Origin of the sequence: Pseudomonas sp. PB120 (assembly GCF_009761815.1) — a bacterium.
Classification (GTDB): Bacteria; Pseudomonadota; Gammaproteobacteria; order Pseudomonadales; family Pseudomonadaceae; genus Aquipseudomonas.
Map to the genome: position 1 here is coordinate 1 of NZ_RWIN01000122.1, position 186,204 is coordinate 186,204.

Genomic DNA, 186,204 nt, shown 5'->3' on the forward strand with positions numbered 1-186,204 from the left:
TCCCACATTGGATTTGCGTACGCCACAAATCAAATGTGGGAGCGAGCCTGCTCGCGATGGGGGCCTCAAGGACGACGCATCCCGATATGCGGAATACCATCCTCAACATACTCCTCACCCGCCACGACAAACCCGTACCGCCCGTAATACCCCTGCAAGTGCGCCTGGGCCGAGAGATAAACCGGCACATCGGGCCAGCGTTTTTCGGTTTGTTTCAACGCCTGGGCCATCAACTCATGCCCAAGCCCGGTGCCGCGCACGCCGGGGGCAATGATCACCCGTCCGATCACCACGTCGCCGCCCTGCAACTGCGGGTCGAGCAGGCGCAAGTAAGCCACCAGCCGATCCCCGTCCCAGGCCATCAAGTGGCAGGTGTCGCCCTCCAGGTCCTGGCCATCGATGTCCTGATACACGCATTTCTGCTCAACGACGAACACCTCGGCCCGTAACTGCAAAATGGCGTATAGCTGCTCTTTGCCCAGATCGTTGTGGTGTTTGCAGATCCAATCGACTGTCATCTTCACATTCCTTGACCAAGTCGTTCCGATACTAAGCGCCCGGGTGAAAGATGTCTTCAAGACGAAGAAATCTGTGACAAAGGCCAAAATGCCATCATTCATTTCGTGCGGCGTTGTCTTCTTTGTGTAATCTTCGATGACGCGCTTTGCAGTGGCTTCAATGAGCTAAGGTAAGACCGGAGTCATGTCGGTACAGAGCCTGAGAGTTTTGGCTGAAAACACGCCGGGCAGCCCGCCCGCTAAGGATTTTCTAGCATGCCGCGATTGCATCGAGCGTTTGCTTTGATTGGATTGCTGTTGCTGACTCAAAGCGCGGCAGCGGAAAAGCTGCGGCTGGTGGCCGATGCCTGGCCGCCCTTTACCGACGCCACGCTGGTCAACGGCGGATTGGCCACCGACATCGTCAGCACCGCGCTGGCCCGGGCCGGCTATGCCAGTGATTTCGAACAGGTGCCGTGGGCGCGGGCCTTGCTGGGGTTGGGCGAGGGCCGATACGACGTGTTGGTCAACGCCTGGTACACCGACGAGCGCACCAAGCTTGGTCAGTTTTCCGGCGAATACCTGCTCAATCGCGTGCGCTTTCTCAAGCGCAAAGACGCGCCCATCGAATTCAACAACCTGCAGCAACTGCACACCTATCCGATAGCGGTGGTGCGCGGGTACGCCTATTCGCCGGCATTCGATGACGACGCATCGATGCAAAAAATTCCGGTGCACAGCTTTGCCATGGCTGTGCGCATGCTCGCGGCCGATCGGGTCAAGCTAACCCTGGAAGACGAGTACGTCGCCCGTTACTACCTGGCCCGGGAATCAGCCAAGGTGCGCAACGCCGTAGAGTTCTTGCCCAAGCCGCTGAGCGAGAACAGCCTGCATATTCTGGTCAGCCTGAAGAACCCCAAGCATGAACAGATCGTCGCCGGTTTCGACCGCGAGATTGCGGCGATGAAGGCGGATGGGAGTTATGGGCGGTTGATGAAGCAGCATGGGATGTGAGTTTTTCCGATGAGGCCATCAGCCACACCTCTCAATCCTCACTCGTATCCTTGATCAAATGCGCCGCCAATGTCCGCAACGGCCCAAGCTGCCGACAGATCAACCCCAACTGCGTCTGCACCAGCCGCTGGCCTTCGTCGATCTCATCCGGCATCTGCTCCAGTTCGTTGGCCAGCGCCTCTTCCTCATCGCTCTGAATCGCAATCGGCGATTTGCTTGCCAGGCCCTGGGCGATTTCGTCGATGCTGGCGGCCAGCCTCACACCGGCACCGTCGATCAAATGCTCGCGGACGTCCGGTGGTAACGGGGTTTCCCGGTGGGCGCCCAGGCCGGACAAATAGCTGAGCAAGGTGTGTGACAGCACCAGGAAACGGAACCCGACGTCCGCCTCCTTACGGAAATGTCCTGGCTCCATCAGCATGTTGGCCAGTGTCGTCGACAACGCAGCATCCGCGTTATGGGCATTGCGCCGTGCCAGGCGATACGCGAGGTCGTCGCTTTTGCCGGCGGCGTATTGCTGCATGATCTGGCGCAGATAAATGCTGTTGCAGGTCAGGGTGTTGGCCAGCACCTTGTTCAGGCGTCGGCCCTGCCAGTCGGGCAGGAACAGGAACACCGCCAGCCCGGCGATCAGGCTGCCGAGTAACGTATCCATCAGCCGTGGCAGGAACAACCCGTAACCGTCGCCCACTTGGTTGAAGCAGAACAGCACCATCAAGGTGATTGCGGCCGTGGCCAGCGTGTAGCGGGTGGTGCGGTTGGTAAAGAACACCACGCCGGCGGCAATGGCGAAGCATGACTGGATCAACGGGTTCGGGAACAGGTCGAAAAGCGCCCAGGCCAGGGTCAGGCCGATGGCGGTGCCGATAATCCGCTGACCGAGTTTACGCCGTGTGGCGCCGTAGTTCGGCTGGCAGACGAACAGGGTGGTGAGGATGATCCAGTAACCCTGGGACGGGTGGATCAAATGCACCATGCCGTAGCCGATGCACAACGCCAGGGGCAAGCGCAGGGCGTGGCGGAACAGCAGCGAAGTCGGCGTCAGTTGAGTGCGCAAGCGCACCCACACATCGTTGAGGTTGCGCGGCGAGCGGTCGAGCAGGCTGCTGTCAGTGGCGTCGGCCAGGGCATCGGGGTTGCTGGCGTCGCTGAGCAAGCGGTCGAGTGTGCCGAGGTTGGCCGCCAATGCCCGCAACGACCGGAGCAAGCCGCGCCAGGCCGGGTTGCTCTGAATGCGCAGGTGTTCGAGGGAGGCGTGCAAATCACCCAAGGCCTCGGCGAAGCTCGCGTCATAGATGAATGGCTGGCGCATCTGGATCGACTCGGCCAGCGCTCGGCAGGCCTTGCCCTGCTGGCGCAGCAGGCGCTGACAGCGGAACAGCACGTCGCTGTGGAAAAAGGCTTCCGCCAGGGCGTTGTAAGGGTAGTGCGATGAGCTGGCGCGCTCGTGGATGTCCTGGGCCAGGAAATACAGCTTGAGGTAGCGGCTGACTTTCGAGCCCGGTCGACCATTGCCGACCCGGTGCAGAATGATTTCCTTGGCCGCGTTCAATGCCGCCACCACGCGACCGTTCTGTTGGGCCAGTTCCAGTCGGCGTGCTTCCACGTCCATCTGGCGGATCGGCTCGAACAACGACGATTTCAGCTTGAGGTAAAAACCCAGTTCGCGGAACAACCGCGCCAGGCTCTGCTGCACCGGCTGATTGGAAAACAGGGCTTGCCACAACACCGAGAGCAAGCCGTACCAGGTCGCGCCGGCCACCAGCAACACCGGCTCGTGCCAGAAATCGGTCACCGCGCCGCCGCGCTGGTCCACGCCGATCATGGTGTAGACCGACAGAATCAGCGTCGCCGAGGCAATCGCGCCATAGCGTTCGCCCAAGGCGCCGAGCATTGTCAGGCAGAAGGCCGCGAGGGCGAAGGCGATGATAAAAAAGACGGGGTAGGGGAACAGCAGTTCAACCGACAGCGCGGCGACGAGGAAACACACCAGCGTCACGGCCAGCGCATTGAGACGGCCCTGCCAACTGTCGTCGGTTTCGGCCAGGGCGCTGGCGATAATCCCGAGGAACAACGGGATCAGCAGCCCCATTTGATCCTGGTACCAACACACCGCCATGGTGCCGGTCAGGGCAATGAACACCCGCACGCTGTAGCTGAATTTATCCAGCGCCCAGAGGCGACGCAGAGACTGACTGAACGAGGTCGATGACATGAAGTGCGAAGGCCTTCCGAGGCAATGCCGCTAAATTGAGCCAGTAATGACGCCGACGCAATGGCGCCGATCACATCTGACAGCAAAATCTGTTCCTTCCTTGTGGCAACCTCAGGCTTGCATCGTCCCCTGTGGCGAGGGAGCTTGCTCCCGCTCGGCGGCGCAGCCGTCGTAAATCCTGCGCAATGAGTGTGTCAGGCTGACCGTGGTGACAGGTGTTGGGCCCGCTTCGCAGGCCAGCGGGAGCAAGCTCCCTCGCCACAAGGTGCGCTTGTCAGACGAATTGCGCAGCCGCGTACCCGGAAGCCCAGGCCCACTGGAAGTTGAAGCCGCCCAGGTGCCCGGTCACGTCGAGCACCTCGCCGATGAAGTACAGGCCAGGGCTTTTCAGCGATTCCATGGTTTTCGACGACACTTCGTTGGTGTCGACGCCACCCAGGGTCACTTCGGCCGTGCGGTAGCCTTCCGTGCCGGCCGGCACAACTTTCCAGCTCGCCAGTTTTTCGGCGATGTCGGCGATTTCCGCGTGGGTGTATTGCTTCATCGGTTTGGAGACGAACCAGTTGTCCGCCAGCAAGTTGGCCATCTTCTTGGTGAAGAGTTCACCGAGCAGGGTTTTCAGCTCGCTGTTCGGGCGTTCGGCCTGCTGCTGTTGCAGCCAGCTCGGCACGTCGTGGTCCGGCAGGAGGTTGATCTCCACCGTATCGCCGGATTGCCAGAACGACGAAATCTGCAAAATCGCCGGGCCGCTGAGGCCGCGATGGGTAAACAGGATGTTCTCGCGAAAGCTCTGGTCGTTGCAGCTCACCAGGCAATCCACCGACGTGCCGGACAGTTCGGTGCACAGCTCCTTGAGCTGATCGGTGATGGTAAACGGCACCAGGCCGGCGCGGGTGGGCAGCAGGTCGTGCCCGAACTGCTTGGCCACTTGATAGCCGAAACCGGTCGCGCCCAGGGTCGGGATCGACAAGCCACCGGTGGCGATCACCAGCGATTCGCAGGTCAACTGGCCGAGCGTCGTGTCCAGCAAGTAGCCGTTTTCGAGCTTCTCGATGGTCTGGATCGACGTGTCCAGGTGCAGGCTGACGCCGACCTGATCGCATTCGTTGAGCAGCATTTCGAGGATGTCGCTGGATTTGTTATCGCAGAACAATTGGCCGAGCTTTTTCTCGTGGTACGGCACGCCGTGTTTGGCGACCATTCCGATGAAATCCCACTGGGTGTAGCGCGCCAGTGCGGATTTGCAAAAGTGCTCGTTTTGCGAGAGAAAATTGCCCGGTTCGGTGTACATGTTGGTGAAATTGCAGCGGCCGCCGCCCGACATCAGGATTTTCTTGCCAGCCTTGTTCGCATGGTCGATCAACATGACGTTGCGCCCACGCCCGGCGGCGGTCAGTGCACACATCAACCCTGCGGCGCCAGCGCCAATGATCACGACTTCGGTAGAGCGCAAAACGGTGTCCTCACACAAAACTGATGCGGTCCCTGTAGGAGCGAGCTTGCTCGCGAAAAACCTGAGACCGCTGCGGGGTGTCAGGCTTTCAGCGTGATCGTTGACGACCATCGCGAGCAAGCTCGCTCCTACAGGGGGGAAGTGCGTTGTTCTTACAGGATACGCACGCGCAGCGAGCGGCCCTTGATCTTGCCATCGTTCAGACGTTGCATGGCCTGCTTGGCAACTCCGCGTTCCACGGCCACGTAGGCCTGGAAGTCGAAGATCGCGATCTTGCCGACCTGGGCACCCGGAATGCCGGCATCGCCCGTCAGTGCACCCAGGATGTCGCCCGGACGCACTTTGTCTTTACGGCCAGCGCCGATGACCAGGGTGCTCATTTGCGGCAGCAGCGGGCCACCGCCCTGGGATTTGAGGTTGTCCAGCTGATCCCAGCTCAACGGCGACTTCTGCAGCAGTTCGATGGCCTGGGCGCGGTGCGCTTCGGACGGGGCAACCAGGCTGATCGCGATCCCTTTCTCACCGGCGCGGCCCGTACGGCCTACACGGTGAATGTGGATTTCCGAATCACGGGCCAGCTCGACGTTGATCACCATGTCCAGTGCATCGATGTCGAGGCCACGCGCGGCGACGTCGGTGGCTACCAGTACCGACGTACTGCGGTTGGCGAACATTGCCAGTACCTGGTCACGGTCACGCTGTTCCAGATCGCCGTGCAGGCCGACGGCAGAGATGCCTTTGGCGGTCAGGTGATCAACGGTTTCCTGAACCTGCTGCTTGGTGAAGCAGAAGGCCACGCAGGACGCCGGACGGTGATGCGCGAGGACTTTGACCACGGCGTCCATGCGCTCTTCCGGAGAAATCTCGTAGAAGCGCTGCTCGATCTGCGTGTCGTCGTGGAACGCTTCGGCCTTCACTTGCTGCGGGTTGCGCATGAACTTGGAGGCCAACTGCTTGATGCCCACCGGGTAGGTGGCGGAGAACAGCAGGGTCTGACGGCGTTCCGGGCACTGGGCAATGATTTCTTCGATGGAATCGTAGAAACCCATGTCGAGCATGCGGTCGGCTTCGTCGAGGATCAGCGTGTTCAGGCCGTGCAGTATCAGCGAACCCTTGCGCAGGTGCTGCTGGATACGACCCGGGGTGCCGACGATGATGTGCGCGCCGTGCTCCAGCGAGCCGATCTGCGGGCCGAAGGACACGCCGCCGCACAGGGTCAGGACCTTGATGTTGTCTTCGGCGCGGGCCAGGCGACGGATTTCCTTGGCGACCTGGTCAGCCAGCTCGCGAGTCGGGCAGATAACCAGCGCCTGGCAACCGAAGAAGCGCGGGTTGATCGGATTCAACAGGCCGATACCAAAGGCCGCGGTCTTGCCGCTGCCGGTTTTGGCCTGGGCGATCAAGTCCATCCCCTTGAGGATCACCGGCAAGCTTTGCGCCTGGATCGGCGTCATCTCGGCATAACCCAAAGAGTCGAGGTTAGCCAGCATGGCGGCGGACAGCGGCAAAGTATTAAAAGCGGTGGCGATGGTGGTCACGGGACTGGCCTGCAAAACAAAATGTCGCGCAGTGTACCAGCCCAGTGGCCATTCGCCCTAAGGCTCTATGTGCTCTTCCGGACGCTTGACGCGCCGTCCGTCTTCTCTCGACAGTTGCGAGAAGATGGTCGCAGCCAGCATCGCCATGATTCCGACCGTCACGAAGGTCAGCTGGAACGCGCCCAGAATCGTGTCCACGCCATCATTTCCGACCTCCGCAGTGAACCCGCCGAGGAGGGCGCCCGCGCAAGCAACCCCGAGGCTCAAGGACAATTGTGCAACCACCGACAGCAAGCTGTTGCCGCTGCTGGCGCTGGCGTCGTCGAGGTCGATGAGCGTGACGGTGTTCATCGCGGTGAACTGCAGCGAGTTGATCGCGCCGAGAATCGCCAGCATTCCCAGCAGCAGCCAGTACGGCGTTTGCTCGCTGACCAGGCCCATGCTCGCCAGCATCAGCCCCAGGGCCAGGGTGTTGCCGGTCAGCACGATCCGGTAGCCGAGGCGCTCGATCATCGGTCGCGCGACAGACTTGGCGACCATCGCCGCCGCCGCCAGCGGCAACATGCTCATCCCGGCCTGGGACGGCGAATAACCCAGCGCGACTTGCAGCAGCAAGGGCACGAGAAACGGCAGGGCGCCACTACCGAGGCGGGCGAACAGGTTGCCGAGGATGCCCACGGCGAAGGTTCGGGTCTTGAACAGCGAGGGCGCAAACAGCGGATTCTCGATGTGCCCCGCGCGCAACCAATACGCCGCCAGGCACGCCATGCCGCCGAACAGCAACAACATCACCCGCAAGTGCGGCAGGTGCAGTTCGCCCAGGCCTTCCATGGCGATGGTGATCAGTACCATCGCCGCGCCAAACAGCAAAAAGCCCAGGCTGTCGAAGCGCGTGCGTTCACTGCCGCGCAGGTCGGGGATGAACCGCCACACCGCGTAGCAGCCGATGGCTCCGACCGGCAAGTTGATCAGGAAGATCCAGTGCCAGGTCAGGTATTCCACCATCCAGCCGCCCATGGTCGGGCCGATCAAGGGGCCGAGCAGGCCGGGAATGGTGATGAAACCCATGATCCGCACCAGCTCCGAACGCGGGTAAGCGCGCAGCACCACGAGCCGGCCGACGGGCAGCATCAGCGCGCCGCCCAGGCCTTGAATCACCCGGGCACCAATCAGCAAGCTCAGGCTGCTCGACAGCGCGCAGAGCAGCGAGCCGATGCTGAACAACAGGATCGCGCCGAAGAAGATTTTCTTGGTGCCGAACCGGTCGGCGATCCAGCCCGAGGCGGGGATCAGCAAGGCGACGGTGAGCATGTAGGCGATGATCACGCCCTGCATGCGCAACGGGTCTTCCGCCAGGTCGCGGGCCATGGCCGGCAGCGCGGTGTTGAGGATCGTCCCGTCGAGGGACTGCATGAAGAAAGCAATGGCGACGACCCACGGGACCCAGCGGGCGGTGACAGCGTCGAGAGGTTGGCGATTGGGCATGGGACCTCATGTCGGTCGGAATTTATGCAAGGTCATGGCTGGCACTGACCTCTGTGGCGAGGGAGCTTGCTCCCGCTCGGCTGCGAAGCAGTCGTAAACCCTGAGAATGCGGTTTAACGGGTAAACCGCATGTACCGGTTTGGGGTCGCTCTGCGACCCAGCGGGAGCAAGCTCCCTCGCCACAGGGTTTGGTGTTTACAGGGTCAAGGTGAGTCGGCTGATGAGCGCGCCCGGCAACAACGCCGAAGCCGTGGCCCGTTGGCTGTAGGTGCTCGCCGAGAGCAACAACTCGCGCTCCTCGGTCAACGCTTCCAGCTGCGAACCCAGCAAACTGTAGGCGCTGTCATCAAAGCGCATGGTGCTGACCGGCGCCTGTATCTCGCCGTTTTCGACCCAGAACGTCGCGAACCGGGTCATCCCCGTCATGCGTGCCATCGGCTGATCCGAGTAGTTCAGGTACCAGAGATTGCTGATGTACAAACCGGTGCCCAGTTGCTTGAGAATCTCTGCATCAGGCAAGGTCCCGGCCGCCATGTTCAACGCGCCCGGCATTTCACCGCCGCTGGCACCGTTGGCCGTCAGGCCATACTCGGCGGCACTGCGCGAACTCACCATTTGCGCACCGGCTTTACCGCCGACGATCAACGCCAGATCACTGCGCGGATAGCCTTCGCCGGAAAACGCAGGACTCAATGAGCCGCTGACTTTTTCGTCCAGCGATACCAAGGGGCTGAACGCATTGTCGCCGCCGTAGAGCTTCTGCAGCGGGCTGCTCTTGCTGGCAATCGACTGCGCCGAGAAACCGCCCCAGGACAGCATGCCCATGATTTCTTCCAGTGCCGCCGGAGCCAGGTACGCGCGGTATTGACCCGGTGCCAGCGTGCGCAGCGGCCGACCCAGAAACGCCAATTGCTCGCGCGCCTGCTGGAAGCGTTTGGCGAACGCTTCACTGTTCCAGTCGTGCCCGGCGAAGCTGGCCTTCACCGCCTGGCCGTTTTCGTGGAACAGGCTGAAATCGAAGTTGAAGCTGTTGGCCTGATGCCAGCCGAACGCGCCCGAGGAACTGGCGAAGCCACGGCTGATCGGGCCGGCGGCGTAGAAACCCACCAGGTCCAGCCCTTCGGCAGCCTGGGTGATTTCGGCCACGACCTGCTCGGTGTCCGGCAGCGGATGTTCCTGCACACTCTTGCTCTGCCAACCGGTGTAGTTGAGCAGCAGGTACGGATCCTGCGGCAACAACGGCAAGGTGTCGCGCAGCTGCTGCAGGCCTTCGGCCAGCCGCTGAAGGTCAACTTGCGCGTCGCCCGACAGCGTGATGTCGAGGTCGGCATGCCGGCCCTCGTTGATCAGTTTGAAACCGATGCTCGCCTGCTGCACCTGCCCGGCCTGACGCACCTTGGCGTGATTGAAACGCACAAAGGCCGAGAACTCGGCGGCGTAGCTGAGGGTGAACTGTTCCGGCTCGCGAATGGCCTCGCGCAGCCAGTTGACCAAGGCCTTGAACGCCTCGACCTGATTTTTTGAATCGCTCATCAGGCGTCTCCCCCAAACACATCCACGTTGCTGAACACACAGGCCGGCGACGCATGGCCGACGCGGATCACCTGGTTCGGTTCGCCCTTGCCGCAGTTCGGCGTGCCGAGCACCTTGAAGGTGCTGGCGTCGCCCACGGCGCTAAGGCTTTTCCAGAACTGTGCGGAAATCGCCCGGTAGTTCGGGTTCTTCACCACGCCTTTGAGTTCGCCGTTTTCGATCAATTGCGCCCATTCGCAACCGAACTGGAATTTGTTGCGCGCATCGTCGATGGACCACGAGCGGTTGGTGCTCATCAAAATACCGTGCTCGATGTTGCCGATCAGTTGCTCCAGCGGCTGATCGCCGGGCTCGATGTTCAGGTTGGCCATGCGGTCGATGGGCGGACGGTTCCAGCCGCAGGCGCGGCTGTTGGCGACGCCGTCCAGGCCGGCACGAAACTGCGACAACGCACCGCCCAATGGCCGCATCAACAGGCCTTCCTTGATCAGGAACTGCTTGCTGGCAAGCGTGCCGTCGTCGTCATGGCCATAACTGGCGAGCTGCTCGGGAATGTCCGGGTCGAAGGTCACGTTGAGCAGTGTCGAGCCGTATTGCAGGTGGCCGAAGTCCGCTGCCTTGACGAAACTGGTGCCGGCGTAATTGCGCTCATCACCGAGGATGCGATCCAGCTCCAGCGGGTGACCGATGGACTCGTGGATCTGCAGCATCATCTGATCGGGCATCAACAACAGATCGCGCGGCCCTTGCGGCGTGTTCGGCGCCAGCAGCAATTGCAGCGCCTGATCAGCGACCTGCGGTCCGGCACCGACCAGGCCACAACGACTGATCACATCGGCGCCGCCTTGCTGGCCGAAGTTCTCACGGCCCAGGCTGCGAGTCTGGCTGTCGTTGCCGTCGTAGGCCGTGACGTCCAGGCCCGGGTAGACGAAGCGTTGTGCCTGGCGCAGCTCGGCGCCTGCGCTGTTGAGGTAGATCTGCTCGACGTGGGTGATGCCGATGCTCACTTGCCAGTTCACCAGACGCTCGTCCTTGGGCACCGAAGCGGATTCGGCGCCGAGCAATTGGTAGCAATCACTGAGGGACGGGAAGGGCTGGTCGAGGTTCGGCGAAAAATAGTCGGCGCGGTCGCTGGAAACGGCTTGCTCGCGCAAGTCGAGCAACGCGTGAGGTTTGAGTCGACGGGCTTGCTGCTCGGCGCGGTCGAGGGCGGATTGCAGGCCCTGTTGCGACAGGTCGTTGGTCGCGGCGTAGGTTTCAACGCCGTTGACTCGCACGGTCAGCATGGCGCCTTCGTCCCGGCTCAGGCTTGGAGGTTCGGCAACATTCTTGCGCACCGACAGGTACTGGCCGGATTCGCGCACATAACGCAGCGAAAAGAATTCAGCGCCCGTGCGCAAGGCAGCGAAACGCTGCTTGAGCTGGGGGTGGAAATCGAACATTCGGGAACCTCCTTGGTAGGGAGTGGCGGTGCAGCGGTGTTGCGAAAGGGGAGGGGTGAAACGTTTGCGTGGCGCTAGATTAGGCTTGCGCGGGGAGGGATATCAAGGGCGGAGCGGCGTGGGGAAGTATTACGAGGATATGCCAGATGGAAATGTGTTGCTGGGTCGGGCCCCATCGCCGGCAAGCCGGTCTCACTCCCACATTTGATCTTCGGTGTTCACAGAATTTGTATTCACCGAAGATTCCCTGTGGGAGCGAGCCTGCTCGCGATGGCCGTGACGCGGTGTCAAGCCTTACTGAGCCGTAGGACCTACTTCCCGCAACGGCTTGCCACGCACCGGTGCATCACCGGCCACGAAGTAATCGGCGGTGCTGCGCGGCAATGGCTTGCGGCCACGGATCTTGTCGGCGATTTTCTCGGCGATCATGATCGTTGGCGCGTTCAGGTTGCCCGTGGTGATGATCGGCATGATCGACGCATCCACCACACGCAGGCCTTGCATGCCGTGCACGCGACCTTCGCCATCGACCACGGCCATCTCGTCGGTGCCCATCTTGCACGAGCAGGACGGGTGGAACGCGGTTTCGGCGTGTTCACGGATGAACTGGTCGAGCTGCTCATCGGTTTGCACGTCGATGCCCGGGCTGATTTCGCGGCCACGGAACGCGTCCAGTGCTGGCTGTTGCATGATTTCACGGGTCAGGCGGATGCCGTCGCGGAATTCCTGCCAGTCCTGCTCGGTAGCCATGTAGTTGAACAGGATGCTCGGGTACTCGCGCGGGTCCTTCGACTTGGCCTGGATGCGACCGCGGCTTGGCGAACGCATGGAACCCATGTGTGCCTGGAAGCCGTGTTCTTTCACGCCGTTGCTGCCGTTGTAGTTAATCGCCACCGGCAGGAAGTGGTACTGGATGTTCGGCCAATCGAATTCCGGGCGGGTACGGATGAAGCCGCCGGCTTCAAACTGGTTGCTGGCGCCGATGCCGGTGCCGTTGAACAGCCATTCGGCGCCGATGGCTGGCTGGTTGTACCAGAGCAGCGACGGGTACAGCGAAACCGGTTGGGTGCACGCGTATTGCAGGTACAACTCGAGGTGGTCCTGCAGGTTTTCGCCGACGCCTGGCAGGTCGTGAACCACCGGGATGTCGAGTTTGTTCAGCAGTGCGGCCGGGCCGACGCCGGAGCGTTGCAAAATCTGCGGCGACGCGATGGCGCCGGAGCACAGCAGCACTTCCTTGCGGGCACGGACTTCGACACGCTCTTCAGCGGCGCCGATCAGGTAACGCACGCCGACCGCGCGCTTGCCTTCGAACAGGATCTTGTCGGTCAGGGCGTGGGTGACAATGGTCAGGGTCGAACGCTTTTTGGCGACGTCCAGGTAACCGCGCGCGGTGCTGGCGCGACGGCCTTTGGGCGTCACGGTGCGGTCCATCGGACCAAAGCCTTCCTGCTGATAGCCGTTCAGGTCTTCGGTGCGCGGGTAACCGGCCTGCACGCCGGCTTCGACCATGGCGTGGAACAGCGGGTTGTTGCCGGCTTTCGGCGTGGTCACGCTGACCGGACCGTCGCCACCGTGGTAGTCGTTCGGGCCGATGTCGCGGGTTTCCGCCTTGCGGAAATACGGCAGGCAGTTGAGGTAGTCCCAGTCTTCAAGACCTGGCAGTTTCGCCCAGTTGTCGTAGTCCATGGCGTTGCCGCGGATGTAGCACATGCCGTTGATCAGCGAAGAGCCACCTAGGCCCTTGCCGCGACCGCATTCCATCCGACGGCCGTCCATGTGTGGCTCTGGATCGGTTTCGTACGCCCAGTTGTAGCGACGACCTTGCAGCGGGAACGCCAGGGCAGCCGGCATTTGTGTGCGGAAGTCGAAACGGTAATCCGGGCCGCCGGCTTCGAGCAGCAGGACGGTGACGCCGGCGTCTTCGGTCAGACGGGTCGCCAGGGTGTTACCGGCCGAGCCGGCACCGATGATGATGTAATCGAATTCTTGGGACATTGAATGCACCCTCTTTGAAGTTGGTTCAGGTCTGGCCATGGCGAGTGCTGCGCACTCGATCGCCAGCAGGCTGGCTCCCACATTGGAATGCGTATTCCTGTGGGAGCCAGCCTGCTGGCGATGACGGCCTCGCAGGCGAAGCGGATATCGCCTTAGAACACCGAGGCGTAGTCGCCCAGTTCGACCTGTACCGATTTGATGCGGGTGAAGTTGTTCAGCGAGCTGATGCCGTTCTCACGGCCCACACCCGATTGCTTGTAACCGCCGACCGGCATCTTCGCGTCGGACTCGCCCCAGGCGTTGATCCAGCAGATACCGGCTTCCAGTTGATGAATCACGCGGTGAGCACGGTTCAGGTCCTGGGTCACGACGCCTGCGGCCAGGCCGAAGTCGGTGTCGTTGGCGCGGCGGATCACTTCTTCTTCGGTCTCGTAAGTCAGGATGCTCATCACCGGGCCGAAGATTTCTTCGCGAACGATGGTCATCTCGTCTGTGCAGTCGGTGAACACGGTCGGGGCCACGAACGCGCCCTTGGCGAATTCGCCTTCGGTCAGACGGCCGCCGCCGCACAGTACGCGAGCACCTTCTTCCTTACCTTTTGCGATGTAGCCCAACACGCTTTCCATGTGGGCGAAGCTGACCAGCGGGCCGAAGTTGGTGTTTTCGTCTTCCGGGTTGCCGACGCGGATGCGTGCAACGCGCTCGACGATCTTGGCTTCGAACGCCGCTTTCAGGTGGCTCGGGACGAACACGCGAGTGCCGTTGGTGCAGACCTGGCCGGAGCTGTAGAAGTTGGCCATCATCGCGGTGTCGGCGGCGCGATCGAGGTCGGCGTCGTCGAAAATGATCAGCGGGGATTTGCCGCCCAGTTCCATGGTCACGTCTTTGAGCGACGACGCCGAAGCGCTGGCCATGACCTTCTTGCCGGTGTCAGTGCCGCCGGTAAAGGAGATTTTTTCAATGCGGGGGTGCTCGGTCAGCCAGGTGCCGACTTCACGGCCGCTGCCGGTCAACACGTTGAACACGCCGGCAGGCAGGCCCGCTTCGGTGTAGATCTCGGCCAGTTTCAGCGTGGTCAGGGAAGTGACTTCGCTTGGCTTGAAGATCATCGCGTTACCGGCCGCCAGGGCCGGTGCGGATTTCCACAGCGCGATCTGGATCGGGTAGTTCCACGCGCCGATACCGGCCACGACGCCCAGCGGTTCGCGACGGGTGTAGACAAACGACGTGGTGCGCAGCGGGATCTGCTCGCCTTCGATGGCGGGCACCAGGCCTGCGTAGTATTCCAGCACGTCAGCGCCGGTCACGATGTCGACGTACTTGGTTTCGGAGAATGACTTGCCGGTGTCCAGGGTTTCCAGGGCAGCCAGTTCATCGTTGCGCTCGCGCAGGATGTCCACGGCGCGACGCAGGATGCGCGAACGCTCCATGGCGGTCATGGCGGCCCAGATTTTCTGGCCCTTTTCAGCGCTGACCACGGCACGCTCGACGTCATCGAAGGTGGCGCGCTGTACTTTTGCGAGGACTTCACCGTTCGCCGGGTTGATGGCTTCGAAGGTGGCGTCGCTGCCAGCGTCGGAGTAACCGCCATCGATGTAGAGTTTTTGCAGTTCGAAACGGGCCATAAAGTCCTCGCAAGTGCATAAGTGGTTGGCGCGTCCGGGTGTCGAGCGTTCTGTTGTGCTCTAACTCACCCGCTTGGCCAGTTGGAAATCCATGTATTCGTAAGCGATCCGGTGCGCCTGCTCGGTGTCGAAAGCATCTCCGGACAGCGCGCCGCGCAACCACAAACCGTCAATGAGGGCTGCCAGGCCCCGGGCTGCACTGCGCGCGTCATCGAGCGGCAGTACGCGGCGGAACTGGCAGCACAGGTTGGAATACAGACGGTGATCGTTGATCCGCTGCAACCTGTGCAAAGACGGGTGGTGCATGCTGGTGGCCCAGAAGGCCAGCCAGGTTTTCATTGCCGGGCCATTGACCTGGCTGGCGTCGAAGTTGCCTTCGATAATCACCTGCAGATGCGCCCGCGGGCTTTCATCTGTCAGCGCCTGACGGCGTGCGGTGACGTTCTCGGCGAGGACACTCATCAGGTACTGCGCCGTGGCAGCGATCAGGCCGTTCTTGTCCTGAAAATAGTGACTGATGATGCCATTCGAGACACCGGCCAAACGGGCGATCAGCGCAATGCTGGCGTCCCCCATTCCGACCTGATCGACGGCCAGCAAGGTGGCTTCGATCAATTGCTGGCGACGGATGGGTTGCATACCGACCTTGGGCATCTTGCACATCTCCTTAGGCCTTCCGGCAGACGTCAAACGGCTACCGGGTTGAAGGCCAGTCTATTTTGTTTTGATTGAACGTTCAATCAACAAAGAATAAGCTCTGCGACAAATCGTCGCTGCGTGCTGAATTTTCCTACGCGTAGCGGCGAATAAATCGACTTCCGAAACTGCTCGAAACCTACGCGCCACGGCGTTCCAAGGGCTTCGGGCTTTTTTCGGGCTGTCTTTATATCACCCACTGGTCGGCTGCCCACTAACCGATTAGTCGGGTGGCTCGTTTGCCTTGCGTTCTTCTCTCGCACTGCCCGGAGCTTCTGTGCCATGAGTTCTGCCTCTCTTATAAAGACCCCACCCGATAAGGTGACGGTCAACGGTTGGGTGTTCTACACCTCTACCGCGTTGATTCTGTTGCTGACCGCCATTCTGATCATCGCCCCGCAAGAGGCCGGCAGATTGCTCGGCATTGCCCAGGCCTGGCTGTCCCGCAGCTTTGGCTGGTACTACATGGTGGTGATTGCCGCCTACCTCGTATTCGTCGTTGGCCTGGCGTTTTCGTCCTACGGCAAACTCAAACTGGGCAGTAAGGACGACACCCCGGACTTCAGCTACGGCGCCTGGGCGGGGATGCTCTTCTCGTCGGGTATCGGCATCTCGCTGCTGTACTTCGGTGCTTCCGAGCCGCTGGACCATTACTTCAATCCGCCGGAAGGCGTTTCGGCCAGCAACATGGCCGCGCGTCAGGCTGTGCAGCTGACGTTCCTGCACTGGGGCCTGCATGGCTGGGCGATCTACGCGTTGGTCGGCCTGGCCGTGGCGTACTTTGCTTACCGTCATAACCAGCCGCTGGCATTGCGTTCGGCGCTGTATCCGCTGGTGGGCGAGCGTTGGGTCAAAGGCGCGGCCGGTCATGCGGTGGACGGCTTTGGCATGTTCGTGACCCTGCTGGGCCTGGTGACGAACCTGGGGATTGGTTCGCTGCAAGTGTCTTCCGGGCTGGAAAACCTGTTCGGCATGGAACACAGCAACACCAACCTGCTGATCGTGATCATCGTGATGAGCACGGTCGCGACCATTGCTGCCGTGTCCGGCGTGGAAAACGGTATTCGCCGCCTGTCCAACCTGAACATCGTGCTGTTCAGCGGTCTGCTGATTTTCGTGCTGCTGTTCGGCCCGACCCTGCACTTGCTTAACGGCTTTGTGCAAAACATCGGTGACTACTTGAACGGCGTGGTGCTGAAGACTTTCGACCTCTACGTGTACGAAGGCGACAGTGAGAAGTCCGACCGTTGGTTGGGCCTGTGGACCCTGTTCTACTGGGCCTGGTGGATTTCCTGGGCACCCTTTGTAGGCATGTTCATCGCGCGCATTTCCCGTGGTCGCACGGTGCGTGAACTGGTCGCCGGTGTGCTGCTGATTCCGCTGGGTTTCACCCTGGCGTGGCTGTCGATCTTCGGTAACTCGGCCCTCGACCTGGTGATGAACCATGGGGCGGTGGAGCTTGGGAAGACGGCGCTGGAACAGCCGTCCATGGCGATCTACCAGTTGCTCGAGCATTACCCGGCGTCGAAAGTGGTGATCGGCGTGTCGATTTTCGTCGGTTTCGTGCTGTTCCTGACCCCGGCGGATTCCGGCGCGGTGATGATGGCCAACCTTTCGTGCAAGGGCGGTAACGTCGACGAAGATGCCCCGCACTGGCTGCGGATCTTCTGGTCGGCGGTGATCACGCTGGTGACCATCGGCCTGCTGTTCGCCGGTAACTTCGAAGCCATGCAAACCATGGTGGTGCTGGCCGGCCTGCCGTTCTCGGTGGTGCTGGTGTTCTTCATGTTCGGCTTGCACAAGGCCATGCGCCAGGACGTGCAGATCGAACAGGAGCAAGCGGAACTGGCCGCACGCGGCCGTCGTGGTTTCAGCGAGCGGTTGACGCAACTGGACTTGCAGCCGAACCAGTCGATCGTTCAGCGCTTCATGGACAAGCAAGTCAGCCCGGCGCTGGAAGATGCGGCGACGCAATTGCGCGCTCAGGGGTTGAACGTGCAGACGCTGCTGGGTAAATCGAAGCGTTGCATGGGCGTGCGGATTGACCGGGAAGAGGGCAATCCATTTGTCTACGAAGTGAGCCTGGATGGTTATCTGGCCGCGGCGAGCGAAACGGTGTCGGCTGAAAGCGCCGATGAGCCCCGCGCGCGCTACTACCGCGCCGAGGTGTATTTGCACAACGGCAGCCAGGACTACGACTTGATGGGCTTCACTCAGGATCAGATCACCCGTGACGTGCTCGATCAGTTCGAAAGCCATCGGCAGCTCCTTGGCCGGGTTTATAGCTGAGTTGTGAAGTGATGCGGTAAAGCTGTTGTGGCGAGGGAGCTTGCTCCCGCTCGGCTGCGAAGCAGTCGTAAATCCGGATAACGCGTTCTTTCTGAAGTACTGCGGTGTAAGGTTTTGGGGTTGCTTCGCAACCCAGCGGGAGCAAGCTCCCTCGCCACATTCAGCCTTTCAAGCTGAATATCTGTACTAACAAAAACGCCGCGATCCTCTCGCGGCGTTTTTGTGTCTGTTGCCTTACCCCAGGTTCTTGCCGAGTAGCGCGTGATACAACTCGCTGTCGCCGAGAATCCCCACCACTCTGTTGTTGTCGTGCAGCACCAGCTTGTTACCGGTGTGATAACGGATCTGCAGCGCATCGCGCATGCCGATGTTTGAGTCCACCAGCGTCGGGCGACGACCCAGTCCTTCAACCGCTTCCCCCGGGGTCCAGTTTTGCAGGTCCAGGCTCGCGCCGTTCTGGCGTGCGCCCTTGATGGTGTTACCTTCGGCCAGGTCCAGCCACGAATCGCCGCCCGGATCGAGGCAGACCGAACCGTTGATGCGTTTGCAGTTGTCCAGTGTGCGCATCAGGCTGCGACCGCACAGCACGTTCAGCGGATTGGTGTGGGCCACGAAGGTCCGCACGTAGTCGTCCGCAGGGTTCAGGACGATTTCTTCAGGCTTGCTGTATTGAATGATCCGGCCGTCTTTCATGATCGCGATGCGACTGCCGAGTTTCAGCGCTTCATCGAGGTCGTGGCTCACGAACACGATGGTTTTGTTCAGCTTGCGTTGCAGTTCCAGCAGTTCGTCCTGCAGGCCCTGGCGGATCAAGGGGTCGAGTGCCGAGAACGGTTCGTCCATCAGCAGAATGTCGGCGTCCATCGCCAGTGCACGCGCCAGGCCCACACGCTGTTGCATGCCGCCGGACAGCTCATCGGGCTTCTTGTTGCGCCATTGGGTCAGGCCCACCAGCTCAAGTTTTTCATCGACGAGTTTCTTGCGTTCTTTCTCCGGGCGCCCCTGCATTTCCAAGCCGAAGCTGATGTTTTCGCGCACGGTCAGCCAAGGCATCAGGGCGAACTTCTGGAACACCATCGCGATGCGCTTGGTGCGCATCATTTTCAGTTCGGCGTCGGAGCAGGCTGCAATGTTGATCTGCTTGCCTTCGTGCTCGACAAACAGCTTGCCGCGGCTGACGGTGTTGAGGCCGTTGATGCAACGCAGCAGGCTGGACTTGCCGGAGCCGGACAGGCCCATCAGCACACAGATTTCACCTTTTTCGATATCCAGGCTGGCCTTTTCGACCCCGACGATCTGCCCGGTCTTTTTCAGGATCTCGCTGCGGGTCAGGCCTTGATCGAGAAGTTTCAGCGCCTCGCGCGGATCTTTAGTGAAGATTACGTCGACGTCTTCGAAGCGAATTATGCTCATGCGTCACCCCCTACTTTAGCGTCGGGTTGTTTGCAGATACGGTCGAGCATGATCGCCAGCAGTACGATCGCCAGGCCCGCTTCGAAGCCCAGGGCGATATCAGCAGTGTTCAGTGCGTTGACCACCGGTTTGCCCAGTCCGTCGGCGCCCACCAGTGCCGCGATCACCACCATCGACAACGACAGCATGATGCACTGGGTGATGCCGGCCGCGATGCTTGGCATGGCGTGGGGCAGTTCAATCCTTGTGAGCAGTTGGCGACGCGAGCAGCCGAAGGCTTTGCCGGCGTCCATCAATTCTGCAGGGACATCGCGGATGCCCAGGTAGGTCAGGCGGATCGGTGCGGCAATGGCGAACACCACCGTGGAGATCAGGCCCGGGACCACACCCAGCCCGAAGAGGGTCAGGGTAGGAATGAGGTAAACGAAGGTCGGTACGGTCTGCATCAGATCGAGTACCGGACGCATTAAAGTGTAGAACATCGGCTTGTGCGCGGCGACGATGCCCAGCGGCACGCCGATGACCACGCAGACCAGGGTGGCGAACAACACCTGGGCGAGGGTTTCCATGGTTTCCTGCCAGTACCCCAGATTGAGGATCAGCAGGAAGGAGGCGATGACGAAAACGGTCAGGCCCCATTTGCGTTGAATGAAGTGTGCCAGTAGTGCAATGAGGCCGATCAATGCCAGCGGGTTGAACCAGGTCAGCGCAAAAGTCACGCCGTGGATCATCGTTTCCAGTGTCACGGCGATTGCGTCGAAGGTGCTGGCGCCGTGTTGCGTCAACCATTCAACGAAGCCCGCGATGTACTGGCCTAGGGGTATTTTCTGATCAATCAGCATGGTAGTGAACGTCCGCATGCAAGGAAATAAACAGCCCGGGCGAGCACGCTCGCCCGGCGTAAGCGATTACTGTGCGAGCTTGGCTTTCACGGCCTCCAGGCCTGGTTTACCGTCAATGGTGGTCACGCCAGCGAGCCAGGTATCGAGCACCTGTGGATTCTTTTTCAGCCAGGCCTTGGCGGCCGCGTCAGGCTTCATCTTGTCGTCCAGGATGTTGCCCATCAGCGAGCTTTCCATGTCGACGGTGAATTCGAGGTTTTTCAGCAGTTGGCCTACGTTGCTGCACTCTTGGGTATACCCCTTGCGGGTGTTGGTCGCAACGGTGGCGGCACCGAAGTCAGGGCCGAAGAAATCATCGCCACCGGTCAGGTACTGGATTTTGAAGCGCTTGTTCATCGGGTGCGGTGCCCAGCCGAGGAACACCACGGCGGTATCGCGTTTCTGGGCTCGGTCGACTTGCGAGAGCATGCCTGCTTCGCTCGACTCTACGACTTTGAAGCCGGCGTCCTTGAGGCCGAAGGCGTTCTTGTCGATCATGGTCTGGATCAGACGGTTGCCGTCGTTGCCTGGCTCGATGCCGTAGATCTTGCCGTCCAGTTCCTTCTTGAATTTGGCGATGTCGGCGAAGTCATGCAGCCCTTTGTCGTACAGCGCTTGCGGAACAGCCAGGGTGTATTTGGCGCCGGTGAGGTTGGTGCGCACGACATCCACAGTGCCTGCATCACGGTAGGCCTTGATGTCGTTTTCCATGGTCGGCATCCAGTTGCCCAGGAAAATGTCCATGTTCTTGCCGTCGGCCAGGGACTTGTAGGTTACCGGCACGGAAATCATGGTGGTCTTGGTCTTGTACCCCAGGGCGTCGAGCACGACGCTGGTGGTGGCAGTTGTCGCGGTGATGTCGGTCCAGCCGACATCAGAGAAGTTGACGGTACTGCACTGAGCGGGTTCAGCAGCTTGAGCCAGTAACGGCAGACTCAGCATGGCGGCCAACAACAACGACGGGGAACCTTTCATGGATGGACTCCTTGGTGTTTTTTTTGGCAGTGTTCCGACTGGACCACCGCACTTATAGGTTGCGGTTGGATGGCGTTCTGGAGACAGCTTTACCACGGCGCCTTGCAATCGAGTCGATACGATCATGTACCAGTGAAAATCTGACGCCTACAGGGTGCGTCGTAACCAGTACAGGGATGGTCGCATCCAGTGTCGGTGACGTCGTTTACAGATTTTTTCAGCCCCCTTTACCCCTCTGAGCCGCAAAAAAACGGCGAAAACATAGCGTAAAACGCGCACGGCGTTAGTGGACAAGAGTGCGTCGGTGTGAGACGTCGAACGACACCATAAAAGCCTGATGATGCAGCCATATCGGCGGATTGCAGCTTGAGCGTAGCAGCTCCGTCACTGGGCGTTTTTGCGTCCGGGATTGGCACATCCAGGAGTTCGGCAGTAATGGCTATCAGCGTTTTCGACCTGTTCAAAATCGGCATCGGCCCTTCCAGTTCGCACACCGTAGGGCCTATGCGCGCCGCGGCGCTGTTCGTGCAGGGGCTGCGTGAACAGGGGCTTCTGGAACAGGTGCGGCGTGTCGAAGTCCAGCTTTATGGGTCGCTGTCGGCCACGGGCATCGGTCACGGCAGCGACAACGCGGTGATCATGGGCCTGATGGGCGAGTGGCCGGACGCGATCGACCCGTCGCAAATCGGCATTCGCATTGAAACCCTGCGCGAAACCCACACGCTGCTGCTCGACGGTCGTTTGTCGGTTCCGTTCATCTGGGCGCGGGACATGCACCTGATCGACGAGAACCTGCCGTTCCACCCCAATGCCATGACCCTGATTGTCGAAGGTGATGACGGCGAGTTGCATCGCGACACCTACTATTCCGTCGGCGGCGGTTTTGTCGTGGACGAGGCGCAGGCTTCAAGCGGCGTGGTCGACCTGGATCGCACCGAATTGCCTTACGACTTCTCCAGCGCGGTCGAACTGCTGAGCCTGTGCAAGCAGCACAACCTGCGCGTGGCCGATTTGATGATGGCCAACGAGCGGGTCTGGCGCAGCGAAGAGGAAATCCGCAGCGGCCTGATGAAACTCTGGCGCGCCATGCAGGATTGCGTCGACCAGGGCCTCAAACACGAAGGCATCCTGCCCGGCGGTTTGAATGTGCGCCGTCGTGCCGCCAAATTGCACCGTAGCCTGCAGGAACTGGGAAAACCCAATGTGATCGGCTCGACGCTGAGCGCGATGGAGTGGGTCAACCTGTTCGCCCTGGCGGTCAACGAAGAAAACGCGGCCGGTGGGCGCATGGTCACGGCGCCGACCAATGGCGCTGCGGGGATTATCCCGGCGGTGTTGCACTACTTTATGAAGTTCAGCGAGGCCGTGACCGACGCCAATGTCGTCGATTACTTCCTCGGCGCGGCGGCGGTGGGGATTCTGTGCAAAAAGAACGCCTCGATCTCAGGCGCCGAGGTCGGTTGCCAGGGGGAGGTCGGCTCGGCCTGCGCCATGGCGGCGGCCGGGTTGGCCGAGATTCTCGGCGCAACGCCGGAGCAGCTGTGCAACGCGGCGGAAATCGGCCTGGAGCACAACCTCGGCCTGACCTGCGACCCGGTGGGCGGACTGGTACAAGTGCCGTGCATCGAGCGCAACGCGATTGCGGCGGTGAAAGCGATCAACGCGGCGCAGATGGCTCTGCGGGGTGATGGTCAGCACTTTATTTCGCTGGACCGGGTGATTCGCACCATGCGTGATACCGGGGCGGATATGCATGACAAATATAAGGAGACGTCGCGGGGTGGGTTGGCGGTTAGTGCGGTTGAGTGCTGACACCGCATCGATCCTATCGCCAGCAGGCTGGCTCCCACAGATTTTGTGGCCGATACAAATCTACTGTGGGAGCCAGCCTGCTGGCGATAGGGACAGACCAGTCAAAACTGCGCACTTAGTGAACACATAATCTCAAACGCGCCACGTTTTGGCGCGTCGCTCACAGATAAGCGCCTCGCATCGCGTCAGGGATCCAACCCAGCCTTGACCGTCCGTCCCTCGTGCCTGCGGTGACACTCTTTCCGAAGTCTCCGCAGCCCTGTTCCCACAAGTGCTACCGATTTGCTCACCCGCGTCGGGGCAAGGCACTTATCGCCGTTGATGGCCCTTATAACCCCTACTCGCCGCGCGTCATATATAGACACATTCCGACGTCGTTTTCAGGAGTTATTGAACGCGCATTCAAATTTAGGCATGGCAATTGCTCTGTCATTACAAAGCCCGTCTCCCACGCGAGAACGATGGCAATAACAAGAGCCTCCGCCTGAGGCCATCACCCGCTTTGTGTGAGGAGATACCGCGATGACGACGTTCAACTCCGGGGCCCAACCCCAGAACCGTGCGCCTCAATCCATCGGCTTTTTGCTGCTGGACAATTTCACGCTGATTTCTCTGGCCTCCGCAGTAGAACCTCTGCGCATGGCCAACCAATTGTCCGGTCGCGAACTGTATCGCTGGACCACGCTCACCGTCGACGGCGGTCAGGTCTGGGCCAGTGATGGCCTGCAGATCACTCCCGACGCCTCCATGCACAAAGCACCCTCCATGGACACCATCATTGTCTGCGGGGGTATCGGCATTCAGCGCACCGTGACCCGTGAGCACGTGTCTTGGCTGCAAAGCCAGGCGCGTCAATCCAAGCGTCTCGGTGCCGTCTGCACCGGCAGCTGGGCCCTGGCCTGCGCCGGCCTGCTGGACGGTTTCGATTGCAGCGTGCACTGGGAATGCCTGGCAGCGATGCAGGAAGCCTTCCCTCGTGTGGCAATGAGCACGCGCCTGTTCACCCTCGACCGTAACCGCTTCACCAGCTCTGGCGGCACCGCGCCGCTGGACATGATGCTGCACCTGATCAGCCGCGATCATGGTCGCGAACTGTCGGCCGCGATCTCTGAAATGTTCGTCTACGAACGCATCCGCAACGAGCAGGATCACCAGCGTGTGCCGCTCAAGCACATGCTCGGTACTAACCAGCCGAAGTTGCAGGAAATCGTCGCGCTGATGGAAGCCAACCTGGAAGAGCCGATCGACCTCGACGAACTCGCGGTGTACGTCGCCGTGTCCCGTCGTCAGCTGGAAAGGTTGTTCCAGAAGTACCTGCATTGCTCGCCGTCGCGTTACTACCTGAAACTGCGCCTGATCCGCGCCCGGCAACTGCTCAAGCAAACGCCGATGTCGATCATCGAAGTGGCGTCGGTGTGCGGGTTTGTGTCCACGCCGCACTTCTCCAAGTGCTACCGCGAATACTTCGGCATTCCGCCGCGTGACGAACGCGTGGGGTCCAACACCACCCAGCAAGTGGCGATGATGCCGCTGCCGCAAGCGCTGGTGCTGTCGCCGTTGTCCGGGCCGTTGTCGGCGCTGAGTCAGGCGCGTAATGAGTCGACGTTTGCCAGCGTAAGGCTTTAAACCATTGTGGCGAGGGAGCTTGCTCCCGCTCGAGCGCGAAGCGGTCGCAAAAACCAGCTAATGCGGTCTGTTTGAAAGACCGCATTTACTGGTTTTGGGGCTGCTTCGCAGCCCAGCGGGAGCAAGCTCCCTCGCCACAGGTCAGGCGCTACGGCTCTGCTGATACTCCGCCAAGGCCGGCAACAACTGTCTATCAATTGCCTGACGCACCGCCGGCAAAATGGTCGCACTGCTGGTGTACATCTGCTTGACCATAGTGCGCAGCACTATCGCCCGTTCGTTGTTCAAACCCCTTACCGCACACTCGCAAGCCTGCTCGGCTGTCGCGCCGCTCGGTACTTGAAATCCCAACGACTTCAGTTGGCCCAACAGGTCTTCCTGGTCAATCAAATCGGCGTGCATCATGACGCAATCCTTCTTCAGGGAACGGTGTCGTGGTTCGATTCTCATAGGGGGGCGGGGCGGCGGCAAGGGCGATTTGTCGCAATGGCCGCAATACCTATGAACAGGTCGTTTTCGGCTAACTTGCCAGCGGGCAGAGTGGGCACACTGGATTCAGCTGGCTTCACGAAGGTTTGGTCACCCTCGCGCAACGGCTCCTCAACAGTACCCACCTCTGCCCCGATCCTGTCACGGCTTGATCGGGGTTTTTTTTGGCTGTGAATCCGGGTTTATGGGGTGCCCGGGCTGACGCCTTCGCGGGCAAGCCTCGCTCCTACAAAAGCAATACAAAACCTGTAGGAGCGAGGCTTGCCCGCGAAGAACGATGACGCGGTTTTACCGTTGCAGCACCAGAATCCGCGACAACAACTCATCCCGATCCACATAGCACCCCTGGAAATGCCGGGCGCCGCTGGTGGGGTCGAAGGCATTGCGCGCGTGCAGCGTGCGGCGGTTGTCGAAGCACCACAACTCACCCGGATTGAGCCGCGTCATCACCCGGAACTGCGCCTCGCGCGTCATGGCGATGAAGCGGCGGTAAGCGCGATAGAGGCGGGGCATTTGTTCCACGGAGGTATCGAACGGGCCGCGCAAAAAGTTCGCCATGCGGATTTCCGACACTTGCCCCAATGCATCCAGGGCGATGACTGGCGCGAGGCAACGGTAGTCGCTGTGGCGATCCTTGTTGCGGAACTCCACGGGAATCTCGCAGAGGCTGTTGAACGACTCGGGATCCTCCTCGCGCAGCGCTTCGGCGATGGCAAAACCATCGACAAAAATACTCTCGCCACCGTCGGCGTCATTGACCAGGCAATGCAGAAACTGCAGCCCCGGTTGCAACTCGCGGGTCGGCAAATCGCTGTGCAAGGGCAGGTTGAAAGCGGTGTAGGCATTGCTGTCGGCATCGGCCTTGGATTGCACGTTGAACAGCACGCCGAAATTGCTCTCGCGGATGAAGGAAATTCGCTGGGCAATCAGTTTCAGCGAGCCGGGTTCGGTGGGTACGCCACGGACTTGGGTCAACCCGATATCGCGCACGGCCAGCAGCCATTGGAGCAGGGCGTCGTTGTCGCTCATAAGTGCCGGGTAGTCGAACACCGGCAGCTGCAAGTCACTGCGCCAGAGCCTGGCTTTGGGTTTGCCGGCCCGGCGTTCGGCGCGGGACTCGTCGTCATAGGCGTGCGCCCGCAGCCAACCCGGATCGAAGCGGCTCAAGTGGCCGTCCTGCCACTCGACACACAGGCAACCTTCAACGTCGACGCTGGCGTTGGCCGCCGTCAGGTCCTCTGCCACATCGACGATTTCCAGCACTTGCTCGCGTGTCACGGTGTAGACGCATTGCGGGCACGGACAGTTGTCCCGTAGCCATTGATGGTGGAAGGGGCTGAGGCGACCGTCAGCCCACTTCACTTGTATCCGGTCCGCCAAGGCCTGCACGCCACTTAGCGCGCTGATCAACGGATAAGTACGAAAGTCGGCAAACGCAGCGGCGGTGTTCATGGCGATCTCCTTGTTATTTTTTTGGGGGTAATGCGATCACTCGGCCAATGTAGGCGGGGGCGGGCAAGTCGGTCTGTTCGGCGACGATGGCTTGCAACTTGCCCAGGGTCTGCTCGCTGAACGGTGCGGCGCTGGGTCCGGCGAGGTCGACATGGAGCAGCATTTGTTCGTTGCCTGCCAGTTCCTTGTCGTCGCCGACCAAGTGCAGGCTGTGATAGAGGTGCAGGCGTTTGCTGTCGTGGCCGATGATCTGCGTGCGCACTTCGACGTCAGCGTCGAGCTTCACTTCGTGCAGGTAATTGAGGTGCAGTTCGAGGGTGAACAGCGAGTTGCCACTGGCTTCGCGGTTGTTGCTGTCCATGCCTAGCCGGTCCATCAGTGCGTCGGTGGCGTAGCTGAAAATCAGCAGGTAGAACGCGTCGCGCAGGTGGCCGTTGTAGTCGACCCAGTCGGGGATGATTTTGGTTTGGTAGGTGGTGAGTGCGGGCATGATGGCTGATCCAGAACAGAGGGTGATTGGAATGCCGTCATCGCCAGCAGGCTGGCTCCCACATTGGTATGCGTTCTCCTGTGGGAGCCAGCCTGCTGGCGATGGGGCCGGGCCTGCGGTCTGATTACTCGCTGAACGCCATCCCATGCTTCTCTTTGGTGGTCTTCACCGCTTCCAGCACCGCCAGCAAGCAATCATCACGATAGCGCTCCAGCGCCGAAATGCTGTGCCTGCCCAACTGATCGCTGGTCCCGTCCACCACATCATCGATCAGTTTGTCGGTCAGCTCGGGCGCCGGCAAGTAAGTCCAGGGCAACTGCAACGCCGGACCGAACTGTGCCATGAAGTGCCGCATGCCCGCATCGCCGCCCGCCAGGGTGTAGGTCAGGAACGTGCCCATGAACGACCAGCGCAGGCCCGCGCCAAACCGGATCGCATCGTCGATCTCGCCGGTGGTCGCCACCCCGTCGTTGACCAGGTGCAGCGCCTCGCGCCACAACGCTTCAAGCAAACGGTCAGCGATGAACCCGGGCACTTCCTTGCGCACGTGCAGCGGACGCATGCCCAGGGATTCGTAGACTTTGATTGCCGCTTGAATCGCTTCCGGGGCGGTATTCTTGCCGCCCACCACTTCCACCAGCGGCAGCAGGTAAACCGGGTTGAACGGATGCCCGACCACGCAGCGTTCCGGGTGCGTCGAACTCTCGTAGAACTCGCTCGGCAACAGGCCTGAGGTGCTGGAGCCGATCAACGCATTGGGCTTGGCCGCCGCGCTGATTTTGCTATGCAGTTCCAGTTTCAGGTCGAGGCGCTCAGGGGCGCTTTCCTGAATGAAATCCGCGTCACGTACGCACTCTTCAATCGTCGCGACAAAGCGCAACCGATCCTGCGAAGCGCCGGGTGCCAAGCCTTGTTTCTCCAGTGCGCCCCAGGCATTGGCGACGCGTTTGCGCAGCGCGGCTTCAGCGCCCGGCGCCGGGTCCCAGGCCACGACATCAAGGCCATGGGCGAGGGCGCGGGATACCCAGCCGCTGCCGATAACACCGCTGCCCAGCGCGGCGAAGGTTTTGATTTCGGTGATGAAGGTCATGGCAACTTCCTGAATGTGGCTCGAAAAAACTGTGGGAGCGAGCCTGCTCGCGATGGCGGTAGTCCTGTCGCAGATGATGCTTCGGATGTGCCGACGTCATCGCGAGCAGGCTCGCTCCCACAGGGGGAAAGGTGTGTGGGATTAACCGCGCTTGGTCAGGCCCATTTTTGCCCGGCCTTCTGCCGGGGTCAGAACGCGGGCGCCGAGGCGACTGAGGATTTCGCCGGCGCGTTCGACCAGTTGTCCGTTGGTGGCCAATACCCCTTTGTCCAGCCAGATGTTGTCTTCCAGACCGACCCGCACGTTGCCGCCCAGCAGCACCGCTTGCGCCGCCATCGGCATCTGCATGCGACCGATGCCGAAGCCTGCCCACACGGCGTTTGCCGGCAGGTTGTCGACCATGGCTTTCATGGTGGTGGTATCGGCCGGGGCACCCCAAGGGATGCCCAGGCACAACTGGAACAGCGGATCGTCGAGCAGTCCTTCCTTGATCAACTGTTTGGCAAACCACAGGTGACCGGTGTCGAAAATTTCCAGCTCGGCTTTCACGCCCAGCTCTTGAATGCGTTTGGCGCCAGCGCGCAGCTGCGCCGGGGTGGAGACGTAAATGGTGTCGCCATCGCCGAAATTCAGGGTGCCGCAATCGAGGGTGCAGATTTCCGGCAGCAGCGCCTCGACGTGAGCCAGACGGGTCAGCGGGCCGACCAGGTCGGTGTTCGGGCCGAACTCCATCGGGTTCTCGCCTGCGCCGATTTCCAGGTCGCCGCCCATGCCGGCGGTGAGATTGACGATGATGTCGACGTCAGCCTCGCGGATGCGCTCCATCACTTCGCGGTACAGCGCGACATCACGGCTGAACTTACCGGTTTCGGGGTTGCGCACGTGGCAATGGACCACGGTGGCGCCAGCCTTGGCGGCTTCCACGGCGGCAGCGGCGATTTGTTTCGGGGTGACCGGCACGTGCGGGCTCTTGGCGGTCGTGTCGCCAGCACCGGTGAGTGCGCAGGTGATGATGACGTCGTGGTTCATTTTTTCGGTTCCTTGCAGGCGTAGGTGTGCCGTTCGCAGCCCGTTCGGGCTGCGATCCGGTGGTTCAATCAGGGGTTATTTGCTGGTCAGCTTCAGGTTTTCAGCCGCTGGCTTGCCATCGAAGGTGGTGACGCCTTCAAGCCAGCGTTGCTTGTCTTGCGGGTGATCTTTCAGCCATTGCTTGGCCGATTCGAAGGCGTCCTTGTGATCGAGCAGCGGCTGCATCATCCGGCTCTCGTCTTCGGCGGTGAACGTCAGGTTGCTCAGCAGTTTGCCGATGTTCGGGCACTGCTCGGCGTAGGTCGGCGCGGTGACGGTCCAGACCGTGGCCATGCCTTCGTTCGGGCCGAGAGCGTCTTCGCTGCCGGTGAGGTAAGTCATTTTCACGTTGACGTTCATCGGGTGCGGTGCCCAGCCGAAGAACACCACGGCTTCGTTGCGGCGCACGGCGCGGTCCACGGCGGCGAGCATGCCGGCTTCACTGGACTCGACCAGCTGGAACTTGCCGAGGCCAAACTGGTTCTTGGTGATCATTGCCTTGATCTGGGTGTTGGCGCCCGAGCCTGGTTCGATACCGTAGATCTTGCCGCCCAGTTCTTTTTCAAACTTGGCGATGTCGGCGAAGGTTTTCAGGCCCTTGTCGTAGAGGTAGGTCGGCACGGCGAGGGTGGCGCGGGCGTCTTTCAGGCTGGGCGCCTGAAGCACCTTGACCTGATTGGCGTCAACGAACGGGGTGATGGTCTGGGTCATCAGCGGGTTCCAGTAACCCGTGAACAGGTCCAGGCGCTGATCGCGGATGCCGGCAAAGATGATTTGCTGGGAGGCGCTGGTTTGTTTGGTGTTGTAGCCGAGGCCATCGAGCAGGACCTGGGTCATGGCGCTGGTAGCGATTACGTCGGTCCAGTTCACGACGCCCATGCGTACGTTCTGGCATGACGCGGGTTCGGCGGCCATGACGCTGGCGCTCAACAAAGCGGTACCGCTGAGTGCAAGAACACAGCTGCTGATCAGTCGTTTCATCTCAGGTTCCTCGGCAGTTCGTTATTGTGGGTCCGGTCGTCTTCGTGCGCCGGTGATGCCAAGTTACGCAGCATAGACCTGTTGAAAGCGCACTACGGCGACCAGCTCTTGCACTGCAGCGACCTGACCTCTTGAATGCTGCCCGCAACTGGCGTATCAACATCCACACGCTGCCCGTCACCGAGTGCGCTCCATGTCCCAGGATTTCTACTTCATGTTGATGCCGGGTTTCTCGGCCATCGGTTTTATCTCGGCCATCGAGCCGCTGCGAGTTGCCAATCGTTTTCGTGGCGAGTTGTATCGCTGGCACGTGCTGAGCGCCGACGGCGGGGCGGTACTGGCCAGCAACGGCATGTCGGTCAACGCTGATGCCGCGCTCGAGCCGCTGAAGAAAGGCGCAACCTTGCTGGTCGTCGCCGGGTTCGAGCCCCTGAAATTCGCCACTCCGGCGCTGGAACACTGGCTACGCCGGCTGGACATCGAAGGCGTGACGCTCGGCGCCATCGACACCGGCAGCTTCGTCCTCGCCGAGGCCGGTTTACTGGATGGTCATCGCCTGACCCTGCACTGGGAAGCCATCGACGCCTTCAAGGAGTCCTATCCGCAACTCAGCGTCACTCAGGAACTGTTCGAGATCGACCGCCGCCGCATCACCTCCGCCGGCGGCACCGCCTCCATCGACCTGATGCTCGACCTCATCGCCCAGTCCCACGGCTCTGAACTGGCGATCCAGGTCAGCGAGCAATTTGTGCTCGGCCGCATCCGCCCGCGCAAAGACCACCAGCGCATGGAAGTTGCCAGCCGGTATGGCATCAACAACAAGAAACTGGTGCAGGTGATTGGCGAGATGGAGCAGCACAGCGAGCCGCCGTTGAGCACGCTGCAATTGGCGGAATCGATCAAGGTGACCCGCCGGCAGCTGGAGCGGTTGTTTCGGCTGCATTTGAACGATACGCCAAGCAATTTCTACTTGCGCTTACGGCTGGAGAAGGCGCGGCAGTTACTGCGTCAGACAGACATGAGTGTGCTGGAAGTGAGCATTGCGTGCGGGTTTGAATCGCCGTCGTATTTCACCCGCAGTTATCGGGCGAAATATGAGCGGTGCCCGCGAGAAGATCGGCGTACCGCGAAAGTATAAACACTCGAAAACTCTGTGGGAGCCAGCCTGCTGGCGATAGCGGTCTGTCAGACACATAAATGTCGACTGGTGCACCGCCATCGCCAGCAGGCTGGCTCCCACAGTAATTTGTTCTGTCAGGGAGGCCGGTTACTTCTTCAGCAGCGCAGAACATGCCGCCTTGTAAGCCTCATGCTGATACTTGTTCAGCGTCCCCGGCAGTTCAAAATTGTGCTTTTTGGCCTGCGCATTAATCGTCTGCGGCGACAGCAGCGTCACGTCGCAACTCTCCAGCAACTGAAAAATGCCTTCGATCTTGAACGTGGTCGGTCCACCGGCGAACTCGCCTTTCTTGCTGCGCTTCTTGATCGCAATCCGGTCGATGGAATTCTCCCGTACGAACGAAGCGACCTGAGCGGCGAAGACTTTGACGTTGGCGGCTTCGTCGTCATCGTCGAGGGCGATTTTCTTGGTGCCCAGTGCAACGTGGCTTAGCGCCGAGCCTTCAAGGGATGCCACGGCGATAATCGCTTCGCTGCCTTTGATTTCAATGCCGCAGATTTTCATTTCGATCCCTTCAACAGTGGGTTGGGTACAACTTACAGCTCTAGCTGATTGGCAGAGATACCAAACGCAGCCGCAATTTTCTCGCGAGTAGCTTTTCGTGGCTTTGCGACGGTCTCTTGCTGGGCAAAAGCCGGTTGAGAAATGCCCAAGCGTTTGGCCACTTCATCCTGGGTAAGGTTCAGATGTTCGCGCCAGGCGCGAATCGGTGTTGCGCCATCGACGATACGACTGACCACTTCATGGGGGATCAGATCGGGCTCAATTTTCTGCGCCACATATTGCGCGTAGGGAATGACCACGAACGCAGGATTTCCCTCTGCGTCGTTGATGATTTGAACGTCAGTAGGTGCGTTCATCGCGTTTTTTGACCTCTTGAATACTGACCACTTTGATTGCGCCATCCCAGTCGAACATGACTCGATAGTTTCCCACTCGAAGTCGATAGGCGTATTCGTGCCCGACCAGTGCTTTGACGTTGCCTATATCAGGCATGCCACTCAGCACCGTAACGGCATCACGGACCTGGATCTGGTGAACTGAATGCAATTTCAGAAGCTGCTTAACGGCCTTTCGAGTCCAGTGAATGCTATTCATGGGAAGAATATAAGTCTTTTATAAGATTTGCGAATCTTTACTTATATTTCTTCATCGGCCAATTAACGAAGCATGTCGGGATGTTGCCCGACTATCAGGGTCTGCTTTGAGGCATTGAAAGCGCTGTAGGCCTAGTCAGCCATGAGTGTAGGAAACGGCTTCTGTAGAGAGTTGAAAGCTGGCGAAACCGCCAGCATTCCACAGCTGATCAGGCTCACTCCTGCCCAATCGACTCCAAAAACTCCGATCGCTCATCACTCATCCGCGCCACGCAATCGTTTTGCGCAATGGTGAAGGCCTTGCTGCCGCTGGTCGCCGGGAACGCTTCGACTGCGCAATCCGCATCCCGGGTCTTGAGCCACTGCTGCTGGGCAGCCTTGAGCTTGGTGGTGATGTCGGCCAGTTGGGTCGGGTTCTTGCCGTACGCCGTTTGCATACGCTCGGTCAGGCCCTTGAAGTTGTCCTTGAGCAGGTCTTCGGCGGTGGTTCTGCTGTAGACCGAGCATTCCAGGGTCTGGACGTCGTTTTCGACTGCATCGCAGGGGTTGATGTCGGACTCTTCTGCCGCCTGTACGCCGGTCGCTATCAGTGCCAAAGCCAGGATGATCGATTTCATTGCGCCGCAGCCCCTTTTATTCAGTGCATTTCCAGTGATGCGGCGAATTCTGGCCCAAGCCGAGGCCCTTGAACAGCAGGGTGATCACGTCCGGCGACGACCCTTTGTCGCAGATTGACGCTTTCGGCAAACCCCCTGTCGTTTTTGCACCCGGCTGCACAGGTGCCTAGGCATATGCTGGCCCCAAAGCGCCGGCACACGATTCGGCGCATGAATCGCTAATAGGGGACAGCCTGATGAGCCCAGCCGAATTGCACGCAGACAGCATCGTTATCGACGGGCTGATTATCGCCAAGTGGAACCGTGAGCTGTTTGAAGACATGCGCAAGGGCGGTCTGACTGCGGCCAACTGCACCGTGTCGGTGTGGGAGGGCTTCCAGGCCACCGTCAACAACATCGCCGCCAGCCAGAAACTGATTCGCGAAAACAGCGACCTGGTGATTCCGGTGCGCACCACCGCCGACATCCGCAAAGCCAAGGAGCAGGGCAAGACCGGCATCCTGTTCGGCTTCCAGAATGCCCACGCGTTCGAAGACCAGATCGGCTATGTCGAAGTGTTCAAGCAGCTGGGCGTCGGTATCGTGCAGATGTGCTACAACACCCAGAACCTGGTGGGCACCGGTTGCTACGAGCGCGATGGCGGCCTGTCGGGTTTCGGTCGTGAAATCGTTGCCGAGATGAACCGCGTCGGCGTGATGTGCGACCTGTCCCACGTCGGTTCCAAGACCTCTGAAGAAGTCATCCTCGAATCGAAAAAACCGGTCTGCTACTCCCACTGCCTGCCGTCGGGTCTCAAAGAGCACCCGCGCAACAAGTCCGATGAAGAGCTCAAGTTCATTGCCGACCACGGCGGGTTCGTCGGCGTGACCATGTTCGCGCCGTTCCTGGCCAAGGGCATCGATTCGACCATCGACGACTACGCCGAAGCCATCGAATACACCCTGAACATCGTTGGCGAAGACTCCATCGGCATCGGCACCGACTTTACCCAGGGCCATGGCCAGGACTTCTTCGAATACCTGACCCACGACAAGGGCTACGCCCGCCGCCTGACCAGCTTCGGCAAGATCATCAACCCGCTGGGCATCCGCACCGTCGGCGAGTTCCCGAACCTCACCGAAACCTTGCTCAAGCGCGGCCATTCCGAGCGCGTGGTGCGCAAGATCATGGGCGAGAACTGGGTCAACGTCTTGAAAGACGTCTGGGGCGAATAAAACCGGCCTCCATACAACCAACCCTGTAGCAGCTGCCGAGGCACGAGGCTGCGTTGGGCTGCGAAGCGGCCCCCCGAGGGCGGTCCTGCGGACACGCAACGCAGCCTCGCAGGCTCGGCAGCTGCTACAGGGCTACGACACGACAACACAACGAATTTTTCTGGAGTTAAGTTTCCATGGCCAAGATCGCCCCGCAATTGCCAATCGAAGTCGACAGCGAAACTGGTGTCTGGACCTCCGACGCCCTGCCGATGCTGTATGTGCCGCGCCATTTCTTCGTCAACAACCACATGGGCATCGAAGAGGTCCTGGGCGCTGAAGCCTACGCCGAGATTCTCTACAAGGCCGGCTACAAATCCGCCTGGCACTGGTGTGAAAAAGAAGCGGAATGCCACGGCCTGGAAGGCGTCGCGGTGTTCGAGCACTACATGAAGCGCCTGTCGCAACGCGGCTGGGGCCTGTTCAAGATCCAGGACATCGACCTCGACAAAGGCACCGCCAGCGTCAAGCTCGAACACTCGGCGTTCGTCTACGTGTACGGCAAGGTCGGGCGCAAGGTCGACTACATGTTCACCGGTTGGTTTGCCGGCGCCATGGACCAGATCCTGCAAGCCCGTGGCAGCAAGATCCGCACCGTTGCCGAGCAAGTCTACGGTGGCTCCGAAGAAGGCCACGACGACGGTTTGTTCACCGTCAAGCCGTTGTAAGTCGAGGAACCCGCCATGGCTTTCGAAGCAATGTTCCAGCCGATCCAGATCGGCAAACTGACCGTCCGCAACCGTGTGCTCAGCACCGCGCACGCCGAGGTCTACGCGACCGACGGCGGCATGACCACCGACCGGTACGTCAAGTATTACGAAGAGAAAGCCAAGGGCGGGATCGGCCTGGCGATTTGCGGCGGTTCTTCCAGCGTGGCCATCGACAGCCCGCAGGGCTGGTGGAAGTCGGTCAACCTGGCCGACGACCGGATCATTCCGCACTTCCAGAACCTGGCCGATGCCATGCACAAGCATGGCGCCAAGATCATGATCCAGATTACCCACATGGGCCGCCGTTCGCGTTGGGACGGCGAGCATTGGCCAACCCTGCTGTCGCCGTCGGGCATCCGTGAACCGGTGCACCGCGCAACCTGCAAAACCATTGAGCCGGAAGAAATCTGGCGAGTGATCGGCAACTACGCCAGCGCCGCCGCGCGGGCCAAGGCCGGTGGCCTGGACGGCGTCGAGCTGTCCGCCGTGCACCAGCACATGATCGACCAGTTCTGGAGCCCACGGGTCAACAAGCGCACCGACGAATGGGGCGGCAGCTTCGAAAACCGCATGCGTTTCGGCCTGGAAGTCTTGAAGGCCGTGCGCGCCGAGGTCGGCCCGGATTTCTGCGTCGGCATCCGTCTGTGCGGTGATGAGTTCCACCCGGACGGCTTGTCCCACGAGGACATGAAGCAGATCGCCAAGTATTACGACGACACCGGCATGATCGACTTCATCGGTGTGGTCGGCTCGGGTTGCGACACCCACAACACCCTGGCCAACGTCATCCCGAACATGAGTTATCCACCGGAGCCGTTCCTGCACCTGGCCGCCGGTATCAAGGAAGTGGTGAAGGCCCCGGTACTGCACGCGCAGAACATCAAGGACCCGAACCAGGCCACGCGGATTCTGGAAGGCGGCTACGTCGACATGGTCGGCATGACCCGCGCCCACATCGCCGACCCGCACCTGATCGCCAAGATCAAAATGGGCCAGGTCGATCAGATCAAGCAATGCGTCGGCGCCAACTACTGCATCGACCGTCAGTACCAAGGGCTGGACGTGCTGTGCATCCAGAACGCCGCGACGTCCCGCGAATACATGGGCGTGCCGCACATCATCGAGAAAACCACCGGCGTGAAACGCAAAGTGGTGATCGTCGGTGCCGGTCCGGCCGGGATGGAAGCGGCTCGCGTTTCGGCTGAACGGGGCCACGACGTGACCCTGTTCGAGAAAAAAGAATTTATCGGCGGCCAGATCACGACCGCCTCGAAAGCGCCGCAACGGGACCAGATCGCCGGCATCACACGCTGGTTCCAGCTGGAGCTGGCACGTCTGAAAGTCGACCTGCGCCTGGGCGTGGCAGCCGACGCGGCAACCATTCTCGACCTGCGTCCGGACGTGGTGGTGCTGGCGGTGGGCGGCCATCCATTCCTGGAGCAGAACGAACACTGGGGTGCGGCTGAAGGCCTGGTGGTCAGCAGCTGGGACATCCTCGACGGCAAGGTGGCGCCGGGCAAGAACGTGCTGGTCTACGACACCATTTGCGAATTTACCGGGATGTCGGCCGCCGACTTCCTCGCCGACAAGGGCAGCCAGGTCGAGATCGTCACTGACGACATCAAGCCGGGCGTGGCGATTGGCGGCACCTCGTTCCCGACGTACTACCGCAGCATGTACCCCAAGGAAGTGATCATGACCGGGGACATGATGCTGGAGAAGGTCTACCGCGAAGGCGACAAGCTGGTGGCGGTGCTGGAAAACGAATACACCGGCGCCAAAGAGGAGCGGGTGGTGGATCAGGTCGTCGTGGAAAACGGCGTGCGTCCGGACGAAGAAATCTATTACGCCATGAAGGAAGGCTCGCGCAACAAAGGCCAGATGGACATCGAAGCCCTGTTCGCGATCAAGCCCCAGCCTTCGTTGAGCCAGGCGGGCGACGGCTACTTGCTGTTCCGCATCGGCGACTGCGTGGCGCAGCGCAACACTCACGCGGCGATCTATGACGCGCTGCGGTTGTGCAAGGATTTCTAACGGATTACCACCATCTCCTGTGGCGAGGGAGCTTGCTCCCGCTGGGCTGCGAAGCAGCCCCAAATCCTGCAGTCGAGGATGTGCACCAGAGGCTGTTTTGGGAGCGCTTCGCACTCCAGCGGGAGCAAGCTCCCTCGCCACAAGTAGGTGCGTCGCTCTCATCGGCGCGCACATGACCCCGAGGTCTTTGGGAGCTCCACCATGTTGAACACCCTTCTTCCAATCCTGTTGTTCGCTGCCCTGGGCCTGGCTGTCCTGGGCGCGTTGCGGCGGGTATCCATGTGGCGACGTGGCCGGGCCTCCAAGGTCGACCTGATCGGCGGCCTGCTCGCCATGCCCAAGCGCTACATGGTCGATTTGCACCATGTCGTCGCGCGGGACAAATACATCGCCAACACCCACGTCGCCACGGCCGGTGGCGCGGTGGGGTCCGTCGTGCTGGCGATTCTGGTGCACGGGTTTGGCCTGCATAACCGCTTCCTCGGTTACGCACTGCTGTTGATGACGGCGGTGATGTTCGTCGGCGCGATTTTTGTGTACCTGCGTCGGCGCAACCCACCGGCCCGTTTGTCCAAGGGCCCGTGGATGCGTCTGCCGAAAAGCCTGCTGGCCTTCTCGGCGTCATTCTTCCTGGTCACCCTGCCGGTGGCGGGCATCCTCCCGGAGAATTTCGGTGGGTGGCTGTTGGCGGTGATCCTCGGGATCGGCGTGCTGTGGGGCGTTTCGGAATTGTTCTTCGGCATGACCTGGGGCGGGCCGATGAAGCACGCCTTCGCCGGTGCCCTGCACCTGGCCTGGCACCGTCGCGCCGAGCGTTTTGGCGGTGGTCGTTCCACGGGTTTGAAACCGCTGGACCTGAACGATCCAGACGCACCGCTGGGCGTGGAAAAACCCAAGGATTTCACCTGGAACCAACTGCTCGGTTTCGACGCCTGCGTGCAGTGCGGTAAATGCGAAGCCGCGTGCCCGGCGTTCGCCGCTGGCCAGCCCCTGAACCCGAAAAAATTGATTCAGGACATGGTGGTCGGCCTGGCCGGTGGCACCGATGCCAAATTCGCGGGCAGCCCGTACCCGGGCAAAGCCATCGGCGAGCACGCCGGCAATCCGCATCAACCGATCGTCAATGGCCTGGTGGACGCTGAAACCCTGTGGTCCTGCACCACCTGCCGCGCGTGCGTCGAGGAATGTCCGATGATGATCGAGCACGTCGATGCCATCGTCGACATGCGCCGTCACCTGACCCTGGAAAAAGGCGCGACCCCGAACAAGGGCGCCGAAGTCCTGGAAAACCTGATCGCCACCGACAACCCGGGCGGCTTTGCGCCGGGCGGGCGGATGAACTGGGCGGCGGACTTGAACCTCAACCTGCTCAGCGAAAAGAAATCCACCGACGTGCTGTTCTGGGTCGGCGACGGTGCGTTCGACATGCGCAACCAGCGCACTTTGCGCGCCTTCGTCAAAGTGCTGAAAGCGGCCAAGGTCGACTTCGCGGTGCTGGGCCTTGAAGAGCGCGACAGCGGTGATGTCGCGCGCCGCTTGGGCGACGAAGCGACTTTCCAGTTGCTGGCCAAGCGCAACATCCAGACGTTGGCCAAGTACAGTTTCAACCGCATCGTCACCTGCGATCCGCACAGCTTCCACGTGCTGAAAAACGAATACGGCGCCTTCGATGGCAACTACCTGGTGCAGCACCACAGCACCTACATGGCAGAAATCATCGATGCTGGTGCGCTGAACCTCGGCCAGCACAAAGGTAGCAGCGTGACGTATCACGATCCGTGCTACCTCGGCCGCTACAACGGCGAATACGAGGCGCCGCGTGAAGTGCTGCGCGCCCTCGGGATCGAAGTGAAAGAGATGCAACGCTCCGGGTTCCGTTCACGGTGCTGTGGCGGTGGCGGCGGTGCGCCGATCACGGACATCCCGGGCAAGCAACGGATCCCCGACATGCGCATGGAAGACATCCGCGAAACCGGCGCCGAGCTGGTGGCCGTGGGTTGTCCACAATGCACCGCGATGCTCGAAGGCGTGGTCGAACCGCGTCCGTTGATCAAGGACATTGCCGAACTGGTGGCCGATGCGTTGCTTGACGACGCCGCGCCCGCCAAGACACCCGTCAAGCGTGAACCTGCGGAGGCCCACTGATGAGCGACATTATCCGCCGCGACCCCCGCGCCGAATGGATTGCCCGCAACCGCCTGCACCCGCTGCACGCGGCCATGCAACCGGCGCAGCACAGCTGGATGGGGCCTAACGGCGTCATCCGCAAGAATCTGCATGGCATCGGTTTTATCGGCCCCAACGGCATCAAGCGCATTGACCGCAGCGGCGCGCAACAGGGCGGGGCGACCAAACGCTCGGCCGCCGTTGAAGTGCAATTGCCGCTGCATCAAGTGCCGGCGCCTGCGTTCTACGTCAGCGTGGTGCCGGACATGGTCGGCGGTCGCTTGAGCAGCCATGACCGCGACTTGCTCGGCCTCGCTCACCAATTGGCCGGCAATGACGGCGCGGTGTTGGCCGTGGTCTTCGGTGAACACAAAGAAAACACCTTCGCCACCGCCGGCGTTGATCGCTTGCTGGTGCTGGAAGGTGACGAATACAGCGGTTATGCACCGGAGCAACGAGTCCAGGGCCTGCGGGCTGTGGATAACCAGTTCAGCCCGCGTCACTGGTTGCTGCCCGACAGCCGCAGCGGCGGTGGCGAACTCGGTCGACGCTTTGCGGCGGCACTGGGCGAACGCCCGGCCACGCGGGTCTGGCAGGTCAAGGATCAGGAATGCATCGGCCGCGCCGGTGCTGGGCTACAAGACTTGGCGCGTCCGGTTGCACGGTTGATCCTGGCCGCTGCCGAATGCGCCGAACCGGTCAGCGAAACCCGTCACGAAGCCTTGCCCGTGGAGTTATCCACAGCCGTGGCGCGCAGCCTGTCGCGCATCGAAGATCTGGGCGCGGTGGCGGTCGATCCGGCGGCGATTCCGATGGCCGAAGCGGAGTTCATCTTCTCCGGTGGCAACGGGGTCAAGGACTGGGGACTTTTCCACAGGACCGCCGAAGCGTTGGGCGCTACCGAAGGCGCCTCGCGGGTGGCCGTGGACGATGGCTTCATGGCGCGCGACCGTCAGGTCGGCGCGTCCGGTACGTGGGTTACCGCGCGGGTCTACGTGGCGGTGGGCATTTCCGGGGCGATCCAGCACCTGCAAGGCATCGGTGCCTGCGACAAGGTGGTGGCGATCAACCTCGACCCGGGCTGCGACATGATCAAACGGGCCGACCTGTCGGTGATCGGCGAGAGTGCCGAGATTCTTCAAGCCTTGATCGAGGCGGTAGCGGCTTACCGCAACGACGCCAAGCGCGATGCGGCTTAAGGAAAGGAAAGGGTTATGAGCACGAAAATCATCAGCCTGGTGTCCATCGGCGCCCACCCGACCTCCGGCCGGCCACGTCGCGCGGAGCAGGATGCGCGGGCGGTGGAGCTGGGCCTGCAGCTGGCTGGGGATAACTTGCAAGTGCTGCATGCCGGCGATGTGGCGGAGCCTGCGCTACGCGCTTATCTGGGCATGGGCCTGGAACAGTTGCACGTGTTGGAACAACCGGTCGGCGCCGATGCGCTGCCCGCGTTGACTGCCTATCTGCGCGATGCCGGGGCGCAAGTCGTGCTGACCGGCAGTCAGGCAGAAACCGGTGAAGGCTCGGGCATGCTGCCGTTCCTGTTGGCGGAAAGCCTGGGCTGGCCGCTGGTGGTGGGGCTGGCGCAGGTCGAATCCATCGACGGCAGTTCGGCGTTGGTGCTGCAAGCCTTGCCTCGTGGTCAGCGCCGTCGTCTGAAGGTGCGGCTGCCGTTTCTCGCGACGGTGGATAACGCGGCGCCCAAGCCGCGTCAAAGCGCCTACGGCCCGGCTCGGCGCGGGGTGTTGCAGGCCGATGAAGTCGAAGTGATCGACGATGAACTGTTGGCAGTCGCCACACTGCAACCAGCCAAACCACGGCCAAAACGCTTGAAGGTGATCAAGGCAAAAAGCGGTGCGGACCGGATGAAAGCCGCAACGGCCAAGGCCAGTGGCGGGGGCGGGCAAGTGCTTAAAGGCGTGACCGCGCAAGCGGGTGCCGAGGCGATTCTCAAATTGCTGATCGAAGAAGGCGTGGTTCGCTAATTCAGCTTCAGCACAATCTACTGTAGGAGCGAGCCTGCTCGCGATGGATGTTAACGATAACGCGTGTTTTCTGGAAACCCGCGTCGCCCTCAAGTGCATCGCGAGCAGGCTCGCTCCTACAGTTTTGATCTCCCACCGCATGACCATAATTCATGAGGAACTAATGGCAGTTGAATTTCGTTCCGCGGTGCGCGCGGATGCGCGGGAGATCGCCCGTTTGTTTCAGATTTCATCCGAAGGCGCTTCAGATTACATCTGGAGCCAACTCGCCGAACCCGGCCAGGATCTGCTGGACGTAGGCGCGGCCCGCTACGCCCGCGACGACGTGGATTTCTCCTACCAGAACTGCCTCATCGCCGAGGCGGACGGCCACGTTATTGGCATGATGCACAGCTATGTGATGCGTCACGATCCATTGGCGGAGCCCACGACCGACCCGGTCCTGGCGCCATATGCCGACATGGAAATTCCCGATACGTTGTATATCTCGAGCCTGGCCTTGCACGAGGGTTGGCGTAACCAGGGCCTGGGCAAGCAGTTCCTCGCCCACGCTCACGAGCGCGTCAGTCAGTTGGGCCTCAAGGGCTTGAGCCTGATCGACTACGCGGTGAACACCGGGGCCCGCCGGTTTTACGAGCGTCATGGCTTCCGGATCGTCGACACCTGCCAGATCACGCCGCATCCGATGATTCGGGTGACGGGTGACGCCTACCTCATGCAATGGCCCTAGTAAGCTACATTGTCCTGTGAGCTGCCCTGGGTGGCAGCAATGGGTTGAACATGAGAGCGGTCAGTCGGCGTGAGACATGCCTGATCTGTGGCGCGAGTTTGAAAGGGTCATTGATCCTTGTTGGACTCTGTTTGTGTTTCGCCGCGGGCGCGATGGCAGAAAGCGCCCGGGCTGGATCTGATTTTGATAGATGGATGGAATCCGAACAGGGTCAAAAAGCTTCCCCGGCGCAGATGAAACAGCGCTGCGACACGGTGATGGACGCTGAGGAACACCTGAGTTGCTCAGTCTCCGTTCTCGCCCGTCTGTTCGAATCCAAAGCGGCCAACCTACTTCCCGAATTCTACCTCGCTACCAAACGCCGACATGCCCGGGCCATCGAGCAGGACCCGGAGCTCAAAGCCCTGTTTTCCATGTTTGGTGACCAATCCCTTGAGGCCCTGCGCGCTGTCGGCAATTTTTCGTTGACGCGGGCCAAGCAGCGCGAGGTGCTGCCGATCCACCCGTTCCCCAGTGATCATTACGTGACGGACGAAGTGCTGCCCTACATCGAGGTCAAGGCGGCCAATGGTGTCACGTCTCGGTTCATCGTGGACACGGGGGCGCCGCAGACGCGGGTCAACCTCGACACTGCGAAGTTGATGGGTATCCAGTTGCTGCCCGACGCCCGCTACAGATACAGCACGTTCTACGGTGAGCATGACCTGTCTGCCAGCCTCGGGATCTTCGAGTCCTTGAGGATAGGCACAAGCGAATTCAGGAATGTCCTGGTATTCGTCAGTGACCGGGACAACTTGCTGGGGCTGGATCTGCTCGCAAAGCTCGGGCGATTGAAGGTCACGAAAAAGACGCTGACGCTTAACGCCGAACCGCCTGCGCGCTGCGATTCGCCCATCACTTACACGCGCCTGGACATCAATCAGCGGCTGACCCTTCCCGCTCGGCTCGAGCACCGGGCGACGGTGGCCATTATCGACACCGGCAACGTGGACTACCTGACGTCCGCATTACCGGGCAGCACTGCGATTCAGGTCACCGGCAAGCCTCGATCGCAGACGTTCCGGGGCGAATTGAGCATGGGTGGACATATTCAATTGAGTACCTACAAATATTTCCCGGACTTCACGATCCCTCCGTCGATGCTGCTCGGCAAGTACGTTCCCTCTATTTTGCTCGGGTGGCAGGCGTTTAAAGATTTTGAATTGAATCTGGACGTCGATTCGGGCCGGTCGTGTTTCAACAGGATCTGAGCGTGATTACCCACAATCCCTGTGCGCGCCTCTGTGGATAACATGTTTGTCCTTCGCTGCAGGCCTTACAAACCAGGCCCTGTACGCCTTTGAGCAAAAAACAACCTCCGTTACCCGATACTCAGTCTCATAAATGTCCACTCCCTTTAGTTGTGCTGATATTTCAGTGTGTAACTTTAATGATTTTATTTAAGCGTCGAATTAAATGTTGAAAGGTGCTGATACACTTAAAATATGGTCAGCTAATTTGAATTTTTGTAGGCGTTGCAGGAAATATTTAGATCGAATATGTGCAGGTTCAAATGCTTTACAGGGAAGAGAGTGGGTTATTAAGCTTCGTGCCAGTTCAATGCTGAAGACGTGCGGGGAGATAATTAATTCTCATGCAAATCTGAAGTTAAACATTTTGTGCAGGTGCTTATATTCATGGATTTTAGAGATTTCGGAAATGCGCTGCTGGGCAAATATAAGGAAGTTAGCATTATATTTCCCGACCACAGTGATTATGAGGCGGCCAGGCAGCTTTATAATCGAATGCATAACCTCTATCCCTCAATGATTATAAGAACACTGAATCAGTCAGCGTTGAAAGAGCTTGTTCACTATGTGGCGATCAATAATATTGAACTGGCCATTCGGGGGGGAGGGCACCATATCGCCGGGTTTGGCTCTACTCAAGGAGGAATACTGCTCGATTTCTCTATTTACAGGGATGTTGGCATTGATGAGGAAAATCGTATTGCGAGCGTTTCCCCTGGCGCTCGCTTGGGTGATGTAGATCAAGCACTCTGTCAGAAGGGGTACGTCATCCCTACCGGAACAGTCAGTGATACCGGTATCGCCGGTTTGACCTTGGGCGGCGGGATTGGCTGGCTTCTGGGAACGTATGGGTTTACGTGTGAGAACCTGGTGGGGGCCGACGTTTTACTGGCTTCGGGTGAAATTGTCAGGGCTGAAGATCCAGGCCATGAAGACCTGTTGTGGGCGCTACGAGGTGGGGGCGGGAACTTTGGCATTGTGCTCGAATTCAGGTATGCATTATCGAAACTACCCCGTGTCTATTGCGGAACAATAGAGGTATTGGGTAAGGACATTGAAGGTGTACTGAACAGCCTGATTGTCTATCTGGGCAAGCATTGCCCGTCCAATCTGGTGGTCGCGCCTGTGCTCCAGAACCTGGGCCATGATCGAGGCTGCTGCCTTTCCATCGACTTTTGTCTCAGTGGCTCAGAAGACCACATGGAAATCATCAGGCTCGAAGAATATTTGGGTTTACCGCAGAAGCACCTATTTCTAACGAGTGATTTTGTGTCATGGCAGTCGTGGTCCGACGAGCGTTTCGCGCAACCCATGAGAGGGTACTGGAAGTCTGTTTGTCCAGACGCGTTCGGAGAGGAAATCTGGTCGTCCCTGTTGAAGTGGATCGAAAGAGTGCCTGGTTCCAATTGCAGCATCACCATTGAACATCTCAATCCCTCCCGCCGGCTTGAGACGCGTGTGGATTCAGCGCTCCCGATCGCAGAAAAAAATTACGGAATTTTGTTTTCAGCTCGCTGGCTAACCCCAAGTGATGACCTGGAATACATGAACTGGGTAAGAGGCGCTGTTGAATCCATAACGAGTAGTCAACGCTGTTCCTCCTACTCGAACTACACGTTTGAGGGGGAAAATGACGACCAGGCTGCGCGCGTCATCGAAGGAGGCAGGTTGGTCCAGACAAAGCAAAAATATGACCCGTCCAATGTATTAAGACGTAATCATAATATTCATCGCGACACGTTATGAGTGCAAGTATTGGGTACTCAATAACCTGATTCATTGATTGTGAAAAATCCAAAAGCTCAATAACAGGAACGCATTCATGTGTGGAATATTCGCTGCGTACTCCCCTGCCGGTGACATACAGGTTGAGTCTGTCACCCGCGCACTCGCAGAGTTGAATCATAGAGGTCCGGATTTTAATGACTACTATGTTTCGGCCGATAGAAAAGTTGCCTTGGGGCACACATTGTTGGCAATAGCCGATGCGGCTGAGTTTAGTGGGCAGCCTATTCAGTTTGAACATTTGCAGATGACATACAACGGAGAGATATACAACGTTTCAGACGTCAGAAAAGATCTAATCTCCAGAGGTGCGACTGTAACAACGGTATCCGACAGCGAATTGCTGATCAAGGCCATCTATTATTTTGGCCTGGAGTACTTGAAGAAAATAACCGGTTGCTACGCGTTCGTTGTTTTCGATAGTCGACAAGGCGAACTTTATTTCGGGCGAGACCCTTACGGCGAAAAGCAACTGGTCTGGACTCAAACGGATAGCGGGGCTGTAGTGATTAGCTCGGAATCCAAAGCGTTGAAGCACGTCCCTGGTGTTCAGCTCAGAACCAACATAAAACGGGTCTGGCAAGACTTTATCTTCGGCTTCTATTCGCCCCGTGATGAGACTTATTTTGAAAGTATTCATAATGCAGAGCCTGGCGTTATTTTTTCTGTAGATGCCATGGGGAAAGTCTCCGAGCATATGAAGATCGATTCTTCTGTTCTGCTTCCCTATTCAGATGAGGCATTGCTCGGCGCATTGTCATGTGCTGTGAAAAATCAGATCCCGGAAAGATACCCGTCTGCCGTCATTTTGTCGGGCGGCTTGGACAGCAGCATCATCACGTCTTTGTTGGATGAGCAATGCACCCATATCCAGGCATTCACGGCGTACCACGAGGGGACGGTTAGCGCCGATTTCTCCAGTGCCGAAAAATTGGTGAGCACCCTCAGCAATACGACATTGCAGCCGGTCTGTGTCACGCCTGATGAAGGCGCTGATTTGTTCTCTAAAGTTACTTATTCATTGGAAGAGCCACTTTTAGATCAAGTTTACATTTCTCAATACCTGCTCTACAGATCTGTGTCGCAGCAGGGACTGCGTGTTGCAATGAACGGGCAGGGAGCAGACGAATTCTGGTGTGGTTACAACCAGCACTATGATTTTCCTACCCAGAGCCAGGCCATATTGAACCATCGGTGGCACGGCTACTATTTCCAAAAAGCGATCGACTCGGGGCTGGGTTTAATGCTCACCGAACGTGAGATCAAAACCCTGATTGAAGAGCATCTGCCTGATGCACGGGGGAAAGAGCCGTTAGAGGTCCTTACAGATTTCTCAATAAAAAACCATCTTAGGGCGATGCTTTGCCACGAGGATCGACTGTCGATGGCCTCGTCGGTTGAGGTCAGGCTGCCTTTTCTGGACAGGCATGTCACCAGCCTGGCCTTGCATTTGGCTGCAAAGGCCAAAGTTGTCGATGGGGTGGAGAAGATGCCTTTGCGCAGAGCATTTGCCGATAGGCTTCCTCCGGAAATATCACAGCGACGAAAACTGGCGTTTCCAGATGCACCCGCAAAAAATTACAGCGAAATATTGGCATCAAATATCAATGCCAATTTTTTTGATGGCCTTTTTTCCCACGAAGATTTCAAACGATTCGAAGTGGATGGGAAAAGTCCGTGGGCCATGTTTGGTGTGAATGCGTTCGATAATGTGTTGTGTAGAAGAAGCTAAAACTCTGCCTATACCAGCACTATTTTTGACGAGGGGGTGTTTTTATCCACAACAGCCTGTGAGTAATGTGTGGGTAACAGACCGTTCCCTTGTCAAAAAATGGCGAAAATCTACGCGCAGTGTCATCCACACCCCAATTTTGGCTCCAACTACAAATTCTTCTCACCGTTTTAGGGGATAACTTTGCAGTCGACTCAACAGTTGCCCCCAATCTCTGTTGGTGCTTCTGTGGATAAGATGTTCGCTGTCCGCTACAGGCCATATAAAACGGGGCTTTCAGTGGCTTGATTAAAAAACGTTCAATTATCCTGATTTGACCCTGGCTACCTACGTAACCCTCTGATTTTAAGCGGCCTCCAGCGTTTTTCCACAGTAACGTGGAAGTTGCCCCCAAAGTCTGTTGGCGCTTCTGTGGATAAGGTGTTTGCCATCCTCTTCAGCCCATACAAACCGTGCCTTACAGGCTTCTGGTTAAAAAACAACCAGCCGCTGTTTAAAACACACTATTTGGATAAGTCACGGATTTTCTTTGGTTTCTGTGGAAAAAGTTATTCGTGAACACACACTTGTCCCCAATACCTGTGGGTGGAGGTGTGGATAACTTGTTCGCGGAAGGCTGGGAACCACGGGCGGCATAGTGCTGAACGGAATAGATCATATTTCGTACAGTTCTAGTTGGAGGATCGCTCGCAAGCCCCTGTAGGAGCGAGCTTGCTCGCGATGGTCGTTAACGGTAACGCGCTAAATCAGGTTGCCAGCGGCGCTCTTGAGTTTTTCGCGAGCAAGCTCGCTCCTACAGTGGATTGTTAGCCCTGTACGGGAACACCTTTGAGGTAAGGCGCAGGCTCGGCACCGAGGTTGTTCAGCAGGCGCTCGCTGTACCAGTCGACAAAGTTCACCACACCAAACTCGTAGGTCTTGGAGTATGGCCCTGGCTCGTAAGCCGTGGAGTTGATTCCGCGCTGGTTTTCTTCGGCCAGGCGACGGTCCTGGTTGTTGGTTTCATCCCAGACTTTGCGCATGCGTTCCACGTCGTAATCCACGCCTTCAACCGCATCCTTGTGCACGATCCACTTGGTGGTGACCATGGTTTCCTGAGCACTGATCGGCCACACAGTGAAGACGATGATGTGATCGCCCATGCAGTGGTTCCACGAGTGCGGCAGGTGCAGGATGCGCATCGAGCCCAGGTCCGGGTTCTTGATGCGGCCCATGAGCTTGGCGCAACCCTGTTTGCCGTCCAGGGTCATCGACACGGTGCCCTTGAGCAGCGGCATGCGCACGATGCGGTTACGCAGGCCGAAGCTGGCGTGGGCGTAAGGAATCTTTTCGGCTTCCCAGGCAGCGGCGGACGCAGCCACGTGGTCCTTGAAGGCCTGGTCGGCGCGCGGGTCGGTGACGTCGTCCCATTCCAGCAGGGTTTTCAACAGTTCCGGGTGCGACGCGTTGCAGTGATAGCACTCGCGGTTGTTTTCCAGCACCAGTTTCCAGTTGGCTTTTTCGTACAGGTTGGTCTGGATCGCCACCTTGGTGTTTTCCATGTCGTACGGTTCCATGTAATGGTTCAGCGTCGACAGGAAGTCATCAATGGCCGGCGGGTTTTCCGACAGGCTGATGAAGATGTAACCACCGGCGGTCTTCACGTTCACCGGTTTGAGGCCGTACTGCTTCATGTCGAAGTCGGCGCCCATTTCGGTGCCGGCGAACAACAGGCGACCGTCCAGTTCGTACGTCCACTGGTGGTAATGGCAAACCAGTTTGGCGACCTTGCCTTTTTCACTGGTGCACAGTCGCGAACCCCGGTGACGGCAGACGTTGTGGAAGGCGTGAACCACACCCTCGGCGCCGCGAATCACGATGATCGGGTTCTTGCCGATTTGCAGGGTCAGGTAGTTGCCCTTGCTCGGGATCTCGCAGGTCATGCCGGCGATCAACCACTCTTTCTGGAAAATTTCCTGCATGTCGATATCAAACAGCCGCTCGTCAGAGTAGAACGGCTGCGGCAGCGAGAAAGTACGCTCGCGTTCTTGCAGCATCTGCGCGGTGGCCTTGCGTGCGGGTTCCAGTGGATCGCCCAGGCTCAGGGTAGTGGTGACGTCCATCATTTAATCCTCAAGGCCATTCTGTGTGGCCGGCGAAAGTGACTAATCAGGTTTGTACGCAAGGTGTAAAGGTTGTGTCTTGGTATGGGGCGAGTGTGGGGCCGGCGTTGCCCGGAACCTTATCCATGGGCGACATGGCCCAATCTGTTCCCGACGCGCAACCCCCGGTAGTTGTGGGCTGGTCGCGATAAGTATGTGAATGTCGCAGATAGGTAAATGGCGGGTTCGCGCTATACGCAGAATCGCCAACATAAGGCCGACCATCGGCGGTGGAGAACAGCATGTCCAACAGCTTCCTGAATCCGGTAACCACCCAGACCTGGGCCAATGGCCGGCACATCGTCCGTTGCGTCAAAGTCATCCAGGAAACCTGGGACGTACGCACCTTCTGTTTCATGGCCGACCAGCCGATCCTGTTCTTCTTCAAACCGGGGCAATTCGTCACCCTGGAACTGGAAATCGAAGGCGTGCCGATCATGCGCTCCTACACGATTTCCAGTTCGCCATCGGTACCCTACAGCTTTTCGGTGACCATCAAGCGTGTACCGGGCGGCAAGGTGTCCAACTGGCTGCACGACACGCTGCATGAGGGCCAGGAATTGGCCGTGCACGGTCCGGTCGGCCTGTTCAACGCCATGGACTTTCCTGCGCCCAAGGTCCTGTACCTCAGTGGCGGTGTCGGTATAACGCCGTGCATGTCGATGGCGCGCTGGTTCTACGACACCAACGGCAATGTCGACATGGTGTTTATCCACAGCGCCCGTTCGCCGAAAGACATCATTTATCACCGCGAACTGGAACACATGGCGTCGCGGATCGATAACTTCAGCCTGCACCTGATTTGTGAGAAACACGGTCTGGGCGAGCCCTGGGCCGGTTATCGCGGCTACCTGAACCACAAGATGCTTGAGCTGATGACGCCGGACTTCATGGAGCGCGAAGTGTTCTGCTGCGGCCCGACGCCGTACATGAACGCGGTCAAGCGCATGCTCGAGGCCGCAGGCTTCGATATGAAGCGCTATCACGAGGAGTCCTTCGGCGCGACGCCGCCGGAAGCGCGTGCCGATGCGGTGGAACAGGCCGAAATCGCAGCAGACGCGCCGGAAGTCGATTTGGCGGACCTCCATCAAGTCGAATTTATTTCGTCCGGCAAGAGTATTCGGGTGGCCCCGGGTGAAACCGTGCATGCGGCGGCGGCCAAGCTTGGCCTGCTGATTCCGAAGGCGTGCGGCATGGGCATCTGCGGCACGTGCAAGGTATTGAAGCTGGGGGGCGAGGTCGAAATGGACCACAACGGCGGGATTACCGAGGAAGACGAAGCCGAGGGTTACATCCTGTCGTGCTGCAGCGTGCCGAAGGGCGACGTGCGTATCGAGTTTTAATCGACCCTGTAGGAGCGAGCTTGCTCGCGATGGATGCTAACGATAACGCTCACTGCCTGAATAAACGCGGCGTCATCAAGTCCATCGCGAGCAAGCTCGCTCCTACAGGGGATGCGTGTCAATCGATGAACAGGTCAGGCATCAGCGTGTCGTTGCTGTCGGGGGCGAACCGATAGTGTTCGAATTCGGTGGTGCCGTTTTCTCGCAGAATCTCTTCATCCACTAGCAACCGCCCGGTAATGCTGCGCCCGCTGCTGTCCAGAATCACATGGGCGGCATCCGCCATGATCGCGGGCGTTCGCGCATGCTTGAACGACTCCCTTGAGCCCAACTGAAACTCGATGGCAGCCGTCGCGATCATCGTCTGCGGCCACAGCGAATTGACGCTGATACCGTAATGCTTGAATTCCTCGCTCATCCCCAGCGTCAGCATGCTCATGCCGTACTTGGTCACGGTGTAGGGGCTGTATTGCGCGAACCATTTCGTCGCCAGGTTCAGCGGTGGCGACAGGTTGAGAATGTGGCCACTGGATTGTTTCAGGTAGGGCAGGACGGCCTGACTGCACAGCAACACGGCGCGGGTGTTGATCTGGTGCATCAGGTCGAAACGCTTGAGTTCGAGGTGTTGAACGCCCGTCAGCTTGATCGCCCCGGCGTTGTTGACCAGCGCATCAATGCCGCCGAATTGCTCATGGGCCTGGGCCAATGCCTCACGCACCGCGACGTCATCACGCACGTCCACCTGCAACGGCAACGCCTGGCCGCCGGCGGCCTCGACTTCCCTGGCCACGCTGAAAATCGTGCCCGGCAACTTGGGGTGCGGCTCGGCACTTTTCGCCGCAATCACAATGTTGGCCCCGTCGTGTGCGGCCCGCAGCGCGATCTCCCGACCAATCCCCCGGCTGGCGCCGGTAATGAACAGGGTTTTGCCTTTCAATGACATGCGTACGCTCCTGATTATTGTTATGTGAGCGGATAGAAGCGGCTCGCCAGTCAATGTAGACCAGGACAGCGTGAGGGCTCGGCGCGGAAGGTATTTTGTGTAAGGGATTTTGTGGCGAGGGAGCTTGCTCCCGCTCGGCGGTGAAGCCGTCGTAAAACCTGCCAATGCGGTCTGCCTGACGGACCGCATTTTCAGTATTTGGGGCCGCTTCGCAGCCCAGCGGGAGCAAGCTCCCTCGCCACAGGGAGCGGGTCCGTGCGTAGGAAATTAGCGGGACATGACCTCGCGGATATCCGCCGCCAGTTCACGTACGCGTTCTTCCTCGGTGTCCCACGAGCACATGAAGCGTGCGCCGCCGTTGCCGATGAAGGTGTAGAAGCGCCAGCCCTTGGCGGTCAGGGCCGCGATGGCCGGTTCCGACAGCTGCAGGAACACGCCGTTGGCCTGCACCGGGAACATCAGTTCCACGCCAGGAATGTCGCTTACCAGCTCCGCCAGCAATTGCGCGCAACGGTTGGCGTGTTGGGCGTATTTCAGCCACGCGTCGTTTTCCAGAATCCCGACCCACGGTGCTGACAGGAAACGCATCTTCGAGGCCAACTGCCCGGCCTGCTTGCAGCGGTAGTCGAAGTCTTCGGCCAGTTTGTGGTTGAAGAACAGGATCGCCTCACCCACCGCCATGCCGTTTTTGGTGCCGCCAAAGCACAACACATCGACGCCGGCCTTCCAGGTCAGGTCCGCGGGCGTACAGCCCAGGAATGCGCAGGCGTTGGAGAAGCGCGCGCCGTCCATGTGCAGGTTCAAGCCGAGTTCTTTGCAGGTGGCGCTGATGGCGCGGATTTCTTCCGGGGTGTAGACGCTGCCCACTTCAGTGGCCTGGGTCAGGGTCACGACGCGCGGTTTCGGGTAGTGGATGTCCTGGCGCTTGAGCGCGACTTCGCGGATCGATTCCGGGGTCAGCTTGCCGTTCTCGGTGCGCGCGAGCAGCAGCTTGGAGCCGTTGGAGAAGAATTCCGGCGCGCCACATTCGTCGGTTTCGACGTGGGCGGTTTCCGAGCAGATCACGCTGTGGTAACTCTGGCACAACGACGACAGGGCCAGCGAGTTGGCGGCGGTGCCGTTGAAGGCGAAGAACACTTCGCAGTCGGTTTCGAACAGTTTGCGGAAATCATCGGACGCGCGAGCGGTCCATTCATCGTCGCCGTAAGCGCGCTGGTGGCCGTGGTTGGCCTGTTCCATCGCCGCCCAGGCTTCGGGGCAGATACCGGAATAGTTGTCGCTGGCGAATTGTTGGCTCTTATCGGTCATGGCCCTGCTTTCCGTGATCGGGACGCTTATGGTGAAGCGTCTCGTGGTCAATGATGGTGCGCACTTTACCGAAGATCATCCGGCGAGCACACGCGATGTGTCTGACAGAAAAATACAAAGACGACGGGCAATTATGCACATGACTCAACGCGAGGGTGCACTGGATCTGCTGAAGTGGCTGGCGGTGCTGTGCATGGTGCTCGATCACCTGCGATATGTCGGCTATTCCGTTGATCTGCTGTATGTGCCCGGGCGTCTGGCGTTCCCGTGGTTTTGCCTGGCGATGGCGGCAAATTTGTCGCGTTCGCAAGCAGCGACCCATGAATGGCACTATCTGGGTTGGCTGCTGTTGTTCAGTGCTGTCAGCGAAGTTCCTTACCGGTTGTTCATTCCTGATCACGACACCTTGAATGTGTTGCCTACACTGGCTCTGGGCCTGCTGGTTGCCCGTGGATGGCAGGACAGGACGCTGCAATCGCGACTGCTCGCGATGGGTGCTTTGATCCTGGCGGGAGTGTTCTCCGGGCACTTGATGTTCGGCTTCTTTGGCGTGCTGTTGCCGCTGGCGACATTGTTGGTGATCCGGCGGCCCTGGTACGCCAGCCTCCTGCCGGGCGTGGTCTGCCTGGCGGCCAATCAATGGCACGTGCTGTATTACGCCGCCAAACTGGGCAACAGCGCCGCCGTCCCCGGCATCGTCGCGTGCCTGATTGCGCCATTGCTGGGACTGTTCCTGTTGCGACATGCACGACGCTTCCACCCGCCACCGATGCGGCGTTGGGCGTATGCGCTCTATCCCGCTCACTTCCTGCTTCTACTGCTCGTCCGCCAGATCGCCGCATAACCCTGTAGGAGTGAGCCTGCTCGCGATGAGGCCATAACAGTCGGCAATGATGTTGCCTGACCCACCGCTATCGCGAGCAGGCTCGCTCCCACAGGGTTCTTTGCCGGTTTGGGGAGTGTGTTCGGCATGCCATTTCCCGCCATGTCGTAAACGCACCTTTGCGTGGCGTCCGTAGGCATTTGACCTGTCTGCGCCGGTCATACCATCGCTATCAAAGGGCACTGCCGAAACGCCGTGCCTTACCGAGACGAATGGCGCACAGATGCCGCTGGGAGAGACGCGATGTTCAGCAAGCAAGACCAGATCAAGGGTTACGACGATGCACTGCTGGCGGCGATGAATGCCGAGGAGCAACGCCAGGAAGATCACATCGAGCTGATCGCGTCAGAGAACTACACCAGCAAACGCGTCATGGAAGCGCAAGGCAGTGGCCTGACCAACAAATACGCCGAAGGCTATCCGGGCAAGCGCTACTACGGTGGCTGCGAGCACGTGGACAAGGTTGAAGCCTTGGCCATCGAGCGCGCCAAGCAACTGTTCGGTGCCGATTACGCCAACGTGCAGCCGCACTCCGGTTCTTCGGCCAACAGCGCCGTGTACCTGGCGCTGCTGCAAGCCGGCGACACCATCCTGGGCATGAGCCTGGCCCACGGCGGTCACCTGACCCACGGCGCCAAAGTGTCCTCCTCGGGCAAGCTGTACAACGCCGTTCAGTACGGCATCGACACCAAAACCGGGCTGATCGACTACGACGAAGTCGAGCGCCTGGCCGTCGAATGCAAACCGAAAATGATCGTTGCCGGTTTCTCGGCTTACTCCAAGACCCTCGACTTCCCGCGCTTCCGTCAGATCGCTGACAAAGTCGGTGCGCTGCTGTTCGTCGACATGGCGCACGTCGCCGGTCTGGTCGCTGCCGGCCTGTACCCGAACCCGCTGCCGTACGCCGACGTGGTCACCACCACCACCCACAAGACCCTGCGCGGTCCACGTGGCGGCCTGATCCTGTGCAAGGCCAACGAAGAAATCGAGAAGAAGCTCAACGCCGCCGTGTTCCCGGGTGCCCAGGGTGGCCCGCTGATGCACGTGATCGCCGGTAAAGCGGTGTGCTTCAAGGAAGCGCTGGAGCCCGGCTTCAAGGCCTACCAGCAACAAGTAATCGACAACGCCCAGGCCATGGCCGGCGTATTTATCAAACGCGGCTACGATGTAGTGTCCGGCGGCACCGATAACCACCTGTTCCTGGTCAGCCTGATTCGTCAGGGACTCACCGGCAAAGAGGCGGATGCAGCACTCGGTCGCGCCCACATCACCGTGAACAAGAACGCTGTCCCGAACGATCCACAGTCGCCGTTCGTGACCTCCGGCCTGCGTATCGGCACCCCGGCGGTTACCACTCGCGGCTTCAAGGTGACCCAGTGCGTCACGCTGGCCGGCTGGATCTGCGACATCCTCGACAACCTCGGCGACGCCGATGTCGAAGCCAATGTCGCGCAGCAAGTGTCAGCCCTGTGCGCGGACTTCCCGGTTTATCGCTGAGCGCGGTTTTGGAGTAAATGACTATGCAACGCTACTCAGGCTTCGGCCTCTTCAAACACTCCCTCAGCCATCACGAAAACTGGCAGAAAATGTGGCGCACGCCGACCCCTAAAAAGGTCTACGACGTGGTCATCGTCGGCGGCGGCGGGCACGGTCTCGCCACGGCCTACTACCTGGCGAAAGAGCACGGCATCACCAACGTGGCCGTGGTCGAAAAGGGCTGGCTGGGCGGCGGTAACACCGCGCGCAACACCACCATCGTTCGCTCCAACTACCTGTGGGACGAGTCGGCGCACCTGTACGAACACGCGATGAAACTGTGGGAAGGCCTGTCCCAGGACCTGAACTACAACGTGATGTTCTCCCAGCGCGGCGTCTACAACCTGTGCCACACCCTGCAGGACATTCGTGATTCCGAGCGTCGTGTCAGCGCCAACCGCCTCAACGGCGTGGACGGCGAACTGCTCGATGCCAAGCAAGTGGCGGACGAGATCCCGTACCTCGACTGCTCCAAGAACACCCGCTACCCGGTGATGGGCGCCACCGTCCAGCGCCGCGGCGGCGTGGCGCGTCACGATGCCGTGGCCTGGGGCTTTGCCCGTGCCGCTGACGCACTGGGCGTGGACCTGATCCAGCAGACCGAAGTGATCGGTTTCCGCAAGGAAAACGGCGTGTGCATCGGCGTTGAAACCAACAAGGGTTTCATCGGCGCCAAGCGTGTCGGCGTGGTCACGGCCGGTAACTCCGGGCACATGGCCAAGCTCGCCGGCTTCCGTCTGCCGATCGAATCCCACCCGCTGCAAGCGCTGGTGTCCGAGCCGATCAAGCCGATCATCGACAGCGTGATCATGTCCAACGCCGTACACGGTTACATCAGCCAGTCCGACAAGGGCGACCTGGTGATCGGCGCCGGTATCGACGGCTACAACGGCTACGGCCAGCGTGGTTCGTACCCGGTGATCGAGCACACCATCCAGGCCATCGTCGAGATGTTCCCGGTGCTGTCCCGCGTACGCATGAACCGTCAGTGGGGCGGCATCGTCGACACCACGCCGGATGCGTGCCCGATCATTTCGAAAACCCCGGTCCCGAACATGTTCTTCAACTGCGGTTGGGGCACCGGTGGCTTCAAGGCCACACCTGGCTCGGGCAACGTGTTTGCCGCAAGCCTGGCCAAGGGTGAAATGCACCCATTGGCCGCACCTTTCTCCATCGACCGTTTCCACAACGGTGCGTTGATCGATGAACACGGCGCTGCTGCGGTTGCCCACTAACAGGAGAAATCCCCATGTTGCATATCTTCTGTCCTCACTGCGGCGAACTGCGCTCCGAAGAGGAATTCCACGCATCCGGCCAGGCGCATATTCCGCGTCCACTGGATCCGAGCACCTGCACCGACGAGGAGTGGGGCGACTACATGTTCTTCCGCGATAACCCTCGCGGCCTGCACCACGAGCTGTGGGATCACGTTGCCGGTTGCCGTCAGTATTTCAACGTGACTCGCGACACCGTGACCTACGAGATTCTCGAAACCTACAAGATCGGCACCAAGCCGCAGTTCACCGACAAGACCGATAGCCCGAAAGCGGCCAGCACGGCTCTGGGAGAGAAGGTATGAGCCAGATCAATCGCCTGTCCAACGGCGGACGGATCGACCGTAACAAAGTCCTGAGCTTCACCTTCAACGGCCAGAGCTACAAAGGCTTCGAAGGCGACTCGCTGGCCGCTGCACTGCTGGCCAACGGTGTCGATATCATCGGCCGCAGCTTCAAGTATTCCCGTCCGCGCGGCATCTTTGCTGCCGGCGCCGAAGAGCCGAACGCCGTGCTGCAGATCGGCGCGACCGAAGCCACGCAAATTCCGAACGTACGCGCCACGCAACAAGCGCTGTACCAGGGCCTGGTCGCCACCAGCACCAACGGCTGGCCAAGCGTGAACAACGACATGATGGGCATTCTCGGTAAGGTCGGCGGCAAGCTGATGCCGCCGGGCTTCTACTACAAAACCTTCATGTACCCGCAATCGTTCTGGATGACTTACGAGAAGTACATCCGCAAGGCAGCCGGTCTTGGCCGCTCGCCGACCGAGAACGATCCGGACACCTACGACTACATGAACCAGCACTGCGACGTGCTGATCGTCGGCGGTGGCCCCGCTGGTCTGGCCGCTGCACTGGCGGCGGCCCGCAGCGGTGCCCGCGTGATCCTGGCCGATGAGCAGGAAGAGTTCGGCGGCAGCCTGCTCGATTCCCGCGAAAGCCTCGACGGCAAGCCTGCCGTGGAGTGGGTCGCCAGCGTCATCTCCGAGCTGAAAAATACTCCGGACGTGCTGCTGTTGCCGCGCGCCACGGTCAACGGGTACCACGACCATAACTTCCTGACCATTCACGAGCGCCTGACCGATCACCTCGGCGACCGCGCACCGATTGGCCAGGTGCGTCAGCGCATCCACCGGGTTCGCGCCAAGCGTGTGGTCCTGGCGACCGGCGCTCACGAGCGTCCACTGGTCTACGGCAACAACGACGTACCGGGCAACATGCTCGCCGGCGCCGTGTCGACTTACGTGCGCCGTTACGGCGTGGCACCGGGCAAGAAGCTGGTGCTGTCGACCAACAACGATCACGCCTATCGCGTTGCCCTGGATTGGCTCGACGCCAGCCTGCAAGTGGTGGCCATCGCCGACGCCCGCAGCAATCCGCGTGGCGCACTGGTAGAAGAAGCGCGCGCCAAAGGCATCCGCATCCTGACCGGTAGCGCCGTGATCGAGGCCCGTGGCAGCAAGCATGTAACCGCTGCCCGCGTCGCCGCGATCGATGTCAAAGGACACAAAGTCACCAGCCCTGGCGAGTGGCTTGAATGCGACCTGGTGGCCAGCTCCGGCGGTTACAGCCCGGTGGTTCACCTGGCTTCGCACCTGGGCGGCAAGCCGATCTGGCGTGAAGACATCCTCGGTTTCGTACCGGGCGAAGCACCACAGAAACGCGTGTGCGTCGGTGGTATCAACGGCGTCTACGGTCTCGCCGATTCGTTGGCCGATGGTTTTGAAGGCGGCGCTCGCGCGGCCAGTGAAGCCGGTTTCGGTGTGGTCGAAGGCACCCTGCCGAAAGCCCTGAGCCGTCTGGAAGAGCCGACGCTGGCGCTGTTCCAGGTGCCGCACGAAAAGAACACCGCACGGGCGCCGAAGCAATTCGTTGACCTGCAAAATGACGTCACCGCTGCCGCCATTGAACTGGCGACCCGCGAGGGCTTCGAGTCCGTCGAACACGTCAAGCGCTACACAGCACTAGGCTTCGGCACCGATCAGGGCAAGCTCGGCAACGTCAACGGCCTGGCCATCGCCGCTCGTTCGCTGAACGTGACCATCCCGCAGATGGGCACCACCATGTTCCGTCCGAACTACACGCCGGTGACTTTCGGCGCCGTGGCCGGTCGTCACTGTGGGCACATCTTCGAGCCGGTTCGCCACACTGCGCTGCATCACTGGCACGTGAAAAATGGCGCCGAGTTCGAAGACGTCGGTCAGTGGAAACGTCCGTGGTACTTCCCGAAAAACGGTGAAGACCTGCACACGGCCGTGAAACGTGAATGCAAGGCCGTGCGCGACAGCGTGGGCCTGCTGGATGCGTCGACCCTGGGCAAAATCGACATTCAGGGTCCGGATGCGCGTGAATTTCTCAACCGCATCTATACCAACGCCTGGACCAAGCTCGACGTGGGCAAGGCCCGTTACGGCCTGATGTGCAAAGAAGACGGCATGGTCTTCGACGACGGCGTAACCGCCTGTCTCGCCGACAACCATTTCGTGATGACCACCACCACCGGCGGCGCTGCACGCGTGCTGCAATGGCTGGAAATCTACTCTCAGACCGAATGGCCAGAACTGAAGGTGTACTTCACCTCCGTGACGGACCACTGGGCAACCATGACCCTGTCCGGGCCGAACAGCCGCAAGCTGCTCAGCCAGGTCACCGACATCGACCTGAGCAACGAAGCCTTCCCGTTCATGACCTGGAAAGAAGGCCTGGTCGGCGGTGTGCCGGCGCGGGTGTTCCGGATTTCGTTTACCGGTGAGCTGTCGTACGAAGTCAACGTGCAAGCCGACTACGCCATGGGCGTGCTCGAGAAAATCGTCGAGGCCGGCAAGCAGTACAACCTGACGCCGTATGGCACTGAAACCATGCACGTGCTGCGGGCCGAGAAGGGCTTCATCATCGTCGGCCAGGACACTGACGGCTCGATGACCCCGGACGACCTGAACATGGGCTGGTGTGTCGGTCGCACCAAACCGTTCTCGTGGATCGGCTGGCGGGGGATGAACCGCGAGGACTGCGTGCGTGATCAACGCAAACAGCTGGTCGGCCTGAAGCCGATCGATCCGACCAAATGGCTGCCGGAAGGCGCGCAACTGGTGTTCAACACCAAGCAAGCGATTCCGATGAGCATGGTCGGTCACGTCACCTCCAGCTATGCCCACAACTCCCTTGGCTATTCGTTTGCCATGGGCGTGGTCAAGGGCGGCCTGAGCCGCCTGGGTGAGCGTGTGTTCGCACCGCTGGCCGACGGCAGCGTGATCGAGGCGGAAATCGTTTCTTCGGTGTTCTTCGATCCGAAAGGCGAACGCCAGAACATTTGATGGCCTCGGGATCTGTGGGCTGGCGCCCACAGGGAAACGCGGTCGAATGTGGGAGCTAGCCTGCTGGCGATGACGGCAGTGCAGCCCCACAGGAATCAACAGAATTCAGGAACAGGTGCTTTATGACCGCAGCCAATGTTTACCAACAACGCCCAACCACCGGGGCCAAGGCCGAGTCGTCGCTGCATCACGCCGACCTCGCCAGCCTGGTGGGCAAGGGTCGTAAAAGCGCCGGTGTGACCGTGCGTGAAAAGAAACTCCTCGGCCACCTGACCATTCGTGGCGATGGCCACGATGCCGCGTTCGCCGCCGGCGTGCACAAGGCGCTGGGCATCGAATTGCCGAGCGCGCTGACCGTCGTGATCAAAGGCGAAACCAGCCTGCAATGGATGGGGCCGGATGAATGGCTGCTGATCGTGCCGACCGGTGAAGAATTCGCCGCCGAGCAAAAACTCCGTGAAGCGCTGGGCGACTTGCACATCGCAATCACCAACGTCAGCGGCGGCCAGCAGATTCTCGAATTGAGCGGTCCGAACGTGCGTCAGGTGCTGATGAAGTCCACCAGCTACGACGTGCACCCGAACAGCTTCCCGGTCGGCAAGGCCGTCGGCACAGTGTTCGCCAAGTCGCAGCTGGTGATCCGCCATACCGCCGAAGACACCTGGGAACTGTTGATTCGTCGCAGCTTCTCGGATTACTGGTGGTTGTGGTTGCAGGATGCTTCGGCCGAGTACGGGTTGAGCGTCCAGGCGTAATTCGGTGCATGACTGCTTTTGTGGCGAGGGAGCTTGCTCCCGCTCGGCTGCGTAGCAGTCGTAAAACCTGATTCCGTGTTCCTCCAGCAGGAACGCGGATGTTGATTTTGGGGCTGCTTCGCAACCCAGCGGGAGCAAGCTCCCTCGCCACAAGGTTCTCTTTGATCACGATGTAGCAGCAGGAGTCACCGCACTATGAGCCGCGCACCAGACACATGGATTCTGACCGCCGACTGCCCCAGCGTTCTCGGCACCGTGGACGCGGTGACGCGCTTTCTGTTCGAGCAGGGCTGCTACGTCACTGAGCACCACTCCTTCGATGACCGGCTCTCCGGGCGGTTCTTCATCCGCGTGGAATTCCGTCAGCCCGACGGCTTCGTCGAGGAAGCCTTCCGCGCCGGCCTTGAAGAGCGTGGCCAAGCCTTCGGCATGAACTTCGAGCTGACCGCGCCGAACTACCGGCCGAAAGTGGTGATCATGGTTTCCAAGGCCGATCACTGCCTCAACGATTTGCTCTACCGCCAGCGCATCGGCCAGTTGTCGATGGACGTGGCCGCCGTGGTCTCCAACCACCCGGACCTCAAGCCGCTGGCCGACTGGCACCAGATTCCGTACTACCACTTCCCGCTGGACCCGAACGACAAGCCGTCGCAAGAGCGTCAGGTGTTGCAGGTCATCGAAGAGTCTGGCGCCGAACTGGTGATCCTTGCCCGCTACATGCAGGTCCTGTCGCCGGAGCTGTGCCGCAAACTCGACGGCAAGGCGATCAACATTCACCACTCCCTGCTGCCCGGTTTCAAAGGCGCCAAGCCGTATCACCAGGCCTACAACAAAGGCGTGAAACTGGTGGGAGCCACGGCGCACTACATCAACAACGACCTGGACGAAGGACCGATCATTGCCCAGGGCGTGGAGGTGGTGGACCACAGTCATTACCCGGAAGATTTGATCGCCAAGGGGCGGGATATCGAGGGGCTGACATTGGCGCGGGCCGTTGGTTATCACATTGAAAGAAGGGTGTTCCTCAACGCTAACAGGACAGTCGTTCTTTAGATTGCTATCGCCAGCAGGCTAGCTTCCACAGGGTTTTGGGTTGTTCACACACGATGTATCCACCCGAATCATTGTGGGAGCCAGCCTGCTGGCGATGGGGCCCTTACCGGCAACACAAGAAACAGCATCTGTACCCGAGCATTTAACGCGCTGCCTGCCTGGGCAACGCGGTTCCATAAAAACAACAGCGAGGTGAAAGCATGTCTGGCAATCGTGGTGTGGTGTATCTCGGCGCTGGCAAGGTCGAAGTTCAGAAAATCGACTATCCGAAAATGCAGGATCCGCGTGGCAGGAAGATCAACCACGCCGTCATCCTGCGTGTGGTTTCCACCAACATCTGTGGCTCCGACCAGCACATGGTGCGCGGCCGTACCACCGCTCAAACCGGTCTGGTGCTGGGGCACGAAATCACCGGTGAAGTGATCGAGAAGGGCAGCGACGTCGAGAACCTGCAGATCGGCGACCTGGTGTCCGTTCCGTTCAACGTGGCGTGCGGGCGCTGCCGTTCCTGCAAGGAAATGCACACGGGTGTCTGCCTCAGCGTTAACCCGGCCCGCCCGGGCGGTGCTTATGGTTACGTCGACATGGGCGACTGGACCGGTGGCCAGGCTGAATACGCGATGGTGCCGTACGCCGACTTCAACCTGCTCAAGCTTCCTGATCGCGATCGCGCGATGGAAAAAATCCGCGACCTGACCTGCCTCTCCGACATCCTGCCAACCGGTTACCACGGCGCAGTGACCGCCGGCGTTGGTCCTGGTAGCACGGTTTATATCGCGGGTGCCGGCCCGGTCGGTCTGGCTGCTGCGGCTTCCGCTCGCCTGCTGGGCGCGGCGGTGGTGATCATCGGCGACGTCAACACCGTCCGTTTGGCACACGCCAAGGCGCAGGGTTTCGAAATCGCTGACCTGTCCCTCGACACGCCGCTGCACGAGCAAATCGCGGCGCTACTGGGCGAACCCGAAGTGGATTGCGCCGTCGACGCCGTGGGCTTCGAAGCGCGCGGTCATGGCCATGACGGCGTGAAACACGAAGCTCCGGCCACCGTGCTCAACTCGCTGATGGGCGTGGTCCGTGTGGCCGGCAAAATCGGTATCCCGGGCCTGTACGTGACCGAAGATCCAGGTGCCGTGGACGCCGCCGCAAAAATGGGCAGCCTGAGCATTCGTTTCGGTCTGGGCTGGGCCAAATCCCACAGCTTCCACACCGGCCAGACGCCAGTGATGAAGTACAACCGCCAGCTGATGCAGGCGATCATGTGGGACCGTATCAACATCGCCGAAGTGGTGGGCGTGCAGGTGATCAGTCTGGATCAGGCACCGCAAGGTTATGGCGAGTTCGATGCGGGCGTGCCTAAGAAGTTTGTGATTGATCCGCATAAGTTGTTTAGTGCGGCGTAGTTACTTTAGTGGAAAGGAGCGACAGGGTGTCGCTCCTTTTTGTTAGCTAGGTGCTTCAGTCTGTATAGACGGTGAAATATACATTCGTCATTTGCAGTGGAAATTACATTACCTGTTGTCGAATGTTTTTTTGGGTTTTCATTGCTTTTTCATGCAGATTGAAACGTCTTTCCAACTCTGCAAGTGAGGAAAAACCTGCGCTGTCGACAATATGAGGGATGTCGTACGGATTGTTTATACCTATAGTTTTTAGTTGATTTGGTGTCGTGCCGGGGAATTCACCTGTTGCGATATCCCATGCTTGCTGAATAGAGTTTTTATTTTGCGCTAGTGTTTTCGGTTTCAATAATCGTGAGACCGAAATTTTTGCTTCATTTACGAATTTGAACATTTTTGATGAGGTTGCACTCAGGGCGGAGATGTCTTTCCCTTTAAGATTCCCGATAATCGAGCCCATGACATCAGGCATGTTTTCAAATGGTTGGAAATCTCCCATGGGATTTTCAAGGCGAGGCATTCTTTTGTTGGCGGCTGCTACTGCTTTGGGGAAATGTTTCTGCATCAGACTTGGCCAGTTTACGTGCCCGGTCGGATCCAGCCGATTCACTGGGTCTCCCACGCAATACGCATAGGCATTCAAACCGCCCTCCCCAAACGGGCTCCAACTGTCCGGACTGTTAAACCGCATCAACACCGGATTAAGCGCCCGATAACCATTGCCCAACAAATAATGACCGGTGACGGGATCCGGTTGTTCGCCGTTGAAACCGAGCCGACCGGGCAACCCCCACTGCGCAATACGATGTCCGTAAGGAGTGTAGGAGAGTGCACGAGGGCCGGTTGCGTTGAGAACGCTCAATACCGTGCGTTGTTGATCAGTAGCGAGCAGGGTCGTTGCACGCCGATCATGAGGGTCAATAAAGTGCAGCTTTTCGTGATTGGACTGCATGAGCCGGCCCCCCCCAATAAGTCTTAAATTTCAGGATTTCACTATGGGGGAGTCGGGCAAGGCTGGCTACTATCAGAACTGATAGTGTCTCTGGAAGATCGCGGTATCGCGTCTTTTCAAAGCGCGGCCAACGCACCTTGATACAGCACCGGCCCCGTTGGCTGCCCGGTCGGTGAGCCGCCTTTCGGTTCAAGGCTGACCGCCAGCGCGACAGGCTTGCCGATCAGCACTTTCTGCGCGTCGCTCAGTTCAATCCTGCCGCTGCCATCCGCCGGAATAAAACCGAGGGAAATCGGTTTGCCGTCCGCTGGAATCGCCCACAATTCCAGGCTGCGTCCCGGCTCGACGGCCGCGAGGGTCAGCGGTTCGACTTTCAGATAATCCTTGTGCGCTTCGACCTTCAGCGCAGGCTGAGCATTGGCGGTCAGCAACGTCGCGCTGTACCGCGCACTGTCGCGGGTATAGATCACGCCCAACGTCACGGCGACGACCAGCGAACAAACCGCCGCCGTCACCCGTAACCAGTTCCAGAACGGACGCCGCGCAGGCACATGCAGCACTTGCGGTTCTATCCGCGCCGTAATCCTCCTCCAGACGCGATCCGGCACCGGGTGCTCGGGCAGTGCGTCGGTCAAGCTGGCCAGGCTTTCCTGCCAGTGCGCCAGTTCCACGCGCAATGCCGCGTCCTCCAGCAGCAACGCTTCGAACCGTCGACGCGCGGCCGAAGGCATCAGGCCGATGGCGTAGTCGGCGGCGAGGGCGCGGCGCAGGGTCGGGGTCTGGTAGTTCATGATTCAAGGCACCTGCGCAGGCGTTCCATGCCACGGCGGATCCAGGATTTCACCGAGCCCAGGGGCGCGGCCAGGTGTTCGGCGAGTTCGGAGCATGACAGCCCCTGAAAATACGCCACGGTGATCGATTGACGCTGCATGCCGTCCAGGCTTTCCAGGCAGCGATTCAAGGCGTTGGCCTCGCGGGCGCTGCTCAATTGGTCGTGGGCCGAGGGGCTTTCATCCACCAGCGCCTGTTCTTCCAAATCGGTCAACGGCCGGTCACGGTGTTTGCGCAACTGGTCGATGGCCTGATGGCGAGTGATGTTGATCATCCACGTCAGCGGTGCCGACAGATGCGGTTCGTAGCGCGAGGCGTTGTTCCAGATGCGCACGAAGCTCTCCTGCAACACTTCCTCAGCCAGGTCCGGACGTCCCATGAAACGCAAGGCAACACCATGCAAACGCGGGCCGACGCTGCGGTACAGCGTCTCGAATGCGCGGCGGTCACCCAGTGAACACTGGGCCAGCAGTTGCCTGAGCTGATCGGCGTCGGCGATGGGAATAGCGGTTCTCCAATCAGTCGCGTGAGCCCAAGAGGGTAGTTCACGGCACGCAGTTGTTCCATTCACGGGCGGGCCCTCTCGGAACGACGCCGACCCTGATGCGCAGGATCGACGTCATACCTCACTCAGCTTTTGGGCATCAGCACTTTGTCGATGACCTGAATCACGCCGTTGGACTGGTACACGTCGTAGGTGGTGATGTCGGCGACGTCACCTTTTTCATCCTTGATGGTGATGTTGTGCGGGCCGTTCATCATCGCCCACAGCTTGCCGCCAGCGACGGTGGTGAGCTCGGTCTTGCCGCCACCGGCCTTGATCTTCTCGGCCAGGGTTGCCATGTCGAGTTTTCCTGCGACCACGTGGTACGTCAGGAGCTTGCTCAGGGTGGCTTTGTTTTCCGGTTTCAGCAGGGTGTCGACGGTGCCGGCGGGCAGGGCGGTGAAGGCCGAGTTGACCGGGGCGAACACGGTGAACGGGCCTTTGCCTTTGAGGGTGTCGACCAGGCCGGCGGCCTTCACGGCGGCGACCAGTGTGGTGTGGTCAGCGGAGTTCACCGCGTTATCGACGATGTCCTTGCTCGGCAGCATGGTCTGGCCGCCGACCATCACGCTGTCGTGGCTCATGGTTGCCGCTTGCACGGTGTTGAGGGCGAATCCGCCGCCAAGGGCCAGGGTCAGCAGGCTGGCAATCAACGGTGTTTTGATCGAAGTGCGTGTCATGGTGATGATCCTTGTGGGGAGAATCGGCCAGGAATGTCTGTCCGTGCTTGATATACGCGGCCGGGGCGGGACTGGATGCAGCCCCAACCAATTGTTTTTGGTAAACGTGATTCCTGTAGGAGCGAGCTCGCTCGCGATTGACCTGAGAGCGCCACGTTAAGTCAGAAAAAACGCGTTATCGTTGACGTCCATCGTCGGAACGCCGCCCGGAGCTAGCTCGCTCCTACAGGGGCTGGGAACATTCCCTGGGAATGCCAGTCAAACGCGCAGTTTTGCGCCGCCCCATCGGCAGGCGATTTTCATGGCTCAAGAGGATGTCTGGATGAAGATTTCACGCGGTTTTGCACTGGCGTCGCTGATGAGTCTGGCGGGCAGCCCGGTCTTCGCCGGTTTCAGCCTGGATGATGTGACCAAGGCTGCCTCGAGCATGCAGGGCGGCAACGCAGCCACGGCCGCGGCGCCCACGACGGAAACGGCCGGCCTGCTCGGTGCGTTGACCTCGGAGCTGAACATCACCCCGCAACAGGCCGTCGGCGGCACCGGGGCCATGCTCGGCCTGGCGAAGAATCAATTGAGTTCCACCGATTACTCGCAACTGGCCAAAAGCGTACCGGGCCTGGACGTGCTCTCGGGCGGCGGTCAATTGGGCGCGCTCAGCGGTCTGCTGGGAGGGGCCGGTCAATCGGCGGGCCTGGAGAATGCGCTGGGCAGCGTGAAAAACACCAGCGACCTGGACAGCGCATTCGGCGCGTTGGGGATGGACGACAGCATGGTCGGCCAGTTCGCCCCGGTGATCCTCAAGTACCTCGGCGATCAAGGCGTGGGCGGCCCGTTGCTGGAAAGCCTGGGTGGAATCTGGTCGGCCGGCACCGGCAGTTGATTCAGCGGCGCTCGGCGCGCAAGGCGTCGATGCGCTGGTCCTTGTCGATCCAGAGCTGGTTGACCCAGTTCTGGATCGTTTCGCGAAATAGCGGGTCGTTCTCGTAATCGCCCTGCCACAGCGCCGGGTTGAGATCGCGGGTCTGGATGTCGATGATGATCCTTGGCACGTTGCCGCTGAGCAGCTCCCAGAACCCCGGAATCGTCGGCTGCGGATACACCACGGTGACATCGAGAATGGCGTCGAGCTGTTCGCCCATGGCCGCCAGCACAAACGCCACGCCACCTGCCTTGGGTTTGAGCAGATGGGTGAAAGGCGATTGTTGCCCAGCACGCTTTGCCGCCGTGAAACGCGTGCCTTCCAGATAATTCACCACCGTCACCGGCTGGCGCTTGTACAGCTCGCACGCCGCTTTGGTGATCTCCAGATCCTTGCCGGCCAGTTCCGGGTTCTTCGCCAGGAACGCCTTGGTGTAACGCTTCATGAACGGATAATCCAGCGCCCACCACGCCAGCCCGAGAAACGGCACCCAGATCAGTTCCTTCTTGAGGAAGAATTTGAAGAACGGCGTGCGTCGGTTGAGGGTCTGAATCAGCGCCGGGATATCCACCCACGATTGATGGTTGCTGATCACCAGATAAGAGGTGTCGCGGCGCAGGTCATCGCCGCCCCGCACGTCCCATTGGGTGGGGATGCACAGGCGGAAGATCAGCTTGTCGATTTCGGCCCAGGTCTCGGCGATCCACATCACCGCGTTGGAGGCGTAGTCGCGCAAGCGCCCGGGCAGGACCAGTTTGAGCAAAGCAAACACCATCAGCGGTCCGAACAGGACCAGGGTGTTGAGCAACAGCAGCAGGGTGACGAAACAGCCGGTGAGCAGGCGGCGCATAAATAACTCTTGCAAGCGTTTGGGCGCGCCATGATAAGCAGCTTCGGGCGGCAGGCCAAATCGGTGGTGACGAATGTTTCACCTTTGGCTCGTTATGCTGGATTGATAGGTGACCCAACGAACGAATTCTTTACTGACGGTCTAAAATCCCGCTGCCCACTTCCCAAGGATGCCCATACGTGAAATCGCTCCTCGCACTGCTTTCCCTGGTAGCCCTGCCGGTGCTGGCCGCCGAGCCAACCCTGTACGGGCGCTACGAATACATCGCGGTGCCGGAAATCGGCGGCGAAGTGCTCAAGGCCAAAATGGACACCGGCGCTTTGACCGCATCGCTGTCGGCCAAGGACATCGAAACCTTCACCCGCGACGGCGAAGACTGGGTGCGTTTCCGCCTCGCCACCAAGGACGCGAGTAACAAGGTCTACGAACACAAGGTCGCGCGGATCAGCAAGATCAAGACCCGCTCGGAAGAAGACGAGGATGAAAAGGACGTGGTCGAACCGACCAAGCGCCCGGTGATTGATCTGGAATTGTGCCTGGGTAACGTCAAGCGCACGGTTGAGGTCAACCTGACCGACCGCAGCAGTTTCAACTACCCGTTGCTGATTGGAGCCAAGGCGTTGCGTGAGTTTGGAGCGGCGGTGAATCCGGCTCGGCGGTTTACGGCGGATAAACCGGATTGTTAAACGAGCGCGATCGACCCTTATATCGTCGGATGAGAGCTGCGAACCTGCTTTATTTGATCAGCAAGTTTGGCGATGTCCATGTTTACAAGATCTAGCATCAATTGGCGTCTTGCTCTGGTGTCGCCAGGCGGGTCGGAGGCAAGTCTTTTTGCGATGTTGACTCTTGCTAGCACAAGGTTCGCCAGCTTCTCTTTAGGGTCAGTTTTATGTGTTACGCGGATGGGGAATTCTAATTTTTTCTCTTGCGCATTGCTGTGAAGGTTGATGGCTGATTTTGCGTTGTAATTCAGCTCTAACTCAGCAGGGCTTAAGCTATTCACGTCAAAATCCTTGGCTTCACTCAATGCGCTCGTGTTATGGCTTTTCGATGAGGACTGTTCGTGGCTTGTTGGCGGTTTGATTGTGGATGTAGATTTTCCAATATCAAATTTGCTTGGCGTTCTGACACCAATTCGGTTTCTGAAACCCTCCAGAAACTCATCAATGGTGAGCTTGAGTGCCCCTCCAACTCGACTCTGTTCATGGGGTCTCCGAAGCAATACACATACGCATTCAACCCACCCGCCCCAAACGGACTCCAACTGTCCGGGCTGTTAAACCGCATCAACACTGGATTGAACTGCCGATACCCATTCCCCAAATGATAATGCCCGGTCAGCGAGTCCGGCCGTTCGCCGTTGAACCCAAGCAAACTGAACAAGCCGTTTTCCCGTGGACGATAGCCGTAGGGTGAATAGGCAAGGTCGTGTGAGTGACCCACATCGAGTGCGTTCATCACCGACCGTTGTTGATCGGTCGCCAGCAGAATTGTTTTGCGAGAATCCATAGGCATTGTCTGAGCTCCGAGCAAGGTCCCAAAAACCGGACCTCCAGCATCGGAGCTTTTTCAGTGTTTGCCCACTATCAGAACTGCTAGGCCAAGCCTCAACTCAGACTGCCGATTGACGCCGAATCAACCTTGGTTCACCGTTCGCCCACTTAACTGCGGGCTCGGACGCCATGCCTCATATCCTGATTGTCGAAGACGAAGCGGCGATTGCCGATACCCTGATTTTTGCGCTGCAAGGCGAAGGATTCACCACCACCTGGTTGAGCCTTGGCGCGGCTGCGCTTGAGCATCAGCGCCAGACGCCGGCCGACCTGATCATTCTGGACATAGGTCTGCCAGACATCAGCGGCTTTGAAACCTGCAAACAGTTGCGGCGTTTCAGCGAAGTGCCGGTGATCTTCCTGAGCGCCCGCGATGCCGAAATCGACCGCGTAGTCGGGCTGGAAATCGGCGCCGACGATTACGTCGTCAAACCGTTCAGCCCCCGGGAAGTGGCGGCGCGCGTCCGGGCGATTCTGAAGCGTATAGCGCCGCGCGTGTCCGTCGATGCCCCTTTGGTGTTACTGCGCATCGACAGCGAACGCATGCAAATCAGCTATCGCAATCAGCCCTTGAATCTCACCCGCCATGAATTTCGCCTGCTGCAATGCCTGGTCGAGCAACCCGAGCGTGTCTTCAGCCGCGAGCAGTTGCTCGACGCGCTGGGGGTGGCGGCCGATGCCGGGTACGACCGCAGCATCGACAGTCACATCAAGAGCGTGCGCGCCAAGTTGCGCTCGGTGAAGGCCGATGCGGAACCGATCCAGACCCATCGCGGCCTCGGTTACAGCTACAGTCCGGGGCACAGCTGATGCCGCTGGGAATCCGGATCTTCCTGGTCTACGTGCTGTTCATCGGCCTGACCGGCTACTTCGTGCTGAACACCGTGATGGAGGAAATCCGCCCCGGTGTGCGCCAGTCGACTGAGGAAACCCTGGTCGACACCGCCAACCTGATGGCCGAGATCCTGCGCGATGACTTCAAGGCCGGGACGCTCAACCAGAACCGTTGGCCCGAGCTGCTCAAGGCCTACGGCGAGCGGCAGCCGAAGGCGACTATCTGGGGCCTGCCGAAAAATCAGGTCAACCATCGCATCTACGTCACCGACGCGAAAGGCATCGTCGTGCTGGATTCCAGCGGTATGGCGGTTGGGCAGGACTACTCGCGGTGGAACGACGTGCTGCTGACCCTGCGCGGTGAGTACGGCGCCCGTTCCAGCCGCAGCGATCCGAACGATGCGAACTCTTCGGTGATGCACGTCGGCGCGCCGATCCGCGACAACGGCCAGATCATTGGCGTGGTCACCGTGGCCAAACCAAACAGTTCGTTACAGCCTTATGTGGATCGCACCGAGCGCCGGTTGCTCATATACGGCGCTGGTTTGATCGGTCTTGGCCTGCTGTTTGGCGCGCTGTTGTCCTGGTGGTTGAGCGCCGCGCTGCGACGGTTGACCGCGTATGCCCAGGCGGTAAGCGAAGGCCGTCGAGTCGAGGTGCCGCATTACCGTGGTGGGGAGTTGGAACAACTGGCCACGGCGGTCGAGCACATGCGCACGCAGTTGGAGGGCAAAGCCTACGTCGAGCGTTACGTGCACACGCTGACCCACGAATTGAAGAGCCCGCTGGCGGCGATTCGCGGAGCGGCGGAATTGCTGCAAGGCGAGATGCCGCAGGCCCAACGGCATCGGTTCGTCAGCAATATCGACAGCGAAAGCGTGCGGATGCAGCAGTTGATCGAACGGTTGCTGAACCTGGCGCAGGTAGAACAGCGTCAGGGGCTGGAAGAACAGGTCGCGGTGCCGTTGGCGGCTTTGGTGCAAGAGTTACTGAACGCGCAGGCGGCGCGAATCGAAGGCAGGCACGTGCGCGTGGAGCAGACGATTCCAGCGGAGTTGACGATCACCAGCGAGCCGTTCCTGCTGCGCCAGGCCCTGGGCAATCTGCTGGAAAACGCGCTGGATTTTACCCCGGTGAAGGGTGTGCTGCGCTTCAGTGCTGACCGTATCGGGGAGCAAGTCGAGTTCAGGTTGTTCAACCAGGCCGAGGCGATTCCCGACTATGCACTGCCTCGACTGAGCGAGCGCTTTTACTCATTGCCGCGCCCGGACAGTGGTCGCAAGAGCACCGGGCTTGGGCTCAATTTTGTCGAGGAGGTGGTCAAGTTGCACGGTGGTGAAATGAGCATCGGCAATGTTGAGGGCGGGGTTGAAGTCAGGTTGCGCCTGGCTTAGGACCGAGTTGCGGCAATCGCGAGCAGGCTCACTCCCACATGGGTTTGCGTAGAATCTGTAGGAGTGAGCCTGCTCGCGAAGAGGTCGGTGAAGTCTCCACACACTCTCCACATTCCCCCCACAAACCCTCCACACACCGCCCCCAGACTCTCCCCATTCCAAACAAGGAGAGTCCCATGAACCGAAACCTGACCCTGAAACTCGGGGCCATTGCCCTGCTGATCCTGTTGTTGCTGATCCCGCTATTGATGATCAACGGCGTCATCCAGGACCGCCAGCAACTGCGCGACGGTGTGCTTGAAGACATCGCCCGCAGCTCCAGCTACAGCCAGCAACTCAGCGGCCCGCTGATGGTGGTGCCGTACCGCAAAGTGGTGCGCACCTGGAAGCTCAACGAAAAAACCAACGAACGCTACCAGGACATCGGTGAAGAACGCGGTCGCCTGTATTTCCTGCCGGAGCATTTCGAACTCGACGGCGAGGTCCAGACAGAGCTGCGTTCCCGAGGTATTTATGAGGCGCGTCTGTTCCATGCCGATAACCGCATCACCGGGCATTTTTCGGTGCCGGCGCAATTGGGCATCAAGGAAAATTTTGTCGATTACCAGTTTGACCAACCCTTTCTGGCCGTGGGCATCAGCGACATTCGTGGCATCGAGAATGCGCTGAAACTCGAACTCAACGGTGATCGCCTGGACTTCGTTCCCGGTAGCCAGGTGGGCTGGTTGGGCGAAGGGGTGCATGTGGTGCTGCCGGCGCTCGACGCAAAACAAGCCACAGAACTGGTCTTCGGTTTCGACCTGCGTTTGCAAGGCACTGGCCAGTTGCAGATCCTCCCGGTGGGCAAGACCAGCAAGGTATCGCTAACCTCAAAATGGCCGCACCCAAGCTTCATCGGCAACTTCCTGCCGGCCCAGCGCGACGTCACCGATCAAGGTTTCAGCGCACACTGGCAGACCTCGTTTTTCTCCACCAACCTGCAAGAAGCGTTGAGCAGTTGCGTGGCCAGCGGCGTGTGCGAAGCGTTCACCGCTCGCAGCTTCGGCGTGAGTTTCATCGACCCCGTCGACCAGTACCTGAAGAGCGACCGGGCGATCAAATACGCACTGCTGTTCATCGTCCTGACGTTCGCGGGTTTCTTTCTGTTCGAAGTGCTGAAAAGCCTGGCGGTGCACCCGGTTCAATATGCGCTGGTGGGCGTGGCGCTCGCGTTTTTCTACCTGCTGCTGTTGTCGCTTTCTGAACACATCGGCTTTGCCCTGGCGTATCTGATATCGGCCAGCGGTTGTGTGTTGTTGATCGGGTTTTATGTCTGCCACGTGCTGCGCAGCGTGCGCCACGGCTTGAGTTTCTCGGCGGGGCTGGCGGCGTTGTATGGGCTGCTTTATGGACTGTTGAGTGCCGAGGATTACGCGTTGCTGATGGGGTCGTTGTTGCTGTTCGGGTTGCTGGGTGTGTTTATGGTGCTGACCCGCAAGCTGGATTGGTATGGGGTGGGGCAGAAGGCGGCGAAGCCATTGGAGTTTGATATCGGGGTGGTGGAATGAGCCGGTTGTTGGGGTTGCGGGAGGATCAGCGGGAGGGGGAAGCGTTGGTCGCGCGGATTACTCTATTGTTTCCGGTGAATTCGGTGTGGTGCCATCGCGAGCAAGGCATCTCCAGTGAGCACAAGGTGTGTGCCTCCCGTAGATGCAATGGAGGGCAAGCTTGCCCGCGATGAGATCAGAACCGTCAGTGAAGCGCTAAAGAGTCGGCATCGTCGCCAACATCGAAGGCCGCTGGCTCACCTCGAAATACCACGCCGCCAGCTGCGGATTCGCGTCGCGCCATGCCAGGTCCGCGTGGCGCAAATCCAGGTAACCCAGTGCACACGCGACGCTGATCGCCGCGACATCGAAATGACTGGTGAGCTCGGCAATCGCTTCCGCTTCCAGTACCGCCAGGGCGCGGCGGATTTTGTCGCGCTGGCCGTCGAGCCATTCGTCCCAGTGTTTTTCCGGGGCGCGCAAGGCGACTTCGTAGCGGGTCAGCACGGCGGCGTCCATGATCCCGTCGGCCATGGAGGCCAGGGTCAGGCGGCGCCAGCGGGCCGAGCCTTCGCGGGGGATCAGCGGGTTGCCGACGTGTTGGTGATCGAGGTAATCGAGGATCACCCGGCTGTCGTGGATGACGTTGCCATCAGCCAGACGCAGGGCCGGGATTTTGCTCAGGGGGTTGTCGTTGATCAGCGTCAGGTCCGGGGCGAGCGGCGTCAGCACGCAGTTTTGCAGGGCGACGCGGTCTTGCTGACCGGTTTCGTGCAACAGCACCATGACTTTGCGAACGAAAGGGGAGAGGGGATTGTGGTAAAGGGTCATGCTTGGGGCTGACATGGCAACGTCTCGGTCGGTGGCAGTGTCGGGCAGCATAGCGTGTTGAGGCTGTAGCTCAATGCGCTGATTCCTTGTAGGAGCGAGCCTGCTCGCGAAAAACTCAAAGGCGCCGAGGGGTCTCTGGTTTAACGCGTTATCGTTCACGACCATCGCGAGCAGGCTCACTCCTACAGGTTTTGCGGTTTAGCTGGCGGGTACTGCGGCCTGCAGGTTTGGCGCAGCCTGCTGAGGCTTCAATTCACGCGCAACCGTCCAGACGATAAATGCGGCCGCAATGTCAAAAATCGCCAGCACCACGAACAGCGGGCTGTAGCCGATCTTGGTCACCATCACGCCGAACACCATCGTGAACGCCGCCGCGCCGAGGTAGCCGAACATCCCGCCCATGCCCGTGGCGGTGGCCACTTCATTCTTGCCGAACGAGTCGGAAGTGATCGCGTACAGCGCGCCGGACAAGGTCTGGTGCGCGAAACCGCCGATGCACAGCAGCGCAATGGCCGTGTACGGGCTGGCCACCAGGCCGATGCAGGCCGGGCCGATCATGCACGACGCGCCGAACAGCAGAACCATTTTGCGCGAGGTGAACAACGACACGTTCAAGTGCTTATGAAAGAACGGGCTCAGGTAGCCACCGAGCACGCAGCCCAGGTCGGCGGCCAGGAACGGCAGCCAGGCGAACATCGCGATTTCTTTGATGTTCATGTGGCGTTCGGTCATCAGGTACAGCGGGATCCACGCGTTGAACGTCTGCCAGGCCGGCTCCGACAACATGCGTGCACTGGCGATGGCGTAGAAGTTGCGGCTGCCGATGATCTTCTTCCAGCTGCCCTTTTTGGTTGCCGGGTCTTTGAAGTGGTCTTCCTGGCCGCTGAGGATGTAGTCCCGCTCTTCATCGCTCAGGCGTTTTTGATCACGCGGATGTTTGTAGAGAATCATCCACAGGAAACTCCAGGCTACGCCCAGCCCGCCGACGATCAGGAACGCCAATTCCCAGCCGCTGTGCAGGATCGCCCAGACCACCAGTGGCGGCGCCAGCAGCGCACCAATCGATGAACCGATGTTGAACCAGCCGATGGCGACCGAACGCTCCTTGGCCGGAAACCATTCGGTGGAAGCCTTCACTGCCGCGGGCAGGCCGGCGGCTTCGGTCAGGCCAAGCAAGCCCCGGACAAACGCCAGCCCTTGCCAGCCGGTCGCGAGCGCCGCGAGTGCGCAGGCAATCGACCAGGCGAACGCAAAAATCGCGAAGCCCATTTTCGTGCCAATGGCATCAATGATGTAGCCGGCCACCGGTTGCATCAGCGCGTAGCACACCTGCCAGGCGACGACGATGTGCGAGTACTGCTCGGTGCTGATGTTCATTTCGCTCATCAGGGTCGGGGCGGCCACTGAGAGGGTATTACGAGCCAGGTAGTTGACCATCAGACCAGCCGTCACCAGGCCGACCATCCACCAGCGGATGCCTTTGACTTTCATCGCTTCACCAGATTATTTTTGGATTTTGGTGTTGTTGTAGGTTGTCGTACAACGTGCGTCTTTATAGAAGTGCAAGGGTAAAACTGTCAATAAATATGTCATGGGATTTGCTGGATAAGGCGACGACCTGTAGGAGCGAGCTGCTCGCGATGGGCCCGAGAGCGCCAAGGGGTATCAGGCCCCCAGCGTTATCGTTAACGTCCATCGCGAGCAGGCTCGCTCCTACAAGGGTCAGTGGCGTTGCAGGAGGCCGCGTAGGGCGAGGAAGGCAGGAATGCCGAGGCCAAGCCAACTCAGCGCATCCCACACGCCATCGCCCAGCAACGCGGCAAACAGGCCTGCGGCGCTGAGCAGCGCAATCACGACCGGGGTCGCGAAGACTTTCCAGAAATTCGACTGCCGGGGTTTCATGCCGTGGCCTCCGCTTTTTCCAGCACGGGCTTCACGGCCTTGCGCCGCACCACCCACAGGTAAACGCCGCTACCCAGCACGATGATGGTCAGCCCATCGAGGGTGGCCCACAGGATCTTCATCGGCATGCCACCGTAGTCGCCGAAGTGCAGCGGTTGCGACATGCCCATGGCGTCCATGTACCACGGCCGCTCGGCCACCGCAGTCACCTGCAAAGTGCTGGCGTCGATCAGCACCGGGGTCAGCAGGTGTGAGGTCAGGTGTGTGCTGCCTTTCATGAACACGGCGTAGTGGTGTTCGCTGGAAAAGCGTGTGCCGGGGAAGGCGATGAAATCCGGTTGCATGCCCGGCGCGACGTCCTTGGCGATGTCCAGCAGCCGAGTAGCCGGCGCGAGTTGTGTCAGCGGCGGTGCATCGCGGTACGGCGCGACCATCGCGCTCAAACTGTCGTTGCGCCACGCGGCGATCAGCAGGTCGGCGCAGGCGCTGATCACGCCGGTCACGCCGACCACCAGCGCCCAGGTCAGGGTGACCACACCGATCAGGTTGTGCAGGTCGAGCCAGCGCAGGCGGGTGGATTTGTCCTGGCGCACGGTGGCGAATTTCAAGCGCCGCATGAACGGCAGGTACAGCACCGTCCCGGACACAATCGCCGTCACGAACAATATCCCCATGAATGCCAGCAACAACTTGCCCGGCAACCCGGCGAACAGGTCAACGTGCAGACGCAGCATGACCATCATCAAACCGCCGTTGGCCGACGGCATCTCCAGCGCTTCGCCGGTGCGGGCGTCGAGCATGAAGGTGTGGGACGAATTCGGCTCGGTGCCGGCCGTCGGCGCCATGATCGTGACCACGCCGTTGGGCTCGTCATCCTCGTAGCCGAAATACTGCACGACGTCGCCGGGGCGATGTTTTTCCGCTGCCTGCACCAATTGCTGCAGATTCAGCTGCGGGGTGTCCGCCGGCATCGGCTTCAACTCGGCGGCATCGCCCAGCCAGTGGTCGATCTCGTGATGGAAGATCAGTGGCAAACCGGTGAGTGCCAGCATCAGCAGGAAGACGGTGCAGATCAGGCTGGTCCAGGTGTGGACAGCGGACCAGCGGCGAATTTTTTTACTTTTCATTTCGTGGCCTTCAGAAATACCAAAGCCGTCCTTGCGGGACGGCTGGGTACAGGGTGTATCAGGTCAAGCGATTACCACTTGTAAGTAGCACTGGCGACGACGCTGCGTTCATCGCCGTAGTAGCAGTAGAAACTGTCGCAGGTGGAGAGGTAGTCCTTGTCGAACAGGTTGGTCGCGTTGACGGCCAGCGACGCGCCTTTGAGGCTGTTGTCGAGGCGGCCGAGGTCATAGTGGACGGATGCATCGAACACGGTATAGGCATCCGCCTTGCCGAGTTCGGTGTTGGCCTGATCGCCATAAGTGTTGCCGGTATAGCGAACGCCACCGCCGATACCGAAACCGTCCAGCACGCCGTTGTGCCAGGTGTAATCAGCCCACATCGAAGCGGTCTGGTTAGGCATCAGTTGCAGGCGATTGCCCTTGAACGTGCCGTCTTGCACTTCGGATTTGGCCAGGGTGTACGCAGCGGTCAGCTTGAGGTTTTCAGTCACGTCGGAGACGGCTTCCAGCTCCAGACCCTTGACCTTCACTTCACCGGTCTGGCTGGTGACCGGAATACCACCGACGTTGTTGGTGACCGAGACATTTTTCTGGGTCAGGTCATACACCGCAGCGGTCAGCAGCGTGTTGCTGCCCGGTGGCTGGTACTTGATACCCAGTTCCCATTGCTTGCCTTCGGTTGGCTTGAACGACTCTGTGGTGGAGGTATCGGCGTTGCTCGCCGGCTGGAACGATTCGGCGTAGGACAGGTACGGCACGAAGCCGTTGTCGAACACGTAGCTGATCGCTGCGTTGCCGCTGAAGTTCTTGTTGCGGTCGGTGTTGGTGGCATCGCCCTTGTTGAAGAACTTGGTGCTGGTGTGAACCCAGTCTTCACGACCGCCCAGCGTCAGGCGCCATTGATCCAGAGCCATCTGATCCTGCACGTACAGGCCGGTCTGATAGGTCTTCTGGTCGTAATCGTAGAAAGCCGACGAACGTGGTGGACGCACGATTGGCAAGCCATAGACCGGGTTGTTGACGTTGGTGGTCAGGCCGTCGCCGAAAATCGAGGTGTAGTTGGTGTTCGTGCGCTGGTGATCGAGACCGATCAGCAAGGTATGCCGGACGTCGCCGGTGGCGAAGTCACCTTGCATGTTGTTGTCCACGGCGAACTGACTGATGTCTTCGTCGGTCGTGGTGCTGGTACGGCCAACGTTACCATTGGCATCGACCTGGGTGAATGGGTAAGCACCAGGAGTGAGGGCCTGGAAGGACAGGTCCGACTTGGTGTAACGCAGGTTTTGGCGGAACTGCCAGACATCGTTCAAGCGATGTTCGAAGGCGTAGCCCAACGCGTAGTAGGTACGGTCGTAGAATTCCCAGTCCGGATCACCCAGGTTCTTGTGATGGGAAATCTCGCCCAGTGGCGAGTGGATCTTGGTGCCCTGGATCGGACGGAACTGGCTGGTGATACCGGTATCGTCACGGGTGAATTGGGTGAGCAGGGTGAGTCGGGTGTCTTCGTCGATGTTCCAGGTCAGGCTCGGCGCAATGTTGTAACGCTTGTCGTCGATATGGTCGATGGGTGTGCCGCCATCGCGCACTACACCGCTGAGGCCGTAGAGGAACTGGCCTTCATCGTCGATCTTGCCGGTGCTGGCGAAGTTGATCTGACGGTGATTGTCGCTGCCGTATTGCAGTTGGACTTCATTGCTCGATTCGGCGCTTGGACGACGGCTGACCATGTCCAGCAAGCCACCTGGCGGGGTCTGGCCGTACACGGACGAAGCGGGGCCACGCAGCACGGCGAGACGATCCAGGTTCCAGGTTTCCTGCTTGGGGTTGGCATAGACGCCCTTGGGCAGCGGCAGACCGTCGAGGAATTGGGTCGGTTCGAAACCGCGTACGCGCAACCAGTCAGCACGAGTATCGCTGCCGAAACTGGCGCCAGTGGTGCCCGGCAAGTAGCGGACGGCGGCGTCCAGTGTGTGCACGTTGCGATCGTCCATCTGCTCGCGGGTTACAACCGAAATGGAGCGCGGCGCTTCGACCAGTGCGGTATCGGTCTTGGTGCCGGCGGCGGAGCGTTTGGCCAAGTAACCTTCCACCGGACCCCAGGCACTTTCAGTGTTTTCGACGCCGATCACGCTGGTCGTAGGCAAATCCAATACACCTTCGGGCACCGCTACCAGGCTGAAAGTGCCCGCACTGCTTTGCTCCAGTTGCAGACCGGTGCCGCGCAAGGCTTCGCGCAGGGCGCCGGCCGCATCGAACTGACCCTTGACCGGTGCCGAGGTTTTGCCCGCCGCCAGCGACGGGTTCAACGACAGCGCCAGACCGGCCTGGCTGGCGATCTGATTCAGGGTGCTGGCCAATGGCGCAGCCGGCAGGTTGTAGGCGCGAACGCTGGACGCCTGTTCCGCGGCGATCAGTTGACCGCTGGCGAGCGGGGCGCAAAGGGCAATGGCAACCGCCAGCAAACTGGGGCGCAACAAGGTGTCTAGCGAACGGGACATAAAGCGGCTCCTGAAAGGTAATACTTCTCAATTGCCTAGGTGCCGAACGAAAATCCAAAAGTGATAGGGCTGGATGAAAATAATTTCGATTCAGCATTTGTGGTGAGTCTGATGGCCTCTTCGCGGGCAAGCCATGCTCCTGCGAGATTTGCGTCATTCGTGAATCACGCACAATCCTGTGGGAGCATGGCTTGCCCGCGAAGGCGTCCTGTCAGGCACACCAAATATCAGGGCTTGGCATCAGCCTTCGCCACCGTCACCCACCACGCCGTGTGCTGATGGATCTGCACGGGCAGGGTCGGCAGCAGCGCAGTCAGGGCTTTGTCTGTGTCGTTCAACGGGAAGCTGCCGGTGATCCGCAAGTCGGCAATCTCTGGAGCAACCCCCAGATGCCCGCGTCGATAACGACCGAGCTCGTGAATCAGGTCTTCCAACCGTGCGTTGTCGACCACCAGCATGCCGCGGGTCCAGGCATCGGCGCCGAGGTTGAGCGCGAGGATCGGCCCGAGCCCATTGCTGCGCATCAATACCTGCTGGCCTTCGTGCAAAATCTGTTCATCAAGATTCGACTCGGGGTGAGCCGCCACGGCTGATTTCAACACGCTCAACCGCGTGCCTTCTTCCTCACGCTTGACCAGGAACCGCGTGCCCAGTGCACGCATGCTGCCTTCGCGAGTCTCGACGATAAATGGCCGGGCATCGCCATGGCCGGTTTCGACGAGAATTTCCCCTTCCTGAAGAATGATCCGACGTTGCTTCTCGTCGAATCGCACATCGAGGGCGCTGTGAGTGTTGAGGTTGATCAGTGTGCCGTCGCTCAGGCGCAACATGCGTTGCTCGCCAGTGGCGGTGCGTTCGTCAGCCAGCCAGTAGTCGATGGGCAGATAACGGTCCCCGGCGAACAGCGCCAGCCCAATCACCGCGACGATGCTGGCAACGCCGTTGCCCAGCTGACGAACCCGTCGGCGAATACCTTCCCGCGATTGCAGTAACGCGGTGCGAGCCGGGCCGCTGGCGGCGCTGAAACGCTGGTCGAGCATGCCCAGCTGGCGCCAGGCGCGAGCATGTTCTTCGTGGGCCGCGTGCCATTTTGCGAACTCTTCACGCTCTATCGGGTTGGCTGAATCGAGGGACAATTGCCAGGCAATCGCCGCATCCAGCACCTGTGCCGACACGGGGCGGGAACTGGCCGGACTCATACCGGCTCACCGTACAGCGCGATGTAGCACTGACGAATGCCTTGGGCCAGGTATTGGCGCACGCGTGGCACTGACACCCCCAAACGCTCGGCGATTTCAGCGTGACTGAGGCCGTCGAGACGGTTGTAGAGGAAGGCGGCCCGGGCCTTGCTGGAGAGCTTGCCGAGCAGGCGGTCGATGGCCTTGAGGTCTTCGAGGATCATCTGCTGCTCTTCCACCGACGGTTGTTCGCCGACAGGAATCAGCATCAACTCGGTGAGGTAAGCCTGCTCCAGCGCGGCACGGCGGAAGTAGTCGAACAGCAGGCCCTTGGCAATCGCCACCAGAAACGCCCGGGGTTCGCGCGGTTCTTTGAGTTCATCCCGGCCCAGCAAGCGCACGAAGGTGTCCTGGCTCAGGTCTTCGGCCCGTTGTGGACAGGCCACGTTGCGTCGCAGCCAACCCAAAAGCCAACCGCGATGGTCGCGATATAACGCACCGACGAGCTCACTGTGGGGGCTTTGGACTGACGACACGCCGTATCACCGATTGGGAAGTGTTAACTAACGAGAATAGTTCGCGATTGTGGCAGAGGCGGGGGAGGTAAGCAATTGGCCGCTGGTCAGTTGGGGATGTACCTGGTTTTAACCGACACAATCCCTTGTAGCAGCTGCCGAAGGCTGCGTTCGGCTGCGCAGCAGCCGTAATATCGACGAGCAGGTAAGCCCTGGCGGCAGGAATGACGACTGCTACGCAGCCGAACGCAGCCTGCGGCAGCTGCTACATAAGGGCGCGGTGGCTGTTAGAAGGAATGAGACCGCTGCCGCCGCTTCCACTGACTCAACCGCTGCTGCAGGTTCAGCGGGCTATGAATCTGTTGCTGCCGCGCACGGCTGAACAAAATCAGCGCCAGCTCGGCGGTGGCCAGCGCATCGGCACTGGCATTGTGGCGCTCGAACACCTCGAGCTTGAACCAGTCGATCCATTCATCCAGCCCGGCCTCACGAATGTTCGCCTGGGGACACAGCAATGGCGCAATGTCTGCCACATCCAGAAACGAATGCTGCAACTTGTAGCCCAGGTGATCCTTCAACGCGCGCCCGAGCATGTGTTGATCGAACGACGCATGGAACGCCAGCACCGGGCTGTCGCCCACAAACTCCATCAACTCAAGCAACGCCTGCGCCGGGTCGCTTCCCGCCGCAATCGCGCTAGGGCCCAGGCCATGGATCAGCACGCTGGGGGCCACTTTCATGTCGGCGCATTGCAGCGTGCGTTCGAACTGCTGGCTTAAGTCGATGGCCCCGTCTTCAATCACCACCGCACCGATGGACAGTACCCGATCCCGGTTCAGGTTCAGCCCGGTGGTTTCCAGGTCAAGCACCACCCAGCGTTGTTCGCGAAGGCTGCAGTCGCTCAGCGCAGCGATGGGTGGCAAGCGTTCCAGGCGTTGTTTCAGTTCGGCAGCAAGCACAGGGGTAGCCGGGCGCAACCATGAAAACAGGCTCATAGCTGATACCGCAGGGTCAGGCTGCTTTGCAGGCGTTGCGCCTGGCGCAGGGATTCACGCAGGATCCGTCGATCAAGGTGATTGAGGCTGTCAGGATCGACCCGGTTGGAGTAAGGCAAGTTCTCGCGGGTTTGTAGCTGATGTTGCTGCATGCGGGTTTGCTGGATGAAGTGATACGCTTCTTCGTACGCCGCACCGTCCAGCCGTTCGATGACTTCTTTAGCCACCAACTGGCGAAAGCGTTCCAGCGTGTTGTTGGCTTCGATGCCGTGGGCCAGCGCCAAAAGCCGAGCGCCATCGACAAAGGGCGTCAGGCCCTGAATTTTCAGGTCCAGCGTGGCTTTCTCGCCATTCTTGCGCGCCAGCACAAACTCACGGAAACGGCCTACAGGTGGACGGTTACGCAGGGCATTCTCGGCCATCATTCTCTGGAACAACCGGTTATCACCGACTTGATCGAGAATCCCCCGGCGCAGCTGCTCGCAGCCTTGCTCATCGCCCCAGACCACCCGCAAATCGAAGTAAATGCTCGAACCCAGCAGGTTCTCCGGCGTCGCTTCGCGAATGAACGCCGCAAACCGCCGCGCCCATTCCGCCCGGGACAAACACAGCTCGGGGTTGCCGGCCATGATGTTGCCCTTGCACAGGGTAAAGCCGCACAGCGCCAGGCTCTGGTTGATGTGCGCGGCGATGGGCAACAGCTTGCCGCGAATCTCGGCGGCGTGGGCCGCGTCCCGCGCTTCGAACAGAATGCCGTTGTCCTGATCGGTGTGCAGCGTCTGTTCACGGCGGCCTTCACTGCCGAAGCACAGCCAACTGAACGGCACGCCTGGGTCGCCTTTCTCGGCGAGGGTCAGTTCGATAACCCGGCACACGGTGTGATCGTTGAGCAACGTAATGATGTGAGTGATCTGGGTCGAAGAGGCGCCATGGGCCAGCATGCGTTCCACCAATTGCCCGATTTCACCGCGCATGGCGACCAGATTTTCCACGCGCTGGGCGCTGCGAATCGTCCGCGCCAGGTGCACCAGATCGACCCGTTGCAGAGAAAACAGGTCCCGCTCCGAGACCACGCCACACAGGCGTTGATCCTTGACCAGGCAGACGTGGGCGATGTGCCGCTCGGTCATCGCGATCGCCGCATCAAAGGCGCTGTGGTCCGGCGTCAGGAAAAACGGCGACTGGGTCATGTGCCGTTCGATGGCTTCGTTGAAGTCGTTGGTGCCGTTGGCCACCACTTGTCGCAAGTCGCGCAGGGTAAAAATGCCCAGCGGCGCTTTGTGTTCATCGACCACCACAATGCTGCCGACCTGCTGCTCATGCATCAGCGTCACGGCTTCACGCAGGGGCGTGTCGGGGCGGCAGGTCACCGGGTGGCGCATGGCCAATTCACCCAGACGGGTATTGAGCGAGTATTGGGTGCCGAGGGTTTCCACGGCTTTTTGCTGGACTTGCTGGTTGACCTGATCCAGCAGGCTGCTGACGCCGCGCAGGGCAAAGTCGCGAAATGCGTTGGACAGCGCGAACAGCTTGATGAACGCCAGCTTGTTCAGCTGCAGGCAAAAGGTGTCTTCGGCGGCCAGATGCTCGGTGCGGGTCGCACGTTCGCCCAGCAGCGCAGCGAGCGGGAAGCACTCGCCGGTGGTGATTTCGAAGGTGGTTTCGGTCCCGCCCTTGGCCGTGTGCGGGCGCTCACCCACCACGCGGCCTTGCTTGACGATGTAGAAATGCTCAACCGGGCCGTCGGCGGGTTTGATGATGCTCTCGCCGGGCGCATAAAAACGCAGCTGACATTGCTCGACCAGGTACGCCAGGTGCGTGTGGTCCATCTGATTGAACGGCGGGAAGCGCTGAAGAAATTGCAAAGTGCCCTGGATGTTCTGCAACACCGCGGTTTTCCCTGCCTGGGTGAAGGCGTCCGCTTTACTCATAACCATTACCGCAGTCTTTTTTTTGAATTGTTGTCGTCGGATGACTCAGCCATGGTCGGCCCCCGCGCGCAGGGTGCCCATTGGACGTAAGTCTAGGTAGGCGATGTACGAGGGGTAATGTCGGAAGCGCCCTACGCGATTGTCGGAAAAACCTCTGCGTTCCCCTATTGGAAAAATATCCGACGAAGTGCACATTGAAGGTCTGCTTAGCGATGTCTCACCACTGTGCTAGGGAATTGAATTTGAAAACGTAGAGAACGCCATGTCCGACCACGATATTTTGAGTGATGCCGAGCGCGAAGCGCTCAGTGCCGTCATGATGGAACCTGATCTGCCGCCACAGCGAGTGCTGATCGTCGATGACGATAAAGACGCGCGCGAGCTGCTCTCAGAGATCCTGGGTCTGGATGGTATTCGCTGCCTCACCGCGGCCAGCGGTGAAACCGCACTCAAGATGCTGGAGGACAAGCCTTCGATTGGTCTGGTCATCACCGATTTGCGCATGGGGCATGTCGATGGCCTGGACCTGATACGTCAGGTACGTGAATCGGTTCGGGCGGCAATGCCGTTCATCATCGTCTCCGGCGACGCCGACGTGAAAGACGCCATTGCCGCGATGCATTTGAGCGTGGTGGATTTCCTGCTCAAGCCCATCGACAGCGGCAAGTTGCTGGGGCTGGTCAAGCATGAGTTGGGGATGGAACCGTAGTTCAAACCTATCCGTCACTCGCACTCCCTGTGGTAGTGAGCTTGTGTGGCGAGGGAGCTTGCTCCCGCTTGAGTGGGCAGCACTCACAACAGGGCGGCTACGCAGCCCAGCGGGAGCAAGCTCCCTCGCCACAAAGGCTCGCACTTACTTGTAGCCCTATTCGCAAACAAAAAAGCCCTGATCGAAAGATCAGGGCTTTTTCATGTGCGGCGTCAGCCTTCAGTTACAGGCCGTTGGCAGCCTTGAACTCGCGACGACGACGGTGCAGGACCGGCTCGGTGTAGCCGTTCGGCTGTTTGGTACCTTCGACCACCAGTTCGACTGCCGCCTGGAAGGCGATGTTGCTGTCGAAGTTCGGAGCCAACGGACGATACAGCGAGTCATTGGCGTTCTGACGGTCCACCACCGGCGCCATGCGCTTGAGGCTTTCCATAACCTGGTCTTCGGTGACGATGCCATGACGCAGCCAGTTGGCGATGTGCTGGCTGGAAATACGCAGCGTGGCACGGTCTTCCATCAGGCCGACGTCGTTGATGTCCGGCACTTTCGAGCAGCCAACACCCTGGTCGATCCAGCGCACCACGTAACCGAGAATGCCCTGGGCGTTGTTGTCCAGTTCGTTCTTGATCTGTTCGGCGGTCCACTGAGGGTTTACTGCCAGCGGGATGGTCAGGATGTCGTCCACCGAAGCGCGCGCACGTTTGGCCAATTCGGCCTGACGGGCGAACACGTCGACCTTGTGGTAGTGCAACGCGTGCAGCGCAGCCGCGGTCGGCGATGGTACCCAGGCGGTGTTGGCACCGGCCAGCGGGTGAGCGATTTTCTGTTCAAGCATCGCGGCCATCAGGTCCGGCATGGCCCACATGCCTTTACCAATCTGTGCGCGACCTTGCAGGCCGGTACTCAAACCGATATCGACGTTCCAGTTCTCGTAGGCGCCGATCCATTTCTCAGCCTTCATGTCCGCCTTGCGCACCATCGGGCCGGCTTCCATGGAGGTATGGATTTCGTCGCCCGTGCGGTCCAGGAAGCCGGTGTTGATGAACACCACGCGCTCGCTGGCGGCCTGGATGCACGCCTTGAGGTTGACCGTGGTGCGGCGCTCCTCGTCCATGATCCCGACTTTCAGGGTGTTGCGCGGCAGGCCCAGCACGTCTTCGATGCGACCGAACAGCTCGTTGGTGAACGCGGCTTCTTCCGGGCCGTGCATCTTCGGCTTCACGATGTAGACCGAACCGGTGCGGCTGTTCTTGCGCGAGCTGTTGCCGTTGAGGCTGTGGATCGACGCGAGGCAAGTCACCAGGCCGTCGAGAATGCCTTCCGGCACTTCGTTGCCCTCTTTATCGAGGATCGCATCGATGGTCATCAGGTGACCCACGTTGCGCACGAACAACAGCGAACGACCGTGCAGGCTCAGTTCTTTGCCATCGACACCGGTGTAGGTGCGGTCGGCGTTCATGGTGCGGGTAAAAGTCTGACCGCCCTTGGAGACTTCTTCCGACAGGTCGCCCTTCATCAGGCCGAGCCAGTTGCGGTAGATCACCACTTTGTCATCGGCATCGACGGCGGCGACGGAGTCTTCGCAGTCCATGATGGTGGTCAGTGCGGCTTCCATCAGGATGTCTTTGACACCGGCGGCATCGGTCTGGCCGACCGGGGTGCTGGCGTCGACCTGGATTTCGAAATGCAGGCCGTTGTTCTTCAGCAGAATCGCCGTCGGTGCCGCGGCGTCACCGTGGAAACCGATCAACTGAGCATCGTTGCGCAGACCGCTGTTGCTGCCACCTTTAAGGGCGACCACCAGTTTGCCGTCAACGATTTTGTAACCGGTGGAATCGACGTGCGAGCCGGCGGCCAATGGCGCGGCTTCGTCGAGGAAGGCACGGGCGAAGGCAATGACCTTGTCGCCGCGAACCTTGTTGTAGCCTTTGCCTTTTTCCGCGCCGTCAGCTTCGCTGATGGCGTCGGTGCCGTAGAGCGCGTCGTACAGCGAACCCCAGCGGGCGTTCGAGGCGTTGAGCGCAAAGCGGGCATTCATCACCGGCACCACAAGTTGTGGACCGGCCATGCGGGCGATTTCGTCATCGACGTTTTGCGTCGTTGCCTGGAAATCGGCCGCTTCTGGCAGCAGATAACCGATGTCTTGCAGGAAGGCTTTATAGGCCACGGCGTCATGCGCCTGACCGGCACGGGATTGGTGCCAGCCATCGATACGAGCCTGGAAATCATCGCGTTTGGCGAGTAGGGCTTTGTTCTTCGGCGCCAGGTCGTGAATGACCTTGTCGGCACCGGCCCAGAATTTTTCGGCGGTGAGGCCGGTTCCGGGAATGGCTTCGTTGTTCACGAAGTCGAACAGGACTTTGGCGACCTGCAGGCCACCGACTTGAACGTGTTCAGTCATTGCTTGCCTCACTCTGCTCAGCTATTTCGCTTTTCAGCTCTTCAATTTTGACAATGAAGCCTCTGGCCATTTAAACCACAAACCCGTGCGCCAGTACATGCCCTTTCAGGCGGCTGGGTGAGGACCAATCAACGGCTTTGAGGCCTTGCTGACGGGGCTTTCAGGGTTGCGGATGTGCCGGTGGCAGACATCGATCCAACGTTATGTAGTGCGCGCTGCGGCATACTACATGATGAATTGCGGTTGTGAAAATTAGACTAATTACGTCGTTCTGCGACCCCGTGACGCATTGCAGTCACGCCGGGGAACGGGATGTTCTCAAAAAACTGGAGGATTGTTCCAGTTAAATATCGAAACTTGTACACATAATCTTTGCGTGCGGCGTTGGGGCTTAGATTTCATGTGGCGAGGGAGCTTGCTCCCGCTCGACTGCGCAGCAGTCGTAAAAAGGCATCGGGCTTGCTCCGCAAGCCAGCGGGAGCAAGCTCCCTCGCCACAAAAAGCATTGCCGCGCTGAATAGTTCCGCTTGCCTATACTTGGACTTCTATAACAAAAGAGGGCTGCGCCATGGACCACCTCGTACTCACCGTATTCGCGCCAGACAAGGCTGGGCAGGTCGAGCGCATCGCCCAATGCATCGCCGAGCACGGCGGCAACTGGCTGGAAAGCCGCATGTCGCGCATGGCGGGGCAGTTTGCCGGGATTCTTCGGGTGGGCGTGCCGGCTGAGGCCTACGATGAGCTGGTCGATGCGTTGCAGGCATTGTCTGCCCAAGGGATTCGCGTGTTGATCGCCGAAAGCGGCATCGAGCAATCCTGCACCTGGAAGCCGATTGCCATGGAGCTGGTCGGCAATGATCGTCCCGGCATCGTGCGCGACATCACCCGTCTGCTGAGCGAGCAGGGCGTGAATCTGGAGCGACTGGTGACGGAAGTGCGCCCCGCACCCATGAGCAGCGAGCCACTGTTCCACGCCGAAGCGATTCTCGCGGTGCCGCTGACTTTGTCGCTGGACGTGTTGCAGTCGCGCCTGGAAACCCTGGCGGATGATTTGATGGTCGAACTCGTGTTGCGCAGTGAGCCCTGACAGGGTTATCCAAGTTAAACGTGCACCTGCCTGTGGATAACCTGTAGAGACAGCCCGCCAGCCCACGCCGGCCGGCCTTCTTCAGGATCTGATCAAAAAACCATCAGTTTCAACAAGTTGCGCACAAACGCCGGGGATCACGCTGTGGATAACCTTGGGAAGGATGCTTGCAGGCCACGATGGACGTGGCCTGTAGGGGTTTGTATGTTTTTTGATCAGCTGCGGCGGCGCAAACTTATCCACGCATCGACGCTGTAAACCGCCAGTCCAGCCCAAATGAAGACGAATGCCACCAAGGTACTGGACGAAAAATGCTCGCCAAACAGCAGCACCGCCTGCAGCAGCACCAGCGTCGGCGCGATGTACTGGAGAAATCCGAGTGTGGTGTAGGGCAAATGCCGTGCGGCGGCGTTGAAACAGACCAGCGGCACCAGCGTGACCGGGCCGGCCGCCACCAGCCACCAGGCCTCGGAGGTGGTCCAGAACTCAGGCTGGGCAGTGGCAGCTGTCTGATTGAATAACAGCCAGGCAATAGCAATCGGCACCAGCATCCAGGTTTCCACCACCAGGCCCGGTAACGCCTTGACCGGCGCCTGCTTACGGATCAGCCCGTAGAAGCCAAACGTCAGCGCCAGCACCAGCGACACCCACGGCAAGCTGCCGACTTGCCACACTTGTTGCGCCACGCCGACCGCTGCCAGGCCGACCGCGATCCACTGCATGCGCCGCAGTCGTTCGCCGAGGATCACCATGCCCAGCAGCACGTTCACCAGCGGATTGATGTAATACCCGAGACTGGCTTCGAGCATGCGGCCGTTGTTCACCGACCACACGTAGATCAGCCAGTTGGACGCAATCAGTGTGCCGCTCAGGGCCAGGATCGCCAGCCGTTTCGGGTTGTCACGCAGTTCGCGCCACCATCCCGGGTGCTTCCAGACCATCAGTAACAAGGCACCGAACAGCGCGGACCAGAGGACCCGATGGATGACGATCTCCACGGCGGGCACGCTGGCGATGGCTTTGAAGTAGAGCGGGAAAAGTCCCCAGGCAGTGTAGGCACTCAGGCCCAGGATGTACCCGCGACGCGGGTTGGCGACTTGCATGCAGAATCCTTGCTTAGGCAGCTCACAAAGAGGGAATTGTAAGGAGATTTGTTTACGGATGTCCTGCCTGATCAAGTAGGACAATTGTGAACACAATACCTGTGGGAGTGAGCCTGCTCGCGATGGCGGTGTATCAGGTAAAAATCAGCAACTGACAAATTGCTATCGCGAGCAGGCTCACTCCTACAGGGTTCACGGTGTGTCAGAAGAGCTTCAGCGGTTCTTCGTTGAGCGCCGCAAGCTGCTCGCGCAATGCCAACACCTGGTCACCCCAATACCGCTCGGTGCCGAACCACGGAAAACTGTGGGGGAACGCCGGGTCGTCCCAGCGGCGGGCCAGCCAGGCGCTGTAATGCATCAGGCGCAACGCACGCAGCGGTTCGATCAGCGCCAATTCCCGTGGGTCGAAGTCGTGAAATTCGTTGTAGCCGTCCATCAATTCCGACAATTGGCCCAGGCATTCCTGACGATCGCCGGCGAGCATCATCCAGATGTCCTGGACGGCGGGGCCCATGCGGCAGTCATCGAGGTCGACGATGTGGAACATCTCGTCGCGGCACATCATGTTGCCGGGGTGGCAATCGCCGTGCATGCGGATGTTCTGGTGCGGCGTGGCCTTGTAGACCTCTTCCACACGCTTGAGCAGGTCGCGCGCCACGGACTCGTAGGCCGGCAGCAGGCTTTTGGGTACGAAATTGCCTTCCAGCAAGGTGTTCAGCGAATCGTGACCGAAGTTCTTCACTCCCAGCGCTTCACGGTGCTCGAACGGCTTGGTTGCACCGACGGCGTGCAGGCGACCAAGCAATTGACCCAGGCGATACAGCTGATCGAGATTGCCCGGCTCCGGCGCGCGGCCGCCACGGCGGGGGAACAGGGTGAACCGGAAACCGTTGTGTTCGTGCAGGCTGGCGCCGTTGTGAATCATCGGCGCAACGACGGGCACGTCGCACTCGGCGAGCTCGAAGGTGAACTGGTGTTCTTCGAGAATCGCTTCGTTGGTCCAGCGCTGCGGACGGTAGAACTTGGCAATCAGCGGCTCGGAGTCTTCGATGCCGACCTGATAGACGCGGTTTTCATAGCTGTTGAGCGCCAGAACACGCGCGTCGCTGAGAAAGCCGATGCTTTCGACGGCATCGAGCACGAGGTCTGGGGTGAGGGTTGCAAACGGGTGGGCCATGCTGACTCCTGCGCGCAGCAGGCTGCCGCGTCCGGCCAAGCATGGTAGCGCAGACGGGGCTTCTTTAGGGGGTGGGCTTGAGATGAGTGTTGTCTGGGCTGACGCTTTCGTCGGAGTGCCGCCCAGACCAAGCCTTGCTCCTACAGGGTGATGTGTCCACCAATCCAGTGTGGGAGCGAGCCTGCTCGCGATAGAGCCCTGTCAGGCGCCGACGATCCCGCCATCTTCACGCGTGATGGCCATCACCGAAGACCGCGGCTTGCCATTCGGCAAATGCTCAGGGAAGGTCGACCCACCGTTTTCCCCCGGATGCTGAATCCCGACAAACAGGGTCTTCTGATCCGGCGAGAAGCTGATCCCGGTGACTTCGCAGCCAATCGGCCCGACCATGAAGCGACGGATCTCCCCGGTCGCCGGATCGGCGCACAGCATCTGGTTGTTCCCCATGCCCGCAAAGTCACCGGCGTTGCTCACATCGCCGTCGGTGAGAATCCACAAGCGCCCGGCCTTGTCGAAGCCCAGGCCATCGGGGCTGTTGAACATGTTCTGCGGCGTAATGTTCGACGAACCGCCCTTCGGCTTGCCGGCATGGACGCCCGGGTTGCCGGCGACCACAAACAGGTCCCAGGCAAAGCTGTTCGAACCGTGATCATCGCGATCCGTGCGCCAGCGCAGGATCTGCCCGTAGACGTTCTTCTCGCGGGGGTTCGGCCCGCCCACCGGTTGACCGTCCTCACCGCGCTTGGCGTTGTTGGTCAGGGTGCAATAAACCTGGCCATCCTGGGGGCTGACGACGATCCACTCCGGACGGTCCATGCGCGTGGCTTTCACCACGCTGGCCGCCAGGCGGGCATGAATCAGCACTTCGGCCTGACTGGCAAAACCGCTGCTGGCGTCGATGCCGTTTTTGCCGTGAGTCAGTTCGACCCATTCGCCCTGGCCTTTCGGGTGATCGGCATTGCCGTCGCCCGCGTCGAAACGCGCCACGTACAACGTGCCGTGGTCGAGCAGGTCGCGGTTGGCCTTGGGGTTTTTGTGGTTGATCTTGTCGCGGCTGACGAATTTGTAGATGAATTCGCCGCGTTCGTCGTCGCCCATGTACACCACGGCGTGACCGTCGCGGGTCTCGGCCAGGGCCGCGTTTTCATGTTTGAAGCGGCCCAGCGCCGTGCGTTTGACCGGGGTCGATTTCGGATCGAACGGATCAATCTCCACCACCCAGCCGTGACGGTTGAGTTCGTTGGGGTTCTTCGCCAGGTCAAAGCGTTCGTCGTGGGGGTGCCAGTTGATCTCTTTGCTGGCGGCTACCGCGCCGTAGCGTTTCTGCGCAGCATTGAATGCCTGCTCGGCGTTGCTGCTGCCGAAGCAGTCGGTAAAGTTCTCTTCGCACGTCAGATAAGTGCCCCACGGCGTCTTGCCATTGGCGCAGTTCTGAAAGGTGCCGAGGACATTTTTGCCGTGCGGGTCGGCACTGGTTTTGAGCAAGTCGTGGCCGGCGGCCGGGCCGCTCAGGCTGATCGGTGCATTGCCGTGGATGCGTCGGTTGTAACGCGAGCCCTGGACGAATTGCCATTGACCGTTCTTGCGATGCACCTCGATCACCGACACGCCTTCGCAAGCCAGCGCCTTGCGCACGTCTTGCGCCGATTGCGGCATGCCGCCGTGCGGGTAGAGGTAGCGGTAGTTGGTGTATTCGTTGTTGATCGCCATCAGCGCCCGGTCTTTTTCACCCGGGAATTCGAACAGGCTCATGCCGTCGTTGTTGTCGCCGAACTGGACTTCCTGATGCTCGGCGGTGCCGTTACCGCTCGGATCGAACGCCGGGCCGTTCTGATGCAAGGGTTGACCCCAGCTGATCAGCACCGAGGATGTGTAACCCGGCGGCAGCGTGATGGCGTCGCTGGTGGCGGCGGGGATGCTGTCAAAACCCAACAGTTTGCTGTTGCCTGCGCTGACACTGTCGGCAAGCACGCTGCGGCTCAGCAGGTTGCCACCCAGGAACATCGCCGCACCGCAAAGGGCGCCTGCGCTGATGAAACCACGACGGCTGAGGCCGACCATTTTCTCGAGGTCGGTGGATTGATTGTCTTCTAATAGGCTCACATCAGGCTCCCTGCTGGTTTTTTCAGTCACCATAAGTCGCCTAAATGACGCTTGTGTTTCAGAGCGGCGTGCCGAGCAGGACGTTGGAGGGCGAGAACTGCACCAGTACTGATTTATCCGTGCCAAGGCCAAGGGTTCTCAGGTGCAGCGGTTCGGCCAGGGCGCAGAGGGTCTGGCCATTGGGCAGGCCGATGCGCACCTCGCTGGGGCCATCTTCGGCGTCGAGGACTTCTTCGATAATGCCCTTCAAGCAATTGTTACCGGATGTTGGCGATTGATCGATGCCCAGCAATTCCATCCAGCCAGCCTTGATCAGCGCAAACACTTCGGCGCCGGGTTCCAGGTCCAGCCGCAGGGTGCTGTCATGGGTGATCTGCGCGTCGATACTCACGCCGCCAGCCAGTTCAAGGCGGATCAGGTCGTTGCGCCCTTGGGATTCAATGGCCGTCACCTTGCCGTGCAGCTGGTTGCGTGCGCTGGTTCTGAGCATCAACCGACTGAGCAGGTCGAGGTCGCTGGCGTCTTCGGCGGCTTCCAGTACTTGTGCCTGCAAGACTTGCAGCTTTTGATACAGCCTCAATACCCGCTCGCCCTCGCTGGAGAGTTTGGCGCCACCACCGCCCTTGCCGCCGACGCTGCGCTCCACCAAGGGCTTTAGCGCGAGATTGTTCAGCTCGTCGATGGCGTCCCACGCAGCCTTGTAACTGAGGCCTGCGCTTTTCGCGGCGCGGGTGATCGAGCCCTGTTCGGCGATGTGTTGCAGCAACGCGATGCGTTGCGGGCGGCGGACAATGTGCTGGGACAACAACGTAGGCAAGGACATGGGGAGCGGCTTTGGGTTGTGGCAATGGAAGGACGTTGGCGGCTTGGGCTGTGAGAGTCAAGTCAGCCGATTTCTTTGTGGGAGCGAGCCTGCTCGCGATTGGGCCATCACAGTCAATATTGATGTCGACTGTACTGACGCTATCGCGAGCAGGCTCACTCCTACAATGAATATCACTAGGTCCCAGGCTTTGGGGTGCGGGCCAGGCAGTAAACGTCGACCTGGGCGGCACCGGCGTCCATCAACAGGCGAGCCAGGGCCTGGGCTGTGGCGCCGGTGGTCAGCACGTCGTCGATCAGCGCCAGGTGCAGGCCTTTGACGGACGCTCCGGGTGCCAGGGCGAAGGCGTTGTGCAGGTTTTTGCGGCGAGCCTCGGCATTCAGGTCCTGCTGTGCGCTGGTGTCCTGAACCCTCAAAAGCAGCGATTCATCGCAAGGTATATCCAGGCTGACGCCGAGCCAGCCGGCGAGCATCGCTGCCTGATTGAAGCCCCGTTGGCGCCGCCGCTTGGTCGCCAACGGCACAGGAATCAAAAGGTGAGGGCGCTCAAGGCCTTCATCGAAACGATGGTCCAGAAACTGCGCAAGAAGTTCGGCGAGCAGGCGACCCAGCGGCCATTTCGCGCTGTGTTTAAAGCGAGTGATCAGGCTGTCGACGGGAAAGCTGTACGTCCAGGGCGCAATGACCCGCTCAAAGGCCCGCGGCTGGTCCAGGCATTGGCCGCACGTCAGGCCTGATGCGGGCAACGGCAGGGCGCAGGTCTGGCAATGATCGCCAAGCCAGGGCAATTCGGTTTCGCACGCCGTGCAAATAGGCATGCTGCGTTCGGACGGTTCCGAACACAGTAAACAGCATTGATCAATATTTAACCACTTGTAAACCGATCCTGTGTATCGTGGTTGACAGCGCATGAGTCTTCCTTAAATATGCCGAGCATCCGTGTTGCGCCTGTGGGTATTCCGTTCCCCGGCCGCAAGCCAAGCATAAAACAAAGGAAACGCCCATGAGCGCCAGCACCTCTGCAACCCTGCGTCATGACTGGTCTTTGGCCGAAGTCAAAGCACTCTTCGTTCAGCCTTTCAACGACCTGTTGTTCCAGGCGCAGATGGTGCACCGCGCGCATTTCGACGCCAACCGCGTCCAGGTGTCGACGCTGCTGTCGATCAAAACCGGCGCATGCCCGGAAGATTGCAAATATTGTCCGCAGTCCGGTCACTACAACACCGGCCTGGAAAAAGAAAAACTGATGGAAGTGCAGAAGGTCCTCGAAGAGGCCGCTCGCGCCAAGGCCATCGGTTCGACCCGTTTCTGCATGGGCGCAGCGTGGAAACACCCGTCGGCCAAAGACATGCCGTACGTCCTGAAGATGGTCGAAGGCGTGAAAGCCCTGGGCCTGGAAACCTGCATGACCCTCGGTCGCCTGGATCAGGATCAGACTGAAGCGCTGGCCAAGGCTGGCCTCGACTACTACAACCACAACCTCGACACCTCGCCGGATTTCTATACCAGCATCATCACCACCCGCACTTACAGCGAGCGCCTGCAAACCCTGGCCTACGTGCGTGAATCGGGGATGAAGATTTGCTCCGGCGGTATCCTCGGCATGGGCGAGTCCCTTGATGACCGTGCGAACCTGCTGATCCAGCTGGCCAACCTGCCGGAGCATCCGGAGTCGGTGCCCATCAACATGCTGGTAAAAGTCGCCGGCACGCCGTTGGAAAACGCCGAAGACATCGACCCGTTCGACTTCATCCGCATGCTGGCCGTGGCGCGCATCCTGATGCCGCAATCCCACGTGCGCCTGTCCGCCGGTCGTGAAGCGATGAACGAGCAGATGCAGGCCCTGGCGTTCTTCGCCGGCGCCAACTCGATTTTCTACGGCGAAAAACTGTTGACCACCGCCAACCCGCAGGCCGACAAGGACATGCAACTGTTCTCGCGCCTGGGCATCCTGCCGGAAGCGCGCGAAGAGCACGCCGATGAAGTGCATCAAGCGGCTATCGAGCAGGCGTTGGTGGAGCAGAAGAGCAGCGAGCAGTTCTATAACGCGGCTGTTTGAAGCATTCGCTGATCTTACTGATGGAATGCACCCTTTGTAGGAGCGAGCTTGCTCGCGATGGAGTATCAGCTGGATCGGTGTCGACTGACACACCATCGCGAGCAAGCTCGCTCCTACAGGTTCTGCGACATTTCTGACTGCCCGAGGCCTGCATGTCTTTCGATCTCGCCGCACGCCTTGCTGCCCGTCGTGCCGAAAACCTTTACCGCCAGCGCCCATTGCTCGAAAGCCCTCAGGGCCCGGAAGTGGTGGTCGATGGCCAGCCGTTGCTGGCGTTCTGTAACAACGACTACCTCGGCCTGGCCAATCACCCGCAAGTGATTGAAGCCTGGCGCGCCGGTGCGTCCCGTTGGGGCGTTGGCGGTGGTGCGTCGCACTTGGTCATCGGTCACAGCACGCCGCATCACGAGCTCGAAGAAGCCTTGGCCGACCTGACCGGGCGCCCGCGTGCGTTGCTGTTTACCACCGGCTACATGGCCAATCTCGGCGCGGTGACCGCGCTGGTGGGGCAGGGTGATACGGTGCTGGAAGACCGGCTCAACCATGCCTCATTGCTGGATGCGGGGTTGTTGTCCGGTGCGCGCTTCAATCGCTACCTGCACAACGACGCCGCAAGCCTGGCCAAACGCCTTGAGAAAGCCACCGGCAACACCCTGGTCGCCACCGACGGGGTGTTCAGCATGGATGGCGATATCGCCGACCTGCCAGCGCTGGCGCGTGAAGCGAAGGCCAAGGGCGCGTGGCTGATGGTCGATGACGCGCACGGTTTTGGCCCGTTGGGTGCCCATGGCGGCGGGATCGTCGAGCATTTCGGTTTGAGCCAGGAAGAGGTGCCGGTGCTGGTCGGCACCCTCGGCAAAGCGTTTGGCACCGCTGGCGCCTTTGTGGCGGGCAGCGAAGAACTGATCGAGAGTCTGGTCCAGTTCGCTCGTCCGTACATTTACACCACCAGCCAACCACCGGCATTGGCTTGCGCAACCCTGAAAAGCCTCGAGTTGCTGCGCAGCGAACACTGGCGGCGTGAACACCTGCAGACGCTGATCCGCCAGTTCCGGCAGGGTGCGGAGCAAATTGGCCTGGAGTTGATGGACAGCTTCACGCCGATCCAGCCGATCATGATCGGTGACGCTGGCCGCGCTGTACGACTGTCGCAAATGCTGCGCGAACGCGGGTTGATGGTCACGGCGATCCGTCCGCCAACCGTGCCCGCCGGCAGCGCCCGATTGCGCGTGACCCTGACCGCCGCGCACAGCGAAGCGCAGGTGCAGCTATTGTTAAATGGACTGGCCGACTGTTTTGCACAACTGGGACCGGAGCCAAGCCATGCGTGATCGTCTGATTCTGCTGCCTGGTTGGGGCCTGGGCATTTCACCGCTCGAGCCATTGGCTGCCGCGTTGCAGGGGCTGGACGAGCACCTGCGGGTCGAAATCGAACCGCTGCCCGAGCTGGAATCGAGCGATATTGAAGAATGGCTCGATGAGCTGGATGCGACCTTGCCTCAAGACGCCTGGCTGGGCGGCTGGTCCCTCGGCGGCATGCTCGCCTCCGGGCTGGCGGCGCGCCGGGGCGATCGTTGCTGCGGCTTGCTGACCCTGGCGAGCAATCCCTGTTTCGTGGCGTGGGCGGGTTGGACAAACGCCATGCACGAAGACACGTTCAATGCCTTCCTCGACGGTTGCCGTCTTGATCCCGGCGCAACCTTGAAGCGCTTCAGCCTGTTGTGCTCGCAAGGCTCTGAAGACCCGCGTTCTCTTGCACGACTGTTGTTGGCGGGCGCCCCGAAAACCTCGGCCCCGGTGCTGCTCAGCGGCCTGGAGTTGTTGGGTGGGTTAAACATGCGCCAGGCCTTGCTGGATTTTCAGGGGCCACAGTTGCATCTGTTTGCCGGCCATGACGGCCTGGTCCCGGCCGAAGCCGCCGGGGAACTGCTGGCGTTGCTGCCAGATGTCGAAATCGGTCTGATTGAACAGGCCGGCCACGCGTTTCTTCTGGAAGACCCCCACGGTGTGGCGGGGGCAATCCAGGCCTTTTTGCATGAGTCCGGTGATGACTGATTTATCCCTTCCCAACCTCTCGGGTGGTTTGCCAGACAAGCGCCAGGTGGCGGCGTCCTTTTCCCGCGCGGCGGCGAGCTACGACAGCGTGGCCGAGTTTCAGCGCGATGTTGGCAACCAATTGTCGAACCGTTTGCCAGGCGATTTTGTGCCGGGGCGATGGCTGGACCTGGGCTGCGGCACCGGGCATTTCAGCCGTGCGCTGGGTGAGCGTTTTCCGACCAGCCACGGGGTGGCGCTGGACATCGCCGAAGGCATGCTCAATCACGCGCGCCCACTGGGCGGCGCTGCGCATTTCGTTGCTGGCGATGCCGAACGTTTGCCGCTGCAGGATTCCACTTGCGACCTGATCTTCTCCAGCCTGGCCGTGCAGTGGTGCGCAGACTTTTCCTCGGTGCTCAGTGAAGCATATCGGGTGCTGAAACCCGGCGGCGTTTTCGCGTTTGCTAGTCTGTGCGTGGGAACCCTGTACGAGTTGCGAGACAGTTGGCGTCAGGTCGACGGCATGGTGCACGTCAACCGCTTCCGTGAGTTCGGGGTTTATCAACAGCTGTGCGCGAACAGCGGCTTGAAGGTGGTGTGCCTGGAAACGCGTCCGCATGTGTTGCATTACCCGGACGTGCGCAGCCTGACCCATGAACTCAAGGCGCTGGGTGCGCACAACCTGAATCCCGGTCGCCCGGGCGGTTTGACCGGACGGGCGCGGATCCTCGGACTGGTCGAGGCTTATGAGCAGTTTCGTCAGGCCGAAGGCCTGCCGGCGACTTATCAAGTGGTGTACGCCGTTTTGGAGAAACCCTTATGAGCGCAGCGTATTTCATCACCGGCACGGACACGGATGTCGGCAAGACAACGGTAGCCGCTGGCCTGCTGCATGCCGCGCGGTCGGCGGGCATGAGCACGGCGGCGGGCAAGCCGGTCGCTTCGGGTTGCGTTGTGACGCCCAAGGGCTTGCGCAATGCTGACGCCTTGGCGTTGCTGGCGGAGTGCTCGGTGCCGCTGACGTATGCACAGGTCAACCCGGTGGCGTTCGAGCCGGCGATCGCGCCGCATCTGGCGGCGCGAGAGGCTGGCGTGGCGCTGACGGTGCAATCCTTGTTGACGCCGATGCAGCAGATTCTGGAGATGCAGGCGGATTTCACCTTGATCGAAGGCGCCGGCGGTTGGCGTGTGCCGTTGGCGGATCAGGACAACCTGTCGGACCTGGCCATGGCACTGGACCTGCCGGTGATTCTGGTGGTTGGTGTGCGGCTGGGGTGCATCAACCATGCGCTGTTGACGGCCGAAGCGATTGCCCAGGACGGTTTGCAGCTGGCGGGGTGGGTGGCCAACATCATCGATGCGAAGACGTCGCGCCTGGAGGAAAACCTGGCCACACTGGCCGAGCGTATTCCCGCGCCTTGCCTGGGCCGGGTGCCAAAACTGAAGGTGGTAACGGCTGAGGCGGTGGCGGAGCATCTTCAGCTGGATCTGCTGGACTAGGGTTTTAGCTATGACAAGGCACTGTGCCATTAGTGTTTTTGTCGGGCCTTTTGCTGGCGGGTCTGCTTCAATGGCCGCAGTCAATCCTTTGCAAGGACGAGTTCTCCCATGGAAATCTCAGGTAACACCGCTTTTTATGCCGGTCTGAGCACTCTTCAGACAGGGCAGAACCGTGTCGATCAAGCCGCCGGCCAGATCGCCAATACGACCATCGAACACTCGGTGACCAGCCAGTCGTCCGAGGCTCAGGCTGACCGTCTGCGTTCGGTAGATCGGAGCCAACAGTCGGACCTGTCCAGCAATCTGGTCGAGATGGAGCAGGGCAAGTTTCAGGTCGAGGCCGGCGCTAAAGTCGCCAAGGCTTCCGACGAAGTGCTCGGCACCTTGATCGATACCTTCGCTTGATCCCTCGCTGAATCCGCACCTCCAACGCCGCGATCATTCGCGGCGTTTTTCTGTGTAAGTCTTTCTTTCGACACTTTATCTTTTTAATACTTCGTGTTGCATCGGCAATGGCGGGGAGCGGCTGTACGCGCTTTTTTCCACCTCGCGATGACGAACGGCAAAAGATCGGCGCTTGACAAGATTTGGGCGTAAACGTATGTTTCAAACAACTGTTTGACCGTCACAACAAATCACAACGGTCGTTCATTCCCGGTTACATCAGCAGAGGTTTATCGCTATGCCTGACTACAAGGCCCCCTTGCGTGATATTCGCTTCGTTCGTGACGAACTGCTCGGCTACGAAGCGCACTATCAGAGCCTTCCGGCTTGTGCAGACGCAACTCCAGACATGGTTGACGCCATTCTCGAAGAAGGCGCCAAGTTTTGTGAGCAGGTACTGGCTCCGCTGAACCGCGTGGGTGACACCGAAGGCTGCACCTGGAGCGAGTCCGGCGTTAAAACCCCGACTGGTTTCAAAGAAGCCTACAAACAATTCGTCGAAGGCGGCTGGCCAAGCCTGGCTCACGACGTAGAGCACGGTGGCCAAGGCCTGCCGGAGTCTCTGGGTCTGGCCGTCAGCGAAATGGTTGGCGAGTCCAACTGGTCGTGGGGCATGTACCCAGGCCTGTCCCATGGCGCGATGAACACCATTTCCGAGCACGGTACGCCTGAGCAGCAACACGCCTACCTGACCAAACTGGTTTCCGGCGAGTGGACCGGCACCATGTGCCTGACCGAACCGCACTGCGGCACCGACCTGGGCATGCTGCGCACCAAGGCTGAACCTCAGGCCGACGGTTCCTACAAAGTCTCCGGCACCAAGATCTTCATCTCGGCCGGTGAACACGACATGGCCGATAACATCGTCCACATCGTGCTGGCACGTCTGCCGGATGCACCGGCTGGCACCAAAGGCATTTCCCTGTTCATCGTTCCAAAGTTCCTGCCGAACGAAGATGGCTCGATCGGCGCGCGTAACGCCGTGTCCTGTGGTTCCCTGGAACACAAGATGGGCATCCACGGTAACGCCACGTGCGTGATGAACTTCGACGCGGCCACCGGTTTCCTGATCGGCCCGGCGAACAAAGGCCTGAACTGCATGTTCACCTTCATGAACACCGCACGCCTGGGTACCGCGCTGCAAGGTCTGGCCCACGCCGAGATCGGCTTCCAGGGCGGCCTGAAATACGCGCGTGATCGCCTGCAAATGCGTTCCCTGACTGGCCCGAAAGCGCCGGAAAAAGCCGCTGACCCGATCATCGTTCACCCCGACGTACGTCGCATGCTGTTGACCATGAAGGCATTCGCCGAAGGCAACCGCGCGATGGTCTACTTCACCGCCAAGCAAGTCGACATCGTCAAGTACGGCGTGGATGAAGAAGAGAAGAAGAAAGCCGACGCTCTGCTGGCCTTCATGACCCCAATCGCCAAGGCATTCATGACCGAAGTCGGTTTTGAATCCGCTAACCACGGCGTGCAAATCTACGGCGGCCACGGTTTCATCGCCGAGTGGGGCATGGAACAGAACGTTCGCGACAGCCGCATTTCGATGCTGTACGAAGGCACCACCGGCATCCAGGCACTCGACCTGCTGGGCCGTAAAGTGCTGATGACTCAAGGCGAGGCCCTCAAAGGCTTCACCAAGATCGTCCACAAGTTCTGCCAGACCAACGAAGGCAACGAAGCCGTTCAAGAGTTCGTCGCACCGCTGGCTGCATTGAACAAAGAGTGGGGCGAGCTGACCATGAAGGTCGGTATGGCCGCCATGAAAGACCGCGAAGAAGTCGGCGCGGCTTCCGTGGACTACCTGATGTACTCCGGTTATGCCTGCCTCGCCTACTTCTGGGCAGACATGGCCCGCCTGGCTGCCGAGAAACTGGCGGCCGGCACGACCGAAGAAGCGTTCTACACCGCTAAACTGCAGACTGCGCGCTTCTACTTCCAGCGCATCCTGCCGCGTACCCGCACACACGTTGCAACCATGCTGTCGGGCGCCAACAACCTGATGGACATGAAAGAAGAGAACTTCGACCTGGGCTACTAAGCCTTAACGCAGTCCTTCAAAAAACCGCCGCTCCTTCGGGAGCGGCGGTTTTTTTGCGCGTTTGTCAGCCTTGGTTCACCACGGGGTCGGGTCCAGAGGGCCGACACCTGTTGGTGTGCTGACGCCTTCTCCGTTACGCAAGAACGGCAGGTGCCAAAAGTCGTTCGGGACAACGGGGTCGCCGGGTTTGACGTTTTCTGGAAAGATGAACTCAAACACCGGTGCCACGTATTGTCCGGCGATCAGCCCATTGGCCACCGTCTGCTTGCTGGCGTTCTGGATGCAGTTATCCACAGCCGTTTGCGAGGCCGACTGCTGCGGAACACACAGTGAGCGCGCAACGACACGCAAGGTGCGGGTCGGCTGGCTGAGCAGGCCGGCCGGTGCCTTCGTCGCGCGTATTCTTGCGCGTTGTGGTTGAGGGCCGATGTTCTGGGTGGTGATGCCGCCGGAGGCACCCAGGCAACTCGCCGCAAGGTTCTGCGCCGGATTGCATTCGCCTGTCATCTCATAGGGCGTGACCCAGCGATTGGTTTGCACGCCCGTCGTTGGATTGACATCGATCAGGTAGATATCCACTGGTGTCTTGATATCGGTGGTTGAGGCTTCAAGGAATATCCGGTCCTGCGTTTCCTGATCCGCCCCGCCAATGGCCGTTGCTGCCGGGTCGGCCGTACCGATCCCGAATTCCCCGATAGACAGGTAGCTGGGTTGTGAGCCGGGCTGCGTGTAGATCCCGACGTTCGCCTCGATCGTGTGCGCGGAAATAAAGTCCGGGGCCCCCGATGTGGCGGATTTGAACAGGGTGCCGGCGTAACTGATGAAGTCGCCGACTTCAAAGGGCGCCTGTTGCATCGGGTCGGGATCTGTCGCGGTACGCGAAGCATCGCTGAATCTCTTCATGACGAACTGGCTGCAATAGACCTGGCCCACGGCCGGCCGGGACAGCTCTCCACTGGCTGGCAGTGTCACGCCGGCCTGGCTGAAGTTACGGCAGTTATTGGTGGTGGTGGGGGTAACCACTTTTGGCCGGTTTTTCTGCGGACAGAGCGCATCGTCACCGGAAATCGTGCGTGGCACGCACATCGGGTAGCCAGTGGCGGAGTGAATTGTCGGATTTGCATCATCAACGGAGAAACGAGGGTCAGGGCTTTGGGCACGGCCAAAACGGCCATTCGGATCGTTGATCTGGATGATCGTTGGTTGCGACGAGTTGCCGCTGTCAACTTCGAGGTTGCCGTTGGTGTAGTCGATCCGGGTGATGACACCGCTACCGGCGTTGGCTGATTGCTGGGAGACAAAAATCAGTCCGGCGATCTGCTTGTTGCCGACGGTATTGCCCACCACATGGATTTCGAACGAGGGGTAGGACAGCGGCGCCTTGTTGAGACCCAGCGGTCCGCCCCTGACAAAATCAGCCCAGGTCAGGGTATTGGCGGGCATTTGGAGAACCGTGTTGCAGGGGACCGTGATGGTTACCCCGTTCAGTTCGACCGTGCCCCCGTAACGGCCGGGATCGCTGGTATTCGGGCAATTCGCATTGGAGGAATCCAGGGTCATGTTCTGGATGAAACCCGTCATGTCGAAGCCATGAATCGCATCCGGGTTGGTGAAGACCGGGTTGGGCAGCGTGGGGGTCGAAAACGGCGAGGGCGCGCCTTTGACGGGTTTGGCGGTCCCCCCTTGCGCAAACGCATCACCACCCCCAAGGGTCAGTGTGACGGCGACTGAGCAGGCGAGTAACGCGTGACGGCCGAGTCGTTTGTGGAGCAGCGATACAGCGAGCGTCTTTGTGTGTACAGATAAGCTCATGGTTCTCTCCAGAATCTTGCAGGACCAGTTCCCGGCCAATCGACTTGCAGGCCTGCTGATGCGCTGAGTCCCGCGCAAGAAAGACGGAAAGGCGTGAGCGTCGAGTGGGCTCGATCCGGAAGAAAAGTGGCTGCGATTTTGGACAGTCGATACGTGATCGCCACTCACCCCCCGGATGCAATGCGCGCTGTGTTGGCCGGTTAGGGACACCATCGCGAGAGACATTTCCGTGAGCCTGAGGCGTGCTAAGCAGTTGTCGTGCCTGTCCGGCACAAACAATCGTTAGTGCATATAAAATGCGGGCTGCGCCGCTGTTATCGGCATTGCGCGAAAGGCTGCCGATTGATATCCACCAATATAGGGGGGTATATATACCCATATTAGGGTTTAAGTAAAAAAGTTTTAATTCTGTTCTGGTCGGTTTTTTCACCATCCAGTTAATGAGAAGTGTTGCTTATATGTACTCTGAGTGGGAATGGTTGGCAAGCAGTATTTTTGTTGTCTGTAGCATTAAAGTTGTATTGGTTGATTGTAAATAAAAAAGCAATAGCTCACGCAGTGCAACTTGCGCACGCATGAAACTAGTGTATTTGACTAATGCTCCGTAATGAGTCTTAGCAAGAAATTTGCCAGGTTTAAAAACAATCATTAGACGTATTTTTATCCATATATATCAACGAATTAAGTATTCTCATGGACACCGGACTATGGCTGTTGGGGAATGCCACCCATATGTGGGGGGGGAAGTGCACCAATAATGATGAAACGCGTTGATTTACACCTCGCTGGGTTTTTGTTGAGCGGTTTTTACTTGTCGACGCCAAAATAAAAAATATTGTTTTTCGCTGTTGAAATCTCTTGTTACAGCTAGAGTTGGATTAAGTGCCCCCTGAGGCGCGACAGAGAAAGTTTGAATAAAGCCTGAGCCAAGAGAGTACTTTGCCAGCGAAGCATTGCCCTGCCTGCCAACTTTAACGTTGGTTCGATCGCAGGCGCGAGTGGCCGGATTCATGGCGATGAGTTCATCTCGCAACAGGATAATCACGGAGCCTGGCTACTCCGTACTGAATCGAGAATGTCATCATGGTTAAGTACTTGAGCATCTTTCGAACTCCCCGCCTGGCCTGTGCGATGGCGGGCGCTTTACTGGTCGGCGGCCTGCCGGTCATGAAAGCATGGGCCGCCGCCGCGCCGGAGATAGATCCGCCCGTGCCCGAGGTACCCACTCTGCAATCATTGCGCGGCATGACTCCGCCTGACCCCTCGGGAACCGAAGGCGGGCGCAAAGTCGATCTGATGAGCGACTACGTGCTCAATCGCAGCGCGGCGATTCTCTTGGGCAAGGCCCTGTTCTGGGACATGGAGGTCGGCAGCGACAGCGCCACCGCCTGTGCGTCCTGCCACTTCCACGCGGGCGTCGATCACCGCATCACCAACCAGATCAACCCCGGCCAGGCGAACACCAACGCTAACGTCACGTCGATCTTCAACAAACCCTTTGTCGCGTCGGGTATTCCTGGCGACGTCGCGACTTACGCAACCCTGTCCGGCGGCAAGGGCGGGCCGAATTACACGCTCAAGAAAACCGACTTCCCCACCCACGTGCTGGCTGATCCGCTGAATCGCAACTCGCCCATTCTCTTTTCGACGGACGATGTGATCGGCTCACAAGGCGTGGTCGACGCCAACTTCGTCAAACCCAACCAGCCGCGCTTCGACAAATGCACGCAGCAGCCGGATGGCGTTTTCCAGGTGGGAGGCATCAATGTCCGCCGTGCAACGGGGCGTAACGCACCGTCGGTGATCAACGCAGCCTTCAACGTACGCAATTTCTGGGACGGTCGGGCCAATAACGTGTTCAACGGGTTTTCGCCCTTCGGCAACCGCGACCCCGATGCCGGGATCTTCGTCACCAAAGACGCTAGCGGCGTGGCGACTAAAGTGCGGCTGGCGCTCAACGATGCGTCGGCGGCCTCGCAAGCCGTAGGCCCACCGGGCAGTCCGGTCGAGATGTCCTGCGGCGGGCGTACGTTTGCGGACATCGGCCGGCGCATGCTCGACACGCTGATGCTCAAGCAGCAGCGGATTTCGTCCACCGACTCGGTGCTCGGCCCGGTGTCCGGCGCGCGGCGGCCCACTTACCGCGAGCTGATCAAAAACGCCTTCCAGCCTCGGTTGTGGAACGCCACACAGCAGGTTTCGCTGGGTGGCGCGCCGTACACGCAAATGGAAGCCAACTTCCCACTGTTCTTCGGGCTCGCGATCCAGATGTATGAATCGACGCTGATTTCGGACCAGGCGCCGCTGGACGCCTACCTGCAAGGCGATCATCAAGCGATGAATGCCCAGCAGGTCGAGGGGATGAATCTGTTCCTCGGCAAGGGCAAGTGCGTGAGTTGCCATGGTGGCGCGGAACTGACCAACGCCGGCAGCCGCTTGCTGTTCCATCCGCGTGAACGCATTGAACGGATGGTGATGGCGGACAACCTGACCACGCTGTACGACAACGGGTTCTACAACACGGGCGTGCGTCCGACCTCGGAAGACCTGGCGCTCGGCGGAACCGACGCATGGGGTAACCCGCTGGCGTTCACCCGTGAATACAACACGCAGATCCAGGGCGGCAAAATTCCTGACTCGCTGGACGTCGACGTGTGCACCTTTGAAGCGCCCTTGAGTGCGGCATTGCCTTGCGATGCGACGCTCAAGCCCAATCCCGGCTTCCGCGATGCGGTCGACGGTGCGTTCAAGACGCCGACCCTGCGCAATATCGCGTTGACCGGGCCGTATTTCCACAACGGCAGCCGCGCGACGCTCAAACAGGTCATGGAGTTCTACAACCGGGGCGGCGACCGGCGCGGCGAGGACGCGAACAACACCAGCGGTTTCGAGCACCCTGCCGTGAACCAGCACAACACCTCGAACCTCGACCCGGATATGACGAACCTGAACCTGACACCCGATGAGGTCGATGCCCTGGTCAAATTCATGGAGGTCGGCCTGACCGATCCGCGTGTGGCCTGGGAGCAAGCCCCGTTCGATCATCCGTCGCTGGTAATACCGCAAGGGCATGTGGGGGATGAAAACGCGGTGACACCAAAACCGGTCAGTCCGAAGATCACCACCCGGCAAGGCGCGGATGCGCTGGTAACGCTCAAACCGGTCGGTGCGGAAGGTCGCGCTGTCAGCGAGGGGCCGTTGCAGCCGTTCAATAACGATCTTTGACGGCGGTGAAAGGCGCATTACTGGCTGCCGGGAGTGCAGTCAGTAATGCGGCGTCAAAAAAACCTTGGCGAACGCTCAGAAAATCAGGGTTACTGCCGTTAAAGTAGAGGGCACAATGCCATCTATCGATATGACGGTCGGAGCTTTACCCTTGCCGCGTTCTTCCGCTGTACGTTTCAGTCATTTCCTACCGTCACTTCTGCTTTTGATTGCGGGGCTCGCGGCTGCGTATGTAAAGGACCTGAACGTCTTTTTCACTTCGCTGTTCAACGTGCTGCCAACCCTGGTGCTGTTGCTGGGCGGTGCTTACTGCGCGGTTTACCGACGCCAGCGTGAACTGTTTCTGATGGTCACGGTGTACATCGCCTACTTTCTGCTCGACACCCAAACCGACTATTACCGCGACAACGGCAAGGTGCGTGACGACGCCGCCGTGGTCTTTCACTTGTGTTGCCTGCTGCTGCCGCTGTTGTTTGGCGTATTCGCGGCGTGGCAGGAGCGCACCCACCTGTTCCAGGACATGGTGGCGCGTTTCGCCGTGTTACTGGCGGTGGGCAGCGTGGCACTGGGGCTGGAACAAAGTTACCCACAGGCGCTGTTGATATGGCTGTCGGAAATCCGTTGGCCTGCCCTTCATGGCGCATGGATGAGCCTGATTCAGCTGTCCTACCCCGTGTTCATTGCCTCGTTCCTTCTGTTGAGCTGGCAATACTGGCGTAATCCGCGCCCCTTGCACGCCGCACAATTGGTGGGCTTGCTCGGGTTGTTCTGGGCGCTGCCGAAAACCTTCATCCTGCCGTTTACCCTGAACATCATGTGCAGCCAGGTCATGCTGATGATCGCCGCCGCCGTCGCACACGAGGCTTATCAAATGGCCTTCCGCGACGAGCTGACCGGTTTGCCCGGCCGTCGCGCCCTGAACGAGCGCATGCAACGGCTGGGGCGCAATTACGTGCTGGCCATGAGCGACGTCGACCACTTCAAGAAATTCAACGACACCCACGGTCACGATGTCGGCGACCAAGTGCTGCGACTGGTTGCCAGCAAACTCTCTAAAATCGGCGGCGGCGGTAGGGCGTATCGCTACGGCGGCGAGGAATTTGCCCTGGTGTTCGCGGGCAAGACGCTCGAAGAGTGCATGCCGCACCTGGAAGTCATCCGTGAGTCCATCGCGACCTACAACATTCAGCTGCGCAATCAGGACAGCCGGCCGCAGGACGATCAGCAGGGGCGCCAGAAGCGTTCGGGTTCGGGCGCGTCAAGTGTGTCGGTCACTGTCAGCATCGGCGTTGCCGAGCGGGTGGAGCAGCGCACGCCCGAAAAAGTGCTCAAGTCGGCGGATGAAGCGCTCTACAGCGCGAAAGGCGCGGGGCGAAACTGTGTGGTGGCATTCGGTCAGACCCGCCGTGGCGCGGTACGGATGGATGCCGCTGCAGGTTGAGTGATGATGGCGCATTCAGCGCCTGCACTGTGATTGTGAGGGAAGGTCGGCAGCAGTAGGTTTGAGCCATCTGCTGCCGGAGAAATGACCATGCCCGAGTACAAAGCTCCCCTGCGCGACATGCGCTTTCTGATCGACCACGTCTTCGACTTTCACAGCAACTACGCCGCGCTGGGTGCCACTGACGCCAGCCCGGACATGGTCAACGCGATCCTGGAAGAGGGCGCCCGATTCTGTGAAAACGTTCTGGCACCGCTCAATCGCAGCGGCGACGAGGAAGGCTGCCATTTCGACAATGGCGTGGTCACCACACCTGCGGGCTTCAAGCAGGCATTCGCCCAATACGTCGAGGGCGGCTGGCATGGCCTGGCGGCCGATCCGGCTTATGGCGGCCAGGGCTTGCCGAGTTCACTGGGGTTGGTCATCAGCGAAATGATCGCTTCCAGCAACACCTCCTGGGGCATGTACCCGGGGCTGACCCACGGTGCAATGTCGGCCATCCACGCCCACGGCACCGACGAGCAAAAGCACACCTACCTGAGCAAACTCACCGCCGGCCAATGGACCGGCACCATGTGCCTGACCGAAGCCCATTGCGGCACCGACCTGGGCATTATCAAGACCCGCGCCATGCCTGCCGCCGATGGCAGTTACGCGATCTCCGGCAGCAAGATCTTCATCTCGGCCGGCGAGCACGACATGAGCGACAACATCATTCACCTGGTGCTGGCGAAACTGCCGGACGCTCCTGCGGGAACCAAGGGCATTTCGCTGTTCATCGTTCCTAAATTCCTGCCGAATGCCCAGGGTGAAGCCGGCGAGCGCAACGGTGTTTCCTGTGGCTCGATCGAACACAAAATGGGCATCAAAGCGTCGGCCACCTGCGTGCTGAACTTCGACGAAGCCAAGGGCTTCTTGATCGGTGAGCCGAACAAAGGCCTCAACTGCATGTTCACCATGATGAACCATGCGCGCCTGGGCACCGGTATGCAGGGGCTGTGTCTGGGCGAGGCGAGCTTCCAGGGTGCGATCAAATACGCCAATGACCGCCTGCAAATGCGTTCGCTGACCGGCCCGAAAGCGCCAGAGAAAGCCGCCGACCCGATCATCGTCCACCCGGATGTGCGCCGGATGTTGCTGACCATGAAGGCCTTCAACGAAGGCAATCGGGCGCTGACCTATTTCACTGCGCAACTGCTGGATGTCGCGCACCTGAGCCCGGATGAAACCGCGCGTCAGGATGCCGAAGACCTGCTGGCGTTTCTGACACCGATCTGCAAAGCGTTCATGACTGACACCGGGCTGGAAGTGACCAACCACGGGATGCAGGTGTTTGGTGGCCACGGTTTCATCCGTGAGTGGGGCATGGAGCAGCTGGTTCGCGATTGCCGGATTGCACCGATCTATGAAGGCACCAACGGCATTCAGGCGCTGGACCTGCTGGGGCGTAAAGTGCTCGGCAGCCAGGGCAAACTGCTGCGAGGCTTCACCAAAATCGTTCACAAATTCTGCGCAACGAATGCCGGTCATCCGCAGCTTTCCAGCTACGTGGCGCAGCTCAACGATCTGAATCGGCAGTGGGGCGAGTTGACCACGCAAGTCGGCATGGCGGCGATGAAAAATCCGGACGAAGTGGGTGCCGCGTCGGTGGATTACCTGATGTACAGCGGCTACATCATCCTCGGCTATTTGTGGCTGCGCATGGCGCTGGTGGCTCAGGCTCAGCTCGATGCAGGCAGCGGAGACAGCGATTACTGCCAGGGCAAACTGGCAACCTGCGAGTTTTACTTCAAGCGTCTGCTACCGCGAACCACCGCTCATCGCGCCGCCGTAGAAGCGGGCAGCGATTGCCTGATGAAGCTGCCGGCGGAGCTGTTTGCGCTTTAATCTTTCAAAACCAGTCACAAAGGAGCCCGCTTAACTGCGGGCTTTTTTATGACCAGATGGTCGATGACTAAAAATTACAAAAGGGTCATGGGCTGACCCTATGTGTCGCAAAAGTTGTTGAGTTACACTCGGGCCAACGAAAGTACCACCCTACGAATCACCTGTTTAGTTCTTGTGAGGTTTGCCATGGCTGACTACAAAGCGCCCCTGCGCGATATGCGCTTCGTCCTCAATGAAGTTTTCGAGGTCGCCAAACTCTGGGCCCAGTTGCCTGCGCTGGCCGAGACCGTGGACGCGGAAACCGTCGAAGCCATTCTGGAAGAAGCCGGTAAAGTCACCAGCAAAAGCATCGCCCCACTGAGCCGTGCGGCTGACGAAGAAGGGTGCCATTGGGCGGACGGTGCCGTCACCACGCCGGCAGGTTTCCCACAGGCTTATCAGACTTACGCCGAAGGCGGATGGGTCGGTGTCGGTGGCGATCCAACCTACGGCGGCATGGGCATGCCCAAGGCCGTTTCGGCTCAGGTCGAAGAAATGGTCAACTCCGCCAGCCTGGCCTTCGGTCTGTACCCGATGCTGACCGCCGGCGCCTGCCTGTCGATCAATGCCCACGCCAGCGAAGAACTGAAAGCTGCGTACCTGCCGAACATGTACGCCGGTGTCTGGGCCGGTTCCATGTGCCTGACCGAACCACATGCCGGTACAGACCTGGGAATTATCCGCACCAAGGCCGAGCCTCAGGCCGACGGTTCCTACAAGGTCAGCGGCACCAAGATCTTCATCACCGGTGGTGAGCATGACCTGACCGAAAACATCATCCACCTGGTGCTGGCCAAACTGCCGGATGCACCGGCGGGTCCGAAGGGCATTTCGCTGTTCCTGGTGCCGAAGTTCATGGTCAATGCCGATGGCAGCCTGGGCGCGCGTAACCCGGCGAATTGCGGTTCGATCGAACACAAGATGGGCATCCAGGCGTCCGCCACCTGCGTGATGAACTTCGACGAGGCCGTGGGTTACCTGGTTGGCGAGCCGAACAAAGGTTTGGCGGCAATGTTCACCATGATGAACTACGAGCGTCTGGGCGTAGGTATTCAGGGCCTGGCGACTGGCGAGCGTTCGTACCAGAACGCCGTCGAATACGCCCGCGACCGCCTGCAAAGCCGTTCGCCAAGCGGTGCACAAAACAAGGACAAGGTTGCAGACCCGATTATCGTCCACCCGGACGTGCGTCGCATGCTGTTGACCATGAAAGCGTCGAACGAAGGTGGCCGTGCATTCTCCACTTACGTGGCGATGCAACTCGATACCGCCAAGTTCAGCGAGGACGCCACGACCCGCAAACGTGCAGAAGATCTGGTCGCGTTGCTGACGCCGGTGGCCAAGGCGTTCCTGACCGATCTCGGTCTGGAAACCACCGTTCATGGCCAGCAGGTGTTCGGCGGCCACGGTTACATCCGTGAGTGGGGCCAGGAGCAACTGGTGCGTGACGTGCGCATCACCCAGATCTACGAAGGCACCAATGGCATCCAGGCGCTCGACCTGGTCGGGCGCAAAATCGTCGGTACCGGCGGGGCGTTCTACAACCTGTTCGCGGATGAAATCCGTCACTTCACGGCGACGGCCAGTGCTGACCTGACCGAGTTCACCAAGCCGCTGAACGATGCCGTCACCACCCTCGACGAACTGACGGCGTGGCTGCTGGACCGTGCGAAAAACAACCCGAATGAAATCGGCGCCGCGTCGGTCGAGTATCTGCAAACCTTCGGTTATGTGGCTTACGCTTACATGTGGGCCCTGATGGCCAAGGCGGCTTTGGGTAAAGAAGCGCAAGACGATTTCTACGCGAGCAAGCTGGGTACGGCGCGGTTTTACTTCGCACGCCTGCTGCCGCGTATTCACTCGTTGAGTGCGTCGGTGAAGGCGGGCAGCGAGTCGCTGTTCCTGCTGGACGCTGCGCAGTTCTGATACTGTGTCGCTTTGTAAGCATTCACTTACATGACGTGCTGCTGTTCTCCCATAGAAGCAAATTGGATCCACAGCTAATCTACTTTACATGGACGTAGCGCAGGAAGCGCAAAGCAACAACACGGACACGTAGGATTCTGCCAGGACGGCGGAGTGAAATGGATGTCAGGGAAACAGTCTGCAAAGCCCCGCTTCGGCGGGGTTTTCTTTTGCCCGCAGAAAAGTGTTCAGCTCAGCCCATCAAGGGTTTTCGTGCTGTTCAGGCGCCCATCAGGGCTGTTCATCACCTCTTCCAAGAGTGTGCGCAGCAAGGCCAGCGAAGCCTGTTGTCGCTGCACATCGCGACACACCAATCCCACTTTCAACGGCACCCGTGGTTCGGTCAGCGGTTTCCACAGCAGTTCATGGGTATCGAGCGTCTTTTGCGAACGCCCGGGCAGCACGGTGGCCAATCGGGTGTGTGGCAGGCTGTCGAGGATCCCCGCCATGTTGTTCAGCTCAGCCTGAACGTGCGGTCGCCGCCCCAGCGCGGTCAGTTGCGCCTGCCAGATCTGCCGTACCTGAAACTCTTCCCCCAACAGCAGCATCGGCAACTCGGCGGCCTGGCTCATGGACACTTTCTTGAATTCCCGCAAAGGGTGATCCGCCGGGATGACCAGCGTCAGTTCATCTTCGTACAGCATCACGCCGTGCAATCCCGGCTGGCGAGGCGGCAGGTAGCTGATCCCGATGTCCAGAGAACCATTGAGCAAGCGTCGTTCGATTTCCAGGCCTGTCAGTTCGTAGATCTGAACCACAAGATGCGGCTGCGCCTTGCGTACACGCTCAAGCATTTGCGGCACCAGGCTGGTGTGAACGGTTTGCAGCACGCCAATGGCCAGGGTGCGCAGCGCTTGTCCCTTGAAATTGCCCAACGCTTCACGCGCCCGTTGCAAACCATCGAGCAAGGGCAGGGCGTGGTTGTACAACGTGTGGGCCGCCAATGTCGGCAGCAGGCGTTTGCTGCTGCGCTCGAACAGGCTCACATCGAGGTTTTGTTCAAGGTGGCGAATCTGCTGGGACAGCGCGGGTTGAGAGATTGAAAGCCGTTCGGCAGCCCGGCCCACATGGCCTTCTTCGTAGACCGCGACGAAATATCGCAGTTGCTTGAAATCCATAAGTAACTCTTATCGAAAATGCTCGGAAATCGAAATGGCCCAAGGCCGTGGCTGAGCCTAGTCTAACCGCATTCAAAAGGCTTACAGGGCCAAAGAGCGCAATGAATACCGTTTATGCCAAGGGCGTTTACATAGGTAAGGCAAAAAACCTCAAGCAAGGTTTTTTCAAATGAATCTGTTCAGTTTGCGGCGCACTCCACCGAGCCTCGATGACCTGGCCTTGGACGATTTCCTGCCGGCCAAAGGGGACAACCTGTCCAGCGAATGCCTGATGCCCAGCGTCGAACGCCCGAAACAGGTTTTTGTGCGCGGCCAGGGCTCCTGGCTCTGGGACAGCAATGACCGCGCTTATCTGGATTTCTGCCAGGGAGGCGGCGTCAACAGCCTTGGACACAGCCCTTCGGCAGTGGTCCGCGCCATTTCGGAACACGCCCAATCGCTGATCAATCCGGGTTTTGGCCTGCACAACCGCGGCATGCTCAACCTGGCCGAACGGCTTTGCGCCCACACAGGCAGTGACCAGGCGTATTTTCTGAACAGCGGCACTGAAGCCTGTGAAGCGGCGGTCAAACTGGCGCGCAAATGGGGGCAACTGCATCGCGGCGGCGCTTCGCGCATTATCGTTGCCAGCAATGGCGCTCATGGTCGTAGTCTCGGAGCGATGTCGGCGTCGGACTTCCACCACGTTCCCTTCAACGATCTTGCGGCGATGCACGCGGCTGTCGACGCCGAAACTGTGGCAATCCTGCTTGAGCCGGTACAGAGCCGGACCGGGGTGATTCCGGCCACCGAACATTACCTCAAAGGGGTCGAACGCCTGTGTCGAGAACTGGGCATTCTGTTGATCCTCGATGAAGTACACACCGGTATCGGTCGCTGTAGCACCTTGCTCGCGGAACAATCCTACGGCGTTCGGGCCGATATCGTTGTCCTGGGCGAAGGGCTCGGCGGCGGAGTGCCATTGGCTGCATTGCTGGCGCGCGGTAAGGCCTGCTGTTTCGACATCGGCGAACTCAGCGGCACGCACCATGGCAACGCACTGATGACAGCGGCCGGTGTTGCCGTGCTCGACAGCGTCCAGGACAAAGGTTTTCTCCACCATGTGCAGGAAGCGGGGCAGCACCTGCGCGAAGGCCTGGCGCGTTTGTCCCATCGCTACGCCCATGGGGAGCTACGGGGTCAAGGGCTGCTCTGGGGGCTTACGCTGTCGGACGATTCGGCTGAGGCCTTGGTCAAAGCTGCGTTGCACGAAGGCTTGTTGCTCGACGCCCCGCAGCCTGATTGCCTGCGCTTTACCCCAGCACTCACCATCAGCAAGGTCAACATCGACGAAATGCTTCTGCGCCTGGCCCGTGCCTTCTCTCGTGTGCGCACCGCACAACTCCAGTGCCGCAAAGGAATTGCCGTCTGATCAGACCGGTCCTACACGAATTCCAGAACCGTCTTGCGGTATAACGCACGCCTCACGCCTGATTCTTTCGGCGTGGGGCGTTTTTTTGTCTTCATAAACAGCGATAGCACTTTGGCTCGATGACACTGAACCCTGACGAACGGCAAGGGTCGATTAGAGGTATGGCTCGCATGAGCCCACTTCAAATCAGGAGCTGACCCCATGGATTTCATTCGAATCATCATCGCCATTCTGTTGCCGCCATTGGGTGTGTTTCTGCAAGTCGGTTTCGCCGGGGCGTTCTGGCTGAATATTCTGCTGACGTTGTGCGGTTACATTCCGGGGATCGTGCATGCGGTGTACATCATCGCCAAGCGCTAGGTGCTACAGCGTCAGATAGGCCCCCATCGTCGGAACGCCGCCCGTAGCCGGCTAGCTCCCACATTAGATCTGTGGCGAACACAAGCCTGTGGGAGCTAGCCGGCTACGGGCGGCGTTCCGACGATGGGGGCGCCACACTTTCCGCACGCGGCACGACCTTCAGTCCGCCGCCATCACCCGCCGATAAAACAACCATTCCTGCTCCAGCGCGTGGGCCTGATTCCTGGCCTTGCGGAAGCCGTGGCGTTCGTCCGCGTAATAATGCGCTTCCACCAGGATGCCGTTTTTCTGCAACGCCTCGACCATGTCGCGAGTCTGCTGTGGCACGACGACAGCATCCAGCTCACCCTGAAAGAAAATCACCGGCACGCTAATGTTGCTCGCATGCAGTAACGGCGTCCGTGCAGCGTATCGCTCGACGTCTTGCACGGGATCGCCAATCAGCCAATCCAGATAATCGCCTTCGAACTTGTGCGTTGCCCGACCCAATGCAACGGGATCGCTGACGCCATACAGGCTGGCGCCGGCGCGGAAGACTTTACGAAACGCCAATGCGCACAGCGTGGTGTACCCGCCGGCACTGCCGCCGCGGATAAACGCCCTGCTGCCGTCAATCATCCCGCGTTCGGCGAGGTAGCTGACCACCGAGCAAGCATCTTCGACATCGACATCCCCCCAGCTCAAATGCAGCGCCTGACGATATCCCCGGCCATAGCCACTGCTGCCCCGATAGTTAAGGTCCGCGACGGCAAAGCCTCGTTGCGCCCAGTACTGGATGCGCGGGTCGAGCATCGGGTAGCACGCCGATGTCGGGCCGCCGTGGATGAACACCACCAGCGGCGGCTTGGCGTCGTTGGTCATCGGCGGATAGAAGAAACCATGGGCCTCACCCGAACCGCTCGGGTAACGCAGGGTTTGCGGGCGGCTGATTTGCTCGGCGGGTAGCGGGGTAGTCCCGCCCGCCAGGACCTTGACCTTGCGGGTGTTGCGGTCGATGGCGATCACGGCCGATGAACTGACGGGCGAAGCGGCGATGCAGTAAATGAATTGCGCATCCAGTGCCAGATGACGGAAGCGGCTGTAGTCGCCGGTAAAGTCTTCACAAGTGTCGCCGCAAAACCCCAATTTTCCGAACCCGCCTTCGGTCCAACTGGCCAAATAACGCGCGTCGCCCAGAGGCAACCAAGTGTTGCCACCCAACTGCCACGGTGCCGGTCCGTGATCCGCCGCAGCACTGGGCAGCGGGCTCAGGCCGTCGGCTGATTCCACCCACGGCTGCCAATAGCCGCCACGATCGGTCAGGCAAAACAGGCGGGAGTCGCTATCGAAACGCGGCTGTTGCAGCGACTCCTGAATAGCCTCGCCAGCGACACAGCGCGGTTCTGCAAAGCGGCCGTCGCTTTGGCGTTCGGCGACCTTCAGTCGGGTGGCGGTCCAGGGCTGATCGGGGCGACTCCATTCGATCCACGCCAGTCGTTGCGAGTCGGGGCTCAGTGTCGGTGCGGCGTAAAAATCGGCGCCCTCCGCCAACACATGGTGCGTTCCAGCCGCCACATCAATCGCCACCAATCGATGCCGGTCACGGTTTTCCTCAACGGCCAGCACCTGGCCGTTGGCGAATTGCAGATCACCGTAACGGCACTCATTCGAGGTCAGCCGTTCAGGCGTTTCGCCCTTTAGCGACTGCCGATACATCTGCTGGTCTGCCTCGTTGACGAAAATCACCCCGTCATCGGTCAGACAAAACGCCCCACCGCCATATTCGTACACCCGACTGCGCACACTGAAACCCGACGGCGTCAGGCAATGCGCTTGCCCGTCGCGCCAATGCCAGATCCGGCACGCGGCATCTTCGGGGCGGTACTCGTTCCAGAACAGGCCATGAGGGCCCACCTGCAATTCGGCGAAATCGATACCGGCGGCGACCGCTCTGATGGCGCTGAAGGGTTCAGCTTTTGGCGATGAGTCTTGAGTTTCGTTCATTGCGAAAGGCCAGTTGTTCAATGGTCTGGGTCGCGTGCTCGGCTTCTTCGCGGGCCTTGAGAATCACGTCGTGATGTTGCGACTTGCTGCACACCGGGTCGGCGTTGCTCGCGTCATCCGTGAGCATGAAAGCCTGGCAGCGGCAGCCGCCGAAGTCCTTTTCCTTCTCGTCGCACGAACGGCACGGCTCGGGCATCCAGTCGTAACCGCGAAAGCGGTTGAAGCCGAACGAGTCGTACCAGATGTGCTGCATGCTGTGGTCGCGCACATTGGGAAATTGCACCGGCATCTGTCGGGCGCCGTGACAGGGTAGCGCCGTTCCGTCCGGGGTCACTGTCAGAAAAATACTGCCCCAGCCGTTCATGCAGGCTTTCGGGCGTTCTTCGTAATAGTCCGGCGTGACGAAAATCAGCTTGCACGGATGCCCTTCGGCTTCCAGTTTGGCGCGGTATTCGTTGGTGATGCGCTCTGCGCGGACCAGCTGTTCCTTGGTGGGCAACAGCCCGACCCGATTGAGCTGTGCCCAACCGTAAAACTGGCAGGTGGCAAGCTCCACAAAGTCAGCTTCAAGGGCGATGCACAGCTCGATAATCCGGTCGATTTTGTCGATGTTGTGGCGATGGGTCACAAAGTTGAGCACCATCGGGTAGCCGTGGGCTTTGACCGCGCGCGCCATTTCCAGCTTTTGGGCGAAGGCTTTCTTCGAGCCGGCCAGCAGGTTGTTTACCTGCTCGTCGCTGGCCTGGAAGCTGATCTGAATGTGGTCCAAGCCGGCCTTTTTGAAATCACTGATTTTCTGCTCGGTCAGGCCGATGCCGGACGTGATCAGGTTGGTGTAGAACCCCAGTTTGCGCGCTTCGGCAATCAGCTCCGCGAGGTCCTGGCGCACCAGCGGTTCACCGCCGGAAAAGCCCAACTGTGCCGCGCCCATCTCCCGCGCTTCGCGAAATACCTTGATCCACTGTTCGGTGCTCAGCTCTTTGCCTTGTTCGGCGAAATCCAGCGGGTTGGAACAGTAGGGGCATTGCAACGGGCAGCGATATGTCAGCTCGGCCAGCAACCACAGCGGCAGGCCGATTTCGGGTTTTGGCGGTAACGTGTCTGACGCGGCGTCAGGCAAGTTCGATCCAGTGCTGAGCACGGGCGACCTCCATGAATTGCTCGATGTCTTCACCGAGCTCGGGCACCCCGGGGAACTGCGCGTCCAGTTCAGCAATGATCGCCGCGATGTCACGTTCGCCGTCAATCAAGCCGCCAATCAGCGCAGCGCTTTCATTGAGTTTGATCATGCCTTCCGGGTACAGCAGCACGTGGCCTTTTTGCGCCGGTTCGTACTGAAAGCGGTAGCCGGGGCGCCAGGTCGGGGTCTTGCTGCGATCGAAACTCATAAGGTGATTCCTTTGTGCCAGACCCGTTGTTCGGTCACGCTGTGATAGGGAGGGCGCTTCAGTTCGTAGGCCATGCTCATGGCATCGAGCATGCTCCAAAGAATGTCCAGTTTGAACTGGAGAATTTCCAGCATGCGCTCCTGGCCTTCCCGCGTCGTGTAGTGCTGCAAAGTGATCGCCAGGCCGTGCTCGACGTCACGTCGGGCCTGGCCCAGACGGGTACGGAAATACTCGTACCCGGCCGGGTCGATCCATGGGTAATGCTGCGGCCAGCTGTCCAGGCGCGACTGGTGGATTTGCGGCGCAAATAGCTCGGTCAGCGAGCTGCTGGCGGCTTCCTGCCAACTGGCGCGGCGGGCGAAGTTGACGTAAGCGTCGACGGCGAAACGTACGCCGGGCAGCACCAGTTCCTGTGAGCGCAGCTGGTCCGGGTCCAGGCCGACGGCTTGGCCCAGGCGCAACCAGGCCTCGATACCGCCGTCTTCGCCGGGGGCGCCGTCGTGGTCCAGCAAGCGTTGAATCCACTCGCGACGAATCTCGCGGTCCGGGCAGTTGGCAAGGATCGCCGCGTCTTTCAGGGGAATGTTCACCTGGTAGTAGAAGCGATTGGCGACCCAGCCCTGGATCTGCTCGCGGGTCGCCCGGCCTTCATACATCGCCACGTGATACGGGTGATGAATGTGGTAATAGGCGCCTTTGGCCCGCAGGGCGGCTTCGAATTCGGCGGTGGACAGCGGGGTGTCGGTCATTGCGGTTCTCCGGAATACAACCGGTGGATTCTTTGGTATCTACACTGGCCTCATCGCCAGCAGGCTGGCTCCCACAGTGGGTCGCATTCCCCTGTGGGAGCGAGCCTGCTCGCGATAGACCGCGAAGCGGTCTCGGCGTCCTACAACACAATACTCATGCCGTCATACGCCACTTCAATCTGACGCCGGGCCAGCTCGGCACGCTCCGGCGAATCCTCATCGAGAATCGGGTTGGTGTTGTTGATATGGATAAGCACTTTGCGCTGCTTGGGCAGTTGTTCCAGCACTTCCAGCATGCCGCCGGGGCCGTTCTGCGCGAGGTGGCCCATTTCCCGACCGGTGCGGGTGCCGACGCCACGGCGCTGCATTTCGTCGTCATCCCACATCGTGCCGTCGACCAACAGGCAATCGCTGCCGGCCATGATCTCCAGCAATGGCGCATCGACCTTGCCCAGCCCTGGCGCATAGAACAACTTGCCGCCGGTGTTCAGGTCTTCGACGATCAAGCCTATGTTGTCGCCCGGGTGCGGGTCGAAGCGGTGGGGCGAGTAGGGCGGCGCGGCGCTGCGCAGGGGCAGCGGGGTGAAACGCAGGCCCGCACAGGCCGGAATGGTGAAGCTGCGGTCGAGTTCGATGCGATTCCAGTTCAGCCCGCCGTTCCAATGGGTCAACATGGTGAACAGCGGGAACCCGGTGCTCAAGTCCTCATGGACCATGTCGGTGCACCAGACATTGTGCGGGCAACCTTCGCGCAGGCTGAGCAGGCCGGTGGTGTGATCGATCTGGCTGTCCATCAGAATGATCGCGCTGATACCGGTATCACGCAGGGCGCGACCGGGTTGCATCGGGCTGTAGCTTTGAAGCTGGGCGCGGATGTCAGGCGAGGCGTTGCACAGTACCCAGTTCACGCCGTCATCGGAAATCGCGATGGACGACTGGGTCCGCGCCTTGGCCCGTACGGTGCCACTGCGAAAGCCTGCACAGTTCACGCAGTTGCAGTTCCACTGCGGGAAACCACCGCCGGCGGCGGAACCTAGAATCTGGACGAACATGATCGCTCCCTATCGACGCTGAAAATAAAAACGCCTCGGTAAACCGAGGCGTTGCACTTCTATACAAACTTAGCGGCTTGCGAAGTACATGGTGACTTCAAAGCCGATACGCAGGTCGGTGTAAGCAGGTTTGGACCAGGACATGGGAGCGCTCCTTCAGGTGATGGGACAGTTGAGATCTATACATATAGTCCACCTCCAGCCGGAGATGTTCAGATAGTTAGGTGGCTATGTTACTCAAAATTACAGACTGATTGCCCAGCATTCTCGGAAAAAGCTAATTGCACCAGCGGTAATGATCATTTTGCCACTTGCCAGATTGCGCTTGGGCAGGGTTCGCTGGCCAGGCAGCGCCAGCCACCTTCGGCCTGATTCAGCCGTTGGACCGCGGCTGACAGCGCCGGACGATCGATCAGCAAAATGGCCTCGGTCAGTTGTTCACGATAATCCGACGAGTGGCCGGCCTGTTTGCCCTGCCAAAGCAACTCTGCGGCCTGCGCCATGGGCAACGCCGCACTGTCGAACTGCTCGGCCAATGACTGGCGCTGCTCGATGATGGCCGCGTCGTCCATGCTGTCGAGCATCCCCTCCAGACTCCGTAAGAACTGTTCGACATGTTCCAGCAAGTCCGAAGGGGTGACGTTTGGAGATTGCACGCCGAACAGCAGTCCCGTCTGCCCATGAATCTGTCGAAGGGCGCTGAACACCGCATAGCCGAGTTGCAATTCGACTCTCAGACGCTGGTAGAACGGCGTCTGTCCAAGATGAGCGAGCAAACGCCAGACGGCTTCATCGGCGATGTCCTGAGTCGGGGCCGGACAGAAGAGTAGCAGCGCGTGTTCGCTGGAGCCGGTGTCGACACTGTTCCATAGACGCTGAGTGCGGATCGATGGCGCAGGTGTCAGTTGATTGCCCGCAACGCCGGGCACGCGACTCAAGCCCAGACCCATGGCCGCTTGGGTCTGAGCGGACAGACCGATCGCCAGCCCATCCCAGCGTGCGGTGGCCCAGAGTTGTTGCAAGTCATTCGACTCGGCGGTGGATTCAAGACAGCGCTCGGGCAAAGCCTTGAGTAATTGCCGAATCGGTATCAGCCCAGCGCTTGGCGTTTCTTTCTGTGAGAGAACGGCATCAGGATTTGTCAGCTCTTTCAGCGCATGTTCGAGGACGGTAGGCATTGGTTCCTGAAGCCCCGTCATTTTCAACAGCCATTCATTTCCCGATGCGCTGAAGGAAACGTCGACGCCGGCCTGACGGGCATCTTCACGCAGGGGGGCAAGGCGATTCTCAAGGTGCGACTGGAGGCTGGATGCGGGCCTATGGTCGAGCCGCCAGCGCAGATAAATCACCCCTTCATCGGTGTTATCCGGCAACGCCTGACTGAACTGTATCGGGGAGTTTTCGCGACGACTGCGCGAGCGATCCTGGGCAAACGTGCGCAGACCGCGATGTTTACTGGTTTGGCCACGAATCAGGCCGGCATGGGTCACCGGCGCCTCGACGGGTAAAAACGGATTAGGCGTCGGCAGTTGCCACTCGCCGCTGAAGTTATCCACAGCACCGATTTTCTTCAGGATGTCCTTGAGCGCGATAACGCCCTGTTCCGATAGCCCGGCCTCAAGCTGCTCGACATCCTGTTGCGCCAATTGCAAAGCCCCGCTGACTTGCTGCTGGCGCTGTAGCAGGGTGGCGTATTCGGCGCGCAGACTGGCCCACTCTTTTTGAGCAGCAAAAAAGCCCAGCCAATCCAGAAGCCGCTCGCGGATGACGTGGTCGGGTTGGGCAGTGCTGAGCTCAACGTGCAATAACGCTTGGCCGGCGTACTGATACAGCGGCTTGGCCTTCAGGCTGTCGGCCAACCCGTTTTTTTGCAATCCATCCAGCAACCCGCCGGCTTTCGCAGCGTTCAGCCAGTGGCACAGAAACGCCAACGCCTCGCGCGAAGCGTCGGGCAGCGCTTCAAGCGCGAACACCAGATCGAGTCGTCGCTCGCTCGCCTGTTGATAACGGTTGTCCGAGGATTCCATCAGCGGTGCAGGCGTTGATTGCGGTATCGCTTCGCCGGCAGGGATCGCAGCACCAAAGTGTTCAGCCAATGCCTGCAACTCATCCAGACTCTGCGGTCCGGCCAGGCTCAACGTCATTTGCCCGGTCCGATAGAAACGCTGATAGAAATCCATTAAGGCTTGCTGGAATTCGGGTTGCGGCACGGGCAGGCTGTCGCGGTTGCCGGCATGAAACCCACGCAGCGGATGCGCAGGCGAAAGCCCCTCGAACAACGCCTGCTGCTGTTGCGCTGTCGGGTCCTGCGACCAGGCGACACATTCTGCGTGCAGCACTTCTCGTTCGCGCTGCTGATCGTCCGGATTCATACATGGGTGCGCGAGCATGTCTGACAGACGCTCCAGCCCACCGCTGAATGCCTGCACCGGCAATTCAAAAAAGAAGTCGGTGGTGCGTTCATTGGTTCGCGCGTTCACCTGTCCGCCATGACCCTGCACGTAGGCCATCAGTGCTTGAGCGGTGGGAAAACGTTCAGTGCCGAGAAACAGCAGGTGTTCGAGAAAGTGCGCCAGTCCGGGCCACTCCAAAGGTACATCATGACTGCCCGCGGCAACCCGCAATGCCGCCGCGCAGCGCTTCAGCGTCGGCGAATGACGCAGCGTTACCCGCAGGCCGTTGGCCAGGGTTTCAGTGTGGGGGCGAAGGGGATTCAACGCAGGCATGAGCACTTCCAGAACAGAGAAACGCTAATGCTAGCGGATATCGGTGGATCAGCGCTTGTTCAGCGTTTCGTAAAGCTCGGGGCGACGATCCAGGAAGTAGCGATTGGCGGCGCGGGAGTCGACCATCAACTGGCGGTCCAGCTCGCCGACAATCAACGCTTCGTCCAGACCGGCCTGGGCGATGCGGCTGCCATCCGGTGCGGCGATGCTGCTCTGGCCGCAATAATAAATCTCGCCTTCGTTGCCGCAGTAATTGGCGTACGCCACGTAACACTGGTTTTCGAAAGCGCGGGCGCGGACGGTGACGTCGGCGACGAAGTCGTAGGGAATCATGTTCGCCGTCGGCACCAGGATCAGCTCTGCGCCGGCCAAGGCCAGGCGCCGTGCGTTTTCCGGGAACTCCACGTCGTAGCAGATGAGGAAGCCGAGCTTCCAGCCATTGAGCTCCACCAGCGGAAAATCATCTTCCCCGGCGCTGAACATCGAGTGGTCGAGGTCGCCGTACAGGTGAGTCTTGCGGTAGTTGCACAGGCGTTCGCCGTTGGCGTCGATCAGTTGCACAGCGTTGTAAATCTGTCCGTCTTCGGCGCGTTCGGGATAGCCATACAAAATGGCGATCCCTACGGTTTTGGCAATGCGCGCAACGTGTTGCGCCGATTCACCGTTGTATACCTCCGCGAGGACGCTGACGGCGTCGACACCGATGTTGTAGCCGGTCAGGAACATCTCCGGCAGCACCAGCAGATCGGCGCCTTTGGCCTCCAGCGCGAGCTGATGCAAGCGTTGCAGATTGCCGGCGACGTCCAGGGGCAGCGGTGGGCATTGGTAAAGGGCTACACGCATTTCGGATTCCTCTTACTCGGGCAGGGCGATCGGACCGATCTCGTTGAACACATCTCCTGGACCCGGGTTCTCGGCGTGAGTTTCACCGCCGAAGTGTTTCATGATGCCCCACACCGCGTTGAGCGAGGTCTGCACCGCGCCTTCCACCCAGGCCGGCGTCCACGAAACGTCGTCGCCGGCGATGAAAATCCCGCGCTGCTCGGCGGGCATGTCGTCCTGCATGAAGTGAGCGTACATGCGCTGGTTGTAGCGGTAATGGCCAGGCAAGGCGCCTTTGAATGCACCGAGGAAATGCGGGTCGGCCTCCCAGGACACGGTGATCGGGTCGCCGATGATCCGCGCGGCGATGTCCACTTTCGGGTAGATCTTTTTCAAGGCGTCCAGCGCCAGCTTCACGCGTTTTTCCACCGGGTGCGGGAGCATTTTCAGCGCGTCGCTCATCCACGAGTACGACAGGCAAATCACGCCGGGCTTGTCGTCGCCGTTGTCGAACAGGTAGGTGCCACGGGTCAGACGATCGGTGAGGGTCATGCTCATCAGGTCGCGGCCGGTTTCCGGGTCCTTGTCCTTCCAGAACGGGCGGTCGACCATCACGAAGGTTTTCGACGATTGCATGTAGCGGGTGCGGTCCAGGGCCATCCACATCTTTTGCGAGAACAGGGTTTCGTCGCACTCGATCTGTGTGGTCAGCAGCCAGCTCTGGCAGGTGGTCAACACGGCAGCGTATTCGCGGGTATCGCCGTAGTTGTCTGTGACTGCAAAGCGGCCATTCGATGCGTGGGCGATTTTTTTCACCCCGGAGCGTGGTGCGCCCCTGTGCAACGAGCTGAGGCTGGTGCCTTCCGGCCAATGTACGCAGCGCTCCGGCACATGGCGCCAGATGCCCAGCGGCACTTGCTCCACGCCGCCGACTACCAAGTGCTGGTGATCGTCGCAATTGGTCATGACCACGCGGAAGATTTCCAGCATCGAATTCGGGAAGTCCGAGTCCCAGCCGCCGGTGCCAAAACCGACCTGGCCGAACACTTCGCGGTGATGGAACGAGAGTTTGGCGAAGGCTTTTGACGTGGCGACGAAGTCGTAGAAGGTGCGGTCGTCCCACAGCGGAACCAGGGTGTTCCACAGCTCTTTGAGGCGCGGCACATCGCGGTCGCGGATCGCTTGCTGGATATCGGCGAACTGCGAACCGGCTTCCAGTGCATCCGCCCAGGCGTCAGCCACTTCCTGGAACAGTGCAGGAAGATCCGCCAGGCTCTGTGCGTAATGGGTTTTGCCTTCCAGGTCGATGACCGTGCTGCCGGAAGCCGGGGTCAGCGGGTTCGGGAAGGGCTTGGTCTGGAGGCCGAGCTTGTCGACGTAGTGATAAAACGCGGTGGAGGACACCGGGAAACGCATCCCGCCAAGCTCGGCAATGATGCCTTCGGCGCCGTTGAATGCCTGGGAGCGCAGACGGCCGCCCATTTTCGAGGCTTCGTAGACGACTGGTTTGAGGCCCAGTTTCATCAATTCATAGGCGGCTACCAATCCAGCGATGCCCGCGCCGACAATCGCCACTTCGGCGCCGTGGTTGTGTGCAGGAATGCGGCCGAGGCCGGCCGGGTGTTCGATCCAGTCGTCGAAGGCAAACGGAAAATCAGGGCCGAAAATGGTGACTGGTTTTTTACCGTCTGCAGGATGGCGATTGTTCTTGTTCATGGCTGACCTTGCTGGCGACCGGACGCGGAGTGCGCATCTGAGTATAGGAAAAGATGCCAGCCATTCTAGAGAGCGTAGAACACGTTAATAAGACGCAATGTGTCGTCGTTTCGCCAGTTATTTGATCAATATGACGAATTAATACTGCACATTGACAATGTAGGAGCAAGGCTTGCCCGCGAAGAGGCCGGATCAGTCACCCGAGAACTACCGGCCCAAAGTCAAACCGGCTGCCCCCGATCAATCTTGCTACTCAATATGATCGATGTGGTCGTCTTCTCCACTCCATCCACGCTGCCAATCTGATCCAGCAACTGATCCAGCTGCTCCGGCGAATCAGTTCTCAACCACGCCACATAATCAAATTCGCCACTGACCGCACACAACTGCTGAACCTGAGCCATGGCGCCGAGGCGACGCAGCACTTCCTTGCCCGACCGCGGTTGCACCGTGATACCAACGTACGCCTGCAACCCGCCATCCACCACCCGCTGGCCCAACCGCACGCCGTACCCGGTAATGACTTTGGTTTTTTCCAGCCGCGCCAGCCGCGAGGTCACGGTCGTGCGCGCGATCCCCAGTTGCCGGGCGAGCATGGCCACGCTTTCGCGGGCATTGATCTGCAGGGCCGCAATCAATTGGCGGTCGATTTCGTCAAGAACGGGTGGGCGAGTGTCAGGCAAGGGGCGTCTCCAGCAACACAAATCAATGGTTCCGCATGTTACAGCACCGCCCGCAACGCGGATCTCTGATCTAGCCTCAGTACCGTTCAGGACATTTTTACCTGCGACAAATTGCCATAAGTAACCAGGTAGTACATTATTCCGCGCTTGTCACAAATGGGGAAAATTTCCGACATGAATACTTCTGGGGCTGCCGCCGGCAGCAAATGGCTGCTGATGGGGCTGGGTGTCCTGATTGCATTGATCGGGCTTGGCCTGGCCGGTGGCGGCGGCTATCTCGTTGCTCTGGGCGGTAGCTGGTATTTCTTGCTGATGGGGCTGGCGATGCTGGTCTCCGGGCTGATGATCGCCCGTTGCAAGCCACAAGGCGCGTGGTTGTATGGCCTGGCGCTGATGCTGACTGCCATCTGGGCCGTCTGGGACACCGGGTTCGAATATTGGCCGCTGGTCTCGCGCGTGCTGACCTTCGCCGTTATTGGTCTGGTTGTCGCGTTGATCTACCCGACCCTGGTGCGTGCGTCGGGCGCGACTGCCGGCCGTGGCGCTTACGGACTTGCGGGTATTCTGGGGCTCGCTGTCGTCGCAACGATGGCTTACATGTTCGTGCCGACCCATGTGGTCAAGGCCAGCAATGAGCCGGCCGTTACGCCGGTCGCACCGGGCGCCGAACAGAAAGACTGGGCCCATTGGGGCAACACCACCGCCGGCAACCGCTTCGCCGCGCTGGACCAGATCAACAAAGGCAATATCGACAAATTGCAGGTGGCGTGGACTTTCCGCACCGGCGATATTCCTGAAAGCACTGGCGCCGGCGCCGAAGATCAAAACACACCGCTGCAAATTGGCGACACGGTCTACACCTGCACCGCTTATGGCAAAGTCTTCGCCCTCGACGCAGATACAGGCACTCAGCGCTGGAAATTCGATCCGCAAGGCACCGCACCAAACTGGCAGCGTTGCCGTGGCCTGGGCTATTCCGAAACGCCTGCATCTTCGGACAATCCGCCGACAGCCTGTACGAAACGTCTGTTTCTGCCGACCGGCGATGCCCGTCTGATTGCAATCAATGCTGAAACCGGCAAGCCGTGCGAAGAGTTTGGCGACAAAGGCACCGTCGACCTGAAAACCGACATGGGCGAAGTCAAACCGGGCTACTACCAGCAAACCTCGACCCCATTGGTCGCTGGTGACGTGGTGATCGTCGGTGGCCGCGTGGCCGATAACTATTCCACCGGCGAACCGCCGGGCGTGGTGCGCGCATATGACGTGCGCAGCGGCGAGCTCGCCTGGGCGTGGGATCCGGGTAATCCCAACACCACCAAACGGCCACCGGCCGGCGAGACGTATACCCGTGGCACGCCGAACGTTTGGTCAGCCATGTCCTACGACGCCAAACTCGGTCTGGTGTACCTGCCCACCGGCAACGCCACTCCGGATTTTTTTGGCGGTCAACGTACGGCCTTCGATGACAAGTGGAACTCGTCCATCGTCGCCATCGACGTGAAGACCGGTCAGGTGCGCTGGCACTTCCAGACCACTCACCACGACCTGTGGGACTTCGACCTCCCGGCGCAGCCGTTGCTGTATGACGTGCCCGACGACAAGGGCGGCCTGCAGCCGGCCTTGGCGCAAGTCACCAAGCAGGGCGAAATCTTCCTGCTCAACCGTGCCACCGGCGAGCCTATCGCCCGCGTCGAAGAGCGCCCGGTACCGCAGGGCAATGTGCCTGGCGAACGCTACTCGCCGACCCAACCTTTCTCGGTGGACATGCCGTCAATCGGCAACAAGACCCTGATCGAAGCTGACATGTGGGGCGCGACGCCGTTCGATCAGTTGATGTGCCGCATCCAGTTCAAAGGCATGCGTCATGAAGGCGTCTACACCCCGCCGGGCCTGGATCGAGCGCTGCAATTCCCGGGCTCGTTGGGCGGCATGAACTGGGGCAGTGTCTCGGTTGATCCGAACACCCACTACATGTTCGTCAACGATATGCGCCTCGGCCTGGCCAACTACATGATCCCGCGCAACAAGATCGCCGCCGGGGCCAGTGGTATCGAAATGGGCGTCGTGCCCCAGGAAGGCACGCCGTTCGGCGCCATGCGCGAACGCTTCCTGTCGGCGGCCGGCATTCCGTGCCAGAAACCACCGTTCGGCACCATGTCCGCCATCGACCTCAAGACCCACAAGCTGATGTGGCAGGTGCCAGTTGGCACCGTGCAGGACACCGGCCCGCTGGGTATCCGCATGCACTTGCCGATTCCGATCGGCATGCCAACCCTGGGCGCCTCCCTGGCCACACAATCCGGCCTGTTGTTCTTTGCCGGTACCCAGGATTTCTACCTGCGCGCTTTCGATACGGGTAACGGCAACGAAATCTGGAAATCCCGTTTGCCTGTGGGCAGTCAGTCGGGTCCGATGACCTACGTTTCGCCGAAGACCGGCAAGCAGTACATCCTGCTGACGGTGGGCGGTGCGCGTCAGTCGACGGATCGTGGGGATTATGTGATTGCGTATGCGTTGCCTGAGTAAGGATTGAACCCCGGGTACGAAAAAGCCGCGCATATGCGCGGTTTTTTTTTGGCTCCTGACTCACCGTCTCAGCGATTGGAGAAATCTAGACGATTCGCAGAAATCATCCCTAACAACTCCATGGCATTTCGGGTGGGCAGCCAGCCGCAGGTGTCTCTACATTTATTCCTTTGAGGTTATATTCCTTAGGTGGCATATTTGTATGAAGTGGGACGTTGAATATACCGATGAGTTTGAAGGTTGGTGGAATGGTCTTAACGAAGCAGAGCAGGACTCGGTTCAGGCAACCGTCATGTTGCTAGGTGATGACGGGCCGCACTTGGGTTTTCCTCACGCCAGCGATATCAAGGGATCGCGACATGGCAAACTTCGCGAGTTACGAGTGCAACACGCTGGAAAACCTTACCGTGTGTTTTATGCCTTTGATCCGCGGCGATGCGCGATCCTGCTGATCGGCGGTAATAAAACCGGGCAGGCTCGATGGTATCTGGAGCATGTGCCACTGGCGGAACGTCTGTACGACGAGCATTTGGAACTATTGAAAAAAGAGGGCTATGAGAATGGCTAAACAATTCGCTGATTTGGTGGCGCAGCGTTCACCAGAGTCTCAAGAGCGCGTCGATGCGCTGGTTCGAAAACTGCGAGCGGAAATGCCGTTGCACGAGTTGCGCCAAGCGCAGGCATTGAGCCAGGAAACGTTGGCCAGGACGCTGCACGTCAATCAGGCGGCGATTTCCAAGATGGAGCGACGCACCGATATGTACATCAGCACGTTGCGCGACTACATCCGTGCAATGGGGGGCGAGCTGGAAATCATTGCGACATTTCCTGAGGGACAGGTAAAAATCGAAAACTTTGCGAAGTGAGCAATTAAACAACAGTTCAAAATAACCAGTCACGCAGACACGAAAAAGCCGCGCATATGCGCGGCTTTCTTGTTTGGTGGGCCCACACGGACTTGAACCGTGGACCAAAGGATTATGAGTCCTCTGCTCTAACCAACTGAGCTATAGGCCCTCAGTAGGCCGCGGATTATAGCGATGGTTTCTCGGCTGTGCTATCCGAAAAATCCAATACAGTTGTACGAAGAAATGTCGCCGCGAATTCGTCCGGTGGTAGCGGCAGGCTGACGATGTAGCCCTGGATCTGTTCGCAGCCTTCCTGCGCGAGAAATTCCTGCTGTGCCAGTGTTTCTACACCTTCGGCGATGACCGTGAACTGCATGCTGCGGCCCAGGGCAATGATGGCGCGAACGATAGCGGCGTCGTGCGGATCATCCGGCAGGCCACGGACGAAAGACTGGTCGATCTTGAGAATGTCCAGCGGCAGTCGTTTGAGGTAACTCAGGGATGAGTAGCCGGTGCCAAAGTCGTCGATGGCCAGTTGTACGCCCAGGTGCTTGAGTTGATGCAAAACCGTCAGCGCCTCTTCGGCCTGGCTCATGATGAAGTTTTCGGTGATTTCCAGTTGCAGTAGGTCGGGGCGGAGGCGGTTGTCCTTGAGCAATTGTTCGATGCGGCCGAGCAAGTTCGGCTGGCGCAGTTGCGCACCGGCGAGGTTGACGGACAACGGGCCGAGAGATTCGTAGAGCTGGCTCCATTCGAACATTTGCCGGCACGCGGTCTCGAGTACCCAGTCGCCGATTTGCAGGATCATGCCGTTTTCTTCGGCCAGCGAAATGAAGTGCTCGGGCGGCACGTCGCCGAAGGTGGGGTGGCGCCAGCGAAGGAGCGCTTCGGCACCGACCAGGCTATGGTCGTCGAGGCTGAGCTTGGGCTGGTAGTGCAGGTGCAGCTCGTTGCGCTCGATGGCGCGCCGCAGTTCATGTTCCAGTGCCACGCGCTCGCTGGCCTGGGCGGTCAGGTCGCGGGTATAACTTTCGACCCGGTTGCGGCCCTTGGCTTTCGAGCGATACATCGCCGCGTCGGCGTTCTTGACCAGGGTGGCGACGTCGCAGCCGTCCTTGGGGTAGAGGCTGGTGCCGATGCTGGCACTGATGAAAAACTCGTGCTCGCCGGCCTGGAACGGCGCACCAAAGCAGTTGAGCAATTTGGTCGCGATATTGTCGGCATCGCTGGATTGTTGCAGTCCGGGCAGCAGGATAATGAACTCGTCGCCGCCCAGTCGCGCCACGGTATCGATGTCGCGCAGTTGCTCCTTGAGGCGCACCGCAATGCCTTTGAGCAGCAAGTCGCCGACCGGATGGCCGAGACTGTCATTGATATGTTTGAAACGGTCCAGGTCCAGGAACAGCACCGCGCCCTGGCCACCGTTTTCCTGCTGGTTATTGAGTGCGGTCAGCAGTCGACTCTCGAACAATGTGCGGTTTGGCAGGCCTGTCAGCGGATCGTGGTGGGCCTGATAATCAAGTTTTGCCTGGGCATGCTTGAGGCTGGAAATATCGGCGAACACGGCGACGAAATGGGTGATGAATTTGTCGCGATTGCGCACCGCGCTGATGGTCAGCCAGCTCGGATAGAGTTCGCCATTCTTGCGCCGGTTGGAGATCTCGCCCTGCCAATGACCCTCGGCCGTCAGTTGATGCCACATGGCCGCATAAAACGCGCTGTCATGCAGGCCCGAGGCGAGGAGGCGAGGGGTGTGGCCCAGCGCTTCGCTCTCGCTGTAACCGGTAATTTCTGTGAACGCGCGATTGACCGCGCTGATGTGTTGCTGGGTGTCGGTGATCAACACGCCCTCGGCCGTGCTCTCGAACACAGTTGCGGCTTGTTGCAGTTTTTCCTGCATCAGATGCCGCTCGGTGATATCCCGGGCGATGGTCAGCATGCAGTCCTCATCGCCGATGGGAAGTGGACGGCTCGACACTTCGCAGAGGCGAATTTGCCCGTCGCTGCGGCGTATATGGCAACTGAAGTCGCGGACGAAACCGTCCCGGTGCAGCAGGTCGAGCATTTGCTTGCGTTCGTTGAGATTGACCCAGATTCCCAGGTCCAGCGCCGAGCGATCGACGGACATGGCGCTGTTGAAGCCGGTGATACGGCTGAAACCCTCGTTGACCTCCAGCAGCAGACCGTCACTCTGTCGGGACAGCAGCAGGCCGTCCGGCGAGGCGTGGAAGGCCTTGGCGAATTTTTCTTCGGAGGTTTGCAGTTGCTGTTGGGTTTCTTTGAGCTGGGTGATATCGCGTACCACCACCACCAGCGCCGGGGTGGTGTCGAGGTCGAACGGTTCCGCGGAGATCAGTCCGGTAAACACTTGGCCATTGTTACGGCGAAAGGGCATTTCCAGGTTACGGATGCTGCCGGCCTGCAACCGCTGCAACAGGCCCGGCCCTACGCCGGGGATGCCCCAGATATTGAGGTCGGTGGCCGTCTGGCCGATCACCTCTTCGGCCTTGAGACCGATCTGCTCTTCGAAGGCTTCGTTGACCTCCAGCAGGCAACCGTCGGAGAGTCTCGCAATGACCAGAATGTCCGGGCATTGCTGGAACACGGAGGCGAATTTCTGTTCCGACAGGCGCAGTGCTTCTTCGGTGCGTTTTGCCTCGCTGATGTCGATCATCAGCCCGCGCATGACCGGTTCATGGCCGTGCTCGATCAGGCTGACGATGTCGCGTACCCAAATGCAGCGGCCATCAGCGGTGATCACCCGGTAGTCGAGGCTGTGATCGCGTCCGGCCAGCACTTCGTGATCGCAGAAGGTCTGGGCGCGGGTCAGGTCGGCGGGGTGGATGATGTTGCGCCAGAAGCCGGGTATCAGCCAATGGGCCAGGGGGTAACCGAGCAATTCTTCAGCGTGAGGCGACACATAGCTGTAGGTGAAATCGGTCATCCGCGCTTCCCAGGCAATGGCCGAAAGGCTCTCGACCAGCCCGCGGTAGTGGTACTCGCTGCTGCGCAGTTCCTGTTCCAGATCCACCCGCCGGGAAATTTCAGAACTCAATCGGCGATTGATACGGATAACCACCACCAGCACGGTAATCAGCAGCAATAACCCCGGCAGGCCGTATACCAGCAGGTCGGACCAGAACGTTCGATGATCCAGAACGGTGCCGACCCAGTGCTCCTGAATGGCACTGATTTCAGCGGGGCTCATGTCTGCCAGGACCTTGTCCAGAATGCCGACCAATACCTTGTTGTCCCGAGGCACACCCATGGCCAGTTGATACCGATAGGGCGTTTCGCCGCTGACATACAGGCCTTCCAGCTTGAGCTGACGCAGGCTCCAGACACTGGAAGCCAGGTCGCCCACCACGGCGTCCACTTCATCGGTGGCCAATGCTTGCAGCGCTGAACTGACGTTGGGCATCGCCACAAGATTCAGGTCTGGATTGTGCGTGCGTAATAGTTCATGCGGTGCGTAGTTTTCCACCACGGCGATTTTCAGGCCGTACAGGTCCTCAAGTTTGCGCGGTTGGGCGCCGCCGACGTGGGCAAGGATGACAATGGGAAAGTCCAGGTAAGGGCGAGTGAAGGACAGGTATGCCTGGCGCTCGGGGGTCGACATGATGCCCGGCAACAAGTCGATTTTTCCTTGTTTGACCTGTTCCAGAACGACCGTCCAGCTCACCGGCTCGATAGGTGTGAGCTGGACCGCCAGGCGCTGGCGTATCACGTCGATGTAATCTGCAGCCAGGCCTTGGTAGCGACCCTGGTCATCGCGAAACTCAAAAGGCGGCCAGGACGCATCGACACCCAGGCGCAAGTCCGGATGGGCCGTCAGCCAGCGACGTTCATCGTCAGTAAGAGTCAGCGCGCCAGCCGTTGCGGTCCAGGTCATCAGCGACAGCAAAAAAAGCACGGTCGGCAGTCTGGGCATAACGGTCTCGTTATGGCTCGGGGGAATGTTTCGAGTGTAGACGGGCAATTCGATGGGGGGGAAGTGCGGGGATTTTTATCTGTAAAAAGCAAAACCCCCGGCCTGGGCCGGGGGTTTTGTGATCACTCGTCGAGGAAAGAGCGCAAATGCTCGCTTCTCGTCGGGTGGCGCAGCTTGCGCAGCGCCTTGGCTTCGATCTGACGAATCCGTTCACGGGTCACGTCGAACTGCTTACCAACCTCCTCGAGGGTGTGGTCGGTATTCATGTCGATACCGAAGCGCATGCGCAGAACCTTGGCTTCACGGGCAGTGAGGCCGGACAGGACTTCGCGAGTCGCTTCTTTAAGGCTCTCAACAGTGGCGACATCGATTGGCGACTGCATGGTCGAGTCTTCGATGAAATCACCCAGATGGGAGTCTTCGTCATCACCGATCGGGGTTTCCATGGAGATCGGCTCTTTAGCGATCTTCAATACCTTGCGGATTTTATCCTCAGGCATTTCCATGCGTTCGCCCAACTCTTCCGGGGTCGGTTCGCGCCCCATTTCCTGCAACATCTGCCGGGAAATACGGTTGAGCTTGTTGATCGTCTCGATCATGTGCACCGGAATACGGATGGTGCGGGCCTGGTCAGCGATCGAGCGAGTGATCGCCTGACGGATCCACCAGGTGGCATAAGTCGAGAATTTGTAGCCGCGGCGGTATTCGAACTTGTCTACCGCTTTCATCAAGCCGATGTTGCCTTCCTGGATCAGATCGAGGAATTGCAGGCCACGGTTGGTGTACTTCTTGGCGATGGAGATCACCAGACGCAAGTTCGCTTCAACCATCTCTTTCTTCGCGCGGCGGGCCTTGGCCTCACCGATCGACATGCGACGGTTGATGTCCTTGATCTCGGCGATCGTCAAACCGGTTTCGGTTTCCAGCGCGGTCAGCTTCTGCTGGCAACGAATGATGTCCGGTTGCAGGCGACCAATGGCTTCAGCGTATTTGCTTTTGCCTTTGGCCAGTGCGTCGGTCCAGCTTTCGTCAACTTCGTTGCCCGGGAACTGGCGCAGGAAGTCGGCACGCGGCATGCGGGCATCACGCACGCACAGCTGCATGATTGCGCGCTCTTGCTGACGCAAGCGATCCAGGGCACTGCGAACACGCTCGACCAGGCCTTCGAATTGCTTCGGCACCAGTTTGATCGGCATGAACAGCTCAGCCAGGGCCAACAGCTCGGCGATGGCCAGCTTATTGGTACGGCCGTGCTTTTTCAGCGCCTTGCGGGTGATCTCCATCTGATCGGAGACCGCGCCGAAACGCTGGGCTGCGATGATCGGATCCGGACCGCTTTCGGCTTCTTCTTCGTCATCAGAGGCTTCGGCGTCATCGTCATCGGTATCGTCGTCCGCTTTCACGGCTTTCGGATCGATGGGCGGCGGCACTTCTGCAGCAGGCGGCGCGATGCCGTCATCCGGGTCGATATAACCGCTCAGGACGTCGGACAGGCGGCCACCTTCGGTGGTGACGCGAGTGTATTCGGAGAGAATATGGTCAACCGTGCCAGGGAAGTGCGCGATTGCGCCCATCACTTCGCGGATGCCCTCTTCAATACGTTTGGCGATTTCGATTTCGCCTTCACGTGTGAGGAGCTCTACCGTACCCATTTCACGCATGTACATGCGCACTGGGTCGGTGGTGCGACCAATGTCGGTCTCGACCGCTGCCAACGCTGCTGCTGCCTCTTCGGCCGCGGCTTCGTCGGTATCGGCGTCGGCCAGCATAAGGGAATCCTTATCTGGCGCAACCTCGAATACGTTGATCCCCATGTCATTGATCATGCGGATGATGTCTTCCACCTGTTCCGGATCTGAAATATCCTCCGGCAGGTGGTCGTTGACCTCCGCGTAAGTCAGGTAACCCTGCTCACGACCAAGTGTGATCAACTCTTTGATACGAGACTGCTGTTGCGCTTTTCCGGACATAACACCCTATCCACTGAAGGTCTTGGCGGGCAAAAAACAAGCCGAGGATTATACCTGAGCTATGACCTCACGCGCCAGTTGAGGTCGGGTTTGATACAGCCATATTGCGTTTTAATAGGTCGCGCATCTGATTTGCGATCTGAGTTGCTTCCTCTGCAGTCAATCCTGGCTGCCTCGCTTTCCTGATGAGTGCTTCCAGGCTATCCGTGTGTTGACCGGCTGATAGCCTAGTAATGGTGTCTAAAAACTGTTGTTCAAGGTTATCGCCGTCAATCAGCCATTCCTTTTCCGCTAATGCCTTGAGAAGGCGGCCCTGTTCGGTCCCGTGCCAGCGAGCCATCAACTGAATTGAGTTTAGCCTAGGATTTTTTTGCACGGCCTCGATAAGGGCCACCAGCAGTTGCGCGTAGGTGTTGCTCTCATTGGCGAAATGATTGGCGGTTTCTACCTTGCCAGCCAGTTCCGGGTGATGAATGAGCGTGCGCAGTGCAATCAAGGTCGGGGCTTCTACGGCGATCGGTTTGCGCGGGGTGCTTTGCTGGTCGTAGTCACCGCCGCGCTTGCCGTTCTTGTCCCAGGGCTTTTTGTCCCACTTCTTGCCGCCGGCGCCGGGTTTTTTCGGTGTCCATTCCTGCTGCGGCACGTACATCTCTTGTGCCTGCGGCTGATGGTGGTCGCTGTAATCCGGCATGGCGTCGTAATCGATGCCCGGGTCGTAAGTCGGTGGCGCTTCCTGCGGTGCGCTTTGCACCAGTTGGCTTACGGCTTCACCGCTGAGCCCGGTAATTTCGCTCAGGCGCTGGCGCATCAGGATGCGCAGGTTGGCGCCCGGGACTTTATCGATCAGCGGCGCGGCGAGGGTGGCCATGTGGGCTTTGCCTTCGAGCGAGCGCGGGTCCGATTCCTCGGTCAGCTGCTGAAAAAAGTAATCCGCCAGCGGTTGAGCGTGTTGATTGATTCGTGCGCGGAAAGCATCCGTCCCTTCGGAGCGGACCAGCGTATCGGGGTCTTCACCCTCGGGCAGGAACAGGAAGCGTGCGCGCCGGCCGTCTTGCAGGCAGGGCAGAGCCGCTTCCAGTGCTCGCCAGGCGGCGTTGCGGCCAGCCTGGTCGCCGTCAAAACAGAACAGCACGTTGGGCACGACACGAAACAGTCGTTTCAAGTGTTCTTCGCTGGTGGCGGTGCCCAGCGTGGCGACGGCATTGCGCAGACCTTGTTGGGCGAGGGCAATGACGTCCATGTAGCCTTCGACGACGATGATTTCGTCGAGATTGCGGTTGTTCTTGCGTGCTTCATAAAGGCCGTAGAGTTCCTGGCCTTTATGGAATACCGGGGTTTCCGGTGAGTTCAGGTATTTCGGCTTGTCATCGCCCAGTACGCGGCCGCCGAAAGCGATGATGCGCCCGCGGCTATCGCGGATCGGGAACATCACGCGATCGCGGAAGCGGTCGTAGCGTTTGCCGGTTTCGGCGTTTTCGATCAACAGGCCGGCATCGACCATGGCTTTTTGTTGCAGGGTGTCGCTGCTCAAGTGCTTGAACAGATTGTCCCAGCCCGGCGGCGCGAAGCCGAGGCCGAAGTCTCTGGCAATCTCGCCGGTCAGTCCACGACCTTTCAAGTAGTCCACCGCGGCTTTGCGTGATGGATGGCTCTTCAGGGCCTGACGGTAAAAGTCGGCGGCGGCGGTGAGCAGGGGGTACAGCGGCGAATCGGTTGGCTGTCGCGGTTTGTGCGGTCGGCCGCTTTCTTCGCGGGGGATTTCCATGCCGGCGGCTTTGGCGAGTTCCTCGACTGCCTGGATGAAATCCAGGTTGTCGTGGTCCATCATGAAGCCGAGGGCGTTGCCGCCAGCGCCGCAGCCAAAGCAATAATAGAACTGCTTGTCAGGGCTGACGCTGAAGGACGGGGTTTTCTCTTTGTGGAACGGGCAGCAGGCCGTGTAATTCTTGCCGGCCTTTTTCATTTGCAGGCGCGAGCTGACCACATCGACGATGTCGGTGCGGTTCAGAAGGTCGTCAATGAAGCTCTGGGGAATTAGCCCGGCCATGGCGTTCTCGTCATCTGCGCTGAAAGGGGCCCGAAACGAAGGGCTGGCGAATGCGGGTCATTGTTTGAGGCACGCAAAATGTGCGGCTCGACCAGTGTCGTCTGCGTAATCGCTGTCGGGAAGTGTATCTGCCGAAAATCCACTGACGTTAATACCCATCAGTATTCGACTATTTGAAAGTGTTGCGCTGAATCCGCTACGGCCAGTCGATAGCCTCGGATAGCTCATAAGCGGGCACGCAAGAAGGTGCCTTGGGCTGATCGTCGTGAGAGGAATCAGTGGGTGTGCTCGTCAGTAGCCTTGGAAGGCTCGTCAGAAAAGACGTGCACCGCTGGCAAAAGAGCCAGGTCTGACGCTGTAAAGCATGTTCGTCTCGGTCGCGTCTGCGGCTTTGACGGTGAAGCATCAAGCGTATTCCGCAAATGCCATTAGCCCGGCTGAGGGCCGGGCTTGGCAGAAGCTTGCTACGATCGTCTGTGTATTAGTACAGACGAACGGCGCGGCGCTGTTCGCGCTGAACTTTCTTGGCGTGACGCTTAACAGCGGCTGCTGCTTTGCGCTTACGCTCAGAAGTCGGCTTCTCGTAGAATTCGCGGCTACGAACTTCAGCCAGTACACCGGCTTTTTCGCAGGAGCGCTTGAAACGACGCAGAGCTACGTCGAAGGGTTCGTTCTCTTTTACTTTGACGGCTGGCATCCAGAGCTACCTTCATTCATTACCGGGGTCAACATCCTCGTGGCAAAAGAGCACTTGAAGACGTCGGTTTTTAAGGGTTGCGGATGTTAACCCCTCATCGCTCGGAATGCAAAGCCTCTGATCGAAAACCGCTGGTCGGGGCATCACGTGGCGACTATTATGCGCGCCTTCGAATTCAGCCTAAACAAGGCGCAAACCCATGCTAGTACTGGGATTAGAAACCTCCTGCGACGAAACCGGTGTCGCACTTTACGACAGTGAACGTGGTTTACTCGCCGACGCGCTGTTCAGTCAGATCGACCTGCACCGTGCCTATGGCGGTGTGGTGCCGGAGCTGGCCTCGCGGGACCACGTAAAGCGCATGCTGCCCTTGATTCGTCAGGTGTTGGCCGAAGCCGACTGTGTGCCGACCGAGATCGACGCCATCGCCTACACCGCGGGTCCTGGCCTGGTGGGGGCTTTGCTCGTGGGCGCTTCCTGCGCTCAGGCGCTCGCCTTTGCCTGGGGCATTCCGGCCCTGGGCGTACACCACATGGAAGGCCACTTGCTGGCACCGATGCTGGAGTCTCAACCACCGGAATTCCCGTTCGTCGCTTTGTTGGTATCCGGCGGTCATACGCAGCTGGTTCAGGTCGACGGGATCGGGCAATACACACTCCTGGGCGAGACCCTCGACGACGCTGCCGGTGAAGCGTTCGACAAGACGGCGAAGATGATGGGGCTCAATTATCCGGGGGGGCCGGAAATCGCTCGTCTGGCGGAGCAGGGTGTCGCAGGACGTTTCCTCTTCCCGCGTCCGATGTGCGACCGCTCGGGCCTGGCTTTCAGCTTCAGCGGCTTGAAAACCTTCGCGCTGAACACCTGGCAGCAGTGCGTCAGCGCCGGGGACGACAGTGAGCAAGCCCGTTGCGACATCTCGCTGGCGTTCCAGCAGGCCGTGGTGGAGACTTTGACCATCAAGTGCAAGCGAGCCCTTAAACAGGCCGGCATGAAGCGCCTGGTGATCGCTGGGGGCGTTAGCGCAAACAAGGCGCTGCGGTCGTCTCTGGAAAAAATGCTCGGCGACATGAAAGGCGATGTGTTTTATGCCCGTCCGGAATTTTGCACCGACAATGGCGCGATGATTGCGTTTGCCGGTTGTCAGCGCTTGCAGGCCGGTCAGCACGAGAGTCTGGCAATCAGTGTGCAGGCGCGCTGGCCGATGGAGCAATTGACGGGCTTGTGATGAAAGGCGTTCATGCCCGGTATTTAAAAATGCCGTTCGCGCCCGGCAAACAGGTCGCGTAGATTGCCGCGATGGCGCCAGACGATCAGTCCCGTGAGTGCGCTCATGGGCAGCAGGGCCGCTGGTTCTTGCCAGGCCAGCAGCGGCAGGGTCAGCGGTGTGGCAATGAGTGCAGCCAGTGAGCTGGTGCGGGTCAGGTAGAACGTCAGCAGCCAGGCGCAGATCGCCAGTAAAGCGGCAGGCGGATACAGGCCGAGCAGCATGCCGGCAGCGGTGGCGACACCCTTGCCGCCGCGAAAGCGAAAATATACGGGGAACAGGTGACCGATGACGGCGCAGACGCCGATCCAGGCCTGTTCTTGCAGGGAAAGGCCGGCAGCGCCTGCAATCAGTACCGGTAGAAGGCCTTTGCAGAGGTCGCCGATCAAGGTCAGGACGGCCAGTTTCTTGCCGGCCAGACGCAACATGTTGGTCGCGCCGGCATTGCCCGAACCACTCATTCGCGGATCGGGATTTCCCGTCAGGCGGCTGAGCAAAATGGCGAAGGACAGCGAGCCGAGCAGGTAGGCGAGGATCGCCAATAACCAAAACATGCTAACTATTCCGGGCGAGGACGCCCTGATTCTAACGGCGCATTGCGCCCTTGTCGTGCAGCGGAGAAAAGTGCTTGGACAGAGTGTTTATCGAGGGCCTGGAAGTCGACACCGTGATTGGTGCCTACGACTGGGAGCGAGGCATCCGACAGTGCTTGCGACTTGATCTGAGTTTTGCCTGGGACAATCGCCCGGCAGCCGCTGGCGATGACCTGACACTGGCGCTTGATTACGCCAGTGTGTCGTCCCGTATCCAGGCGTTTGCCGAGCAGGCGCAGTTCCAGCTGGTCGAGACGTTCGCCGAGCGCCTGGTTGAGGTGCTCATGAGCGAATTCAAGATCACCTGGGTGCGCCTCAAGTTGACTAAACCAGGCGCCGTCCCGGCCGCCACGGGTGGCGTGGGCGTGGAGATCGAGCGCGGATGTCGCTGACACAGGTGTACCTCGGGCTCGGTAGCAATATCGAGCGCGAAACCCATTTGCGCGCAGGCCTGGAAGCCTTGGCGGGTTTTCTGGTGGATTTACGCTGCTCGGCGGTATTCGAAAGCCAGCCAGTGGGCATCAAGAGTGGGCCGTTCTTCAATTTCGTGGTCTCCGCCTACACCGATCTGCCCCTGATGGAGCTCGACCGCCGACTCAAGTTCATCGAGGCAGACAACGGTCGATACGCACCGGATCGCAAGGGCTTGCCGCTGGATATCGACGTGTTGTTGTTTGGCGATCTTGTCGGCAATTTCGACGGATTGATCCTTCCTCGTGCCGAAATTCTGAAAAATGCTTTTGTGTTGTGGCCGTTGTCGCTGATTGCGCCAGACCGTGTGCATCCGGGCGTAGGCAAGCGCTTTGCGGCCTTGTGGGAAGAGGCGCAGATTGATCAGGTGTTGGCGCCGGTGGGATTTGTGTGGCGTGGGGAGCAGCTGACGCCTTCGAATTTGTTGTGAACTGACTGACGCCATCGCGAGCAGGCTCGCTCCTACAGGGTTAAGCAATTCCCTGTGGGAGCGAGCCTGCTCCGGGCGGCGTTCCGACGAAGCTTTTAGGCCGATGCCGCCTCTTTGTAGGCTTTCAGCGCCTTGAGCCGCTCTCGCTTGATCGCTTCTCCCAGCTCCGGTCCCTTGAATCCCTGCTCCAGCAGCGGTTGAACCGCCACACCGCGAGCCGCAGCTGCTGCCCCGCGCAAATAGTCCGCCTGTGGATAACTTCTCTGCTCCAACCCCTTGCGCCCGCGCGCATCCATCTCACACGCCGCAATAAACTCCTCAAAACGCTGCGGTCGTCGGTAAACATCGAAACTCTGCAGCAGCTCCAGCAACGTCGAAGGCTTCAGTTCCAGTGCCCGGTGGCCATGGGTGTGGTATTGACCCACCAACAATGCCAGTTCCTGGCAGTCCTTCGGCGCCTTGAAACGTTCGTTGACCGCTTTGATCGGCTTCAAGCCTTTGTGTTCGTGAGCGATGTGCCGTGGCCACTCGCCCTCGGGTGTCAGCCCTTTACCCACGTCATGCAGCAAGCAAGCCCAGCGCACGGTCAACGGCTGTTTGTGCAGCGCCGCTTGCTCCAGCACGCCTAGGGTATGCACGCCGCTGTCTATTTCCGGGTGATGGATTTCCGGTTGCGGCACACCAAATAACGCGTCGACTTCCGGCATCAGCACCTTGAGCGCGCCGCACTGACGAAGTGTCTCGATGAACACTTGTGGCTGATCTTCCATCAGTGCGCGGGAGATTTCTTTCCAGCTGCGTTCGGCGGTCAAGGCTTCGAGTTCGCCTGATTCGCTGAGCTGGCGCATCAGCTCCAGCGTTTCCGGGGCAACGGTAAAACCCAGCCCCGCATAACGCGCCGCAAAGCGGGCTACGCGTAGAACCCTGAGCGGATCTTCGGCGAAAGCGGGGGAAACGTGGCGGAGTACTCTCGCTTCAAGATCGCGCTGGCCATGGTACGGATCCGTCAGGTTGTGCTGATCGTCTTCGGCCATCGCGTTGATCGTCAGGTCGCGTCGGATAAGGTCTTCTTCGAGGGTGACATCGGGGCTGGCATGGAAGGTGAAACCGCCGTAACCACGTCCGCTTTTGCGTTCGGTGCGGGCGAGGGCGTATTCCTCGCCGCTTTTAGGGTGAAGAAAAACCGGAAAGTCAGCGCCCACCGGGCGATAGCCCTTGGCGAGCATCTCTTCGGTGGTGGCGCCTACCACGACCCAATCGATGTCGGTGACAGGTTTGCCCAGCAGGCGATCACGTACTGCACCGCCGACTTTATAAATCTGCATAAAAAACCTCCGTTAGCTCGACAGAATAACCTTTGCGTCGAACTTCCGGAGGCCGAAACAGAATCAAAGATGGATGACGGCCAAGTCCAGCCGGCCGTAATCGCCTTCGCTGTGCTCGTTTCTGGGCGGCACATGGTGGGTTTTCATCACCTGATCCCCTTGCAGGGTTTCCAGATGGATGTCGAAACCCCAGAGCCGGTGCAGGTGTTTGAGCACTTCCTCGGTGGATTCGCCCAGCGGTTTGCGGTCGTGTTGTTGATGACGCAGGGTCAGGGAGCGGTCGCCACGCCGGTCGATGCTGTAGATCTGCACGTTGGGTTCACGATTGCCAAGGTTGTACTGCGCCGCCAGGGTTTCCCGGATGACGCGGTAGCCATCTTCATCGTGAATCGCCGGGACCAGCAGGTCGTCTTTCTGGTCGTCATCGAGAATGCTGAACAGTTTTAGATCGCGGATCACCTTGGGTGACAAGTACTGCAGGATGAAGCTCTCATCCTTGAAGCTGCTCATGGCGAACTTGATAGTCGACAGCCAATCCGTGCCGGCAATTTCCGGGAACCAGCGGTAATCCTCTTCCGTCGGGCTTTCGCACATGCGCCGAATATCGCGGTACATCGCAAAACCCAAGGTGTAGGGGTTTATCCCGTTGTAGTAAGGGCTGTCGAACCCCGGTTGGTAAACCACGCTGGTATGGGATGTCAGGAACTCCATCATGAAGCCGTCGGTGACCAGGCCTTCGTCGTACAAATCGTTCATCAGGGTGTAGTGCCAGAACGTGGCCCAGCCTTCGTTCATTACCTGTGTCTGGCGTTGTGGATAAAAATACTGGGCAATCTTGCGCACGATCCGCACGATTTCCCGCTGCCACGGTTCCAGCAGCGGCGCGTGTTTTTCGATGAAATAGAGGATGTTTTCCTGAGGTTCGGCGGGGAAGCGCGCGTTGTCCTTGTCGCTGTATTTGTCCGCGCCTTTCGGAATGGTGCGCCACAGATCGTTGATCTGCTTCTGCAAATGCTCCTCCCGATCCTTCTGCCGGCGACGTTCTTCTTCCGCAGAAATCGGATAGGGCCGTTTGTAGCGATCAACGCCGTAATTCATCAGGGCATGGCAAGAGTCGAGCAGATCCTCGACCGCGTCGATACCGTGGCGCTCTTCACATTGCATGATGTACTGCTTGGCGAAGACCAGGTAATCGATGATCGAACTGGCATCGGTCCAGGTCCGGAACAGGTAGTTGCCTTTGAAGAAGCTGTTATGGCCGTAGCAGGCATGTGCCACCACCAGTGCCTGCATGCAGATGGTGTTTTCTTCCATCAGGTAGGCAATGCAAGGGTCCGAGTTGATCACGATCTCGTAGGCCAGGCCCATCTGGCCGCGGGAGTAGGATTTTTCGGTGCTGAGGAAGTGTTTGCCGTAAGACCAATGGTGGTAACCCAGCGGCATACCGACCGACGCATAGGCGTCCATCATCTGCTCGGCGGTGATCACTTCGATCTGGTTGGGGTAGGTATCGAGCGCGTAACCAGCCGCAATACGACTGATTTCGCGGTCGTAGGCCTGGATCAGCTCGAAGGTCCATTCAGAGCCGGTGGAAATGGGTTGGCGCTTCTGCTCTTTGGCGGTCATGTCACTAACCTGCGCTGGAAGAGTTCACGGAAGACCGGATAGATATCCCCGGCCGAGACCAGTTGTTGCTGGGCGAACGTGTCGGAAAAGGCTTCGGCGATGCGTTCGTACTCGAACCACAGGGCCTGGTGTTCCCGCGGGGTTATCTCAACGTAAGTGTAGTACTGCACGAACGGCATGATCTGGTTGATCAAAATGTCGCGGCAGATAGGCGAATCGTCGTTCCAGTTGTCGCCGTCGGAGGCTTGGGCGGCGTAGATGTTCCACTCATTGCTCGGATAGCGCTCGGCCATGATTTCCTGCATCAGCTTCAAGGCGCTGGAGACAATGGTGCCGCCGGTTTCGCGAGAGTAGAAGAATTCTTCCTCGTCGACTTCCCGGGCGCTGGTGTGGTGGCGGATGAACACGACATCAATCTTGTCGTAGTTCCGCTTGAGGAACAGGTACAGCAAGATGAAGAAGCGCTTGGCGATGTCCTTCGTCGCCTGGGTCATCGAGCCGGACACGTCCATCAGGCAGAACATAACGGCCTTCGAACTGGGGTTGGGTTGCTTGATGAGCAGGTTGTACTTGAGGTCGAAAGTATCGAGGAACGGCACGCGGTGAATGCGCGCGCTGAGTTTTTCGATTTCGGCTTCGATTTCCTGGATATCGCCGAAGTTGTCCGGCTCTTCCTGTTTGAGACGCAGCAGTTCTTCTTTGGCTTCACGCAGTTTTGCGCGGCTGCTGCCGGAGAGGGCAATGCGCCGTGCGTGGGCTGAGCGCAGGGTACGGATGATGTTGATCCGCGACGGGTTGCCCTCGTTACTGATCCCGGCTCGAACGGTCTTGAAGGTGTCGGTACCCGTCAGGTTGCGCTTGACCAGGTTCGGCAGCTCAAGGTCCTCGAACATGAATTCAAGAAACTCTTCCTGCGTGATCTGGAAGACGAACTCGTCCATCCCTTCACCCGAGTTGCCGGCCTTGCCGGGGCCTCGACCGCCGCCCCCTCCTGGTGGGCGGGCAATGTGCTCGCCACTGGTGAATTCCTTGTTGCCCGGATGCACGACGGTCTGTTTGCCGCCGCGCCCGTGGTGAAGCACCGGCTCGTCGATGTCGCGGCCGGGAATGCTGATCTGTTCACCGTGTTCCATATCGGTAATGGAACGCCGGCTGACCGCCTCTTCGACGGCTTTCTTGATGTGATCACGGTAGCGCCGCAGAAACCGCTGACGGTTCACCGTGCTCTTGTTCTTGCCATTGAGACGTCGGTCGATCACATAGCTCATAGGCCCTCCGGGGAGCTTCGAGTCATAAGCTTCAAGCTGCAAGACAGAAGCTTCAGAAACAAGCGGCGCGCGACATATGGCCACAAATACTGCGCAAACCAAGCGCTTGTGGCGATACGTTGTCGTTTGCCGCTTGCAGCTCCCTTATTGGGATTTTCTGACCCGCAGGTACCACTCGGACAGCAGTCGTACCTGTTTGTCGGTGTAGCCCCGTTCGACCATTCGAGTGACAAAGTCGTTGTGTTTTTGCTGGTCCTCTTTGCTGGCCTTGGCATTGAAGCTGATGACCGGCAGGAGGTCTTCGGTGTTGGAGAACATTTTCTTCTCGATGACTACCCGCAGTTTTTCGTAGCTGAGCCAGGTCGGATTTTTGCCATTGTTGTTGGCCCGGGCGCGCAAAACGAAGTTGACGATCTCGTTGCGGAAATCCTTGGGATTGCTGATACCAGCCGGTTTTTCGATTTTCTCCAGCTCTTCGTTCAATGCCACACGGTTGAGGATCTCGCCGGTTTCCGGGTCGCGGTATTCCTGGTCCTGGATCCAGAAGTCGGCGTACAGCACATAGCGATCGAAGATGTTCTGGCCGTACTCGCTGTAAGACTCGAGGTAGGCCGTCTGGATTTCTTTGCCGATGAACTCGATATAACGCGGCGCCAGGTACTCTTTGAGGAAGCGCAGGTAGCGTTCGCGGGTTTCAGCCTGGAATTGTTCCTGTTCGATCTGTTGTTCCAGCACATACAACAAATGCACCGGGTTGGCGGCAATTTCGTGCGGGTCGAAGTTGAAGACCTTCGACAGGATCTTGAACGCGAAGCGGGTCGACAGGCCGTTCATGCCTTCGTCGACACCGGCGTTGTCGCGGTATTCCTGGATCGACTTGGCCTTCGGATCGGTGTCCTTGAGGTTCTCGCCGTCATACACGCGCATCTTGGAGTAGATGTTGGAGTTTTCAGGCTCTTTAAGGCGCGACAGTACGGTGAACTGGGCGAGCATCTTCAACGTGTCTGGCGCGCAGTGAGCCTTCGCCAGCGAACTGTTGAACAGCAGTTTGTCGTAGATCTTCACTTCGTCGCTGACCCGCAGGCAGTACGGCACTTTGACGATGTAGATCCGGTCGATGAAGGCTTCGTTGTTTTTGTTGTTACGGAAGGTATGCCATTCCGATTCGTTGGAGTGGGCCAGCAGGATCCCGGTAAACGGAATCGCCCCGAGGCCTTCGGTACTGTTGTAATTGCCTTCCTGGGTGGCGGTCAGGAGTGGGTGCAGCACCTTGATCGGTGCCTTGAACATTTCGACGAATTCCATCAGGCCCTGGTTGGCCCGGCACAGGGCGCCCGAGTAGCTGTAGGCGTCGGCGTCGTTCTGCGGGAATTCTTCCAGTTTGCGGATATCGACCTTGCCCACCAGTGCCGAGATGTCCTGGTTGTTTTCATCTCCCGGCTCGGTTTTGGCCACGGCGATCTGGTTGAGGATCGACGGGTAGAGTTTCACTACGCGGAACTGGCTGATGTCACCACCGAACTCGGCCAGGCGCTTGGTAGCCCATGGCGACATGATGGTGTTGAGGTAGCGACGGGGAATGCCGAAGTCTTCCTCGAGGATCGCGCCATCTTCGGTGGCGTTGAACAGACCCAGGGGCGATTCGAAAACCGGTGAGCCCTTGATTGCATAGAAGGGCACTTTCTCGATCAGTTGTTTCAGCTTCTCGGCCAGGGACGATTTACCGCCACCGACGGGGCCGAGCAGATAGAGGATTTGTTTCTTCTCTTCCAGGCCCTGAGCGGCATGGCGGAAATACGAGACGATCTGGTCGATGCATTCTTCCATCCCGTGGAAGTCTTCAAAGGCCGGATAGCGGCGGATCACCTTGTTGGAAAAGATTCGCGACAGTCTCGAGTTGGTCGAGGTGTCGAGCAGCTCCGGTTCCCCGATGGCCAGCAGCAGACGCTCGGCGGCGGAAACGTAGGCGCTGCGGTCCTTTTTGCACAGCTCAAGATACTCTTGCAGCGAGAGTTCTTCCTGGCGTGTGGACTCGAAGCGTTGTTGGAAGTGGCTAAAGATACTCATGACGTCACCTCGCTCGATACGTGGAGCCGACGCCGGATCACTCAGTCGATGCTGGCAGCAACCGAACAGGCGGTCGCTGTTTACCCCCCAGAACTCTTTCGGAAATGACGACCCCGAAAGCTACTCCCGATGATCCGCGCGCCGGTGTACCGGCTCTCCCCTGTTTTGGATGGCCTGCGCTTAAGGATAGTTGGGAATTCGGGAGGTAAAGGACGGATGCGTAATTAGTTGTGGCAGACCGTTCGTCTGCCACCGCGCTAGCCCGCGGGGGCCGGGGCTTGCGCGTTACAAAAATATTATTCGCTGGTGCCTTGCGCCGTTTCCGCAGGATACGTCGTGCGCCACAGCTCAAAACCGCCATCCATGCTGTAGACGTCGGAGAAACCCTGGCTGATCAGGTAGGCGGCAGCGCCCTGGCTGGAGTTGCCGTGGTAACAGACCACCACGGTCGGCGCATCGAGGTCGGCACCCTGGATAAAGGCATGCAGCGAGTGATTGTCCAGGTGCTTCGAGCCACTGATGTGCAGCGCGGCAAAAGTCGCAGGATCACGGACGTCGACCACCACGGCACCTTGCTCGCGCAGGGCCTGGGCCTGTTCCGGGGGGATACGTTTGAATTCGCTCATGGCGTGCTCCTGTGGCTCGGCTGAAAGCGCAGTCTAGCGCGGGGCGCTGGCTGACGATGGTTCGGAAATGGGTAGGGCGACTGGCGGCACGGCGGCATTGCCATGCTCGTCGCATTTACAGGTCAGGCGTACACCGCTGTCGACGTTCATCAGGGTCAGGGCGCCGCCCCAGACGCAACCGGTGTCGAGTGCCGAAATGCCTGGCTCGTCGCATTGGCCTTCCAGCGCAGCCCAATGGCCGAAAATAATTCGCAGGCCTTTGGTCTTGCGATCCTTGTGCTGGAACCAGGGTTTGTAGCCTGGCGGTGCGGTCCCAAGGCCTTCTTTGGTCTTGAGATCCAATTTGCCGTCGGCAGTACAGAAACGCATGCGGGTGAAATAGTTAGTGATGACTCGAAGGCGCGTAACACCTTTGAGGTCGCCGTCCCATTTCACCGGCTCGTTGCCGTACATGCCATCGAGGTAGGGCGAGAACAGATTATCGTCGCACAGCGCCGTCTCGACCTCGGCAGCGCACTTCAAGGCTTTGCGCAGCGACCATTGCGGTGGAATGCCGGCATGCACCAATGCAACGTTTCGTTGCTCGTCGTAGTGCATGAGTTTTTGCCGACGCAGCCAGTCCAGCAGATCGGCGCAATCGGGTGCCTGGAGGATTTCGCTCAGGGTATCGGCTTTTTTCAAGCGTTCGATGTTCTTCCCGGCGGCCAGCAAATGCAGGTCATGGTTGCCAAGCACGCAGACCAGCGATTCGCGGATGCTATAAAGGAAGCGCAGCGTTTGCAGCGACTGCGGGCCGCGGTTGACCAGGTCGCCCACCAGCCAGAGTTTGTCGTGAGCAGGGTCAAAAGCGACCTGTTTGAGCAGGCACTGCAGTGGCTCGAGGCAACCTTGCAGGTCGCCGACGGCATACGTCGCCATCAGTGCAGGGCTCCAGGGACCGCCAAGCGGAATGGCCTGATGATGGCGTCGAAATGCTTGCCGTCATCGGCGAGCATTTGATAGGTCCCTTGCATGGTGCCGACCTTGGAGGTCATGACAGTGCCGCTGCTGTAGGTGTGGCTCTCGCCTGCCTCGATCAGCGGTTGCTGGCCGACCACCCCCGCACCGCGAACCTCCTCGACATGCCCGTCACCATCGGTGATCACCCAGTGCCGCGACAGCAACTTGGCCGGTAACTCGCCATTGTTGTGCACGGTGATGGTGTAAGCGAAGGCAAAGCGATCTTGCTCGGGTTGCGATTGTTCTGCCAGATAGCGGGTGACGACGCTGACGTCGACCTGATAGCGAGGATCGGACATTCAAGAGGCCTTAAAAACGAAGCGGGACGCGGGGCGTAGCTGACATTAATCAGTCTAGGCCAAGTATCGGATAGTAAACCAGACATGGGCGCTGGTGTCCTACCCGATAAACGCTGGCGGCGTGTCAGATATCGGCAGGCTTTTGCAGGACTTGTTCGCTGAGCTTGTCGGCAAGGCGCACGAAGGCGGCCAGATCGAGCTGCTCGGGGCGCAAGCTGCCGTCGACGCCGGCGGCTGTGATCTCGTCGTTGCTCAGCAGCAGTTTGAGCGTGTTGCGCAGGGTCTTGCGGCGCTGGTTGAAGGCTTCACGCACGACACGTTCCAGCAGCTTGTGATCTTTGGCTGGGTGCGGGAGTACGGCGTGAGGCACCAGGCGCACGATGGCCGAGTCGACTTTCGGCGGCGGATTGAATGCGCCGGGGCCCACATTGAACAGGTGTTCGACCCGGCAGTGATACTGAACCATGATCGATAGACGACCCCAGTCGCCACCGCCAGGACCGGCCGCCATCCGCTCGACCACTTCCTTCTGCAACATGAAGTGCATGTCGCGGATCAGGCTGGCGTTGTGCAGCAGGTGAAAAATCAGCGGTGTAGAGATGTTGTACGGCAGGTTGCCAACCACCCGAAGGCTGCCCGGTGCGGCGTTCAGGCTGTTGAAGTCGAACTTCAGCGCATCGCCCTGATGCAGGTTGAAATTGCTCTTGCCGGCAAACTGCTGGTTGAGAATCGGGATCAGGTCCTTGTCCAGTTCCACCACGTCGAGCTGCGCGCCGCTGCCCAGCAGGCCTTGGGTCAATGCGCCCTGGCCAGGGCCGATTTCCAGCAGACGGTCTTCAGGCTTGGCATGGATGGAGCGCAGGATGCGGTCGATAACGCCCGCATCGTGGAGGAAGTTCTGGCCAAAACGCTTGCGCGCCCGGTGTTGGTAATGCTCGGTCATAAACGGGTCTCGGCCATCTGGTAGGCGGTTTCAAGGGCGACTTGCAGGCTGCCGGTGTCGATTTTTCCGCTGCCGGCCAGGTCCAGGGCGGTGCCGTGGTCAACCGACGTGCGGATGATCGGCAAGCCCAGCGTCACGTTGACGGCTGCGCCGAAGCCTTTGTATTTCAGCACGGGCAGGCCCTGGTCGTGGTACATCGCCAGCACTGCATCGCAGTGCTCCAGATATTTGGGGGTGAACAGAGTGTCGGCGGGCAGGGGGCCACGAAGGTCCATGCCCTCACCGCGCAGGCGCTCTAATGTAGGTTCGATGATGTCGATTTCTTCGTGGCCCAGGTGTCCACCTTCACCGGCGTGGGGGTTGAGCCCGCAAACCAGGATACGTGGCTGGGCGATGCCGAATTTTTGTTGCAGATCGGCGTGCAGGATTCGCGTAACCCGCTCCAGGCGCTCCGGCGTGATCGCATCGGCGATCTCGCGAAGGGGCAGGTGAGTGGTGACCAGCGCCACGCGCAAACCGCGAGTGGCGAGCATCATGACCACTTGCGCGGTATGGGTCAGGTCGGCGAGAAATTCTGTGTGACCGGAAAAGGCGATGCCGGACTCGTTGATCACGCCCTTGTGCACAGGGGCGGTGATCATCCCGGCAAAGTGCCCGTCCAGGCAGCCTTGGCCAGCACGCGTCAGGGTTTCCAGGACAAACGCCGCATTGGCTTTGTCCAGTTGCCCGGCGATGACGTTGGCATTGAGCGGTGTGTCCCAGACATACAGGCTGTTGGCTGGCGCGGGTACATCCGGCCAGCTGTCCGGGGTGACCGGCAGCAAATTGACCGCCACGCCCAGTTGCACGGCCCGCTCAAGGAGCAGGTCGTGGCTGGTAATGGCAATCAGGGGATGTGGCTGGGCTTGCGAGGCGAGCAGCAGGCACAGGTCGGGACCTATGCCGGCCGGTTCGCCGGGTGTCAGCGCGAAACGTTTGGGTTTCACTGTGCTGCCTGGTCTGCACCAGGGAGTTTGATCTCTACGTACGCTTCGTCACGGATCTGACGCAGCCAGGTTTGCAGCTCTTCGTCGTATTTGCGGTTACGCAGTACGGTCATTGCTTGCTGCTCACGAGCCTGGGCGGTGCTGTCAGTGGCGCGACGGCCAAGGACTTCCAGAACGTGCCAGCCATATTGAGTCTTGAACGGCTTGGACAGCTGACCTTGCGGGGTCTTGGCCATCACTTCGCGGAACTCGGGAACCAGTGCGTTCGGGTCGATCCAGTTCAGGTCACCACCGTTGAGGGCGGAACCCGGGTCTTCCGAGTAGCTTTTTGCCAGGTCGCCGAAATCTTCGCCCGCTTCAATTCGGGTGTAGAGCGACTGGGCCAGGGCCTTGGTTTTTTCTTCGTCGCGAATCGGGCTCGGTTTGACCAGGATGTGACGCACATGCACTTCGTCACGCATCTGGGTATCGCCGCCACGCTTCTCGAGGATCTTCAGAATAATGAAGCCGCCTGGCGTGCGCATTGGCTGAGTCACGTCGCCGATAGCCATGGTGCTCAGCATGCGATCGAAGGGCGGTGGCAGTTGAGCGGCTTTACGCCAGCCCATGTCGCCGCCTTCCAGTGCAGTTTCGCTGGCGGATTTGGCGATTGCCATCTGACCGAAGTCAGCGCCTTGCTTGAGCTGCTGGTAAACCGCGTCGGCCTGTTTGGCGGCATTCTGAATCGCGTCGGAGTTAGCGCTTTCCGGCGTAGGAATCAGGATGTTGGCCAAATGGAATTCTTCGGATAGCTGCATTTTGCCCAGGTCGGAAGCGAGGAAGTTCTTCACTTCCTGTTCGGAGACCTGGATGCGCTCGGCCACACGACGCTGGCGCACACGGCTGATGACCATTTCACGGCGAATCTGGTCACGGGCGTCGTCGTAAGACAGACCGTCGTGAGTCAGGGCTGCGCGGAATTGATCCACGGTCATGTTATTGCGCTGGGCAATGGTGCCGACAGCCTGGTTCAGTTCTTCGTCGGTAATGCGGATGCCCGAACGTTCGCCGATCTGCAGTTGCAGGTTTTCGACGATCAGGCGCTCAAGCACCTGCTGATCCAGAACACTGGCTGGCGGTGCGGCGGTACCGCGTTTGGCGATGGTTTGCTGAACCTCATGAACACGTTGGTCCAGTTGGCTCTGCATGACCACGTCGTTGTCGACGATGGCCACCACTTTATCGATGGACTGAACCGCGGCGTTGGCCGCGGTACCCAGGAACAGCGCGCCCAGCATCAGCGGGCGCAGACAATCAGAAAGCTTGGTCTTCACGTTCACGATAACCTTGAATGCCTTTGTCGAGGAAGCTCTCTACTTTGGCGCCAGTGAGGCCGCCGAGTCCCTTCAGAACAATTTGGAGGAATACGCCGTGGTCGCCTTTCTCGTTTTGCGGGGCTTCCTGACTGAATTCGTCATAAGAAACCCAGTAACGGTTGATCAGGCGCAGTTTCCAGCAGCAGTTGTCGTACTCGAAACCACCAAAGGCCTCAAGTGTACGGTTGCGGTTGTAGTCGTACTGCCAGCGACTGATGGCGTTCCACTGCGGCACGACCGGCCAGATCACCGAGAAGTCGTGCTGTTTGATTTTGTAGTAGTCCTTCACGTAACCAGGTTGGCCCGGGGTGCCGTAGTCACCGCCGCCCACCGACCATTTACCGGTGTTCTGGTCGTAACGGACCTGGTCATTACGATAGCGGTAGCCGGCGTTGATGACCTTGTTCGGGTTGTCTTCAGGCTGGTAGTGGAACATCGCGCTGCCCGAGCGAGGGCTGCGGCTGTCCGGGTCCCAGTTGTAGTCGGCGGTGGTGCGCCAATCGCGGTTCCAGCGATATTCGTATTCCAGTGCGTACGGTGAGACGTTGGAATGCGCATCGGCACGGGTATTGGCATCGATACCTGGCAGCTGGACTTCGCGATCCTTGAAGTACAAGGCCTGGCCAACACTGATGCGTTGACGTTCGAAGCCGTTGTCTTCGATCCAGCGGTTGGTCACGCCCAGCGACAGTTTGTTCTCGTCACCGACGCGGTCGGAACCAGAGAAGCGGTTGTCGCGGAACAACGACGCGTAGTTGAAGGTGTATTCGCCGGTGTCGAACACAGGAATGTCTTCCTGGTCCTTCTCTGGTACATAGAGGTAGTACAGGCGCGGCTCAAGGGTCTGGCGATAGTTTTTGCCGAACCATTGGGTATTGCGGTCGAAGTACAGGCCGCTGTCGATGCTGGCGATCGGTACCGAACGGTTCTGATTGCTGCCGAAATGACCGTTGATATTTTGAGTGCCGGCTGCCGCTGCGGCTGCATCCTGAGCATCGATCTGGCTTTTGCCAATACTGTCCAGATCCAGTTGGTACTGGGTGTACTGGTACTTGAGTTTTGGTGTCAGGAAACCATACGTCCAGTTCATCGGCATGCTGATGGACGGTGCAAGGTTGAGGCGGTCGCCGTTGGCGCGTGCCAAACCTTGAACGTTGGTGTCCAGTCGCGGCGTGACGTTGCCGTCTTCGTCGGTGAAATTGCCGTTCCTCAAATCCCGATCAAAACGCACGACTTCTGTTTCGTAATCGAGGTTCAAGCCGCTCGGGTGAGTCGGCAACTGACCGTTGAAAGTGATCTGCGGCAAGCGGTCATACGGCGTGATGTTCGACACAGTCGCCAGCTGATAAGCCTGTGCGTTCACACGAGCGACGTAGCTGTCACCACGGTAGCTGACCGAGCCTTGCTGATTCACATAGTCAGCGCTTTTCACGCCAATCTGATCAGTCTGCAGATCCTGGAAGTAATACGGATCGCTGATCTTGGTGTAATCAACCTGGGTGAATACGCGTGAATCAAGACCACCCTTGTGCTGCCAGTTATACATGTAGCGATTTTTCTGATAATCGCTCTGCTTGCTGCGGTCGGTGTCTTCGTCGTTGAGGTACGCAGCGCCGAACTGGCCTTCGCTGGACTTGGTCAGGTAGCGGAACTCGCCTTCCATCAACAGGCCGTGCTTGCTCATGTAGCGCGGGTACAACGTGGCGTCGTAGTTCGGCGCCAGGTTGAAGTAATACGGTGTAACCAGCATGAAGCCGGTATCGCTGCCGGTGCCGATGGTCGGCGGCAGGAAGCCCGACTGGCGACGGTCGTCGATCGGGAAGTAGATGTACGGCGTGTACAGAACCGGAATGTCCTTCACGCGCAGCGTCACGTTGGTCGCGGTACCGAAACCGGTGGCCGGGTTCAAGGTGATGTTGTTGCCCTTGAGCTGCCAGGCATTGCTGTTCGGTTCGCACGTGGTGTACGTACCATCCTTGAGGCGGATGATCGCGTTTTCGGCACGCTTGGCGTACAGCGCATTACCGCGGATACGGGATTTGTGCATCACGTATTCGGCGTTGTCGACCTTGGCTTCACCCGTGTCGAGCTGCACGTCTGCGTGGTCGCCCACGATCAGGGCGCCGTTGTCGCGGATGCGCACGTCGCCATTGAGTTCGGCGCGGCTCTCGGCCTGATACAGGCTGGCTTCGTCGGACTCGACCTGCATGCTGCCCTGACGCAACACGACGTCACCGGCCAGCGTGCCGACCTGGTCTTCCGTGTTGTAGCGGGAAGCCTTGGCACCGATGAAGGTCGGCGCGTCACTTTTGTTCGTCTTGTCATTCATGCCAGGACGAATTGGTTCGATATAGGAACCAGAGCAGTAAGGACCTGTTTCGGCCAACTGCGCAGCTGTGAGATTCTCGCGGGGAACCCAGTCGAGGTGACTGTAGTCTGCACTGCGCGACTTCAAACCGCGACCTTTGGACTCGGTCACGAGCGCAGGCTTGGCGCCGGTCTCTTCGGTTGAACCGCTCTGGGCTGCGGCTTCGCCGGTGTCGCTGACTGCGCTGCCTTCATGGACAGGGCGCGGTGGCAATGCCGCCGCTGGCGATTTTGGCGCACAGTTCCAGGCACCCGAAGCAGAGACTGAGCAGTCATACTGTTCCGCGGCGACCACGAATGAGGTGGCTAGAGGTTGCAGTGCCAGCAAACTGCCGGTTACCAACAACGGAAATTTTTTACGAAACGCGGGGGATTTCAATGCCATCTTATTAGTCCGGGCTTCCTGCGTGCCATCTGCCCGCGGTGTGGGCCGCACGCCTCTCGATGGTCTGAAAAAGATGCTGGATAATAAAGCATGACCCGCTTGACGGCTAGCGCCGTCGGAGACCCTTGCAATGCCTGACCAAGATGTACGTTTGCAACACCTTAAAGTTTGGCTCGATGAGCAGTTGGCGACCCTCTTTGCAGAGCAAGGCTGGGGCGCCGTACCCCCGGCCACGTTGATCGCGGCCAGTAGCGATGCCAGTTTTCGACGCTATTTCCGCTGGGAGGGCGAGGGCAGAAGTTTCATCGTGATGGACGCGCCTCCGCCCCAGGAAAACTGCAAACCCTTCGTGGATATCGCTTTTTTACTGGCGAAATCCGGAATTAATGTGCCGAAAATTTATGCCGAAGACTTGGAGCGCGGGTTTCTTTTGCTCAATGACCTGGGCAACAAGACTTACCTGGACGTGATCGACAGCGAAAACGCCGACGATTTGTTCGCGGATGCCTTGCAAGCGCTATTGGCTTTTCAACAGTTGCCGATGGTTGCACCGCTGCCGAGTTATGACGTGGCGTTGCTGCGTCGCGAGCTGGAACTGTTTCCAGAGTGGTACGTAAAGCGTGAATTGGGCATTGAGTTCGACGCGGCCCAGCAGTTGCTCTGGCAACAGGTGACCGACTTGCTGATCGACAGCGCCCTGGCCCAGCCGAAAGTCCTGGTGCATCGCGACTACATGCCGCGCAACCTGATGCTCAGCGAGCCCAATCCCGGGGTGCTCGATTTCCAGGATGCAGTCTACGGCCCTGTGACCTACGACGTGACGTGCCTGTTCAAGGACGCCTTCCTCAGTTGGCCCGAAGAGCGTGCGCGCGGCTGGCTGGAAAACTATTGGCAGCAAGCGGCGGCGCAGGGCATCCCGGTGCAGCCCGACTTCGAAGACTTCCTGCGTGCCAGCGACCTGATGGGCGTGCAGCGTCATCTGAAAGTGATCGGCATCTTCGCCCGCATCTGCCACCGCGACGGCAAGCCGCGCTACCTGGCCGACGTGCCGCGCTTCTTTGCCTATATAGAAGCCGTGATCGCCCGTCGTCCTGAACTGGCTGAACTGGATGTGTTGCTGCTGAGCCTGCGTGCCGGAGCGAATGCATGAAGGCGATGATCCTGGCGGCAGGTAAAGGCGAGCGCATGCGGCCGTTGACCCTGACAACGCCCAAACCGCTGGTAAGAGCAGGCGGCGTGCCGCTGATCGAGTACCACTTGAAGGCCTTGGCCACGGCGGGTTTTACCGAGGTGGTGATCAATCACGCCTGGCTCGGCCAGCAGATCGAAAGCTATCTGGGAGACGGCTCGCAATACGGCATGCGCATCCAGTACTCGCCGGAAGGTGAGCCGCTGGAAACGGGCGGCGGGATTTTCCGTGCGCTGCCGTTGTTGGGCGACGACGCCTTCCTGGTGGTCAACGGGGACATCTGGACGGACTACGATTTCAGTGTGCTGCATCAGCCCATCACCGGGCTGGCGCATCTGGTACTGGCGGACAACCCTGCCCACCACCCGAAGGGCGATTTCAGCCTGATCGACGGGCAGGTTCATGACGGGCAGCCAGAAACACCGACCCTGACCTACAGTGGTATCGCGGTGCTGCACCCGCAGTTGTTCGACGGTTGCACGGCGGGGGCGTTCAAGCTTGCACCGCTGCTGCGCAACGCAATGGAGCACGGGCAAGTGACGGGCGAACATTTGAAGGGGCATTGGGTGGATGTCGGCACTCATGAGCGTCTGGCGGAAGTGGAAACCTTGATAGAAGCGAGACACTGATATGTTGTGGCCAGGGACTCTGATTGGAGCCGGAGCGGGTTTTTTCATTGCCAGCATTCCGGGGGCCATGCTCGGTGCTTTATTGGGGCAAGCGCTGGATCGGCGCCTGCACCTGCAGAGCTGGGGGCAATTGCGTGAAAAGCTGGGCGGACGTCCGATGTTGCGCAACGATGAACTGTTGTTCGTGTTGCTGGGGCGGTTGGCCAAGTCTGATGGGCGGGTAACGGATGGTCACATCCAGCAGGCCCGTCAGGAAATGCAAGCGTTGGAAATGCACGAGTCGGCGCAGCGACGGGCGATTGCCGCGTTCAACCGCGGCAAGTCGGGCGATGACGCGTTGCGCGGTTACCTGCGACGCCTGGGGGCTCAACCCCATGCGGCGGAGGGAGTCTTGCGTGCCTGCTGGCGAATGGTCTGGGCTGATGGTCGCGCCGGGACCCGTGAGCTGGCACTGATCAAGCAATGGGGGAAATGGCTGGGGTGGTCGTCCTATCAGGTCCAGGGCCTCTCGGCAGACTACGAGCCGCAGAAGCGTTCATTGGTGAACAGCGCGCCGACCTATCAGGATGCCCTGCGTCTGCTGGGCGTGTCCGCCACCACCGAACCCGCGCAGATTAAACGTGCCTATCGGCGCCTGCTCAGCCGTCATCACCCGGATAAAATTGCCGGCAGCGGTGCGACGGCGTTGCAGGTGCGCGAGGCCACCGATAAGACGCGCGAACTGCAGAGCGCTTACACGTTGATTCGTGAGCGACGGAATTTTCGGTAGTCGTAAAGATGAGTGTTGCCAGTTATGACGCTATCGCCAGCAGGCTGGCTCCCACATTGGATTTGTGAACGACTGAGATCCTCTGTGGGAGCAGGCTGGCTCCCACTTTGGATTTGTGAACGACTGAGATCCTCTGTGGGAGCCAGCCTGCTGGCGATGGGCGCAACGCGGTCTATCAGTTCGCCACATTCTGCGGACTCAACCAGCCACGTACCCGGCGCACCAGCTGTTCCTGTTCTGCCTTGGTGTCACCAGGCAATGCCTTCAAAGAGACTTGGCTAAACGCCGACGATTTCAACCGTTTGCTCGCTTGCAAACGCTCCAGCGCAGCATTGCGATCCAGCGGTTTGTCCTTGTAAAAAATATCGGCGGCGGGCAGCTTCAAGGTCGGCGTCAGTTCGGCCAGCCCGGGCTTGGCGGTGACGGGTGTCTGTGCCGCCACCATCACCAGTTTCTCCACTTGCGATGGCTGCTTCTCGCTCAAATAGCGTGTGGCCCAGTAAGCGCCGGTGCCATGCCCCAAGATGACGATGCGGCGGGCGCTTTGCGATTCGGCATAGGCGACGGCGGCGTCGATGCGCGCGAAGATGCGCTCGGCGTCGGCCTTCGTTTGCTCCTCGGTGGTCTCGGCCACTACCTTATCAGCCACCTCCGCTTCACCGCCTGCCGCTTGTTCGATGGGGGCGGCGGTGGTCGAGTCCTTGGTGTCGGTGTTGGCCGCTTTGGGCGCGGGTGCCACTTCGACGACGCGTGGCGCAATGGCATCGCTTTGCAGGTCCGGCAAGGTGATACTCAGGCTGCTCCACTCGACGTCGGGCAATGTGCGTCGCAACGGGCCGATTGCTTGCGGCCAGTCAACGGTTTCGCCGGCGCCCGGGATGATAATCACCGCGCCTTTGGGTTCGGCGGAATTGGCCGGTTTCCACAAGGCCAGAAATGTATCGGCGCCCGCTTGCAGTTGTTGCTGTTCCTGAACGGGGATTTTGCGCTCCAATGCGCTCGCTTCTTCCTGACTACGCTCAATCAGCGGCTGGCGGTCGGCCGGTTTTTCTTCCGCGGTTTTTTCCGCAGGAGCGGGTGCTGGAGTGGCAGCCGCCTCGACGGAAAAAGCGCAAGGCAGGATCAGCGACAGGCACAATGCTGGCAGCGCCAGGCGGTAGACAGGGGGCATCGGATATTCCAGGCCAGAGGTTATTCCGGCAGCCTAATGGGTTGGTCAGTATTTGTCAGTGTGTGAGACTTCAATGATGCGTTTTCACTGCCTGTGGGTTATCGGCTGTTTGTGGTTTCCCTTGATGGGCTGGGCGGCTGTCGCGCCACCGGCGCACGTCGCACAATTGTCCGCAGGCCAGCAGCAATGGCTGGCACAGCATGACGAATTGCGGGTCGGGTTGGTGTTGCAAGCGCCTTACGCCCAATACGATCGTCGCTTGCAGCGTCTGTCCGGGGTCAACGTCGAGTTGATGAAGTGGCTGGCCAGATCGCTCAAGGTCGAGCTGAGCTGGCGCAACTTTCCCGATCTTGAGCAATTGGAGGCCGCTGCACGCGACGGTGAAATCGACATCGCTCCAGGACTGACCCAAACCCCTGGGGGGCTGCGCTTGTGGCAGTTCACCGATCCGTACATGCGGGTGCCGCAACTGGTGGTCAGCGACCAGAAAAGCACCGGCGTGGTCGAGCTGGAAAAACTCGACAGCCAGACCCGTGTCGCCGTGCGCATGCCCAGCGCCATCGCCGACTACCTGCGCAGCAATTATCCGCACCTGAACCTTCAGGGCGTGCCCATCGAACGCCAGGCATTGCAGCTGTTGCTCAGCCAGCAGGCGAGTTATGCCGTCGTCGATGAGGCGCAACTGGGGCGTCTGTCCATCGAGTCGGAGTTTTCCGGGCTGCTGGTGGTCGGCGATATTGGCCTGCCGCAATTGCTGCGCGTGGCCACGCGTCGGGACTGGCCGGAACTTGCCGGCATTGTCGAAACCGCGTTGCGGGCGATCCCGGCCAAGGACCTGGAGCAACTGCACAACCAATGGCTGCAACCCAAATACCCGCGGCTGACGGAGTCCCCGGGTTTCTGGCAAAACCTCTGCCTGTTATTGCTGGTGCTGACGCTGAGCAGCATGGCCATCGTGTTCTGGCAACGGCGCCAACAGCTCAGCCTGGAGCAACGCCTGTTGGCGGCGCGGGATGACATTGCCCTGCGCGCTGCCAGCGAAGAAGCGCTGCGCCTCACTCAATTTTCCATCGATCAAAGCACGGTCGGCATCCTGTGGGTCAACTGGGACAGCCACGTTCGCTACGCCAACCGCGCCGCCGAAACCATGCTGGGTTATCCGTCGGGCGCACTCATTGAGCGGCCGCTGATCGACTTCGAACCCGGTCTGCACATGGACCGCTGGCTGAACCTGTGGAAGCGGGCTCGCGCCAGCGAAGACGGCCCGCAAAGTTTCGAAACCAACTGTGTGCGCGCCGACGGCAGTATTTTACCCGCCGATGTTTCGTTGAGCTTTCTGCGGTTCCGCGATGGCGAATACCTGGTGGTCTACCTCAACGACGTCACCGAGCGTCGTCGTGCCCTGGCCGCCTTGCAGGAAAGCGAAGCGCGGTTGCAGGGTATCGCCGCCAACGTTCCCGGCCTGGTCTTCAGGCTGGAGCGCGCGCCGGTGACCGGGCAGATCGACTTTGCTTACATCAGCGAAGGCAGCGAAAGCCTGACCGGGTACTCGCCGGCTACTCTGGCCCATCGCGACAAAGGCCTGCGCAGCCTCGTGCATCCGGACGACAAGGCCGGTTATCACCAGACCCAGGATCATGCGCTGGACACCGACAGCGACTGGTCCTGGCAGGGGCGGATTCTGACCCGCTCGGGCGAGCAGCGCTGGGCCGAGATCAAAGCCATCACCCGTCGGCTTGAAGACGGCGCCTACGTCTGGGACGGCATCGTCTGGGACATCAGCGAGAGCAAGCGCATCGAGCTGGAGCTGGCCAGCTCCCGGGAGCAACTGCGCGAATTGTCCGCACACCTGGAGAGCGTTCGGGAAGAGGAAAAGGCCCGCATCGCGCGGGAGGTCCACGACGAACTGGGTCAGATGTTGACGGTGTTGAAGCTGGAAACCTCCATGTGCGAATTGGCCTATGCCCAACTCGATCCCGGATTGAACGAGCGCCTGAACAGCATGAAGCGTCTGATCGCTCAACTGTTCCAGCTGGTTCGGGATGTGGCCACGGCGTTGCGGCCACCGATTCTCGATGCCGGCATCGCGTCGGCCATCGAATGGCAGGCCCGGCGTTTTGAAGCGCGTACGCAGATCCCGTGCCTGGTGCAGGTGCCGGACAATTTGCCGGTGCTCAGTGATGCCAAGGCGATTGGCTTGTTCCGGATCCTTCAGGAGGCGCTGACCAATGTCATGCGCCATGCCCAGGCGCATACTGTCGAACTCACGCTGACCCTCACGGGCGACGAACTGTGCCTGACCGTCAGCGATGATGGTGTAGGGTTTGTCGCTTCTGTCGGCAGGCCGACATCGTTCGGTGTGGTCGGCATGCGCGAGCGCGTGTTGATCATGGGGGGGCAGTTGTTGCTTGAGAGTGAACCGGGGGAGGGGACGACGTTGAGTGTGCGGGTGCCTCTGGATGCAGCTTGATGCATTTTTGTTGATTGTACTGACGCCATCGCCAGCAGGCTCGCTCCCACAGTGGAGCGCGGGTCTTGCTCACGAATGATCTTGAATCTGGAGAAGTCTGTGATCCGTGTACTGGTAGCCGAAGACCACACCATCGTTCGCGAAGGCATCAAGCAGTTGATTGGCCTGGCCAAGGACTTGCTGGTGGTGGGGGAGGCGAGCAATGGCGAGCAGTTGCTCGAGACGCTGCGTCATGTGCCTTGCGAAGTGGTGTTGCTGGACATCTCCATGCCCGGGGTCAATGGCCTGGAGGCGATTCCACGGATTCGTGCGCTGAACAATCCGCCGGCGATTCTGGTGCTGTCGATGCACGACGAAGCGCAAATGGCCGCGCGTGCCTTGAAGGTGGGGGCCGCGGGCTACGCGACCAAGGACAGCGATCCGGCGTTGCTGCTGACGGCAATCCGCAAAGTCGCGGCGGGCGGGCGCTACATCGATCCGGAACTGGCCGACCGCATGGTCTTCGAAGTCGGCCTGACCGACTCGCGGCCGCTGCATTCGTTGCTCTCGGAGCGCGAGTTCTCGGTGTTCGAACGCCTGGCCCAGGGCGCCAACGTCAACGACATCGCCCAGCAACTGGCCTTGAGCAGCAAGACCATCAGCACCCACAAGGCGCGGTTGATGCAAAAGCTCAACATCACCTCCCTGGCGGAGCTGGTGAAATACGCGATGGAACACAAACTCCTCTAAGCCCCACCGCGATCAAACCTGTAGGAGTGAGCCTGCTCGCGATGGCGGTGGATCAGTCACTGCACCGTCGGCTGATCGGGCGCGATCGCGAGCAGGCTTACTCCTACAGAGGGCCTGCGTTGCGGGCATATCCAATAGCGACAACCCTTTTTGCCCGTTCTTGGGGCTTGCCGCCCGGCTCCCGCAACTGGCTTGCCCAATCACGCCATCCTTGTAGGGCAATCCCTACCCCCAACCTTCCATCCGGCTGAGGCGATTCTCTCCTGCGCCCCGATTTGCGTGCTACCCAGCGTCCACTAGGCTTAGTCCACAGCAGTCATCAACAACAAAGGTGTGGGTATGAGCCAGGTCGATTCAAACGCAGGGGCCAGTGACATTCTGGTCAGCTTTCGTGGAGTGCAGAAAAGCTACGACGGCGAGAACCTGATCGTCAAAGACCTCAACCTGGACATTCGCAAAGGCGAATTCCTCACCTTGCTCGGGCCTTCCGGCTCCGGCAAGACCACCAGCCTGATGATGCTCGCCGGTTTCGAAACACCGACCGCAGGCGAAATCCTGCTGGCCGGGCGTTCCATCAACAACGTGCCGCCCCACAAGCGTGACATCGGCATGGTGTTCCAGAACTACGCGCTGTTCCCGCACATGACGGTCGCCGAGAACCTTGCGTTCCCCCTGACCGTGCGCGGCTTGAACAAGAGCGACGTCAGCGACCGGGTCAAACGTGTCTTGAGCATGGTTCAGCTCGACACCTTCGCCCAGCGTTATCCGGGCCAACTCTCTGGCGGCCAGCAGCAACGTGTGGCCCTGGCCCGCGCCTTGGTGTTCGAGCCGCAGCTGGTGTTGATGGACGAACCGCTCGGCGCGCTCGACAAGCAACTGCGCGAACACATGCAGATGGAAATCAAGCACCTGCACCAGCGCCTCGGTGTGACCGTGGTCTACGTGACCCACGACCAGGGTGAAGCCCTGACCATGTCTGACCGTGTGGCGGTGTTCCATCAAGGTGAAATCCAGCAGATCGCCCCGCCGCGCACTCTCTACGAAGAGCCGAAAAACACCTTCGTCGCCAACTTCATCGGCGAGAACAACCGCCTCAACGGTCGCTTGCACAGCCAGACCGGCGATCGCTGCATCGTCGAACTCGGTCGCGGTGAAAAGGTTGAAGCGCTCGCGGTCAACGTCGGCAAGACCGGCGAGCCCGTCACGCTATCGATTCGTCCGGAACGCGTGAGCCTCAACGGCTCCAGCGAGTCCTGCGTCAACCGCTTCTCAGGGAGGGTGGCGGAATTCATCTATCTGGGCGATCACGTCCGGGTTCGCCTGGAAGTCTGCGGCAAGACCGACTTCTTCGTGAAACAACCGATTGCCGAGCTTGATCCTGCGCTCGCCGTCGGCGACGTGGTACCGCTTGGCTGGCAGGTCGAGCACGTTCGCGCGCTCGACCCACTTTTAGAGGCGAACTGATCGCCCCCTGCTTCAACCAACCCTGCACGTGGAGAAAACAATAAATGTTGAGATCCCTGAAATTCACCGCTTTGGTCATGGGCATGATCGGCGCGGCACACGCGATGGCGGCGGGCCCGGACCTGACCGTGGTGTCCTTTGGCGGGGCGAACAAGGCGGCGCAGGTCAAAGCCTTCTACGCACCGTGGGAAGCGGCAGGCAACGGCAAGATCGTGGCGGGCGAGTACAACGGCGAAATGGCCAAGGTCAAAGCCATGGTCGACACCAAGAGCGTGTCCTGGGACCTGGTGGAAGTTGAATCGCCAGAGCTGTCCCGTGGTTGCGACGAAGACATGTTCGAACAACTCGACCCGGCACTGTTCGGCAAAACCGAAGATTACGTCAAAGGCGCTATCCAGCCTTGCGGCGTAGGTTTCTTCGTGTGGTCGACCGTGTTGGCCTACAACGCAGACAAGCTGGCTTCCGCACCGACCAGCTGGGTCGATTTCTGGGACACCAAGAAATTCCCTGGCAAGCGCGGCCTGCGTAAAGGCGCCAAGTACACCCTGGAATTCGCACTGATGGCTGACGGCGTTGCGCCGAAAGACGTCTACAAGGTGCTGGCTGGCAAGGACGGTCAGGACCGTGCGTTCAAGAAGCTTGATGAACTCAAGCCGAATATCCAGTGGTGGGAAGCCGGCGCGCAACCGCCGCAATACCTCGCTTCGGGTGACGTGGTCATGAGCTCGGCCTACAACGGCCGGATCGCTGCCGTGCAGAAAGAAAGCAACCTCAAAGTCGTGTGGAACGGCGGCATCTACGACTTCGACGCATGGGCCATTCCAAAAGGCCTGGACAAGGCACGTGCTGAAGCGGCGAAGAAATTCATCGCCTACTCGGTCATGCCGCAGCAGCAGAAGACCTACTCGGAAAACATCGCCTACGGCCCGGCCAACACCCAAGCCGTACCGTTGCTGGCCAAGGATGTCCTGAAAGACATGCCGACCACCCCGGAAAACATCGCCAACCAGGTGCAGATCGACGTCAGCTTCTGGGCTGACAACGGCGAGCAACTGGAACAGCGCTTCAATTCCTGGGCAGCGAAGTAAGAAGAGGGCTCGCCCTCCTGTGAGATCAGCTTTTGTGGCGAGGGAGCTTGCTCCCGCTTGAGTGCGCAGCACTCACAAAATTGGCAACTGGCAACAGAATTTTGGGGCTGCTCCGCAGCCCAGCGCGAGCAAGCTCGCTCGCCACACAAGCTGGCTCCCACATCATCGATTGATCAAAGATTTCCGGAGTACGCCATGGCCACCGCCATTCCCCTGAACGCGGGCACTGACCCCACCTTGAAGCAGCGGCTCAAGCACGCCGAGCGGGTTAACCGCTGGAAGGCCCAGGCCTTGATCGCGCCGCTGGTGCTGTTTCTGTTGCTGGTGTTCCTGGTGCCCATCGTGGCGCTGCTCTACAAAAGCGTTGGTAACCCGGAAGTGGTCGGCGGCATGCCGCGCACCGTGGCGGCCATCGCCAGTTGGGACGGCCGAGGCCTTCCTGCTGAACCCGTCTACAAAGCGGCCAGCGAAGACCTCGCTGAAGCGCGCAAGAATCAGACCCTGGGCGACCTGTCCAAGCGCTTGAACATGGAGTTGGCCGGCTACCGCAGCCTGCTGACCAAAACCGCCCGCGCCTTGCCGTTCGCCACTGAACCGGCCTCTTATAAAGAAGCGCTGGAAGGGCTCGACGAGCGCTGGGGTGACCCGGCCTATTGGCAAGCCGTTCGCCGCAACACCAGCAACATCACGCCTTACTACCTGCTGGCGGCGGTCGATCACCGGATCGACGACCTCGGCGAACTGGCCCCGGCCACACCGGATCAGGCGATCTATCTCGACATCTTCGCCCGGACTTTCTGGATGGGCCTGATCATCACCGGGATCTGCCTGTTGCTGGCCTACCCGCTGGCCTACCTGCTGGCGAACCTGCCGTCACGCCAAAGCAACCTGCTGATGATTCTGGTGCTGCTGCCCTTCTGGACCTCAATCCTGGTGCGGGTCGCCGCGTGGATCGTGCTGCTGCAATCGGGCGGCTTGATCAACAGTGGCCTGATGGCCATGGGCATCATCGATAAGCCGCTGGAGCTGGTGTTCAACCGCACCGGGGTCTACATCTCCATGGTGCACATCCTGCTGCCGTTCATGATCCTGCCAATCTACAGCGTGATGAAAGGCATCTCGCCAACCTACATGCGTGCAGCGATTTCCCTCGGTTGCCACCCGTTCGCGAGCTTCTGGCGCGTGTACTTCCCGCAGACCTACGCCGGTGTCGGCGCCGGTTGCCTGCTGGTGTTCATCCTCGCGATTGGCTACTACATCACCCCGGCCTTGCTGGGCAGCCCGAACGATCAGATGGTCAGTTATTTCGTCGCTTTCTACACCAACACCAGCATCAACTGGGGTATGGCGACCGCACTCGGTGGGTTGCTGCTGTTGGCGACCGTGGTGCTTTACCTGATTTACAGCTGGCTGGTGGGCGCCAGTCGCCTGCGCCTGAGCTAAGGGGAGAATGAAATGCTGAGTCCTTATATGTCTCCCGTTGAACGGGTGTGGTTCTACAGTTTGCGGATTCTCTGCGGCCTGGTTCTGTTGTTCCTGATTCTGCCGGTACTGGTGATCATTCCGCTGTCGTTCAACTCGGGCAGCTTCCTGGTCTACCCGCTGCAAGGTTTCTCGCTGCACTGGTATCAGGACTTCTTCGCCTCGGCCGAGTGGATGCGCTCTCTGAAGAACAGCATCATCGTCGCCCCGGCCGCCACCGTGCTGGCCATGGTGTTCGGTACGCTGGCGGCGATCGGCCTGACGCGGGGCGACTTCCCGGGCAAGGCGCTGGTGATGGCGCTGGTGATTTCGCCGATGGTGGTGCCGGTGGTGATTATCGGTGTGGCGAGCTATCTGTTTTTCGCCCCGCTGGGCCTGGGCAACAGCTTCTTCTCGCTGATCGTGGTGCACGCGGTGTTGGGTGTGCCGTTTGTGATCATCACCGTGTCGGCGACGTTGCAGGGTTTTAACCACAACCTTGTGCGTGCTGCTGCGAGCCTGGGTGCTTCGCCACTGGTGGCTTTCCGTCGTGTGACCTTGCCATTGATTGCGCCGGGTGTGATTTCCGGGGCGCTGTTCGCCTTCGCCACCTCGTTCGATGAAGTGGTGGTGACGCTGTTCCTTGCCGGTCCTGAACAAGCGACCTTGCCCCGGCAGATGTTCAGCGGCATCCGCGAAAACCTCAGCCCGACGATTGCCGCTGCCGCGACGCTGCTGATTGCCTTCTCGGTGATCCTGCTGCTGACCCTGGAATGGCTACGTGGCCGAAGCGAAAAACTGCGTACCGCACAGGTCTAAAACCGCAGAGACCCACTGTAGGAGCGAGCTTGCTCGCGATGGACGTCAACGATGACACGGGGATTCTGAATCACCGTGTCGTCCTCAGGTTCATCGCGAGCGAGCTCGCTCCTACAGGGGTTTTGTGTCGCTTTCGGGGTTGATGGTCATTCACCGCCTGAATAGCAGACAAACCCCAATCCCCAGCTACTATTGTGCCCAGCTCCCCATCTATAAGAGGCTGCGCACATGAGTCTTTCCTCTTTCAAAATCGCTCACAAACTGATCACCGGCGCAGGGGCTATCGAGCAACTGGCGTCTGAACTGACGCGCCTGGACATCGACAACCCGCTGATCGTCACCGACGCCGTGCTGGTCAAGTCCGGCACGGTCGCGTTGGCGCTCGCGCAGCTGGGGGATCGGAGCTACGAGATTTTCGACCGCGTATTGCCGGACCCGGAAATCGCCATCGTCGAAGATTGCATGCGGGTGTACCGCGAAGGCGGGCATGACGGCTTGATCGGTCTGGGCGGCGGCAGCGCCATCGACATCGCCAAGAGCGTGGCGGCCTATGCCGGTTACCACGGCGCGCTGGAGGATTTGTTCGGCATTGATCAGGTCCCGCGCAAAGGCCCGCCATTGATCGCCATCCCGACCACCGCCGGCACCGGCTCGGAAGTGACCAACGTCGCGATCCTTTCCGACAAGGTCGCGCAGCTGAAAAAAGGCATCGTCAGCGACTATCTGTTACCGGACGTGGCGCTGGTCAGCCCGCAAATGACCCTGACCTGTCCACGCAGCGTCACGGCCGCCAGTGGCGTGGATGCGTTGGTGCACGCCATTGAGTCTTACCTGTCGGTCAACGCCTCGGCGATCACCGACGCCCTGGCCATCGGCGCGATCAAGTTGATTGCCAAGGCACTGCCCAAGGCCTACGCCAATCCGTCCAACCTGCAAGCCCGGGAAGACATGGCCACCGCCAGCCTGATGGCCGGCATGGCGTTCGGCAATGCCGGAGTCGGCGCGGTGCATGCGCTGGCGTATCCGCTGGGGGGACGTTTCAACATTGCCCACGGTGTCAGCAATGCCTTGTTGCTGCCGTATGTCATGACCTGGAACAAGATGGCCTGTGTCGAACGCATGCAGGATATTGCCGAAGCCATGGGCGTGAAAACCGCTCACCTGAGCGCCAATGAAGCCGCCGACAAAGCCGTCGAGGCGATGATCGAGCTGTGCGCCGCCGTGGAAATCCCGTCGGGCCTGCGCAGTTTCGGCGTTCCGGAAGAGGCGATCCCGGCCATGGCTGCCGAAGCCGCGGGTATCGAACGCCTGATGCGCAACAATCCGCGGAAATTGAGCGCCATCGATATCGAAAAGATCTACCGAGCGGCGTACTAGAGCCTGCGGTCACATATTGATTGAAGGCAGGCCCAATCATCGCGGCCACAGTGCGCGCGCCAAAGCATGAGGTATACAATGCGCGCCATTGTGATTCTGCTCAGAAAAGGTGCGTCATGCAGCCCTTCGTAATTGCTCCGTCGATTCTCTCCGCCGACTTCGCCCGCCTGGGTGAAGAAGTGGACAATGTCCTGGCCGCTGGCGCCGACTTCGTGCACTTCGATGTCATGGACAACCACTACGTGCCGAACCTGACCATCGGCCCGATGGTCTGTGCCGCGCTGCGCAAATACGGCGTGACCGCGCCCATCGACGCGCACCTGATGGTCAGCCCGGTGGACCGCATCGTCGGTGACTTCATCGAGGCGGGCGCGACCTACATCACCTTCCACCCGGAAGCCTCGCAGCATGTCGACCGTTCCCTGCAACTGATCCGCGAAGGCGGCTGCAAGTCGGGCCTGGTGTTCAACCCGGCAACCCCGCTGAGCGTGCTCGAATACGTGATGGACAAGGTCGACATGATCCTGCTGATGAGCGTCAACCCGGGCTTCGGCGGGCAGAAGTTTATCCCCGGCACTCTCGACAAGCTGCGCCAGGCGCGGGCCTTGATCGATGCGTCCGGGCGTGACATTCGTCTGGAAATCGACGGCGGCGTGAACGTGAACAACATCCGTGAAATCGCGGCGGCTGGCGCGGACACCTTCGTGGCCGGCTCGGCGATCTTCAATGCGCCGAACTACCAGGAAGTGATCGAGAAAATGCGTGCCGAACTGGCGCTGGCCCGCCCATGAGCGGGTTTGAGCAGCTGTTCCCGGGGCGTCTGCCACGGCTGGTGATGTTCGATCTGGATGGCACGCTGATCGATTCGGTCCCCGACCTCGCAGCGGCTGTGGATAACATGCTGCTCTCCCTTGGGCGTCAACCGGCCGGCATCGAATCGGTGCGCGACTGGGTCGGCAACGGCGTGCACATGCTGGTGCGCCGGGCCCTGGCCAATCACATCGACGCCCAGGGTGTCGACGAGGTCGAGGCGGAGCATGCCCTGGAATTGTTTAACGGCTTTTATGAAGCCGGCCACGACCTGACGGTGGTTTACCCCGGCGTGCGGGACACGCTCAAGTGGCTGAACAAGCAAGGCGTGGAAATGGCCCTGATCACCAATAAGCCGGAGCGCTTCGTCGCGCCGCTGCTGGATCAGATGAAAATCGGCCGTTACTTCAAGTGGATCATCGGTGGCGATACCCTGCCACAGAAGAAACCGGACCCGGCCGCGCTGTTTTTCGTGATGAAAATGGCCAACATCCCGGCGTCGCAATCGCTGTTCGTTGGCGATTCGCGCAGCGACGTGCTGGCGGCGAAAGCGGCGGGGGTCAAGTGCGTGGCCCTCAGTTATGGCTATAACCATGGCCGACCGATTGCCGAAGAGTCGCCGGCGCTGGTGATTGACGACCTGCGCAAGCTAATTCCCGGTTGCCTGGATCCGGCCGCTGAGATAACGTTGGCCGACTCTGTTCAACCCCCTTCTGGAAACGCCATCGTGGTGGTCACTCGCAAACTCTGGATGAAAGTCATCAAGGCCCTGGCCCGCTGGCGTTGGCGCGCCTGACTTGTTCCTGGCCGGTATACCGGCGCGTTTGCATACCTGACTGTTAGACCCTCAAGCCACGAGGCTACCCCATGATCCGCGAAGAATTCCTGCGTTTGGCCGCTGCCGGCTATAACCGCATCCCGCTTGCCTGCGAAACCCTGGCCGACTTCGACACACCGCTGTCGATCTACCTGAAACTGGCCGATGAGCCCAACTCCTACCTGCTCGAATCCGTTCAAGGCGGGGAGAAGTGGGGGCGTTACTCGATCATCGGCCTGCCGTGCCGCACCGTGCTGCGGGTTCATGACCATCGCATCAGTGTGACCCACGACGGCGTCGAGATCGAAAGCCACGAATCGGAAGACCCGCTGGCGTTCGTCGAAGCGTTCAAGGCCCGCTACAACGTGCCGACCATCGCCGGCCTGCCGCGTTTCAACGGTGGCCTGGTGGGTTACTTCGGTTACGACTGCGTGCGTTATGTCGAGAAGCGTTTGGGCAAGTGCCCGAACCCGGATCCGCTGGGCGTACCGGACATCCTGCTGATGGTCTCCGACGCGGTGGTGGTGTTCGACAACCTGGCTGGCAAGATGCACGCCATCGTCCTGGCCGACCCGTCGCAGGGCGATGCCTTTGAGCAAGGTCAGGCGCGCCTGCAAGAGCTGCTGGAAAAACTCCGCCAGCCGATCACTCCGCGCCGTGGCCTGGATTTCAGCAAACAGCAGTCGGCTGACCCGGTGTTCCGCTCCAGTTTCACCCAGGACGATTACGAAAAAGCCGTCGACACCATCAAGGAATACATCCTGGCGGGCGACTGCATGCAGGTCGTGCCGTCCCAGCGCATGTCGATCGACTTCAAGGCTGCGCCGATCGATTTGTACCGGGCGCTGCGCTGCTTCAACCCGACGCCATATATGTACTTCTTCAACTTCGGCGACTTCCACGTCGTCGGCAGTTCGCCGGAAGTGCTGGTGCGAGTCGAAGACAACCTGATCACCGTTCGCCCGATTGCCGGCACACGCCCGCGCGGGGCCAACGAAGAGGCGGACCTGGCGCTGGAGAAAGACCTGCTCTCCGACGACAAGGAAATCGCCGAACACCTGATGCTGATCGACCTGGGTCGTAACGACACCGGTCGTGTATCGGAAATCGGTTCGGTGAAGCTCACCGAAAAAATGGTCATCGAGCGTTATTCCAACGTGATGCACATTGTGTCCAACGTCACCGGCCAGCTGAAAGCCGGGCTGACGGCGATGGACGCCCTGCGGGCGATCCTTCCAGCGGGCACCTTGTCCGGCGCACCGAAGATTCGTGCGATGGAAATCATCGACGAACTGGAACCGGTCAAGCGTGGCGTCTATGGCGGCGCGGTCGGTTACTTTGCCTGGAACGGCAACATGGACACCGCCATCGCAATCCGCACGGCGGTGATCAAGAACGGCGAACTGCACGTGCAGGCCGGTGGCGGCATCGTCGCCGACTCGGTCCCGGCGCTGGAATGGGAAGAAACCCTGAACAAGCGTCGCGCCATGTTCCGTGCAGTGGCCCTGGCTGAACAAACTCCGGAAAGCTGACCGATGAGTGTTGCCCGTATGACATGCCGCTTTGATTGACAAAGCGCTGGACGCTGCGGGCAACCCGTTCGAAGGCTGTATTTAAAGTCAGTGAATTCAAGAGGTTTCAAGCCATGTTGCTGATGATCGATAACTACGACTCTTTTACCTACAACGTTGTGCAATACCTTGGTGAGCTCGGCTCCCAGGTCAAAGTCGTGCGCAACGATGAGCTCACCATCGCCGAAATCGAAGCCCTCAACCCTGAGCGGATCGTCGTCTCTCCGGGGCCTTGCACCCCGACCGAAGCCGGCATTTCAATTGAAGCGATCAAGCATTTCGCTGGAAAACTGCCGATTCTGGGTGTTTGCCTGGGGCATCAGTCCATCGGCCAGGCCTTTGGCGGCGATGTGGTTCGCGCCCGTCAGGTCATGCACGGCAAGACCAGCCCGGTGTTCCACGAGGACAAAGGCGTTTTCGAAGGCCTGAACCATCCGCTGACGGTGACCCGCTATCACTCGCTGATCGTCAAGCGCGAAACCCTGCCAGACTGTCTGGAGCTGACGGCCTGGACCCAGCTCGAAGACGGTTCGGTCGACGAGATCATGGGCCTGCGCCACAAGACACTGAACATCGAAGGTGTGCAATTCCACCCTGAGTCGATCCTGACCGAGCAGGGCCACGAACTGTTTGCCAACTTCCTCAAACAAACCGGCGGCACGCGCTAAGGACTTTCCATGAATATCAAGACAGCCCTGAGTCGTATCGTCGATCAGCTCGACCTCACTACCGATGAAATGCGCGATGTCATGCGCGAAATCATGACCGGGCAATGCACGGACGCGCAGATTGGCGCGTTCATGATGGCCATGCGCATGAAGAGCGAAAGCATCGACGAGATCGTCGGCGCCGTGTCGGTCATGCGCGAGCTGGCGGACAAGGTCGAACTCAAGACCCTCGATGGCGTGGTCGACGTGGTCGGCACCGGCGGCGATGGGGCGAACATTTTCAACGTATCGACCGCTTCTTCCTTCGTGGTCGCAGCGGCCGGTTGCACCGTCGCCAAGCACGGTAACCGCGCGGTCTCGGGCAAAAGCGGCAGCGCCGATCTGCTGGAAGCCGCCGGCATTTACCTGAACCTGACCCCAGTGCAAGTGGCACGTTGCATCGACAACGTCGGCATCGGCTTCATGTTTGCCCAGACTCATCACAGTGCCATGAAACACGCCGCCGGCCCGCGCCGCGAGCTGGGCTTGCGCACACTGTTCAACATGCTCGGCCCGCTTACGAATCCGGCCGGCGTGAAACACCAGGTGGTGGGCGTATTCAGCCAGGCGTTGTGCCGGCCGTTGGCGGAAGTCTTGCAGCGTCTGGGCAGCAAGCACGTGCTCGTTGTGCATTCGAAAGACGGCCTGGACGAATTCAGCCTGGCGGCGCCGACGTTTGTCGCCGAATTGAAAAATGATCAGGTCACTGAATATTGGGTCGAGCCGGAAGACCTGGGCATGAAGAGCCAGAGCCTGCATGGCCTGGCAGTGGAAAGCCCGGCGGCTTCCCTGGAGTTGATTCGCGATGCCTTGGGCAAGCGCAAGACCGAGAACGGTCAGAAGGCTGCCGAGATGATCGTCCTCAATGCCGGTGCCGCGCTGTACGCCGCCGACCTGGCGACCAGTTTGAAAGAAGGCGTTGCCCTGGCGCACGATGCGCTGCACACAGGCCTCGCTCGGGAAAAACTTGAGGAGTTGGGTGCATTTACCGCGGTATTCAAAGTGGAGAATGAGGGATGAGCGTACCGACGGTTCTGGAAAACATTCTGGCGCGCAAAGTCGAAGAAGTCGCCGAGCGCAGCGCTCGTGTGAGTCTGGCGGAGCTGGAAAGTCTGGCCAAGGCGGCCGATGCACCCCGTGGTTTTGCCAAGGCGCTGATTGCTCAGGCCAAGCTTAAACACCCGGCGGTCATTGCTGAAATCAAAAAAGCCTCGCCAAGCAAAGGCGTGATTCGTGAGAATTTCGTTCCTGCCGACATCGCCAGGAGCTACGAGAAGGGCGGCGCGACGTGTCTGTCGGTGCTGACCGATATCGATTTTTTCCAAGGCGCTGATGTGTATCTGCAACAGGCGCGTGCGGCGTGCAAATTGCCGGTGATCCGCAAGGACTTCATGATCGATCCGTACCAGATCGTTGAAGCCCGTGCCTTGGGCGCCGACTGCGTGCTGTTGATCGTCTCCGCGCTGGATGACGTGAAAATGGCCGAGCTGGCGGCCGTGGCGAAAAGCGTCGGCCTTGACGTGTTGGTGGAAGTCCACGATGGCAACGAGCTGGAGCGGGCGTTGAAAACCCTCGACACGCCGTTGGTCGGCGTGAACAACCGTAATCTGCACACATTCGATGTCAGCCTGGAAACCACGCTCGACCTGCTACCGCGCATTCCGCGCGACCGATTGGTGGTCACCGAAAGTGGCATCTTCAATCGCGCCGATGTTGAACTGATGGAAATCAGCGACGTTTACGCGTTCCTGGTCGGCGAAGCGTTCATGCGCGCCGAAAGCCCGGGCACTGAGCTTCAGCGTTTGTTCTTCCCGGAGCGTGGTGTTGCAGTGAGTGGTTCTACGCTCGACTGACCACATCCTCGTGGCCGCCCGGTCCCCTGTGGGAGCGGGCTTGCCCGCGAAGAGGCCATCAAGTACCCCAAAGACTTCAGGTCTTACGGAGTCATCCATGCCCCAGCCAATCCCACTTACCGTCGAAACCGGCCTCCTCGCTGAACAGGAGCTGCTGGCCCAGGTGTGCACCGGCGATTCGGAATTCGGCCTGCTGTTCTGGCAACCCAGCGACCGGGCATTGGTCATGCCCCGACGCTTGAATCGCCTGCCTGCCTTCGAAGCCGCGTGCGAAGTGTCGGCCGCCGCCGGTTGGCCCGTGCTGCTGCGTGAAACCGGCGGTGAGCCGGTGCCGCAATCGGCTTCAACCATCAACATCGCGCTGGTCTACGCGCCGCCGCGCAGTGAAGGTGACCAGAACCGCATCGAAACCGCTTATCGCCGACTCTGTGATCCGATCTGTCAGTTGCTGGATGAACTGGGTGGCGTTTCGTCGTTGGGCGAAGTCGACGGCGCATTCTGCGACGGTCGTTTCAACGTCAATCTCGACGGGCGCAAGATGGTTGGCACCGCTCAGCGCTGGCGCCAGAGCAAGGGTGGTTCGCGTCCGGTCGGGCTGGTGCACGGTGCATTGTTGATGGACAACGAACGCGAGTCGATGGTCGCGGCGGTCAATCGTTTCAACGAGGCGTGCGGCCTGGAGCAGCGGGTTCGCGCCGAGAGCCACATCGCGTTACATGAGAAGTTCAGTGCGCCCGATGCGCTCGGGCGGCTCGATGCGCTTTATCGCCAGTTGCTGGCAGATATGTTCAAGGCTTAGCGCGTGCCGAAGACCACCATGGTCTTGCCTTTGACATCCACCAGGTTGCGTTCCTCAAGATCCTTGAGCACGCGACCGACCATCTCCCGCGAACACCCGACAATCCGCCCGATTTCCTGACGGGTCACCTTGATCTGCATGCCGTCGGGGTGGGTCATCGCGTCTGGCTGTTTGCACAATTCCAGCAGGCAACGGGCCACACGGCCGGTCACGTCGAAGAACGCCAGATCACCCACTTTGCGAGTGGTATTGCGCAGGCGCTGTGCGATTTGTCCGCTAAGCGCGTAAAGAATGTCCGGGTCTTGCTGTGATAACTCGCGGAATTTCGCGTAGCTGATTTCCGCCACTTCACACTCGATCTTGGCGCGGACCCAGGCACTGCGTTCCTGCTCCTGACCCGCCTGTTCGAACAGGCCCAGCTCACCGAAAAAATCCCCGGCGTTCAGGTAGGCAATGATCATTTCCCGGCCGTCGTCATCCTCGATCAGAATGGTGACCGAGCCCTTGATGATGAAGGACAGCGTTTCCGAACGGTCGCCGGCACAGATAATGTTGCTCTTGGCCGCATAACGACGGCGTTGGCAATGCATCAACAGCTTGTCGAGGTTTTTGATCTTGGGTGTAGGGGCAATACCAACCATGGTTGTATCCCGAAATGACTGCACGGTGTGTTTGGCTTTTTTTAGGAATCGCTGAGGTGCTGCAAAACTGGCAATGCGCCAGCGAATTGGCGCCAGCATAACAGACACTTTCTGCAACTTTCGAGAATTTGCCTACAGCGCTGAAGGTTTTGCCCTACGAAGGCGATCCGTGTCAATCAAGGGCCCTGTGCTAAGCTGGCGACCCTTTTTTAGACAGTGGAGTCTTGGCGATGAAGGCACGCATCCAATGGGCTGGCGAAGCCATGTTCCTCGGCGAATCCGGCAGCGGTCATGTCGTGGTCATGGACGGTCCGCCCGATGCCGGCGGTCGTAACCTGGGTGTCCGCCCCATGGAAATGCTCCTGCTGGGTGTCGGCGGTTGCAGCAACTTCGATGTGGTCAGCATTCTCAAGAAATCCCGCCAGGCCGTCGAAAGCTGCGAAGCGTTCCTCGAAGCCGAGCGTGCGACCGAAGACCCAAAAGTCTTCACCAAGATTCACATGCATTTTGTGGTCAAGGGCCGGGCGCTGAAAGAAGCTCAGGTCAAACGCGCCATCGAGCTGTCCGCCGAGAAGTATTGCTCGGCCTCGATCATGCTTGGCGCGGCAGGTGTAGAGATTACTCACGACTACGAGATCATTGAGCTCGGTTGAGAGAAATTTCAGGCACAAAAAAGGCGACTCCCTCACGGCAGTCGCCTTTTTTATGTTCGTTCTGAAATCAGATCCGATAAGTGCTCTTGGTCATCACCTTGGCCAACAAGCTCATCCCGAACTTCACCGGCGCCGGAAACCGAAATCCACCGGCGTCCAATGCACTTTCAGCGTGTTGTTCTTCATCAATCCGCATCTGCTCGAGAATCGCCCGGGACTTTTCGTCCTCCGCCGGCAGTTGCTCAAGGTGTTCGTTCAAGTGCTTGCAGACTTGATGCTCGGTGGCAGCAACGAAACCAAGGCTGACTTTATCGCTGATCAGCCCGGCCACCGCGCCAATTCCGAACGACATGCCGTAAAACAGCGGATTAAGGATGCTGGTGTGGCTGCCCAATTGATGGATGCGTTGTTCGCACCAGACCAGGTGATCGATTTCCTCTTCGGCGGCATGTTCCATGGCCGCGCGCACTTGCGGCAGCTTGGCGGTCAGGGCCTGACCCTGATAAAGCGCCTGTGCGCAGACTTCACCGGTATGGTTGATGCGCATCAGTCCGGCGACGTGCCGGGTGTCTTCGTCGCTCAGTTGTACATCTGGCTGCACGATAGCGGGCGACGGACGGTACGGCTGGCCACTGAAAGGCAGCAAGGTACGCATCGCGGCGTCTGCTTGAAGCAGAAGACGGTCAATTGGCGAGTAGTGACGTTGGGTAGTCATGCTGACCTCCGGGAAGAATCTCGGCGGCCAGTTTAACCCAATCGGCCGGGGAAGGTTTGTGCTGGGTCACTGGATACAACTGTAGGAGCGAGCTCGCTCGCGAAGATAGAACGCCCAACACATTTTCTGTGGCTGGACGACCATCGCGAGCAAGCTCGCTCCTACAGGGAAGCGTGGTAGATCAACCCGGCGGCCAATGCATCTGGCGTTGACCGAGTACATGCATATGAATGTGGTAGACAGTCTGCCCGCCTTCTTCATTGCAGTTCATGACAACGCGAAAACCTTTTTCGCAGCCCAGTTCCAGCGCCAGGCGTTGGGCAGTAAACAGAATGTGCCCGGCCAGTGCCTTGTCGTCCTCGGTCAGGTCGTTCAAGGTGCGCACCGGTTTTTTCGGGATCACCAGAAAATGCACCGGTGCCTGTGGGGCGATGTCGTGGAAGGCCAGTACCTGGTCGTCCTCGTAGATGATCTTCGCCGGGATCTCCCGGTTGATGATCTTGGTGAACAGAGTATCCACAGCTGTTTTCTCCGTTGTTTGGGCTGGCCTGAGTGTAACCACGGGTTATGCCCGAGCCCAGCCTTTTACCGTGTGTGACATTCAGCGCGGGCAATAGGCCTTGTTGACCATGCCGGCGATGGTCCGGTTCAGCCAGCGAGAGCCAAGCCGTGGCATGAAGGCGAACCAGCGATTGCGCCGACCCGGAATGATGATGGCGCGGTTTTTCTCCAGGGCCCGCACGGTATAGAGCGCGACTTCCTCGGGGCTCATCAGCAGTTTGCTGTCGGCGAGTTTTGCGGTATTCAGTTTCGCAGTGCGATAGAACGCCGTTCGGGTCGGGCCAGGGCAGAGCACCGACACCTTTACCGCACATTTTTTCAGCTCGACGCGCAGGCCTTCGGAAAAGTGCAGAACATAGGCCTTGCTGGCGTAGTAGGTGCTCATCCACGGGCCAGGTTGAAACGCAGCGACCGACGCAACGTTCAGAATCTGCCCACCGCCCTGCAGCGCCATGCTGTTGCCGATGGCGTGGCACAAGCGGGTCAGGGCGAGGATATTGACCTCGATCAGGTCTTGCTCGGTCATCCAGTCCTGAGCCAGGAATGGACCGCAGGTGCCGATGCCGGCGCAGTTCACCAACAAATCGATCTGCCGATCACCTTCTTCCAGTTCCAGCAGAAACCCGGACAGGCGCAGCGGTTCGCCGAGGTCACAGGCACGGAACAGCACTTCCACGCCAAAACGTTGGGTCAGTTCGATTGCAATGCTTTCCAGCTGATCACGCTGTCGGGCCACCAGAATCAGGCTGCGGCCCCGGCGGGCCAGCGCTTCGGCCATCGCCAGGCCGATGCCGCTGGAAGCGCCGGTGATCAGAGCGTAACGGGTCATGCAGTTCTCCATCGCAACAGCTCCGCGCCGGCGACGCAGGTGTCACGGGCGGGGAGCGCTGTTCATTCTTTCGCAGAGTCTACAGGGGCCGGGGCTTGTTCGGCTTCATCGTCTGTGGAATCCGGTGCTTGTTCGGCTTCGGGTGCAGGCTCTACTTCGACTTCATCAGTCGTGACCGAGCCACTTTCATAGCTGCTCTCGGTGGTGCTTTGGTATTCATCCTGCAGGGCGCCGAAGCCACCCGCGAGTGCGCCGATGAAAACCACGGTGACGAACACCAGCCACAGCGCGCAAAGCACTTTCACCGCCGTGCTGTTCGCCGGTGGTGGTGCGCCGTATTGGTTGGCGGTGGCATTTCCCGGCAGTACTGCCAGTAAAACCGGGAAAAGCCCGCCCACAATTGGCACGAGCGTCAGGAGATACAACCAGCCAGACCAACCCAGGTCATGCAGGCGCTGAACGCTGATCTGAACGCTGACAACCAGGAACGCGATGCATACCGCCGCGCCGACCAGCCCACCGATCACCAGGCCAACGGTTGAGGTCAGGGCAATGAGCGAAAAACCGATGGAAACAAATACCCCGCTAACACCGATCAGGACCAGCATCGAGGCCATCATCCAGGCCAGATAGCGCAGGCGGCCAATGCGTCCGGTGAAGGTAAAGACTTTGAGCGGGCCGAACTCGGGCAATGCTTCACCCACCGACGCCAGAGGTGGCGCATAAGGCGATTCGTTGCCTGTCGATGTCCATTGGCTGGGAGCAGGGGAGGGCTCGCGGACTTCGGACAAGTTCAGTTCAATCGAAGGTTCGCTTTCGATTCGGGCATCGATGCCGGTTTTCGTCAGCGCCTGAAGATAGGTTTGTGCGTCAGCCTGTGACAGGCCTTGTTTGAGCGCCACTGGCCGGCCACTGAACAACCGTTCGATGGCTGCCACATCGCTTTTGAACAGTTCGGCGAGGTTGAGCTTGGCCGTGGTGACGTCAACACCTGGCAGCAAGGCGCCGTCGAACACGATCTTGAAACGGTTTTCACTCATTGCGAGGCATCCTTGTCGCGAATTTTTTGAATAGTGAATGTTGCGAACCGGGAGTGTAAGGCCAGTCGAGGTGACTGGCCGAACTTTCCTGTCAGCGCGGCCAGCGTTTCGGGAGCTGAGCGGCCAGTTCCAGCGCTTTGCGATACTCGACGTCGAGACGTGCGACCAATTGATCGACGCTCGGCAGATCGTCGATTTCGCCAACACCCTGGCCTGCAGACCACACGGTTTTCCAGGCTTTTGCCTCATCGCTCACGGGCTTGAGTTTGGCACCGAAGTTCACCTCGCCCTTGCCTTGCAGCGCTGCCGTGTCAAAACCCGCAGCCTCCAGGCTTTGGCGCATGAAACTCGCCGGTATCCCGGACACGGCGGCAGTATGGACGATGTCCGCTGCCCTGGATGTCAGCAGCATCTCTTTATAGGCGTCGGGTGCATGACTTTCAGTGGTGCCGATAAATCGCGTACCAAAGTAGGCCAAATCCGCGCCGAGCAATTGCGCAGCGAGAATTTCGTGGCCGTGGTTCAGGCAACCGGCCAACAGCAATGTCTTGTCGAAGAACTGGCGGATTTCGGCGATCAGCGAAAATGGGCTCCAGGTGCCAGCGTGCCCACCGGCCCCTGCCGCCACCGCGATCAACCCGTCTACACCGGCCTCGGCGGCTTTCTCCGCATGACGGCGAGTCGTCACATCGTGGAACACCAGGCCGCCGTAACTGTGCACTGTATCTACGACCTCCTTCACCGCACCGAGGCTGGTAATCACAATCGGCACTTTGTGTTCGACGCAGATTTCCAGGTCGGCCTGCAACCGTGGGTTGCTGTTGTGGACGATCAGATTGACCGCATACGGTGCCGGATTTTCCAGGGTTGCCAGTCCCGCTTCGATTTCTTCCAGCCAGACCTTGAAGCCGCTGCTCTCGCGCTGATTCAGCGCGGGGAAGCTACCCACCACGCCATTGCGGCAGCAGGCGAGCACCAGTTGCGGGTTGGAAATCAGAAACATCGGCGCCGCCACCACAGGCAGACGCAAACGTTGTTCGAGCAAAGCGGGCAGCGACATGGGAAGTACCCCGGTGAGTTGTACTGATTGAAGTTAGAACGGCCGAACCACGACCAGAATTACGATAGCCAGCAATATCACAACCGGCACTTCATTGAACCAGCGGAAAAAGACATGGCTGCGGGTGTTCTCGCCACGGGCAAAACGCTTCACCTGCGCGCCGCACATGTGGTGATAGCCGATCAGGATCACCACCAGTGTGAGCTTGGCGTGTATCCACGCGCCCTGACTGAAGATACCTGGGTTGAGTGCGATCAGCGCGATACCGAATACCAGCGTCGCGATCATCGCCGGGCCCATGATGCCGCGGTACAGCTTGCGCTCCATGATGCTGAAGCGTTCTTTGCTGACGGTGTCTTCACTTTGCGCGTGATAAACGAACAGGCGCGGCAAATAGAACAGGCCGGCAAACCAGCAGACGATGCTGACGATATGAAAAGCTTTGAGCCATAGATAAAGCATTTTTGGTTGTTCCCAGGTTCACGGTAGGCTGGATAGTAGAGGCTTGAGGCTCCGCACGTCACCTTGCCGGTTGTCGCAGGGCGATACGGGCCCTATTATCGACGGCTTTCCAGTGGTTTCGTTGAGGGCAGGTTTATGGTCAAGGTCGGTATCGTCGGCGGCACGGGTTACACCGGTGTCGAACTGCTGCGTCTGTTGGCACAGCATCCGCAAGCAGAAGTGGTGGTAATCACTTCCCGATCCGAGGCTGGCCTGGCCGTTGCCGACATGTACCCGAACCTGCGAGGTCATTACGACGGCCTGGCGTTCAGCGTTCCGGACATCAAGACGTTGGGCGCTTGCGACGTGGTGTTCTTTGCGACGCCTCATGGCGTTGCCCACGCACTGGCCGGTGAACTGCTGGCGGCCGGGACCAAGGTCATCGACCTGTCGGCGGATTTCCGTTTGCAAGATGCCGATGAGTGGGCCAAGTGGTACGGTCAGCCACACGGTGCACCGGACCTGCTGGAAGAGGCGGTCTACGGCTTGCCGGAAGTCAATCGCGAGCAGATCAAACAGGCTCGCCTGATTGCTGTGCCGGGTTGCTACCCAACCGCTACGCAGCTGGGATTCCTGCCATTGCTGGAAGCTGGTCTGGCGGATACCACTCGCTTGATCGCTGACTGCAAATCCGGTGTCAGCGGTGCCGGCCGTGGTGCTTCTGTAGGCTCGCTGTATTCCGAAACGTCGGAAAGCATGAAGGCCTACGCCGTCAAAGGTCACCGTCACCTGCCAGAAATTCGCCAAGGGTTGCGTCGCGCTGCTGGCCAGGACGTGGGCCTGACTTTCGTTCCGCACCTGACGCCGATGATCCGTGGCATTCACTCGACGCTGTACGCGACCGTCGTGGATCGCTCGGTGGATCTGCAAGCGCTGTTCGAAAAACGTTACGCCAACGAACCGTTCGTCGATGTGATGCCCGCCGGCAGCCATCCGGAAACCCGCAGCGTGCGGGGTGCGAACGTCTGCCGTATCGCCGTGCATCGTCCGCAGGACGGTGATCTAGTGGTCGTGTTGTCGGTCATCGACAACCTGGTCAAAGGCGCGTCGGGTCAAGCTGTGCAGAACCTCAACATCCTGTTCGGGCTGGATGAGCGTCTGGGCCTGTCCCACGCCGGCATGCTGCCGTAGGCTTTAACCCGCTCAGCAAAAAGGCCCATTGAACGGGCCTTTTTGCATTCCGGGCTGGCAATCGGGTTGACTGATATACCATAACAATAGTTGACCGATTTTCTAGGAGAAGCGGATAATGCGCGTCATCACGCATTATGGCGGCGTAGCGCCGGGAGAAAGTCAGCATGAGCGTCGAATCCTTCACCCCCACGGCTTTGCAATTCACCCACGGTGCCGCGCACAAGGTGAAGAGCCTGGTCGATGAAGAGGGGAATGATCGCTTGAAGCTGCGCGTATTCGTTACGGGCGGCGGTTGTTCAGGTTTTCAGTACGGCTTTACCTTCGATGAAGAAGTGGCCGATGACGACACCATCGTCGAGCGCGAAGGTGTGAGTCTGGTCGTGGACCCGATGAGCTTCCAGTACCTGGCAGGTGCCGAGGTGGATTATCAGGAAGGTCTGGAAGGTTCGCGCTTCGTCATCAAGAACCCGAACGCCACCACCACGTGTGGCTGCGGCTCTTCGTTCTCGATCTGATCGCAGGTCACCGCAATATAAAACGCCGCAGGGCCTCAGGGCTCTGCGGCGTTTTGCTGTGCGGGTTTTTTTACTTCAGACGGGGTAGATGGCGCCCAGTATGCGCAGGCCGCGGGCACCGGTCACGCTTGGGCGATTTGCCGCGATCCCTTCGAGGCAGCAATGGGCCAGCCAGGCGAAGGCCATTGCTTCGACCCAGTCCGGGTCTACGCCATGAGTGGCGGTGCTGCTGACGTTCGCGTTTGGCAGCAGGCTGGCCAGGCGGTTCATCAGTGTGGTGTTGTGCGCGCCGCCACCGCAGACCAGCAGTTCTCGAGTATCCGACTGTGCGTGTTGCAGTGACTCGGTAATGGTCAGCGCGGTGAGCTCAAGTAGTGTCGTTTGCACGTCTTCGGCGGCGAAAGTTGGCAACTGTGAAAGGTGCTGCGTCAGCCATGGCAGGTTGAACACTTCGCGACCGGTGCTTTTAGGGCCTTTGGTCACGAAGAAAGGATCACTGAGTAGCGCTTTCAGCAGGACAGGTTCAACTTTACCGCTGGCGGCCCATTGGCCATCACGATCGAAGTTGTCGCCACGTTGTTGATGAATCCAGGCGTCCAGCAACACATTCCCCGGGCCGCAGTCGAAACCCGCTACCGGCTTGCCGGGCTCGATCAGGCTGAGGTTGCTGAAACCTCCAACGTTGAGTACAGCGCGGTTGCCTGCCTGTTCTTCGAACAAGGCCTCGTGAAACGCCGGAACCAGCGGGGCACCTTGCCCGCCAGCCGCAACGTCGCGACTGCGGAAATCGCTGACGACGGTGATGCCGGTCAGTTCTGTCAGCAGGGCAGGGTTGCCGATCTGCACGGTGAAACCGCGTGCGGGTTCGTGGCGAATGGTCTGGCCATGGCTACCAATCGCGCGAATGTCTTCGGGTTTCAGGTGCTGTTGATCAAGCAGGCTGTGAATGCCCTGCGCCGCCAGCTTCACCCAGTTCTGCTGGGCGATGGCGGAGCGGGCAATCTCGTCCGGGCCGCTGGCACACAAGCTGAGCAGCTCGGCGCGCAAAGAGTCGGGCATCGGAATGTAGTGCGTGGCGATCAGCTTGATCGGCGGGGTCAGCTCGACTAGCGCGATGTCCAGGCCATCAAGACTGGTCCCGGACATCACACCTATATAGAGCGTCATGGCTTAGCGCTTGCTCGAAGCGAGCATGGTGGCTTTCTCTTGATCCATGCGCGCCATCAGCGGCTGGCTTTGCGCGAGGAAACGTGCGCGCTCGGCTTTGGCGATCGGATCGGCCATCGGTAGTTTCTGACCCAGTGGGTCGACGTGAACGCCATTGACCTGGAACTCATAGTGCAAGTGCGGACCGGTAGAAAGACCGGTGGTGCCGATGTAGCCAATCACCTGGCCTTGTTTCACGGTGCCGCCGGTTTGCACGCCTTTGGCGAAGCCTTGCATATGGCCATACAGCGTACGGTAGGTGTTGCCGTGCTGGATGATCACGGTATTGCCGTAGCCGCCACGGCGACCGGCCAACAAGACTTTACCGTCGCCGGCAGCCTTGATCGGCGTGCCGCGTGGCGCCGCATAGTCGACACCTTTGTGGGCGCGGATCTTGTTCAAAATCGGGTGTTTGCGGCCCATGGAGAATTTCGAGCTGATGCGGGCGAAGTCTACCGGGGTACGGATGAACGCCTTACGCATGCTGTTGCCGTCAGCGGTGTAGTAGCTGCTGTTGCCTTGTTTGTTGGTGTAACGCACGGCGGTGTAGGTTTTGCCGCGGTTGGTAAAACGCGCAGAAAGGATCGGGCCATTGCCGACGGCCTTGCCGTTAACGACTTTCTGCTCGTAGATCACGTCAAACTCGTCGCCCTGGCGAATATCCTGGGCGAAGTCGACGTCGTAGCCAAACACACTGGCCATGTCCATGGTCAGGCTGTGGGACAGACCGGCACGTGCTGCGGATTGCGACAACGAGCTGTTGATCACGCCATGCACATAGGCAGAGCGCACAGTCGGTTTGGCGGTAATGCGGTTGAAGACATAACCCTTGTCATTCTTGGTCAGGGTGATGCTTTCGAGGTCGCTGACCTTACTGTGCAGGTTGGTCAGTTGGCCTTCAGGGTTCAGTTCGAATTCGAGCTTCTGGCCATGTTTGAGCTGGCTGAATTGCTTGGCCTGCTTGTCGCTGGCCAGGACGTCATGCACCGAAGCGGCCGGAAGACCGACTTTCTCGAACAGGGTTGAAAGCGTGTCACCCTTGGCGACGATCACTTCCCTGTGATTGGGGCCCTTCTTTTCTTCGACGGCCGGCGCAGGTGCGGCTGCAGGCGCCGACTCAGCTGTTTCCTGGGTGTCTTCGGCGCTGTTATCGATCTGCGCAAAAGGGGAAGTCACCGGCTCATTTGTGGCTTGAACGGCGTCAGCAGCGTCTTGATCTTGTGTCAGTTGTTCGGTAGGGCTTTCCAGTTCAAGGCTCAGGGTTGTCTTTTTGGCTTCGACATCACTGGACGGGAATACCAGAAGCGCCAGGCTCAAGAGAGCGGCGATGCCACTTGCTGCGAGCAGGTGGGTCTTCGGGTAAAGCGGCGGCGCTTTAGACGATTCTTGGGTCATAGGTAATTTTTGACTTTGAAAAAGATGAATTGGAAAAAGATGAATGACATGATGAAGATGAAATAACTGTATAAAATATAACCAAATCATCTCTGAAGCAAGTCCACGGACACTCTGCCGGCGGATTGGCGTCATTGCGCCGGCCAAACTTTGTATTTGACGCGTGATCTTGTATGGTTGGTCCCCTTTGAATTCGAGCCTTGCGGGTCTGTTATGAAGTCGGTTGAAGAGCAGCTAGCGCTGATTAAACGTGGTGCGGAAGAATTGTTGGTCGAGTCCGAGCTGATCGAAAAGCTCAAGCGTGGCCAACCGCTACGTATCAAGGCAGGCTTTGATCCGACCGCACCGGATTTGCACTTGGGCCACACCGTGCTTATTAACAAGCTGCGCCAGTTCCAAGAGCTGGGGCATCAGGTGATCTTCCTGATCGGCGACTTCACCGGGATGATCGGTGATCCAAGCGGCAAGAGCGCGACCCGTCCTCCGCTCACGCGCGAGCAGGTTCTCGAAAACGCCGAGACGTACAAGACTCAGGTCTTCAAGATTCTCGATCCGGCCAAAACCGAAGTGGCGTTCAACTCCACCTGGATGGATCAGATGGGGCCAGCCGACTTTATTCGCCTGACGTCGCAATACACCGTGGCTCGCATGCTCGAGCGCGATGACTTCGATAAGCGCTATACGACCAATCAGCCAATCGCCATTCACGAGTTTCTCTACCCGCTAGTGCAGGGGTATGACTCCGTTGCTCTGCGAGCGGATGTCGAGCTGGGCGGTACCGATCAGAAGTTCAACCTGCTGATGGGGCGCGAACTGCAGCGTGCTTACGGTCAGGAGCCGCAGTGCATTCTGACGATGCCGTTGCTCGAAGGTCTGGATGGCGTGAAGAAGATGTCCAAGTCCTTGGGCAACTATGTCGGTATCCAGGAAGCGCCAGGCGTTATGTACAGCAAGCTGGTTTCCATTCCGGATGCGCTAATGTGGCGTTACTTCGAATTGCTGAGCTTCCGCTCCATGGATGAGATCAATGCATTCCGTGCGGATGTCGAAGCGGGTGCGAACCCTCGTGACATCAAGATCAAGCTGGCCGAAGAAATCGTTGCGCGCTTCCATGGTGAAGAGGCTGCGGCCAATGCTCACCGCGCGGCAGGTAACCGCATGAAGGAAGGCGAGCTGCCAGATGATCTGCCGGAGATCGAGCTGAGCGCTACCGAAGATATGCCGATTGCCGCTGTCCTTAATAAAGCAGGTTTGGTGAAGAACTCTGCTGTGGCGCGTGATCTGCTGAATTCGGGTGGTGTGCGTATAGATGGTGAGGTTGTCGATCGCACCTTTATATACGTACTGGGCGCGACCCACGTTTGCCAGGCCGGAAAGAAGGCTTTTGCGCGTATTACGCTCAAATCCGAATAAACCTGAGATAAGGGGTTGACGGCGAATTCTAGAAGCCTATAATTCGCCCCACTTCCGGCGCAGTCGAAGCGGAAAACTCCTTGGTAAACAACGAGTTACGTAGTTTTCGACAGTGAGTTGCTTCAGGTCATCGAAGCCGAAAGGGGGTTGAAAAAGAGGTGTTGACAGCAGCGTGTAACGCTGTAGAATTCGCCTCCCGCTGACGAGAGATCGAAAGCGCAAGTGGTTGAAGTTGCAAAGGAAACTTTGAAAACTTCGGAAAATAACCGCTTG

The 186,204-nt window shown here is 59.7% G+C and carries 157 protein-coding genes, 1 tRNA gene and 1 pseudogene; 71 read left to right on the forward strand and 88 right to left on the reverse strand.

What is annotated here, in order from left to right:
* Positions 1-65: 65 nt before the first annotated feature.
* On the reverse strand, positions 66-518 hold the full coding sequence (locus tag EJA72_RS21855; RefSeq protein WP_157713571.1) for a GNAT family N-acetyltransferase: 453 nt from the start codon (positions 516-518) through the stop codon (positions 66-68).
* 255 nt (positions 519-773) lie between these two features.
* Between EJA72_RS21855 and EJA72_RS21860 the strand changes: the two genes are divergently transcribed.
* Positions 774-1,511: an ABC transporter substrate-binding protein gene (locus tag EJA72_RS21860; RefSeq protein ID WP_157713573.1), complete on the forward strand. Its 738-nt coding sequence runs from the start codon at positions 774-776 to the stop codon at positions 1,509-1,511.
* Positions 1,512-1,542: 31 nt separating this feature from the next.
* On the opposite strand, the gene yccS is transcribed toward EJA72_RS21860, so the two are convergent.
* From yccS to betI, 9 genes are all read right to left on the reverse strand, one after another.
* Positions 1,543-3,726: a YccS family putative transporter gene (gene yccS, locus EJA72_RS21865; RefSeq protein WP_157713575.1), complete on the reverse strand. Its 2,184-nt coding sequence runs from the start codon at positions 3,724-3,726 to the stop codon at positions 1,543-1,545.
* Positions 3,727-4,000: 274 nt separating this feature from the next.
* Entirely contained in the window at positions 4,001-5,179 is a 1,179-nt protein-coding gene (locus EJA72_RS21870; RefSeq protein ID WP_157713577.1) for an NAD(P)/FAD-dependent oxidoreductase, read from the reverse strand.
* 152 nt (positions 5,180-5,331) lie between these two features.
* Positions 5,332-6,669, reverse strand: coding sequence for an ATP-dependent RNA helicase DbpA (gene dbpA, locus EJA72_RS21875; protein WP_256679743.1), 1,338 nt, complete (start codon positions 6,667-6,669; stop codon positions 5,332-5,334).
* Between the two features lie 105 nt (positions 6,670-6,774).
* Positions 6,775-8,202 carry a multidrug transporter subunit MdtD gene (gene mdtD / locus EJA72_RS21880; protein WP_157713581.1) on the reverse strand — a complete coding sequence of 476 codons (1,428 nt, stop codon included), beginning with the start codon at positions 8,200-8,202 and terminating at the stop codon, positions 6,775-6,777.
* 195 nt (positions 8,203-8,397) lie between these two features.
* Positions 8,398-9,735, reverse strand: a complete 1,338-nt coding sequence (locus EJA72_RS21885; RefSeq protein ID WP_157713583.1) for a TldD/PmbA family protein — start codon at positions 9,733-9,735, stop codon at positions 8,398-8,400.
* Positions 9,735-11,177: a TldD/PmbA family protein gene (locus tag EJA72_RS21890; protein WP_157713585.1), complete on the reverse strand. Its 1,443-nt coding sequence runs from the start codon at positions 11,175-11,177 to the stop codon at positions 9,735-9,737. Before EJA72_RS21890 ends, EJA72_RS21885 begins: the two co-directional genes overlap by 1 nt.
* Before the next feature lie 294 nt (positions 11,178-11,471).
* Complete coding sequence (gene betA / locus EJA72_RS21895; RefSeq protein ID WP_157713587.1) at positions 11,472-13,175, reverse strand: choline dehydrogenase; 1,704 nt, start codon at positions 13,173-13,175, stop codon at positions 11,472-11,474.
* Positions 13,176-13,327: 152 nt separating this feature from the next.
* Positions 13,328-14,800 carry a betaine-aldehyde dehydrogenase gene (gene betB, locus EJA72_RS21900; RefSeq protein ID WP_157713589.1) on the reverse strand — a complete coding sequence of 491 codons (1,473 nt, stop codon included), beginning with the start codon at positions 14,798-14,800 and terminating at the stop codon, positions 13,328-13,330.
* Positions 14,801-14,860: 60 nt separating this feature from the next.
* Positions 14,861-15,454, reverse strand: a complete 594-nt coding sequence (gene betI / locus EJA72_RS21905; RefSeq protein WP_157713591.1) for a transcriptional regulator BetI — start codon at positions 15,452-15,454, stop codon at positions 14,861-14,863.
* 381 nt (positions 15,455-15,835) lie between these two features.
* On the opposite strand from betI, the gene EJA72_RS21910 reads away from it, so the two are divergent.
* Positions 15,836-17,785: a BCCT family transporter gene (locus EJA72_RS21910; RefSeq protein ID WP_372240732.1), complete on the forward strand. Its 1,950-nt coding sequence runs from the start codon at positions 15,836-15,838 to the stop codon at positions 17,783-17,785.
* A 234-nt stretch (positions 17,786-18,019) separates the two neighbouring features.
* Here the strand turns inward: EJA72_RS21910 and choV are convergent, their stop codons facing one another.
* From choV to EJA72_RS21925, 3 genes are all read right to left on the reverse strand, one after another.
* Positions 18,020-19,198 carry a choline ABC transporter ATP-binding protein gene (choV, locus tag EJA72_RS21915; RefSeq protein ID WP_157713594.1) on the reverse strand — a complete coding sequence of 393 codons (1,179 nt, stop codon included), beginning with the start codon at positions 19,196-19,198 and terminating at the stop codon, positions 18,020-18,022.
* On the reverse strand, positions 19,195-20,040 hold the full coding sequence (gene choW / locus EJA72_RS21920; protein WP_157713596.1) for a choline ABC transporter permease subunit: 846 nt from the start codon (positions 20,038-20,040) through the stop codon (positions 19,195-19,197). Before choW ends, choV begins: the two co-directional genes overlap by 4 nt.
* A 66-nt stretch (positions 20,041-20,106) precedes the next feature.
* A complete protein-coding gene (locus EJA72_RS21925; protein ID WP_157713598.1) occupies positions 20,107-21,054 on the reverse strand; it encodes a choline ABC transporter substrate-binding protein in 948 nt (315 codons plus the stop codon).
* Between the two features lie 435 nt (positions 21,055-21,489).
* Here EJA72_RS21925 and EJA72_RS21930 point away from each other — a divergent pair, with 435 nt between their 5' ends.
* Complete coding sequence (locus EJA72_RS21930; protein WP_157713600.1) at positions 21,490-22,866, forward strand: L-serine ammonia-lyase; 1,377 nt, start codon at positions 21,490-21,492, stop codon at positions 22,864-22,866.
* A 522-nt stretch (positions 22,867-23,388) separates the two neighbouring features.
* Complete coding sequence (locus EJA72_RS21935) at positions 23,389-24,492, forward strand: GlxA family transcriptional regulator (protein ID WP_017341204.1); 1,104 nt, start codon at positions 23,389-23,391, stop codon at positions 24,490-24,492.
* Positions 24,493-24,633: 141 nt separating this feature from the next.
* On the opposite strand, the gene EJA72_RS21940 is transcribed toward EJA72_RS21935, so the two are convergent.
* The 6 genes from EJA72_RS21940 to choX all read right to left on the reverse strand — a co-directional run bounded on the left by EJA72_RS21940 (position 24,634) and on the right by choX (position 30,062).
* The gene (locus tag EJA72_RS21940; protein ID WP_157713603.1) at positions 24,634-24,897 is read right to left on the reverse strand and encodes a hypothetical protein; all 264 of its coding nucleotides are present in this window, start codon (positions 24,895-24,897) and stop codon (positions 24,634-24,636) included.
* 372 nt (positions 24,898-25,269) lie between these two features.
* On the reverse strand, positions 25,270-26,433 hold the full coding sequence (locus EJA72_RS21945; RefSeq protein ID WP_157713605.1) for a gamma-butyrobetaine dioxygenase: 1,164 nt from the start codon (positions 26,431-26,433) through the stop codon (positions 25,270-25,272).
* 13 nt (positions 26,434-26,446) lie between these two features.
* Positions 26,447-26,923 carry a thioesterase family protein gene (locus tag EJA72_RS21950; RefSeq protein WP_157713607.1) on the reverse strand — a complete coding sequence of 159 codons (477 nt, stop codon included), beginning with the start codon at positions 26,921-26,923 and terminating at the stop codon, positions 26,447-26,449.
* 124 nt (positions 26,924-27,047) lie between these two features.
* A complete protein-coding gene (locus EJA72_RS21955) occupies positions 27,048-28,013 on the reverse strand; it encodes an L-carnitine dehydrogenase (RefSeq protein WP_157713609.1) in 966 nt (321 codons plus the stop codon).
* Between the two features lie 141 nt (positions 28,014-28,154).
* Positions 28,155-29,042, reverse strand: coding sequence for a 3-keto-5-aminohexanoate cleavage protein (locus tag EJA72_RS21960; RefSeq protein ID WP_157713611.1), 888 nt, complete (start codon positions 29,040-29,042; stop codon positions 28,155-28,157).
* A gap of 75 nt (positions 29,043-29,117) precedes the next feature.
* The gene (gene choX / locus EJA72_RS21965; RefSeq protein WP_157713613.1) at positions 29,118-30,062 is read right to left on the reverse strand and encodes a choline ABC transporter substrate-binding protein; all 945 of its coding nucleotides are present in this window, start codon (positions 30,060-30,062) and stop codon (positions 29,118-29,120) included.
* A gap of 193 nt (positions 30,063-30,255) precedes the next feature.
* On the opposite strand from choX, the gene EJA72_RS21970 reads away from it, so the two are divergent.
* Complete coding sequence (locus EJA72_RS21970; protein ID WP_157713615.1) at positions 30,256-31,200, forward strand: GlxA family transcriptional regulator; 945 nt, start codon at positions 30,256-30,258, stop codon at positions 31,198-31,200.
* A 129-nt stretch (positions 31,201-31,329) separates the two neighbouring features.
* On the opposite strand, the gene EJA72_RS21975 is transcribed toward EJA72_RS21970, so the two are convergent.
* From EJA72_RS21975 to EJA72_RS21990, 4 genes are all read right to left on the reverse strand, one after another.
* Positions 31,330-31,746 carry a DUF3010 family protein gene (locus tag EJA72_RS21975; RefSeq protein ID WP_157713617.1) on the reverse strand — a complete coding sequence of 139 codons (417 nt, stop codon included), beginning with the start codon at positions 31,744-31,746 and terminating at the stop codon, positions 31,330-31,332.
* Positions 31,747-31,778: 32 nt separating this feature from the next.
* The gene (locus EJA72_RS21980) at positions 31,779-32,102 is read right to left on the reverse strand and encodes a helix-turn-helix domain-containing protein (protein ID WP_157713619.1); all 324 of its coding nucleotides are present in this window, start codon (positions 32,100-32,102) and stop codon (positions 31,779-31,781) included.
* A complete protein-coding gene (locus tag EJA72_RS21985) occupies positions 32,086-32,340 on the reverse strand; it encodes a type II toxin-antitoxin system RelE/ParE family toxin (protein WP_157713621.1) in 255 nt (84 codons plus the stop codon). Before EJA72_RS21985 ends, EJA72_RS21980 begins: the two co-directional genes overlap by 17 nt.
* A gap of 214 nt (positions 32,341-32,554) precedes the next feature.
* Positions 32,555-32,956: a lysozyme inhibitor LprI family protein gene (locus EJA72_RS21990; protein WP_157713623.1), complete on the reverse strand. Its 402-nt coding sequence runs from the start codon at positions 32,954-32,956 to the stop codon at positions 32,555-32,557.
* Positions 32,957-33,192: 236 nt separating this feature from the next.
* Here EJA72_RS21990 and EJA72_RS21995 point away from each other — a divergent pair, with 236 nt between their 5' ends.
* The 10 genes from EJA72_RS21995 (at position 33,193) to asnB (ending at position 46,640) form a co-directional block, all read left to right on the forward strand.
* On the forward strand, positions 33,193-34,170 hold the full coding sequence (locus EJA72_RS21995) for a dipeptidase (protein WP_008019494.1): 978 nt from the start codon (positions 33,193-33,195) through the stop codon (positions 34,168-34,170).
* A gap of 176 nt (positions 34,171-34,346) precedes the next feature.
* A complete protein-coding gene (locus EJA72_RS22000; RefSeq protein ID WP_007947752.1) occupies positions 34,347-34,877 on the forward strand; it encodes a DUF5943 domain-containing protein in 531 nt (176 codons plus the stop codon).
* A gap of 15 nt (positions 34,878-34,892) precedes the next feature.
* The gene (gene dgcA / locus EJA72_RS22005; protein WP_157713624.1) at positions 34,893-36,953 is read left to right on the forward strand and encodes a dimethylglycine demethylation protein DgcA; all 2,061 of its coding nucleotides are present in this window, start codon (positions 34,893-34,895) and stop codon (positions 36,951-36,953) included.
* Between the two features lie 201 nt (positions 36,954-37,154).
* Positions 37,155-39,098, forward strand: a complete 1,944-nt coding sequence (gene dgcB / locus EJA72_RS22010; RefSeq protein ID WP_157713626.1) for a dimethylglycine demethylation protein DgcB — start codon at positions 37,155-37,157, stop codon at positions 39,096-39,098.
* The gene (locus EJA72_RS22015) at positions 39,098-40,318 is read left to right on the forward strand and encodes an electron transfer flavoprotein subunit alpha/FixB family protein (protein ID WP_157713628.1); all 1,221 of its coding nucleotides are present in this window, start codon (positions 39,098-39,100) and stop codon (positions 40,316-40,318) included. Before dgcB ends, EJA72_RS22015 begins: the two co-directional genes overlap by 1 nt.
* A gap of 15 nt (positions 40,319-40,333) precedes the next feature.
* Positions 40,334-41,104 (forward strand): electron transfer flavoprotein subunit beta, encoded by a 771-nt coding sequence (locus EJA72_RS22020; protein ID WP_157713630.1) that lies wholly within the window; start codon positions 40,334-40,336, stop codon positions 41,102-41,104.
* Positions 41,105-41,267: 163 nt separating this feature from the next.
* Positions 41,268-41,834, forward strand: a complete 567-nt coding sequence (locus EJA72_RS22025; RefSeq protein ID WP_157713632.1) for a GNAT family N-acetyltransferase — start codon at positions 41,268-41,270, stop codon at positions 41,832-41,834.
* 50 nt (positions 41,835-41,884) lie between these two features.
* Positions 41,885-43,084, forward strand: a complete 1,200-nt coding sequence (locus EJA72_RS22030; RefSeq protein WP_157713634.1) for a retropepsin-like aspartic protease — start codon at positions 41,885-41,887, stop codon at positions 43,082-43,084.
* A 426-nt stretch (positions 43,085-43,510) separates the two neighbouring features.
* Positions 43,511-44,869, forward strand: coding sequence for an FAD-dependent oxidoreductase (locus EJA72_RS22035; protein WP_157713636.1), 1,359 nt, complete (start codon positions 43,511-43,513; stop codon positions 44,867-44,869).
* A 76-nt stretch (positions 44,870-44,945) separates the two neighbouring features.
* Positions 44,946-46,640, forward strand: a complete 1,695-nt coding sequence (gene asnB / locus EJA72_RS22040) for an asparagine synthase (glutamine-hydrolyzing) (protein WP_157713638.1) — start codon at positions 44,946-44,948, stop codon at positions 46,638-46,640.
* Between the two features lie 806 nt (positions 46,641-47,446).
* Here asnB and gbcA read toward each other — a convergent pair.
* Positions 47,447-48,742, reverse strand: a complete 1,296-nt coding sequence (gbcA, locus tag EJA72_RS22045; RefSeq protein ID WP_157713640.1) for a glycine-betaine demethylase subunit GbcA — start codon at positions 48,740-48,742, stop codon at positions 47,447-47,449.
* 281 nt (positions 48,743-49,023) lie between these two features.
* Here gbcA and gbcB point away from each other — a divergent pair, with 281 nt between their 5' ends.
* Complete coding sequence (gene gbcB / locus EJA72_RS22050) at positions 49,024-50,124, forward strand: glycine-betaine demethylase subunit GbcB (RefSeq protein ID WP_157713642.1); 1,101 nt, start codon at positions 49,024-49,026, stop codon at positions 50,122-50,124.
* 118 nt (positions 50,125-50,242) lie between these two features.
* Here the strand turns inward: gbcB and EJA72_RS22055 are convergent, their stop codons facing one another.
* Both EJA72_RS22055 and EJA72_RS22060 read right to left on the reverse strand, forming a co-directional pair.
* Positions 50,243-51,067: an NAD(P)-dependent oxidoreductase gene (locus EJA72_RS22055; RefSeq protein ID WP_157713644.1), complete on the reverse strand. Its 825-nt coding sequence runs from the start codon at positions 51,065-51,067 to the stop codon at positions 50,243-50,245.
* 267 nt (positions 51,068-51,334) lie between these two features.
* A complete protein-coding gene (locus EJA72_RS22060) occupies positions 51,335-52,375 on the reverse strand; it encodes a low specificity L-threonine aldolase (protein ID WP_157713646.1) in 1,041 nt (346 codons plus the stop codon).
* Positions 52,376-52,508: 133 nt separating this feature from the next.
* Between EJA72_RS22060 and EJA72_RS22065 the strand changes: the two genes are divergently transcribed.
* The 8 genes from EJA72_RS22065 (at position 52,509) to fdhA (ending at position 62,595) form a co-directional block, all read left to right on the forward strand.
* Positions 52,509-53,219 (forward strand): TraX family protein, encoded by a 711-nt coding sequence (locus tag EJA72_RS22065; protein ID WP_157713648.1) that lies wholly within the window; start codon positions 52,509-52,511, stop codon positions 53,217-53,219.
* Positions 53,220-53,501: 282 nt separating this feature from the next.
* Positions 53,502-54,755, forward strand: a complete 1,254-nt coding sequence (gene glyA / locus EJA72_RS22070) for a serine hydroxymethyltransferase (RefSeq protein ID WP_084318448.1) — start codon at positions 53,502-53,504, stop codon at positions 54,753-54,755.
* A 23-nt stretch (positions 54,756-54,778) separates the two neighbouring features.
* The gene (locus EJA72_RS22075; RefSeq protein WP_007947735.1) at positions 54,779-56,029 is read left to right on the forward strand and encodes a sarcosine oxidase subunit beta; all 1,251 of its coding nucleotides are present in this window, start codon (positions 54,779-54,781) and stop codon (positions 56,027-56,029) included.
* A gap of 14 nt (positions 56,030-56,043) precedes the next feature.
* Positions 56,044-56,373: a sarcosine oxidase subunit delta gene (locus tag EJA72_RS22080; protein ID WP_157713649.1), complete on the forward strand. Its 330-nt coding sequence runs from the start codon at positions 56,044-56,046 to the stop codon at positions 56,371-56,373.
* Positions 56,370-59,387 carry a sarcosine oxidase subunit alpha gene (locus EJA72_RS22085; RefSeq protein ID WP_157713651.1) on the forward strand — a complete coding sequence of 1,006 codons (3,018 nt, stop codon included), beginning with the start codon at positions 56,370-56,372 and terminating at the stop codon, positions 59,385-59,387. Before EJA72_RS22080 ends, EJA72_RS22085 begins: the two co-directional genes overlap by 4 nt.
* Positions 59,388-59,509: 122 nt before the next feature.
* The gene (locus tag EJA72_RS22090) at positions 59,510-60,142 is read left to right on the forward strand and encodes a sarcosine oxidase subunit gamma (protein ID WP_157713653.1); all 633 of its coding nucleotides are present in this window, start codon (positions 59,510-59,512) and stop codon (positions 60,140-60,142) included.
* A gap of 195 nt (positions 60,143-60,337) precedes the next feature.
* A complete protein-coding gene (gene purU, locus EJA72_RS22095) occupies positions 60,338-61,195 on the forward strand; it encodes a formyltetrahydrofolate deformylase (RefSeq protein WP_157713655.1) in 858 nt (285 codons plus the stop codon).
* A gap of 200 nt (positions 61,196-61,395) precedes the next feature.
* The gene (gene fdhA, locus EJA72_RS22100; RefSeq protein ID WP_017341178.1) at positions 61,396-62,595 is read left to right on the forward strand and encodes a formaldehyde dehydrogenase, glutathione-independent; all 1,200 of its coding nucleotides are present in this window, start codon (positions 61,396-61,398) and stop codon (positions 62,593-62,595) included.
* A gap of 580 nt (positions 62,596-63,175) precedes the next feature.
* Here the strand turns inward: fdhA and EJA72_RS29825 are convergent.
* From EJA72_RS29825 to EJA72_RS22120, 4 genes and pseudogenes are all read right to left on the reverse strand, one after another.
* Positions 63,176-63,490, reverse strand: a pseudogene (locus EJA72_RS29825) (RHS repeat-associated core domain-containing protein); the annotation flags it as partial.
* 170 nt (positions 63,491-63,660) lie between these two features.
* Positions 63,661-64,335 (reverse strand): anti-sigma factor domain-containing protein, encoded by a 675-nt coding sequence (locus tag EJA72_RS22110; RefSeq protein ID WP_157713659.1) that lies wholly within the window; start codon positions 64,333-64,335, stop codon positions 63,661-63,663.
* Positions 64,332-64,946: an RNA polymerase sigma factor gene (locus tag EJA72_RS22115; RefSeq protein WP_372240731.1), complete on the reverse strand. Its 615-nt coding sequence runs from the start codon at positions 64,944-64,946 to the stop codon at positions 64,332-64,334. Before EJA72_RS22115 ends, EJA72_RS22110 begins: the two co-directional genes overlap by 4 nt.
* 59 nt (positions 64,947-65,005) lie before the next feature.
* Positions 65,006-65,599, reverse strand: coding sequence for a fasciclin domain-containing protein (locus EJA72_RS22120; protein WP_157713661.1), 594 nt, complete (start codon positions 65,597-65,599; stop codon positions 65,006-65,008).
* Positions 65,600-65,921: 322 nt separating this feature from the next.
* On the opposite strand from EJA72_RS22120, the gene EJA72_RS22125 reads away from it, so the two are divergent.
* Positions 65,922-66,479 carry a DUF2780 domain-containing protein gene (locus EJA72_RS22125; RefSeq protein WP_157713663.1) on the forward strand — a complete coding sequence of 186 codons (558 nt, stop codon included), beginning with the start codon at positions 65,922-65,924 and terminating at the stop codon, positions 66,477-66,479.
* 1 nt (position 66,480) lies between these two features.
* Here the strand turns inward: EJA72_RS22125 and EJA72_RS22130 are convergent, their stop codons facing one another.
* Positions 66,481-67,368, reverse strand: a complete 888-nt coding sequence (locus EJA72_RS22130) for an acyltransferase (RefSeq protein ID WP_157713665.1) — start codon at positions 67,366-67,368, stop codon at positions 66,481-66,483.
* 179 nt (positions 67,369-67,547) lie between these two features.
* On the opposite strand from EJA72_RS22130, the gene EJA72_RS22135 reads away from it, so the two are divergent.
* Positions 67,548-68,054 carry an ATP-dependent zinc protease gene (locus EJA72_RS22135; RefSeq protein WP_178129527.1) on the forward strand — a complete coding sequence of 169 codons (507 nt, stop codon included), beginning with the start codon at positions 67,548-67,550 and terminating at the stop codon, positions 68,052-68,054.
* A 17-nt stretch (positions 68,055-68,071) separates the two neighbouring features.
* On the opposite strand, the gene EJA72_RS22140 is transcribed toward EJA72_RS22135, so the two are convergent.
* Together EJA72_RS22140 and EJA72_RS29830 are read right to left on the reverse strand one after the other, a co-directional pair.
* Positions 68,072-68,398 (reverse strand): hypothetical protein, encoded by a 327-nt coding sequence (locus EJA72_RS22140; protein ID WP_157713667.1) that lies wholly within the window; start codon positions 68,396-68,398, stop codon positions 68,072-68,074.
* Complete coding sequence (locus EJA72_RS29830) at positions 68,395-68,886, reverse strand: RHS repeat-associated core domain-containing protein (protein WP_157713669.1); 492 nt, start codon at positions 68,884-68,886, stop codon at positions 68,395-68,397. The genes EJA72_RS22140 and EJA72_RS29830 overlap by 4 nt, the downstream gene beginning before the upstream one ends.
* A gap of 167 nt (positions 68,887-69,053) precedes the next feature.
* On the opposite strand from EJA72_RS29830, the gene creB reads away from it, so the two are divergent.
* The 3 genes from creB (at position 69,054) to creD (ending at position 72,699) form a co-directional block, all read left to right on the forward strand.
* A complete protein-coding gene (creB, locus tag EJA72_RS22150; protein ID WP_157713671.1) occupies positions 69,054-69,734 on the forward strand; it encodes a two-component system response regulator CreB in 681 nt (226 codons plus the stop codon).
* Positions 69,734-71,152 carry a two-component system sensor histidine kinase CreC gene (gene creC / locus EJA72_RS22155; RefSeq protein WP_157713673.1) on the forward strand — a complete coding sequence of 473 codons (1,419 nt, stop codon included), beginning with the start codon at positions 69,734-69,736 and terminating at the stop codon, positions 71,150-71,152. The genes creB and creC overlap by 1 nt, the downstream gene beginning before the upstream one ends.
* A 176-nt stretch (positions 71,153-71,328) precedes the next feature.
* A complete protein-coding gene (creD, locus tag EJA72_RS22160; protein WP_157713675.1) occupies positions 71,329-72,699 on the forward strand; it encodes a cell envelope integrity protein CreD in 1,371 nt (456 codons plus the stop codon).
* A gap of 195 nt (positions 72,700-72,894) precedes the next feature.
* Here creD and EJA72_RS22165 read toward each other — a convergent pair whose 3' ends face one another.
* The 9 genes from EJA72_RS22165 to EJA72_RS22205 form a co-directional block, all read right to left on the reverse strand.
* Positions 72,895-73,524: a glutathione S-transferase gene (locus EJA72_RS22165; protein WP_157713677.1), complete on the reverse strand. Its 630-nt coding sequence runs from the start codon at positions 73,522-73,524 to the stop codon at positions 72,895-72,897.
* A gap of 183 nt (positions 73,525-73,707) precedes the next feature.
* Positions 73,708-75,000 (reverse strand): MFS transporter, encoded by a 1,293-nt coding sequence (locus tag EJA72_RS22170; RefSeq protein WP_157713679.1) that lies wholly within the window; start codon positions 74,998-75,000, stop codon positions 73,708-73,710.
* Positions 75,001-75,231: 231 nt separating this feature from the next.
* Positions 75,232-75,411 carry a hypothetical protein gene (locus EJA72_RS22175; RefSeq protein WP_157713681.1) on the reverse strand — a complete coding sequence of 60 codons (180 nt, stop codon included), beginning with the start codon at positions 75,409-75,411 and terminating at the stop codon, positions 75,232-75,234.
* Positions 75,408-76,538, reverse strand: coding sequence for a PepSY domain-containing protein (locus EJA72_RS22180; RefSeq protein WP_157713683.1), 1,131 nt, complete (start codon positions 76,536-76,538; stop codon positions 75,408-75,410). The genes EJA72_RS22175 and EJA72_RS22180 overlap by 4 nt, the downstream gene beginning before the upstream one ends.
* A gap of 71 nt (positions 76,539-76,609) precedes the next feature.
* Positions 76,610-79,036, reverse strand: a complete 2,427-nt coding sequence (locus tag EJA72_RS22185; protein ID WP_157713685.1) for a TonB-dependent siderophore receptor — start codon at positions 79,034-79,036, stop codon at positions 76,610-76,612.
* Positions 79,037-79,263: 227 nt separating this feature from the next.
* Positions 79,264-80,235, reverse strand: a complete 972-nt coding sequence (locus EJA72_RS22190) for a FecR domain-containing protein (protein WP_157713687.1) — start codon at positions 80,233-80,235, stop codon at positions 79,264-79,266.
* On the reverse strand, positions 80,232-80,750 hold the full coding sequence (locus EJA72_RS22195) for an RNA polymerase sigma factor (protein WP_178129528.1): 519 nt from the start codon (positions 80,748-80,750) through the stop codon (positions 80,232-80,234). The genes EJA72_RS22190 and EJA72_RS22195 overlap by 4 nt, the downstream gene beginning before the upstream one ends.
* A gap of 266 nt (positions 80,751-81,016) precedes the next feature.
* The gene (locus EJA72_RS22200; protein WP_157713689.1) at positions 81,017-81,724 is read right to left on the reverse strand and encodes a PolC-type DNA polymerase III; all 708 of its coding nucleotides are present in this window, start codon (positions 81,722-81,724) and stop codon (positions 81,017-81,019) included.
* Entirely contained in the window at positions 81,721-83,661 is a 1,941-nt protein-coding gene (locus EJA72_RS22205) for a putative nucleotidyltransferase substrate binding domain-containing protein (protein WP_157713691.1), read from the reverse strand. The genes EJA72_RS22200 and EJA72_RS22205 overlap by 4 nt, the downstream gene beginning before the upstream one ends.
* A gap of 256 nt (positions 83,662-83,917) precedes the next feature.
* On the opposite strand from EJA72_RS22205, the gene EJA72_RS22210 reads away from it, so the two are divergent.
* Positions 83,918-84,364 (forward strand): response regulator, encoded by a 447-nt coding sequence (locus EJA72_RS22210; protein ID WP_157713693.1) that lies wholly within the window; start codon positions 83,918-83,920, stop codon positions 84,362-84,364.
* 223 nt (positions 84,365-84,587) lie between these two features.
* On the opposite strand, the gene EJA72_RS22215 is transcribed toward EJA72_RS22210, so the two are convergent.
* Positions 84,588-86,765, reverse strand: a complete 2,178-nt coding sequence (locus EJA72_RS22215; protein ID WP_157713695.1) for a malate synthase G — start codon at positions 86,763-86,765, stop codon at positions 84,588-84,590.
* Between the two features lie 568 nt (positions 86,766-87,333).
* Here EJA72_RS22215 and EJA72_RS22220 point away from each other — a divergent pair.
* On the forward strand, positions 87,334-87,852 hold the full coding sequence (locus EJA72_RS22220; protein WP_027926687.1) for a glycine cleavage system protein R: 519 nt from the start codon (positions 87,334-87,336) through the stop codon (positions 87,850-87,852).
* Between the two features lie 215 nt (positions 87,853-88,067).
* Here EJA72_RS22220 and rarD read toward each other — a convergent pair whose 3' ends face one another.
* The 5 genes from rarD to EJA72_RS22245 form a co-directional block, all read right to left on the reverse strand.
* Positions 88,068-88,955, reverse strand: coding sequence for an EamA family transporter RarD (gene rarD / locus EJA72_RS22225; protein ID WP_157713696.1), 888 nt, complete (start codon positions 88,953-88,955; stop codon positions 88,068-88,070).
* A 202-nt stretch (positions 88,956-89,157) separates the two neighbouring features.
* Positions 89,158-90,132 carry a serine/threonine protein kinase gene (locus EJA72_RS22230; RefSeq protein ID WP_157713698.1) on the reverse strand — a complete coding sequence of 325 codons (975 nt, stop codon included), beginning with the start codon at positions 90,130-90,132 and terminating at the stop codon, positions 89,158-89,160.
* A gap of 201 nt (positions 90,133-90,333) precedes the next feature.
* Positions 90,334-92,235, reverse strand: coding sequence for a PhoX family phosphatase (locus EJA72_RS22235; protein WP_178129529.1), 1,902 nt, complete (start codon positions 92,233-92,235; stop codon positions 90,334-90,336).
* A 58-nt stretch (positions 92,236-92,293) separates the two neighbouring features.
* Positions 92,294-93,058 carry a TOBE domain-containing protein gene (locus tag EJA72_RS22240; RefSeq protein WP_157713702.1) on the reverse strand — a complete coding sequence of 255 codons (765 nt, stop codon included), beginning with the start codon at positions 93,056-93,058 and terminating at the stop codon, positions 92,294-92,296.
* A 176-nt stretch (positions 93,059-93,234) separates the two neighbouring features.
* Positions 93,235-93,969, reverse strand: a complete 735-nt coding sequence (locus tag EJA72_RS22245) for a ComF family protein (RefSeq protein ID WP_157713704.1) — start codon at positions 93,967-93,969, stop codon at positions 93,235-93,237.
* Between the two features lie 92 nt (positions 93,970-94,061).
* On the opposite strand from EJA72_RS22245, the gene bioB reads away from it, so the two are divergent.
* The 7 genes from bioB (at position 94,062) to EJA72_RS22280 (ending at position 101,142) form a co-directional block, all read left to right on the forward strand.
* Positions 94,062-95,117, forward strand: coding sequence for a biotin synthase BioB (bioB, locus tag EJA72_RS22250; RefSeq protein ID WP_157713710.1), 1,056 nt, complete (start codon positions 94,062-94,064; stop codon positions 95,115-95,117).
* 152 nt (positions 95,118-95,269) lie between these two features.
* A complete protein-coding gene (gene bioF, locus EJA72_RS22255) occupies positions 95,270-96,448 on the forward strand; it encodes an 8-amino-7-oxononanoate synthase (protein ID WP_157713721.1) in 1,179 nt (392 codons plus the stop codon).
* The gene (locus tag EJA72_RS22260; protein ID WP_157713723.1) at positions 96,441-97,172 is read left to right on the forward strand and encodes an alpha/beta fold hydrolase; all 732 of its coding nucleotides are present in this window, start codon (positions 96,441-96,443) and stop codon (positions 97,170-97,172) included. The genes bioF and EJA72_RS22260 overlap by 8 nt, the downstream gene beginning before the upstream one ends.
* Positions 97,165-97,977, forward strand: coding sequence for a malonyl-ACP O-methyltransferase BioC (bioC, locus tag EJA72_RS22265; protein WP_157713726.1), 813 nt, complete (start codon positions 97,165-97,167; stop codon positions 97,975-97,977). Before EJA72_RS22260 ends, bioC begins: the two co-directional genes overlap by 8 nt.
* Complete coding sequence (bioD, locus tag EJA72_RS22270) at positions 97,974-98,654, forward strand: dethiobiotin synthase (protein WP_157713728.1); 681 nt, start codon at positions 97,974-97,976, stop codon at positions 98,652-98,654. The genes bioC and bioD overlap by 4 nt, the downstream gene beginning before the upstream one ends.
* Before the next feature lie 108 nt (positions 98,655-98,762).
* The gene (locus EJA72_RS22275; protein ID WP_157713735.1) at positions 98,763-99,059 is read left to right on the forward strand and encodes a pyrroloquinoline quinone biosynthesis protein PqqE; all 297 of its coding nucleotides are present in this window, start codon (positions 98,763-98,765) and stop codon (positions 99,057-99,059) included.
* 277 nt (positions 99,060-99,336) lie between these two features.
* On the forward strand, positions 99,337-101,142 hold the full coding sequence (locus EJA72_RS22280) for a phenylacyl-CoA dehydrogenase (protein ID WP_157713744.1): 1,806 nt from the start codon (positions 99,337-99,339) through the stop codon (positions 101,140-101,142).
* A 75-nt stretch (positions 101,143-101,217) separates the two neighbouring features.
* Here the strand turns inward: EJA72_RS22280 and EJA72_RS22285 are convergent, their stop codons facing one another.
* Positions 101,218-102,954: a hypothetical protein gene (locus EJA72_RS22285; RefSeq protein WP_157713751.1), complete on the reverse strand. Its 1,737-nt coding sequence runs from the start codon at positions 102,952-102,954 to the stop codon at positions 101,218-101,220.
* 775 nt (positions 102,955-103,729) lie between these two features.
* Positions 103,730-103,999, reverse strand: a complete 270-nt coding sequence (locus EJA72_RS22290) for a hypothetical protein (protein ID WP_157713756.1) — start codon at positions 103,997-103,999, stop codon at positions 103,730-103,732.
* 86 nt (positions 104,000-104,085) lie between these two features.
* Between EJA72_RS22290 and EJA72_RS22295 the strand changes: the two genes are divergently transcribed.
* The 4 genes from EJA72_RS22295 to EJA72_RS22310 all read left to right on the forward strand — a co-directional run bounded on the left by EJA72_RS22295 (position 104,086) and on the right by EJA72_RS22310 (position 111,472).
* Positions 104,086-106,179 (forward strand): cytochrome-c peroxidase, encoded by a 2,094-nt coding sequence (locus EJA72_RS22295; RefSeq protein ID WP_372240733.1) that lies wholly within the window; start codon positions 104,086-104,088, stop codon positions 106,177-106,179.
* Positions 106,180-106,330: 151 nt separating this feature from the next.
* On the forward strand, positions 106,331-107,620 hold the full coding sequence (locus EJA72_RS22300) for a GGDEF domain-containing protein (RefSeq protein WP_157713866.1): 1,290 nt from the start codon (positions 106,331-106,333) through the stop codon (positions 107,618-107,620).
* Positions 107,621-107,710: 90 nt separating this feature from the next.
* Positions 107,711-109,507: an acyl-CoA dehydrogenase C-terminal domain-containing protein gene (locus EJA72_RS22305; protein WP_157713760.1), complete on the forward strand. Its 1,797-nt coding sequence runs from the start codon at positions 107,711-107,713 to the stop codon at positions 109,505-109,507.
* A gap of 186 nt (positions 109,508-109,693) precedes the next feature.
* A complete protein-coding gene (locus EJA72_RS22310; RefSeq protein WP_157713762.1) occupies positions 109,694-111,472 on the forward strand; it encodes an acyl-CoA dehydrogenase C-terminal domain-containing protein in 1,779 nt (592 codons plus the stop codon).
* A gap of 227 nt (positions 111,473-111,699) precedes the next feature.
* Here the strand turns inward: EJA72_RS22310 and EJA72_RS22315 are convergent, their stop codons facing one another.
* Complete coding sequence (locus tag EJA72_RS22315; RefSeq protein WP_157713764.1) at positions 111,700-112,629, reverse strand: LysR family transcriptional regulator; 930 nt, start codon at positions 112,627-112,629, stop codon at positions 111,700-111,702.
* A 169-nt stretch (positions 112,630-112,798) separates the two neighbouring features.
* On the opposite strand from EJA72_RS22315, the gene EJA72_RS22320 reads away from it, so the two are divergent.
* Entirely contained in the window at positions 112,799-114,040 is a 1,242-nt protein-coding gene (locus EJA72_RS22320; protein WP_157713766.1) for an aspartate aminotransferase family protein, read from the forward strand.
* Positions 114,041-114,241: 201 nt separating this feature from the next.
* Positions 114,242-114,400, forward strand: a complete 159-nt coding sequence (locus EJA72_RS22325) for a YqaE/Pmp3 family membrane protein (RefSeq protein ID WP_007904205.1) — start codon at positions 114,242-114,244, stop codon at positions 114,398-114,400.
* 159 nt (positions 114,401-114,559) lie between these two features.
* On the opposite strand, the gene EJA72_RS22330 is transcribed toward EJA72_RS22325, so the two are convergent.
* From EJA72_RS22330 to EJA72_RS22375, 10 genes are all read right to left on the reverse strand, one after another.
* Positions 114,560-116,383 carry a S9 family peptidase gene (locus tag EJA72_RS22330; RefSeq protein ID WP_157713767.1) on the reverse strand — a complete coding sequence of 608 codons (1,824 nt, stop codon included), beginning with the start codon at positions 116,381-116,383 and terminating at the stop codon, positions 114,560-114,562.
* Entirely contained in the window at positions 116,349-117,503 is a 1,155-nt protein-coding gene (pqqE, locus tag EJA72_RS22335; RefSeq protein ID WP_157713868.1) for a pyrroloquinoline quinone biosynthesis protein PqqE, read from the reverse strand. Before pqqE ends, EJA72_RS22330 begins: the two co-directional genes overlap by 35 nt.
* Complete coding sequence (gene pqqD, locus EJA72_RS22340; RefSeq protein WP_157713769.1) at positions 117,496-117,771, reverse strand: pyrroloquinoline quinone biosynthesis peptide chaperone PqqD; 276 nt, start codon at positions 117,769-117,771, stop codon at positions 117,496-117,498. The genes pqqE and pqqD overlap by 8 nt, the downstream gene beginning before the upstream one ends.
* On the reverse strand, positions 117,768-118,520 hold the full coding sequence (gene pqqC / locus EJA72_RS22345) for a pyrroloquinoline-quinone synthase PqqC (RefSeq protein ID WP_157713771.1): 753 nt from the start codon (positions 118,518-118,520) through the stop codon (positions 117,768-117,770). The genes pqqD and pqqC overlap by 4 nt, the downstream gene beginning before the upstream one ends.
* 140 nt (positions 118,521-118,660) lie before the next feature.
* Positions 118,661-119,572: a pyrroloquinoline quinone biosynthesis protein PqqB gene (gene pqqB / locus EJA72_RS22350; RefSeq protein ID WP_157713773.1), complete on the reverse strand. Its 912-nt coding sequence runs from the start codon at positions 119,570-119,572 to the stop codon at positions 118,661-118,663.
* 69 nt (positions 119,573-119,641) lie between these two features.
* Positions 119,642-119,716, reverse strand: a complete 75-nt coding sequence (gene pqqA, locus EJA72_RS22355) for a pyrroloquinoline quinone precursor peptide PqqA (RefSeq protein ID WP_009045898.1) — start codon at positions 119,714-119,716, stop codon at positions 119,642-119,644.
* A 155-nt stretch (positions 119,717-119,871) separates the two neighbouring features.
* The gene (gene pqqF, locus EJA72_RS22360; protein ID WP_157713775.1) at positions 119,872-122,298 is read right to left on the reverse strand and encodes a pyrroloquinoline quinone biosynthesis protein PqqF; all 2,427 of its coding nucleotides are present in this window, start codon (positions 122,296-122,298) and stop codon (positions 119,872-119,874) included.
* A gap of 48 nt (positions 122,299-122,346) precedes the next feature.
* Positions 122,347-123,141, reverse strand: a complete 795-nt coding sequence (locus EJA72_RS22365; protein WP_157713777.1) for a carbon-nitrogen hydrolase family protein — start codon at positions 123,139-123,141, stop codon at positions 122,347-122,349.
* 12 nt (positions 123,142-123,153) lie between these two features.
* Entirely contained in the window at positions 123,154-124,836 is a 1,683-nt protein-coding gene (locus EJA72_RS22370) for an NAD(P)/FAD-dependent oxidoreductase (protein ID WP_157713779.1), read from the reverse strand.
* Between the two features lie 221 nt (positions 124,837-125,057).
* Positions 125,058-125,519, reverse strand: coding sequence for an Lrp/AsnC family transcriptional regulator (locus tag EJA72_RS22375; protein WP_157713781.1), 462 nt, complete (start codon positions 125,517-125,519; stop codon positions 125,058-125,060).
* Positions 125,520-125,693: 174 nt separating this feature from the next.
* Between EJA72_RS22375 and EJA72_RS22380 the strand changes: the two genes are divergently transcribed.
* From EJA72_RS22380 to EJA72_RS22390, 3 genes are all read left to right on the forward strand, one after another.
* Positions 125,694-128,048, forward strand: coding sequence for a glucose/quinate/shikimate family membrane-bound PQQ-dependent dehydrogenase (locus EJA72_RS22380; RefSeq protein WP_157713783.1), 2,355 nt, complete (start codon positions 125,694-125,696; stop codon positions 128,046-128,048).
* A 202-nt stretch (positions 128,049-128,250) separates the two neighbouring features.
* Entirely contained in the window at positions 128,251-128,616 is a 366-nt protein-coding gene (locus tag EJA72_RS22385; protein WP_157713785.1) for a type II toxin-antitoxin system RelE/ParE family toxin, read from the forward strand.
* Complete coding sequence (locus EJA72_RS22390; protein WP_157713787.1) at positions 128,609-128,914, forward strand: XRE family transcriptional regulator; 306 nt, start codon at positions 128,609-128,611, stop codon at positions 128,912-128,914. Before EJA72_RS22385 ends, EJA72_RS22390 begins: the two co-directional genes overlap by 8 nt.
* A gap of 74 nt (positions 128,915-128,988) precedes the next feature.
* Here the strand turns inward: EJA72_RS22390 and EJA72_RS22395 are convergent.
* The 5 genes from EJA72_RS22395 to rpsU all read right to left on the reverse strand — a co-directional run bounded on the left by EJA72_RS22395 (position 128,989) and on the right by rpsU (position 137,541).
* Positions 128,989-129,065 (reverse strand) — tRNA-Ile (locus EJA72_RS22395).
* Between the two features lie 15 nt (positions 129,066-129,080).
* Entirely contained in the window at positions 129,081-132,827 is a 3,747-nt protein-coding gene (locus EJA72_RS22400) for a bifunctional diguanylate cyclase/phosphodiesterase (RefSeq protein ID WP_157713789.1), read from the reverse strand.
* A 122-nt stretch (positions 132,828-132,949) separates the two neighbouring features.
* On the reverse strand, positions 132,950-134,797 hold the full coding sequence (rpoD, locus tag EJA72_RS22405) for an RNA polymerase sigma factor RpoD (protein ID WP_157713791.1): 1,848 nt from the start codon (positions 134,795-134,797) through the stop codon (positions 132,950-132,952).
* A 67-nt stretch (positions 134,798-134,864) separates the two neighbouring features.
* On the reverse strand, positions 134,865-136,844 hold the full coding sequence (dnaG, locus tag EJA72_RS22410) for a DNA primase (protein WP_157713793.1): 1,980 nt from the start codon (positions 136,842-136,844) through the stop codon (positions 134,865-134,867).
* Between the two features lie 481 nt (positions 136,845-137,325).
* Positions 137,326-137,541: a 30S ribosomal protein S21 gene (gene rpsU / locus EJA72_RS22415; protein ID WP_002551877.1), complete on the reverse strand. Its 216-nt coding sequence runs from the start codon at positions 137,539-137,541 to the stop codon at positions 137,326-137,328.
* Between the two features lie 199 nt (positions 137,542-137,740).
* On the opposite strand from rpsU, the gene tsaD reads away from it, so the two are divergent.
* On the forward strand, positions 137,741-138,766 hold the full coding sequence (gene tsaD, locus EJA72_RS22420) for a tRNA (adenosine(37)-N6)-threonylcarbamoyltransferase complex transferase subunit TsaD (protein WP_157713795.1): 1,026 nt from the start codon (positions 137,741-137,743) through the stop codon (positions 138,764-138,766).
* A gap of 23 nt (positions 138,767-138,789) precedes the next feature.
* Here tsaD and plsY read toward each other — a convergent pair whose 3' ends face one another.
* Positions 138,790-139,359, reverse strand: a complete 570-nt coding sequence (plsY, locus tag EJA72_RS22425) for a glycerol-3-phosphate 1-O-acyltransferase PlsY (RefSeq protein WP_157713797.1) — start codon at positions 139,357-139,359, stop codon at positions 138,790-138,792.
* A gap of 74 nt (positions 139,360-139,433) precedes the next feature.
* On the opposite strand from plsY, the gene folB reads away from it, so the two are divergent.
* Positions 139,434-139,790 carry a dihydroneopterin aldolase gene (folB, locus tag EJA72_RS22430; protein WP_007993198.1) on the forward strand — a complete coding sequence of 119 codons (357 nt, stop codon included), beginning with the start codon at positions 139,434-139,436 and terminating at the stop codon, positions 139,788-139,790.
* The gene (gene folK, locus EJA72_RS22435; protein ID WP_157713799.1) at positions 139,781-140,299 is read left to right on the forward strand and encodes a 2-amino-4-hydroxy-6-hydroxymethyldihydropteridine diphosphokinase; all 519 of its coding nucleotides are present in this window, start codon (positions 139,781-139,783) and stop codon (positions 140,297-140,299) included. Before folB ends, folK begins: the two co-directional genes overlap by 10 nt.
* 95 nt (positions 140,300-140,394) lie before the next feature.
* Here the strand turns inward: folK and EJA72_RS22440 are convergent, their stop codons facing one another.
* The 11 genes from EJA72_RS22440 to EJA72_RS22490 form a co-directional block, all read right to left on the reverse strand.
* On the reverse strand, positions 140,395-141,624 hold the full coding sequence (locus EJA72_RS22440; RefSeq protein WP_157713801.1) for a multifunctional CCA addition/repair protein: 1,230 nt from the start codon (positions 141,622-141,624) through the stop codon (positions 140,395-140,397).
* Positions 141,625-141,687: 63 nt separating this feature from the next.
* Entirely contained in the window at positions 141,688-143,250 is a 1,563-nt protein-coding gene (locus EJA72_RS22445) for a SpoVR family protein (RefSeq protein ID WP_157713803.1), read from the reverse strand.
* A complete protein-coding gene (locus EJA72_RS22450) occupies positions 143,247-144,518 on the reverse strand; it encodes a YeaH/YhbH family protein (RefSeq protein ID WP_007980218.1) in 1,272 nt (423 codons plus the stop codon). The genes EJA72_RS22445 and EJA72_RS22450 overlap by 4 nt, the downstream gene beginning before the upstream one ends.
* A 144-nt stretch (positions 144,519-144,662) precedes the next feature.
* On the reverse strand, positions 144,663-146,585 hold the full coding sequence (locus EJA72_RS22455; RefSeq protein ID WP_008027052.1) for a PrkA family serine protein kinase: 1,923 nt from the start codon (positions 146,583-146,585) through the stop codon (positions 144,663-144,665).
* Positions 146,586-146,881: 296 nt separating this feature from the next.
* Positions 146,882-147,211, reverse strand: coding sequence for a thiosulfate sulfurtransferase GlpE (gene glpE / locus EJA72_RS22460; protein WP_008061556.1), 330 nt, complete (start codon positions 147,209-147,211; stop codon positions 146,882-146,884).
* 33 nt (positions 147,212-147,244) lie between these two features.
* Positions 147,245-148,129 (reverse strand): symmetrical bis(5'-nucleosyl)-tetraphosphatase, encoded by an 885-nt coding sequence (locus tag EJA72_RS22465; RefSeq protein ID WP_157713805.1) that lies wholly within the window; start codon positions 148,127-148,129, stop codon positions 147,245-147,247.
* Entirely contained in the window at positions 148,129-148,509 is a 381-nt protein-coding gene (apaG, locus tag EJA72_RS22470) for a Co2+/Mg2+ efflux protein ApaG (protein WP_157713807.1), read from the reverse strand. The genes EJA72_RS22465 and apaG overlap by 1 nt, the downstream gene beginning before the upstream one ends.
* 124 nt (positions 148,510-148,633) lie before the next feature.
* Positions 148,634-149,452, reverse strand: a complete 819-nt coding sequence (rsmA, locus tag EJA72_RS22475; protein ID WP_157713809.1) for a 16S rRNA (adenine(1518)-N(6)/adenine(1519)-N(6))-dimethyltransferase RsmA — start codon at positions 149,450-149,452, stop codon at positions 148,634-148,636.
* The gene (pdxA, locus tag EJA72_RS22480) at positions 149,449-150,438 is read right to left on the reverse strand and encodes a 4-hydroxythreonine-4-phosphate dehydrogenase PdxA (RefSeq protein ID WP_178129530.1); all 990 of its coding nucleotides are present in this window, start codon (positions 150,436-150,438) and stop codon (positions 149,449-149,451) included. Before pdxA ends, rsmA begins: the two co-directional genes overlap by 4 nt.
* Positions 150,435-151,757, reverse strand: a complete 1,323-nt coding sequence (surA, locus tag EJA72_RS22485) for a peptidylprolyl isomerase SurA (protein WP_178129531.1) — start codon at positions 151,755-151,757, stop codon at positions 150,435-150,437. Before surA ends, pdxA begins: the two co-directional genes overlap by 4 nt.
* Positions 151,732-154,545 (reverse strand): LPS-assembly protein LptD, encoded by a 2,814-nt coding sequence (locus EJA72_RS22490; protein ID WP_157713811.1) that lies wholly within the window; start codon positions 154,543-154,545, stop codon positions 151,732-151,734. The genes surA and EJA72_RS22490 overlap by 26 nt, the downstream gene beginning before the upstream one ends.
* 130 nt (positions 154,546-154,675) lie before the next feature.
* On the opposite strand from EJA72_RS22490, the gene EJA72_RS22495 reads away from it, so the two are divergent.
* Genes EJA72_RS22495 through EJA72_RS22505 form a run of 3 tightly spaced genes read left to right on the forward strand, consistent with a single transcriptional unit; the run spans position 154,676 to position 157,132 of the window.
* Entirely contained in the window at positions 154,676-155,695 is a 1,020-nt protein-coding gene (locus EJA72_RS22495; protein WP_157713813.1) for an aminoglycoside phosphotransferase family protein, read from the forward strand.
* Positions 155,692-156,363, forward strand: coding sequence for an N-acetylmuramate alpha-1-phosphate uridylyltransferase MurU (gene murU / locus EJA72_RS22500; protein WP_157713815.1), 672 nt, complete (start codon positions 155,692-155,694; stop codon positions 156,361-156,363). Before EJA72_RS22495 ends, murU begins: the two co-directional genes overlap by 4 nt.
* Position 156,364: 1 nt before the next feature.
* Complete coding sequence (locus EJA72_RS22505) at positions 156,365-157,132, forward strand: TerB family tellurite resistance protein (protein ID WP_157713817.1); 768 nt, start codon at positions 156,365-156,367, stop codon at positions 157,130-157,132.
* Positions 157,133-157,307: 175 nt separating this feature from the next.
* On the opposite strand, the gene EJA72_RS22510 is transcribed toward EJA72_RS22505, so the two are convergent.
* Complete coding sequence (locus EJA72_RS22510) at positions 157,308-158,303, reverse strand: alpha/beta hydrolase family protein (RefSeq protein ID WP_157713819.1); 996 nt, start codon at positions 158,301-158,303, stop codon at positions 157,308-157,310.
* 73 nt (positions 158,304-158,376) lie between these two features.
* Here EJA72_RS22510 and EJA72_RS22515 point away from each other — a divergent pair, with 73 nt between their 5' ends.
* The 14 genes from EJA72_RS22515 to EJA72_RS22580 all read left to right on the forward strand — a co-directional run bounded on the left by EJA72_RS22515 (position 158,377) and on the right by EJA72_RS22580 (position 174,268).
* The gene (locus tag EJA72_RS22515; protein ID WP_157713821.1) at positions 158,377-160,773 is read left to right on the forward strand and encodes a PAS domain S-box protein; all 2,397 of its coding nucleotides are present in this window, start codon (positions 158,377-158,379) and stop codon (positions 160,771-160,773) included.
* Between the two features lie 75 nt (positions 160,774-160,848).
* Positions 160,849-161,502 (forward strand): response regulator transcription factor, encoded by a 654-nt coding sequence (locus EJA72_RS22520; protein WP_157713823.1) that lies wholly within the window; start codon positions 160,849-160,851, stop codon positions 161,500-161,502.
* A 339-nt stretch (positions 161,503-161,841) separates the two neighbouring features.
* The gene (locus EJA72_RS22525; protein WP_157713825.1) at positions 161,842-162,966 is read left to right on the forward strand and encodes an ABC transporter ATP-binding protein; all 1,125 of its coding nucleotides are present in this window, start codon (positions 161,842-161,844) and stop codon (positions 162,964-162,966) included.
* Positions 162,967-163,010: 44 nt separating this feature from the next.
* Entirely contained in the window at positions 163,011-164,054 is a 1,044-nt protein-coding gene (locus EJA72_RS22530; RefSeq protein WP_157713827.1) for an ABC transporter substrate-binding protein, read from the forward strand.
* A gap of 195 nt (positions 164,055-164,249) precedes the next feature.
* Positions 164,250-165,497, forward strand: a complete 1,248-nt coding sequence (locus tag EJA72_RS22535; protein WP_157713829.1) for an ABC transporter permease — start codon at positions 164,250-164,252, stop codon at positions 165,495-165,497.
* Positions 165,498-165,509: 12 nt separating this feature from the next.
* Positions 165,510-166,334: an ABC transporter permease gene (locus EJA72_RS22540; protein WP_157713831.1), complete on the forward strand. Its 825-nt coding sequence runs from the start codon at positions 165,510-165,512 to the stop codon at positions 166,332-166,334.
* Between the two features lie 228 nt (positions 166,335-166,562).
* Positions 166,563-167,711 (forward strand): iron-containing alcohol dehydrogenase, encoded by a 1,149-nt coding sequence (locus tag EJA72_RS22545; protein WP_157713833.1) that lies wholly within the window; start codon positions 166,563-166,565, stop codon positions 167,709-167,711.
* A gap of 116 nt (positions 167,712-167,827) precedes the next feature.
* A complete protein-coding gene (rpe, locus tag EJA72_RS22550) occupies positions 167,828-168,502 on the forward strand; it encodes a ribulose-phosphate 3-epimerase (RefSeq protein WP_027926743.1) in 675 nt (224 codons plus the stop codon).
* Positions 168,499-169,317 (forward strand): phosphoglycolate phosphatase, encoded by an 819-nt coding sequence (locus tag EJA72_RS22555; protein ID WP_157713835.1) that lies wholly within the window; start codon positions 168,499-168,501, stop codon positions 169,315-169,317. The genes rpe and EJA72_RS22555 overlap by 4 nt, the downstream gene beginning before the upstream one ends.
* A 71-nt stretch (positions 169,318-169,388) precedes the next feature.
* Positions 169,389-170,870 (forward strand): anthranilate synthase component I, encoded by a 1,482-nt coding sequence (gene trpE / locus EJA72_RS22560; RefSeq protein WP_157713837.1) that lies wholly within the window; start codon positions 169,389-169,391, stop codon positions 170,868-170,870.
* Between the two features lie 113 nt (positions 170,871-170,983).
* Entirely contained in the window at positions 170,984-171,577 is a 594-nt protein-coding gene (locus EJA72_RS22565; protein ID WP_157713839.1) for an aminodeoxychorismate/anthranilate synthase component II, read from the forward strand.
* A 9-nt stretch (positions 171,578-171,586) separates the two neighbouring features.
* Positions 171,587-172,636 carry an anthranilate phosphoribosyltransferase gene (trpD, locus tag EJA72_RS22570; RefSeq protein WP_157713841.1) on the forward strand — a complete coding sequence of 350 codons (1,050 nt, stop codon included), beginning with the start codon at positions 171,587-171,589 and terminating at the stop codon, positions 172,634-172,636.
* Positions 172,633-173,469 (forward strand): indole-3-glycerol phosphate synthase TrpC, encoded by an 837-nt coding sequence (gene trpC, locus EJA72_RS22575; RefSeq protein ID WP_157713843.1) that lies wholly within the window; start codon positions 172,633-172,635, stop codon positions 173,467-173,469. The genes trpD and trpC overlap by 4 nt, the downstream gene beginning before the upstream one ends.
* Positions 173,470-173,566: 97 nt before the next feature.
* Positions 173,567-174,268 (forward strand): lipoate--protein ligase family protein, encoded by a 702-nt coding sequence (locus EJA72_RS22580; protein WP_157713845.1) that lies wholly within the window; start codon positions 173,567-173,569, stop codon positions 174,266-174,268.
* On the opposite strand, the gene crp is transcribed toward EJA72_RS22580, so the two are convergent.
* Positions 174,265-174,909 (reverse strand): cAMP-activated global transcriptional regulator CRP, encoded by a 645-nt coding sequence (crp, locus tag EJA72_RS22585; RefSeq protein WP_157713847.1) that lies wholly within the window; start codon positions 174,907-174,909, stop codon positions 174,265-174,267. The two genes, EJA72_RS22580 and crp, sit on opposite strands and share 4 nt — an antisense overlap.
* Positions 174,910-175,139: 230 nt before the next feature.
* Between crp and EJA72_RS22590 the strand changes: the two genes are divergently transcribed.
* Positions 175,140-175,562 carry an OsmC family protein gene (locus EJA72_RS22590; protein WP_042730268.1) on the forward strand — a complete coding sequence of 141 codons (423 nt, stop codon included), beginning with the start codon at positions 175,140-175,142 and terminating at the stop codon, positions 175,560-175,562.
* Between the two features lie 67 nt (positions 175,563-175,629).
* On the opposite strand, the gene coq7 is transcribed toward EJA72_RS22590, so the two are convergent.
* The 6 genes from coq7 to hemJ all read right to left on the reverse strand — a co-directional run bounded on the left by coq7 (position 175,630) and on the right by hemJ (position 180,229).
* A complete protein-coding gene (coq7, locus tag EJA72_RS22595; protein ID WP_157713849.1) occupies positions 175,630-176,277 on the reverse strand; it encodes a 2-polyprenyl-3-methyl-6-methoxy-1,4-benzoquinone monooxygenase in 648 nt (215 codons plus the stop codon).
* Between the two features lie 181 nt (positions 176,278-176,458).
* Positions 176,459-176,797: a histidine triad nucleotide-binding protein gene (locus EJA72_RS22600; RefSeq protein ID WP_008027110.1), complete on the reverse strand. Its 339-nt coding sequence runs from the start codon at positions 176,795-176,797 to the stop codon at positions 176,459-176,461.
* Positions 176,798-176,878: 81 nt separating this feature from the next.
* Positions 176,879-177,667 (reverse strand): SDR family oxidoreductase, encoded by a 789-nt coding sequence (locus EJA72_RS22605; protein WP_157713851.1) that lies wholly within the window; start codon positions 177,665-177,667, stop codon positions 176,879-176,881.
* A gap of 62 nt (positions 177,668-177,729) precedes the next feature.
* The gene (locus EJA72_RS22610; RefSeq protein WP_157713853.1) at positions 177,730-178,707 is read right to left on the reverse strand and encodes a DUF805 domain-containing protein; all 978 of its coding nucleotides are present in this window, start codon (positions 178,705-178,707) and stop codon (positions 177,730-177,732) included.
* Between the two features lie 91 nt (positions 178,708-178,798).
* Complete coding sequence (locus EJA72_RS22615; RefSeq protein ID WP_157713855.1) at positions 178,799-179,767, reverse strand: nitronate monooxygenase family protein; 969 nt, start codon at positions 179,765-179,767, stop codon at positions 178,799-178,801.
* A 33-nt stretch (positions 179,768-179,800) separates the two neighbouring features.
* Entirely contained in the window at positions 179,801-180,229 is a 429-nt protein-coding gene (hemJ, locus tag EJA72_RS22620; RefSeq protein WP_157713857.1) for a protoporphyrinogen oxidase HemJ, read from the reverse strand.
* A 135-nt stretch (positions 180,230-180,364) separates the two neighbouring features.
* Here hemJ and argC point away from each other — a divergent pair, with 135 nt between their 5' ends.
* Together argC and erpA are read left to right on the forward strand one after the other, a co-directional pair.
* A complete protein-coding gene (gene argC, locus EJA72_RS22625) occupies positions 180,365-181,399 on the forward strand; it encodes an N-acetyl-gamma-glutamyl-phosphate reductase (protein ID WP_157713859.1) in 1,035 nt (344 codons plus the stop codon).
* 167 nt (positions 181,400-181,566) lie between these two features.
* Positions 181,567-181,917, forward strand: coding sequence for an iron-sulfur cluster insertion protein ErpA (gene erpA / locus EJA72_RS22630; protein ID WP_007906865.1), 351 nt, complete (start codon positions 181,567-181,569; stop codon positions 181,915-181,917).
* Between the two features lie 75 nt (positions 181,918-181,992).
* Here the strand turns inward: erpA and EJA72_RS22635 are convergent, their stop codons facing one another.
* Positions 181,993-183,084, reverse strand: a complete 1,092-nt coding sequence (locus tag EJA72_RS22635) for an anhydro-N-acetylmuramic acid kinase (RefSeq protein ID WP_157713861.1) — start codon at positions 183,082-183,084, stop codon at positions 181,993-181,995.
* A gap of 3 nt (positions 183,085-183,087) precedes the next feature.
* On the reverse strand, positions 183,088-184,518 hold the full coding sequence (locus EJA72_RS22640) for a peptidoglycan DD-metalloendopeptidase family protein (RefSeq protein WP_157713863.1): 1,431 nt from the start codon (positions 184,516-184,518) through the stop codon (positions 183,088-183,090).
* 213 nt (positions 184,519-184,731) lie between these two features.
* On the opposite strand from EJA72_RS22640, the gene tyrS reads away from it, so the two are divergent.
* Positions 184,732-185,931: a tyrosine--tRNA ligase gene (gene tyrS, locus EJA72_RS22645; RefSeq protein ID WP_157713876.1), complete on the forward strand. Its 1,200-nt coding sequence runs from the start codon at positions 184,732-184,734 to the stop codon at positions 185,929-185,931.
* Positions 185,932-186,204: the final 273 nt, after the last annotated feature.

Coding starts and splice junctions, on each gene's coding strand:
- EJA72_RS21855 (WP_157713571.1), bottom strand. CDS start 518: ATGACAGTCGATTGGATCTGCAAACACCACAACGATCTGGGCAAAGAG.
- EJA72_RS21860 (WP_157713573.1), top strand. CDS start 774: ATGCCGCGATTGCATCGAGCGTTTGCTTTGATTGGATTGCTGTTGCTG.
- yccS (WP_157713575.1), bottom strand. CDS start 3,726: ATGTCATCGACCTCGTTCAGTCAGTCTCTGCGTCGCCTCTGGGCGCTG.
- dbpA (WP_256679743.1), bottom strand. CDS start 6,669: ATGCTGGCTAACCTCGACTCTTTGGGTTATGCCGAGATGACGCCGATC.
- mdtD (WP_157713581.1), bottom strand. CDS start 8,202: ATGCCCAATCGCCAACCTCTCGACGCTGTCACCGCCCGCTGGGTCCCG.
- EJA72_RS21885 (WP_157713583.1), bottom strand. CDS start 9,735: ATGAGCGATTCAAAAAATCAGGTCGAGGCGTTCAAGGCCTTGGTCAAC.
- EJA72_RS21890 (WP_157713585.1), bottom strand. CDS start 11,177: ATGTTCGATTTCCACCCCCAGCTCAAGCAGCGTTTCGCTGCCTTGCGC.
- betA (WP_157713587.1), bottom strand. CDS start 13,175: ATGTCCCAAGAATTCGATTACATCATCATCGGTGCCGGCTCGGCCGGT.
- betB (WP_157713589.1), bottom strand. CDS start 14,800: ATGGCCCGTTTCGAACTGCAAAAACTCTACATCGATGGCGGTTACTCC.
- betI (WP_157713591.1), bottom strand. CDS start 15,454: ATGCCCAAGGTCGGTATGCAACCCATCCGTCGCCAGCAATTGATCGAA.
- choV (WP_157713594.1), bottom strand. CDS start 19,198: ATGAGCATAATTCGCTTCGAAGACGTCGACGTAATCTTCACTAAAGAT.
- choW (WP_157713596.1), bottom strand. CDS start 20,040: ATGCTGATTGATCAGAAAATACCCCTAGGCCAGTACATCGCGGGCTTC.
- EJA72_RS21925 (WP_157713598.1), bottom strand. CDS start 21,054: ATGAAAGGTTCCCCGTCGTTGTTGTTGGCCGCCATGCTGAGTCTGCCG.
- EJA72_RS21930 (WP_157713600.1), top strand. CDS start 21,490: ATGGCTATCAGCGTTTTCGACCTGTTCAAAATCGGCATCGGCCCTTCC.
- EJA72_RS21935 (WP_017341204.1), top strand. CDS start 23,389: ATGACGACGTTCAACTCCGGGGCCCAACCCCAGAACCGTGCGCCTCAA.
- EJA72_RS21940 (WP_157713603.1), bottom strand. CDS start 24,897: ATGATGCACGCCGATTTGATTGACCAGGAAGACCTGTTGGGCCAACTG.
- EJA72_RS21945 (WP_157713605.1), bottom strand. CDS start 26,433: ATGAACACCGCCGCTGCGTTTGCCGACTTTCGTACTTATCCGTTGATC.
- EJA72_RS21950 (WP_157713607.1), bottom strand. CDS start 26,923: ATGCCCGCACTCACCACCTACCAAACCAAAATCATCCCCGACTGGGTC.
- EJA72_RS21955 (WP_157713609.1), bottom strand. CDS start 28,013: ATGACCTTCATCACCGAAATCAAAACCTTCGCCGCGCTGGGCAGCGGT.
- EJA72_RS21960 (WP_157713611.1), bottom strand. CDS start 29,042: ATGAACCACGACGTCATCATCACCTGCGCACTCACCGGTGCTGGCGAC.
- choX (WP_157713613.1), bottom strand. CDS start 30,062: ATGAAACGACTGATCAGCAGCTGTGTTCTTGCACTCAGCGGTACCGCT.
- EJA72_RS21970 (WP_157713615.1), top strand. CDS start 30,256: ATGTCCCAGGATTTCTACTTCATGTTGATGCCGGGTTTCTCGGCCATC.
- EJA72_RS21975 (WP_157713617.1), bottom strand. CDS start 31,746: ATGAAAATCTGCGGCATTGAAATCAAAGGCAGCGAAGCGATTATCGCC.
- EJA72_RS21980 (WP_157713619.1), bottom strand. CDS start 32,102: ATGAACGCACCTACTGACGTTCAAATCATCAACGACGCAGAGGGAAAT.
- EJA72_RS21985 (WP_157713621.1), bottom strand. CDS start 32,340: ATGAATAGCATTCACTGGACTCGAAAGGCCGTTAAGCAGCTTCTGAAA.
- EJA72_RS21990 (WP_157713623.1), bottom strand. CDS start 32,956: ATGAAATCGATCATCCTGGCTTTGGCACTGATAGCGACCGGCGTACAG.
- EJA72_RS21995 (WP_008019494.1), top strand. CDS start 33,193: ATGAGCCCAGCCGAATTGCACGCAGACAGCATCGTTATCGACGGGCTG.
- EJA72_RS22000 (WP_007947752.1), top strand. CDS start 34,347: ATGGCCAAGATCGCCCCGCAATTGCCAATCGAAGTCGACAGCGAAACT.
- dgcA (WP_157713624.1), top strand. CDS start 34,893: ATGGCTTTCGAAGCAATGTTCCAGCCGATCCAGATCGGCAAACTGACC.
- dgcB (WP_157713626.1), top strand. CDS start 37,155: ATGTTGAACACCCTTCTTCCAATCCTGTTGTTCGCTGCCCTGGGCCTG.
- EJA72_RS22015 (WP_157713628.1), top strand. CDS start 39,098: ATGAGCGACATTATCCGCCGCGACCCCCGCGCCGAATGGATTGCCCGC.
- EJA72_RS22020 (WP_157713630.1), top strand. CDS start 40,334: ATGAGCACGAAAATCATCAGCCTGGTGTCCATCGGCGCCCACCCGACC.
- EJA72_RS22025 (WP_157713632.1), top strand. CDS start 41,268: ATGGCAGTTGAATTTCGTTCCGCGGTGCGCGCGGATGCGCGGGAGATC.
- EJA72_RS22030 (WP_157713634.1), top strand. CDS start 41,885: ATGAGAGCGGTCAGTCGGCGTGAGACATGCCTGATCTGTGGCGCGAGT.
- EJA72_RS22035 (WP_157713636.1), top strand. CDS start 43,511: ATGGATTTTAGAGATTTCGGAAATGCGCTGCTGGGCAAATATAAGGAA.
- asnB (WP_157713638.1), top strand. CDS start 44,946: ATGTGTGGAATATTCGCTGCGTACTCCCCTGCCGGTGACATACAGGTT.
- gbcA (WP_157713640.1), bottom strand. CDS start 48,742: ATGGACGTCACCACTACCCTGAGCCTGGGCGATCCACTGGAACCCGCA.
- gbcB (WP_157713642.1), top strand. CDS start 49,024: ATGTCCAACAGCTTCCTGAATCCGGTAACCACCCAGACCTGGGCCAAT.
- EJA72_RS22055 (WP_157713644.1), bottom strand. CDS start 51,067: ATGTCATTGAAAGGCAAAACCCTGTTCATTACCGGCGCCAGCCGGGGG.
- EJA72_RS22060 (WP_157713646.1), bottom strand. CDS start 52,375: ATGACCGATAAGAGCCAACAATTCGCCAGCGACAACTATTCCGGTATC.
- EJA72_RS22065 (WP_157713648.1), top strand. CDS start 52,509: ATGCACATGACTCAACGCGAGGGTGCACTGGATCTGCTGAAGTGGCTG.
- glyA (WP_084318448.1), top strand. CDS start 53,502: ATGTTCAGCAAGCAAGACCAGATCAAGGGTTACGACGATGCACTGCTG.
- EJA72_RS22075 (WP_007947735.1), top strand. CDS start 54,779: ATGCAACGCTACTCAGGCTTCGGCCTCTTCAAACACTCCCTCAGCCAT.
- EJA72_RS22080 (WP_157713649.1), top strand. CDS start 56,044: ATGTTGCATATCTTCTGTCCTCACTGCGGCGAACTGCGCTCCGAAGAG.
- EJA72_RS22085 (WP_157713651.1), top strand. CDS start 56,370: ATGAGCCAGATCAATCGCCTGTCCAACGGCGGACGGATCGACCGTAAC.
- EJA72_RS22090 (WP_157713653.1), top strand. CDS start 59,510: ATGACCGCAGCCAATGTTTACCAACAACGCCCAACCACCGGGGCCAAG.
- purU (WP_157713655.1), top strand. CDS start 60,338: ATGAGCCGCGCACCAGACACATGGATTCTGACCGCCGACTGCCCCAGC.
- fdhA (WP_017341178.1), top strand. CDS start 61,396: ATGTCTGGCAATCGTGGTGTGGTGTATCTCGGCGCTGGCAAGGTCGAA.
- EJA72_RS22110 (WP_157713659.1), bottom strand. CDS start 64,335: ATGAACTACCAGACCCCGACCCTGCGCCGCGCCCTCGCCGCCGACTAC.
- EJA72_RS22120 (WP_157713661.1), bottom strand. CDS start 65,599: ATGACACGCACTTCGATCAAAACACCGTTGATTGCCAGCCTGCTGACC.
- EJA72_RS22125 (WP_157713663.1), top strand. CDS start 65,922: ATGAAGATTTCACGCGGTTTTGCACTGGCGTCGCTGATGAGTCTGGCG.
- EJA72_RS22130 (WP_157713665.1), bottom strand. CDS start 67,368: ATGCGCCGCCTGCTCACCGGCTGTTTCGTCACCCTGCTGCTGTTGCTC.
- EJA72_RS29830 (WP_157713669.1), bottom strand. CDS start 68,886: ATGCCTATGGATTCTCGCAAAACAATTCTGCTGGCGACCGATCAACAA.
- creB (WP_157713671.1), top strand. CDS start 69,054: ATGCCTCATATCCTGATTGTCGAAGACGAAGCGGCGATTGCCGATACC.
- creC (WP_157713673.1), top strand. CDS start 69,734: ATGCCGCTGGGAATCCGGATCTTCCTGGTCTACGTGCTGTTCATCGGC.
- creD (WP_157713675.1), top strand. CDS start 71,329: ATGAACCGAAACCTGACCCTGAAACTCGGGGCCATTGCCCTGCTGATC.
- EJA72_RS22165 (WP_157713677.1), bottom strand. CDS start 73,524: ATGTCAGCCCCAAGCATGACCCTTTACCACAATCCCCTCTCCCCTTTC.
- EJA72_RS22170 (WP_157713679.1), bottom strand. CDS start 75,000: ATGAAAGTCAAAGGCATCCGCTGGTGGATGGTCGGCCTGGTGACGGCT.
- EJA72_RS22175 (WP_157713681.1), bottom strand. CDS start 75,411: ATGAAACCCCGGCAGTCGAATTTCTGGAAAGTCTTCGCGACCCCGGTC.
- EJA72_RS22180 (WP_157713683.1), bottom strand. CDS start 76,538: ATGAAAAGTAAAAAAATTCGCCGCTGGTCCGCTGTCCACACCTGGACC.
- EJA72_RS22185 (WP_157713685.1), bottom strand. CDS start 79,036: ATGTCCCGTTCGCTAGACACCTTGTTGCGCCCCAGTTTGCTGGCGGTT.
- EJA72_RS22190 (WP_157713687.1), bottom strand. CDS start 80,235: ATGAGTCCGGCCAGTTCCCGCCCCGTGTCGGCACAGGTGCTGGATGCG.
- EJA72_RS22200 (WP_157713689.1), bottom strand. CDS start 81,724: ATGAGCCTGTTTTCATGGTTGCGCCCGGCTACCCCTGTGCTTGCTGCC.
- EJA72_RS22205 (WP_157713691.1), bottom strand. CDS start 83,661: ATGGTTATGAGTAAAGCGGACGCCTTCACCCAGGCAGGGAAAACCGCG.
- EJA72_RS22210 (WP_157713693.1), top strand. CDS start 83,918: ATGTCCGACCACGATATTTTGAGTGATGCCGAGCGCGAAGCGCTCAGT.
- EJA72_RS22215 (WP_157713695.1), bottom strand. CDS start 86,765: ATGACTGAACACGTTCAAGTCGGTGGCCTGCAGGTCGCCAAAGTCCTG.
- EJA72_RS22220 (WP_027926687.1), top strand. CDS start 87,334: ATGGACCACCTCGTACTCACCGTATTCGCGCCAGACAAGGCTGGGCAG.
- rarD (WP_157713696.1), bottom strand. CDS start 88,955: ATGCAAGTCGCCAACCCGCGTCGCGGGTACATCCTGGGCCTGAGTGCC.
- EJA72_RS22230 (WP_157713698.1), bottom strand. CDS start 90,132: ATGGCCCACCCGTTTGCAACCCTCACCCCAGACCTCGTGCTCGATGCC.
- EJA72_RS22240 (WP_157713702.1), bottom strand. CDS start 93,058: ATGTCCTTGCCTACGTTGTTGTCCCAGCACATTGTCCGCCGCCCGCAA.
- EJA72_RS22245 (WP_157713704.1), bottom strand. CDS start 93,969: ATGCGCTGTCAACCACGATACACAGGATCGGTTTACAAGTGGTTAAAT.
- bioB (WP_157713710.1), top strand. CDS start 94,062: ATGAGCGCCAGCACCTCTGCAACCCTGCGTCATGACTGGTCTTTGGCC.
- bioF (WP_157713721.1), top strand. CDS start 95,270: ATGTCTTTCGATCTCGCCGCACGCCTTGCTGCCCGTCGTGCCGAAAAC.
- EJA72_RS22260 (WP_157713723.1), top strand. CDS start 96,441: ATGCGTGATCGTCTGATTCTGCTGCCTGGTTGGGGCCTGGGCATTTCA.
- bioC (WP_157713726.1), top strand. CDS start 97,165: ATGACTGATTTATCCCTTCCCAACCTCTCGGGTGGTTTGCCAGACAAG.
- bioD (WP_157713728.1), top strand. CDS start 97,974: ATGAGCGCAGCGTATTTCATCACCGGCACGGACACGGATGTCGGCAAG.
- EJA72_RS22275 (WP_157713735.1), top strand. CDS start 98,763: ATGGAAATCTCAGGTAACACCGCTTTTTATGCCGGTCTGAGCACTCTT.
- EJA72_RS22280 (WP_157713744.1), top strand. CDS start 99,337: ATGCCTGACTACAAGGCCCCCTTGCGTGATATTCGCTTCGTTCGTGAC.
- EJA72_RS22285 (WP_157713751.1), bottom strand. CDS start 102,954: ATGAGCTTATCTGTACACACAAAGACGCTCGCTGTATCGCTGCTCCAC.
- EJA72_RS22295 (WP_372240733.1), top strand. CDS start 104,086: ATGGCGGGCGCTTTACTGGTCGGCGGCCTGCCGGTCATGAAAGCATGG.
- EJA72_RS22305 (WP_157713760.1), top strand. CDS start 107,711: ATGCCCGAGTACAAAGCTCCCCTGCGCGACATGCGCTTTCTGATCGAC.
- EJA72_RS22310 (WP_157713762.1), top strand. CDS start 109,694: ATGGCTGACTACAAAGCGCCCCTGCGCGATATGCGCTTCGTCCTCAAT.
- EJA72_RS22315 (WP_157713764.1), bottom strand. CDS start 112,629: ATGGATTTCAAGCAACTGCGATATTTCGTCGCGGTCTACGAAGAAGGC.
- EJA72_RS22320 (WP_157713766.1), top strand. CDS start 112,799: ATGAATCTGTTCAGTTTGCGGCGCACTCCACCGAGCCTCGATGACCTG.
- EJA72_RS22325 (WP_007904205.1), top strand. CDS start 114,242: ATGGATTTCATTCGAATCATCATCGCCATTCTGTTGCCGCCATTGGGT.
- EJA72_RS22330 (WP_157713767.1), bottom strand. CDS start 116,383: ATGAACGAAACTCAAGACTCATCGCCAAAAGCTGAACCCTTCAGCGCC.
- pqqD (WP_157713769.1), bottom strand. CDS start 117,771: ATGAGTTTCGATCGCAGCAAGACCCCGACCTGGCGCCCCGGCTACCGC.
- pqqC (WP_157713771.1), bottom strand. CDS start 118,520: ATGACCGACACCCCGCTGTCCACCGCCGAATTCGAAGCCGCCCTGCGG.
- pqqB (WP_157713773.1), bottom strand. CDS start 119,572: ATGTTCGTCCAGATTCTAGGTTCCGCCGCCGGCGGTGGTTTCCCGCAG.
- pqqF (WP_157713775.1), bottom strand. CDS start 122,298: ATGCCTGCGTTGAATCCCCTTCGCCCCCACACTGAAACCCTGGCCAAC.
- EJA72_RS22365 (WP_157713777.1), bottom strand. CDS start 123,141: ATGCGTGTAGCCCTTTACCAATGCCCACCGCTGCCCCTGGACGTCGCC.
- EJA72_RS22370 (WP_157713779.1), bottom strand. CDS start 124,836: ATGAACAAGAACAATCGCCATCCTGCAGACGGTAAAAAACCAGTCACC.
- EJA72_RS22380 (WP_157713783.1), top strand. CDS start 125,694: ATGAATACTTCTGGGGCTGCCGCCGGCAGCAAATGGCTGCTGATGGGG.
- EJA72_RS22385 (WP_157713785.1), top strand. CDS start 128,251: ATGAAGTGGGACGTTGAATATACCGATGAGTTTGAAGGTTGGTGGAAT.
- EJA72_RS22390 (WP_157713787.1), top strand. CDS start 128,609: ATGGCTAAACAATTCGCTGATTTGGTGGCGCAGCGTTCACCAGAGTCT.
- EJA72_RS22400 (WP_157713789.1), bottom strand. CDS start 132,827: ATGCCCAGACTGCCGACCGTGCTTTTTTTGCTGTCGCTGATGACCTGG.
- rpoD (WP_157713791.1), bottom strand. CDS start 134,797: ATGTCCGGAAAAGCGCAACAGCAGTCTCGTATCAAAGAGTTGATCACA.
- dnaG (WP_157713793.1), bottom strand. CDS start 136,844: ATGGCCGGGCTAATTCCCCAGAGCTTCATTGACGACCTTCTGAACCGC.
- rpsU (WP_002551877.1), bottom strand. CDS start 137,541: ATGCCAGCCGTCAAAGTAAAAGAGAACGAACCCTTCGACGTAGCTCTG.
- tsaD (WP_157713795.1), top strand. CDS start 137,741: ATGCTAGTACTGGGATTAGAAACCTCCTGCGACGAAACCGGTGTCGCA.
- plsY (WP_157713797.1), bottom strand. CDS start 139,359: ATGTTTTGGTTATTGGCGATCCTCGCCTACCTGCTCGGCTCGCTGTCC.
- folK (WP_157713799.1), top strand. CDS start 139,781: ATGTCGCTGACACAGGTGTACCTCGGGCTCGGTAGCAATATCGAGCGC.
- EJA72_RS22440 (WP_157713801.1), bottom strand. CDS start 141,624: ATGCAGATTTATAAAGTCGGCGGTGCAGTACGTGATCGCCTGCTGGGC.
- EJA72_RS22445 (WP_157713803.1), bottom strand. CDS start 143,250: ATGACCGCCAAAGAGCAGAAGCGCCAACCCATTTCCACCGGCTCTGAA.
- EJA72_RS22450 (WP_007980218.1), bottom strand. CDS start 144,518: ATGAGCTATGTGATCGACCGACGTCTCAATGGCAAGAACAAGAGCACG.
- EJA72_RS22455 (WP_008027052.1), bottom strand. CDS start 146,585: ATGAGTATCTTTAGCCACTTCCAACAACGCTTCGAGTCCACACGCCAG.
- glpE (WP_008061556.1), bottom strand. CDS start 147,211: ATGAGCGAATTCAAACGTATCCCCCCGGAACAGGCCCAGGCCCTGCGC.
- EJA72_RS22465 (WP_157713805.1), bottom strand. CDS start 148,129: ATGGCGACGTATGCCGTCGGCGACCTGCAAGGTTGCCTCGAGCCACTG.
- apaG (WP_157713807.1), bottom strand. CDS start 148,509: ATGTCCGATCCTCGCTATCAGGTCGACGTCAGCGTCGTCACCCGCTAT.
- rsmA (WP_157713809.1), bottom strand. CDS start 149,452: ATGACCGAGCATTACCAACACCGGGCGCGCAAGCGTTTTGGCCAGAAC.
- EJA72_RS22490 (WP_157713811.1), bottom strand. CDS start 154,545: ATGGCATTGAAATCCCCCGCGTTTCGTAAAAAATTTCCGTTGTTGGTA.
- EJA72_RS22495 (WP_157713813.1), top strand. CDS start 154,676: ATGCCTGACCAAGATGTACGTTTGCAACACCTTAAAGTTTGGCTCGAT.
- murU (WP_157713815.1), top strand. CDS start 155,692: ATGAAGGCGATGATCCTGGCGGCAGGTAAAGGCGAGCGCATGCGGCCG.
- EJA72_RS22505 (WP_157713817.1), top strand. CDS start 156,365: ATGTTGTGGCCAGGGACTCTGATTGGAGCCGGAGCGGGTTTTTTCATT.
- EJA72_RS22510 (WP_157713819.1), bottom strand. CDS start 158,303: ATGCCCCCTGTCTACCGCCTGGCGCTGCCAGCATTGTGCCTGTCGCTG.
- EJA72_RS22515 (WP_157713821.1), top strand. CDS start 158,377: ATGATGCGTTTTCACTGCCTGTGGGTTATCGGCTGTTTGTGGTTTCCC.
- EJA72_RS22520 (WP_157713823.1), top strand. CDS start 160,849: ATGATCTTGAATCTGGAGAAGTCTGTGATCCGTGTACTGGTAGCCGAA.
- EJA72_RS22525 (WP_157713825.1), top strand. CDS start 161,842: ATGAGCCAGGTCGATTCAAACGCAGGGGCCAGTGACATTCTGGTCAGC.
- EJA72_RS22530 (WP_157713827.1), top strand. CDS start 163,011: ATGTTGAGATCCCTGAAATTCACCGCTTTGGTCATGGGCATGATCGGC.
- EJA72_RS22535 (WP_157713829.1), top strand. CDS start 164,250: ATGGCCACCGCCATTCCCCTGAACGCGGGCACTGACCCCACCTTGAAG.
- EJA72_RS22540 (WP_157713831.1), top strand. CDS start 165,510: ATGCTGAGTCCTTATATGTCTCCCGTTGAACGGGTGTGGTTCTACAGT.
- EJA72_RS22545 (WP_157713833.1), top strand. CDS start 166,563: ATGAGTCTTTCCTCTTTCAAAATCGCTCACAAACTGATCACCGGCGCA.
- rpe (WP_027926743.1), top strand. CDS start 167,828: ATGCAGCCCTTCGTAATTGCTCCGTCGATTCTCTCCGCCGACTTCGCC.
- EJA72_RS22555 (WP_157713835.1), top strand. CDS start 168,499: ATGAGCGGGTTTGAGCAGCTGTTCCCGGGGCGTCTGCCACGGCTGGTG.
- trpE (WP_157713837.1), top strand. CDS start 169,389: ATGATCCGCGAAGAATTCCTGCGTTTGGCCGCTGCCGGCTATAACCGC.
- EJA72_RS22565 (WP_157713839.1), top strand. CDS start 170,984: ATGTTGCTGATGATCGATAACTACGACTCTTTTACCTACAACGTTGTG.
- trpD (WP_157713841.1), top strand. CDS start 171,587: ATGAATATCAAGACAGCCCTGAGTCGTATCGTCGATCAGCTCGACCTC.
- trpC (WP_157713843.1), top strand. CDS start 172,633: ATGAGCGTACCGACGGTTCTGGAAAACATTCTGGCGCGCAAAGTCGAA.
- EJA72_RS22580 (WP_157713845.1), top strand. CDS start 173,567: ATGCCCCAGCCAATCCCACTTACCGTCGAAACCGGCCTCCTCGCTGAA.
- crp (WP_157713847.1), bottom strand. CDS start 174,909: ATGGTTGGTATTGCCCCTACACCCAAGATCAAAAACCTCGACAAGCTG.
- EJA72_RS22590 (WP_042730268.1), top strand. CDS start 175,140: ATGAAGGCACGCATCCAATGGGCTGGCGAAGCCATGTTCCTCGGCGAA.
- coq7 (WP_157713849.1), bottom strand. CDS start 176,277: ATGACTACCCAACGTCACTACTCGCCAATTGACCGTCTTCTGCTTCAA.
- EJA72_RS22605 (WP_157713851.1), bottom strand. CDS start 177,667: ATGACCCGTTACGCTCTGATCACCGGCGCTTCCAGCGGCATCGGCCTG.
- EJA72_RS22610 (WP_157713853.1), bottom strand. CDS start 178,707: ATGAGTGAAAACCGTTTCAAGATCGTGTTCGACGGCGCCTTGCTGCCA.
- EJA72_RS22615 (WP_157713855.1), bottom strand. CDS start 179,767: ATGTCGCTGCCCGCTTTGCTCGAACAACGTTTGCGTCTGCCTGTGGTG.
- hemJ (WP_157713857.1), bottom strand. CDS start 180,229: ATGCTTTATCTATGGCTCAAAGCTTTTCATATCGTCAGCATCGTCTGC.
- argC (WP_157713859.1), top strand. CDS start 180,365: ATGGTCAAGGTCGGTATCGTCGGCGGCACGGGTTACACCGGTGTCGAA.
- erpA (WP_007906865.1), top strand. CDS start 181,567: ATGAGCGTCGAATCCTTCACCCCCACGGCTTTGCAATTCACCCACGGT.
- EJA72_RS22635 (WP_157713861.1), bottom strand. CDS start 183,084: ATGACGCTCTATATAGGTGTGATGTCCGGGACCAGTCTTGATGGCCTG.
- EJA72_RS22640 (WP_157713863.1), bottom strand. CDS start 184,518: ATGACCCAAGAATCGTCTAAAGCGCCGCCGCTTTACCCGAAGACCCAC.
- tyrS (WP_157713876.1), top strand. CDS start 184,732: ATGAAGTCGGTTGAAGAGCAGCTAGCGCTGATTAAACGTGGTGCGGAA.